At 62.3% G+C, this 216,716-nt stretch carries 178 protein-coding genes and 1 tRNA gene (1 of these 179 cut by a window edge); 89 read left to right on the forward strand and 90 right to left on the reverse strand.

Annotated features, from left to right (window positions below):
• The 12 genes from WG899_RS02540 to WG899_RS02595 all read right to left on the reverse strand — a co-directional run.
• Window positions 1-357: the 5' end (the start) of a WxcM-like domain-containing protein gene (locus WG899_RS02540; protein WP_339594037.1), read on the reverse strand. It extends 522 nt beyond the left edge of the window; 357 of the gene's 879 nt are visible here — the first part of the coding sequence; the start codon lies at window positions 355-357; its stop codon lies beyond the left edge, outside the window.
• Between the two features lie 206 nt (window positions 358-563).
• Window positions 564-1,196, reverse strand: a complete 633-nt coding sequence (locus WG899_RS02545) for a hypothetical protein (protein ID WP_339594038.1) — start codon at window positions 1,194-1,196, stop codon at window positions 564-566.
• 305 nt (window positions 1,197-1,501) lie between these two features.
• On the reverse strand, window positions 1,502-2,296 hold the full coding sequence (locus WG899_RS02550; RefSeq protein ID WP_339594039.1) for a glycosyltransferase family 2 protein: 795 nt from the start codon (window positions 2,294-2,296) through the stop codon (window positions 1,502-1,504).
• 16 nt (window positions 2,297-2,312) lie between these two features.
• Window positions 2,313-3,767 carry a TolC family protein gene (locus tag WG899_RS02555; protein ID WP_339594040.1) on the reverse strand — a complete coding sequence of 485 codons (1,455 nt, stop codon included), beginning with the start codon at window positions 3,765-3,767 and terminating at the stop codon, window positions 2,313-2,315.
• Window positions 3,768-3,936: 169 nt separating this feature from the next.
• Window positions 3,937-4,698, reverse strand: a complete 762-nt coding sequence (locus WG899_RS02560; protein WP_339594041.1) for an O-fucosyltransferase family protein — start codon at window positions 4,696-4,698, stop codon at window positions 3,937-3,939.
• Window positions 4,695-5,594 (reverse strand): transketolase family protein, encoded by a 900-nt coding sequence (locus tag WG899_RS02565; RefSeq protein ID WP_339594042.1) that lies wholly within the window; start codon window positions 5,592-5,594, stop codon window positions 4,695-4,697. The genes WG899_RS02560 and WG899_RS02565 overlap by 4 nt, the downstream gene beginning before the upstream one ends.
• A complete protein-coding gene (locus tag WG899_RS02570; RefSeq protein ID WP_339594043.1) occupies window positions 5,587-6,417 on the reverse strand; it encodes a transketolase in 831 nt (276 codons plus the stop codon). Before WG899_RS02570 ends, WG899_RS02565 begins: the two co-directional genes overlap by 8 nt.
• A complete protein-coding gene (locus WG899_RS02575; protein WP_339594044.1) occupies window positions 6,414-7,478 on the reverse strand; it encodes an NAD-dependent epimerase/dehydratase family protein in 1,065 nt (354 codons plus the stop codon). The genes WG899_RS02570 and WG899_RS02575 overlap by 4 nt, the downstream gene beginning before the upstream one ends.
• The gene (rfbH, locus tag WG899_RS02580) at window positions 7,478-8,830 is read right to left on the reverse strand and encodes a lipopolysaccharide biosynthesis protein RfbH (protein WP_339594045.1); all 1,353 of its coding nucleotides are present in this window, start codon (window positions 8,828-8,830) and stop codon (window positions 7,478-7,480) included. The genes WG899_RS02575 and rfbH overlap by 1 nt, the downstream gene beginning before the upstream one ends.
• Window positions 8,827-9,918: a CDP-glucose 4,6-dehydratase gene (gene rfbG / locus WG899_RS02585; RefSeq protein WP_444718803.1), complete on the reverse strand. Its 1,092-nt coding sequence runs from the start codon at window positions 9,916-9,918 to the stop codon at window positions 8,827-8,829. The genes rfbH and rfbG overlap by 4 nt, the downstream gene beginning before the upstream one ends.
• Before the next feature lie 8 nt (window positions 9,919-9,926).
• On the reverse strand, window positions 9,927-10,700 hold the full coding sequence (gene rfbF / locus WG899_RS02590; protein WP_339594047.1) for a glucose-1-phosphate cytidylyltransferase: 774 nt from the start codon (window positions 10,698-10,700) through the stop codon (window positions 9,927-9,929).
• Window positions 10,701-10,721: 21 nt separating this feature from the next.
• Window positions 10,722-11,798, reverse strand: a complete 1,077-nt coding sequence (locus tag WG899_RS02595) for a 2Fe-2S iron-sulfur cluster-binding protein (protein WP_339594048.1) — start codon at window positions 11,796-11,798, stop codon at window positions 10,722-10,724.
• A 338-nt stretch (window positions 11,799-12,136) separates the two neighbouring features.
• Here WG899_RS02595 and WG899_RS02600 point away from each other — a divergent pair, with 338 nt between their 5' ends.
• Window positions 12,137-14,278, forward strand: a complete 2,142-nt coding sequence (locus WG899_RS02600; protein WP_339594049.1) for a glycosyltransferase family 10 domain-containing protein — start codon at window positions 12,137-12,139, stop codon at window positions 14,276-14,278.
• Window positions 14,279-14,389: 111 nt separating this feature from the next.
• On the opposite strand, the gene WG899_RS02605 is transcribed toward WG899_RS02600, so the two are convergent.
• From WG899_RS02605 to WG899_RS02615, 3 genes are read right to left on the reverse strand one after another with little or no spacing between them, the layout of a single operon-like run.
• Window positions 14,390-15,592, reverse strand: coding sequence for an HlyD family type I secretion periplasmic adaptor subunit (locus WG899_RS02605; protein ID WP_339594050.1), 1,203 nt, complete (start codon window positions 15,590-15,592; stop codon window positions 14,390-14,392).
• Window positions 15,593-15,617: 25 nt separating this feature from the next.
• Window positions 15,618-17,978, reverse strand: a complete 2,361-nt coding sequence (locus WG899_RS02610; RefSeq protein WP_339594051.1) for a type I secretion system permease/ATPase — start codon at window positions 17,976-17,978, stop codon at window positions 15,618-15,620.
• Window positions 17,979-17,997: 19 nt separating this feature from the next.
• The gene (locus WG899_RS02615) at window positions 17,998-19,896 is read right to left on the reverse strand and encodes an O-linked N-acetylglucosamine transferase, SPINDLY family protein (protein ID WP_339594052.1); all 1,899 of its coding nucleotides are present in this window, start codon (window positions 19,894-19,896) and stop codon (window positions 17,998-18,000) included.
• Between the two features lie 516 nt (window positions 19,897-20,412).
• Here WG899_RS02615 and WG899_RS02620 point away from each other — a divergent pair.
• The 6 genes from WG899_RS02620 to WG899_RS02645 all read left to right on the forward strand — a co-directional run bounded on the left by WG899_RS02620 (window position 20,413) and on the right by WG899_RS02645 (window position 33,101).
• Window positions 20,413-29,727, forward strand: coding sequence for an SPM autocatalytic domain-containing protein (locus tag WG899_RS02620; protein WP_339594053.1), 9,315 nt, complete (start codon window positions 20,413-20,415; stop codon window positions 29,725-29,727).
• Window positions 29,728-30,105: 378 nt separating this feature from the next.
• Window positions 30,106-30,528, forward strand: a complete 423-nt coding sequence (locus WG899_RS02625) for a hypothetical protein (RefSeq protein ID WP_339594054.1) — start codon at window positions 30,106-30,108, stop codon at window positions 30,526-30,528.
• 1 nt (window position 30,529) lies between these two features.
• Window positions 30,530-30,883: a hypothetical protein gene (locus WG899_RS02630; protein WP_339594055.1), complete on the forward strand. Its 354-nt coding sequence runs from the start codon at window positions 30,530-30,532 to the stop codon at window positions 30,881-30,883.
• A 72-nt stretch (window positions 30,884-30,955) separates the two neighbouring features.
• A complete protein-coding gene (locus WG899_RS02635) occupies window positions 30,956-31,963 on the forward strand; it encodes a D-2-hydroxyacid dehydrogenase family protein (protein WP_339594056.1) in 1,008 nt (335 codons plus the stop codon).
• Window positions 31,963-32,559, forward strand: coding sequence for a chromate transporter (locus WG899_RS02640; protein ID WP_339594057.1), 597 nt, complete (start codon window positions 31,963-31,965; stop codon window positions 32,557-32,559). The genes WG899_RS02635 and WG899_RS02640 overlap by 1 nt, the downstream gene beginning before the upstream one ends.
• Window positions 32,556-33,101: a chromate transporter gene (locus WG899_RS02645; RefSeq protein WP_339594058.1), complete on the forward strand. Its 546-nt coding sequence runs from the start codon at window positions 32,556-32,558 to the stop codon at window positions 33,099-33,101. The genes WG899_RS02640 and WG899_RS02645 overlap by 4 nt, the downstream gene beginning before the upstream one ends.
• A gap of 35 nt (window positions 33,102-33,136) precedes the next feature.
• Here WG899_RS02645 and upp read toward each other — a convergent pair whose 3' ends face one another.
• From upp to WG899_RS02660, 3 genes are read right to left on the reverse strand one after another with little or no spacing between them, the layout of a single operon-like run.
• Window positions 33,137-33,769: a uracil phosphoribosyltransferase gene (gene upp / locus WG899_RS02650; RefSeq protein WP_339594059.1), complete on the reverse strand. Its 633-nt coding sequence runs from the start codon at window positions 33,767-33,769 to the stop codon at window positions 33,137-33,139.
• A 47-nt stretch (window positions 33,770-33,816) separates the two neighbouring features.
• On the reverse strand, window positions 33,817-34,566 hold the full coding sequence (rlmB, locus tag WG899_RS02655; protein WP_339594060.1) for a 23S rRNA (guanosine(2251)-2'-O)-methyltransferase RlmB: 750 nt from the start codon (window positions 34,564-34,566) through the stop codon (window positions 33,817-33,819).
• Window positions 34,563-35,324: an acetyltransferase domain-containing protein gene (locus tag WG899_RS02660; RefSeq protein ID WP_339594061.1), complete on the reverse strand. Its 762-nt coding sequence runs from the start codon at window positions 35,322-35,324 to the stop codon at window positions 34,563-34,565. The genes rlmB and WG899_RS02660 overlap by 4 nt, the downstream gene beginning before the upstream one ends.
• A 166-nt stretch (window positions 35,325-35,490) precedes the next feature.
• Between WG899_RS02660 and WG899_RS02665 the strand changes: the two genes are divergently transcribed.
• Entirely contained in the window at window positions 35,491-36,591 is a 1,101-nt protein-coding gene (locus tag WG899_RS02665) for a S1C family serine protease (protein WP_444718809.1), read from the forward strand.
• A 61-nt stretch (window positions 36,592-36,652) separates the two neighbouring features.
• Window positions 36,653-39,421: a PAS domain S-box protein gene (locus WG899_RS02670; protein ID WP_339594063.1), complete on the forward strand. Its 2,769-nt coding sequence runs from the start codon at window positions 36,653-36,655 to the stop codon at window positions 39,419-39,421.
• Window positions 39,422-39,492: 71 nt separating this feature from the next.
• Here the strand turns inward: WG899_RS02670 and purL are convergent, their stop codons facing one another.
• On the reverse strand, window positions 39,493-43,500 hold the full coding sequence (purL, locus tag WG899_RS02675) for a phosphoribosylformylglycinamidine synthase (protein WP_339594064.1): 4,008 nt from the start codon (window positions 43,498-43,500) through the stop codon (window positions 39,493-39,495).
• 323 nt (window positions 43,501-43,823) lie between these two features.
• Between purL and WG899_RS02680 the strand changes: the two genes are divergently transcribed.
• Complete coding sequence (locus tag WG899_RS02680; protein ID WP_339594065.1) at window positions 43,824-45,773, forward strand: DUF5666 domain-containing protein; 1,950 nt, start codon at window positions 43,824-43,826, stop codon at window positions 45,771-45,773.
• Between the two features lie 75 nt (window positions 45,774-45,848).
• On the opposite strand, the gene WG899_RS02685 is transcribed toward WG899_RS02680, so the two are convergent.
• From WG899_RS02685 to WG899_RS02735, 11 genes are all read right to left on the reverse strand, one after another.
• The gene (locus WG899_RS02685) at window positions 45,849-47,165 is read right to left on the reverse strand and encodes a TRZ/ATZ family hydrolase (RefSeq protein WP_339594066.1); all 1,317 of its coding nucleotides are present in this window, start codon (window positions 47,163-47,165) and stop codon (window positions 45,849-45,851) included.
• A 108-nt stretch (window positions 47,166-47,273) separates the two neighbouring features.
• A complete protein-coding gene (locus WG899_RS02690; protein ID WP_339594067.1) occupies window positions 47,274-48,290 on the reverse strand; it encodes a nucleoside hydrolase in 1,017 nt (338 codons plus the stop codon).
• A gap of 70 nt (window positions 48,291-48,360) precedes the next feature.
• Window positions 48,361-49,329: a ribokinase gene (gene rbsK / locus WG899_RS02695; protein ID WP_339594068.1), complete on the reverse strand. Its 969-nt coding sequence runs from the start codon at window positions 49,327-49,329 to the stop codon at window positions 48,361-48,363.
• Window positions 49,330-49,348: 19 nt separating this feature from the next.
• Complete coding sequence (locus WG899_RS02700; RefSeq protein WP_339594069.1) at window positions 49,349-50,386, reverse strand: LacI family DNA-binding transcriptional regulator; 1,038 nt, start codon at window positions 50,384-50,386, stop codon at window positions 49,349-49,351.
• A 247-nt stretch (window positions 50,387-50,633) separates the two neighbouring features.
• Entirely contained in the window at window positions 50,634-51,944 is a 1,311-nt protein-coding gene (gene gltA / locus WG899_RS02705) for a citrate synthase (RefSeq protein ID WP_339594070.1), read from the reverse strand.
• Between the two features lie 58 nt (window positions 51,945-52,002).
• Window positions 52,003-52,290 carry an FAD assembly factor SdhE gene (locus WG899_RS02710; protein ID WP_339594071.1) on the reverse strand — a complete coding sequence of 96 codons (288 nt, stop codon included), beginning with the start codon at window positions 52,288-52,290 and terminating at the stop codon, window positions 52,003-52,005.
• Window positions 52,291-52,305: 15 nt separating this feature from the next.
• Window positions 52,306-53,010, reverse strand: a complete 705-nt coding sequence (locus tag WG899_RS02715; RefSeq protein WP_339594072.1) for a succinate dehydrogenase iron-sulfur subunit — start codon at window positions 53,008-53,010, stop codon at window positions 52,306-52,308.
• A gap of 38 nt (window positions 53,011-53,048) precedes the next feature.
• The gene (gene sdhA, locus WG899_RS02720; RefSeq protein WP_339594073.1) at window positions 53,049-54,848 is read right to left on the reverse strand and encodes a succinate dehydrogenase flavoprotein subunit; all 1,800 of its coding nucleotides are present in this window, start codon (window positions 54,846-54,848) and stop codon (window positions 53,049-53,051) included.
• Window positions 54,848-55,207, reverse strand: coding sequence for a succinate dehydrogenase, hydrophobic membrane anchor protein (gene sdhD / locus WG899_RS02725; protein WP_339594074.1), 360 nt, complete (start codon window positions 55,205-55,207; stop codon window positions 54,848-54,850). The genes sdhA and sdhD overlap by 1 nt, the downstream gene beginning before the upstream one ends.
• Before the next feature lie 28 nt (window positions 55,208-55,235).
• Window positions 55,236-55,658: a succinate dehydrogenase, cytochrome b556 subunit gene (sdhC, locus tag WG899_RS02730; protein WP_339594075.1), complete on the reverse strand. Its 423-nt coding sequence runs from the start codon at window positions 55,656-55,658 to the stop codon at window positions 55,236-55,238.
• 161 nt (window positions 55,659-55,819) lie between these two features.
• On the reverse strand, window positions 55,820-56,593 hold the full coding sequence (locus WG899_RS02735; protein ID WP_339594220.1) for a GntR family transcriptional regulator: 774 nt from the start codon (window positions 56,591-56,593) through the stop codon (window positions 55,820-55,822).
• A gap of 285 nt (window positions 56,594-56,878) precedes the next feature.
• Here WG899_RS02735 and WG899_RS02740 point away from each other — a divergent pair, with 285 nt between their 5' ends.
• From WG899_RS02740 to WG899_RS02770, 7 genes are all read left to right on the forward strand, one after another.
• Window positions 56,879-57,865 (forward strand): malate dehydrogenase, encoded by a 987-nt coding sequence (locus WG899_RS02740; protein ID WP_339594076.1) that lies wholly within the window; start codon window positions 56,879-56,881, stop codon window positions 57,863-57,865.
• Window positions 57,866-57,995: 130 nt separating this feature from the next.
• A complete protein-coding gene (locus WG899_RS02745; RefSeq protein ID WP_339594077.1) occupies window positions 57,996-58,994 on the forward strand; it encodes an HpcH/HpaI aldolase/citrate lyase family protein in 999 nt (332 codons plus the stop codon).
• A gap of 118 nt (window positions 58,995-59,112) precedes the next feature.
• Window positions 59,113-59,733 (forward strand): hypothetical protein, encoded by a 621-nt coding sequence (locus tag WG899_RS02750; RefSeq protein ID WP_339594078.1) that lies wholly within the window; start codon window positions 59,113-59,115, stop codon window positions 59,731-59,733.
• Window positions 59,734-59,887: 154 nt separating this feature from the next.
• Window positions 59,888-60,133 carry an AbrB/MazE/SpoVT family DNA-binding domain-containing protein gene (locus tag WG899_RS02755; protein ID WP_339594079.1) on the forward strand — a complete coding sequence of 82 codons (246 nt, stop codon included), beginning with the start codon at window positions 59,888-59,890 and terminating at the stop codon, window positions 60,131-60,133.
• A 65-nt stretch (window positions 60,134-60,198) separates the two neighbouring features.
• The gene (locus WG899_RS02760) at window positions 60,199-60,603 is read left to right on the forward strand and encodes a type II toxin-antitoxin system VapC family toxin (RefSeq protein WP_339594080.1); all 405 of its coding nucleotides are present in this window, start codon (window positions 60,199-60,201) and stop codon (window positions 60,601-60,603) included.
• Between the two features lie 50 nt (window positions 60,604-60,653).
• Window positions 60,654-63,242: a bifunctional aconitate hydratase 2/2-methylisocitrate dehydratase gene (gene acnB / locus WG899_RS02765; protein WP_339594221.1), complete on the forward strand. Its 2,589-nt coding sequence runs from the start codon at window positions 60,654-60,656 to the stop codon at window positions 63,240-63,242.
• Between the two features lie 213 nt (window positions 63,243-63,455).
• Window positions 63,456-64,769 (forward strand): erythromycin esterase family protein, encoded by a 1,314-nt coding sequence (locus tag WG899_RS02770; RefSeq protein ID WP_339594081.1) that lies wholly within the window; start codon window positions 63,456-63,458, stop codon window positions 64,767-64,769.
• A 54-nt stretch (window positions 64,770-64,823) separates the two neighbouring features.
• Here the strand turns inward: WG899_RS02770 and pdxR are convergent, their stop codons facing one another.
• Complete coding sequence (gene pdxR / locus WG899_RS02775; RefSeq protein WP_339594082.1) at window positions 64,824-66,383, reverse strand: MocR-like pyridoxine biosynthesis transcription factor PdxR; 1,560 nt, start codon at window positions 66,381-66,383, stop codon at window positions 64,824-64,826.
• Between the two features lie 149 nt (window positions 66,384-66,532).
• Between pdxR and WG899_RS02780 the strand changes: the two genes are divergently transcribed.
• The 3 genes from WG899_RS02780 (at window position 66,533) to WG899_RS02790 (ending at window position 68,480) form a co-directional block, all read left to right on the forward strand.
• Window positions 66,533-67,213 carry a pyridoxamine 5'-phosphate oxidase family protein gene (locus WG899_RS02780; protein WP_339594083.1) on the forward strand — a complete coding sequence of 227 codons (681 nt, stop codon included), beginning with the start codon at window positions 66,533-66,535 and terminating at the stop codon, window positions 67,211-67,213.
• 137 nt (window positions 67,214-67,350) lie between these two features.
• The gene (locus WG899_RS02785; RefSeq protein ID WP_339594084.1) at window positions 67,351-67,986 is read left to right on the forward strand and encodes an FMN-binding negative transcriptional regulator; all 636 of its coding nucleotides are present in this window, start codon (window positions 67,351-67,353) and stop codon (window positions 67,984-67,986) included.
• Between the two features lie 29 nt (window positions 67,987-68,015).
• The gene (locus WG899_RS02790; RefSeq protein WP_339594085.1) at window positions 68,016-68,480 is read left to right on the forward strand and encodes a GNAT family N-acetyltransferase; all 465 of its coding nucleotides are present in this window, start codon (window positions 68,016-68,018) and stop codon (window positions 68,478-68,480) included.
• Window positions 68,481-68,494: 14 nt separating this feature from the next.
• Here the strand turns inward: WG899_RS02790 and WG899_RS02795 are convergent, their stop codons facing one another.
• From WG899_RS02795 to WG899_RS02810, 4 genes are all read right to left on the reverse strand, one after another.
• Complete coding sequence (locus WG899_RS02795; protein WP_339594086.1) at window positions 68,495-72,577, reverse strand: two-component regulator propeller domain-containing protein; 4,083 nt, start codon at window positions 72,575-72,577, stop codon at window positions 68,495-68,497.
• 182 nt (window positions 72,578-72,759) lie between these two features.
• Window positions 72,760-74,073 carry a dihydrolipoamide acetyltransferase family protein gene (locus WG899_RS02800; RefSeq protein WP_339594087.1) on the reverse strand — a complete coding sequence of 438 codons (1,314 nt, stop codon included), beginning with the start codon at window positions 74,071-74,073 and terminating at the stop codon, window positions 72,760-72,762.
• Window positions 74,073-75,113, reverse strand: coding sequence for an alpha-ketoacid dehydrogenase subunit beta (locus WG899_RS02805; RefSeq protein ID WP_339594088.1), 1,041 nt, complete (start codon window positions 75,111-75,113; stop codon window positions 74,073-74,075). The genes WG899_RS02800 and WG899_RS02805 overlap by 1 nt, the downstream gene beginning before the upstream one ends.
• Window positions 75,110-76,378: a 3-methyl-2-oxobutanoate dehydrogenase (2-methylpropanoyl-transferring) subunit alpha gene (locus WG899_RS02810; RefSeq protein ID WP_339594089.1), complete on the reverse strand. Its 1,269-nt coding sequence runs from the start codon at window positions 76,376-76,378 to the stop codon at window positions 75,110-75,112. Before WG899_RS02810 ends, WG899_RS02805 begins: the two co-directional genes overlap by 4 nt.
• Window positions 76,379-76,641: 263 nt before the next feature.
• Between WG899_RS02810 and WG899_RS02815 the strand changes: the two genes are divergently transcribed.
• Together WG899_RS02815 and WG899_RS02820 are read left to right on the forward strand one after the other, a co-directional pair.
• On the forward strand, window positions 76,642-78,570 hold the full coding sequence (locus WG899_RS02815) for a bifunctional 2',3'-cyclic-nucleotide 2'-phosphodiesterase/3'-nucleotidase (RefSeq protein ID WP_339594090.1): 1,929 nt from the start codon (window positions 76,642-76,644) through the stop codon (window positions 78,568-78,570).
• 203 nt (window positions 78,571-78,773) lie between these two features.
• A complete protein-coding gene (locus WG899_RS02820) occupies window positions 78,774-80,801 on the forward strand; it encodes a sensor histidine kinase (RefSeq protein ID WP_339594091.1) in 2,028 nt (675 codons plus the stop codon).
• Between the two features lie 58 nt (window positions 80,802-80,859).
• On the opposite strand, the gene WG899_RS02825 is transcribed toward WG899_RS02820, so the two are convergent.
• From WG899_RS02825 to WG899_RS02835, 3 genes are all read right to left on the reverse strand, one after another.
• On the reverse strand, window positions 80,860-81,159 hold the full coding sequence (locus tag WG899_RS02825) for a flagellar basal body rod protein (protein ID WP_263540201.1): 300 nt from the start codon (window positions 81,157-81,159) through the stop codon (window positions 80,860-80,862).
• Window positions 81,160-81,317: 158 nt separating this feature from the next.
• The gene (locus WG899_RS02830) at window positions 81,318-82,259 is read right to left on the reverse strand and encodes a GGDEF domain-containing protein (protein ID WP_339594092.1); all 942 of its coding nucleotides are present in this window, start codon (window positions 82,257-82,259) and stop codon (window positions 81,318-81,320) included.
• 126 nt (window positions 82,260-82,385) lie between these two features.
• Window positions 82,386-82,817: a YybH family protein gene (locus WG899_RS02835; protein ID WP_339594093.1), complete on the reverse strand. Its 432-nt coding sequence runs from the start codon at window positions 82,815-82,817 to the stop codon at window positions 82,386-82,388.
• Window positions 82,818-83,095: 278 nt separating this feature from the next.
• Between WG899_RS02835 and WG899_RS02840 the strand changes: the two genes are divergently transcribed.
• Window positions 83,096-83,929 (forward strand): substrate-binding periplasmic protein, encoded by an 834-nt coding sequence (locus tag WG899_RS02840; RefSeq protein WP_339594094.1) that lies wholly within the window; start codon window positions 83,096-83,098, stop codon window positions 83,927-83,929.
• A gap of 39 nt (window positions 83,930-83,968) precedes the next feature.
• Here WG899_RS02840 and sbcB read toward each other — a convergent pair whose 3' ends face one another.
• The 5 genes from sbcB to WG899_RS02865 form a co-directional block, all read right to left on the reverse strand.
• Entirely contained in the window at window positions 83,969-85,411 is a 1,443-nt protein-coding gene (sbcB, locus tag WG899_RS02845) for an exodeoxyribonuclease I (RefSeq protein ID WP_339594095.1), read from the reverse strand.
• A 59-nt stretch (window positions 85,412-85,470) separates the two neighbouring features.
• Entirely contained in the window at window positions 85,471-86,295 is an 825-nt protein-coding gene (locus WG899_RS02850) for a LytR/AlgR family response regulator transcription factor (protein WP_339594096.1), read from the reverse strand.
• 19 nt (window positions 86,296-86,314) lie between these two features.
• Entirely contained in the window at window positions 86,315-87,340 is a 1,026-nt protein-coding gene (locus WG899_RS02855) for a histidine kinase (protein ID WP_339594097.1), read from the reverse strand.
• Window positions 87,337-88,512 (reverse strand): sensor histidine kinase, encoded by a 1,176-nt coding sequence (locus tag WG899_RS02860; RefSeq protein WP_339594098.1) that lies wholly within the window; start codon window positions 88,510-88,512, stop codon window positions 87,337-87,339. Before WG899_RS02860 ends, WG899_RS02855 begins: the two co-directional genes overlap by 4 nt.
• Window positions 88,513-88,768: 256 nt before the next feature.
• Entirely contained in the window at window positions 88,769-89,728 is a 960-nt protein-coding gene (locus tag WG899_RS02865; protein WP_339594099.1) for a Bug family tripartite tricarboxylate transporter substrate binding protein, read from the reverse strand.
• A gap of 155 nt (window positions 89,729-89,883) precedes the next feature.
• On the opposite strand from WG899_RS02865, the gene WG899_RS02870 reads away from it, so the two are divergent.
• Window positions 89,884-92,217, forward strand: coding sequence for a penicillin-binding protein 1A (locus WG899_RS02870; protein WP_339594100.1), 2,334 nt, complete (start codon window positions 89,884-89,886; stop codon window positions 92,215-92,217).
• 83 nt (window positions 92,218-92,300) lie between these two features.
• Window positions 92,301-94,460: a diguanylate cyclase domain-containing protein gene (locus WG899_RS02875; RefSeq protein ID WP_339594101.1), complete on the forward strand. Its 2,160-nt coding sequence runs from the start codon at window positions 92,301-92,303 to the stop codon at window positions 94,458-94,460.
• Between the two features lie 12 nt (window positions 94,461-94,472).
• On the opposite strand, the gene WG899_RS02880 is transcribed toward WG899_RS02875, so the two are convergent.
• Window positions 94,473-95,600: a beta-ketoacyl-ACP synthase III gene (locus WG899_RS02880; protein ID WP_339594102.1), complete on the reverse strand. Its 1,128-nt coding sequence runs from the start codon at window positions 95,598-95,600 to the stop codon at window positions 94,473-94,475.
• Between the two features lie 269 nt (window positions 95,601-95,869).
• Between WG899_RS02880 and WG899_RS02885 the strand changes: the two genes are divergently transcribed.
• The 3 genes from WG899_RS02885 (at window position 95,870) to WG899_RS02895 (ending at window position 100,315) form a co-directional block, all read left to right on the forward strand.
• The gene (locus WG899_RS02885) at window positions 95,870-96,847 is read left to right on the forward strand and encodes a GMP reductase (RefSeq protein WP_339594103.1); all 978 of its coding nucleotides are present in this window, start codon (window positions 95,870-95,872) and stop codon (window positions 96,845-96,847) included.
• Between the two features lie 231 nt (window positions 96,848-97,078).
• Window positions 97,079-97,294, forward strand: coding sequence for a hypothetical protein (locus WG899_RS02890; protein ID WP_339594104.1), 216 nt, complete (start codon window positions 97,079-97,081; stop codon window positions 97,292-97,294).
• A gap of 177 nt (window positions 97,295-97,471) precedes the next feature.
• Window positions 97,472-100,315: a valine--tRNA ligase gene (locus tag WG899_RS02895; protein ID WP_339594105.1), complete on the forward strand. Its 2,844-nt coding sequence runs from the start codon at window positions 97,472-97,474 to the stop codon at window positions 100,313-100,315.
• On the opposite strand, the gene WG899_RS02900 is transcribed toward WG899_RS02895, so the two are convergent.
• Entirely contained in the window at window positions 100,263-101,240 is a 978-nt protein-coding gene (locus tag WG899_RS02900; protein ID WP_339594106.1) for an NAD(P)-dependent oxidoreductase, read from the reverse strand. The genes WG899_RS02895 and WG899_RS02900 overlap by 53 nt on opposite strands.
• Before the next feature lie 84 nt (window positions 101,241-101,324).
• On the opposite strand from WG899_RS02900, the gene galU reads away from it, so the two are divergent.
• Window positions 101,325-102,209 carry a UTP--glucose-1-phosphate uridylyltransferase GalU gene (galU, locus tag WG899_RS02905; protein WP_339594107.1) on the forward strand — a complete coding sequence of 295 codons (885 nt, stop codon included), beginning with the start codon at window positions 101,325-101,327 and terminating at the stop codon, window positions 102,207-102,209.
• 100 nt (window positions 102,210-102,309) lie between these two features.
• Here galU and WG899_RS02910 read toward each other — a convergent pair whose 3' ends face one another.
• The 3 genes from WG899_RS02910 to cysM form a co-directional block, all read right to left on the reverse strand.
• Window positions 102,310-102,537, reverse strand: a complete 228-nt coding sequence (locus tag WG899_RS02910) for a sulfurtransferase TusA family protein (protein WP_339594108.1) — start codon at window positions 102,535-102,537, stop codon at window positions 102,310-102,312.
• An 82-nt stretch (window positions 102,538-102,619) separates the two neighbouring features.
• Complete coding sequence (locus WG899_RS02915) at window positions 102,620-103,162, reverse strand: NUDIX domain-containing protein (RefSeq protein ID WP_339594109.1); 543 nt, start codon at window positions 103,160-103,162, stop codon at window positions 102,620-102,622.
• The gene (gene cysM, locus WG899_RS02920; RefSeq protein ID WP_339594110.1) at window positions 103,159-104,088 is read right to left on the reverse strand and encodes a cysteine synthase CysM; all 930 of its coding nucleotides are present in this window, start codon (window positions 104,086-104,088) and stop codon (window positions 103,159-103,161) included. The genes WG899_RS02915 and cysM overlap by 4 nt, the downstream gene beginning before the upstream one ends.
• Window positions 104,089-104,186: 98 nt before the next feature.
• Between cysM and WG899_RS02925 the strand changes: the two genes are divergently transcribed.
• Together WG899_RS02925 and WG899_RS02930 are read left to right on the forward strand one after the other, a co-directional pair.
• A tRNA-Leu gene (locus WG899_RS02925) sits at window positions 104,187-104,271 on the forward strand.
• Between the two features lie 295 nt (window positions 104,272-104,566).
• Complete coding sequence (locus tag WG899_RS02930; RefSeq protein ID WP_339594111.1) at window positions 104,567-105,145, forward strand: rhomboid family intramembrane serine protease; 579 nt, start codon at window positions 104,567-104,569, stop codon at window positions 105,143-105,145.
• A gap of 16 nt (window positions 105,146-105,161) precedes the next feature.
• On the opposite strand, the gene WG899_RS02935 is transcribed toward WG899_RS02930, so the two are convergent.
• Window positions 105,162-106,094, reverse strand: coding sequence for an SDR family oxidoreductase (locus tag WG899_RS02935; protein ID WP_339594112.1), 933 nt, complete (start codon window positions 106,092-106,094; stop codon window positions 105,162-105,164).
• A gap of 99 nt (window positions 106,095-106,193) precedes the next feature.
• On the opposite strand from WG899_RS02935, the gene WG899_RS02940 reads away from it, so the two are divergent.
• The 3 genes from WG899_RS02940 (at window position 106,194) to WG899_RS02950 (ending at window position 109,237) form a co-directional block, all read left to right on the forward strand.
• On the forward strand, window positions 106,194-107,231 hold the full coding sequence (locus WG899_RS02940) for a CDP-6-deoxy-delta-3,4-glucoseen reductase (protein ID WP_339594113.1): 1,038 nt from the start codon (window positions 106,194-106,196) through the stop codon (window positions 107,229-107,231).
• 40 nt (window positions 107,232-107,271) lie between these two features.
• Complete coding sequence (locus WG899_RS02945) at window positions 107,272-108,000, forward strand: 2OG-Fe dioxygenase family protein (RefSeq protein ID WP_339594114.1); 729 nt, start codon at window positions 107,272-107,274, stop codon at window positions 107,998-108,000.
• 130 nt (window positions 108,001-108,130) lie between these two features.
• Entirely contained in the window at window positions 108,131-109,237 is a 1,107-nt protein-coding gene (locus WG899_RS02950; RefSeq protein WP_339594115.1) for a Leu/Phe/Val dehydrogenase, read from the forward strand.
• 102 nt (window positions 109,238-109,339) lie between these two features.
• Here WG899_RS02950 and WG899_RS02955 read toward each other — a convergent pair whose 3' ends face one another.
• From WG899_RS02955 to WG899_RS02990, 8 genes are all read right to left on the reverse strand, one after another.
• Window positions 109,340-110,059 (reverse strand): ABC transporter ATP-binding protein, encoded by a 720-nt coding sequence (locus WG899_RS02955; protein WP_339594116.1) that lies wholly within the window; start codon window positions 110,057-110,059, stop codon window positions 109,340-109,342.
• Window positions 110,060-110,071: 12 nt separating this feature from the next.
• Window positions 110,072-110,854 carry an ABC transporter ATP-binding protein gene (locus WG899_RS02960; RefSeq protein ID WP_339594117.1) on the reverse strand — a complete coding sequence of 261 codons (783 nt, stop codon included), beginning with the start codon at window positions 110,852-110,854 and terminating at the stop codon, window positions 110,072-110,074.
• A 19-nt stretch (window positions 110,855-110,873) separates the two neighbouring features.
• Complete coding sequence (locus tag WG899_RS02965) at window positions 110,874-111,965, reverse strand: branched-chain amino acid ABC transporter permease (protein ID WP_339594118.1); 1,092 nt, start codon at window positions 111,963-111,965, stop codon at window positions 110,874-110,876.
• A gap of 28 nt (window positions 111,966-111,993) precedes the next feature.
• The gene (locus WG899_RS02970; protein ID WP_339594119.1) at window positions 111,994-112,917 is read right to left on the reverse strand and encodes a branched-chain amino acid ABC transporter permease; all 924 of its coding nucleotides are present in this window, start codon (window positions 112,915-112,917) and stop codon (window positions 111,994-111,996) included.
• Between the two features lie 317 nt (window positions 112,918-113,234).
• Window positions 113,235-114,578 (reverse strand): replication-associated recombination protein A, encoded by a 1,344-nt coding sequence (locus tag WG899_RS02975; protein ID WP_339594120.1) that lies wholly within the window; start codon window positions 114,576-114,578, stop codon window positions 113,235-113,237.
• Window positions 114,579-114,604: 26 nt separating this feature from the next.
• Complete coding sequence (gene lolA, locus WG899_RS02980; protein ID WP_339594121.1) at window positions 114,605-115,222, reverse strand: outer membrane lipoprotein periplasmic chaperone LolA; 618 nt, start codon at window positions 115,220-115,222, stop codon at window positions 114,605-114,607.
• Between the two features lie 6 nt (window positions 115,223-115,228).
• Window positions 115,229-117,601, reverse strand: coding sequence for a DNA translocase FtsK (locus WG899_RS02985; protein ID WP_339594122.1), 2,373 nt, complete (start codon window positions 117,599-117,601; stop codon window positions 115,229-115,231).
• A 123-nt stretch (window positions 117,602-117,724) separates the two neighbouring features.
• Window positions 117,725-118,390 carry a Crp/Fnr family transcriptional regulator gene (locus WG899_RS02990; RefSeq protein WP_263540174.1) on the reverse strand — a complete coding sequence of 222 codons (666 nt, stop codon included), beginning with the start codon at window positions 118,388-118,390 and terminating at the stop codon, window positions 117,725-117,727.
• Between the two features lie 168 nt (window positions 118,391-118,558).
• Between WG899_RS02990 and trxB the strand changes: the two genes are divergently transcribed.
• The 3 genes from trxB to rpmG all read left to right on the forward strand — a co-directional run bounded on the left by trxB (window position 118,559) and on the right by rpmG (window position 120,269).
• A complete protein-coding gene (gene trxB / locus WG899_RS02995) occupies window positions 118,559-119,518 on the forward strand; it encodes a thioredoxin-disulfide reductase (RefSeq protein ID WP_339594123.1) in 960 nt (319 codons plus the stop codon).
• 320 nt (window positions 119,519-119,838) lie between these two features.
• Entirely contained in the window at window positions 119,839-120,072 is a 234-nt protein-coding gene (rpmB, locus tag WG899_RS03000) for a 50S ribosomal protein L28 (protein WP_263540172.1), read from the forward strand.
• Window positions 120,073-120,101: 29 nt separating this feature from the next.
• A complete protein-coding gene (gene rpmG, locus WG899_RS03005; RefSeq protein ID WP_263532261.1) occupies window positions 120,102-120,269 on the forward strand; it encodes a 50S ribosomal protein L33 in 168 nt (55 codons plus the stop codon).
• A gap of 355 nt (window positions 120,270-120,624) precedes the next feature.
• Here rpmG and WG899_RS03010 read toward each other — a convergent pair whose 3' ends face one another.
• Together WG899_RS03010 and WG899_RS03015 are read right to left on the reverse strand one after the other, a co-directional pair.
• Window positions 120,625-121,845, reverse strand: a complete 1,221-nt coding sequence (locus WG899_RS03010; RefSeq protein WP_339594124.1) for a DesA family fatty acid desaturase — start codon at window positions 121,843-121,845, stop codon at window positions 120,625-120,627.
• A 135-nt stretch (window positions 121,846-121,980) separates the two neighbouring features.
• Window positions 121,981-123,240, reverse strand: a complete 1,260-nt coding sequence (locus WG899_RS03015; protein WP_339594125.1) for an RsmB/NOP family class I SAM-dependent RNA methyltransferase — start codon at window positions 123,238-123,240, stop codon at window positions 121,981-121,983.
• A 45-nt stretch (window positions 123,241-123,285) separates the two neighbouring features.
• On the opposite strand from WG899_RS03015, the gene WG899_RS03020 reads away from it, so the two are divergent.
• Window positions 123,286-123,522, forward strand: coding sequence for a DUF1653 domain-containing protein (locus WG899_RS03020; RefSeq protein WP_339594126.1), 237 nt, complete (start codon window positions 123,286-123,288; stop codon window positions 123,520-123,522).
• Entirely contained in the window at window positions 123,519-124,184 is a 666-nt protein-coding gene (locus tag WG899_RS03025; RefSeq protein WP_339594127.1) for a DUF1345 domain-containing protein, read from the forward strand. Before WG899_RS03020 ends, WG899_RS03025 begins: the two co-directional genes overlap by 4 nt.
• On the opposite strand, the gene purN is transcribed toward WG899_RS03025, so the two are convergent.
• Complete coding sequence (gene purN / locus WG899_RS03030) at window positions 124,177-124,803, reverse strand: phosphoribosylglycinamide formyltransferase (protein ID WP_339594128.1); 627 nt, start codon at window positions 124,801-124,803, stop codon at window positions 124,177-124,179. The genes WG899_RS03025 and purN overlap by 8 nt on opposite strands.
• Window positions 124,804-124,887: 84 nt before the next feature.
• Here purN and trpS point away from each other — a divergent pair, with 84 nt between their 5' ends.
• The 3 genes from trpS to WG899_RS03045 all read left to right on the forward strand — a co-directional run bounded on the left by trpS (window position 124,888) and on the right by WG899_RS03045 (window position 127,881).
• Window positions 124,888-125,907: a tryptophan--tRNA ligase gene (gene trpS, locus WG899_RS03035; RefSeq protein WP_339594129.1), complete on the forward strand. Its 1,020-nt coding sequence runs from the start codon at window positions 124,888-124,890 to the stop codon at window positions 125,905-125,907.
• 112 nt (window positions 125,908-126,019) lie between these two features.
• Window positions 126,020-126,469, forward strand: coding sequence for a DUF3717 domain-containing protein (locus WG899_RS03040; protein WP_339594130.1), 450 nt, complete (start codon window positions 126,020-126,022; stop codon window positions 126,467-126,469).
• Window positions 126,466-127,881, forward strand: a complete 1,416-nt coding sequence (locus tag WG899_RS03045; RefSeq protein ID WP_339594131.1) for an MATE family efflux transporter — start codon at window positions 126,466-126,468, stop codon at window positions 127,879-127,881. The genes WG899_RS03040 and WG899_RS03045 overlap by 4 nt, the downstream gene beginning before the upstream one ends.
• A gap of 6 nt (window positions 127,882-127,887) precedes the next feature.
• Here WG899_RS03045 and WG899_RS03050 read toward each other — a convergent pair whose 3' ends face one another.
• The 4 genes from WG899_RS03050 to ettA form a co-directional block, all read right to left on the reverse strand.
• The gene (locus WG899_RS03050; protein ID WP_339594132.1) at window positions 127,888-129,300 is read right to left on the reverse strand and encodes a sensor histidine kinase; all 1,413 of its coding nucleotides are present in this window, start codon (window positions 129,298-129,300) and stop codon (window positions 127,888-127,890) included.
• Between the two features lie 20 nt (window positions 129,301-129,320).
• The gene (locus tag WG899_RS03055) at window positions 129,321-130,031 is read right to left on the reverse strand and encodes a response regulator (protein WP_339594133.1); all 711 of its coding nucleotides are present in this window, start codon (window positions 130,029-130,031) and stop codon (window positions 129,321-129,323) included.
• Between the two features lie 101 nt (window positions 130,032-130,132).
• Window positions 130,133-130,636, reverse strand: coding sequence for a Spy/CpxP family protein refolding chaperone (locus WG899_RS03060; RefSeq protein WP_339594134.1), 504 nt, complete (start codon window positions 130,634-130,636; stop codon window positions 130,133-130,135).
• A gap of 178 nt (window positions 130,637-130,814) precedes the next feature.
• Window positions 130,815-132,479 (reverse strand): energy-dependent translational throttle protein EttA, encoded by a 1,665-nt coding sequence (gene ettA, locus WG899_RS03065; RefSeq protein WP_339594135.1) that lies wholly within the window; start codon window positions 132,477-132,479, stop codon window positions 130,815-130,817.
• Window positions 132,480-132,873: 394 nt separating this feature from the next.
• Here ettA and WG899_RS03070 point away from each other — a divergent pair, with 394 nt between their 5' ends.
• From WG899_RS03070 to WG899_RS03100, 7 genes are all read left to right on the forward strand, one after another.
• Window positions 132,874-134,334 carry a DEAD/DEAH box helicase gene (locus WG899_RS03070; protein ID WP_339594136.1) on the forward strand — a complete coding sequence of 487 codons (1,461 nt, stop codon included), beginning with the start codon at window positions 132,874-132,876 and terminating at the stop codon, window positions 134,332-134,334.
• Window positions 134,335-134,465: 131 nt separating this feature from the next.
• A complete protein-coding gene (locus WG899_RS03075) occupies window positions 134,466-135,989 on the forward strand; it encodes a right-handed parallel beta-helix repeat-containing protein (RefSeq protein WP_339594137.1) in 1,524 nt (507 codons plus the stop codon).
• Window positions 135,986-136,666, forward strand: a complete 681-nt coding sequence (locus WG899_RS03080; protein WP_339594138.1) for an NAD(P)H-binding protein — start codon at window positions 135,986-135,988, stop codon at window positions 136,664-136,666. Before WG899_RS03075 ends, WG899_RS03080 begins: the two co-directional genes overlap by 4 nt.
• Window positions 136,663-138,060: an MBL fold metallo-hydrolase RNA specificity domain-containing protein gene (locus WG899_RS03085; protein WP_339594139.1), complete on the forward strand. Its 1,398-nt coding sequence runs from the start codon at window positions 136,663-136,665 to the stop codon at window positions 138,058-138,060. Before WG899_RS03080 ends, WG899_RS03085 begins: the two co-directional genes overlap by 4 nt.
• Window positions 138,057-139,394, forward strand: coding sequence for an MgtC/SapB family protein (locus WG899_RS03090; RefSeq protein WP_339594140.1), 1,338 nt, complete (start codon window positions 138,057-138,059; stop codon window positions 139,392-139,394). Before WG899_RS03085 ends, WG899_RS03090 begins: the two co-directional genes overlap by 4 nt.
• 6 nt (window positions 139,395-139,400) lie before the next feature.
• Window positions 139,401-141,344 (forward strand): bifunctional tRNA (5-methylaminomethyl-2-thiouridine)(34)-methyltransferase MnmC2/FAD-dependent 5-carboxymethylaminomethyl-2-thiouridine(34) oxidoreductase MnmC1, encoded by a 1,944-nt coding sequence (mnmC, locus tag WG899_RS03095; RefSeq protein ID WP_339594141.1) that lies wholly within the window; start codon window positions 139,401-139,403, stop codon window positions 141,342-141,344.
• Window positions 141,345-141,562: 218 nt separating this feature from the next.
• Window positions 141,563-143,119, forward strand: coding sequence for a methyl-accepting chemotaxis protein (locus tag WG899_RS03100; RefSeq protein ID WP_339594142.1), 1,557 nt, complete (start codon window positions 141,563-141,565; stop codon window positions 143,117-143,119).
• Between the two features lie 49 nt (window positions 143,120-143,168).
• On the opposite strand, the gene rpiA is transcribed toward WG899_RS03100, so the two are convergent.
• Complete coding sequence (rpiA, locus tag WG899_RS03105) at window positions 143,169-143,831, reverse strand: ribose-5-phosphate isomerase RpiA (RefSeq protein WP_339594143.1); 663 nt, start codon at window positions 143,829-143,831, stop codon at window positions 143,169-143,171.
• Between the two features lie 225 nt (window positions 143,832-144,056).
• Between rpiA and WG899_RS03110 the strand changes: the two genes are divergently transcribed.
• Window positions 144,057-144,329, forward strand: coding sequence for a hypothetical protein (locus WG899_RS03110; protein WP_339594144.1), 273 nt, complete (start codon window positions 144,057-144,059; stop codon window positions 144,327-144,329).
• Between the two features lie 22 nt (window positions 144,330-144,351).
• Here WG899_RS03110 and WG899_RS03115 read toward each other — a convergent pair whose 3' ends face one another.
• The 3 genes from WG899_RS03115 to WG899_RS03125 form a co-directional block, all read right to left on the reverse strand.
• On the reverse strand, window positions 144,352-145,893 hold the full coding sequence (locus WG899_RS03115; RefSeq protein WP_339594145.1) for a carotenoid oxygenase family protein: 1,542 nt from the start codon (window positions 145,891-145,893) through the stop codon (window positions 144,352-144,354).
• Between the two features lie 17 nt (window positions 145,894-145,910).
• Complete coding sequence (locus WG899_RS03120) at window positions 145,911-146,381, reverse strand: DUF2141 domain-containing protein (protein WP_339594146.1); 471 nt, start codon at window positions 146,379-146,381, stop codon at window positions 145,911-145,913.
• 187 nt (window positions 146,382-146,568) lie between these two features.
• Window positions 146,569-147,693 (reverse strand): 3-deoxy-7-phosphoheptulonate synthase, encoded by a 1,125-nt coding sequence (locus tag WG899_RS03125; protein ID WP_339594147.1) that lies wholly within the window; start codon window positions 147,691-147,693, stop codon window positions 146,569-146,571.
• A gap of 100 nt (window positions 147,694-147,793) precedes the next feature.
• Here WG899_RS03125 and WG899_RS03130 point away from each other — a divergent pair, with 100 nt between their 5' ends.
• The 4 genes from WG899_RS03130 (at window position 147,794) to WG899_RS03145 (ending at window position 152,720) form a co-directional block, all read left to right on the forward strand.
• The gene (locus WG899_RS03130) at window positions 147,794-148,834 is read left to right on the forward strand and encodes a quinone-dependent dihydroorotate dehydrogenase (protein WP_339594148.1); all 1,041 of its coding nucleotides are present in this window, start codon (window positions 147,794-147,796) and stop codon (window positions 148,832-148,834) included.
• A 13-nt stretch (window positions 148,835-148,847) separates the two neighbouring features.
• Window positions 148,848-149,306 (forward strand): CYTH domain-containing protein, encoded by a 459-nt coding sequence (locus WG899_RS03135; RefSeq protein WP_339594149.1) that lies wholly within the window; start codon window positions 148,848-148,850, stop codon window positions 149,304-149,306.
• Window positions 149,307-149,494: 188 nt separating this feature from the next.
• Entirely contained in the window at window positions 149,495-151,375 is a 1,881-nt protein-coding gene (locus WG899_RS03140) for a PHA/PHB synthase family protein (protein ID WP_339594150.1), read from the forward strand.
• Window positions 151,350-152,720 carry a phenylacetate--CoA ligase family protein gene (locus WG899_RS03145; protein WP_339594151.1) on the forward strand — a complete coding sequence of 457 codons (1,371 nt, stop codon included), beginning with the start codon at window positions 151,350-151,352 and terminating at the stop codon, window positions 152,718-152,720. Before WG899_RS03140 ends, WG899_RS03145 begins: the two co-directional genes overlap by 26 nt.
• On the opposite strand, the gene bla is transcribed toward WG899_RS03145, so the two are convergent.
• The 5 genes from bla to WG899_RS03170 are packed head-to-tail and all read right to left on the reverse strand — an operon-like array spanning window position 152,694 to window position 159,157.
• Window positions 152,694-153,608, reverse strand: coding sequence for a class A beta-lactamase (gene bla, locus WG899_RS03150; protein ID WP_339594152.1), 915 nt, complete (start codon window positions 153,606-153,608; stop codon window positions 152,694-152,696). The two genes, WG899_RS03145 and bla, sit on opposite strands and share 27 nt — an antisense overlap.
• Window positions 153,605-155,935 carry a DNA topoisomerase IV subunit A gene (gene parC / locus WG899_RS03155; protein WP_339594153.1) on the reverse strand — a complete coding sequence of 777 codons (2,331 nt, stop codon included), beginning with the start codon at window positions 155,933-155,935 and terminating at the stop codon, window positions 153,605-153,607. Before parC ends, bla begins: the two co-directional genes overlap by 4 nt.
• Complete coding sequence (locus WG899_RS03160; protein ID WP_339594154.1) at window positions 155,932-156,627, reverse strand: lytic transglycosylase domain-containing protein; 696 nt, start codon at window positions 156,625-156,627, stop codon at window positions 155,932-155,934. The genes parC and WG899_RS03160 overlap by 4 nt, the downstream gene beginning before the upstream one ends.
• On the reverse strand, window positions 156,624-157,157 hold the full coding sequence (locus WG899_RS03165; RefSeq protein ID WP_339594155.1) for a GNAT family N-acetyltransferase: 534 nt from the start codon (window positions 157,155-157,157) through the stop codon (window positions 156,624-156,626). The genes WG899_RS03160 and WG899_RS03165 overlap by 4 nt, the downstream gene beginning before the upstream one ends.
• Window positions 157,154-159,157 carry a DNA topoisomerase IV subunit B gene (locus WG899_RS03170; protein ID WP_339594156.1) on the reverse strand — a complete coding sequence of 668 codons (2,004 nt, stop codon included), beginning with the start codon at window positions 159,155-159,157 and terminating at the stop codon, window positions 157,154-157,156. Before WG899_RS03170 ends, WG899_RS03165 begins: the two co-directional genes overlap by 4 nt.
• A 64-nt stretch (window positions 159,158-159,221) precedes the next feature.
• Between WG899_RS03170 and WG899_RS03175 the strand changes: the two genes are divergently transcribed.
• From WG899_RS03175 to WG899_RS03205, 7 genes are all read left to right on the forward strand, one after another.
• Entirely contained in the window at window positions 159,222-160,550 is a 1,329-nt protein-coding gene (locus WG899_RS03175; RefSeq protein WP_339594157.1) for an amidohydrolase family protein, read from the forward strand.
• A 95-nt stretch (window positions 160,551-160,645) separates the two neighbouring features.
• Window positions 160,646-161,890, forward strand: coding sequence for an MFS transporter (locus WG899_RS03180; protein WP_339594158.1), 1,245 nt, complete (start codon window positions 160,646-160,648; stop codon window positions 161,888-161,890).
• A 5-nt stretch (window positions 161,891-161,895) separates the two neighbouring features.
• A complete protein-coding gene (locus WG899_RS03185) occupies window positions 161,896-162,048 on the forward strand; it encodes a hypothetical protein (protein WP_339594159.1) in 153 nt (50 codons plus the stop codon).
• 5 nt (window positions 162,049-162,053) lie between these two features.
• Window positions 162,054-162,620 (forward strand): class I SAM-dependent methyltransferase, encoded by a 567-nt coding sequence (locus WG899_RS03190; RefSeq protein ID WP_339594160.1) that lies wholly within the window; start codon window positions 162,054-162,056, stop codon window positions 162,618-162,620.
• A 30-nt stretch (window positions 162,621-162,650) separates the two neighbouring features.
• The gene (dapA, locus tag WG899_RS03195; RefSeq protein ID WP_339594161.1) at window positions 162,651-163,532 is read left to right on the forward strand and encodes a 4-hydroxy-tetrahydrodipicolinate synthase; all 882 of its coding nucleotides are present in this window, start codon (window positions 162,651-162,653) and stop codon (window positions 163,530-163,532) included.
• A 113-nt stretch (window positions 163,533-163,645) separates the two neighbouring features.
• Window positions 163,646-164,851, forward strand: coding sequence for an NlpB/DapX family lipoprotein (gene bamC / locus WG899_RS03200; RefSeq protein WP_339594162.1), 1,206 nt, complete (start codon window positions 163,646-163,648; stop codon window positions 164,849-164,851).
• A 90-nt stretch (window positions 164,852-164,941) separates the two neighbouring features.
• Window positions 164,942-165,721, forward strand: a complete 780-nt coding sequence (locus WG899_RS03205) for an MBL fold metallo-hydrolase (RefSeq protein WP_444718804.1) — start codon at window positions 164,942-164,944, stop codon at window positions 165,719-165,721.
• A 112-nt stretch (window positions 165,722-165,833) separates the two neighbouring features.
• Here WG899_RS03205 and WG899_RS03210 read toward each other — a convergent pair whose 3' ends face one another.
• The 3 genes from WG899_RS03210 to WG899_RS03220 form a co-directional block, all read right to left on the reverse strand.
• Window positions 165,834-166,070 (reverse strand): hypothetical protein, encoded by a 237-nt coding sequence (locus tag WG899_RS03210; RefSeq protein WP_339594164.1) that lies wholly within the window; start codon window positions 166,068-166,070, stop codon window positions 165,834-165,836.
• A gap of 177 nt (window positions 166,071-166,247) precedes the next feature.
• Window positions 166,248-166,805, reverse strand: coding sequence for a hypothetical protein (locus WG899_RS03215; protein ID WP_339594165.1), 558 nt, complete (start codon window positions 166,803-166,805; stop codon window positions 166,248-166,250).
• Between the two features lies 1 nt (window position 166,806).
• The gene (locus WG899_RS03220) at window positions 166,807-167,940 is read right to left on the reverse strand and encodes a JmjC domain-containing protein (RefSeq protein WP_339594166.1); all 1,134 of its coding nucleotides are present in this window, start codon (window positions 167,938-167,940) and stop codon (window positions 166,807-166,809) included.
• Window positions 167,941-168,037: 97 nt separating this feature from the next.
• Here WG899_RS03220 and WG899_RS03225 point away from each other — a divergent pair, with 97 nt between their 5' ends.
• From WG899_RS03225 to WG899_RS03285, 13 genes are all read left to right on the forward strand, one after another.
• The gene (locus tag WG899_RS03225; RefSeq protein ID WP_339594167.1) at window positions 168,038-169,399 is read left to right on the forward strand and encodes an efflux RND transporter periplasmic adaptor subunit; all 1,362 of its coding nucleotides are present in this window, start codon (window positions 168,038-168,040) and stop codon (window positions 169,397-169,399) included.
• A gap of 69 nt (window positions 169,400-169,468) precedes the next feature.
• Window positions 169,469-170,254, forward strand: coding sequence for an ABC transporter ATP-binding protein (locus WG899_RS03230; RefSeq protein ID WP_339594168.1), 786 nt, complete (start codon window positions 169,469-169,471; stop codon window positions 170,252-170,254).
• The gene (locus WG899_RS03235; protein WP_339594169.1) at window positions 170,254-172,716 is read left to right on the forward strand and encodes an FtsX-like permease family protein; all 2,463 of its coding nucleotides are present in this window, start codon (window positions 170,254-170,256) and stop codon (window positions 172,714-172,716) included. The genes WG899_RS03230 and WG899_RS03235 overlap by 1 nt, the downstream gene beginning before the upstream one ends.
• Window positions 172,717-172,756: 40 nt before the next feature.
• Complete coding sequence (locus tag WG899_RS03240) at window positions 172,757-174,166, forward strand: sigma-54-dependent transcriptional regulator (protein ID WP_339594170.1); 1,410 nt, start codon at window positions 172,757-172,759, stop codon at window positions 174,164-174,166.
• On the forward strand, window positions 174,163-175,620 hold the full coding sequence (locus WG899_RS03245) for a sensor histidine kinase (RefSeq protein WP_339594171.1): 1,458 nt from the start codon (window positions 174,163-174,165) through the stop codon (window positions 175,618-175,620). The genes WG899_RS03240 and WG899_RS03245 overlap by 4 nt, the downstream gene beginning before the upstream one ends.
• Window positions 175,621-175,801: 181 nt before the next feature.
• Window positions 175,802-177,133, forward strand: a complete 1,332-nt coding sequence (locus tag WG899_RS03250) for a nucleotide disphospho-sugar-binding domain-containing protein (protein ID WP_339594172.1) — start codon at window positions 175,802-175,804, stop codon at window positions 177,131-177,133.
• A 10-nt stretch (window positions 177,134-177,143) separates the two neighbouring features.
• Window positions 177,144-177,818 carry a TetR/AcrR family transcriptional regulator gene (locus tag WG899_RS03255; RefSeq protein ID WP_339594173.1) on the forward strand — a complete coding sequence of 225 codons (675 nt, stop codon included), beginning with the start codon at window positions 177,144-177,146 and terminating at the stop codon, window positions 177,816-177,818.
• On the forward strand, window positions 177,815-178,696 hold the full coding sequence (locus tag WG899_RS03260; RefSeq protein WP_339594174.1) for an alpha/beta fold hydrolase: 882 nt from the start codon (window positions 177,815-177,817) through the stop codon (window positions 178,694-178,696). The genes WG899_RS03255 and WG899_RS03260 overlap by 4 nt, the downstream gene beginning before the upstream one ends.
• A complete protein-coding gene (locus WG899_RS03265; RefSeq protein ID WP_339594175.1) occupies window positions 178,693-179,136 on the forward strand; it encodes a hypothetical protein in 444 nt (147 codons plus the stop codon). The genes WG899_RS03260 and WG899_RS03265 overlap by 4 nt, the downstream gene beginning before the upstream one ends.
• Before the next feature lie 37 nt (window positions 179,137-179,173).
• Window positions 179,174-179,476: a hypothetical protein gene (locus WG899_RS03270; RefSeq protein ID WP_339594176.1), complete on the forward strand. Its 303-nt coding sequence runs from the start codon at window positions 179,174-179,176 to the stop codon at window positions 179,474-179,476.
• A 91-nt stretch (window positions 179,477-179,567) separates the two neighbouring features.
• A complete protein-coding gene (locus tag WG899_RS03275; protein WP_339594177.1) occupies window positions 179,568-180,092 on the forward strand; it encodes a GNAT family N-acetyltransferase in 525 nt (174 codons plus the stop codon).
• 117 nt (window positions 180,093-180,209) lie between these two features.
• On the forward strand, window positions 180,210-180,731 hold the full coding sequence (locus tag WG899_RS03280; RefSeq protein ID WP_339594178.1) for an FKBP-type peptidyl-prolyl cis-trans isomerase: 522 nt from the start codon (window positions 180,210-180,212) through the stop codon (window positions 180,729-180,731).
• Window positions 180,732-180,821: 90 nt separating this feature from the next.
• The gene (locus WG899_RS03285; RefSeq protein ID WP_339594179.1) at window positions 180,822-183,053 is read left to right on the forward strand and encodes an EAL domain-containing protein; all 2,232 of its coding nucleotides are present in this window, start codon (window positions 180,822-180,824) and stop codon (window positions 183,051-183,053) included.
• A 31-nt stretch (window positions 183,054-183,084) separates the two neighbouring features.
• Here the strand turns inward: WG899_RS03285 and dut are convergent, their stop codons facing one another.
• From dut to WG899_RS03340, 11 genes are all read right to left on the reverse strand, one after another.
• The gene (gene dut / locus WG899_RS03290; protein WP_339594180.1) at window positions 183,085-183,534 is read right to left on the reverse strand and encodes a dUTP diphosphatase; all 450 of its coding nucleotides are present in this window, start codon (window positions 183,532-183,534) and stop codon (window positions 183,085-183,087) included.
• Window positions 183,531-184,754: a bifunctional phosphopantothenoylcysteine decarboxylase/phosphopantothenate--cysteine ligase CoaBC gene (coaBC, locus tag WG899_RS03295; RefSeq protein ID WP_339594181.1), complete on the reverse strand. Its 1,224-nt coding sequence runs from the start codon at window positions 184,752-184,754 to the stop codon at window positions 183,531-183,533. The genes dut and coaBC overlap by 4 nt, the downstream gene beginning before the upstream one ends.
• Before the next feature lie 26 nt (window positions 184,755-184,780).
• Window positions 184,781-185,512 (reverse strand): tRNA (guanosine(46)-N7)-methyltransferase TrmB, encoded by a 732-nt coding sequence (trmB, locus tag WG899_RS03300; protein WP_339594182.1) that lies wholly within the window; start codon window positions 185,510-185,512, stop codon window positions 184,781-184,783.
• 127 nt (window positions 185,513-185,639) lie between these two features.
• Entirely contained in the window at window positions 185,640-186,959 is a 1,320-nt protein-coding gene (deoA, locus tag WG899_RS03305) for a thymidine phosphorylase (protein ID WP_339594183.1), read from the reverse strand.
• Between the two features lie 8 nt (window positions 186,960-186,967).
• Window positions 186,968-187,729, reverse strand: coding sequence for a deoxyribose-phosphate aldolase (gene deoC, locus WG899_RS03310; RefSeq protein ID WP_339594184.1), 762 nt, complete (start codon window positions 187,727-187,729; stop codon window positions 186,968-186,970).
• On the reverse strand, window positions 187,729-188,580 hold the full coding sequence (locus tag WG899_RS03315) for a purine-nucleoside phosphorylase (RefSeq protein WP_339594185.1): 852 nt from the start codon (window positions 188,578-188,580) through the stop codon (window positions 187,729-187,731). Before WG899_RS03315 ends, deoC begins: the two co-directional genes overlap by 1 nt.
• A gap of 43 nt (window positions 188,581-188,623) precedes the next feature.
• Window positions 188,624-189,043, reverse strand: coding sequence for a cytidine deaminase (gene cdd / locus WG899_RS03320; protein ID WP_339594186.1), 420 nt, complete (start codon window positions 189,041-189,043; stop codon window positions 188,624-188,626).
• Between the two features lie 22 nt (window positions 189,044-189,065).
• Window positions 189,066-190,046, reverse strand: a complete 981-nt coding sequence (locus WG899_RS03325) for an ABC transporter permease (RefSeq protein WP_339594187.1) — start codon at window positions 190,044-190,046, stop codon at window positions 189,066-189,068.
• Entirely contained in the window at window positions 190,039-191,169 is a 1,131-nt protein-coding gene (locus WG899_RS03330; protein ID WP_339594188.1) for an ABC transporter permease, read from the reverse strand. Before WG899_RS03330 ends, WG899_RS03325 begins: the two co-directional genes overlap by 8 nt.
• Window positions 191,166-192,767, reverse strand: a complete 1,602-nt coding sequence (locus WG899_RS03335; RefSeq protein WP_339594189.1) for an ABC transporter ATP-binding protein — start codon at window positions 192,765-192,767, stop codon at window positions 191,166-191,168. The genes WG899_RS03330 and WG899_RS03335 overlap by 4 nt, the downstream gene beginning before the upstream one ends.
• A gap of 31 nt (window positions 192,768-192,798) precedes the next feature.
• Window positions 192,799-193,761 (reverse strand): BMP family lipoprotein, encoded by a 963-nt coding sequence (locus WG899_RS03340; protein ID WP_339594222.1) that lies wholly within the window; start codon window positions 193,759-193,761, stop codon window positions 192,799-192,801.
• 676 nt (window positions 193,762-194,437) lie between these two features.
• Between WG899_RS03340 and WG899_RS03345 the strand changes: the two genes are divergently transcribed.
• The 10 genes from WG899_RS03345 (at window position 194,438) to WG899_RS03390 (ending at window position 209,761) form a co-directional block, all read left to right on the forward strand.
• Window positions 194,438-196,483: a TonB-dependent receptor plug domain-containing protein gene (locus WG899_RS03345; RefSeq protein WP_339594190.1), complete on the forward strand. Its 2,046-nt coding sequence runs from the start codon at window positions 194,438-194,440 to the stop codon at window positions 196,481-196,483.
• A gap of 53 nt (window positions 196,484-196,536) precedes the next feature.
• On the forward strand, window positions 196,537-197,034 hold the full coding sequence (locus tag WG899_RS03350; RefSeq protein ID WP_339594191.1) for a YfiR family protein: 498 nt from the start codon (window positions 196,537-196,539) through the stop codon (window positions 197,032-197,034).
• A gap of 53 nt (window positions 197,035-197,087) precedes the next feature.
• Window positions 197,088-199,529, forward strand: a complete 2,442-nt coding sequence (locus WG899_RS03355; RefSeq protein WP_339594192.1) for an ATP-binding protein — start codon at window positions 197,088-197,090, stop codon at window positions 199,527-199,529.
• Between the two features lie 2 nt (window positions 199,530-199,531).
• Window positions 199,532-200,230 carry a response regulator gene (locus WG899_RS03360; RefSeq protein WP_339594193.1) on the forward strand — a complete coding sequence of 233 codons (699 nt, stop codon included), beginning with the start codon at window positions 199,532-199,534 and terminating at the stop codon, window positions 200,228-200,230.
• 148 nt (window positions 200,231-200,378) lie between these two features.
• Window positions 200,379-200,648, forward strand: coding sequence for a FeoA family protein (locus WG899_RS03365; protein ID WP_339594194.1), 270 nt, complete (start codon window positions 200,379-200,381; stop codon window positions 200,646-200,648).
• The gene (gene feoB, locus WG899_RS03370) at window positions 200,641-202,524 is read left to right on the forward strand and encodes a ferrous iron transporter B (RefSeq protein WP_339594195.1); all 1,884 of its coding nucleotides are present in this window, start codon (window positions 200,641-200,643) and stop codon (window positions 202,522-202,524) included. Before WG899_RS03365 ends, feoB begins: the two co-directional genes overlap by 8 nt.
• Before the next feature lie 162 nt (window positions 202,525-202,686).
• Window positions 202,687-203,103: a hypothetical protein gene (locus WG899_RS03375; protein WP_339594196.1), complete on the forward strand. Its 417-nt coding sequence runs from the start codon at window positions 202,687-202,689 to the stop codon at window positions 203,101-203,103.
• 150 nt (window positions 203,104-203,253) lie between these two features.
• Entirely contained in the window at window positions 203,254-205,050 is a 1,797-nt protein-coding gene (locus WG899_RS03380; protein ID WP_339594197.1) for a cyclic nucleotide-binding and patatin-like phospholipase domain-containing protein, read from the forward strand.
• A complete protein-coding gene (locus WG899_RS03385) occupies window positions 205,023-209,012 on the forward strand; it encodes a non-ribosomal peptide synthetase (RefSeq protein ID WP_339594198.1) in 3,990 nt (1,329 codons plus the stop codon). The genes WG899_RS03380 and WG899_RS03385 overlap by 28 nt, the downstream gene beginning before the upstream one ends.
• Window positions 209,009-209,761 carry a TVP38/TMEM64 family protein gene (locus tag WG899_RS03390; RefSeq protein WP_339594199.1) on the forward strand — a complete coding sequence of 251 codons (753 nt, stop codon included), beginning with the start codon at window positions 209,009-209,011 and terminating at the stop codon, window positions 209,759-209,761. Before WG899_RS03385 ends, WG899_RS03390 begins: the two co-directional genes overlap by 4 nt.
• 24 nt (window positions 209,762-209,785) lie before the next feature.
• On the opposite strand, the gene WG899_RS03395 is transcribed toward WG899_RS03390, so the two are convergent.
• The 3 genes from WG899_RS03395 to WG899_RS03405 are packed head-to-tail and all read right to left on the reverse strand — an operon-like array spanning window position 209,786 to window position 212,765.
• A complete protein-coding gene (locus WG899_RS03395; protein WP_339594200.1) occupies window positions 209,786-210,412 on the reverse strand; it encodes a helix-turn-helix transcriptional regulator in 627 nt (208 codons plus the stop codon).
• Window positions 210,409-211,704 (reverse strand): MFS transporter, encoded by a 1,296-nt coding sequence (locus WG899_RS03400; protein WP_339594201.1) that lies wholly within the window; start codon window positions 211,702-211,704, stop codon window positions 210,409-210,411. Before WG899_RS03400 ends, WG899_RS03395 begins: the two co-directional genes overlap by 4 nt.
• Window positions 211,701-212,765: a questin oxidase family protein gene (locus tag WG899_RS03405; RefSeq protein ID WP_339594202.1), complete on the reverse strand. Its 1,065-nt coding sequence runs from the start codon at window positions 212,763-212,765 to the stop codon at window positions 211,701-211,703. The genes WG899_RS03400 and WG899_RS03405 overlap by 4 nt, the downstream gene beginning before the upstream one ends.
• Before the next feature lie 174 nt (window positions 212,766-212,939).
• Here WG899_RS03405 and WG899_RS03410 point away from each other — a divergent pair, with 174 nt between their 5' ends.
• The 5 genes from WG899_RS03410 (at window position 212,940) to WG899_RS03430 (ending at window position 216,636) form a co-directional block, all read left to right on the forward strand.
• Window positions 212,940-213,356, forward strand: coding sequence for a protein-tyrosine phosphatase family protein (locus tag WG899_RS03410; protein ID WP_339594203.1), 417 nt, complete (start codon window positions 212,940-212,942; stop codon window positions 213,354-213,356).
• A gap of 5 nt (window positions 213,357-213,361) precedes the next feature.
• Window positions 213,362-214,057 carry an RluA family pseudouridine synthase gene (locus WG899_RS03415; protein ID WP_444718805.1) on the forward strand — a complete coding sequence of 232 codons (696 nt, stop codon included), beginning with the start codon at window positions 213,362-213,364 and terminating at the stop codon, window positions 214,055-214,057.
• Window positions 214,058-214,079: 22 nt separating this feature from the next.
• Window positions 214,080-214,721, forward strand: coding sequence for a DUF938 domain-containing protein (locus WG899_RS03420; protein WP_339594204.1), 642 nt, complete (start codon window positions 214,080-214,082; stop codon window positions 214,719-214,721).
• A gap of 45 nt (window positions 214,722-214,766) precedes the next feature.
• Window positions 214,767-215,525: an SDR family NAD(P)-dependent oxidoreductase gene (locus tag WG899_RS03425; RefSeq protein ID WP_339594205.1), complete on the forward strand. Its 759-nt coding sequence runs from the start codon at window positions 214,767-214,769 to the stop codon at window positions 215,523-215,525.
• A gap of 142 nt (window positions 215,526-215,667) precedes the next feature.
• Window positions 215,668-216,636 (forward strand): Tim44 domain-containing protein, encoded by a 969-nt coding sequence (locus WG899_RS03430; RefSeq protein WP_339594206.1) that lies wholly within the window; start codon window positions 215,668-215,670, stop codon window positions 216,634-216,636.
• Window positions 216,637-216,716 lie beyond the last annotated feature (80 nt).

The following is a 216,716-nucleotide window of genomic DNA, read 5'->3' on the forward strand; positions in this document are numbered from 1 at the left end:
ATTGCCCGAGACGATCGCATTGGGCGGCACATCTCGTGTCACGACTGAACCGGGAGTGACTCGGCAATTTGCACCCAAGGTCAGACCAGCACCAATCGTTGCATTGGCGCCGACTCGAGCACCCGAACGCAAAACCGTGGTGCTGACAGCTTCGGCCGACGTTGCTTCAACGTCCGTCGCGAAAGAGGCGTTAGACCCAATCACTACGCCAGACTCGAGGACCATGCCTGACCAAAGAAAAACTCCGCCCCCTATTGAGACGCCGTCCCCAACGGCAACACCAGCGCCAACGACTGAGTAATCTCCGATAGAAAAATTACTCCCTACCAACGCGGCTGGGTCAACAGAATAGTTCATTGTTTTTTCCACTCATATTGCAAACTGCCTCGCCGCAAAAATACCGTCTTCTGCAGAACGATTAAAAATTCACGTAGACGATCAAAAATAGAAATTTAAATGCCCCAATAAATCGAGCCAAGCAGGATTCCAAAAAATCGCCAACAGCCCAACAAACTCATTAAAACTCAATACTTCAAGCCACCATCAACTCAAATACTTTTTTTTCACACACCCTGAAATTGAAAGCAATTCTCAGCCATAGAAAATAGGCGATCCCACGATGGGAGGTCCCCCACCCACGCATCACAAGCCCGCAGTTTAACCATCAAAAAGTCAGGGTGCTGATATTCATTCTCAAAGTTCTTGGACGCCAACACAATTTTTGCGCCGGAGTTTATTGGCATAAAACAGGCGCGCATTTGATTGGCTCTTGCCAAGGCGTCATTGAGTGTCACCAAATCATTTTCCGCCCGTACCAAGACACACCGCTGACTGCGTTTGATTGCAGCGACAGTCTTATCTTTCAGATAAGAAAACTTTTGTTTTGCGACGACTAAGTGGTCCTCGACCTTGGCGGTGTCGATCTGACCTGTCGCGTTGGTCGCGAATTCATGCTGAAACAACAATCCTGAGAATTGTTCACGAACTCTTATGCCTTCATTCCCAGGTTCCCCAACCACATCCCAATTGCCGGACTGAAACATGGCATCACACAATTTATTAACAACATCGAATGATGTGCCGGGCGATATCAGCCAGTCGAAAAAAAAGGCGTCCGCCACGCCCGTACACCGACGAATTTGAAAAGCAGTCGCACAAAACTCGCCGACGCTAAAGTAATCATTCTTCATAAACATGAGATCAGGCTTAGAAGCAATGTTCTTTCGCGAATTGCCTGATAGGCCACTGTACAAAACCAATTCGGACAACACCATTGGCTACACTAACGGCAAAGTACCCGTTGGCACAGACCTGCTGCACCGAAAAAAGTACAGATCCGAATCGCCAAAACTCATGAGCAAGCTGGCTCAAAACTGGCGCAATGTGACGCCACTCCTGATTGAGGTACTGCTCGTTTTCGTGTTGAGGCATACGACTCGAAGCTGAGGCTTGAACTCGACTCTCGTTGACGACCACAGTCTCGAGAACCGACCTCAAACGCTCAAAACCAAGAGACCGGCAGGTCTAGCCCCACGCCTTTGATCAGGGCCTGTCGTTGTTCGCGCAATCCTTCGTTGGGCGCGGGCCAACGACGGTAGATGTGCAAGAAATCGAGCACGACCGTCAGATCATTGGAGGTGGTCTGCGTGCCGCGGCGTGTACCGGGATTCACATCCTTGTGCACCACGGCGCCGCCGCCGGGGTAGTAGCTCGGCATGGCTTTGACGCAGACTGCCAGCAGAAAGTCCCAGTCCTCTTGCGAAGCCAAGTGCCAATCGACTTCGCAACCTTCCAAGACATCGCGCCTGAAGGCCAGCACATTGTTCGGAATGAAGTTCCTCACAAAAAGCGACTCCACGGGCCGGTCTTTGAGTTGCACTGCATCGACACGCAAACGTTCGATGCCGGATTCGGTGCGGTTCTCCATCACCACCTGCAAGTCGGAGAAATAGACTTTTTTGCTACCGCCATCGTGCTTGATCTGATGCACCAGCGTGGCCAAATGCTCGGGCATCAAGCTGTCATCGTCATCCAGGAAGATCACCCACTCACCACGGGCATGCCGCATGCCCTCGTTGCGGCTTTGAGCCGGGCCCGGTGTGCCGGAGCGTTTGACAAATGTGTCTTCGGGTCGCAGCAATTCGGCTGCCACCAGCGCTGTTTCTTGATCCAGGGCGTCTGCTACCACGATGATCTCAAAGTCGTCCATCGTTTGAGCCCGAATGGAGCCGATGGAACGGCGCAGCAAACTAGCGCGAAGATGGGTCGGAACGATGAAGCTGAAGAAGGGAGTCATGGCTAGATGAGTTGGGCTATTTGATCGGGGTCATCACGCCGCGGCCCATAGACCACAGAATGGCCACAGCCTGTTGACCATCGCTGAGCGCGTTCAAATGCAAGATCCGCAACCCATAGTAGTCCGACTCCGCGCCGATTACGTCAAACAAGGAGCGTCGCCCCAGCAACTGCCATTGCTGCAAGGTCGCAGTGCGGAGACGATCGCTGTTACGCAGAATTTCCACCACGCTACGCGCGCGCGCAAACGATGAGGTCGCCGACTCATGGACATCCAACACGCGGTAACGCCGCGATTCGATGGAGTCTTCTTTTTGCAAACGGGCCGCTTCTGCACGCTTGCGCGCAGCGCTCAGGCCATAGTCAGAACCCGGAGTGAAGATTGGAATCGTGACGCTCAATCCTGCACCCCAGGCATTGCTTTTTGACAAACCGGTGTTGGAATCCAGATTCACGGCCAAGCTGACTTGCGGCCGGTTGGCAGCCTGCACAGACTCGGCGTAACTGGACTGGGCCCGAGCCTGGGCGGCGAGTTGCTGCACCTCAGCCGCTTCCGACGCATCGTTTTGCATCTCATCAACAGCAGGCACGCTCATCAGCAGTGAAGAGTAGCTGGCGCTGGGCGGCAACACATCGCCAACAAAGCGGCGCAGCCGGGTTTCAATTTGGCGCAAGGTGCTGCGTACCTGGTCCACCGTTAACTCGATCTGTTGCCGAGTCTTTTGCGCCTGCACCAACTCGCTGGAGCGCCCCTTATCGGACTTGACGATGGTCTCCAAAGACTCAATCAGGCAGGACATGCGGCGCACATACTGACCGTAGACCTGAATTTGCAAGTTGTAGCGACTGCGATCCAAGGCCAGGGCCACCGTCTGCAAGGCGATCTGCTGCTCGGAATTGAGCATGCCATAGCGAGCCGACTCGGCCAGTTGGCCGCGCCAATTGGCAAGCTGCTCGATACGACCAGAGCTGTAGAGCGGCGCCGTGACCTGCAGGCTGGCATGCCCCTGCGTGCCCTTGACTAACTCTTGATTGCTGGGCTTGTTACCCACGCTGAGCAGCGAAGCCCCCAAGCTGACCTGAGGCATACGGGCGGCGCGCGCCTCTTCCCATTCATCACGGGCCGCCTGGGCCAATAGATTGCTCGCCCCTTGTGCCTGGCTGCGTTGAATCGCCAAGTTCACCAAATCAATCAGCTGACTGCGCGGGTCAACGGCCGAAGGCTCAAAGGTACTGGCATCACGACCGCGACTGGACGGAAGAGCATCTTCTTCACCGCACATGCTAGGGCTGGCGGTTTGCTCTTTGGACGCCGGAGCTGGGGCATTGGCGGCCGCGGCCTTGCCGGGTTTTCGCACCTGGCCTTGTGACTGAGCCAGGGCCATGTCGGCCGAACTGAGGAGCAAGAAGGCCGCAGCGACTGGCGCGCATTGCCGCCAGCAGCGATGGACAGCGGCGAAAACAGTGGCCACAGTCTTGCCTCGGGGACCAGGCAATATGGGCGTTAGCTCTTTGGGGTGCTCTCGTAACATAGCTGCTACTTGAACACAGAGCGAGTCCGGCAAATTGGTGAACAACTTGGCAGACTTGGCCTAAATCAGCTCATTGCCCGGCCTGGACTGCAGCTCCCCAGTACTGGAACTAAAAACGACTGAGCAGTTGGAACTCTCGAATCGAGCCCAGAAAGGCATTGGAATAGCTGGCCGGGTCTCCATCATGGCGAGCGGGATACAGCGTCAGGCTGTACTTGTCCCGCATCACCGCTGCGGAGAGCGAGTATTGGCTGTTGGAACACACCAGCACATCTGCCAGACGCATCAGCCCATGCACCATCAGGGCTTCGCCACCAATCGCGACGACCGCTTCGATTGGCAAGGCCGACAACAACTCCACCATTTTGGGCGACAGCGGCGTGTCGCTCACCACCAGCAGATGCTTGACCAGACGCACCACCTTGGAAACAGCACGGCACAACGCCTCGTCGTCAACGATATAAGTGGCCACGTTCAGATAGTCGCCGCGCCGCACATGCAAGCAGGCATAGCTGTCTTGGCCAAAGAGCCGTTGACGCTGAGCCAAGACTGCCGGTAAGAGCTTGAAGCGCTCCACCACAGCGGGTTCGTTAAAGCCGCACATGGCCAGACGGATCTTCTCTGCACCATCAGGTACCAAGTTCCCCGAACTGGCCGTACGAAAGCTGGCCTTGCTCAGGCCGTAATGATCCAAGTCCCAAGCCCAGTGCGAGACCTGACCGCTGATACCCGGCGTGGCCACTTGCTCTGGGCGCTCAAAGTAGCGCAGGTCAGCTGCCACAGCTTGGCCCGTTTTTTCCAGATAGAAGTAGCCCGCAGCGCTGAACAACTGGGCGCCGAGCCCGCCGGTGAAGGTGATAAGTTGGGTCATGCGATTAGAAATGAACTGGGCGGTTGATCGAGCCCCCCGAGGGCATTGAGCATGGCTTGCGAGCCGACGGTGCCACAGACCTCGGCACTCAAGGCTAGCGGCAAGACCTGGGCCTGCACCTCTGGCGCCAGGGCTCGCGCCTCCAGCATCCAGGAGCCAAAGCCGCCGTCGAGCAAGTGGTCCTCCACTGTCAGCACGCGCTGAAACCCGGCCAGTCGTGCGGCTTGTGCACGTTTCGAGGCCAGCGACCAGAGCGGCATGCTGTAGACCGGCTGGAGAGTCCAATCACCGGGCCAGCCCATCGCAATCCCCAGCCCTGCGCCGGTTGTCAGCACCGCCTTGGGGCCGCTGCCAGGCCGCACCGGCAACCAGCACCCGGGCTCAAGCGCAGGGGGTTCGGTATGAAAGCATGGCTCGCCGGCCTTGCCCAGACGCAAATAAGACGGCCCAGGATTAGCCACCAGATAGCGCAAGCAAGCTCGCACCTCCATCGGATCACCCGGCGCAGCGATCAACATATTGGGGAAGGAACGGATCAACGCGTAGTCTTGCACTGCATGGTGCGAGTAGCCGAGGGCGCCATAAGCGAGGCCGCCACCGACCGAGACCACCGTCACGGGCAAGCGGTGGTAATCCACATCGTTACGGATCTGCTCAGCGCAACGGAAGGTTGGGAAATTGGCGATGGAATAGGTGAAGACATGGTAGCCCTCGGAGGCCATGCCGGCGGCCAAGCCGGTCATGTTTTGCTCTGCCACCCCAGCATTGATGAAGCGATCGGGGAACTCGTCGGCAAAGGGCTCGATCACCGAATAGCCCAAATCGCCGACCACCAAAGCAATGTGTGGATGGGCGCGTGCCAGCGTTACCAACTCTTGAATAAAGGCATTACGCATGGGCCTGCAGTTCCTTGAGGGCCTGTTCGAGTTGTTCGGCATTGGGCGAGCGGTAATGCCAGTCCACGCTGTTCTCCATGAAACTCACCCCCCGACCCTTGATCGTGTGCGCGATCAAAACAGAAGGTTGGCCAGGCTGCCACGGCGCGCCGGCCAGAGCTTCGCTCAGTGCCTCATGGTCATGACCGTCGACCTCTCGCACCGCCCAACCGAAGGCGCGCAGCTTGTCGGCCAAAGGTTCGATGCGCAGAGTTTTCTCCACCGTGGTGAGACTTTGCAATTTGTTGTAGTCAATGATGGCCACCAAATTGTCGAGACCATGGTGCGCCGCAAACATCAAGGCCTCCCAATTGGAGCCCTCGCCCAACTCGCCATCGCTGAGCTGCACAAAAGTCCGCCAGGCCTGCCCACGCTTCTTCGCTGCCAAGGCCTTGCCGACACCGAAGGACAGGCCGTGGCCCAACGAGCCGGTGGAAAACTCAACGCCGGGCACTTTGTGACTGATGTGGTTCATCAGCATCGAATGGTCTTGCCCATAGCTGAGCAGATCGGCTTCGGCGATAAATCCGGCCTCGGCCAAAGCGGCGTAGATGGCCACACAAGCGTGGCCTTTGCTCAAGATAAAGCGGTCACGCTCGACCCAAGCGGGCTGGCTGGGATCAAGCTTCATCACTCGTCCGTACAGCACCGCGACGATGTCGCAAATGGACAGCGCCGAGCCGATATGCGATGCGCGTGCACGCTGCACCATGCGCAGGGCATTGGCGCGCATGCGCCGCGCAAAGCTTTGGGTGTCCACGATGTCTTGAATGACTGAACTCATGGTCTGGCCTTTTGTGCCCAGCGGGCAGTTCTTTGAATAGCTTCATCCAAATCGATACGAACGCGAAGGCTCAGCTCGGATTCGATCCGTTGTAGGTCCGGCAAATAGGCCTGTGCAGGCACGCCGGACTGGGGCTGACGCGCAATCTTGACGGCAGACACGGCCCCCAACGCAGCGGTCACACGCTGCGCCAGTTGTGCAATGGAGACCGACTCATGGCCGCCGACGTTGTAGGCTCGCGAGCTCTTGCCTCGGAACAAAAGCTTCCATAGCCACAACGCCAGATCCGCAGCGTAGAGGTAGCTACGCAATGGTGTGCCATCGCCTTGAATGAGCAGGTCTTCGCCACGCAACGCAGCTCCAATGAAGTTGCCGATGGCGAACTGTCGGTCCAAGGGCAAATGCGGGCCGACAAAAGCAAAGCAGCGCGCGACGGGGATCTCCATGCCGGTCTCGGCTGCGGCCATGGCGCACAGCAACTCGCTGACGCGTTTGCCTTCGCCATAAGCCGAACTGGGCGTCAAGCAGTCAGGTGCGCCGCTGAAATCCTCTGACAAACGCTCAACAGCACTGGGCTGCCGGCCATAGACCGCGCCAGAACTCAGGAGCAGCAAACGCCCAACGCCGGACTGGCGCGCTTGCATCAACAAGTTTTGTGTGCCGAGCACACAGACGTCCAAGACTTCGGCGGGTTTGGGATTGAGGGCAACATCGGTCGCCGCATGGATGGCCCAGGCGCAAGATTGACCTGGGGCCAAAGTGAAGCTGCGCACATCACCTTGCAGCCATTCGATCTCGGGCGCGGCGGCCAACTCAGGATGTTGCACTCGAAAAGACGCAACATCGCGGCTCAATACAAGGACACGGGCGTTCAGCGCCAAAGTACGGTTGGCCCACAAAAAGCTGCCCAACAACCATTTGCCGATGAAACCCGTGCCGCCGGTAAGCAGCAGCCTTTGGCCGCGCAAGGCCTGCCAGTCGCCGCCCACTCCGTCCAAGACATGGGCCAGGTCCTCGGGCGGCAAGCCCAAGGGTGTCGCGGACAGAGCCATAGAGTCCATCAGAAGTTCAGTCCGAAGAACTCTTCGAGCTTGTCGGCAATGAAATCCAATTGAGGTTCGCCCAAGCCCGGGAAGGTGCCCAGCCAGAAAGTTTGATTCATCACCACATCGGTGTTGGTGAGGCTGCCGCTGACGCGGAAATTTCGGCCCGCCATATAGGGCTGCTTGGTCAAATTACCCGCGAAGAGCAGGCGAGTACCAATCTTGTTTTGCTCCAAGAAATTGATCAGGTCAGCCCGCTTCACACCAGCGCTGTCCTTCAGGATCAAGGGAAAACCAAACCAAGAAGGCTCCGAGCCTGGTGTCGCCTCGGGCAGATGCAAACACTCAGCACAGCTTTGCAGTCGGCTCTTCAGGTAGCTGAAATTGGCGCGGCGCGTGGCGATGAATTCCTCCAAACGATCCAGCTGAGCCAGCGCGCAGGCGGCTTGCATATCGCTGATCTTCAGGTTGTAGCCCAGATGGCTATAGGTGTATTTGTGGTCGTAACCGTCCGGCAGATCACCGCCAAGCTCTTTTTTGCTCCAGCAAAAACGCTTGTTGCAGGTGTTGTCCTTGCCGGGCGGGCAGTAACAGTCACGGCCCCAGTCTCGAAAGGACTCGGCGATCAGCTTGAGTTCAGCGTTATTCGTAAACACCGCCCCACCCTCACCCATGGTGATGTGATGCGCTGGATAAAAACTCAAGGTACCAATATCGCCAAAAGTGCCGACCATCTGGCCTTTGTAAGTAGCGCCCAACGCATCACAGCAGTCTTCCACCAACCACAAGCCATGCTTTTTGCAAAGGGCCGTGACAACATCCAGATTGAAAGGGTTGCCCAGCGAATGCGCCAACATGATCGCTTTGGTCTTGGGCGAGATGGCGGCCTCGATCAAACTGGCGTCAATATTGTGAGTGGCGAGGTCAACGTCGACAAAGACTGGCACGGCGCCAAACTGCAAAATGGGATTAACCGTGGTCGGAAAGCCTGCGGCCACACCAATCACCTCGTCGCCTGGCTTGATGGCGCGATCGCCAAGACGGGGGCTGGTCAGGGTAGAGAAAGCCACCAGATTCGCCGAGGAGCCTGAGTTCACCGTAATCAGGTGTTTGACGCCGAGAAACTGTGCCAGACGTTGTTCAAACATCGCATTGAAGCGGCCGGTGGTCAGCCATCCGTCCAGTGAGGCATCAACCATCAACTGCAACTCTTTAGCGCCAATCACCTTGCCGGACACCGGCACAAAAGACTCGCCCGGCACGAAGGGCTTGGGGGCGTGCGCAATATCGGCGTATTGCTGAACCAAATCAGCGATCTGGCTGCGCAGCTTGTCGAGCTGGGGTTGAAAGGTAATGGGGCTTGCGCTCATGCTGCGGATTCCGTGGAGTTCGATGACTTGATGTACTGTTCAATTTGATGCCGGCACAGGGCCTGCATGTCCTGTCCGGCAAGCCAAGCTTGCTGCCACTCGACGATGCGAGACAGCGCTTGTGCCAGGGTCCAGCGTGGCTGCCAGCCCAGACCTTGCCGAGCCTTGGCGATGTCCAGCTTCAGGTAGTTGGCCTCGTGGGGATGGTCACCAAGGTTCAGCTTCCAGCTCGCACCATTGCCCCACTCGGATACCAGGCGCTCAACAATCCACTGCACCGGCTGCACATCGTCATCGCGCGGGCCAAAGTTCCAAGCTTCAGCGTGGCTCTGGCCTTGGGTGAACAATTGCTCCGCCAGAACCAAGTAGCCGGACAGCGGTTCGAGCACATGTTGCCATGGGCGGATGGCATGCGGATTGCGGATGAGCACAGGCTCCTTGCGTTCGAAGGCCCGCAAGATATCGGGCACTAGGCGATCTGCAGCCCAGTCACCTCCGCCGATCACATTCCCAGCGCGTGCGCTGGCCAGTGCCACGCGGCCCTGAGACAAAAACGAACGCCGATAAGCGGCAGTCACCAACTCTGCACAGCCCTTGCTGGCGCTGTAGGGGTCATGCCCGCCCATCGCTTCATTTTCACGATAGCCCCAGACCCACTCACGGTTCTCGTAGCACTTGTCGGTGGTCACATTGACGATGGCACGCAGGCTTTCACATTGCCTGGCGACTTCCAACACATGCACTGTGCCCATCACATTGGTGGCGAAGGTCTCCACCGGTTGTTCATACGACAGGCGCACCAGCGGTTGCGCGGCCAAATGCAGCAAGATCTCAGGCTTGCTGCGCTCGAACACACCTTGGACTGCCGCCAAATCACGGATATCAGCCAGGGTCGAGCTGGCCATGTCGGCGCTCACCTTGGCCTGATCAAACAAGGCCGGATCGGTCGGAGCCGGCAATGCAAAACCATGCACCTCGGCACCCAGAGACTGCAGCCACAGGGCCAGCCAACTGCCTTTGAAGCCAGTGTGGCCGGTCAGAAGCACACGGCGTCCGCGCCAGAAAGTGACGTCTGGGTTCACGACCATGCTCATCCTCAATCCCACTTCTTCCAGGGCGCTTTGCCACTGGCCCACAAATCATCCAGCAAGACTTTGTCGCGCAAAGTGTCCATGGGTTGCCAGAAGCCGTGGTGCTGATAGGCCATCAGTTCACCGCGTGCGGCCAAGGTATCCAAGGGCTCACGCTCCCAAATGGTGCGATCGTCATCCAGCAGCGAAATCACCTGAGGACTGAGGACAAAAAAGCCCCCATTGATCATGCCGCCCTCGCCGAAGGGCTTCTCCTTGAAGCTTTTGACCTGATCGCCCTCTAGATCCAGCGCACCAAAGCGTGCAGGCGGATAGGTGGCAGTGAGCGTCGCTAACTTGCCATGATTGCGGTGGAATTCGATGCTGGCGCTGATGTCGACGTCGCTGACACCATCGCCATAGGTGAAGCAAAAAGCTTCATCCAACTCCACATACTTGGCCACACGCTTGAGGCGCCCGCCGGTCATGGAATGCTCGCCGGTGTCCACCAGGGTCACATTCCAGGGCTCGGCGCGTTTGTGATGGACCTCCATGCGGTTGGAACGCATATCGAAAGTGATGTCCGACATGTGCATGAAGTAGTTCGAAAAGAACTCCTTGATGACATAACCCTTGTAGCCACAGCAGATCACAAAGTCATTGATGCCGTGATGAGCGTACATCTTGAGGATGTGCCACAGAATCGGCTTGCCCCCCACCTCAACCATGGGCTTGGGCCGAGCGGCGGTTTCTTCGCTGAGTCGCGTGCCCAGGCCACCGGCAAGAATCACTGCTTTCATAAAGGCTTCATTCCTTGTTTTTCAGGCGCTGACAAAGGCATCAGAGTGGAAATCTCGCGGCAGCACCCCGGCGGCCAACAATTGGCGGCGAGCCGCCTCTATCATGGCCAATGAACCGCAGGCATACACGGCAATGCCCCGCATATCAGGCCGCTGCTGTAGCAAGACATCCTGTACATGGCCTCGCGCGCCGGTCCAAGCAGCCCCTGCGCGCGACAGCACCGGCGTGTAACTGAACCAAGCAGGCATGTCTGGTACGGACCAATAAAGATCGACCGGCAAACGACCACCCCACAGCAATTGCAAGGAGCCCGGCTGCGCCTCGGCGGGCATGCGCTGCAAGGCTTCCATCATGGCCTTGAGTGGCGCAATGCCAGTGCCGGTCGCGAGAAACACCACATCGCGCCCTGCCACTTCGCGCATGAAGAAACTGCCGTGCGGCCCCTCCAGCCTCAACAGATCGTTCTGCTTCGCCTGCTCGAACCAGTAAGTACTCAGCTGGCCTTGAGCCACGGCGCGGACTTGCAGTTCTAACCCGCCATCAGCTGCCGGCGCCGCCGCCAGGGAATAGCTGCGACGCACACCGGCTGGGCCGATGATGTTGAGGTACTGTCCTGGCAAAAACTCCAAGCGGCTATTCGGCGGCAAGCGCAGTTTGACTCGAAGTACGTCTGGGGCCGGCTGCTCCATTGAATCGATTCGCGCCGGCAAAGTCTTGACCGTGATGGCTGCGGCCGCCCCGAGGTCTTCGGCATCCAACTCCAGATCGGAAGTGGCGGCGCTAGCGCAGCTCAATACCCAGCCGGCTGCGCGCTCTTCCGCCGACAGCAAACTGTCATCAAGCAGAGCTCGGGTCTGCCCTTGCAAAACCTGAACCCGGCAACTTCCGCAACGACCGGTGCGGCAGCTGTGCTCCAACACCAAACCGGCAGAACGAGCAGCATCCAGCAAGCTGATATCAGCTGGAGCCTCGAACTGCTTTCGATTCGCGAGAGTAACGAGGGACGGTTCAATCACGGACGTTGTGCCTGCAAAAAGGCGTTGCATGAGGGAATGCGCCAGGGCGTTGTTAGAGGCCATCAGCAGCTTGCCGGGCATCTTAATCTCGATGCCAAAGCGTCAAGCTGTCGAATAGAACCGGGCTAGCTGCCGAATTCGCACGAATTCGCTCAGTAACGCCAAGGCTGAGTCCAACTAACGCGACCGATCTGCGGGTATACGCCGCGTCAATGACGGGAAGACACGATTCTTCCGGTTGTGAAGCTAGGCATACACCCCCTACTCAAAGCGGCTAAACGCCGCGATAGAGCACTCTTTTCCTCGCCTTTGACGGACAGTCCAGCCGCTATATTTGTTCGCCTGTGCGCCTGAGTGCGCCCAAACTTGCGTCGCTTTGCAAGCCCCACACAGCCGAACCCATGAGCCCGGACGACTCCATGAATGAACCAGTCAATCGCAGTACCACGGTCTCCCTGAAGCGCCTTCGCGTCGGCGTCTGGAACTATTACGAAGAGATCACGCGCGACGGTTTTTTGTTCAAGAACCCCAACACCTCGGTTGGCGCCAATCTGCTGAAGCCCTGGTGTGATCTCTATGCGCGCGGTAAGGAGATGGGCATCGATTTCGTCACACTGGACCAAATCCAAGGTCCCGCTGATCTGGATGCGGTGATCTTCATGGACCGGCCACGCCCCGGAAGGCCGCTGATTGATGCCTTGTTGCAAGCGCCCATCAAGAAGTATTTGATGCTGTTTGAGTGCAACGTTATCAAGCCAGACAACTGGGATACCGACTACCACCGCCAATTCGATCGCGTCCTGACCTGGAACGATGCTTTGGTTGACGGCACTCGTTACATCAAGACCAATTTTGCGGCCGATCTACAGCGCCCCTATGACTTCAGCACGCAAAAATCTTTGTTTGAGCACCGCAAACTGGCCACGGTGATTGCCGGGGCCAAAGCCTCGGCACACCCCAATGAACTCTATTCCGAACGGGTGCGAGCGATTCGATGGTTTGAACACAATGCGCCTGCGGACTTCGACCTCTATGGCATGGGCTGGGATGCTGCGGCATTTCCGAGTTACCGCGGGGCGGTGCAAGACAAACTCGACACTCTGGCGCAGTACCGCTTCTCCATCTGCTACGAGAACGCGAAAAACATCCCGGGCTATGTCACCGAGAAAGCACTGGACTGTCTCCGCGCTGGCACCGTGCCTGTTTACGGCGGAGCCCCGAACATCGAACGTTGGATTCCGGAGGATTGCTTCATCGATCTGCGCAACTTCAGCAGCTATCCGGAGCTCTACAACAAGCTCTCCCGTATGAGTGCTGAAGAGCATGGTGCCTACTTGGACCGCATTCAAAGCTTCCTCAACGGCACCAAGGCGTATCCGTTTTCCAGCGAATGCTTCTTCGACACGGTCACTGGCATTCTCAACTGGGACCTGCGTGGTCAAGGTCCGGCCGACCCCTGCCAGGCTGTCACTCTGCAACAAAATTTGACCAGTCTGGCGATTGAATTCCCCCTGTCCTCGCCCCTGACCCCGAGCCCGGCCCGACCAAACGAGAAAGAGCTGCAACGAGATTCCTTTAAGAAGGCCGGAGGCCCCAAGCTGCTTGTGTATTTTGGCTATGGCGACGAGTTGCCCGTCTTTACTCGCGCACGCGCGCTCTGGCAGTTTTTCCTGACCCACTATCCCAATGTCGAGGCCGTCTTTGCGCGCACAAGTACCAAGCTTCCCCGAGGCGAAGTGCGTCACGACGGTTACGACCTCGTGGTCGGTACTAGCGATGGTCAAAACCTAGCTTCTGCGGAAACGGGTTATGCCGCTTCAGGCATTTGGTCCAGCAAAGAAAACCGCGACACCATTTATCGGCAGCAAGCGGTCTATGACTATCTTTTGCGTCAGCACGAAGAGCCCTTCTTTCTGTTCCAAACCACGGTCACCTCCGTGATCGACTTCCGCGGCCTGTCGACATTACTCGACACCTTGCCCACCAGCGGCTGTTTCGCTGGCTCTCCCGCACGTCTGAATTCGCCGCCTGAACTGTCAGGCCTGACCTTTGCCAGTGGCGCGAACTCGCTGTTTTCCAGCGATTTGCTGCAGCTCATGCGTGAGCGCTATGACCCTGAGCATCCGCATGTCAACTACCCCAACGACATCTGGCAGGCCCTGACCTTGGCGGATGTCGAGCGTCGGCCCCTGCCCTTTTTCAGCTTCACCCGACCGCGTTCTCTTGACTCCCGCCGCAGCAAGGTGCCGGAACTCACGCAGCGCCTATTGGCCATGGGGCATTACCACTTCCGGGTCAAAACGACCAGTGCCGAGGCCGGCTTGGGCCTGCGTGAGGAAATCGACCCCTGGGTGATGGCAGGGATCATGGATGCCATTCTCAACAGCTCACCAGTTCCAGAAGCCAATCGAGCATTGATCACTCGATTGCTCGCCTCAGTGCAACCGAGCAATGGCCAAAGCCTGAGTGCTTTCAGCGAGACCAGCTTCTTCCGTGGCCCACGCAGCTTCCCGCTGCATGACGAGGAGACGGACAGCCTGTTCCCCGATTTGGCGGGCTGAAGCGAATTCGGTAGCCCCCTTCCAATCAGTCCCAAAGAAAAAGGGGCGTCCCGATGAGGGACGCCCCTTTTGACTCAGGGACTTTGATTTAGGCGCCACGTGAAGCCATATTCAACGCTCGCGCATGGCCTCGGTGGACTTCATCATCGGACGCAGCAGGAAGCTCATCACTGAACGCTCGCCGGTCTTGATCTCGACGGTGGCGGTCATGCCGGGAATCACCGGAAGCTGCTCACCCCTGGACTTCAGCAGGGTGTTCTTCTCGGCGCTGATGCGCGCCCGGTAATAGCGGGCGTCACCATTTGGCGTTTCGGCATCTCCCAGTGCGTCAGGGCTGATGTACTCCACACGGCCAATCAAGCCGCCAAACACATTGAAGTCATAACTCGAAAGCTTCACGGTAGCCTTTTGGCCAACATGGATGAAACCCACGTCCATGGGCTTGATTCGGGCCTCCACCAGCACCCGCCCTCCCATGGGCACAATTTCCATGATGGGCGCTCCGGCCGTGACCACCCCGCCCACGGTATTGCTGCGGATGTTCTTCACCAAGCCATTGACCGGTGATTTCAGCACGGTGCGGGCCAGCGAGTCCTCCCGGACCACCATTTGCTCGTCCAGCATGGCCAATTCGTTTTGCACTTTAACCAGCTCGCCGCTGGCTTCTTGTTTGAAGCGGCTGATACGTTCATTGCGCTGCTGCTGCAACTCGTTGACCTGGCGGCTCAAACGCATCACTTCCACATTCGACATCAAGCCCTTGGCAGACAGATCTTGAGCCACTTTCATTTCAGTGGACAGCAGCGAGGCGCTGCGATTAATGCTGCTCACCGCTTCTTCCAGCAGCTTTTTGCGCAGCTCATAAGACTCCGACTCGGCATCGATCAGCGCCTTGTGGCTCTTCAGTTCCGCAGGAAAAGCCAATGGACGGCCCGAAGCCTCGGCACTCAGACGAGCTGCCGCAGCCTTGAGGGAGAAACGCTTCACCTGCGCTTCGCTTTGCTGCGCTTCTACACGGGTGGGGTCGAGTCGAACAAGCTCTTCGCCCTGCTCCACCTCCTCGCCCTCGTGCACCAACATTTCACTCAGAATGCCGATCTCCATGGTGGAGATGATTTGTTCGCGGCCATCGGGCACCACACGACCGTCGGTGCGGGTCACCATATCGACCTTGGCCATGGTGGACCAGACCACGGCAACCACGATCGCGGCCAACACCAGATACAAGGCCCAGGTCACCCGCGGCAATGGCTCATCGAGTTGGGCCGCGGCCAAACTGCTCAAAAACATTCCCTCGTCGCGGGCTAGCGTCATCGCTTATCTCTTTTTGAACTACGGATTACACGGAGGCAGAACGCTGCACCGGCTGGGCCGCCGGATGCATATGCAAATTGGACTGGGCTTCAGGCGAAGACGCAGGCTGAGTAGGCCGCACACCAGAGAGCGCCGCCAAGACCTGATCCCGCGGACCATCCATGACCACACGACCGCTGTCCATCACCGTGATGCGAGAGACCAGTTCCAGCACCGCGGGTCGGTGAGTCACCATCACCAGCGTGCATTCGCCCGCAGCATCACGCAGTTGGCGCAGAAAAGACACTTCGGATTGCGCGTCCATCGAGCTGGTGGGCTCGTCCATCAAAAGCACTTGCGGCTTGCTGATCAAGCTCCGGGCCAGGGCCACCAACTGGCGTTGCCCCCCCGACAGCAAGCAGCCCTGTTCACCGACCGGTAGATCCCAGCCCATAGGATGCGCTGCGACCACTCGGTCCAGACCGGTCAGCCGAGCCACTTCCACCAAACGCGAAGCATCGATGTGGGCACGGCCCATCAAAACGTTGTCGCGTAAGCTGCCATGGAACAGTCTGGGATCCTGAGACACAAAGCCCACTCGCGCCCGAAACTCCGCCGGATCTACCTGGCGCAGATCGATGCCATCCACCTCGACCATGCCTTCGCTTGGCTGATAGAGACTGGCCATCATGCGCAAAACGGTGGACTTGCCACTGCCAATGCGTCCCAGAATGGCCACCCGCTCGCCGGCGCGAATCTTCAAAGTGACGTTCTTCAGAACCTTGGGCGCCACCGCATTGCCCTCGGCCGGATAGGCAAAGCCCACATCGTTGAGCGCAATGCTGCCGCTGAACTTGTTGAGCGGCACATAGTTGCGGTCAGACTCCCGCTCGGTCGGTTTGTCCATCAACAGATCCAGCGAGGACATCGCGGCACGCGCGCCTTGGTAGCGGGCCGCCAGGCTCACCACCATACTCAAGGGCGCGATCGCCCGGCCGGCAAACATCACGGCTCCGATCAAGGCACCAGCAGTCACCACGCCGTCCTTGATCAGATAGACACCCCAGACCAACATGATCATGGTGATCGCTTGCTGCAGAGTACTGGACAGATTGCTGTTCCAGGCATGCATATCACGGCTGCGCATCGCGGATTCGGCGGCGGCGGCAGAGGTGGTTTCATAGCGACGCAAAAAGCGACCTTCTGCGCCCGAGGTCTTCAAATCTTCCAGCCCTTCTACGGCCTCGACCAGCGTGCCGTGCAGATCGGCCATTTCGCCCATGTTTTCATTGACGGCCGCGCGCATGCGTTTTTGCATAAGCAACGAGATGCCCAAAATGACGGGCACCGCCAAGGCGGGCACCCAGCCCAAGGGGCCGCCCACGATGAAGGTCATGCCGATAAAGATGATGATGAAGGGCAGGTCCGACACCACCGACATGCTCGCCGAAGTGAAGAACTCCCGAACGCACTCGATCTGTCCGATGGTGTGGGCGTAGGCCCCGGCCGAACTGGGCTTGAACTCCATGCGAACGCCGAGCGACTGGCGGAACAGCTTGGCACCCACGATCAAATCGACTTTACGGCCGGCCAAATCAATCAAATGGGCTCTTAACTGACGCGCGAACAAATCAAACACCAACGCCAAGGCTGCACCAATCGCCAGTGTCCATAGGGTCACGAAAGACTGGTTCGGAATCACCTTGTCGTAGATGACCGAGGTCACCAGACCCGAGACCAACATCAAGACGTTGCTCAACAAGGCCGCCAGCATGGCCGCACGGTAGTACGGAATGAAGCGCTTGACCGTTCCCCAGAACCAATGCGGGCCATGACTGCGCAAATGGGGGTCGGAACGTGTATGAGCTTGGGACTTCTCCTGCGGCGTCACCAACATAGTGAAGCCGCTGTATTCGCCCTCTAGCTCGGCCGAGCTTGCCGTGCAGATATTGGCTTCTGCACCGGGAAAAAGCACTTCATAGCGCCCTTCGGGCTGAGGCTGCGCTGCATCCAAGCGACGCACCAGCACACAGGCGTCGCCGTCATTGAGCAGCAAGACCGATGGCATCAACAAGGGGTTGAGGTCATCAATTTTTCGGCGAACCAAGCCGGCGTTGTAGCCCGCTTCGCGCATCATGCGCATCGCTTGATCAGGGCCCAATGTCCCATCGACCGACGCACCCGCCAAAAGCGATTCTGCTGAACGTGCGAGCCCATAATGCTGAGTCAGCCAAACCATGGCCTGCAGCAGCGGGTTGCCGATATCGCCTTGCGCTTCCTTCTGCCATTCAGGCGTCGGCTCGGCCGCCGGGGCTGTTTCACGGTCCGCCGCGAGGTAAAGACTCGGCGCGTTTGAGCCGCCCGCAGGCCTGGGGCCGTCAAAGAAGGAATCGTTTCGTTTGCTCACCACAATCCTTCAGGGCAACTCAGTCGGAGCTGCCGACAGCTGCTCGCCTATGGTCCAAAGCCATCGTTTCAAACTTGGATTCCAGGTCGCGAACCAAGCCGGGAATATCAAACAGCTTTGATTGCCGACCATGCTCGGTCAGGTAGCGCTTGTAAGACTGGGCCCGCGCCGGGTTCAGGCCGATCTGCACCGCGCGCTGCTCATACTCCGCCAAGGAATAGGTGATCAGGTCGGGCAAGCCCACATTCGTGAGCAGACTTCCCGCCATGCGAGAGATATAGGTTCGGCCCGAGCGCGTCAGGATGGGGGTGCCCATCCACAGACAGTCACTGGCCGTCGTGCCCGCGTTGTAAGGGAAGGTATCCAGCACCAGGTCAGCCAAAGCAAAGCGGGCGAGGTACTCCGCAGGGGCCACCCGTGGCGCGAAGATCAATCGATCTTCAGCAATGCCCTGGGCTGCGGCGGCCTGGATCATATTGGCCTTGGACCATTCGTTATCGGCCAACAACCACAGCACGCTATTGGGCACCTGCTTGAGTATCCTCATCCAGCTGCCAAACACCTCTTCGCTGAACTTGTGGTTGTTATTGAAGGAGCAGAAGACAAAGGCAGATTCAGGCAAGTTGTACGTCGAGCGACTTGGCGGCGACGCCACCTCCCGCTGCCGATCGCTGACTTGGTAGCAGTTGTCCAGGTAGATCGGCTTCTCAGTGCAGTAAGGCAAGTACTCAGGCTGCATCACAAAGCGGTCGGCAATGATCCAATCCACGCCCGGCAAAGCCGAAGTCGCCGGCAGGCCCAGGTAGCTGACCTGAATTGGAGCCGGGCGATAGGCCAAGATATTGGGCCGGGCGCCGCTGGTCAGACCTTGCAAATCGACTAAAACGTCAATGCCCGCTTGAGCGATCAAGCGCGCGGCGGTGAAGTCATCCACACCAGCGAGGCGAACATGGTGATCCATGCCCTTCAAGATGCGCGCGCGCTGTGCTGTGCCGTCTTCTCGGCTCCAGCAGAAAGCAAACACCTCGAAGCGTTCGCGGTCATGCAACTCAAACAATTCCGGCGTCAGCAGGCCGACCGCATGCATGCATAGATCGCCCGAGAGATAGCCCACCTTGATCCGACCTTGTCGGGCCAAACGCGAAACGGCTTGGGTATGCAACGGCTTGTCTTTGTGGGCCAGCACCTTCTCATGCACAAAGCGCTGCGCCACCATCAGCTGCAACGCCGGATCATCACTGGCACTCAACATGGCCAGCAAAGATGTCCCCACCAACAATTGGTTATGGGTCACTTGACCAACCGGCTGGTACACCGGCCAATCACACTGCTTTTGGCGGATGTGCACATAGTGCTGAATCACATCGCTTTGGCGATGATTCAATTCCAGGCTGCGCCTCATCAAAGCCTGGGACTGCGCAAACTGCTTGTGCGTTTCCAGCAAGCGAGCCGAGTTGTTGACCGCATGGAGCTTCAACTCCATCAAGTCGTCGCTCAGTGTTTGACCAGGGCCGATGCCCAAGGCTTCATCGACGGTGCGCCACTCCGTCAGGGCCTCTTCGACGCGGCCGGTGTGTTCCAGTTGATGACCCAGATTCAAACGGGCTTGGTAAAAAGCCGGGCTCAGGGCCAGCGCGCGACGGTAAACCTGCTCGGCATCGGTATGGCGACGGGCCGCGCCCAAGAGCGTGCCCCAGTTGTAACAGGCAATGGGCAGGAATGGCGAGCTTGCATTGCCCTCCACCCAGGTTTGGTAGAGCTGAATTGCCCACTCAGCGCGCCCACCGGCCTGCAGCTCAGACGCCTTGGTCATCAAGTCGCTCAGCGCCATAGCCCCAGTTCTCGCTTGCGCAAGCAAGCCCTCCAACTCCGGTTGCAGCGCAGTTGAGGACTGAAGAGATGGTGCGGGCATATCCATGGCAGTTTCTTCCGTTGAAACGGTTCTTGAAAGCTCACTGCATGTTATGAGCCACGGCCCTGGAGCTAGCGCTGGATTAGGTGGCGAAAACCTCTGCAAATGCGCCCATACCCACGGCGACTCTGCGCAAAGAACCCCACTGGCTGCGTCCTGGGTATCGGCATCCCAAAGCAGAACTTGAGCCCTCAATCGCGAAAAGTCCAGTTTTGAGGCGGTTATCACCGCTTCGTCACCTCAGCATTCAGAACAACATGGCGAAACCTAGAACCGGGCGAGTGGCGTGCCTCGGCATGCGGGCATTCGCCTGTTTTTGACTCGGCTCAAGCCAAGCTAAAGAAAACCGATAACAGACTGATTGAAGCGTAAAGCCTCGGCGATACGCCCGGTCAGCATCGCAATTTTTGCGCAGGCGACCCCGGGCAGATCGATGTATTCACTTGTCCCCAGAGGACAAGAACCCAGACACCACAGCAAGACAAAGACTTGCTGAAGACACAAAGTTCAGGAGAGCAGATCATGGCATCCGTCGTTACGACTTACACCCCCGAGCAGATTGCCGGTCTGTCGACCCTGACCATTCAGAACTTCACAACTGAAGACTGGGCTGCCTTCACCCCTGACCAATTGGTGGCCTTGACCACCACCCAGATGTCGGCCATCAATCCTTTGGCCATCTCAGCCATCAAGGCCGCCAATATCTTCGCGATTGAAACAAGAGACTTGCGCCTGATCAGCACGGCCGCAGTGGCCAAGCTGACCACCGAGCAACTCGCCGGCCTGCTCAACGAACAGCTGGCGGCCTTCACCACCGGCCAAGTCGCGTCTCTGACCTCCAATCAGATCCGCAACCTCTCCACCAACAGCCTGAATGCACTGACCACCGCACAATTCGCGGCCTTCAGAACAGACCAAGCCCAAGCCCTCAGCAGCGATCAAATCAGCAAGCTGAGCACGGCAGATCTGAACTCCTTGGGCAGCGCCCAGTTTGGCGCCTTGAGCTCGACCCAAATCGTGGGCTTGCGAACCGACCAGATTGCCCAACTCGAGTCCGCCGACTTACGCGCCCTGTCCACCTCGGCTGTGGCCAAGCTCAGTACCGATCAGGTGCAGGTACTGAACTCTGAGCAAGTCAAGGTATTGAGTTCGGACCAGCTCAAAGCCCTCAGCACCGATCAGCTCAACACCTTCAGCACGCCTGAGTTGGCTGCGCTGACCTCCAACCAGGTCGCCTCGCTCTCGGCCGCTCAGCTCGCTGGCCTGGCGGTCAACACCGACCAGATCGGCGCCATCGAGACCGCTGACATCACCGCCATCACCACGGCTGTGGTGCGCGCCTTGTCCACTGACGTCTTGGCCGCGCTCTCGCCGGCCCAGTTGGCCGCCCTGACCACCGCTCAGATCGTCGCCCTGAGCACCGATCAGCTGCGCGCTCTGGCCACGCAAGACCTCAATGCCTTCACCACGGCGCAGTTCGCTGCCCTCACCACCGAGCAGCTCAAGGGTCTGACCTCCGATCAGTTCGGCCACTTGCAGACGCAAGACCTCAACGCCCTGAGCACCGCTCAGTTCGCCTCCCTGAGCTCGGCTCAGCTGGGCGCGCTCAATACCGACTCGGTCGGCGCACTCAACACCGAGCAAATCTCCAAGCTGGAGAACGCCGACTTGCGCGCGCTGTCCACCTCGGTCATCGCCAAGCTCTCCACCGATCAGGTCAAGGCCATCAATTCCGAGCAGGTCGTGGCCCTCACCTCCGATCAGATCAAGGCCTTCTCCACCGATCAGATCGTCACTTTCAGCGCCGCTGAACTCAAGGCCATGACCTCCAACCAGGTCGCCGCCTTGACCGCCGCTCAGCTCGGCGCCCTGGCCATCAACACCGACCAGATCACCGCCATCGACACCGCCGACATCGGCGCCATCTCCACCGCCACCGTGCGGGCCCTGAGCGATGCCGCCCTGGCCGCCCTCACGCCTTCTCAACTGCAAGTCTTGACCTCCAACCAGGTCGGCGCCTTGAGCTCCGATCAGATCAAGAACCTCGCCACCCAGGACCTCAACGCCCTGACCACCGGCCAGTTCGCACAGTTCAGCTCCACGCAGCTCGCTGGCCTCACCACCGATCAGGTCGCCAAGCTGGAGAGTGCCGACTTGCGCGCGCTGTCCACCTCGGTCATCTCCAAGCTCTCCACCGATCAGGTCCAGGCCCTCGTCTCCGATCAGGTCGCGGCCCTCACCCTGGATCAGATCAAGACCCTCTCCTCTGATCAGCTCAACACCTTCAGCACGGCTGAGATCGCCGCCCTGAGCTCCGCCCAGGTCGCCACGCTCTCCGCCGCTCAACTCGGCGGCCTGGCGGTCAACACCGACCAGATCGGCGCCATCGACACCGCTGACATCACCGCCATCTCCACCGCGGTCATTCGTGCCCTGTCCACCGCCACGCTGGCCGCGCTCGCGCCGAACCAGCTCGCAGCACTCACCACCGCGCAGGTCACCGCGCTGCACTCTGATCAGCTGCGCAGCCTGGCCACGCAAGACCTCAATGCCTTCATCCCCGCTCAGTTCGCGGCGCTGAGCACCGATCAGCTGCGCGTGCTCAACTCCGATCAGCTCGGCAATCTGCAGACGCAAGACCTCAACGCCCTGTCGGCCACGCAGTTCGCCTCGATCACCTCCACACAGGCCGCCGGTCTGTCCACCGAGCAGATCTCCAAGCTCGAGACGGCCGATCTGCGGGCCTTGGGCACCTCCGTCATCTCCAAGCTCTCCACCGATCAGGTCAAGGCCATCGTCTCCGATCAGGTCGCCTCCCTCACCACCGATCAGATCAAGACGCTCAGCACCGATCAGCTCAACACCTTCAGCACTTCGGAGCTGGTCGCGCTGACCTCCGCCCAAGTCGCTGCACTCAGCTCCACCCAGCTGGCAGGTCTGGCCCTCAACACCGACCAGATCGGCGCCATCGAGACCGCTGACATCACCGCCATCACCACGGCTGTGGTGCGCGCCTTGTCCACTGACGTCTTGGCTGCGCTCTCGCCCGCCCAGTTGGCCGCCCTGACCACCGCGCAGATCGTCGCCCTGAGCACCGATCAGCTGCGCGCCCTGGCCACGCAAGACCTCAATGCCTTCACCACGGCGCAGTTCGCTGCCCTCACCACCGAGCAGCTCAAGGGTCTGACCTCCGATCAGTTCGGCCACTTGCAGACGCAAGACCTCAACGCCCTGAGCACCGCTCAGTTCGCCTCCCTGAGCTCGGCTCAGCTGGGCGCGCTCAATACCGACTCGGTCGGCGCACTCAACACCGAGCAAATCTCCAAGCTGGAGAACGCCGACTTGCGCGCGCTGTCCACCTCGGTCATCGCCAAGCTCTCCACCGATCAGGTCAAGGCCATCAATTCCGAGCAGGTCGTGGCCCTCACCTCCGATCAGATCAAGGCCTTCTCCACCGATCAGATCGTCACTTTCAGCGCCGCTGAACTCAAGGCCATGACCTCCAACCAGGTCGCCGCCTTGACCGCCGCTCAGCTCGGCGCCCTGGCCATCAACACCGACCAGATCACCGCCATCGACACCGCCGACATCGGCGCCATCTCCACCGCCACCGTGCGGGCCCTGAGCGATGCCGCCCTGGCCGCCCTCACGCCTTCTCAACTGCAAGTCTTGACCTCCAACCAGGTCGGCGCCTTGAGCTCCGATCAGATCAAGAACCTCGCCACCCAGGACCTCAACGCCCTGACCACCGGCCAGTTCGCACAGTTCAGCTCCACGCAGCTCGCTGGCCTCACCACCGATCAGGTCGCCAAGCTGGAGAGTGCCGACTTGCGCGCGCTGTCCACCTCGGTCATCTCCAAGCTCTCCACCGATCAGGTCCAGGCCCTCGTCTCCGATCAGGTCGCGGCCCTCACCCTGGATCAGATCAAGACCCTCTCCTCTGATCAGCTCAACACCTTCAGCACGGCTGAGATCGCCGCCCTGAGCTCCGCCCAGGTCGCCACGCTCTCCGCCGCTCAACTCGGCGGCCTGGCGGTCAACACCGACCAGATCGGCGCCATCGACACCGCTGACATCACCGCCATCTCCACCGCGGTCATTCGTGCCCTGTCCACCGCCACGCTGGCCGCGCTCGCGCCGAACCAGCTCGCAGCACTCACCACCGCGCAGGTCACCGCGCTGCACTCTGATCAGCTGCGCAGCCTGGCCACGCAAGACCTCAATGCCTTCATCCCCGCTCAGTTCGCGGCGCTGAGCACCGATCAGCTGCGCGTGCTCAACTCCGATCAGCTCGGCAATCTGCAGACGCAAGACCTCAACGCCCTGTCGGCCACGCAGTTCGCCTCGATCACCTCCACACAGGCCGCCGGTCTGTCCACCGAGCAGATCTCCAAGCTCGAGACGGCCGATCTGCGGGCCTTGGGCACCTCCGTCATCTCCAAGCTCTCCACCGATCAGGTCAAGGCCATCGTCTCCGATCAGGTCGCCTCCCTCACCACCGATCAGATCAAGACGCTCAGCACCGATCAGCTCAACACCTTCAGCACTTCGGAGCTGGTCGCGCTGACCTCCGCCCAAGTCGCTGCACTCAGCTCCACCCAGCTGGCAGGTCTGGCCCTCAACACCGACCAGATCGGCGCCATCGAGACCGCTGACATCACCGCCATCACCACGGCTGTGGTGCGCGCCTTGTCCACTGACGTCTTGGCTGCGCTCTCGCCCGCCCAGTTGGCCGCCCTGACCACCGCGCAGATCGTCGCCCTGAGCACCGATCAGCTGCGCGCCCTGGCCACGCAAGACCTCAATGCCTTCACCACGGCGCAGTTCGCTGCCCTCACCACCGAGCAGCTCAAGGGTCTGACCTCCGATCAGTTCGGCCACTTGCAGACGCAAGACCTCAACGCCCTGAGCACCGCTCAGTTCGCCTCCCTGAGCTCGGCTCAGCTGGGCGCGCTCAATACCGACTCGGTCGGCGCACTCAACACCGAGCAAATCTCCAAGCTGGAGAACGCCGACTTGCGCGCGCTGTCCACCTCGGTCATCGCCAAGCTCTCCACCGATCAGGTCAAGGCCATCAATTCCGAGCAGGTCGTGGCCCTCACCTCCGATCAGATCAAGGCCTTCTCCACCGATCAGATCGTCACTTTCAGCGCCGCTGAACTCAAGGCCATGACCTCCAACCAGGTCGCCGCCTTGACCGCCGCTCAGCTCGGCGCCCTGGCCATCAACACCGACCAGATCACCGCCATCGACACCGCCGACATCGGCGCCATCTCCACCGCCACCGTGCGGGCCCTGAGCGATGCCGCCCTGGCCGCCCTCACGCCTTCTCAACTGCAAGTCTTGACCTCCAACCAGGTCGGCGCCTTGAGCTCCGATCAGATCAAGAACCTCGCCACCCAGGACCTCAACGCCCTGACCACCGGCCAGTTCGCACAGTTCAGCTCCACGCAGCTCGCTGGCCTCACCACCGATCAGGTCGCCAAGCTGGAGAGTGCCGACTTGCGCGCGCTGTCCACCTCGGTCATCTCCAAGCTCTCCACCGATCAGGTCCAGGCCCTCGTCTCCGATCAGGTCGCGGCCCTCACCCTGGATCAGATCAAGACCCTCTCCTCTGATCAGCTCAACACCTTCAGCACGGCTGAGATCGCCGCCCTGAGCTCCGCCCAGGTCGCCACGCTCTCCGCCGCTCAACTCGGCGGCCTGGCGGTCAACACCGACCAGATCGGCGCCATCGACACCGCTGACATCACCGCCATCTCCACCGCGGTCATTCGTGCCCTGTCCACCGCCACGCTGGCCGCGCTCGCGCCGAACCAGCTCGCAGCACTCACCACCGCGCAGGTCACCGCGCTGCACTCTGATCAGCTGCGCAGCCTGGCCACGCAAGACCTCAATGCCTTCATCCCCGCTCAGTTCGCGGCGCTGAGCACCGATCAGCTGCGCGTGCTCAACTCCGATCAGCTCGGCAATCTGCAGACGCAAGACCTCAACGCCCTGTCGGCCACGCAGTTCGCCTCGATCACCTCCACACAGGCCGCCGGTCTGTCCACCGAGCAGATCTCCAAGCTCGAGACGGCCGATCTGCGGGCCTTGGGCACCTCCGTCATCTCCAAGCTCTCCACCGATCAGGTCAAGGCCATCGTCTCCGATCAGGTCGCCTCCCTCACCACCGATCAGATCAAGACGCTCAGCACCGATCAGCTCAACACCTTCAGCACTTCGGAGCTGGTCGCGCTGACCTCCGCCCAAGTCGCTGCACTCAGCTCCACCCAGCTGGCAGGTCTGGCCCTCAACACCGACCAGATCGGCGCCATCGAGACCGCTGACATCACCGCCATCACCACGGCTGTGGTGCGCGCCTTGTCCACTGACGTCTTGGCTGCGCTCTCGCCCGCCCAGTTGGCCGCCCTGACCACCGCGCAGATCGTCGCCCTGAGCACCGATCAGCTGCGCGCCCTGGCCACGCAAGACCTCAATGCCTTCACCACGGCGCAGTTCGCTGCCCTCACCACCGAGCAGCTCAAGGGTCTGACCTCCGATCAGTTCGGCCACTTGCAGACGCAAGACCTCAACGCCCTGAGCACCGCTCAGTTCGCCTCCCTGAGCTCGGCTCAGCTGGGCGCGCTCAATACCGACTCGGTCGGCGCACTCAACACCGAGCAAATCTCCAAGCTGGAGAACGCCGACTTGCGCGCGCTGTCCACCTCGGTCATCGCCAAGCTCTCCACCGATCAGGTCAAGGCCATCAATTCCGAGCAGGTCGTGGCCCTCACCTCCGATCAGATCAAGGCCTTCTCCACCGATCAGATCGTCACTTTCAGCGCCGCTGAACTCAAGGCCATGACCTCCAACCAGGTCGCCGCCTTGACCGCCGCTCAGCTCGGCGCCCTGGCCATCAACACCGACCAGATCACCGCCATCGACACCGCCGACATCGGCGCCATCTCCACCGCCACCGTGCGGGCCCTGAGCGATGCCGCCCTGGCCGCCCTCACGCCTTCTCAACTGCAAGTCTTGACCTCCAACCAGGTCGGCGCCTTGAGCTCCGATCAGATCAAGAACCTCGCCACCCAGGACCTCAACGCCCTGACCACCGGCCAGTTCGCACAGTTCAGCTCCACGCAGCTCGCTGGCCTCACCACCGATCAGGTCGCCAAGCTGGAGAGTGCCGACTTGCGCGCGCTGTCCACCTCGGTCATCTCCAAGCTCTCCACCGATCAGGTCCAGGCCCTCGTCTCCGATCAGGTCGCGGCCCTCACCCTGGATCAGATCAAGACCCTCTCCTCTGATCAGCTCAACACCTTCAGCACGGCTGAGATCGCCGCCCTGAGCTCCGCCCAGGTCGCCACGCTCTCCGCCGCTCAACTCGGCGGCCTGGCGGTCAACACCGACCAGATCGGCGCCATCGACACCGCTGACATCACCGCCATCTCCACCGCGGTCATTCGTGCCCTGTCCACCGCCACGCTGGCCGCGCTCGCGCCGAACCAGCTCGCAGCACTCACCACCGCGCAGGTCACCGCGCTGCACTCTGATCAGCTGCGCAGCCTGGCCACGCAAGACCTCAATGCCTTCATCCCCGCTCAGTTCGCGGCGCTGAGCACCGATCAGCTGCGCGTGCTCAACTCCGATCAGCTCGGCAATCTGCAGACGCAAGACCTCAACGCCCTGTCGGCCACGCAGTTCGCCTCGATCACCTCCACACAGGCTGCCGGCCTGTCCACCGAGCAGATCTCCAAGCTCGAGACGGCCGATCTGCGTGCCTTGGGCACCTCCGTCATCTCCAAGCTCTCCACCGATCAGGTCAAGGCCATCGTCTCCGATCAGGTCGCGTCCCTCACCACCGATCAGATCAAGACGCTCAGCACCGATCAGCTCAACACCTTCAGCACTTCGGAGCTGGTCGCGCTGACCTCCGCCCAAGTCGCTGCACTCAGCTCCACCCAGCTGGCAGGTCTGGCCCTCAACACCGACCAGATCGGCGCCATCGAGACCGCTGACATCACCGCCATCACCACGGCTGTGGTGCGCGCCTTGTCCACTGACGTCTTGGCTGCCTTCTCCTCGGCGCAACTTGCAGCGATGACGACAGCCCAGGTCAACGCGCTGTCGACGGACCAACTGCGCAGCCTGGCTTCGCAAGACCTGAACGCCTTCACGACGGTGCAGTTTGTCAACATGACATCGGTGCATGTGCAAGCGCTCAGCTCCGATCAGTTGGGCAAGATGACGTCGGAAGACTTGAATTCCTTCACCACTACTCAGTTTGGTTTGATGAGCAGCAAGCAGGTGATGGGCTTCAACACCGAGCAGATGAGTCGCCTGGAGAGCGCCGATTTGCGCGCGATTTCGACGGCCGGCATCGCCAAGCTTTCTACCGAGCAGGTGGAAGCGATGACGTTGACACAAACATCGGCGCTCACCACCGCTCAAATCACGGCGCTGAGTTCAGACCAGATCAAGACCTTCAGCACCGCAGAACTGGTGGCGTTGGATTCGTCTCAGATCAGCGTGCTGTCGGCCGCGCAGCTGGGTGGGCTTGCGCTGAATACCGATCAGATCGGTGCGATTGAAACGCGTGACTTCGTCACCATCGGAACCGCGGTGATCCAGTCACTCAGCAACGCTACCTTGGCCGCGCTCAGCAATGCACAGCTGGCCTCCATGACCTCGGCTCAGCTGAATACTCTGAACACCGATCAGATCAGCCACCTCTCGACCTCCGACCTCAACGCCTTCACGACGGCGCAGTTCGCGGCATTCGGCACGACCCAGATCAGCGCCTTGACCACCCAACAAGTGGCGCAACTGGAATCGGATGATCTGCGCGCCCTCAGCGGCACCCAGATCGCCGCGCTGAACACTGATCAGTGGTCCGCCATTTCCACCGCCGACTTCCGTGTGATGGGCACCTCGCAGATTGTCGCCATGACGACGGCGCAGGCCCATGCCTTGACCACCGACCAGATCGAGGCCATGACGACGGACCAGATCAAGGCCTTGGAACTGGCCGACATCGGCGCGCTCACTGCCGGCCAGGCAAACCACTTCACCTCGGACGACATTGCCGTGATGAGCGGGGCTCAGCAATATGTCTTGATGACAACCACAGGCGTCTCGCCCATGGTCTTGGATCTTGATGGCAACGGCGTCAGTACTCTGAGCGCAGCCCATGGTGTCAATTACGACTTGCTGGGTAACGGTGTCACCAGCCAGGTGGGTTGGGCGGGGCCGCATGATGGCTTCCTTGTCATGGACCGTAACCACGACGGGCTCATCAATGACGGGCGAGAGTTGTTCGGCATGGGCACCCGCCTGGCCGATGGCCACCAAGCCGCCAACGGCTACGTGGCGATGGCTCAAGAGGACAGTAACCATGATGGCAAACTCGATTTGCATGACGCCAGCTTCAAGGACCTGCGAATCTGGGTCGACGGCAACAGCAATGGCGTCACCGATGTGGGTGAGCTCAAACTGCTGTCCGACTACCACATCGCCGAGCTGAATCTGCGCGCAACGCAGGGCACGGTGGTGGACAACGGCAATCTGCTGGGCTTGGTGTCTGACTACACCACCACGGACGGCGCCAAGCATCAGTTGGCGGACGTCTGGTTTGCCCAGGCCGTGAAACCGGCAACGGGCGAGGCCGACAAGCCCAATGTTAGTATTGACGATGTGTTGGCGGCGCCGACCACGCCGATGCTGGTGGAGAGCGCGCAAGTCAACACCAAGCCGGCGGCCGAGCCCACGCCGAATGAACTGCAGCATCAACATCTGCTGGACAAGCGTCTGGCCGATGAAGATGAGTTCAAGCGCAATGGACCGCTGTTGTAAGCGCCAGGTCACCACGTCCTGGTGAGACAGAAGGGGCGATCCGTGAAGGGTCGCCCCTTCTGCGTTTGGACACCTGAGCGCCCAATCTTCCAGGGCGATGCCCTTGGCCGCGCCTGTTCAGTCACCCACAGCGCCAAAGACTCCGCAACAACCCTAATCAGCCCTGAACTGACCTGTTATTCCCGGCTCTTTTGCCCTTCAGCTTGCGTCCCGTCTGCCGAGAATCTAGTTAAGCCCTGTAGGAGGGGGATGGGACCGATATCGGTCGCTAGAACTAAAGCAAAAATGCTGAATGCAATTCTGACTCGATGGGCCAGGACTCGCGGAGCCTTGCCCCTGAAGCACTCGACACTAAGCCGCAGCAACAACAGCGGCAACATGACAGGCTTTAGCGCCACACGCAGCGGCGGTGATTCGCTATGGCAAACCCTGTTGCGCTGGATGCCGGGCGAGGCTGACCCATGGGGTGCCAATCCCGCCACGCCTCCCTGCGAGAGTTTGAAACTCAGTCATGTGCCCAGCATCCGCGCGGCCTTTGAAACCTGCTTGCGCGATCTGCAGGGTGAAGGGGTGGACACCTTGAAACGCAGCATTCGTTGCAGCCGCAGCCTGCGGGACCTGTGGCATCTGCGCGCACAGGCCTATACCGAGGTGGCCCGCGCCTTCTCACAAACCGAAGCCGAGGCTCGCTTGAAGCAACTCAACGCCCATTTTCAATTTGGCAGCAGCCTGAGCCTGTCAGATCGCAAGGGCTCGGTCGTGGCCTTGAGTCATACGGGCCGTGCAGGCCGGGGGCACTGAGATGCAATTGACACTGCGCGAGATCCCTCACTTTCCTCCGCCCTGGGCCTATGCCTGCGCCGGCCGGCCTGACGAGCGACGGGGCCGCATTGCTGTGCGCAAGGCCTTTGTCGAGTTGAAGCTGGCCTTTACCCGTGCCGCCGCCGAGGTCTCGGGCGAGATCGGTTTGAGCCTGCAGCGCATCGTGCGCCAGGCCAGCGAGCCGATCGAGTTGTGGCTGATTCGCTCGACCCTCCTGGCGGCGCTGCCGCTGGACAGCGAACGCGCCAATGACCATCGCTTGGCGGTGCTCGACGCTCTCGGCCAGGTCTACCCCGGTAGCGACACGACGCCGAGGTTTTCGCAACGCTGCTGAGGCCGTCGAGCGAGAATTTACGGCGAGCCGCCTGGGCACAGCCGCTGGGCAAGGCAGAATGTGCCTCAAGCCATGAATATCATCATCCTCGACGACTATCAGGACGCCGTTCGCAAACTGCGTTGTGCGTCCAAGCTTGAACACCTGAACGCCAAGGTTTTCACCAATACCGTCAAGGGGATTGGGCAGCTGTCCATACGGTTGCGCGACGCCGAGGTACTGGTGCTGATCCGAGAGCGGACCCAGTTCCCGCGCCAGTTGCTTGAAAAACTGCCGCGCCTCAAACTCATTGCCCAAACCGGCCGCATTGGCTCCCACATCGACATCGCAGCCTGCACCAAGCTGGGCATTGCCGTGGCCGAGGGGGTTGGTTCCCCGGTTGCGCCGGCCGAGTTGACCTGGGCCTTGATCATGGCGTCGATGCGGCGGCTGCCGCAATACATCGGCAATCTCAAACATGGCGCTTGGCAGCAGTCGGGTTTGAAGTCCGCCTCCATGCCGCCCAATTTCGGCCTCGGCATGGTCTTGCGCGGTAAAACCTTGGGCATCTGGGGTTACGGCAAGATCGGCCAAATGGTCGCCGGCTACGGCCGCGCCTTTGGCATGCAGGTACAGATCTGGGGCAGTGAAGCCTCGCGCCTGCGTGCCCAGGCCGATGGCTACAGCACGGTAGAGAGCCGTGAGTCCTTTTTCGAAAGCAGCGACGTGCTCAGCGTGCATTTGCGCCTGTGCGACGCCACGCGCGGCTTGATCACGCCGGAAGACCTGGCCCGCATGAAGCCCACCGCCTTGTTCGTCAACACCTCGCGGGCCGAGTTGCTCAGTGATGGCGCACTGGTTTCGGCGCTCAACCGTGGCCGGCCCGGCATGGCGGCCATCGATGTGTTCGAGAGCGAGCCCATCTTGCAGGGCCACCCCTTGCTACGCTTGGAAAATGCCGTTTGTACTCCGCATATCGGCTACGTAGAGCAAGACAGTTACGAGCTCTACCTCAGCGCTGCCTTCGACAACATCCTCAACTACATCAACAACGAGCCCAGCAATATCGTCAACCCCGAGGCCTTGCGGGTCTTGCGTTGATGCCCACAGTGTTGACGCCGACAGCAAAGGCAGGGCCTGCCTCCCTGGGCGAGTTGTTTTGGGCCTTCAACCGCCTGGCATTGCAGGGCTTCGGCGGCGTGCTGGCGGTAGCACAACGTGAGTTGGTCGAGCGGCTCGCTTGGTTGAGCCGAGAGGAGTTTCTCGATGCCTTTGCGATCGCACAGGTGCTGCCTGGCCCCAATATCGTCAACATCTCGCTGATGCTCGGCGACCGCTTCTTTGGCGTGCGCGGTGCCTTCGCGGCCTTGGCCGGCATGCTGCTCTTGCCGGCCACCATCGTGATCGGCATGGCCGCCTTGTATGGCCAATTCGCCACCCACCCCATCGTCGCCAATACGCTGCGGGGCATGGGCGCCGTGTCCGCCGGGCTGATCCTCGCCACCGGGCTGAAGCTATTGCCCTCCTTGAAAAAGAGCCCCATGGGGCGCTTGCCCAGCTTGCTTTTGGCAACGCTCACCATAGGCGCCGTCATCTACCTGCGCTTACCGCTGCCGCAACTGCTGCTGATTTTGGGCAGCCTCGGCATGGCCTTGGCTTGGCGCGGGCTGCGCCGAGTCGCCAAGGCGAAAACATGACAGCGACAACGCCCGATCTGTGGGCCCTGTTCCTGCACTTTCTGACCTTGTCCTTGCTGTCCATCGGCGGTGCCATCACCACCGCCCCGGAAATGCACCGTTACTTGGTCGGCGAGCAACATTGGTTGAGCGACACCCAGTTCACCTCGTCCATCGCCTTGGCGCAGGCTGCACCTGGCCCCAATGTGCTGTTTGTCGCCGTGCTGGGCTGGAATGTGGCGGGCTTGCCCGGCGCTTTTGCGGCCATGTCCGGCATCATGCTGCCCTCCACAACCTTGGTGCTGGCCGCCACACGCTGGGCCCGCAATAACCGCGACAGCATCGGAGTGCGCGCTTTCACCGCCGGCATGGCGCCCTTGACCTTGGGGCTCCTGCTCTCCACTGGTTGGCTGCTGGCCGAGCCCTACTTGAAAGCACCCGACCATCTGCCGACTACCCTGCTCTTGATTGCCGCCACGCTGTGGCTCACCTTGCGCACCAAGATCAGTCTCGTGTGGCTGGTCTTGGCGGGTGGCCTATTGGGGGCGCTGGGCTGGGTCTAGAAGGCTCAGCCTTCAAAGATTGAACGAGGGCTTACCTAGCCCTCTTTCGTTCCAAAGATCTTGTCGCCCGCGTCGCCCAAGCCCGGGATGATGTAGCCCTGCTCGTCCAGATGGCTGTCGATAGCAGCGGTCCAGCAGCGCACATCGGGGTGGGCGGCGTTCAATGCGGCCACACCTTCGGGGGCAGCGACCAGCACCAAGGCGCGGATGTCTTTGCAGCCGCGCTTTTTGAGCAGATCGATGGTAGCGATCATCGAGCCGCCGGTGGCCAGCATCGGGTCAACAATCAAGGCGGTGCGTTCGTCCAGTTGGCCGACAAAGCGCTCGAAGTAGTGCACAGGCTGCAGGGTTTCATGGTCGCGCGCCAGGCCTACGACGCTGATCTTTGCGTTCGGAATCATGTCCAAGACGCCGTCCATCATGCCCAAACCCGCACGCAGAATCGGCACCACGGTGACCTTGCGGCCGGCGATCTGGTCCACGGCGGTGGGGCCGCTCCAGCATTCGATGGTGGTCTTTTCCAGCGGGAAGTCCGCCGTGGCTTCATAGGCCAAGAGGCGGCCGACCTCGCCGGTCAGTTCACGGAACTTCTTGGTCGAGATGTCGGCCTCGCGCATCAGGCCGATTTTGTGTTTGACGAGAGGGTGAAAAACTTCAATGACGGCCATGGCGGGAGCTCTTGCTATTGTTGTTGAGGGTCGAAAGCGGGACGAGATTATCCCTGCTTGCCGGCCTGACGCTGGCGCATCGCCTCGTACAAGCAGACACCGGCGGCCACCGACACATTCAGGCTTTCCACCGAGCCCATCATCGGAATGCGCACCAACTCGTCGCAGGTCTTGGCCGTCAGCTGGCGCATGCCGTCGCCTTCAGCGCCCAAGACCAGGGCCAGCGGACGGTTCAGGTCGATGTCGTAAATGGACTTTTCGGCCTGGTCCGAGGTGCCGACCACCCAGACGTCCATCTCCTTCAATTCCTTCAAGGAACGGGCCAGATTGGTGACCATCAGATAAGGCACGGTCTCGGCCGCACCGCTGGCCACCTTGGCCACGGTGGCGTTCAGGCCCACAGCATGGTCTTTGGGCGCGACCACGGCGTGCGCGCCAGCACCGTCGGCCACACGCAAGCAAGCACCCAGATTGTGCGGATCGGTCACGCCGTCCAGCACCAAGACCAGAGGCATGCCCTCGATGGTCTCCATCACATCGTCCAAGAACTGCGGCATGGCCAGGGCCTGCACCTTGGCGACCACGCCTTGGTGACGGGTGGTGCCAGCGATCTTGGCCAGGCGATCGTCATCGCTTTCAATCAGCTTGGCGCCACCATCGCGGGCGCGATCGACAAAGCTGCGCATGCGCTGATCGCGCCGCGTCGTGTCGTAATGGACTTCGACGATGGATTCGGGATGCGTCTTTAGACGCACGGTGACGGCATGAAAGCCAAAGAGAATTTTGTTGGAGCTCATGTGCGCATCGTAGCGGCTAGCGTCAGCAAAGCGATCAAGACCGGCTGATGAAGCATGTAAAAACTCAGTGACCATCGGCCCAAAGTGGCCAAGGGCTCCAGGAACCGGGGCACCGACCCGGTGATCAGTCCTGCCGCGAATGAGCCTCGCTGTTGCTGCAACAGCCAGCGCCCCAGCGCATAGCCCCAGAGCATCACGCCTAGCCAAGGCAGCACCGGCACATAGTCCTCGGCGATGGGCTTGCGGGTGACCAGGCCGATCCAGTTGCTCCAGCGACTGTCAAAGAACGGGTCTTGAGCCCAACTCGGCAAGCCTAGGCACAGCAGGCCCAGCAGCAAGCAAGCGCCAATCGACAAGCGCGGGCCAGCCCAGCGCAAGAGCAGCAGCATCACCGCCATGCCATGCAGCACCCCAAAGCTGATGAAGCTGCGCGGAAACATCCACCAAGAGCCCAGGCTGACCAAGACCGCGCAGCCGGCCACCTGCGCCCAACGCAGCCAAAAACGCGGCCAGGTCTGCTGCTGATGTAGGGCCAGCGCCTGGCCCATGCCGGCGCAGAGCAAGAACAAACTGACGATGAGGCTGCGCTGCAACGTCCAGAAGGGGTCGCGATAAAAGTCCTGCTGAATCCAGCGAAAGTGGTTCAGATCAAAAGCGAAGTGGAACAGCGCCATCCAGACGATGGCGAAGCCGCGCAAGGCATCGAGCCGGGGATAGCGGGTCGCAAGCGGCGTGCCGGGGGTTGCGTCGTCGTTCAAACGAAATCTCGTGGCGTCAAAATGCGCGAAGTCTATGCCGGACTTGAGTTTTGGCCCGGCGGGCCCAAGTTCTGACTTGAATTCTTGCACTCACTTTTTGCGCTCTGTGCCAGCGCCCGAAGCCATGCTTTCTGAAACTTCTCCTTCGATCGCCACCCAGCCTTCCATGTCCAAGCGGCTCTTGCTGCCTTTGACCGCAGGCTTGGCGCTGGCGCTCAGCCTGGCTTGGCTGTGGCCGGCCGATGTTCAAAGCAAATCACAAGCGCAGCCACGCGCCGTGCAAGCCCGTGGGCCGCTGGATGCTGCCGAGCAAAACAATATCGCAGTCTTCAAAAAGACCTCGCCCTCGGTGGTACACATCACCACCTTGACCACCTCGCGGGACATGTTCAGCCTCAATGTGACCCAGCAGGCCAGCGGCACCGGTACCGGCTTTATCTGGGACGGAGACGGCCATGTGGTGACCAATTTCCACGTCATCCAAGGCGGCAGCGGCGCCACCGTCACCTTGTCCGACCAAAGCAGCTACCCTGCGAAGCTGGTCGGCGTCTTCCCCGACCGCGATTTGGCGGTGCTTCGCATAGAAGCGCCCAAAGACAAGCTGGCGCCGATTGCCGTGGGCAGCAGCCGCGATCTGCAAGTGGGCCAGGCGGTCTATGCGATTGGCAACCCCTTTGGTCTGGACCAGACCCTGACCCAAGGCATCGTCAGCGCCTTGAACCGCGAAATTGAATCGGTGACGCGGCGCACCATCCGCGGCGCCATCCAAACCGACGCGGCCATCAACCCCGGTAACTCGGGTGGCCCACTGCTGGACTCAGCCGGGCGGCTGATCGGCGTCAACACCTCGATCTACAGCCCCAGCGGCGCCAGCGCCGGCATCGGCTTTGCGATCCCGGTGGACGAAGTCAACCGCATCGTGCCGCGCCTGATCACCGATGGCCGCATGGTCCGCCCTGCCCTGGGCGTGACCGCCGGGCCGGCCAATCTCACTCAGGCCTTGAAGCTGCCCAAGGGCGTGGCCCTGGTGCGGGTCAGCCCCGGCAGCCCGGCCGCTCAAGCCGGCCTGCAAGCCTTTGCCCGAGCGCGAGACGGCAGCATCATCCACGGTGACGTGATCACCGCCATCAACGATGAAGCGGTGGATGATTTGGACGAGATGCTCAGCCTTTTGGAGCGCCGCCAGATTGGCGAACGCGTCACCCTAAGCTTGTGGCGAGCCGGCAAGGCCCGCAAACAGCAGGTGCAACTGGGCAGTTCTGACTGATGGCCCCTGCGCCCCTGTGTTACCGTCATCAGCGATGAATTTCAGACAGTGACGAGAGCACATGAACGCGCAGCCGAGCCCAGGCAGCAGCCAGACCACGGACGAACAGATCAGCGCTGGCGCGAGTGCCTGGCTGGCCTATTGGCCGGCGCTGTTGATCGCCCTGGCCGGTTTAGCCCTGAGCACCGCCCTGCTCTGGGCCCGGCAGGCCGAAGATGCCGCCGGTGAACAAAGCCGCATTCACCATGATTTGAGCGCCATCCGGACGCGGCTGGAGGCGGTGGCCCAGGCCACCTTCAGCCCCACTGTCGGTTTGGAGGCCATGATCCAACTCGACGGCGGCATCTCCACCGAACGCTTTGACGCGCTGGCCGGCCGCGTCGTCAAGCTACTGCCTCAAGTACGCAGCATCGTCGCCGCACCAAATGACGTGGCGCGTTATGTCTACTCACTGAAAGGCAACCAGGCGGTCATCAATCTGGACTACCGCACGATTGCCGTGCAGTACCAGCAGATCCAAGCGGCGCGGCGTCAAGGCCGGCCGCTCTTGGTCGGGCCGGTCAAACTGGTGCAAGGCGGCCAGGGCATCATCCAGCGCACGCCGGTGTTTTTGCCCTCGGCCGATGGCAAACAAGAAGCGGCCTACTGGGGCGTGATCTCGGTGGTGGCGGACTTGGCGCGCTTTGTTGAAGCAGCCGGTCTGTCGGATACCCCGTCCTTGCGCATCGCGCTCTACCAAGTGCAGGCCGATCAACAAAGCCTGGGCACGCCGATCTGGGGCGAAGCGACGCTGGCCCAACGACCAGACAGCGTGACCCAATATGTGCAGATGCCGGGCACGGTCTGGGCCTTGACGGCGGCACCTGTAGCGCCAGCGGACAACGGCACCGCCCCGGCCCTCAAGCATGCGCCCGAGTTTGGCGCATCGCTGGTGGCCAGCGCCGCTTTGGCGCTGCTGGCGGCTTTGCTGGTCTACCGCCGGCGGCTGTTGCAGACGCAAAACCTGACCCTTTCAAAAGAAGTCGAACAACGCCGCCAAAGTCAGCAAGCGCTAGAGGCAACGCAATCACGCTTTCGCGAATTGACCGAGATGTCGGCGGACTGGGTTTGGGAGCAAGACGAGCATCTGTGCTTCACCTACATCTCCCGACTGGCCGAGGACCAAGACACACACGACCCGCTGAGAATGCTCGGGCAGCAGCGCTGGAATGCGCCCAATCTGGTGCCCGGCACCGATTGGGACAGCCACCGACTCAGCCTCGACAAGCACGAACCTTTCCGTGATTTCGAATATGCGCATCTGGACGATCTCGGCCAGCGGCGCCATGTCAGCATCTCCGGCGCCCCCATCTTCGACGCCCAGGGGCAGTTCAAAGGTTACCGCGGCACCGGCCGGGACATGACCGATATTCGGCAGGCAGAGGCCGCCTTGCGGAACTCGGAGCAAGCCCTGACCCTGGCGCGGGACCGTCTGCAAGCGGTGCTCGACGCGGCGCTCGAGTTCTCCATCATCGCCACCGATATGGAGGGCCGCGTCGCTCTTTTCAACCGAGGCGCCGAGCAAATGCTGGGTTACTCCGAGGCAGAAATGCTGGGCCGCTCGCCGGCCATCATTCACCTGCAAGAGGAGATCGCTGCACGCGGTGCCGAATTGAGTCGCAGCAGCGGCCGGCTGATCGAAGGTTTTGAGGTCTTTGTTGCTCGAGGACGAGAGGGCGGCACCGAGACCTGCATCTGGACCTATGTGCGCAAGGATGGCAGTCACCTGACCGTGTCACTGACCGTCAGCCTGCTGCATGACCCATCCGGCAAGCCGACAGGCTTTCTGGGCATTGCCCGCGACATCACCGCGCAGCGCCAGGCCGAAAACGAATTGGTACGCTTGAATGCAGGCCTGGAAACGCGCGTCGAGCAGCGCACGGCCGAATTGAGCCACGCCTTGGACACGCTCAAAAAAGCGCAACACGAACTGCTGCGGGCGGAGAAGATGGCCGCGCTGGGCTCCTTGGTCGCCGGCATTGCCCATGAGTTGAACACGCCCTTGGGCAACTGCCTGACCACCGCATCGACCTTGGATGACATGACCCAGCAAATGCGCCGCAACTTCGAAGGCGGCCAGATGCGACGTTCGGTGCTCGACGCCTACCTCAACGACGCCACAACCGCTTGCAGCATCCTGCTGCGCAGCATGTCAACGGCGAACGAATTGGTGACGCACTTCAAGCAAGTGTCGGTGGACCAAACCACCGCGCACCGCCGCAAGTTTGGTCTGAGCTCGGTGCTGGATGATGTGCTGAGCCTGTTGCGACCCCAACTGCGCAAGAGCACTATCTTGGTAGAAAGCCAGATCAAGCTCAGCCAGGAGCTGGACAGCTTTCCCGGCCCACTCGGTCAGGTGCTGAGTAATCTGTTGATGAACGCCATCTTGCATGCCTTCGAGCCGGGACGTGCCGACGCACGCATCTTGATCACGGCGACGTTGAACGCTGACGACCAAGCTGAGCTTGAAGAGCACGGATGTGGCAGCTTCACCTTGCGCGTGGAGGACAACGGCATCGGCATGACGCCGGAGGTCCGTCGGCGCGCCTTTGACCCCTTCTTCACCACCAAGATGGGCCAGGGCGGCACCGGTTTGGGCCTGAACATCGTTTACAACATCGTGACCGGCATTTTGGGCGGGCGCATCGAGTTGTTCAGCGAGCCTGCTCAGGGCAGCCGATTTGTCATCACCCTGCCCTTCACTGCGCCGCAGTTCGAGGCGGTAGCGCCCACGCAGACCTCGGTCGACACCGACGCCGCAGCCGATGTCGACCCGGCGGCATCAAGCTGAACATCGGCCAGCGCGCATCAGCGCGAGGCCCAAGGCCCAAGAACTAAGTTCTTAGGCCACCAAACAGGCGATCAGCCGACCCAGCGGCGCGCATTGCGGAACATGCGCATCCAGGGGCTCAGCTCGTTCACATCGCCCGAGGTCCAGCTCAGTTGCACATTGCGGAAGACGCGCTCAGGGTGCGGCATCAGCACGGTGAAACGGCCATCCTCCGTGGTCACCGAGGTCAGACCATCCGGGCTGCCGTTCGGATTCAGCGGATAGGTCTCGGTGGGCAGGCCGAAGTTGTCGACATAGCGCATCGCGCGCGCCACCTTGGCGGCATCACCACGCTGCGAGAAGTCGGCAAAGCCTTCACCGTGGGCCACGGCGATTGGCAAGCGTGAGCCTTCCATGCCCTTGAAGAAAAGGCTGGGGCTGTCCAAGACTTCCACCATCGCCAGGCGAGCTTCGAACTGCTCGCTCTTGTTGCGGGTGAACTTGGGCCAATCTTGCGCGCCGGGGATGATGGGCGACAAAGCCGCCATCATCTGGCAGCCATTGCAGACCCCCAGCGCAAAACTGTCGCTGCGGCCGAAGAAGGCCTTGAACTGCTCGGCCAAGACCGGGTTGAACATCACCGAACGGGCCCAGCCTTCGCCGGCACCCAAGGTGTCGCCGTAGCTGAAGCCGCCGCAAGCGACGAAGCCCTTGAACTGATCCAAGGTGACTGCGCCGGCTTGCAGATCGCTCATGTGCACGTCATAGGTGTCAAAGCCGGCCTTGGCCATGGCGTAGCTCATCTCGACATGCGAGTTGACGCCCTGCTCGCGCAGGATGGCCATCTTGGGGCGTGCGCCCACATTGATGAAAGGCACGGCCACGTCCTCATTCGGATCGAAGCTCAGATGCACATGGCGGCCAGGGTCTGCAGCCAAGCCGGCTTGGGCGTGCTCGCTCTCGGCGCAGCTCGGGTTGTCGCGCAAAGCGGTGATCCGTGCCGAGACCTGGTCCCAGCTCTTGTGCAGCGTTTCCAGCGGTGCGCTGAAGACCTTTTTGGCATCGCGCCAGACTTCCACGGTCGCAGTCGTGTTGGGCTTGCCCACCACATGGCTGAGCTTGGAGAGGCCGTGCGCGCGCAGCGTCTGCAGCACCGCATCACGGTCGCTGCTGCGCACCTGCAGCAGCACGCCGAGTTCCTCGTTGAACAAGGCCTTCAGCGTCAGCTCTTCACGGCGGGCGCTGACCTGGCCGGCCCAGTTCTTGGCGTCGCCAGTGTCGGCACGGCTGTCGCTGACGCCGTCACCTTCGGTCACCAACATATCGACATTCAGGCTAACGCCCACATGGCCGGCAAAAGCCATTTCGCATGCCGCGGCCCACAAGCCGCCATCGCCGCGGTCGTGATAGGCCAGCAGCTTGCCCTCGGCGCGCAAGGCGTTGACGGCGGTGACCAAACGCTTCAGCTGATCGGCATCATCCAGATCAGGCACGGCGCCGCCGAACTGATTCAGCGCCTGCGCCAAGATAGAGCCACCCATGCGGCTCTTGCCATTGCCCAGATCCACCAGGATCAGGCTGGTGTCGCCTTGATCGGTCTTCAATTGCGGGGTCAAGGTGGCACGCACATCGGCCACGGTCGCGAAGGCCGAGATGATCAGCGACACCGGTGCGGTGACCTGCTGCTCGGCGCCCTTCTCATCGGTCCAACGGGTGCGCATGGACAAGGAATCCTTGCCGACCGGAATCGAGATGCCCAGCTCCGGGCAGAGTTCCATACCGACGGCCTTGACGGTGTCGAACAAGGCGGCATCTTCACCCGGCTCGCCGCAAGCGGCCATCCAGTTGGCGCTGAGCTTGACGCGCGGCAGCTCGATCGGCGCGGCCAGCAAATTGGTGATGGCTTCGCCCACGGCCATGCGGCCGGAGGCGGCGCCGTCGACGGCGGCCAGCGGTGTGCGCTCGCCCATGCTCATCGCTTCGCCGGCAAAGCCCTTAAAGTCGGCCAGGGTGACCGCGCAATCGGCCACCGGCACCTGCCAGGGGCCGACCATCTGGTCGCGGCTGTTCAGGCCACCAACCGTGCGGTCACCGATGGTGATCAAGAAACGCTTGGAGGCCACGGTTGGGTGGCGCAACACATCCAGCGCCACGGTGGTGAGGTCAACGCCGGTCAAAGCCAAGGTGCCGCCCCTGCGCTGCACGCGGCTGACTTCGCGGTGCATCTTGGGCGGCTTGCCGAGCAAGACGTCCATCGGCATGTCGATGGCGCGCTCGCCGCCCTCGCCGTCTTCCAACACCAATTCGCGATGTTCGGTGGTCACACCGACCACGGCAAAGGGGCAGCGCTCACGCTCGCACATGCTGCGGAACAGCTCCAGGCTGTCGGCAGCGATGGCCAAGACATAGCGTTCCTGGCTCTCGTTGCACCAGATTTCCTTGGGCGCCAGGCCGGATTCTTCCAGCGGTACCTTGCGTAAATCAAAGCGGGCACCACGGCCGGCGTCATTGACCAACTCGGGGAAGGCATTCGAGATGCCGCCGGCGCCAACGTCGTGGATCGCCAAGATCGGGTTCTTCTGACCCAGGCCCCAGCAATGGTTGATGACCTCTTGCACGCGCCGCTCAATTTCGGGGTTACCGCGCTGCACCGAATCGAAGTCCAGGTCGGCCGTATTGGTGCCAGCCGCCATCGAGCTGGCAGCGCTGCCGCCCATGCCGATGCGCATGCCGGGGCCGCCGAGTTGGATCAGCAGCGAGCCAGCCGGGAATTCGATCTTGTGCGTCAGATCGCTGCGGATGGCGCCCAGGCCACCGGCGATCATGATGGGCTTGTGATAGCCGCGCTGCACGCCGTCGACTTCTTGCTCGTAAACGCGGAAATAGCCGCCCAGCGCAGGACGGCCGAATTCGTTGTTGAAGGCGGCGCCGCCAAGCGGGCCTTCGATCATGATTTGCAAAGCACTGGCGATATGGGCGGGCTTGCCCACCTCTTTTTGCTCCCAAGGCTCGTTCAGGCCGGGTAAACGCAAATTAGAGACCGAGAAGCCGGTCAGGCCGGCCTTGGGCTTGGCGCCACGGCCGGTGGCGCCTTCGTCGCGGATTTCACCGCCGGCGCCGGTGGAGGCACCCGGGAATGGCGAAATGGCTGTCGGGTGATTGTGGGTTTCCACCTTCATCAGCACATGGGCGGTTTCTTCGCGCGCCTGGTACTGCGGGGCACGGCTGTCGCCGGCCGGCATCCAGCGCTCGATGGCATGGCCTTCCATGATGGCGGAGTTGTCCGAATAGGCCACCACCGTGTGCTGCGAGTGCAGCTTTTCGGTGTTGCGGATCATGCCGAACAGGCTCAGCGCCTGCTCTTCGCCGTCGACCGTGAACTTGGCATTGAATATCTTGTGGCGGCAGTGCTCGGAGTTGGCCTGCGCAAACATCATCAGCTCGACGTCGCTGGGATTGCGGCCCAGCTGCTTGAAGGCGGCTTCCAAGTAGTCGATTTCATCGACCGACAGCGCCAGGCCAAAGGTCTTGTTGGCCGCCTCCAGCGCAGCGCGGCCTTGGCCCAGCACATCCACATGTTCCAGCGGCTGTGCCTCGCGCTCGTCGAACAAATGCGCGGCTTCTTCACGGGCCAGGAGCACGCTTTCGGTCATGCGGTCATGCAGCACTTGGGCGCAGGCCACCAGCTCCTCTTGACTCAAGGCCTTTTCGCCCCCGAGCAAGCCGCCCAGCAAGCCCGACTTCAAGACGATGCGGTATTCGGTGACGCGCTCGACGCGATGAATGTCCAGGCCGCAGTTGTGGGCAATATCGGTGGCCTTGGAGGCCCAGGGGCTCACGGTGCCCAGACGCGGCGCAACCACCACCAAACTGCCTTCGTCGCCGCCGGTGTAGGCATCGCCGTAATTCAGCAATGCGGCCAGCTTGGACTTGTCTTCCTCGGCCAAAACCGCGTCGCTCCAAACCCAGTGCACATGGCGCGCCCTGACGGCACTGATGCGCTCATTGACCGCCTGAAGTTGCGGCAGCAAGGCCTGAGCACGGAATGCAGAAAGGGCGTTGCCACCTTCGAAAGAAAGCAGTTGCTTGAGCTTGGCCATGGAGTCCCGGAGCGTCGGCGCGCTGAAGCCCACGAACACGGGGAATCAGCACTGGATTTGCGAATTGCTGGCACGAACCGACAAGGTCCGGCCAAGAAAGTCGGGGATTTTACCGATCTGCGAAGCACTGCCGCCGAACTGCGCAAAACGACCGTTGAAGCGGGCACGCCACAACTTGTGACAAATCGCACTAGGAACAAGGTGCTCTAGAAACATCCGGAAACACATCACACACAAGCAGCAAGCTTGCCTTGCTTACATTGGATCCATGGCGCCAGCCATGACTTCAAGCACCCTCCCCTTGCAGCAAAAGGTCCAATCCGATGAACAAGCAACTCACGCCCTGGCCACAGCGCCTCAGTTTTGCGCTCCATGCCCTTTGCGCCTTGAGCGCGGCCACCCTGGTGGCCTGCGGCGGAGGCGGCGGCGGCAGCAGTGCCGAGGTCGCCCCCGCCGCTCCGGCCCCCAGCGCCCCCACAGCCTCCACGCTGAGCCTGGTTGAAGGCACCATCACCGGCTTCGGCAGCGTCGTCATTGACGGCCAGCGCTACCCCGACACCGGCACCAAGGTCGAGATCGGAGACAACCCCGAACTGAAGAAACTGGCCACGCTTGGCGACCTGCGCACCGGCATGCGGGTGCAGGGCGAGCTGAAAGATGGCGTGCTGCAAAACCTGCTGGTGAACTTTGCCCTGGTGGGCACGGTTTCGTCGGTGGACAGCGCGGCCGGCACCTTGAATGTGTTCGGGCAGACCATCAAGACGAGCACGAGCGGCCAGATGCCGACCGTGTTCGAAGGCTTTGCCAGCTTGACTCAATTGCTGGCCGGCGACTTGGTCAAGGTATCCGGCTCGGTGGCCAGTGACGGCGCCATCACTGCCAGCCGTATCGAACGCAAGCTGAAAGAAGGCGGCGAGCTCTACCGGCTGAGCGGCCCCGTACAAGGCCTGGATGCCACGGCCAAGCGGTTTTCGCTGGCCGGCAATGCCAGCGTGACGGTGGACTATGCCAAAGCCAAGCTGCTGCCCGAGGGCGCGGTGCTGGAGAACGGCAAACTGGTCAGCGTGGTGGCCACGGGTGCACCCACGCAAAGCGGCGGGCAAACCGTGTTGACGGCCAGCGCGGTGGAGATCAAGGCGCGCAAGCTGCCCGACTCCGGCGATGTCAGTGTTGGCGGTCAGATCAGCAGCTTCAGCAGCCTGGCCTCGCTGCGCATCGGTGATGTGCAAGTGGATGCCAGCTCGGCCACGCTGAAGGAAGGCACGCTGGCCAGCGACATCGTCAACGGCGCGCAGGCTTTCGCCAAGGGCAGCCTGAAGGATGGCGTATTGAAGGCCAGCAGTCTGCAGGTCTTCAAGGCCGAGAAACCTGAATCAGCGATGAAGGCCTTGTTGATCGGCCAGGTCACCGACTTCGTCTCGATAGCTAACTTCAATCTCCGTGGCACCAATGTCGACGCCAGCCAGGCCACCTTCAGCAAGGGCAAGGCGAGCGACCTGGCCACCGGCGCCTGGGTCACAGTCAGCGGCCAACTGACCTCGACTGGCGTGTTGGCCAAGACGATTGAGATCCAACCACCGCCGGCCGACAAGCCGGCTCGCTTGGAAGGCGCCATCAGCGCTGTTGATCTAGCCAATAAGCGCTTCAGCCTGCTGGGCACCACCGTGCAGTGGAGCGAGACCACCAAGCTCAGCCCCGACGGCAAGTCACTGGCAAATCTGCTGAACGGCGTGGTGCTGACGGTGGAAGGCACTTACTCGGAGTCGACCGGGGTCTTCACCGCGACCAGCGTCAAGATCATCTCCACCAGCGCGGTCAACAAGACGGTGGGCTTCTCCGGCATTGCCTTTGATGTGACGGACGCAAGCTTCAAAGTCGGCAGCAACACCGTGCTCTTGAACAAGGACAGCCGTCTGCAACCCACAGGCACGACCTTGGCCGACCTGAAGAACGGCGCCCGTGTCAGCGTGCAGGCCTCACTGACCCAGGTCGACGGTAAGCCAGTGCTGACCGCGCTGCAGATCGAGGTGCAAAAGCCCGAGAAGGACAGCGAGGGTGCTGAGTACGTCTACCTGAGCGGCCTGATCGTCGACTACGTCAGCAGCGCTGACTTCAAGGTCGGTAGCCAGAAGGTGAACGCCAGCGGGGCGTCGGTCGAGTTCATTGACGGCAACGCCGCCAAGCTCGGTAATGGCCTGAAGGTCGAGATCAAGGGCAGCGTCAACAAGGATGGTGTGCTGATCGCCAAGCGCCTGCACTTCATGCCAGGCTGATTCCCTCAAGTTTGGCAATGAGAAAGGGCCATGCCTCACGGCATGGCCCTTTTCTTTGAACGACTCAGGTTCGAATCAGAGACCGGCCTTCATCTGCGCGACGATGTGCTCGATGCGGTCCAGCACCGCGGCTTGATCCAAGGTGGTCAAGACCCGACCCTTCATGACTTGACGGCCACCGACCCAGACGTCCGACACATGCTCGCGGCCGGCCACATAGACCAGCTGCGCCTCGGGGTTGTAGACCGGGCGGCATTCCAGCGAGTCCAGCGACACGGCCACCACGTCAGCCAGTTTGCCCACTTCCAGCGAGCCCAAATCATCGGCGCGACCCATGGCCTTGGCGGCGCGGATGGTGGCCATTTCCAAAGCGGTGCGCGCGGACACGGTGGTCGGATTGCAGGTCGAGCCCTTGGCCAGCAAGGCGGCGGCGCGAATCTCGCCGAACATGTCTTGGCGATTATTGGAAGCCGCGCCGTCGGTGCCCAAGATGGTGTTGACGCCGGCCGCCTCCAAGGCGGTGACTGGGCAAACGCCCGAGGCCAGCTTCATATTCGAATTCGGGTTGTGCACCAGATGCACGCCCTGACGACCCAGCATGGCGATTTCGTCGTCGGTCAAATGCACCATGTGCACTGCCATCATGCGTTCGTTCAAAAGGCCCAGCTTGTTCAGGCGCTCGAGTGGTCGCACGCCGTATTGCTTCAGGCTGCCATCCACCTCGTCCTGAGTCTCATGGATATGGCAGTGCATCTGCATATCGTATTTTTCGGCCAGCTCGCGCAACTGCACAAAAGTCTCGTCGGAGACGGTGTAGGGCGCGTGCGGGGCCGAGGTCCAGTCCAGCGAGGCCTGACCCTTGAACTGCTCATAGGCTGCCAGGCCATTGGCGATGTACTCGGCCGCATTGGCCGCATAGCCCGTGGGGAAGTCGATCACATTGATCGACACGCCGGCACGGATGCCCGAATCGATGGCCGCGCGTGCCATCGCTGTCGGGAAGAAGTACATATCGTTCAGATAGGTCACGCCGCCACGCAAGGCCTCGCAAGCGGACAGCAGCGAGCCCTGGTAGGTCCAGTCTTCGCTGACCCACTTCTTCTCCAGGGGCCAGATGTGGTTTTGCAACCAGTCCATCAGCGGCACATCGTCGGCCACGCCGCGCAGCAAGGACATGGCCGAATGGGTATGGCCATTGATCAAGCCGGGGATCAGCACATGCTGACCCAGTTCGACACGCTCGGCATCGGGATACTGCGCTTCGGCCTCGGCCCAAGGCAAGATCGCAGCGATGCGCTCACCGGCGATCACCAAGGCATGGTCATTCAGCACCTGGCTGCCGGGTGCCATGCTGAGCAGCCAGCGGGCCTTCAAAATTGTGGTCTTGGACATTTCAATAGTCTCCATGGGGTCGGCGCAACAGCGCCAACTGTAGCCTCAGGCGTGTTGGCCCGAAACCGGTTAGAGGATCGCGTGTGGCGATCGGATCCGGCGCGTTGATCAAGCCGCTTCATCAAAAGCTTGGTCAAACAAGGCCAGCACACGCTCGGCCTGCACCCCAATGCAGACCTGCTGCGTGGGGCAGCCGCTCCAGGGCGTCTGCGCGCCGCTCGGCTTGCGGAAGTCTTGAATGGTCTGGCCACGCGCAATGCCCTCCATCGCCACCCGCACCGGGCCGGCGCGCAGCGTGAAGGCCTCGGGTTCGATGGCGTAGGCAATCGCGCTGGCGTCGTGGGCATAAATCCCCTTGATGCCGTCGCAGCCGAAATAGAAGTCTTGGTAATGACGGGTCGCCTGCCAAAGGAAGTCTCCGACCACCCCACCGCGCCCCTGCAGGCTAGCCAGATAGTCTTCGCTCATCACCACCTCCTGGGTGACGTCGAGACCGACGATCACCACCGGCCAGTCGGCGCTAAACACCAGATCGGCCGCCTCGGGGTCATTGATCACATTGGCCTCGGCCACTGGCGTGACATTGCCGCAGCGAGCGGCCGTTCCGAAAGCGCCGCCCATCACGATCACCCGATGTACCTTGGACGCGATGCTGGGGTCTTGGCGCAGCGCCAAGGCCAGATTGGTCAAGGGGCCGACCGCGATCACGGTGATCGCGCCGGGCTCGGCGTTGACCATATCGCAAATCAATTGATGAGCCGGGCGCGCGTCCAAGGCGGGCAAGCGCCCCTCGGCCGTCATCGCCAAGGCGGCTTGCTCAGCCATGCCAGCCATGCCGCCAAGTCCGTCATCTCCATGCACATGGCTGGAAAACTCGCGCAAGGCGTTGTCGTGCAAAGGCCCGGCCGCGCCCGCCGCCACCGGCACCGCTTGACCATACAGCGCGGCCAAAATCTGCGCATTGCGCTGAGTTACAGCGATCGAGCCATTGCCAAAAATCGTCGTGATGGCGCGCAGCTCCAAGGCCGGGTGGCGCGCCAGCAGGTACAGCGCCATGGCATCGTCAATGCCAGGATCGGTGTCGAAAATCACCGGCATAGGGGCGGCTTTTTTATCTTGCTTCATGTTTGTTTTGCTTGTGCTTTGCAACTTTGCCAAGCGGCCCGAAACCTGGTCAGACGCGCCAGGGCACGAACTAAGCGGCGAACTCTGCGGGCAACTCGGCCCGTGTCGGCATGGCGGTCTGAACGCCGCAACGGCCCACCGCAATGGAAGCCGCCGCCTGACCCAAACGTACCGCCTCGACGGCACTGCGTCCCTCGGCCAAGCCTGTGGCCAAACCGCCAACAAAGGTGTCACCGGCGCCCACCGTATCCACCGCATCAACCGTGAACGCAGGCAATTGTCGAGCCGCCTGCCCGGCGCAGCAGAGCAACACACCCTCGGCACCCAAGGTAACCAAGACCTGTTTGACACCGCGCAATTGCAAGACTTGGGCCGCCGCGTACAGACCGTCAAGGCTCTTGTCTTGCAGGCCCGACAGTTGCAGCGCTTCGGTTTCGTTCACCACCAGCCAGTCGACCAAGGACAGCAAGGCATCGCTGAGCGGCAAGGCCGGCGCGGCGTTCAGCACTGTCAACGCGCCTCCGACGCGAGCCAATGCAAAACCCTGCTGAATGGCCGCCAGCGGCACCTCGGTCTGCGCCACTACCACGCGAGCCTTTTGCAGCATGCTGGCACTGGCGCTCACATCGGCGGCGTTCAGCTGCGCGTTGCTGCCGGGCACATAGACGATGGCGTTCTCACCACCGCCTTCGCGGCCGACCATGATGACGGCTATGCCGGGCAAGGCCGCAGCATCCAGTTGCACACCCTCGCAGCCAATCCCTTCGGCTTGCAAGCTGCGCAGCAACTCTTCACCGTATTGACGTGTCCCTATGCGCGAAACAAAGTCGACCCGCGCGCCCAGGCGCGCCGCGGCCACCGCTTGATTGGCGCCCTTACCGCCCGGCGCCATCACAAAGTCGTCGCCGGCCAAGGTCTCCCCTGCCGCCGGCAGTCGGCTTGCATGCGCCACCATATCCATATTGATGCTGCCGATCACGGCCACCCGGGCGCCCGCTTCGGCCCGGTTGATCTCATTCGCTGCCATTGCTGTCGTCATTTCAATCAATTGTTTTCTCTTAACTTCCCTGCAGGTCTTGCGGTGCCGCGGAACTTTCACGCAGCACCAGATGGGGCGTCAATAAGACCTCCTTCAACTCAGCACCCGGCTGCTCAATACGCTCGATCAATACCCGGGCCGCTTCGGTGCCGAGTTGACGAACACCGCAGCCGACCGTGGTCAGAGCTGGAAAAACGTAATGACTCAATTCGATATCGTCAAAACCCACGATGGAGACCTGCTGCGGCACCTTCAAGCCCAACTCAGCGGCGGCCCGCAGCGCACCGATCGCCATCATGTCGTTGCTGGCGAAGATGCCGGTGATGCGGGTCTTGGTCGAGGGTTTGCTGGCCTGCTCGCGCAACAAATGCCGCGCCGATTCGTAACCACCTGGGCTGCTGAAGTCACTCTCGATCACCAAACGCTCGTCGGGCTCAATGCCGGCTTCACGCAAGGCCTGGCGCCAGCCTTCACAACGCTCACGCGCAACCTCAAACTCGGACGGCCCGCTGATGCAAGCGATGCGACGATGGCCCAATTCAATCAGGTGCCGAACCGCGTTGTAGGCGCCCTTTTGGTTGTGCACCGACACCCGGTCAGCGCGCGCGCCAGGTACCAATCGATCGACCGTCACCGAGGGCACACTGGCCAGCTTGAAGATGCGGGCCAAGGCCTCGTCATCCCCGGCCGAGGACAGCAGCAAACCGTCCACCCGCTTCTCCAGCAAGGTGCGCATGTATTGCTGTTGGCGCTTGGGATCGTTGTCAGAATTGCACAGAAAAACCGAGTAGCCGGCCAAGCGGCAGCACTCTTCGACACCGCAAACCAACTCCGCAAAAAACGGATTCTGAACATTCGGCACCAGCACGCCAATGATCTTGGTTTCACTCTTGCGCAATGAGCGCGCCACCGCGCTGGGCAGATAGCCGATCTCATCCACCGCCGCGAGCACGCGCCGGCGCGCCTCCGCACTGACCGGGCGTGTGTCATTCAAAACATGTGACACGGTGGTGAAGGACACACCGGCCAAGGCCGCGACGTCTTTGATGGTGCTCACAACTAGCAGATTCGTGAAGAAGCCATGAAACAGTGGTGGCAAACGTTTGCCGTTGTGCGAAGCATAGCCGAAACAGGTCATTGACTTATGACAAGCAGGCAACAAAGTAGGCCAAACGCCGAGCTGATTGGGGAGCGAACGCGGCCTAGCAGGCCAATTGGACATAAAAAAAACCCTCGTCGACACCTGGCCGCGAGGGTTTTGCACTGCCGGCCCGCCCTAAGGCGGAGCCGTCAATGAGCGCGATTTAACGCTGAGCGATGGGCTTCACGTCGCGAGCGGCTGCGCCCACGAAAAGCTGACGCGGACGGCCGATCTTGTACTCGGGGTCGCCGATCATTTCGTTCAGCTGAGCGATCCAGCCAACGGTTCGGGCCAGAGCAAAGATTGCCGTGAACAGGCTGACCGGGATGCCGATGGCGCGCTGCACGATGCCGGAGTAGAAGTCGACGTTCGGATACAGCTTGCGCGACACGAAGTAATCGTCTTCCAGAGCGATCTTTTCCAGGGCCATGGCAAGCTTGAACATCGGGTCGTCATGCAGACCCAGGGCATTCAGCACTTCATGGCAGGTTTCGCGCATCAGCTTGGCACGCGGGTCGTAGTTCTTGTAGACCCGGTGACCGAAGCCCATCAACTTGACGTTGGAGTTCTTGTCCTTGACCTGCTTGATGAACTCGCCGATCTTCTCGACACCGCCATTGCGCTGGATGTCTTCCAGCATATTCAGTGCAGCCTCGTTGGCGCCGCCGTGAGCGGGGCCCCACAGGCACGCCACACCTGCGGCGATGGCTGCGAAGGGGTTGGTGCCCGAGGAACCACACAGACGCACGGTCGAGGTCGAAGCATTTTGCTCGTGGTCGGCGTGCAAGATGAAGATGCGGTCCATGGCGCGCACCAGCACTTCATTCGGCTCGTACTTCTCGCAAGGCGTCGCAAACATCATGTGCATGAAGTTGGCGGTGTAGCCCAGGTCGTTACGCGGGTAGATGAAAGGCTGGCCGATCGAATACTTGTAGGCCATGGCCACCAGCGTCGGCATCTTGGCGATCAAGCGGATCGCTGCGATTTCGCGGTGCTGGGGGTTATTGATGTCGGTGCTGTCGTGATAGAAGGCCGACATGGCACCCACGAGGCCAGTCATCACCGCCATCGGGTGCGCGTCGCGACGGAAACCACGCAGGAAGAACTGCATCTGCTCGTTGACCATCGTGTGATGGGTCACGCGATTGACGAAATCGTCCTTCTTGGCTTGGTCCGGCAGTTCCCCGTACAGCAGCAAGTGGCAGGTTTCCAGGAAGTCGCAGTTGGTGGCCAACTGCTCGATCGGGTAGCCGCGATACAGCAGCTCGCCCTTGTCACCATCGATATAAGTGATGGTGGAATTGCACGAAGCCGTCGACAAGAAACCCGGGTCGTAGGTGAACTTGCCCGTCTGCGCGTACAGCTTGCGAATGTCGATCACATCGGGCCCAACCGAGCCTTTGTAGATCGGCAGATCCATATTGGGGCTGCCGTCGGAAAACGACAGGGTGGCTTTGACGTCTGACGGTGTCATGGGCTTGTCCTTTTGACTTCTGGGGATTTCTAAAACGCAAAAACTTGGGCGGTAATGCTTAGGCAGGCACTCTGAGCAGACTCAGGACCTCGACGACATCGGGGCGCATCAGCTCGCCCTCGGGCTCCTTGCGGCGCAGGAAGAGGTCCAACAAATCGTTATCGGACAAATCCATCAGCACACGTAGCCCTTCCGCCTGGAACTCGGTCAGACTGCCGGTGTGCCGATCGAAAAACCGCTCGATGAACAAATCGTTCTCCAGCAAGCCGCGCCGGCAGCGCCAACGCAGCTTGGAGAGCCCCCGTTCATCAACGAGGGCAGCGGAATCAACAGCAGAAGCAGTCATCTCGGGGCTCTGGCATCAGACGGCGCGACGCACCATCATTTCCTTGATCTTGCCGATGGCCTTGGTCGGGTTCAGGCCCTTCGGGCAAACGTCGACGCAGTTCATGATGGTGTGGCAGCGGAACAAGCGGTAGGGATCTTCCAAATTGTCCAGACGCTCGGCCGTGGCTTGGTCGCGGCTGTCGGCAATGAAGCGATAGGCTTGCAGCAGACCGGCGGGGCCCACGAACTTGTCGGGGTTCCACCAGAAGCTGGGGCAGCTGGTCGAGCAGCTGGCGCACAAGATGCACTCGTACAGGCCGTTCAGTTCGTCGCGCTCTTCAGGGAACTGCAGGCGCTCCTTGTCAGGCAGCGGCTGATCGTTGATCAAGAAAGGCTTGATTGAGTTGTACTGCTTGAAGAACTGCGTCATGTCGACGATCAGGTCACGCACCACCGGCAGACCCGGCAGCGGCTTCAAGATGATCACGCCGGGCAGCGTGCGCATATTGGTCAGACAGGCCAGGCCGTTTTTGCCATTGATGTTCATGGCGTCGGAGCCGCACACGCCTTCACGGCAGCTGCGGCGGAAGCTCAGCGTCGGATCCAACTGCTTCAGCTTCATCAACGCATCCAGCAGCATGCGCTCGGAGCCATCCAGCTCGACCTCGAGGGTCTGCATATAAGGCTTGGCATCCTTGTCCGGGTCGTAGCGGTAGATCTGGAAGGTACGCTTGGTCATTTCTCTATCCTTGAATTCTTGAAGATCGCAAACGTCACTTAGAACGTACGCACCTTGGGCGGAATCGATTCCACCGTCAGCGGCTTCAGGTTCACAGGCTTGTAGTCCAGGCGATTGCCTTCGGAGTACCACAGCGTGTGCTTCATCCACTCGGCGTCATTGCGGCCGTTTGGATGCTCGGGCGTGTCGGCGTAGTCATCCACGGTGTGGGCACCACGACTCTCGCGGCGAGCAGCGGCCGAGACGATGGTGGCTTGCGCCACTTCCATCAGGTTTTCCACTTCCAGCGCTTCGATACGCGCGGTGTTGAAGACCTTGGACTTGTCCTTCAGGGTGATGTTCTTGGCGCGCTCGACGATCTCGGCGACCTTGCCGACACCGGCGTCCAACATGGCCTGGGTGCGGAACACACCCGCGTGCTGCTGCATGGCGGCGCGCAGGTCGTTGGCCACGTCCTGGGCGTATTCACCGGAGGTGCTGTTGTCCAAGCGTTCCACACGTGCCAGCGACTGAGCGCCAGCGTCGGCGGGCAGCGGCTTGTGCAGCTTGCTCTTCAGACCCGACTCCACGATATGGTTGCCGGCCGCACGGCCAAACACCAAGAGGTCCAACAGCGAGTTGGTGCCCAGGCGGTTGGCGCCGTGCACGCTGACGCAAGCGCACTCGCCCACCGCATACAGACCGTTCACCACGGCATTCGGGTTGCCATCCTTGGGCATCACCACCTGGCCGTAGATATTGGTCGGGATACCGCCCATCTGGTAGTGAATCGTCGGCACCACCGGGATCGGCTCCTTGGTGATGTCGACGTTGGCGAAGTTGTGGCCAATCTCGTACACCGAGGGCAGACGCTTCATGATGGTCTCGGCACCCAAGTGGGTCATGTCGAGCACCACATAGTCCTTGTTCGGACCACAGCCGCGACCTTCCTTGATCTCCTGGTCCATGCAGCGCGACACGAAGTCACGCGGAGCCAGGTCCTTCAAGGTGGGCGCATAGCGCTCCATGAAACGCTCGCCATTGCAGTTGCGCAAAATCGCGCCTTCGCCACGGCAGCCTTCGGTCAGCAACACGCCCGCGCCGGCCACGCCGGTGGGGTGGAATTGCCAGAACTCCATGTCTTCCAGCGGGATGCCAGCGCGCGCTGCCATGCCCAAGCCATCACCAGTGTTGATGAAGGCATTGGTGGAGGCCGCGAAGATGCGCCCAGCACCGCCGGTGGCCAGCAGCACGGTCTTGGCTTCCATGATGTGCAGCTCGCCGGTTTCCATTTCCAGCGCGGTCACACCGACCACATCGCCGGCCTCGTCCTTGATCAGGTCGAGCGCCATCCACTCGACGAAGAACTGGGTCTTGGCCTTGACGTTTTGCTGGTACAGCGTGTGCAGCATGGCGTGGCCAGTACGGTCGGCCGCAGCGCAAGCGCGTTGCACTGGCTTTTCGCCATAGTTGGCGGTGTGGCCGCCAAAGGGACGCTGATAGATCGTGCCGTCGGCGTTGCGGTCGAAAGGCATGCCGAAGTGCTCAAGCTCGTACACGACCTTGGGCGCCTCGCGGCACATGAACTCAATCGCGTCTTGGTCGCCCAACCAGTCCGAACCCTTGACGGTGTCGAAGAAGTGATAGTGCCAGTTGTCTTCCGACATATTGCCCAGCGAAGCGCTGACGCCGCCTTGAGCCGCCACCGTGTGCGAACGGGTCGGGAAGACCTTGGACAGCACGGCCACATTCAAGCCCGCCATCGACAACTGCAGAGAGGCGCGCATGCCCGAGCCACCGGCTCCGACGATGACCACATCGAATTTGCGTTTTGGAATCGACTTATTTGTCACCGTCATCACAGTCTCCACAGCACTTGGATCGCCCAACCGGCGCATCCCACCAACCACACCAGCGTGATCACCTGCAAAGTCAGGCGCACAGCAACCGGTTTCACATAGTCCATCCAGATGTCGCGCACACCGACCCAGGCGTGAAACGCCAGCGAGACGATGGTGACAAAGGTCAGAACCTTCATCCACTGCGACGAGAAGATGCCCGCCCAATGGTCATAACCGAGCGCACCCGGCATCAAAAATTGCACCAACAAAGCCACGGTGAACAAGGCCATCAAGACCGCCGTGACGCGCTGACCCAACCAATCGCGCAGTCCGTAATGCGCACCAACAACGATGCGCTTCGAGCCAAAAGTAGACATATTGTTTTTTCTCCGAACTAGTCGCGGATCAGTACAGGCCAAACAACTTGGCACCCAGCACCAGAGTCAGCAAGACGCTCAACGCCAAAGTCATGACCGCCGAGTTGTGGCCCTGCTCTTTGGACACGCTGTGCGTGGCGTCCATCCACAGATGACGCACACCGGCAATGAAGTGGTGCAAATAGCCCCAGATCAGGCCCAGCGCCACCAGCTTCACAAACCACGCCGGCACGAAGCCGATGCCGGCCACGAAGGCGTTGGTGAAGCTCTCGTACGAGATCTCAGACGTCAGGCTGGTGTCGAACATCCAAATGACGAAAGGCAGCAGCAAGAACATCATCAGGCCGCTGATGCGATGCAGGATCGACACGATGCCGGCCGGCGGCAGGCGATACGAGACGATCTGCGTCACGTGGATGTTGGTATATATCGGGCGTTTTTTATTGCTCATTTTCTGGGTGATGCTGTTGGTGGAGGCTGCGAAGCCCAACCTTTTGTAATCAACGTGAAACCGGTGGAGTTTATTGCAATGCAGCACACGCCAAGCTGACGCCGTAACCGCCGCACAACGCCGCGATGGCTTTTGCCCCGCGAACCCTGGCGCTGCAAGCCTCAGTTAAGCTCATTGCGATAGAAGTGTGAAGTGGTGTTGTAGAGACCGCGGCGCAACTCTACCGCCTTGTCTCCATAGGTAAAAGACAGGCGCTCAACGCTCAGCAGCGGCGCCCCCACCGGCACCTGCAGCAAGGCCGCCGACTCAGCATCGGCCGCCACAGCGCGAATTTTTTCTTGCGCACGAATCATGTGCACGCCAAATTCAGCCTCGAAAAGTCCATAAAACGGACCCCGATGCTGATTCAAGCGCTCGGTCGTCAGCCCTTTGAACAAATCCCCAGGCAGCCAGATGTCATCCAACACCACCGGCTCGCCCTTGCGACTCAAGAGACGACGCACCTCCACCATGGCGTCGCCGGTGCGCATCTGCAAGGCGCGCGCAATCACGGCTGGCGCACGTTGACGGCGGCAATCGAGCAAGGTTCGCTCAAGCGACTCTTTACCCTCATCGGGCATCAGGCGCAAAAACCGGTACTGGACCTTTTGCTCAGCATGGGTGGCCACAAATGTGCCCTTGCCCTGGCGTCGGACCAGCAGGTTTTCGGTCGCCATCTCGTCAATGGCCTTGCGCACGGTGCCCTGGCTGACGCCAAAGCGTTTGGCCAGATCCAATTCACTCGGAATGGCCTCGCCGGCCTTCCACTCAGCGGCCTGCAGGCGCGCAATGATCAGCGCTTTGATCTGCTGATAGAGCGGACTGAAGGATGGCGACATCGCAGCCGATTCCGGGCGAGCAAGATCATTGACAGTGGACGGCGGCACGACGGGCATGGCCGGCATTGCAGCACAAGCGGAGCCACCCGTCCAGCCGCCGAAGGCGCAAAGCTGTTTGCTATCTTCTATAAGACATAAGAGTGTCAGATTTTTGCAATATTGAGCAATAATGTGCAGCGCAGAACGCACCGCACAGGCCCGCCAACTAGGGGAAAGCCCTTTGCCTGCCCTACACTTGCGGCGCACCCGCGGGGTTCTCGGGCAGATGGCGCAAGCCAAGCCAGACGACAGTGCGGGCAGAACGAATTCATCCCAGTCATACATCACTCTCGGAGCTTTCACATGAGCAAGACCCCTGTTCGCGTTGCCGTCACCGGCGCTGCTGGCCAAATTGGCTATGCCCTGCTGTTCCGCATTGCTTCCGGCGAAATGCTGGGCAAGGACCAGCCTGTCATCCTGCAATTGCTGGAAATCCCCGACGAGAAGGCCCAGAACGCGCTGAAGGGCGTGATCATGGAGCTGGAAGACTGCGCTTTCCCGCTGCTGGCTGGCATTGAAGCCCACAGCGACCCGATGACCGCCTTCAAGGGCACCGACTACGCCTTGCTGGTCGGCTCGCGCCCCCGCGGCCCCGGCATGGAGCGCTCGGAGCTGCTGGCCATCAACGGCGCCATCTTCACCGCTCAAGGCAAGGCCCTCAACGCCGTTGCTTCGCGCAACGTCAAGGTGCTGGTGGTTGGCAACCCCGCCAACACCAATGCCTACATCGCCATGAAGTCGGCTCCGGACCTGCCGGCCAAGAACTTCACCGCCATGCTGCGCCTGGATCACAACCGCGCCGCTTCGCAAATCGCGACCAAGACCGGCAAGGCCGTGGCCGAGATCGAAAAATTGGCCGTCTGGGGCAACCACTCGCCCACCATGTACGCTGACTACCGCTTCGCCACCATCGGCGGCGCTTCGGTCAAGGCCATGATCAATGACGAAACCTGGAACCGCGAAACCTTCTTGCCCACCGTGGGCAAGCGCGGCGCCGCCATCATCGCCGCCCGCGGCCTGTCGTCGGCCGCCTCGGCTGCCAACGCAGCCATCGACCATATGCGCGACTGGGCCCTGGGCACCAATGGCAAGTGGGTCACCATGGGCATTCCTTCGAATGGCGAATACGGCATCCCCAAGGAAGTCATGTTCGGCTACCCCGTGACCTGCGAAGGTGGCGAGTACAAGATCGTCGAAGGCCTGGAAATCGATACCTTCTCGCAAGAGTGCATCAAGAAGACCCTGGACGAACTGCTGGGCGAGCAAGACGGCGTCAAGCACCTGCTGTGATGACAGCGCCGAGCGCCGCAGTTTGAGGCGCTCGGCCGACCCTTGGATCTGATCCCAGGAGTCGCAAAAAGTCCCAAAGGGCCGGTATGCTGAACATGCCGGCCCTTTTTAATTTTCGAGAGTCCAGACCGTGAACCCTGCCCTGCACCCCAAGCTGGCCCTGTTCGAAGACGGCGATGCCGCGACCGCCCTGCCTGTGGTCGACCACTACTGCGGCGTCGAAGCCCGCATGAGCAAAAGCCTGGCGCTGCAAGCCGAGATGGGCCCGCTGTTTGACATCACCCTCGACTGCGAGGACGGCGCCCCGATCGGCGGCGAAGCCGAGCATGTGCTACTGATCAACAGCATGCTGAACAGCAGCAACAACCGCCACAACCGGGTCGGCGCCCGCGTCCACCCCTTGGGGCATGCGTCGTTTGAGGCCGATGTCGACGGCTTAATTCAGGGCTCAGGCGAGCGACTTGCCTACCTTATGCTACCCAAGCCACGTGGTGCCGAGGAGGTCAAGCTGGCCTGCGAAATCATCGACGCCAGCCTGCGCCATCACGGCATCAGCAAGCCCCTGCCCATCCATGTGCTGATCGAAACCCATGGCGCCCTGCGCGATGTGCAAGCGATTGCGGCGCACCCGCGTATCGAATCGCTGTCCTTCGGCTTGATGGACTTTGTCTCGGCTCACCGCGGCGCCATTCCCAGGCATGCACTGGGTGCGGAAGGTCAATTCAGCCACCCCCTGGTGGCACGAGCCAAGCTGGAGATCGCAGCAGCCGCGCACGCGCACGCCAAAACCCCCTCGCACTGCGTGGTGACCGAGTTCAAACATGCAGCAGCCATCGAAGCATCCGCCTCGCGCGCCGCGCGCGAATTTGGCTACACCCGCATGTGGAGCATTCACCCGGCGCAGATCCAACCGATCATCGACGCCTTCGCCCCCAGCGTGGCCGAGATCGATGAAGCCATCGACATCATCCACGCCGCCCAGGCCGCACAGTGGGCACCCATTCAGTTTCACGACACCCTGCATGACCGCGCCAGCTACCGCTTCTTCTGGCAGGTACTGGAGCGCGCCCACCGCACGGGCCAAGCCTTGCCCATCGAAGTGGAGCTGGCCTTTTTCGGCAAGCATTGAGCTTACGCAACAACTCCATGGACCTACTTACACCCTGCACACAATTTGCTGGCAAACGCTAAGCCAGATGCGCCCGGCAAGAGCGACAATTGCAGCATCACCTTCGAGACAAAGCCCCATGCAGTTTTCAACTTCACGCCCATCATCCCTGTTCAAGTTTGCGCTGCTGTGTGCAGTTAGCGCTGCCGGCAGCAATGCCTGGTCGGCCGCCGTTGAAAACAGCAAACCAAAGAATCGCCTGGTCGCCAAGGCCAAACCCCAAAGCGCCATTGCCCCGCTGCCGGAAGAAGACAACACGCCCTTGACCGAAGAGCAGATTGCCGCCGCCTCCAGCGTGCACAGCGGTGACGCCGACTGCGAATTCAAGAGCAAGGTCACGGTCACACCGCACCCCGAGAAGCCCGGTCGCTTCCATGTGCAGTTTGGCAAGATGATTTACAACATGGCGCCCGAACCCACCACCACCGGCGCCGTCCGACTGGAAGACAAAAAAGCCGGTGTGGTGTGGCTGCAGATTCCCGCCAAGTCGATGCTGATGAACACCAAGGTCGGCCAGCGCATCGTCGACAGCTGCATGAACTCGATTCAAGTCTCCGAGGCACAGTCGGCCGCCTTGGCCGCGGCCCAAGACGAAGCGAACGGGACGGCTGCCGGCGGCATCGGCATCACCCCGGACGCCGCAACGGCGGCCGCCAACACCGCCGTGCCGACCCGCACCGGCAAAAGCACCAAGAAGTAAGGTACTGGCAAAGCCACGGGTAAGCCCGCGCCAAAAACTTCATCAGAAGGAGGCCATGGCCTCCTTTTTTCATGCCGATTCCAGCAATCGGCTTGCGGTATGCATTTGAAAGTACGTAAAATCAATACATACTTTCGCAAGCCGGAGCCCTAGCATGGAAGCCACAGTAGCCGAACGCGGCCAGATCACCCTGCCCAAGGCAGTGCGTGATGCATTGGGCCTGAGTAAGGGAACGACACTGACGGTGGAACTCGACGGCGCCCGCATCATCTTGCGCAAGAACGTCGACGACGCCATTTCGCGCGCCCGTGGCCGCTTCAAGCTGGACGGCTTCCCCTCGGTCGATGAGGCCATGCGCGCCGTCCGCGGCCGCGCCCCTGGCGACCCGATGGAGAGCTGAATGCGAACTCTGTTTGCCTCAAGCGCCCACAGCGGCGCCACCGCGCCTGACCGGAGTTGCGCCGCGTGATCGCCATCGACTCCTCCGTCATCGTCGACCTGCTCTCCAACAGCCCGCGCGCCGATTTGGCCGAGGCCGCCCTGCGTGAAGCCCTGACCCACGGGCCCGTGGTGGTTTGTGACGTGGTCGTCTCCGAGGTTTGTTCTTCGCTGCAAAATGGCGATCAGGCCATGCAGGTGATGGAAGAGATGGGCATGGTCTACAGCGGCGTTGAACAACGCGCCGCGATCCGTGCCGGAGAGATGCAACGCCGCTACCGAGCCCGCGGCGGCGAACGTGAACGTACCGTACCCGATTTCATCGTCGGCGCCCATGCGCTGCTGCAGTGCACCGCCTTGATCACCGCCGACGACGGTTTTTTCAGAGATTACTTCAAGGGTTTGAAACTCATCGTGCCCAAGGCCGCTTGAGTTCTGACCCCGATCCCGCCATGACAGCCAACCCAGGAGAAGCCTTCACCATGCTGCAAGCCTACCGCCAACATGTCGCCGAGCGCGCCGCCCTCGGCATTCCGCCGCTCGCCCTCGACGCCAAGCAGACCGCTGAACTGATCGAGTTGATCAAGACCCCTCCAGCGGGCGAAGGCGAGTTCCTGATGGACCTGCTGACGCACCGCATTCCGCCGGGCGTGGACGACGCCGCCAAGGTCAAGGCCAGCTTCCTGGCTGCGGTCGCTCACGGCGACCTGGCTGTGGAGCTGATCACCAAGACCCGTGCCACCGAGTTGCTGGGCACCATGGTTGGCGGCTACAACGTCAAGCCGCTGATCGACCTGCTGGACGACGCCGAAGTGGCCGCCACCGCCGCCGCCGCGCTGAAGAAGACGCTGCTGATGTTCGACTTCTTCCACGATGTCAGCGAAAAGGCCAAGGCCGGCAATGCGCAAGCCAAGGACGTGATCCAAAGCTGGGCCAATGCCGAGTGGTTCACCAGCCGCCCCGAAGTCGAGAAAAAGATCACCGTCACCGTTTTCAAGGTGCCTGGTGAGACCAATACCGACGACCTCTCGCCCGCCCCTGACGCCTGGAGCCGCCCGGACATCCCGCTGCACTATCTGGCCATGCTGAAGAACACCCGCGAAGGCGCGGCCTTCAAGCCGGAAGAAGACGGCAAGCGCGGCCCGATGCAGTTCATCGAAGACCTGAAGAAGAAGGGCCACTTGGTCGCTTATGTGGGCGATGTGGTCGGCACCGGCTCTTCGCGCAAGAGCGCCACCAACAGCGTGATCTGGGCCACCGGCCAAGACATCCCCTTCGTGCCGAACAAGCGCTTTGGCGGCGTCACGCTGGGCGGCAAGATCGCCCCGATCTTCTTCAACACGCAAGAAGACTCGGGCTCGCTGCCGATTGAAGTGGACGTCAGCAAGCTGGAGATGGGCGACGTCATCGACATCCTGCCCTACGAGGGCAAGATCGTGAAGGACGGCGCCACCGTCACCGAGTTCAAGCTCAAGAGCGATGTGCTGTTCGACGAAGTGCGCGCCGGCGGACGTATCAACCTGATCATCGGCCGCTCGCTGACCGCCAAGGCGCGCGAGTTCCTGGGCTTGCCCGCATCCACCCTGTTCCGCCTGCCGGCCGCCCCGGCCGCCACGAACGCCGGTTTCACGCTGGCGCAGAAGATGGTCGGTCGCGCTGTCGGCCTGCCTGAAGGCCAGGGCGTGCGCCCCGGCACTTACTGCGAGCCGAAGATGACCACCGTTGGTTCGCAAGACACCACCGGCCCAATGACCCGCGACGAGCTGAAGGATCTGGCTTGCCTGGGCTTCTCAGCCGACTTGGTGATGCAGAGCTTCTGCCACACCGCGGCCTATCCGAAGCCCGTGGACGTGAAGACGCACCGCGAACTGCCCGCCTTCATCAGCAACCGTGGCGGCGTGTCCCTGCGTCCGGGCGACGGCGTGATCCACAGCTGGTTGAACCGTCTGCTGCTGCCCGACACCGTGGGCACCGGCGGCGACTCTCACACCCGCTTCCCGATCGGCATTTCCTTCCCGGCCGGCTCTGGCTTGGTGGCCTTCGGCGCTGCCACCGGCGTGATGCCGCTGGACATGCCTGAGTCCGTCTTGGTGCGCTTCAAGGGCGAAATGCAGCCCGGCATCACCTTGCGTGATCTGGTCCATGCGATCCCGCTGTACGCCATCAAGGCCGGTCTGCTGACCGTTGCCAAGGCCGGCAAGATCAATGCTTTCTCGGGCCGCATCCTGGAAATTGAAGGTCTACCTAACCTGAAGGTTGAGCAGGCATTCGAGCTGAGCGACGCTTCGGCCGAGCGCAGCGCCGCCGGTTGCACCGTCAAGCTGAACCCCGAGCCGATCAAGGAATACCTCACCAGCAATATCGTGCTGATGAAGAACATGATCGCCGACGGCTACGCTGACGCTCGCACGCTGCAGCGCCGTATCGACAAGGTTGAAGCCTGGTTGGCCAACCCGAACCTGCTGGAAGCCGACAAGGATGCCGAGTACGCCCACGTCATCGAGATCGATCTGGCCGACATCAAGGAACCTATCCTCTGCTGCCCGAACGATCCGGACGACGCCAAGACCCTGTCCGAAGTGGCCGGCACCAAGATCGATGAAGCCTTCATCGGTTCTTGCATGACCAATATCGGCCACTTCCGCGCCGCAGCCAAGCTGCTGGGCGGCCAGCGCGACATCCCGGTCAAGCTGTGGGTGGCCCCGCCGACCAAGATGGACCAGAGCGAGCTGATCAAGGAAGGCCATTACGCCGCCTTCGGCACCGCCGGCGCGCGCACCGAAATGCCGGGCTGCTCGCTGTGCATGGGCAACCAGGCGCAGGTGCGTGAGGGTGCGACCGTGGTGTCGACCTCGACCCGCAACTTCCCCAACCGTCTGGGCAAGAACACCAATGTGTTCCTGGCCTCGGCCGAGCTGGCGGCGATTGCCTCCAAGCTGGGCAAGATCCCCACCGTGGCCGAGTATCACGAAGCCATGGGCGTGGTGAACAAGGACGGCGCCGCCATCTACAAGTACATGAACTTCAACCAAATTGAAGAGTACGCAGAAGCTGCCAAGGGCGTCGCCTAAGGCTCAGCTAAGTCCGCACTGAGTCTGTCCGGCCCCGGTAACAAACCAGGGTTCGGGCAAGCCTCCTCTGAACCCGCCCTGCTCCGCATCGGCGGGTTTTTTAATGCCCACTGGGCCCTGAAGTTACCTCCACAAAAGATTCCGCGGCATGACCAATGCCAGGGGCAACGGCAGCGTTTAGCATGCCGACTGGTATTCAACTGGATTCATCGCATGACGCCACGCCCGCCCAGCCATAGCCGCTTTGCCGCCCTCCTCCTCATGCTGCTGAGCCTGAGCTTGACGGCTGACCTCACTCGGGCCAACGAGCGTCCCGCGACACCGCAAGCAAGCGCACCCAACTCAGCCGCGCCCTACCAGGTCTGGCCACTGACGGCGGATGCAAACGCCGAGGACTTCAGCGACCTGGCACCCTTGGGCCAGGCCTTGGCCGGGGCGCAAGTGGTCGGTCTGGCCGAGCAGACGCATGGCGCCCATGAAGAGTTCGCCTACAAGCTACGCCTACTGCGCTATCTGCATGAAGAGCTCGGCTTTGAAGTGCTGCAGCTGGAGAGCGGCTTCTATGACCTGGGTCGCATCAGCCAGGCCATGGCGCGCGGCGAAAAGCTGGATGATCTGGCATCCGGCAATGTCTTCTTCATGTATTCCAAGAGCGCCGAAGGCCGCCGCATGTTGCAGTACGTCGACCAGACCCAGCAGAGCGCGAATCCGCTCAAGCTGGCCGGCACCGACAGCCAGCACAGCGGCGAGTTGAGCGGCAAGACGCTGCTGCCCGGACTGCAAGCCGCCTTGACAAAGGCCGGCCATCCGGACTTGGTGCAAGGTGAACCCTGGCGGCAGATGAGTCGCCTGAGTTCTGCACTCCTGGCCCTGCAGCGCCAAGCCCCCATGGCGGATGAGCAAACCGCCTTCTTCACGCAAACGAAGCGCATGCGCGCGGCCTTGTGTGGGCCGAAAGCCGCTGGCGGCGCCGCAGCGCCCCTGCTTGACGGCCCCGCTTGGTGGTGCCGGGTGGTCTTGAGTCTGGAGGCGCAAGCGCGCAGCTACTGGAGCCAGGACGCCGACTACCAACGCGACAATGTGATGGGCGCCAACAGCATCTGGTTGACCGAGCAGATGTTTCAGGGTCGCAAGACGGTGATCTGGGCCCATATCGTGCACCTGGCCCGCGGCTTCCAACGCAGCCCGACGCATCTGCAGGCCGGAGAGGTGATGCACCGGCATTGGGGCGGGCGCTATCAGGTGATCCACTTCAGCGCCGGTGGGGGCCAGATTCTGGACTTCGGCTCGATGCAGGCTCAAACCTTGCCGACGCCGGCGGCCGGCAGCCTAGAGGCTCAGTTGATGGCCGGCAAGCCGATGCAACCCTTGCTGCTGCACGCGGCCCGTCCGCTGGAGATGCCGCAATATGCCTTTGAGTACCTCCAACAGGGGGCAGAGACGTCCTTGCGCGAAGGTCAGCTGGGCCGCAACTGGGACTGGCTGGTTTTCTTCCCGAGCGTGCGGCCGGTCAGCATGGTGCGCTAAGCAGCTCAGCGACCATCGATGGATGAGGGGCGAGGGACAACTCCACCCGCCCCGTCATGCTTTCACAGCAGCACGCAGCAACAGCGCGAGACGCCGCACCAGCGGCTCGATCTGCGCTTCCGGGACCTGGGCATAACCCAGCATCAAGCCGGACCATGTGCCACCCCGCCGGCCGGTCTGGTGTTGACTCAAGGCCGGCGCGACGATGCCGGCTTGCAAGGCCTGAGCACTGACGGCTTGGTCGTCGATGGTTAGCGCCGGATCGAAGCACAGCGCCAGATGCATGCCCGCCGACGCACCCTGAACCGTGGCGATGTCGCCCACCTGCGCCTGCAAGGCTTGCACCAAGGCATCGCGACGCTGACGATAGAGCCGGCGCATACGGCGCAGATGCAGACCGAAATGCCCTTCACGCAGGAACTCGGCCAAGGCCAACTGGTCGGCCGCACGGCCACGCGGCGCCGAGCGCGCCAGCAAGCTGTGCAAAGGATTGACCAGCGGCGCTGGCACCACCATAAAACCGATGCGCAAGCCGGGGAATAGCGTCTTGCTGAAGGTACCCAGGTAGATCACCGGTGCGTCGCTGACCACCACGCCATCAAGACCTTTGCCCGGCGTAGCGCCCAAGTCATGTCCCAAGCCTTGCATGGCCGCCAAGGGCGGGCCGTCGTAGCGGAACTCGCTGTCGTAATCATCTTCAATGATGAGGGCACCGATGTGGCGGGCCTGGGCGATCAAGGCCAAACGCCGCTCCAGACTCATCACCGCGCCGCTGGGATATTGATGCGAGGGCGTGACGTAGATCAGCTTCGGACGTTGCTGGCGCCAGTCCTGCGGGCGTGGCGCCATGCCTTGGCCGTCAACCGCAATACCGACTGGCCGCAACTGAGCCGCGCGGAATGCGGTCAGCGCGCCACCATAGCCGGGGCTTTCAATCCAGACCTTGTCGCCGGCATCGGCAAAGGCGCGCGCACAAAGATCGAGGCTGGCCTGCGTGCCATCGGTAATGAAGACCTGTTCGGCACTGCAGCGCACCGCCCGCGATGCGCGCAAATGGGCGGCAATGGCTTGGCACAGCGCCAACTCTCCGGCCGGCGGACCATAGTTCAGCTGCGCCCCGTCGAGCGAGCGCCAAGCCCTGGCCATGAGGCGCCGCCACAGCGCCTGCGGGAAAGCATCCAAGGCCGGCACCCCGGGCGCAAAACCGGCCGCCAGGTCGGAAGCCACCGGCAAACAGGCCAGACTCGCCGTCCGCTGTGACAGGCTCAAGGGAACCTCCACTTGCGCCCGCGACTCATCGTTCGTTTCATCCGCGGCAGCACGAGGCGCCGAAGCAGAAGATAAGGAGGACAGTGGTCGCGCATGCACCACGGTGCCTTGCCGACCGGCGCTGACCCAGCCCTCGCTGGCCAGCTGTTCATAGGCATAGATCACCGTGTTGCGCGCCCAGCCCAGCTCGGCCGCCAGGGCCCGGCTGGCCAGCAAGCGACTACCCGCCGGCAGTTTGCCGCTGCGGATCGCCTCACGCAGCGCCTCGTGCAGCAGACGCTGTCGCGACCAAGTCGCCGGACCCAATCGCTCGGCATGGCCTGAGATCAATAAGGCGTAATCCATGCTCTATTGTCCACGCTTGAATTTGTGGTTCTAAAAAAATTAACTGCATTGGACCTTATCTTGGAACCATCCGATCACTACATTGCGTCCTGCAATTGAGTCCGCACACAAAAACCATCCTGCTCCACCCGCCCTTCATTCGATACGCCATGAACCCTCCCTTGGCTGCCATTCCCTCCGCCACCGCCCCCAGCACGCGCAGTCGTGTGCGCCGCATCGCCGAGAACGCCCGCTACGAGCGCGAAACCGTGTATGCCATCCTCGACGCGGCCTACCTCTGTCATATCGCCTTTAGCGACGAGCAGGGCAGCCACTGCATCCCCACCGCCTGCTGGCGTGAAGGGGACAGTCTCTACATCCACGGGTCCAATGGCAGCCGCATGGTCAAGCACCTGAAGCAAGGCGCGCAGGCCTGCGTGGCCATCACTCATCTGGACGGCTTGGTGCTGGCCCGCTCGGCCTTCAATCATTCGATGAACTACCGCTCCTGCGTGATTTACGGTCAGTTCGAAGCCGTCACCGACGCGGCCGAAAAACGCGCCAGCCTGGATGCCTTCATGCACAAAATCGCCCCCGGTCGCGAACATGAGGCGCGGCCCGGCAATGCCAAGGAATTTGCAGCGACCACGGTGCTGCGCATCCCTCTTGATGAGGCCGCATGCAAGGTACGCAGCGGCCCGCCACAAGACGATGAGCAAGACCTGGCCCTGCCCGTCTGGGCGGGCGTGCTGCCTTTGCGGCAGGAGCAAACGACAGCCATTGCCGCCCTCGACAACGTCGCCCCCGAACCAGCCTATGTGCGGAACTGGCACATGAGCTCGGCCGATTGAAACGAGCGCCAACTGCGTCGATGCCAGGCCGCGCAAAACCATGACTAAAAATCCCAACAGATCGACACTACAGCGTCGATGCGCCCCTCGGGCTCGCGCCTCTTCCCCTCCCGCCCCACGTCTTCACTCGTTCACCCATGTACATCCCACCCTGCAACGCTGAACAAGACCTGGCGACCTTGCACGACTTGATTGCCAAACATCCGCTCGGCACCTGGATCACACTCGCCACCGAAGGACTGACGGCCAACCACATCCCCTTCCTGATTGACCGCGCGCGCGGCCCGCATGGCACGCTGCGCGCTCACGTGGCGCGCGCCAACCCGGTCTGGCGCGAGCTGAGTGGTGAGCAGGAGTCCATGGTGGTCTTTCAAGGCCCTCAGTCCTATATCACGCCCTCTTGGTACCCGACCCGGCTGAACAGCGGCGCGGTGGTGCCGACCTGGAACTACGCCGTCGTGCAGGCCAAGGGGATTGCGCAAGTACAGCATGATCCCGCCTGGATACTGCAAATGATCTCGGACCTGACCGATCAGCAGGAGTCCACACGAGCGCTGCCCTGGAAGGTCTCCGACGCACCTGCCGCCTTCATTGAACGACTGGCCCAGGCCATCGTCGGTATCGAGATTCCACTCGACAGCCTGAGCGGCAAATGGAAGCTGAGCCAAGACGAGGCCCACGCTGACCGCCTCGGCACAGTCGCCGGGCTGGCCGCCAGCATGGACGTGAATTCACAGACCTTGTCGCACATGGTCAATGAGCGAATCGCTTGACCACCCCTTGAATCTCGAAGCTAAATTAAATGAACACCACGTCACTCGCTATCCGCCACGCGCAGCCACAAGACAGCGCGTCCATTGCACCCTTGTTTGATGCCTATCGGCAGTTCTATGAGCAGGCGCCGGACCTGGCTGGGGCGCAGCAGTTCATTCAGGCTCGGTTGACGAACAAGGAGTCCGTCATCTTGTTGGCGCATGACGACCAGGGAACGCTGCTCGGCTTCTGCCAGTTGTACCCAAGCTTTTGCTCGGTCGAAGCGGCGCCGATCTATACCCTCTACGACTTGTTTGTTTTGCCAACGGCGAGGCGTTGCGGCGCCGGGCGCGCCTTGCTTGCGGCGGCGCATGCCTATGCTGCGCAGACAGGCTTTGCCCGCATGGACTTGACCACCGCACGCGGCAACTTTGCGGCCCAAGCCCTGTACGAATCACTCGCTTGGGTGCAAGACCGGGTCTTTCTCAGCTACAACCTCCGTGTGAGGGGCTGAAGTGCGCGCCGGGTTCAAGTCTCGTCTGAGCTTGGCGCTTGGGCTTGCGGTGCGGACAAAGGCAGGTCCAATTCGAACTCAACGCCCTGCCCGGGCTGGCTGCGCACCGAGATGTCTCCGCCGAGCACCGAGTGGATCAAGTTGTAGCTGATGCTCAAACCCAGGCCGCTGCCGCCCTGCCCCATCTTGGTGGTGAAGAAAGGATCGAAGACACGCTCAATGTGTTCGGCCGCAATGCCGCGCCCATCATCGGAATAGAGGATGCGCAAGCGCGGCACATCAATGCCCTCGGCATCTTTGAGCAGGCTGGCGCTGATACGAATCCGCCCACCGCGGCGCGCTTCAAAGCCGTGCAAGATGGAGTTCTTGACCAGATTGCTCAAGACCTGGCCCAGTGGGCCGGGGTAGCTGTCCATCTCCAGATCGGAAGCAATATCTATCTGCCAATCATGGCCCTTGTTCTTCAATTCATTGGCCAAGGTTTCCAGCACATCCTCGACCAGCGCTTGGAGCGCAAAGCGCCGGCGCAGCTGGCTGCTGCGATCCACGGCCACCTCTTTGAAGCTGCGAACCAAGTCGGCCGAGCGGCTCAGCCCGCGCATCAACAATTGCGCTGAATGGGTCACGCCATCGACGAAGTCCTTCAATTCGGAGCGTCGTAAGCCGGACGCCGGTTCACTCAATCGGGCGGCAAATGCCGATGAGTTTTGCTCCAAGGTGCTGGCGGCCAGCAAGCAGTTGCCCAAAGGCGTGTTCAGCTCATGGGCCACGCCCGCCACCAGCGAACCCAAGGCGGCAAATTTCTGCTGCTGTACCAATTCCTCCTGCGTTTGCCGCAGACGAGCAAAGGTGTTGGCGTTCTCAAGCGCAATGGCGCTGTAAGCCGCCAAGGTCACCAACATGTCCAGATGCCAGGCTTGGTAGACGCCGGGCTGCCGGCTGTAGACACCGATCAAGCCGCGCAGCTGACCATTGATCAACAAGGGAGCCAACAAAGCCTCGGCGCAGTCCACGCCAAAAACCTGCAGAGCCGAGTGCTCGCTGGACTTGCAATGCAGGGCTTTGGCTTGCGCCAGACAGGCCCACTCCCAGTCGCCTGCAGAGGACTCGACGGAGCCTGCGCCTGCGCCTGCGCCTGCGCCTGCGCCGTGCGCCTGGCTGAGGCGCCAGCCTGATCGGCTGTGTTCGCCTTCAAAGAGATAGGGGAAGTCCAAACTGCGGCTCACGGGGTCCAGTAGCCCCAGTGCAAAGCCATCCGAAGGCATCAACTGCGCCACATACCCATGGATGCTGCGCAAAATCAAGTCTTGGTCCAAGGTCGCGGTGATTCGACGCCCCATCTCACTCAAGGTGGAGATATTGCCGTGGGCCTGTTCCACGATCTCCTTTTGCCGCTCGACCTCGCGCTTTTCATCGACCAGCAAGGCCATGGTGTCCTCGACGCGTCGCTTTTCCTGACTGAGTTCGGCCGTGCGCGCAGAGACCTGCGCTTCAAGCTGCAACTTTTGGCGCGTCAGTGCAGCCAGCCTTGCGTGAATCATCGCCCAAAGCAAGCCGAGCAAAGCCAGGGCCGAGAAAAGCCGAAACCACCAAGTCGCCCAATAGGCCGGCTGGACCTTCAACTCCAGCCGGATGCTCTCCTCGCTCCAAAGCCCGTCTTTATTGGCGCCCTTGAGCTGAAAGACATAGTTGCCCGGCGATAGATTGGTGTAGCTGGCGATTCGCTGGCCGGCACCCACCGAGACCCAATCCTTGTCATAGCCTTCGAGCTTGTAGGCGTATCGATTGCGCTGAGGGTCGGCGTAATGAAGCGCAGCAAACTCCAGCGACAGGGTTTCATGCGAGCTGCCCAGCGTCAAGCTCCGCAGCTCCGCCAAGGCCGTCGGCAGGGTCAGCCCCTGCACCCGCTGTCCCGGCAGCAAGGGATCGTTGTTGACTCGAATGGCGGTCAGCGCCAACTGCGGCGGAATGGCGTTCTCACGAATATCGTCGGGATGAAAACCGGTCAGGCCGTTCAGGCCGCCGAAATACATGCGCCCGTCGCTGTCCTTGAAGGCCGAGTTGGCGAAGTAAAAGCCTTCGATCATGCCATCTTGCGCGGTGTAGTTCTGGATTTGGTCCGACTCCGGGTCCAAGCGAGAAATACCGGCCGTGGTACTGACCCAGAGGCGCCCTTGCGCATCTTCAAGAATGCCGCCAATCGGGTCGCTGCTCAGGCCCGTGCTCCCCGGCAACCTCCGAAACTGCACCGAACCATCGCGACGCTTGATCAACTCCGTCAGCCCTTGCGCCGTGCCCACCCAAATACGCTGCTTGCTGTCTTGAAACAAATACTGCACCCGATCGCTGAGCAGGCTGTTGGGGTCGGCGGGCTGATTGCGATAGTGCAAGAAGCGCTCACTGCCTGGCATCAAACGGTCGAGGCCCTGATAGGTCGCGGCCCAGACATCGCCGTCCTTGTCGACCAGCAGCATGCGCACATAGTCTTGAGATAGGCTGCCGGGGTCCTTGGCATCGTGTTTGAAGGTACGCAGTTTTCCGCTGCTGGGGTCCAAGCGGTGCAAGCCTCCGCGCGAGCCCAGCCATAGCTGCCCTTGCGGATCACTGCTGATATAACGAATCACTTCAGCGAGTGGATTGTCTGCACTGAAGCTGGGCAGTTTGACCTGGCTGGTCTTGGGGTCCATGTGTTTGAGGACCCAGTCCCAGGCGACTTTGTCCTGCCAGGAGACATGGGTGTCGGAGAAGTTCAAACTCTCTTTTTCATTGCTGCCGAACCGAAAGGTTTGCGCATGACCGCTGCGTGGATTGAGCCGAATCGCCGCGTCATAGGTGGCCAGCCACAAGCCGCGCTGGCCGTCGCTGGTGATGCTGAAGATGCGGTTCTCCACCAGGCTGTTGGCATCGCCCGGCACATGGACATATTTGTTGAAGCCGCCGCTGCCCAAGTCGGCTCGGTAAGCACCCGAGGCCCAGGTGCCAACCCACAAACTGCCGAAGCGATCATGAAAAAGGGAAGTGATGTGCTTGGGTGCTGAATGCGCATCGGCCTCCCGGTGGGCCAACACTTCAAAGCGCTGCTCCTTGGGCTGCCAACGCCACAAGCCCTCGGTTTCCATGCCCATCCACAGCTGCTTTTGCCGGTCTTGCAAGAGCGCCACATAGGCATCGGATCGCGAGCGGGGAACAGCAAACACGCGCGATCCGACCTGCCCTTTTTCGTCCAAGCGCCAGGCTTGAACGCCGATCTCACTGGCCACCCATAGCAAATTCTGTGCGTCCACCAGCACGATCTTCGCCGGCGCCATCGCAAAGGCCATCTGCGAGGCCGTAACTTTCACCGCTGACAAGGTTTGCGCGCCGGGCGACCAGTGATCGACTCCCGACTCAGTGCCAATCCAGAGCTGACCGGACTCATCCACAGACAGCGAAAGCACGCGCGGATGGCTCAGGCCAGCCGTGTGGACTTGGAACTTTTGAATCTGGGTTTGATATTGGTAGAGGCCGCTCTCGGTGCCCACCCAAAGATTGCCCTTCGCATCGGCGCAGATGGCGTTGACCTGCAGATGACCTTGCCCCGATCCCGGGCCGGCTGGCAGCGACAGCGTCTCGAAGTCATCCAATTCCGGGCGATAGCGCTGCAAACCGCGCCGGGTGCCCACCCACAGCTGGCCTTGCGGATCCAACAGCAAGGCCTGCACCCAATCTTCACCCAGGCTGCCGGGCTTGCCCTCGACATGCCGGTAATTCACCAAGCGGTAGCCGTCAAAGCGGCTCAAGCCGGCCTGCGTGCCGATCCAGATAAAGCCATGCTTGTCCTGCGCAAAGGCGGTGACGTTGTCACGCGGCAGGCCCTGAATCTCGGACAGTCGCTCGAAATAGAAGTTGCGCTGACTGGCATGCGCCGCAGCCATCAAGCCAAGCCCGAGCGCCCAGCCCAGCAGCAGACAAGACACCCAGCGAATCTGCCACTGCCACTGCCACTGCCGCTGCCGCTGCCTCAGCCGCTGCCACTGCAACAAACAGCCTGCCGACAGCTCGCCGCCTGGAGCTATCCCCTGCTCTGCACTGCTCCGACGCTGCTTCGCCAAGTCCATGGCCACCCGACTGATTGCCCAAAGTCTCCGACCCATCGTACCCGCAGTTCTGCAAGCGCCAAGCAGGAATACGAGAGGACGGCCTCGGAGAGTTCAGCAGGGTTTGCACGGCACAACGAAGGAGGGCCAAGGAGGTGGCCGAACATCCTGCTCCCCCTTCAATCACCCCTTCCGTGATCCGATCAGTCGAGCAACAAGAGCCCCGGGCATTCCAGCAAGGCGCGAATCGCTTGGATGAATTGCGCCGCCACCATGCCGTCCACGACCCGGTGATCGAAGGACGAAGACAGATTCATCATCTGCCGCCCGACCACTTGGCCCTTGATCATCATGGGCCGCTCGACGATGCGGTTGACACCCACAATCGCCACCTCAGGGTGGTTGATCACCGGCGTGGTGACGATGCCGCCCAAGGCCCCAAGACTTGTCAGCGTCAAGGTCGAACCCGTCAGTTCATCCCGGGTGGCGCGGCCACTGCGCGCGACTTCGGCCAAGCGCCGAATCTCCGCCGCGCAGTCCCACAGGTCCAAGGCCTGCGCATCCCGCATGACCGGCACCATCAGGCCTGCATCGGTTTGGGTCGCCACGCCCAAATGAACGGCCTGGTAGCGGGTCAGCAGGCCCGCATCATCATCCAAACGGGCATTGACTTGCGGGAACTCCCGCGCCGCCCGCGTGATGGCTCGAATCAACAAGGGCAGCAAAGTCAGCTTGCCGCGGCTGGCGGCGTAGCGCTGATTCAACTGCTCGCGCAAGGCCTCCAACTCGGTGACATCCACCTCCTCCACATAGCTGAAGTGAGGAATCCGCCGTTTCGACTCCTGCATCTTCTGCGCAATCTTGCGGCGCAGGCCGGTGATTTTGATGGTTTCGTCGGCAGCTAAAGCGGCTGGGCTGACGCGGGCCGGTCGCGCGGCGCTGGCCTTGGGCTGAGCGGCCACCAAGTCCAGGTCGGCATGCATGATGCGCCCGCCCAGGCCGCTGCCCCGCACCTGGCTGAGCTCCAAGCCTAACTCCCAGGCCCGGCGGCGTACCGAGGGCGAGGCAATCGGCTTGTCGCCGGCGCTCAGGTCTTGCGGACGATGCGCGGCTGCGCTCGCCGCAGGCGGCGTGGCTATCGGCACCACTGGAGCTGCAGCCCTGGCCGGGCTGGCCACGGCGGCAGGGATGGGAGCGATGGGAGCGGCGGCAGGTGCCGGTGCTGGCACGGGCGCAGCCACTGGCGCCGCTGACGCAGTCGCATTGCCCTGTTCACCTTCCACCTCAATACGAATCAACTCGGAGCCGACCCGCATCACCTCGCCCGCCTCGCCGCCCAAGGCCAGCACGCGACCGTGCACGGGCGAAGGGATTTCCACCGTCGCCTTGTCAGTCATCACATCGGCCAGGATCTGGTCCTCGCGAATCTCGTCGCCGACCTGTACCCGCCAGGCCACCAACTCCACCTCGACAATGCCTTCGCCGATGTCCGGCATCTTGATGACATGTTGTCCCATCATTTCTCCATCGCACGTTGCAGGGCTGCGGCCACGCGGGCCGGGCCGGGAAAGTAGTCCCATTCCTGGGCGTGGGGGTAAGGCGTGTCCCAGCCGGTCACCCGCTCGATCGGCACCTCCAGGTGGTAGAAGCAATGCTCCTGCACCAGCGCCACCAATTCGGCGCCAAAGCCGCTGGTGCGCGTGGCCTCATGCAAGACGACGCAGCGACCGGTCTTCTTGACTGACTTAACGATCGTCTCCAGATCGAGCGGCCAGATCGCGCGCAGATCGATGATTTCGGCATCGATGCCAGTCTCCTTGGCCGCCGCCTCGGCCACGTAAACCATGGTGCCGTAGGTGATCACCGTCAGGTCTCGCCCCGGCCTGAAGACCGTGGCCTGATCCAAGGGCAGGCTGTAATAGCCCTCTGGCACCAGGCCCAGCGGGTGGCTGGACCACGGAGTGGACGGTCGGTCATGATGGCCATCGAAGGGGCCGTTATAGAGCCGCTTGGGCTCCAGGAAGATCACTGGGTCATCACACTCGATGGCCGCGATCAAGAGGCCCTTGGCGTCATAGGGGTTGGTCGGCATCACCGTGCGCAAGCCGCAGACATGGGTGAACAGCGCCTCCGGACTCTGGCTGTGCGTCTGCCCGCCATAGATGCCGCCGCCACAAGGCATGCGAATCGTCAGCGGCGCGGTGAAGTCGCCGGCCGAGCGGTAACGCAGCCGTGCCGCCTCGGAAACGATCTGGTCCGAGGCCGGGTAGAAATAGTCGGCGAACTGGATCTCGGCCACCGGCCGCAGGCCGTAAGCCCCCATGCCCACGGCCACGCCGACGATGCCGCCCTCGGAGATCGGCGCATCAAAGACGCGCTGGTCGCCGTACTTGGCTTGCAGGCCGTCGGTACAACGGAACACGCCGCCGAAGTAGCCCACGTCCTGGCCGAAGATCACCACATTCGGGTCACGCGCCAGCATCACATCCATGGCCGAGCGCAGGGCCTGAATCATGGTCATGGGCACTGCCTTGTCTTGTGCTTCTTTCTCAGTCATTCCCGGCCTCCAAAGCGGCGCGCCTCGGCCATTTGCTGCTGCAAATGGGCCGGCATGTCCTTGTAAACATCCTCGAACATCGAGGCAATGCTGGGGATGTGGCCATCGGCCAGAGTGCCGAAGGCCTCAGCCTCTTTTTGCGCCGCGATGACTTCAGCCTCCAGCTCTTTGTGCAGCGCCTCATGCTGCACCTCAGACCATTCGCCCAGATTGAGCAAATGCTGTTTGAGGCGGCCGATCGGGTCGCCAAGCGGGAAGCGTTGCCACTCGTCGGCCGGACGGTATTTGGACGGGTCATCCGAGGTGGAGTGCGGACCAGCGCGGTAGGTCACCCATTCGATCAGCGTCGGGCCCAAATTGCGCCGAGCGCGCTCCGCCGCCCATTGCGATACGGCGTAGACGGCCAAGAAATCATTGCCATCAACGCGAAGCGAGGCGATGCCGCACCCAGAGCCGCGAGCCGCAAATGTCGTACCCTCGCCGCCGGCAATGGCCTGAAAGGTCGAGATCGCCCATTGGTTGTTAACCACATTGAGGATCACCGGTGCACGATAGACGTGAGCAAAGGTCAGTGCCGTATGGAAGTCTGATTCAGCGGTGGCACCGTCACCGATCCAGCCGCTGGCGATGCGGGTGTCGCCCTTGATGGCCGAAGCCATGGCCCAACCCACAGCCTGAATGAACTGCGTCGCCAAATTGCCACTGATGCTGAAAAACCCGGCCCGTTTGATCGAGTACATGACCGGCAGTTGACGACCCTTGAGTGGGTCGCGCTCATTCGACAAAAGCTGGCAGATCATCTCCACCAGCGGCACATCATCGCGGCTCAAGAGCAGGCTTTGCTGGCGATACGTGGGGAAGCACATATCGCCCTCGTTCAGCGCCATGGCATGGGCGCTGCCGATCGCTTCCTCCCCCAAACTCTGCATGTAGAAGGAGAGTTTCTTCTGGCGCTGTGCAATCAGCATGCGGCCGTCGAAGATGCGTGTCTTCAACATGCTTCGCAGGCCGCGGCGCAGTTGATCGGCACTCACCGTTGGCGCCCAGGGGCCGACGGCGTGCCCCTGCTCATCCAGCACCCGCACCAGGCTGTAGGCCAGGTCCGCGGTGTCGACCGCGGCCACATCGATGGCCGGCCTGCGCACCTCACCGGCCGGTGACAGATGCAGATAGGAAAAGTCGGTGTGACAGCCCGGTCGGCCGCTCGGCTCGGGCACGTGCAAGCGCAGGCGCTCGCCACGATCCAGCTCATCGTTGCTACTCATTCGTCATTCACTCCTGCGCGGATCTCGCGCCCAAGCTGCGATGAAGCATGACTTCCAGTCTCGGCGGTAGCGCCTCGGCTGCAAGCATGGGGTGGCAACCGGGGTTGCCGGTCGCTTAGGCCTAGCGTAGCGGAAAAGCGCAGCCCTTTGACCCAAGCGACGGCAGAAAACGCGCCGGAACAAACCCTAGTGAGCGGCTAGCATCTGCACATTGTTCAAGTCACGCGCCAACCGGCACGCGGCCTACCCCTTTCACTCAGCCCATGTCACTCTTCCGTCCAACCCTGGCCGCCCTGGCCCTGCTCCCTGCCCTGACCTTGCTCTCTACGACGGTCAATGCCGCCGAACTGAAACTGCGCATCATGCAGACCACCGATCTGCACATGAACCTGCTCAATTACGACTACTACCAGGATCGTTCGACCGATGAATATGGTCTGGCCAAGACCATCAGCTTGATCCACCAGGCGCGCGAGCAGGCCCACAACAACCTGCTGTTCGACAACGGCGACCTGCTGCAAGGAAACCCGCTGGGCGACATGGTGGCCAAGGTCAAGCCGCTGCCCAAGGGCGCCATCCATCCGGCCTACAAGGTAATGAATCTGCTGCGCTATGACGCGGGAAACCTGGGCAATCACGAGTTCAACTACGGCCTGCCGTTTTTGCGCCAGGCCATTGCCGGCGCCGCATTTCCCTATGTAAATGGCAATGTGATGCTGGCCGGCCCCGGGCCAGCGCGGCACGCTTTCACGCCCTCGGTGCTGCTGGAGCGGCGTTTCATTGACACGGCGGGAAAGGCCCACCGACTGAAGATTGGCGTTATCGGCTTGACCCCACCGCAGATCATGCAATGGGACCGCCCCCATCTCGAAGGCAAACTCACCGTGGTGGACATGGTGGACAGCGCCCGCGCCTTGATTCCCCACTTGCGGGCCAGCGGCGCGGACTTGGTGATCGCCATTGCTCACACCGGTTTTGAAAAAACCAGCCAGCCTCAGTTGGCCGAGAACAAGGCTGCCGAACTGGCTCGCCTACCGGGCCTAGACGCGCTGCTGCTGGGCCATGCCCACAGCGAATTCCCGAGCGCCGCCTTTGCGGAACACCCCGGCGTGGACCTGCGGCGCGGCAGCATTTATGGCGTGCCGACCGTGATGCCGGGACGTTGGGGCGACCACCTCGGTCTGATTGATCTGACCCTGTCGCGACAACACGGCCGCTGGCGCGTCAGCGACAGCCATGCCGAGCTGCGCGGCGTTTACCAACGCGAAACGCGGCGCGCGCTGGTGCCCGCCGACCCGGTCGTCGCGTATGTGATTGCACAGGAGCACGGCGAGACCCTCGCCCATATGCGCGCCCAGGTGGCGCATTCGAGCACACCGATTCACAGCTACTTTGCCCAGGTGCTGGACGACCCTTCGGTGCAATTGGTGGCACAGGCGCAATTGGCCTATATGCGCCGCGCAGTGCAAGGCACCGACTTGGAAGGCCTGCCGCTCTTGTCGGCGGCCGCACCGTTCAAATCCGGGGGACGCCAGGGATGGAGCAACTACACCGACATCCCGGCCGGCCCGCTGGCACTCAAACATGTGGCCGATCTGTATGTCTACCCCAACACCATGAAGGCCCTCAAACTGAACGGCGCCGAGGTGCGCGAATGGCTGGAGATGTCGGCCGGCCAGTTCCGCCAGATCGACCCGGCCGGGCCGACCGAGCAAGAGCTCTTGGATCCGGACTTTCGCGCCTACAACTTCGACATGATTGAAGGCTTGAGCTACGAAATCGATCCCAGCCAGCCGGCCCGATACGACGCCGAGGGGCGACGCAGTGCATCGAACGCAAGGCGCATCGTCGATCTTCGTTATCAGGGTCAGCCGCTGGACGAGACTGCGAGCTTCCTGGTCGTCACCAACAACTACCGCGCCAATGGCGGTGGCGGCTTCCCGGGCCTCAATGCGAGCAAGATCGTGGTCGACGCGCCGGACGAAACCCGTCAAGCGGTGGCCCAGTTCCTAGCCGGTGCGCAGCAATTCAACCCGAGCGCAGACGGCAACTGGCGCATCAAGCCGGTGCCGGGCGTGCGACTGCTGTTTCGCAGCGGCGCGGGCGGCATCCCTTATTTGCCGGCTTTGCCTCGCCTGAGCTTGCTGCGGCAGAACGCAGACGGCTCGGCACTGTTTGAGCTCAAGCCCTGAGGTCGGCCTGCTGTCGCCGCCGCGCAATTGTTCACTGAACTGCAAGGGCACACAGTCGCGGGGCTGACAAGGGTTCGATCAGGCCACACAATAGTCCGCACAACATGCCGCTCAACAGGTCGAGCAACAGGCGGCACAATAGGCCACAGCAGGGGAGCCAAAATATTTGCACGGCAGCGGGGTCAAAACCGAAGGAAGCGCCGATGAAGAATCCTGCGGAACCGTCGAGCGCGCGCTTGGGCTTGGAGCAGATCCAAAGCTTGATGACGCGCATGGAGTTGACTGCCGCTGAACAGGCCTTGGCCCGCATTGAGAGTCGCGTCCTCACTAGCAGCGACGCCCTGCTGGCCCGCATCCTTCGACTGCAATGCCGCATGCAAGCAGACGCCAGTGTGATGGGCACGGCGTGGCTGGAGCAGGCGCTCAATATGGTCGAGCAAGCCGCCCTGCTGCCGGGCGACCCCTTGGTCGAAGCGATCGCCTTGAATTGTCTGGCATTGCTGCAATCGCGCATGCGCCTGCATCACGGCGCGCTGGGCAGCCTGGAGCGCGCCTTTGAACTGGCCGGCATGGCCGCCAATCCGGTCTTGGGTTTTGAATTCCAAGCTTCCCGCGCCCGCATCATGGCCGCGGCCGAAATGCACGAAGACCTGTTGCGCTTGGTGGACGAACTGCTGCCGCAGCGAGACAAGATCCCGGTGGGCGCCCTGCACCGCCTGCTCAATACCGGAGCCACCGCCTGCTTTGTGTTGGCCGACGAACAACTGGCACCGCCCGCTGCGCCGCTCTGGCTGCGCTGCCGAGCTTTGCACCTAGACGCCCTGCATCTGGCCGAGACTCAGGGCCTGAAAGAAGATGGCCTGCTGAGTCACCTGAACCTGTCACTGGTCGAGGCCCTGGTGGGCGGCACCGAAGACGCCAGGGTTCATCTGCAAGCCATCCACCAAAACGCCGACAGCAGTCTGATGACGCAGGTGGCCGGAGCGCGCTGGGCGGTCGAGTTCTCTGAGCTGCTGATCGGTTGGCGGGAACGCGCCAATACCGAAGCCTGGCGGGGTCTGCTGGCCTTTGAACGCCGCGTCGACCAGGAAGGTGCCTCGCTCCAGTTTGTACGCGAATACATCTTGCGTGCGATTGCACGCCACGGTCAGGCCGCCGGTGACGCCGATGCTGCCCTGAACGCCAGCCATACCTTGTTGACGCTGCAAAGGCAGCGCGTTCGAAGCGTCTCATCCACCTTGACTCAGGCCATGCAAGATGTCTTCAGTCTGCAGCGCATGCGCCTGGCCAATGAACACCTGACCCGCCAGGGCAGCCAGTTGGAACAATCACTGGCCGCCCGCAATGCCGAGTTGAGCCAGGCCCTGGGTCGCTTACAGGCCGAAGCCAGCATCCGGCGCGCCGCCGAGGCGGCCCTGCAGCAGGCCAATGATGAGTTGGAAGCGCGTGTCAGCGCCCGCACGCAGGAGTTGGAACTGGCATTGCGTACCGTCATGCAACAGGAAAAGCAGTTGGCGCTAGGTCGGGTGGTGGTGGGCATGGCGCATGAATTGAACACGCCACTGGGCAATGCACGCATGGGCGCCTCGGTCATCCATGACCGCGCGACCGAGTTGGCCCATTGGCTCAGCGACGGACAGGTACGGCGCCAAGCGCTGAGTGAAACCGCCAACTCATTGAGCCAATGCTCCTCGCTGGTTGAACGTTCGCTCGAAAGCGCCACTGTGCTGGTGCAACGCCTGAAGGCGCTGTCACTGGACAGCGCCCAAGAAGCGGCACAAGACTTCGACCTCTGCCGGTTGCTGCACGACACACTGGCGAACGAGCAAGCCCGGCTCTCCGAGGGCGGCATCATCTGCCAGTTTGAAATGCCGGAGCAACTGCCAATGCGCGGCGCCATGCATGCCTTGGGCGACGTGCTGCGAGAGTTGTTCGACAACGCGATTGGGCATGGTCTGAAAAACGCCAACGCGCCGCGCCTGATCATCAGCCTGCGCCAACAGGACGGCCGCGTTCGCATCGGCCTGCGAGACAACGGCTGCGGCATTTCGGCCGAAGCGCTGCCACGCATCTTCGACCCCTTCTTTTGCGGTCAGATGGGCCGCGAAGGCGCCGGCCTGGGCCTGAGCGTGGTGCGCATGTTGGTCGAAGAACTGCTGCACGGCCGTATCCATGTCAGCAGCCAACTGGGTCAGGGCACCTTGGCCGAATTGGATTTACCGCTGAACTGAGGCCGGCTGTGGCGCGTCCCGCGCCGGGCTTCAGATTACAGAGCACAAACGGGCGTACTCAGGCGTGGATATCCAGCAAGGTACCGCTGGCTTGCAACTGGGTCTGCAGCACACGCAGATTGGCCACAAAGGCGTAGGTGGCTGTCTTTTGCGTGGCCATATCGGCCTCGGCGGCATTGCCGACGGCATTCACCTGCCGTAGCTGGCCCTTAACGCCGCCCGACTCCAAGGTTTGGGCCTCCACCTGCTGACGGCGGAAGTCGCTAACCCCGCTATTGGCAATATTGCTGGCCGAAGCGCGCAGGCGCTCGTTGGCAACCGAGATTCCGGACAAGGCGGTGGACAGGCCGATGGACATGGCAAAACTCCGAACTGCTGGCGAATGCCTGGATTGTTCCCAGGTCATCGGCAGTCGGCGCCAGAACTTTAGAAAAGAAGGGCTTTATCCCGTCATTTCCTCACGCATTGCGGGTTTACCCCTTGAGCGCGCGTCCATCCATGCCCGCACCAGACGCATCAACCGGCCAATTCCTCGTATCCGCCGGCCGAGATAAAAACGCGCACACTGTCGCCACCGGCCGCCTTGGCCTCGGTACAGGCCAACTCAGCGGCGCCGATCACGGCGTCTACGGTTTCCAGCGTCGACTGGATCTGTACGACCCCGACACAGGCCTTCACACGGGTGCGATGCAAGCCCCAGCGCAAGCGATAGGCGGCGATGCCGGCGCGCATCTTTTCGGCCACGATTTCGGCGTAATGCTGGTCGCAGTTGGGCAGCAGCACCGCGAAATGATCGTTTTCCAGCCGCGCCACCAGATCGGAGGCGCGCACCTTGGTCATCAGCAACTGGCCCAAGCCGTAGAGAAAATGGTCGCCAACCTCGCCGCCCATGGCCGCCACCACCTCGGTGAACTTGTCCACATCCACCCACAGCACCGACACCGGCTCATGGCGGCGGCTGCCGACGTGCTCGGCCAAGCGGCGTTCAAATTCGCGCCGATTGGCCAACTCGGTCAGCGAATCATGCTTGGCCGTCCAGGTCGGCTGCATGCGCTGCTGGCGCGCCAGCGTCACATCATCGAGCAGCCAGAGCGACTCGCCGGCCGGTGTATCCCAATGCACCGGCGTGGCCTGCAAGCGGCCCCAAAAGCGGCTGCCATCGCGGCGCACATACTCAAACTCGTCGTCCAAGGGTTTACCGCTCAAAAACGCAGCACTCATACGCTCTTGCACCGACTGTTGCGCAGCATCAGAGACATAGACCACCCGGGCGGCTTGGCCGACCAGATCGGTCTCGTCACCATGGCCGAACAAGTGGTTGAAATGCTCGCTGACCAATTCGAAGCGACCGTCCTTGACGAACCCGACCGCCATCGGCGCGCGCACCATCAAGGCCCGCATACGGGCGGCAATCACCTCGCCCGCATCATCGGCGTTGACTTCTGACTTGGCTTGCATCTGCTACTCCTTTGTCGGTGGGCTCACCGATTGTTCACTATCGCAGGTGTAACCGGTTCAGCTCGGTATGGATACCCCGAACTGATCGCCGAAACCTGTCCTATTCTTCCACGCACGTTGGGCGCCTCATTTTTCCTGCGCGCAAGGCGCGGGCGTGAGCATGCCGGCCGCCAATTTTTCGGCTTCGCTCAAGGCGCTGCCCCGATCGACCACCACACGCCAAAGCCCCGGCGCCTCTTGGCGCCACACCGAATTGAAACGCCCGATTGCGTCCCCTTTGGGACCACGCACCAGGCCACTGGAGTGCGCAAGGCTGCCATCGGCCGCCACAACCACCTGATCCGGCGCCCAGCTGAAGGGCGCCGAAGTTCCTTGGAAAAAGGCTCGCCAGCCATCCACCACGGCGGCACGGCCGCTCAAGACCTGCTCTCCACCAAAGAACAAGGCATGCTCGCCCAGATATCGCTCAAAGGCCTGCAAATCACGCTGGACCATGCTGGCGGCAAAGCCACATTCGGCCTCGGTAACCTGGGCCTGCCAAGTTTGCTGATCAGACATGCGCGAAGTTCCCTGGATCACCGGCGCCGCAAAAACTGACGTTGCGGCCCAACACAAGAAGGCAAGAAGCCCAAAGCAGGCAGTGCGGCGCATGTTTGAGGGATGGGCCCCGTTGGATTCACTCTGCATCTTGTGCGGCCATTTCCTGCCTCCCGATATCTCTTCAAAGCAAGACTACCCCAAGCCCACGGGGACATCAATCCGCAGATATGCTGTCGAGGCATTCGCCGGACTGTTGGACGGGATGCCGAACGAGCCCAACCCACGCCTCTTCAGTCATGCCCTCACGCCGCAACACCTTGTTGACCTTGGCCGCAGCCTCACTGAGCTGGCGTAGCGGCGCGGCAACCGAGCGGGCCGAGCCTCCGCCCATCCCCTCTGAAAACTCACGCGCCACGAGTGCGGCCGCCACGCCACGCAGCAGCGCCCCGCTGCGTTTGTTAACGACCGAATACGCGCCTTATATGAGCAGCACAAGCGGCGATGGCGGTGCGGCTTTGGCCATCGGCCGTGCCGCGCTGGAGCGTGCCGGCATCGCCGCCGAGGTCTTGTTCAGGCCCTGGGCCCGCGTGATTGCGGAGACCGAACGGGGCGAGTCGGACGGCATTCTCGGTGTCTGGTTCGAGCCCAGCCGAGAGCGTTACCTTGCCTATACCCAAGCGCTGGGCGTGAGCAACCGCATCGGCTTCATGGCACGCGCCGGCAATGCAATCGTGGTGGATGACCTGAGCCGACTGAGTCAAATAGCGGGCTTGCGCATCGGCACCGTGCGCGGCTACGCCAACCCGCCGCGCTTTGAGCAGATCGGCTTCACCACCGACTTAGCAATCGATGATGCAACCAATCTGCGCAAACTGCTGGCGGGCCGAATCGATCTGGTCTTGATCGACAAGGGTGTGGCTTTCCATTTGCTGCAAACCCAACTGCGCGAGGCCGCGCCGCGCTTTCAGTGGCTGGAGCCCGCCGTTGCCGACATGCCGCTGCATATGGCACTGACGCGCAATCGCCCAGACTTTTCGGCCCTGCTGGGCAAAGTCAATCGCGGTTTGAGCGAACTGCGCGACAGCGGCGAACTGGCCATGATCCTCAAACGCAGCGCCTACTGGATATAGGGCCCTGTCGCCCCCGTTGCACCGCCCTGACGCGGGGATTCACACCATCGGCGCGATTTGTTCGGCGTAGTCGTACAAGGCCGCGAGGATGTCTTGGCCGCGCTCATCGGCCGAATCGTTGAGTTGATCGATTTGGTCAAAAAACGCCGCCAGCGTTTGTGCCCCACCCTCGCCCTCATGCAGGCGCGCGCCGCAATGCGCTTGCCAGCGCTGCTGCTCGGTGTCACTCAAACTATCTGGCCAGTTGCGGGCTCGGAAACGGAACACCAATTCATCCAAGCGTGCATCGGCGAAGACCAGCCTCCCCTCCGCCGCACGCTGAGCCATCTGCTCGGGGCTCATCGCACGCAGGCGCTGCAGGGCTCGGCGGTCATCAGGGCCAATGAAGCCGCCATACAGGTCCTCGTCCACATCGGGCGCAGCGCTGGGCTTGTCGCGTTTGAACACATCACCCCACAAACCATCCAATAAGCGGCCGCGCTCCATCAAGGTCTGCGCATGCTGCATGCCCTGCGCCAGGTCCAGACCCCAGCGTTCGGCCATGGCGGGGCTGAGCGTCTTCAAGTTCCCGATCACCACCGGGGACTTGTTGATGTGGATGGTCTTGATCGGCAGCCGGCTCTGCCCCTCCGGCAAGTCCTCTTGCTTGACGAACAGACGGGCGCGAATCTCGGCCGCGTTCAGGGTCAGCAATTCGGTCGGATCGCAGGCCAAGTCCCACACGATCAGCTCGTTCTTATTGCTCGGATGCGGTGCCAGGGGCCATACCAAGGCGAGGCAACCACGCTCGGGGCCGTACATGCCGGAGATATGCAAGAAGGGTCGCCCCACGCCGATCTCGGCCCAGACCGCGTCCTTTTTGCGCAGCTTCAAGCAGAACTCGAACAACTTCGGTTGTGCCGTCTTCAGCAAGCGCGCCAAGGCGATGGTGGCGCGCACATCGCTGAGCGCGTCGTGCGCGGCCTCATGGACCAAGCCATTGGCGACGGTCAGATGTTCAAGTTTGAAGGACGGGCGGCCATCCTCATGCGTGGGCCATTGAATGCCCTCCGGACGCAGCGCATAGGCGCAGCGCACCACATCCAAGATGTCCCAGCGCCCGCATTCGTTTTGCCATTCGCGCGCATAGGGGTCGATCAAGTTGCGCCAGAACAGATGTCGCGTGACCTCATCGTCAAAACGGATCGAGTTGTAGCCCACGCCGACCGTGCCGGGCTCGGCCAAAGCCGCTTCGATCGCCGCGGCGAATTGATGCTCGGCCACACCTTGCTCCAAACAGCTTTGCGGCAGGATGCCGGTCAGCAAGCAAGCCTCGGGGTCGGGCAGGAAGTCAGGCGCCGGCTGGCAGTAAAGCATCACCGCTTCGCCGATTTCATTCAGGTCCGCATCGGTGCGCAGGCCGGCAAACTGAGCCGGCCGATCTCGGCGTGGCACGCGGCCGAAGGTTTCGTAGTCGTGCCAAAAAAATGTCATCTCGTTCATGGTCGGCACGATACCGCATCAAGCGCAGCTCAGCCCGCGCCATCCCCTTCAAGACACGGCTACATCTGCTTGAATAGATGCGTGTAGCTTTCGGCCACCAGCAGCGACTCGGGCCGCTCCTTCAACTTCAGATGCAGGCGGCCGCGAAAGTCGCGCGAGGCTGCCGCAATGGCCGCCACATTGACCAAGGTGGCGCGGTGAATCTGCCAGAACTGCTGCGGGTCGAGTTCCTCCAACAACTCCTTCAAGGGCTTGCGGATCAGCGCTTCGGCATCACGCAGCACCACGCGGGTGTATTTGGTGTCGGATTGAAAGTACAGCACCTCGTCCACCATCAAGAGCCTCAAACTCTGGCCGACCGAGGCATTGATCCACCGAAGCGGTGGGCGCTTGACAAACTCGTCTGCGCCAACTGAAACAGCTGCCGCAACCGCTGGAGCGGGCTCTGGCAGGCGACCCAAGCCTGCCGCGCTTAGGCCGCCCCCCGCCCCCGCTTGCATGCGTTGCTTCAGCCTTGTGATGGTGGTGAACAGTCGCGGCACCGACAGCGGCTTGAGCAGATAGTCGATGGCCCCGGCCTCAAAGGCCTCGATCGCATGCTGGTCATAGGCGGTCACAAACACGATGTGCGCCCGCGACCCCTGTGCCGCGAGTTGCTGGGCCACCTCCAAACCTGTGACGCCGGGCATGTGAATGTCCAGAAACACCAGGTCGGGGTCTTGTTCGGCCACCAGTCGCAAGGCGGCGATCCCGTCCGGCGCCTCGCCGACGATTTGCAAGTCCGGCCAGAGCTGCGCCAAGCGCTCGATCAACTCCTGCCGCAAGGTCAGCTCATCTTCGGCCACCACGGCGCGCACGCTGGCTTTCATCGTCTTCGCTTCCATTTCAAGTGTTCAGAAATGTTCAAGTCAGCACAGGCAGCTCGAGTTGCCGCGTCACATCGGGCTGACCGGGCCCCTGACTCAAGGCCAGGCTCAGCTGCAGCGACTGCACGTCAATCGCCGGCCGCAGCGTCAGTTTGACAAGACGGGGCGTCGCTGCGGTGCCCGCGCAATCGGCAAGCATGCCTTGTAAGAGCGGCAGCAAACGACCCGCGGGGACGCGCAAGGCTACCGCCTCGGCGGGCCCCTCCTGCACAAAGCTGGTGTGCCGCTGCTGCAGCGCATCTTGCAGGGCTATGTAGCTGCGCAGCAACTCGAACTCCTGAGACAGCAGGCTGCCGCGCTCACGCAAGCGTGGCAAGGCCTGCCGCAAATAGTCGATCAAACAGGTCATCTGGTGGCTGGCCAGTGTCACCTGCGTGGGCTCGTCACTGGCATAACCCCGCTCAAGACACACCAAAGCCTCAAACAAAAACTGCGGATCAAGCTGGGCCTGCAAAGTCGCCAGGCGCGACGCCACGGCGGCTTGCGCTAGCCGCCCCTGCTCGTCCTGTATTTGTCGCAAGGCCGCCTGCTGCCGGCTGCGCCGCGCCAACATCTCCAACAAGGCCGCCATCAATCCGCCGGTGACCCAACTCAGCAAGGCCATGCCCAACATTTGGCGCCAGCTAGGTGCCAGCATCAGCGAGATGGCACAAGGCTCGCATTGCGCTTGCAGCATATCGGGCCAAGGCATCAGGAGCATCAGCCCTTGCAGTAGCAAGGCGCCCATGCCCGCCCCCAGCAGGGAAGCCCCAATCAAACGAAGCAGTCGCAAGGGGTGGTCCGGCGCGCTACGGTCGGCAGGCAACCAGAACAAGAAAAAGACCAGCGCCAGGAACAAGAGCTGCATCCAATGCAGGAGGATGAACACCAAGGGCCGGGACTCGTCGCCGAAGTCGACCAAGGGTCCCAGATCCTCGACGCCCAGAAAAAGCACAAAGAGCAGCAAGAGGCCGAGTTCTCGCCAACGCCAGGAGCGCCAACTGGTCCAAACATGGGCCATCATGCCGACCTCTCCGCCCTAGCGGGCCAATCCATCGGCAGCGGGCAACGCAAGCGCACCAACAAGCCATGCGGCTGAACCGGTTCTAGCTCCAAAGCGGCCTGCGGCCCAAAAAAGGCCTGCAGTCGCGCCTTGGTATTGGCCAGACCCACGCCGGTGCCGGCCGCGCCATGCAAGGTCTGACCTTGGCCGAATCCGCAACCGCTGTCCTGCACATCCAGCACCGCCTCGCGCCCGCGGCCACCCGCGTGGTGCAGCCGGGCGAGGATCTTGATCGTTCCGCCCTCCGGCAAGGGGCCCACACCATGCTTGATAGCGTTTTCCACCAAGGTCGCCAAGACCAAGGGCGGCAGCATCAATTCACGCAAAGCGGGGTCGGCCTCGATGTCAAAGCGAAGCCGCTCGCCCATGCGCATCTGCAGGATGCGCAGGTAGTTGCGCACCAAATCCAATTCCTGGGCCAGACTGCTTTGCGACTCGCGCATAGCGGGCAGCGCCGCCTGCAAATAGGCAATCAGACTGGACAGCATCTCGCGGCCCCGGCCGGGCGTCGTTTCCAGCAGACGGCGCGCGGTCGCTAGGCTATTGAACAGAAAGTGCGGCTCGATCTGAGCGTTCAATACCTGCATCTGCGCTTCCATCTGCTGGGTACGCAGCGCTTCACGCTGACCCCGGGCTTGGGCAAGGCGTTGCTGCGTGGCGCCCTCGTCGATCAGCAGCCGCAGCAAGGCATAGGCTAGCCCCGCAAAAAGGCTGTAGAGCGCCAAACGGCTGAAGAAAAACCCCCAATAAAAAGGCTGCGGCCCCCAGATCAGCTGCAACAGGCCATGTCGAAGGAACAGCGCCAGGGCGGTGGCCAGTACAAGCGCCAGCCCACGCCACGCCCATTCATGGCGACGTTCGGGCCACAAAGTGCGGCGCCACGCCAACAAGGCCTCGGTGATCGCCGCGGCCACCAGCAGGCCGAACACCGGCAACAAGCCCAAGGGCAGCAGGCGAAGAAAGGCGCCGGCACGCTGCCACAGATCGGCGTCAGCGTCACTCAGAAACCAGGTCAGGCCGCGCGCCACAGCGATCAGCATGCCCAGCCCCAGCATGGCCGCGACCACACGCAAATTCATCACCGAAAAGAACGCCGCGCGCATCGCCTGGCGCGGAGGGAGAGCCAGGCTCATCGAGCAAGGCCCCGCGCTGGCCGCAATACCGCAATCGAAGCCTTCACTTGAATCCCTCCGCACCAGCCGCCTGTGGCCCCAAAACTATTGGAGCCTGCAGCATTGTTGGGCGGCCAGGCCGCGGCGACCAGCAGCAGGCGACCAAACCGGCCAGGTGGCGACGAAACAGGCCCGTCCCGGGCTGAACTATCCAAAGCCTTGTGGTGGTCCAGGTGCAAGCGCAGAGTCCGGCCCTGAAACCGGCGCCCATTAGGCCTCAACTCTTTTTACTCAAGCCCATGCGCGCTATCGTCGCACGCTCGGCCTCAAACGCGCGCTGCGCATAACGGCCGTAATCCTCGGTGCTCATATAGAGCGCGGGCTGATAGAACTTCTCCAAGGTTTCTTGCACCTTGGGATCCTCCAGCGTCTTTTTAAATGCCGCATGCAGCACCCGCACTACCGCAGGGTCCATGCCCTTGGGGCCACCGATGCCAAAAGGTGAATCGCAAATCGTGTCCCAGCCGCTTTCTTTGACGGTCGGCACCTCCGGGAAGGCCTTGTAACGTTCACGACTCAAGGTGGCCAAAAAGCGCAGCTTGCCGGCGCGCACATGCGGCACAAACTCCAGCGTGCCGCACATCAAAGGAATATGCCCGCCCAAGATGGCTTGCGTGATCTCGGCCGAGCCCTTGAAGGGCACATCCTGGGCTTTGAAACCGGCCAATTCGGCAAACTCCTCAAAGGCCAGATGCGGGGTTGTGCCGGTCCCTGTATGACCATAAGTCAGCCGCCCCGGATTGGCACGTGCCCAGGCGACCATTTCCTTCAAGGTCTTGAACGGCGCATCCAGGGTGGCAGCCAAGCCAAAGGTGTAGCCGCTCAAACCGACGATATGGGTCAGGTCTTTGACCGGATCGAAGGCCATCTTCTGCATATGCGGCAGCCGGTAAACCGCCAGCGGCAACTGGGTCACGGTGTAGCCATCTGGCTTGGCCAGCATCATCTGCGTGGCGCCCAGGGTGCCGCCCACACCAGCACGGTTTTCGACGATCACGGGCACACCCAGGGTCCTTGAAGCGCTGTCGCCAAAGGCCCGCATCACGGCATCACTGGCACCGCCGGCCGGCCAAGGACAGATCAAAGTGATGGGCCTGGAGGGGAAGCGCTCCTGGGCGGCCAGATTGGAAACAAGCGGGGCGGCCAAACCGGCGCCTAACAAAGCTCTGCGTTGCATGGTTTTCTTCAAACTCCGAAATTTGATACCGCGGGGCCAGCCATTCAGACCTTGCGCGAAGCCCCGAGCGCCGCGGGCACAGGCCGCCATAATCGCAGCTTTGCGCACCCTCACTCACACCACTTTTCAGCCAGCCCATTGGCGCGAGACCGCACTTGAAGAAAAAACTGCTGATGTTGAGCGCCGCGGCGCTGTGTGTGCTCGTCCTGTTGCTGGGCGTGGCCACCGTCTTGGTCTATCCCACGCTGCCCGATATTGCCGAGCTGAGCGACTATCAACCCAAGCAACCACTGCGGGTCTACACCGCGGATGAAGTCTTGATGGGCGAGTACGGCGCCGAGCGCCGTAAATACCTGCCGCTCGAGCAAATTCCCCAGCAAATGCAAGATGCCTTGCTGGCCATCGAAGACCACAAGTTTTACGAGCACAGCGGGATTTACCTGCAGGGCGTGGCGCGCGCCGTGCTGGCCAATTTGTTTCGGCCACGCAGCCAAGGTGGCTCCACCATCACACAGCAATTGGCCCGCACCGTCTATCTGACCAAGAAGAAGGTCTACACCCGCAAGTTTGTCGAGGTGCTGCTGGCCATGAAGATGGAAAGCCAGTTGAGCAAGCAGCAGATTCTGGAAATCTATATGAACCAGATCTACCTCGGCCAACGCGCTTATGGCTTCGAGGCCGCCGCCGACATTTACTTTGGCAAGTCGCTCAAGCAGCTGAACTTGGCCGAAACCGCCTTGCTTGCCGGCCTGCCGCCAAACCCGGCCTATGCCAACCCGGTGGTCAACCTGGACCGCGCCAAGCGCCGCCAGGGGGTGGTGCTGAACCGCATGCTTGAGCTGGAAGTGATCACGCAGGCGCAAGCCGATGCGGCCCGCGCCCAAGAACTGCACATCCGAAGCGCGCAAGACAGCCGACTGCACGCCGAATATGCCGCCGAAATGGCGCGTCAGGTCGTGCATGCGCAGTTCGGCGATGAGGCCTACACCCGCGGACTGAAGGTCTACACCACCTTGATTTCCGCCGAGCAAACCGCCGCCTACAAGGCCTTGCGTCGCAGCCTCTTGGACCTGGAGCGGCGCAAGCCCTACCGCGGCCCCGAAGGCTATGTCGAGTTGCCCAAAGACGCCGCCGAGCAAGACGCAGCCATAGCCCAAGCCCTGGCAGACCACCCCGATCTGGACGAGTTGCGCGCGGCGGTGGTCACCGAGGTCAACAAGGGCCAGCTGCAGGCCAGCCTGCAAAGCGGCGAAGACCTGACGATCAGTGCTGACAATCTGCGCCAGGTGCAAGCCTTGTTGTCCGACAAGGCCAAAGAGGGCCTACGCATCCGCCGTGGCGCGATCGTGCGCGTCATGCGAGGCCCTGCCAGCAAAGCCGAGCCCAAAGGTGCGTGGGCCTTGGTCCAGTTGCCCGAAGCCGAAGGTGCCATGGTCGCCTTGGAGCCCAGCACCGGGCGCGTCCATGCGCTGGTGGGTGGATTTGACTTCAGCAAAAACCAGTTCAACCACGTCACGCAAGCCTGGCGGCAACCGGGCTCCAGCTTCAAGCCGCTGGTCTACTCCGCCGCCTTGGAGCAAGGGGTTTCGCCGCAAACACTGGTCAATGACGCCCCCTTTGTTCGTGGTGACTGGGAGCCCAAAAACTACGACGGCAGCTTCGACGGACCGATGACTGTGCGCCAAGCGTTGGCGCGTTCAAAAAACATGGTCACCATTCGCCTGATGGAGCTGATTGGCCCGGCCAAGGCGCGCGCCTGGGCCGCACAGTTCGGCCTCGACATTGACAAGCAACCCGACAACCTGACCCTGGCCCTAGGATCGGGCAGCGTGACGCCGCTGCAGATGGCCAGCGCCTACGCCGTCTTTGCCAATGGCGGCCACCGACTGGCGCCGGTGGTGATCTCGCGCATCGTCGACAGCAAGGGCAGCGTGCTGTTCCAGGCCGCCGAAGCCGGCCCCACCGAAGAGAACCGCGCCATCTCCGCCCGCAACGCCTTTTTGACCAGCAGTTTGCTGCAGGAAGTCGCCCGCAGCGGCACCGCCGCGCGCGCTCAGGCCACCTTGAAACGCCCCGACCTTTACGGCAAGACCGGCACCACCAATGACGCGGTCGATGCCTGGTTCGCGGGCTTCCAACCAGGCTTGGCTGCGGTAGTCTGGATTGGCTACGACCAACCGCGGCCACTCGGTGACCGAGAAACCGGCGGCGGCCTGGCCCTGCCGGTCTGGATCGACTACATGAGCGTCGCCCTGAGAAATCAGCCGGTGCGCGAACTCACACCGGTGGACGGCCTGGTGCACAGCGGCGGTGACTGGAGCTTTGAGGAGTTTGCGGGCGATGCCGGCATCAGAACTTTGGGTCTGGAGGCCGGCAACTCTGCGGGATCGGGTCAAGCGGGCCTCCCCTCCCCAGCCGTGGGCACAACCCCGGCAATACCGCCGAACTTGAGCCCCGCAGCATCAAGCGCCACACCTCTATCGCGTTGAGATCCAGATTTCTTCTGAGGACATCCAGAGGCTTGTCCGCTAGCATCGGCCACCGAACCGAAGCGCCCTATCAGGATCAAACCTTGAACCTCAGTCGCCGTCTCTTGCTTGTCTTGTTTCGCCAGTTGCTGCAGTGGCTGTTGATCGGCCTGGGGCCACTGCTTTGGGCCCAGGCCGCCTACGCGATAGAGCTCAATGCGCAAGAGAGTGCCTGGGTGGAGGCGCACCGCCGACAAAGCTTGACCGTGGGCTTTGACCCGTTCTCAGGAATGGACAGCTTCTCGCTGCGCGGCAAAAAGCTGGGCCTGCTGCCGGCCTTGCTGCAGGACATGAAGCAGCAGCTCGGCCTGCAACTGGTACCGGCCGAGGTGCGGAATTGGGACGACGCCTACACGCGCTTTTTGCAGGGAAAGATCGACGTTCTGTATGGCGCTAACGTCACGCCCGAGCGCGAAAAAATCATGCAGTTCACGCGGGCTGCGCAGCGCTATCCCTACACCGTGTTTGCGCGGCGGGATGCCTCGGTGCAAACCTTGGGCGATCTGGATGGTCGGCGCATCGGCTTTCTCGCCAATGACTTTGTCATTGAGCAGCTGCCCAAAGAGTTTCCCAATATCCGTTTCAAGGAAGTCAGCTTCGAAGACCAAGCCGCGGGCCTCCAGTCCTTGGCCAAGGGCGAAGTCGACAGCTTCGTCACGGCCGGCGGAGGGATCGAGCATGAGTTCTTGCATGACTACCCCAGCTTGACCATCGTGGCCGAGCTTCGGTCCATCACTTCGGACATGACGTTTGCGGTGCTCAAAGACCGGCTGATGCTGGCCCAGATCATCAACCGCTACTTGGACCAACGCCAAGCCCACATCGAGTCACTGGCCAAACAGGCCGCTCGCGACTACAGCCGAAAGGTGCTGCGCTTCAGCGATGCAGAACTGGACTGGCTGGAGACCAAAGGTACGGCCGTGGTCGGCGTTGCCGAAGACTATTTGCCCTTCGATTACGCACATGGCAGCGAATACCTCGGCATTGCCGGCGCCACGCTGCAGCGCATCGGCGACATCGTTGGCATTCGATTCAAGGTTGAAAGCGGCAGCTTTGCGCAGCTGTATGAGCAGGCCAAGCGAGGCGAAGTCGATGTGCTCAACCTCGCCAAGACTGAAGACCGTTTGCCCTTCTTCCTGTTCCCACACGCCATCAGCACCGAGCGCGACATCATCATCGGGCTCAAGCGCAGCGGTCAGGTGCAAGACGTCTACGGCTTGGAAGGCAAAACCGTGGCCGTGATTGACGGCTTTTGGCATGAAGAGTACCTGCGCAAGAACTTGAAGAACCCACGCATCATCAAGACCGCCAGCATTCAGGACTCACTCAAGCTGGTGCGCGACGGCGCCGCCGACTATCTGATTGAAAACCCCACTGTGGCCGAGTTCTATATCAACGGCCTGGGCTATAACGATTTGGTCAAGCGGGGCAATACCTCCAAAGACTCCTTCATCTACTTTGGCGTCAATCGCCAACAGCCCGAGTTGGCAGCGATCATGGACAAGGTCATTCCCTTGATCCAGTTTGAGGAGATGAAGTACCTGGGGATGCAATCCGTTCCCAGCCTCGACAACGAGGCGAACAAGCAACTTACCTATATGGTGGCGGCCCTGCTAACGGCCTTGATGCTGTTCTTGGGACTGACCATCTTCATCGTGCGCAAGCTGGTGCTGCAAAAAGCCAAGACGCAGTTCCTGCGCGAGCGTGAGCATCTGCTGTACACCGACGCCTTGACCGGTTTCCAAAACCGCAATGCCTTCAATCAGATGCTGGATGACGCTCAGCAGCGCTTGGCCTATCCGGTCGCGGTGGTGGTGGCCGATATGAACAATCTCAAGCGGGTCAATGACAGCTTGGGGCACGCCGCGGGTGACGCCTTGATTCAGCTGTTTGCCGATTGCGCGCGCAGCCAATGGCCGCAAGCGCCAAGCTATCGCATTGGCGGCGATGAGTTCGTCTTTCTCGTCCCGCAGCGAGACGAATCACAGATCGAGCAAGACCTGGAGGCCTTGCGGCTTCGCTGCCAGAACACGCCGCGTGAGTTGGCCGCCGGTCACTTGGCTCACGCGAGCGCGGCCCTGGGCTATGCCATTCGCCGCTCTGACGAGCAACCGATGGCAGCCTGCATGATGCAGGCCGACACGTCTATGTACGCGGTCAAGGCCCGCATGAAAAAGCGGGCCACCGACTTTCCGCAGGACTGAGCCTGACCCGGTTCAGCGTTTCTTCACCACCACGCTGCCCACCGAATAACCCGCACCGAAAGAGCAGATCACGCCCAAATCACCCGGCTTCAAGTCCGCGCGGTGCTCGTGGAAGGCGATGATGGAGCCGGCCGAGGCGGTGTTGGCATAGGTATCCAAGATCAAAGGCGCAATGTCCGAACCGGCTGCGGCGGCATCACCGACCAGCTTTTTGATCACCAGCTGATTCATGCCCAGATTGGCCTGATGCAACCAGAAGCGGCGCACCTCGGCGGGTTGGTGCTCCAGCTTGGCCAAATGCCCTTCGATATGGGCAGCGGCGATCGGCACCACTTCCTTGAAGACCTTGCGGCCCTCTTGCCGGAAGGTCTTGTCACGCGCCAGCGGATCGCTGTCCTCAGCCCGGTTCAAGAAACCAAAGTTGTTGCGAATATTGTTGGAGAACTGGGTGGCCAAATGGGTGCCCAAGATCTCCCATTGATCGCCAGAAACCGCCAGGTCGGCACGTTCCACCACGATGGCCGTGCACACATCACCAAAGATGAAGTGGCAATCCCGGTCGCGCCACTCCAGGTGCGCCGAGGTGATTTCGGGGTTGACGACCAGCACACATTTGCTGGCGCCCGAGCGCACCGCGTTGTAGGCCTGCTCCAGCGCAAAAGTGGCCGAAGAACAAGCCACGTTCATGTCAAAGCCATAGCCACCGGCGCCCAGCGCTGCTTGAATCTCAACCGCCATGGCCGGATAGGCGCGCTGCATATTGGCGCTGGCGCAAAAAATCGCGTCCACATCGCTGGCTTGTCTACCCGCTGCGGCCAGCGCCTTTTTGCAGGCATCGACGCCGATCTCGGCCATCAAAGACAGCTCTTCATCGGGCCGCTCGGTGAAGCGCGGGTACATGCGCGTCGGATCCAGCACACCGCTCTTCTCGATCACATAACGCTGTTTGATGCCGGAGGCCTTTTCGATGAACTCCACGCTGGAATGGGTCAACGCGACTTGCGTGCCGGCGGCGATCGCGTCGGCGTTCTGCGCATTCTGCAAATCGGCGTAGGCGTTGAAAGCTTCGACCAATTCGGCATTGGTGATGACGTGCGGCGGCTGATACAGGCCGGTGCCACTGATGACGACTGAGTACATGCAATATTCCTTTGAGCCGTTCGGCGGCTCATTCATGCTGGCAAGTGTATCCAGCCGACCGTCATACAAATATGCTGGCATTCGACGACGTTCGCGTAGAATCAACCACCGGGCCCAAATTTTGGCGCCCGGTTTTTTGTTTGTGCCGCCCCATCCCTGGCTGGATGGCTTCAGCGGTTCACAGATCACCGGGTTTCCAAGTCAAGCGCTCGCAGCCTTGGGCGTGCACTGCATCAACGCACCTCGATTTTGCGAACTGACGAAGACTCATGGAAATTTTTGACTACGACAACATCCTGCTGCTGCCACGCAAGTGCCGTGTGGAAAGCCGCAGCGAATGCGATACCTCGGTTCAATTCGGACCCCGTCGTTTCAAGCTCCCGGCCGTGCCGGCGAATATGAAAACGGTGGTGGACGAGCGCATCACCGAATACTTGGCCGCGAATGGCTACTTCTACGTGATGCACCGCTTCGACCTCGACGCGGTGGCCTATGCCAAGAGCATGCGCGACAAGGGCTTGTTCGTTTCGATCAGCTCGGGCGTGCAAAAAGCCGATTACGCCGTCATCGAACGGCTGGCCGCTGAAGGCGTGGGCGCCGACTACATCACCATCGACATCGCCCACGGCCATGCGGACAGCGTGCAGCGCATGATTGCCCACATCAAGAAGCATCTGCCCGATGCATTCGTGATTGCCGGCAATGTGGGCACGCCCGAGGGCGTGATCGACCTGGAGAACTGGGGCGCGGACGCCACCAAGGTCGGCATCGGCCCCGGCAAGGTCTGCATCACCCGTTTGAAAACCGGCTTTGGCACCGGCGGCTGGCAGCTCTCCGCGCTGAAGTGGTGCGCGCGTGTGGCCACCAAGCCCATCGTGGCTGACGGTGGCATTCGCCACCACGGCGACATCGCCAAGAGCATGCGTTTTGGTGCGGCCATGGTGATGATTGGCTCGCTGTTCGCCGGCCATGAAGAGTCGCCCGGCAACACCGTCGAGGTCGACGGTAAGCTTTTCAAAGAGTACTACGGCTCGGCCAGCGACTTCAACAAGGGCGAGTACAAGCATGTGGAAGGCAAGCGCATCTTGGAGCCGGTGAAAGGCCGCTTGGCCGACACCTTGCGCGAGATGCAAGAGGACTTGCAAAGTTCGGTGTCCTACTCCGGTGGCAAGACCCTGGCCGATCTGCGCAAAGTGAACTATGTGGTGCTCGGCGGGGAAAACGCCGGAGAACACTTGTTCATGTAACTGAGCTGAGTACCGCCGGGGTTTCAGCCCTGCCGAAACGCCGGCGGCCCATGGCTCGTATGGCAAGTCATATAGCAATTCATATGGCAATTTGCGCCAAGCGCGAACTTTTGCCGAATGCCGATGAGCAGATGTCCGCCGGTGCGTCAGCCGCACAACTTCAGCTTTTAGACTCCCGCCTCAACTAACGCTGGCCGAAGAGCGCAAGCAGAACAAAAGGAGGGCCCCCTCATGCTGAAAACTATGGCCATCGCGGCTTTGGCGCTCGCCTTGCTTGCGGCCACTTGTGCGCTGATTCGCGTGGAAAGCGAACGTCATGCGCTGGCCATTGGGCTGTGCACCTTGGATCCTGCGGGACGCAATTCCATGGTGCCCTGCGAAGCCCGCTTCGAGCCGCGCAACTCCTGGGCCGGCCACTTGATGGCCGCCCTGCTTCCTGACGCTTGATCGAGGCCCGCTCTGGCGCCTGCATGGCGCCCCTGCAATTCCCAGCATCATTTGTGCCGTGCGCCTTAACTGATCAACGCGCGATGGGCAAGCTCGACCTCGTCGGCCGCCTACAATCCAGGCCCATTCCCCCATGAACTCCGCTGCTTGGCCTCACTGCCGAGCAAACAGCCCGATATGACCGAACTCGCCAAATCGTTTGAGCCCGCCGCCCTTGAAGCCCACTGGGGCCCTTTGTGGGAAAGCAAGGGTCTGTACAAGCCCACGCTGGACGCCAGCCGCGAGTCCTTCTGCATTCAACTGCCTCCGCCCAATGTGACCGGCACCCTGCACATGGGTCACGCCTTCAACCAGACCATCATGGACTCGTTGACGCGCTACCACCGCATGCTGGGCCACAACACCTTGTGGATCCCAGGCACCGACCACGCCGGCATCGCCACCCAGATCGTGGTGGAGCGGCAATTGGCCGACAAGGGCGTGGAAGGCCAGAAGACCCGCCACGACCTGGGCCGTAAAAACTTCGTCGCCCGCATCTGGGAATGGAAGCAAGAATCCGGCGACACCATCACACGCCAGATGCGCCGCATGGGCGACAGCGTGTCCTGGGAGCATGAGTACTTCACCATGGACGAGAAGCTCTCGCGCGTGGTGACTGACACTTTCGTTCAGTTGTTTGACGAAGGCCTGATCTACCGTGGCAAGCGCCTGGTGAACTGGGACCCGGTGCTGAAGTCGGCTGTGTCTGACCTTGAAGTGGCCAGCGAAGAGGAAGACGGCTTCCTCTGGCATATCCGTTATCCGCTGGCCGATGGCAGCGGCGACATCACCGTGGCCACCACCCGCCCCGAGACCATGCTGGGCGACGTGGCCGTGATGGTGCACCCGGAAGATGAGCGTTATGCCGCGCTGATCGGCAAGCAAGTCACCCTGCCCTTGTGCAACCGCACGATTCCGGTGATTGCTGACGATTATGTGGACCGGGCCTTTGGTACCGGCGTGGTCAAGGTCACGCCCGCGCACGACACCAATGACTATGCAGTCGGCCAGCGCCACAACTTGCCGATGATTTGCGTGCTGACGCTGGACGCCAAGATCAACGACGAAGCGCCCGAGGCCTACCGCGGCCTGGACCGCTTTGTGGCGCGCAAAAAGGTCGTTGCAGATCTGGAAGCGCAAGGCTTCCTGGTTGAGGTCAAAAAGCACAAGCTGATGGTGCCGCGCTGCGAGCGCACCGGCCAGGTGATCGAGCCCATGCTGACCGACCAATGGTTTGTCGCCATGAACAAGCCCGGCAAGCAAGGCAAGAGCATCGCCGCAGGCGCGGTCGAGGCAGTGGCCTCAGGCGATGTGAAATTCTTCCCCGAGCAGTGGGTCAACACCTACAACCACTGGATGGGCAATATCAATGACTGGTGCATCTCGCGCCAGCTCTGGTGGGGCCATCAGATCCCGGCCTGGTATGGCTCGGGCGGCGAGCTCTTTGTTGCGCATAACGAAGAAGAAGCACGAGCCAAAGCCACTGCGGCTGGCTACACCGGCGAGCTGACGCGCGATGAAGACGTGCTGGACACCTGGTATTCCTCGGCTCTGGTGCCCTTCTCAACCTTGGGCTGGCCCGAGCAGACCAAGGAGCAAGACCTGTTCCTGCCCAGCTCCGTGCTGGTGACGGGTTACGACATCATCTTCTTCTGGGTCGCCCGGATGATCATGATGACCAAGCACTTCACCGGCAAAGTGCCCTTCAAGCATGTCTACATCCACGGCCTGGTGCGCGATTCGCAAGGCCAGAAGATGAGCAAGAGCGAAGGCAATGTGCTGGACCCGGTCGATCTGATCGACGGCATCGAGCTCGGCCCCCTGCTGGACAAGCGCACCACCGGCCTGCGTCGCCCCGAGACGGCACCCAAGGTGCGCAAGGCGACCGAGAAGGAATTCCCGGAAGGCATCCCAGGCTTCGGCGCCGATGCCCTGCGCTTCACCTTCGCTTCGCTGGCCTCGCTGGGCCGCAGCATCAACTTCGACAGCAAGCGCTGCGAGGGCTATCGCAATTTCTGCAACAAACTCTGGAATGCCACCCGCTTTGTGCTGATGAACACCGAGGGCCAAGACTGCGGCCTGATGGAGCACAGCAAGGAGCAATGCGCGCCCGGCGGCGCGGCCCATGGCTATCTGGACTTCAGCCTGGCAGATCGCTGGATCAGCAGCGCACTGCAAAAAACCGAGCTGACCATCGCCCAAGGTTTTGCCGAGTACCGCCTTGACCATGTGGCCACGGCCATCTACTCCTTCGTTTGGGACGAGTACTGCGACTGGTATCTGGAAATTGCCAAGGTGCAAATCCAGAACGGCAATGAAGCTCAGCAGCGCGCCACGCGCCGCACCCTGATCCGCGTGCTGGAGACCATTCTGCGCCTGCTGCACCCGATCGCCCCCTTCATCACCGAAGAGCTGTGGCAGACCGTGGCCCCGATCGCCGGCCGCAAGTCGACCGACTATCTGGTCAACGCCAGCTACCCGATCGCCCAGCCGGAGCGCATCGACGAGAAGGCCATCGCTTGGGTGGACAGCCTGAAGGCCGTGGTCGGCACCTGCCGCAGCCTGCGCAGCGAGATGAATCTTTCACCATCCACCCGCGTGCCACTCTTGGTCGGCGGCGACACCGGCTTCATCGCCGAGGCCGCCGCGCTGCTGAAGACGCTGGCCAAGCTGAGCGAGGTGCAGATCATTGCGGACGAGGCGGCCTTCAACGAAGCCAGCGCCACCTCACCGGTGCTGGTGCATGGCGATGCTCGTCTGGCCCTGCATGTGGAGATCGACGTGGCAGCCGAAACCGCGCGCTTGAACAAGGAAATTGCGCGTCTGGAAGGCGAAGTCGCCAAGATCGAAGCCAAGTTGGGCAACGAAGGCTTTGTGGCCCGCGCGCCGGCAGCCGTGGTCGAACAGGAGCGTCAGCGCCTGAGCGATTTCAGCGCCACCGCCTCTCGGCTACGGGATCAGGCAGCTCGCCTGGCCCGCTGATTCTGAAATCCGCCGCCGGCTCCGGCGGCGCCGCCAGCAACTCGTCGATACGCCGCGCCACGCCCCAGGCGGCGCGCGTGCGTGACTCACGCGTCGTGCTGGCCAAGCGCGGCGTCAGCTGCAGCGAGGGCACGCCGTGGAGCACGCAGCCGGGCTCTTGCAGCCCCGGCTCCATGCTGTCGAACCAAGCGGCCAGAATGCGGCCGCTGTTCAAGGCCTCCGCCAAGGCCACGGCGTCGAACACGGCCGAGTGGGCAATGCTGACCAAGACCTGATCTTGCTTGGCAAAACTCAGCACGCGCTCACCAATCAAACCCCGATAACGCGGGAAGAAGGCCAGCTGCACACAAACACCGTCGCTCTGCTCCATCAATTCACGCAGAGGCAGTGGCTCAATGCCCCATTGCGCCCAGAGCGGGTCGCTTTGATGCAAGCTAGGGTCATAACCGACCACCCGGGTGCCAAACACGGGCAACAACTGCGCCAGCATGCGCGAGGCCGGCGTCATGCCAATCAGGCCCACGGTGGAACAGCCCAACTCGCGCCCGACCATCAAACCATCGCTGGCCAGTACCGGCACACGCCGCAGCAAAGACAGCAAGGCGCCAATCGCAAATTCGGCCTCGGCACTGGCAGTCGCCGTCAGGCTGCGCACCACCTCGACACGGGCGGCGCGGCAGGCCTCCAGATCGATGTTCTCGCCACCGGCACTCATGCGACCGACCACGCGCAGGCGCGGCGCGGCGCGCAGCAGGGCAGCATCCACGGCCACACTGGGCGGCACGATCAAGGCTCGGGTCTGGTGCAGGGCCTGATGCAGCTGTGTCGTTTCGCCAACAAGCTCCGGCGCGAAACGCACAGTATTGCGCTCCGACAGCCATTGCATGACATCGGTCTCAAGCGGTTCAAGAATCAACAGACTCATGTCATTTAGCGATGTTGTAATCGAGGTTCGCGCGCAAACATCGCATGCAACAATGCGCGCCAGTCAACAGGAGAGTGTACGGTTATGACAAAAAATGCTGCCGGTTCGATCACCAAGGCCATCTTCCCGGTCGCCGGCCTGGGCACTCGTTTTTTGCCCGCCACCAAAGCGCAACCCAAGGAAATGATGCCGGTGGTGGACAAGCCCTTGATCCAGTACGCGGTTGAGGAGGCTTACGCCGCCGGGGTGAGAGAAATGATCTTTGTGACCGGTCGCCACAAGCGCCCGATCGAGGATCACTTTGACATGACTTTCGAGTTGGAGGTAGCCCTCGAACAGGCGGGTAAGCAGGAACTGCTGGACGTCGTGCGCAGCGTCAAGCCGGCCGATATGGAATGTATCTATGTGCGGCAGGCCCAAGCACTGGGCTTAGGCCATGCCGTGCTGTGCGGCCAGCGGCTGGTTGGCAATGAACCCTTTGCGGTCTTGCTGGCGGACGACTTGATGGTCGGAAAGCCGCCGGTTCTGAAGCAGATGGTGGAGCAGTTCGCCGAATGGCGCGCGTCGATCCTGGCCGTTCAAGAAGTGCCGGCCGAACACACCAAGCGCTACGGCATCGTGGCGGGCACAGTGATCAATGACCGCATGATGGACGTCAGCCGCATCGTTGAGAAACCGGCACCGGAGGATGCGCCGTCGCGCCTGGCGGTGGCCGGTCGCTACATCCTGACCCCCGGCGTTTTCCATGAAATTGCCAATCAACCGCGTGGTGTTGGCGGTGAGATTCAACTGACCGATGGCATCGCCGGACTGCTGCGCCGCGAAAAGGTCTTCGCTTTCCGCTATGAAGGCAAGCGCTACGACTGCGGCAGCAAGGAAGGTTTTCTCGAGGCCAATGTGGAACTGGCGCTGGCCCACCCACAATTGGGCGCAGGTTTCCGCGAATACCTGCGCACGGTCGACATTTAAAAAGCCAGTTGCTAGCCCGCAAGGCTGCAAGACCGCAAGCAAAAGGCCACGCATTCGCGTGGCCTTTTTTCATGGCGGAAGAGCCGATCTCCGAGATGACTCAGCGCCGCTTCAGCACATGAATGAACTCATCTGCCTCACTGCGCTGCTCGACCAACTCATTGCCGGTCTGGCGCGCGAAGGCTTGAAAGTCTCGCGTAGAGCCGGGGTCGGTGGCCACCACCTTCAACAGCTGGCCGCTTTCCATATCGGCCAGCGCCTTCTTGGCCTTCAGAATGGGTAGCGGGCAATTGAGGCCGCGCGTATCGAGTTCTTTGTGAACATCCATGGTCTTTTTCCTTTGATCGGCTCGATTCTAGGGCCACGCTAGGGCGGACTCTGCGCCCTAGCCCCCAACTCAAACAGTACGTTCAATTCTCTAGCCACTGAGGCTCGATGCCCTTCGACCTCAGCCAAGTGGCCAACGCCTGTCCGGTACCAGCCCGCCAGCAGCGCAATTTCTCGGGCGCGATGAGCCGGCACTCCAACAACTCCGGTGACAAAACAATCGGCCCTCGCGCAAGTACGTGGTAGGCCACGATGACTTGATTCATGCGCTGAAAATCCCAAACACCGAGCAAGGACACCGCATCCACCTGCAAGCCGGTTTCCTCTTTGACCTCACGCCGAATCCCCTCTTCTGGCGTCTCACCGGCCTCCATGAAGCCGGTGATCAGACCAAAGAAGGACTGGGCCCAAGCCGAGTTTCGTGCCAGCAGAACAGCACCATCGCGATCGGCGCATTCAACGACCGCGGCCAACACCGGTGTGGGATTGTTCCAATGCGTGAAGTCGCAACGGGGGCAACGCAGGCGGCTTTTGGGCCCGCCATCTTCCGCGCGCTCCAGCCAAGCCAACTCCGCCGCACACAGCGGGCAGAAACGGTAGGCCGTGCTCGCGGACAAGTCACTCATGCAGGGAACACACCGGTTGAAAGATAGCGATCGCCACGATCACACACCACAAACACGATGGTGGCGTTTTCCACCTGGCGCGCCATTTGCAAGGCCACCCAGCAAGCGCCAGCGGCCGAGATGCCGGCAAACAAACCCTCCTCACGGGCCAGCCGACGCGCCATATCTTCCGCATCAACCTGGCTGACCAACACCAGTTCATCGACCGCCTCCGGGCGGTAAATCTTTGGCAAATAAGCCTCGGGCCACTTCCGAATACCTGGGATGCGGGAACCCTCGGCCGGCTGAGCCCCGATGACACGGATCGCTGCGTTCTGTTCCTTCAGGTAGCGCGAGGTGCCGGTGATGGTGCCGGTGGTGCCCATGGCACTAACGAAATGACTGATCTGACCTTCGGTGTCTCGCCACAACTCGGGGCCGGTCGTCTCGAAATGGATGCGTGGATTGTCGGCATTGGCAAACTGATCCAGCACCAGGCCCTTGCCCTCACGCTGCATCTGTTCGGCCAGATCACGCGCGTATTCCATGCCGCCGGAACGTGGCGTCAGGATCAACTCGGCCCCAAAGGCCTTCATGGTCTGCGCCCGCTCGATCGACAGATCCTCCGGCATGATCAACACCATGCGATAGCCGCGAATGGCAGCAGCCATCGCCAAGGCAATGCCAGTGTTGCCTGAAGTCGCCTCGATCAAGGTGTCACCCGGCTTGATGTCGCCGCGTTCTTCGGCACGACGGATCATGCTGATGGCCGGCCTGTCTTTGACCGAACCTGCGGGATTGTTGCCTTCCAATTTGGCCAACACGGTGTTGCCCCTGTCGAGCATCTCCGGTGTCAACAAGCGCTGCAGACGCACCAAGGGCGTATTGCCGATCACGTCTTCTAGACTTTGATATTGCTTCTTGCGGGGGGGCTTGTTTGTGCTCATGACGAACATTGTGGCGTTAAATTCAAAAGTTGTTTCCAAACCCGAAAATTTCATGGCATAATCGTGGGCTTCAGCAGCGAGATACCTCCAAGCACCCAGCCCGGGTGGCGGAATTGGTAGACGCAGGGGACTCAAAATCCCCCGCCGCAAGGTGTGCCGGTTCGAGTCCGGCCTCGGGCACCATAGCTCAAACTATGGTGGCAGGTAGATCAAAGTTGAAAAGCGAAATAGCAATGTTTCGGACAAGCCCAGCCGCGCTGAGGTTTGTCGATCGAAGACCACCCCTAGAGGTGGTTTTTTTTCGCCTGTACCCATGCCGCGAGACGCAATGCCAGCCAATTCGTGCGGCAATGCACAGACTTGCGACTTGCGCCCCGCCGTCAAATGCCGGCCTTCACCCTGCGTTTACACTCAGCTTTTTGCAACGGTGCTTGGTCGTTCTGCACACCCTTGCGGCATCTAGAAAGCATCGATAGACATGCCCCCGATCCCATCGGTTACCAAAGCTTTTATGCTGGCCTGCGTTGGCCTGTATTGCCTGTTCTACTTGGTGCCGGGGCTGCGCCCATGGTTTGAGTTATGGCCACTGCAGACAGGCTACTTTCTGCCATGGCAACCCATCAGCTATGCCTTCTTGCACGGCAGCGAGTTGCATCTGTTTTTCAATATGCTGGGCTTGTGGATGTTCGGCTCGGAGCTGGAGCGCGTCTGGGGCGCCAAGCGCTACACCCACATCCTGATCGCCAGCACGCTCAGCGCCGCTGTGGTGCAGTTGATCGTGACCTATTTGTCCAACTCATCGGCACCCACTGTTGGCGCCTCCGGCGCCTTGTTCGGTTTGCTGCTGTCTTTTGGGATGCTATTTCCCGACCGCATCATCGTGCCGCTGTTCCCCCCTATCCCTATGAAGGCCAAGTATTTCGTGGCCATTTTCGGCACCTTGGAGTTGCTGTTGGGCATGAACAATAACAGCGGCGTAGCCCACTTCGCTCACCTGGGCGGCATGCTTGGCGCCTACTTGCTGATCCGCTACTGGCGCACCGCGCGGCGGCGTTAATGCCCCCCTTAGCCGCTCAGGCCAGCAGGCCTTGTTGCGGCTGAGGGTAACGAAGCCGCAGCCGCAGTTCCTGCTTCAAACGCCGATTGATCAGGCGGCGCGACTCGGCCATAAAGCTCAACTGCATCGGCGTCATCACGGCACTCGCCTGTTGCCGATCTACCCGCTGCGGGCGAGCCAGCCCACACAGATCCGCCGCCAGATCAAAGTAATCCCCCATCAGCATTTCACTGTCATCACAGACATGGAGCACACGCTGGGGCGCCCCCCGGTACAAGGCTAAAACGCAGGCGCGCGCCAAGTCGTCGGCATGGATGTGATTGGTGAACACATCGTCCGCCCGATTCAACACCGGAGCGCCGCGCGCCAAGCGCTCGCGCGGATGGCCGCCGACCCGGTCGGAAGCGTAGATGCCGGGCACGCGCAAGATGCTTACGCTCACCGCGAAGGCCGCACCAAAGTGACGCAATGCCCGCTCGGCATCCACGCGGCGGCGCGCACGATCGGTCGCCGGCGCTACCGACCTCGACTCATCAAAACGAGCGCCGTCGCAGTTGCCATAGACGCCGGTGGTACTGGCGTACACGATGCGCCTGGGCGGTACCGCGCGCGCCAACACTCGCAGCAAGTTTTGAGTGCGCAGATCCCGGCTCCCTTGCGGGTTAGGTGGCGCCAGATGCAGGACCGCGTCCGCCCATCCCGCCACCCGGCGCAAGGTCTGCGGTCGATCCAAATCCCCGAGAAGAGGCACAGCGCCCGCTGACCGCAATACTTGAATGCGCTCCGGGCTTGATGTCAGTGCCATCACCTGCCAGCGCCCGGCCAGCAGACCCAGCACCCTCATCCCCACGTCCCCACAACCCACAATCAGCAAGCGCGGTTTACCGGCACGCGGGAGACGAGGCGCGGTCGTACCCAAGCGGGGCCGCGAAGAGGGAATCAAAGACATGTGACAAGCTCAGGCAAAATGAGCGATCAGTGTACGGCCCGGCATTCCCGGGCCGCTCTGCTGTCTAGACGCCACGCCACTCTCGAATCTCCTTGCCACATGAACTTTCAGATTACTGTCCAACCCAGCGGCCGTGTGTTTTCCGTCGAGCGCGATGAAACCCTGCTCAGCGCGGCCATCCGGGGTGGCATTGGCCTGCCCTATGGCTGCAAAGACGGAGCCTGTGGCTCATGCAAGAGCAAGCTGTTGGATGGACGAGTGATCCATGGCGCCCATCAAGCCAAAACCTTGACGGCAGAAGAAGAGTCGGCCGGCTTCGTGTTGACCTGCTGCGCCACCCCGCAAACCGACTGCACGTTGGAGGCACGCACGGTGCCGGGCGCCGGGGAATTTCCGGTGCTGAAACTACCCAGCCGCGTCATCAGCATTGAGAAAGCCAGCCACGATGTGGCGGTGCTGCGCCTGCAACTGCCGGCCACGCAGAACTTCCAGTTCCACGCTGGCCAGTACGTTGAATTCATCCTGCGCGATGGCGCGCGCCGCAGCTACAGCATGGCCAATGCACCGCACAACTTGGGCACGCCACCGGCTGTGGAATTGCACATCCGCCACATGCCCGGCGGCAAGTTCACCGACCATGTGTTTGGCGCCATGAAAGAAAAAGACATCTTGCGCATGGAAGGCCCTTTTGGCAGCTTCTTCCTACGCGAGGACAGCGACAAACCTGTAGTGCTGCTGGCCAGCGGCACCGGCTTTGCGCCAATCAAGGCCATCATCGAGCGCATGCAGCATCTCGGCCTGGCCCGACCCACCACCTTGTACTGGGGTTGCCGCAGCAAGGCTGATCTGTATATTGGCGACTGGGCGCAACAAGCCGCCGCCGCGTCGCCCTGGTTGCGCTATGTGCCGGTCTTGTCGGAACCCAAGGCCGAAGACGGCTGGTCCGGCCGCACCGGCTTTGTCCACCAGGTGGTGATGGCCGACCTGCCGGACCTGTCCGGCCACCAGGTCTATGCCTGCGGCGCGCCGGTGATGGTGGATTCGGCCAAGGCCGATTTCGTCGCCCGCTGCAGCCTGCCGGCCGATGAGTTTTACGCCGACTCCTTCACCTCCGAAGCCGACAAACACGGCGGCTGAGGCCGCCCCTACAACACCCGCCATCGCCGAGGGCCAGGTCTTGATCTTTGAACCCCCATACGACTCCGCCGAGCAATTCGAGGCGCAACTCAAGGCCACCGGCCATAGCGTGATCGCGCCCAGCAGCCTGCCCGCAGCACTGGGCTGCAGCAGCACCGAATTGGCGCCTCTGCTGCCGTTTTGGGACGACCTGCCACCCGACGCTTATCTGCGCGACGGCGGCCGCTACCGCTATCGCCGCCACAGTTGCTTTGTGGCCGAAGGTCAAAGCTTGACCCAGGCCCCACACCGCGCACATTGGCAACCTCTCGACTACAACGCCTTGCATGGCGGCATCGAGCGCTGGTTTGAGCCGATGGCCAAGGCCGCCGTGGCACAGCCTGCCTGGACCAAGCTGATGCTGGGCTTGGCCGGCATTACCTCTAGGCTCAAGGGCGAGCGAGCCTGGTTCATCGAGGCGCACCAGTTCCGCATCGACACCACCGACGGCATCGGCCGCCCCACCCCCGAGGGTGCGCACCGGGACGGCGTCGATTTGGTGGCCGTATTTCTGCTCGGCCGCCAAGGCATCAAGGGCGGCGAATCGCGGGTCTTCGATGCCCAAGGGCCGAACGGCCAGCGCTTCACGCTCAGCCAGCCCTGGACCTTGCTGCTGCTGGACGACGAGCGTGTCATCCACGAGACCACGCCGATCCAGCCCGCCGGCGAACACGGGCACCGCGACACCCTGGTCGTGACCTTGCGCCGCGATGCATTTCAGGCACTTTGAAACGACTCAGTCCCGCATCAGGCTTGGCTAAGCGCCGCTGCGGCCTTTACACTTGCTGACTCGGCCGCCAAAAGCGGCCGATTCCATGGGCGCAATGCCCTTTCCTCAGCATCACGAGTGCAAGCCAAATATGAATGCGATCTCCGATCTCGCCCGCGCCATCTCGGCCGCCCCTGCGTCATCCATCCCCTCCTCTTTGTTCGGTCTGCCCGGCCAAGCCCCGCATGAGCGCGTGCTGCTGGTTGCCGACGAGCAGACCGGCCTGAAGGGCATCCTGGCCGTGCATAGCACCGCCCGTGGCCCGGCCTTCGGCGGCTGCCGCCTCTGGACCTACGACAACGAATTGGCCGGCCTGAACGACGCTCTGCGCCTGTCGCAAGGCATGAGCCTGAAGAACGCCTTGGCCGACCTGCCTTTCGGTGGCGGCAAGGCCGTCATCATCAAGCCGGCCGGCAACTTTGATCGCCCCGCTCTGTTCGCAGCCTTTGGCCGCGCGGTGCAGTCATTGAACGGCGCTTACATCACCGCCGAAGACGTGGGCACCACTACCGCCGACATGCTGGGCATGCAGGCCGAGACCCAATTCGTCAGCGGCATCCCGCGCGCTGGCGCGTTTGGTGGCGACCCCAGCCCGAAGACGGCCTGGGGCGTGTTTGTTTCGATCGAAGCCGGCGTGCGCCTGCAACTGAAGCGCGACTCGCTGGCCGGCGTGCGCGTGGCCCTGCAGGGTCTCGGTGCGGTGGGTTGGCATCTGGCCGAGTTCCTGCACAAGGCCGGCGCCAAGCTGGTGGTGGCCGATGTGGACGCCGCCAAGGTGGCTCGCGCACAAGAGCAACTCGGTGCGCAAGCGGTGGGCATTGATGCCATCCTGAGCGCCGATGTGGACGTGCTGGCGCCTTGCGCCCTGGGCGCATCGCTGAATGCACACAGCATTCCTGGCATCCGTGCCCAGCTGATCGCCGGCGCCGCCAACAACCAATTGGCCACCGTGGAAGACGGCGACGCCCTGCAGCAACGTGGCATCTGCTATTTGCCCGACTATCTGGTAAACGCCGGCGGCATCATCAGCGTGGCGCGTGAGTACCGCAACGAGGGCGAAGAATCGGCCGTGATGACCGAGGTCAGCCGCATTGGCGAGCGCGTCGCCGAGCTGCTGGAGCGCGTCAAGTCGGCCGGCACCACGCCGGGCCGTGTGGCCGACGACTGGGCCCGTTCCAAGCTGGTCAAGCCGGCCTGAGTTTGTGCTCAAGCCTGGGCTCGCTGATCCCGCGAGCCCATGAAAAAGGGCGCCACAGGCGCCCTTTTTTGCATCCGATGCTGCCGCGACTCGGCACCGCCATCACTCGCCCAGATAGGCCGCCCGGACCTTCGGATCGTTCAGCAAGGCCTTGCCCTCACCGGTCATCGTGACTTCGCCGGACTCCATCACATAGCCACGGCTGGCGATCTGCAGCGCCCGACTGGCGTTTTGCTCGACCAGCAAGATCGTCACCCCCTGGCTGTGGATGTCATTCACCACCTCGAAGATCTTGTCCACCATGATGGGCGACAAGCCCATCGACGGCTCATCCAACAGCAAGACCTTGGGCTGAGTCATCAGGGCACGGCCCATGGCCAACATCTGCTGCTCGCCGCCCGACATCGTGCCGGCGAGTTGCGCGCGACGCTCTTTCAGGCGCGGGAAGATGCTGAACACCTTTTCGATGTCGGCCTCGATTTGCGCCTTGTCATTGCGGATATAGGCCCCCATCAGCAGGTTCTCGGTGATGGTCATGCGGGTGAAGGTACCCCGCCCTTCCGGTACCATCACCAGGCCCTGTTTGACCAAGTCCCAGGCGCCCTGACCCTTGATCGATTTGCCCATGAATTGGATATCACCTTCGGCCACCGGCTGGATGCCGGTGACGGCCTTCAAGGTGGTGGTCTTGCCGGCACCATTGGCGCCAATCAGGCTGACCAACTCACCCTGACGAACCTCGAAGCTCACGCCCTTGACGGCTTGAATGCCGCCATAAGCCACCTTGAGTCCACTGACCTGAAGCAATGTTGTTGCTGACATGAGATTGATCTTTCAGTGATTGGTGTGGCCCGCGCCCAAATAGGCCTCGATCACCTTTTCATTACGTTGCACGTCATACGGCGTGCCTTCGGCGATTTGCTTGCCGTAGTCCAACACCGTGACCCGGTCGCACAAGCCCATCACTAGCTTGACGTCGTGCTCGATCAGCAAGATGGTACGGCCGTCTTTGCGGATGCGGTCGATCAACTCGCGCAGCACCACTTTCTCAGTAGCGTTCATGCCGGCGGCGGGCTCGTCCAAGGCAATCAGCTTGGGGTCGGTGGCCAAAGCGCGGGCGATCTCCAGGCGGCGCTGATCGCCGTAGCTGAGTGTGCGAGCCTTGTATTCGGCGTATTTGCCGATGCCCACATAGTCCAGCAATTCCTGCGCGCGCTTGGCGATTGCCGCTTCCTCAGCCTTGAAGCCAGGGGTGCGGAACACTGCGCCCAGAAGGCCAGAGCCCGTACGGATGTGGCGGCCGACCATCACGTTCTCTAGCGCCGTCATCTCGGCGAACAAGCGGATATTTTGGAAGGTTCGCGCGATGCCCGTCTTGGCCACCTCATGCACGGCGGTCGGCGCATAGGGCGCGCCACCGAGCTCAAAAGTTCCTGCGTCCGGGGTGTAAAGCCCGGTGATGACGTTGAAAAAGGTGGTCTTGCCGGCGCCGTTGGGGCCGATCAGGCCATAGACCTGACCCTTGTTGATTTGGATGCCGACGTCAGACAGCGCTTGCAGGCCGCCAAAACGCTTGGAGACCCCGGCGACCTTCAGGATGACTTCTTGTTCGCTCATTTCATGCGCTCCTTGCGTTTCACTTGGCGACCGGCTGTGGGGCAGCCTTGCCATGCTCGGGCGACGGCCACAGGCCGCGCGGGCGCACCAGCATGATGCCGATCATGGCCAGCGCCACCAGCAGCTGACGCAAGATGGACGCATCCAAGCGGCCACCCGTCATCTCTTGCAGCGGCCCGGCGACATAACGCAGTACCTCAGGCAAGGCGGACAACAGCAGCGCGCCCAAGATCACACCAGGAATGTGACCAATACCGCCCAACACCACCATCGCCACAATCATCACCGACTCCTGCAGGCTGAAGGACTCCGGCGACACAAAGCCCTGGAAGGACGCGAACATGGAGCCCGCGACGCCGCCAAAGGTGGCGCCCATGCCGAAGGCCAGCAGCTTCATATTGCGGGTGTTGATGCCCATTGCCTTGGCTGCGATCTCATCCTCGCGAATGGCCATCCAGGCACGGCCGATGCGGCTGTTCTCAAGGCGATAGCAGATGATCACACTGAACACCACCAGTACCAGGAAGAGGTAGTAGTACAGCGTCACCGAAGGCAGCTTGAAGCCCAGCACTTCAACGCCCTTGCCCAGATTGAGGCCGAAGAAATGCAGGGAGTCGATCTGACCAATGCCGCGCGGGCCATTGGTGATGTTGGCCGGGTACTCCAAATTATTCAAAAACACCCGGATGATTTCACCAAAGCCCAAGGTCACGATGGCCAAATAGTCTCCGCGCAGTTTCAGCGTTGGGGCGCCCAACATCACGCCGAAAAAACCCGCCAGTCCAGCCCCCAAAGGAATCACCAACCAGATGGGCGAATGCAAACCATCGGGGAAGGCATTGCGAATAGCCTCGAAGTTTTCGCTCAAATGCGGGCTGGCCAAGAGCGCAAACATGTAGGAGCCCACCGCGTAGAAGGCCACATAACCCAGGTCCAACAGGCCCGCGTAGCCGACCACGATGTTCAGACCCAGGGCCAACATCACATAAAGCAGCGCCAGGTCGATGATGCGAACCGGACCGTTACCGAACTGCTGCGCAATCAAGGGCACAACCAAAAGGCCCAGCGCGGCGAGCAGAAACACGAAGAGTTTGTTTTGCTGTTGTTGCATATCAGTCTCCTTGGACGATCAGGCGCAATCAAGCACGATCAGCGACACGCTCGCCCAGCAAGCCCGAAGGCCGCAAGGTCAGCACCAGAATCAATGCCACAAAAGCAAAGATGTCGGCGTAATGGCTGCCCAAGATGCCGCCCGTCAGCTCACCCAAATAGCCGGCTCCGATCGCTTCAATCAGCCCCAACAAGATACCGCCCACCATGGCGCCGGCCAGATTGCCGATGCCGCCCAACACAGCCGCGGTGAAGGCTTTCAAGCCAGGCATAAAACCCATGGTGTGCTGCACGGTGCCGTAGTTAGCGGCCCACATCAGGCCGGCCACGGCGGCCAGAGCCGCGCCAATAACAAAGGTCGTGGAGATGATGAAGTCAGGCTTCACACCCATCAGTCCCGCAACCCGTGGGTTTTCGGCGGTAGCACGCATGGCGCGACCCAGCTTGGTGTGATTGACCAGCCACATCAGCGTGGCCAAGATCATCACCGTGGAGCCCAAGATCACGCATTGCGTGACCGTGATCACCGGGCCGCCCAGGTCGATCGGCGTGGTCGGCAGCAGCAGCGGGAACGGCTTCGGGTTCGGCTTCCAGATGATCATGGCCAAGGTCTGCAAGAGCAGCGACATGCCCATGGCGGTGATCAGCGGCGCCAAGCGCGGCGCGTTGCGCAGCGGACGGTAGGCGATTTTCTCGACCAGGAAATTCAAGGTCACGCAGACGACGACAGCGCAGGCCAAGGCAATCAGCATCAACAGCCAGCCTGGCAGGCCGCTATCAGCCAAGGCGCTGACGACCGTCCAGCTGACCAGGGCGCCTACCATCAAGATCTCGCCGTGCGCGAAGTTGATCAGGTTGATGATGCCGTACACCATCGTGTAGCCCAGCGCCACCAGCGCATACATGCTGCCGAGCACGAGCCCGTTGATGATTTGCTGGAAAAAGGTTTCCATGAAGCGTCTCCGGTTGGGCGAACTGGCGGGGTACACCAGTCACCTTTTCATTGTGCAGGTTTGAGGCCAGGGCTGGCGCGACGCAAAGCCGAAAAAAAAGCCTACCGCGAAATCGGCAGGCCTTCTTGTTTGCCTTCTTGCAGCTGCCAAGCGGCCCTCTTGTCCTGCAGGCTGAGGCAGATTGTAGGAGGGGCTTTCGCCTGCGCTTCGAGAGTGTTTACCCGTAGCGCCGGCAGGCCAAAAGGGTGCCAAGCCAATCCCGCTACGCAACACTCCGAACGCTGAAATCCGCTGACTTTTTTCCTTGCGCGCAGCGGTCAATCCTTTGCGGAACCCTGGCCACCAACGTCCGAGTCAGCCGCAGTGGCCGCATCTGCATCCAGCTGGCGCAGAAACTTCAGCTTCTCTGCGATCTTCAGTTCCAAGCCACGCGGCACTGGCTGATACCAGCCCGGTTCCCCCATGTCATCGGGCAAATAGCTTTCCGCGGCCGCATAGCCGTGGGGCTCATCATGGGCGCAACGGTACTCATGCCCATAGCCCAATTCCTTCATCAGCTTGGTTGGCGCGTTACGCAGATGGACGGGCACCTCCCGACTCTTGTCTTGCTTCACAAAGGCGCGCGCGGCGTTATAGGCCTTGTAGCCGGCATTGCTCTTGGCCGCGACCGCCAGATAAATCACCGCCTGGCCCAAGGCTAACTCTCCCTCGGGGCTGCCCAAGCGCTCAAAAGTCAGGGCCGCATCATTGGCGATCTGCATCGCGCGCGGATCGGCCAAGCCAATATCCTCCCAAGCCATGCGCACGATGCGGCGCGACAAATAGCGCGGGTCGGCGCCACCATCCAGCATGCGACACAACCAATACAAGGCGCCATCAGGGTTGGAGCCTCTGACCGATTTGTGCAGCGCCGAAATCTGGTCGTAGAAATTGTCCCCGCCCTTGTCGAAACGGCGGGCGTTGAGGCTCAAGGCATTGCTGATGAACTCGGCATCAATCTTGACCCGGCCAGCGGCGCCCGCGGCGGTGTTGCACTGCTCCAGCAGATTCAAGAAACGCCGAGCATCGCCATCGGCATAGCCCACGAGGGTGTCGATGGCGGGCTCATCAAACTGCAGATGCGCAATCGCCTCAGCCTGCGCCCGCTTCAGCAGCAGCTTGAGCTCGGCTTCGCTCAGCGACTTCAGCACATAGACCTGTGCGCGAGACAACAGCGCCGAGTTGACTTCGAAGGATGGGTTCTCTGTGGTGGCGCCGATGAAAGTGAACAAGCCCGATTCCACATGCGGCAACAAGGCATCCTGCTGCGCCTTGTTGAAGCGATGGATTTCGTCCACGAACAAGATCGTGTGCTTGCCCTGCGACAGGTATTGCTGCGCCTGCTCCATCGCCGTACGGATGTCCTTGACCCCCGAAAATACGGCCGACAGCGCAATGAACTCACTCCCAAACGCATGCGCCGTCAAGCGCGCCAACGTGGTCTTGCCGACCCCGGGTGGCCCCCAGAAGATCATCGAATGCGCTTTGCCGGACCGGAAAGCTAGGCGCAACGGCTTGCCCTCCCCCAGCAAATGAGATTGCCCGACCACCTCATCCAGATTTTTCGGGCGCAGCGCCTCAGCCAGCGGCGCCACCGGTTCTTGGGCAAATAAATCAGCCATGGCGCTGTGGCTCACACGCAAACAAACTACTGCTCAATCAGATCCGCCCCGGCCGGCAACACGAATTTGAAACGATCCGCGCTCAGCGTCGGATTCGTGACCAGGCCGGTGAACTCCAGCCGCGAACGCTGACCAAAGCCGTCGATGATCTCCAGCGCCGCCAATTCACGACCCTTGAATCCGACCTTCAAGGATTGCACGCCCGCTTCGGTCTGACGGGGCAGCGCCTGCACCCAATCGAGGCCGCCCTCGGCACTCAAGCCCTTGAGGGTGAAGTCCCGCTCCAGATTGCCACCGGCCAACAATGCGGCAGGCGTGGCCCCGAGCGCCTGGCTCATGCGGCGCGAGCTGGCCTGGTTCAAGTCGGCATCAAAGATCCAGACCTTCTGCCCATCGCCAACAATCAGTTGCTCAAAAGGCTTGGTGTAAGCGAACCGAAATTGGTTCGGCCGCTGAAACTCAAAGCTACCCGACGAGCTCTTTTTGCGCACGCCATCGGGCGCATACACCGTCTGGCTGAACTGCGCTCGAGCGCCCTTCACTTCACGCACAAAGTCGCGCAAAGCAGCGACGGCATCGGCCTGCGCCTGCCCCAGCAGGCTCAGCAAGGCCGCCATCAAACCCATCTTGAAACGCATCTTCATGGCTATTTATTCCTCACGCTTGGGCAGCAGCAGGTCGCGGTTGCCATTGCTGCCCATGCTGGACACCAGACCCGACTTTTCCATCTGCTCCAGCAGGCGTGCAGCTCGGTTGTAGCCAATCCGCAAATGGCGCTGCACCAAGGAGATCGACGCACGGCGATGCTGCAGGACGATGGCCACGGCCTGGTCATACATGGGGTCGGCCTCGCCATCTCCACCACCGGCTCCGCCGCCTTCGCCGCCGCCATCGCCGTCGAGCACGCCACCCTCCAGAATGCCTTCGATGTAGTTGGGCTCGCCGCCCTGCTCCTTCAGATAGGTCACGACCCGGTGAACCTCGTCGTCACTGACAAAGGCGCCGTGCACGCGGATCGGCAGGCCGGTGCCCGAGGGCATATAGAGCATGTCACCCATGCCCAGCAGCGCCTCGGCCCCCATCTGGTCAAGGATGGTGCGGCTGTCGATCTTGGAACTGACCTGGAAGGACAGGCGGGTCGGGATATTGGCCTTGATCAGACCTGTGATCACGTCAACCGAGGGACGCTGGGTGGCCAGAATCAGGTGGATGCCGGCGGCCCGCGCTTTCTGCGCCAGGCGAGCAATCAGCTCTTCGATCTTCTTGCCGACCACCATCATCAGGTCAGCCAGCTCATCGATCACCACAACGATAAAGGGCAAGCGATCCAGCGGCTCGGGAGCCTCGGGCGTCAAGCTGAACGGATTCGGCATGCTCTCGCCGCGCTCATGCGCCTCATCGATCTTCTTGTTGTAGCCAGCCAGATTGCGCACGCCCATCTTGCTCATCAGCTTGTAGCGGCGCTCCATCTCGCCAACACACCAATTCAGCGCATTCGAGGCCTGCTTCATGTCTGTCACCACCGGCGCCAGCAGATGCGGGATGCCTTCGTAGACACTCATTTCCAGCATCTTGGGGTCGATCAGGATCAGCCGCACATCGCGCGCCTCGGCCTTGTAGAGCAAGGACAGAATCATCGCGTTGATACCGACCGATTTACCTGAACCGGTCGTACCCGCCACCAAGCAGTGCGGCATCTTGGCCAGATCGGCCACCACCGGCAGGCCGACGATGTCCTTGCCCAAGCCCATGGTCAGCTGCGATGGCGCATCGGCGTAGACCTGCGAGCCCAAGATCTCGGACAAGCGGATGGTCTGGCGGCGCGCGTTCGGCAACTCCAAGGCCATGAAGTTCTTGCCTGGGATCGTCTCCACGACGCGAATCGACACCAGACTCAAGGAACGCGCCAGATCCTTGGCCAGGCCGACGATCTGAGAGCCCTTGACGCCGGTGGCCGGCTCGATCTCATAGCGTGTGATGACCGGGCCGGGCGAAGCCGCCACCACCCGCACCTCAACGCCAAAGTCGCGCAATTTCTTCTCGATCATGCGCGATGTCATTTCCAGCGACTCGGGCGTGACCGAGACCACCTGCACCGGCGCGGAATCCAACAAATCGACCTGGGGCAGCTTGGTATCGCTGGCGTCGGCAAACAAGGTGGACTGGCGCTCCTTGGCCACACGCGTCGACTTGGGCACCTCGAAGACGGGAGCCTCGATCACGATCGGCACATGTTCCGCCACTTCTTGGCGCTCAACCTCCACCACATGCTCGTGCAAACGCTCCTGCACCGCTTGCTCGCCGACACGTTGATCCTCGGCGATTTCGCGACGCTCAAGTTGCCGCTCCCGCAAGCGATCAATCCGGCTGCCGAGTTGTTCGGCCAGCTTCAGCCATGAGAAATTCAAGGCCAGCGATGCCCCCAACAGGGCCAACACAATGCTGACCACGCCGGAACCGGCAAAGCCGAAGACCCGCATGCCCCAGGGGCCGAGTGAGTAACCGAGTACGCCACCGGCATGGCCGGGCAGCCGGGCTTCCCAAAGATAGAGCCGACTCCACTCCAACGAGCAGCTGGCGCACATCAGCAAGACCACGCCCAAGAGGCACAAGGCTGTAGACCGAGCGTTGGCCGGCGCACGGGGCGGCTCGGCGTCGGCACGCAACAAACCCGCCAAACTGCTCAACCAGGAGCGCAGGCCGACCAAGAGCAGCCACCAAGCGGAATAGCCAAAGCCAAACAAGAGCAGATCGGAAATCCAGGCACCGACCGCACCGAAGCGGTTGCCATAGAGTTCGCGGCCACCGGAAATCGAGAAGGCCGCATCGCCCCGATCGTGCGTCAACAAGGCCAAGACGACCAGACACCACAACAAACCGCCCAGCAAGAGCCAAATCGGCGTACGCAAGGGGTTGTGTTTGGCGGGCGGCGGCGGGGCCGCCTTTTTGCCTTGACGCTTATAGACTTTGTCGCTTGCGCCGGACTCGTCGCCGCGCAGCAGGGATGCCAGGGGAAAACTCATGCCGCCATTGTGACCGATGAGCCCACCCCTCTGATGCATCAGACCAGCCAAAACTCATGCGACCTTGAGAGCTTAGCGCTCAAGGTCCACTGACATGGACCGGCAGATCACTGCCGACCGGCTTCAGCCGGGGAAACGCTCCTTGATGACCACAGAGCCGTTTTCCAGCGTCTCGATCACGCCGCGCTCCTCCAGGTCCTTCATCACACGGCTGACCATCTCACGCGAAGCGCCGACCACCTTGGCCATGTCTTGACGAGACACCTTGCCGCGGATGATCTTCAGACCCTTTTCGTCCTCGGACATATCCAGCAGCGTGCGGGCCACACGACCGTACACATCCAGCAGGGCCAGCGACTCGATCTGGCGGTCAGCATTGCGCAGGCGCGCCACCAAGCCACGCAAAATCGCATAAGACAGGCTGCTGCTTTCCGGCAGGCAACGTGCGAATTCATTGCGACCCAGCACCAACATATCGGTCTGGACCTCGGCGCGGACGGTGGCCGAATGAGGCTCATGGTCGATCAGGCTCATTTCACCGACATAGTCACCGGGCTGCAGCACCGCCAGAATCACTTCCCGGCCGCGTGTATCTGCCGTCAGCACGCGTGCCCGGCCGTTCAGCAAGATGAACAATGCATTCGACTTGGTGCCCTGCTCGACGATCAGCTCGCCGCGCTTGAAACGCCGTTTGACCACGCTGTCCGCAATGGACTGCGCCTGATCGGTGGTGAGCAAGGAAAACAAGGGCACCCTGCGGATCAGGTCCAGATTGGACAGCATCGCCATAAACAGCCTCCATTGACTAAGGTTTGATTTGGCAGGCCATCATCTGTGTGTGGCGATGCCTAGAATGGGCGCATTGTGCCAACTCAGGCCTGCTTTCAAATAGGGTCTAGGCCGGATAAAACCAGCCAGTCTTCTTGATTAAGGCCACCCTAACCTCATATTTCCGTCATGAACCAAGCCACACAACACCATTCGCTGCTGATTCTGGGCTCGGGCCCGGCCGGCTATACCGCCGCCATTTATGCGGCCCGCGCCAACCTGAAGCCCACGTTGCTGACCGGCATGGCGCAAGGCGGCCAATTGATGACCACCACCGAAGTCGACAACTGGCCGGCCGATGTGATGGGCGTGCAAGGGCCCGAGTTGATGGAACGTTTTCAAAAGCACGCCGAGCGCTTCCAAACCCAAATCGTCTTCGACCACATCAATGCGGTGGACTTCTCGCAGCGCCCCTTCACCCTCAAGGGAGACAGCGCAACCTACACCTGCGACGCCCTGATCATCGCCACCGGCGCCTCGGCCAAATACCTGGGCCTGCCCTCTGAAGAAGCCTTCTCCGGCCGCGGCGTCAGCGCCTGCGCTACTTGTGACGGCTTTTTCTACCGCGGCCAAGAGGTCTGCGTGGTCGGCGGCGGCAACACTGCTGTCGAAGAAGCGCTGTACCTGAGCAACATCGCCAGCAAGGTGCATGTGATCCACCGCCGCGACAAGTTCCGCGCCGAGCCCATCCTGATCGATAAGCTGATGGCCAAGGCCGAGTCGGGCAATGTGGTCCTGCACCTGTGGAACACCTTGGACGAAGTCTTGGGTGATCAAAGCGGCGTGACCGGCGTGCGCATCAAGAGCACCCATGACGGCAGCACGCAAGACCTGACCCTGCACGGCTGCTTCATTGCCATCGGTCACCAGCCCAACACCGACATTTTCAAGAGCCAGTTGGAAATGAAGGATGGCTACATCCTGACCCGCAGCGGCTCGAACGGTTTTGCCACCATGACCAGCGTGCCCGGAGTCTTCGCAGCCGGTGATGTGCAAGATCACATCTACCGCCAAGCCATCACCAGCGCCGGAACTGGCTGCATGGCCGCCCTGGACGCGCAGCGCTTCCTCGAGCAAGAGCAGGGCTGAACCAGCACTATGGCTGAATCCTGCCCCATTAGAGGATCAGGATTCAGCACCGCGCGATTTGCATTGCGCGCGCCTGACGTTTTGGCGCCTGCGATCCCGTGCAGGGTTGGTTTCTATGTAGCCCTGGCACCTAGCCTGAAAATCGGCTATACTCCTCGGCTTGCTTGCTGGATGGACCGCGCCCTAGGGAAGTGATTCCTTGGGTTTAGCTTGCATAAAGCGGTCAAATGATTGCCTCTGGGTTTTAGCTATTCTTTTTAGTGATTAGCCAGAACACCTGCCGAGGCAATCGGTCATCAATTCAAACAGGAGAAGCGTCAATGGCACGCGTCTGTCAAGTCACGGGCAAGAAGCCCATGGTGGGAAACAATGTTTCTCACGCCAATAACAAAACCAAGCGTCGCTTTCTGCCGAATCTGCAGTACCGCCGCTTTTTCCTGGAGTCAGAGAACCGCTGGATCCGCCTGCGCATCAGCAATGCTGCACTGCGTTTGATCGACAAGGTCGGTATCGACCAGGTCGTCGCCGATCTGCGCGCCAAGGGCGAGCTCTGATCTAGAACTGAGACTGAAGGAGCACAATCATGGCCAAAGGCGCACGCGAAAAGATCAAGTTGGAGTCGACCGCAGGTACGGGTCACTTCTACACCACCGACAAGAACAAGAAGACCACGACCGGCAAGCTCGAATTCATGAAATTCGACCCCAAGGCTCGTAAGCATGTTCTGTACAAAGAGACCAAGCTGAGATAAGTCAGCACCGACCTTAGGGCCGGAGTCTAAAAAACCCCGCCAGCGCAAGCTGCCGGGGTTTTTTCATGGCTATTTCAAATGCATGTCAGTGAGGCTCACCAGCCACGGACATTTGAGTCAATCAACACCGTTCCGCCATGCGCTCGTGGCCCGCTCGCCTGTCTAAACATCACTGCAAGGGCCGCAACTCCATCAGCAGCAGGACTCAAGAGCCTCAGCAGTGGCAAGGCAAGTCCACCTTCAACCACGCTGATGTACGGGCTAAAAAAGTACGGGCAAAGAAAAAGGCGCCCTGATCAGGCGCCTTATTTAGACCGCGCTCACACGGGGCGCAGATACAGACTTTCGCTAGCCCTTACACGCGGGCAGCACGCAAGCTCATCGAGAAGTTACGCAACTCGGCAATGCCGCTTTCCTCGGCACGGCGGCACCAAGCCTGCAGATCAGCCACCAGCTGTTCAGCCGACACATTGGTGCGCGTCCACAACTGGCGCAACTCTTCGCGCATCACCACCAATTGATCAAGCGACGGGCTGGCTGCACGCAGCGTAGCGATTTGCGTCAACACCGCTTGAGGAATGCGAGCCTCATCGCGATGCAGCCAGCGGCTGGCGGACTTGAACTGTGCCCACTGCGCGCTTTGCTCCTGACCCTGGGCCTTCAACTTGGCCAACTCGGCCGCGCAAGCCAACTTCAGGCCACGGCCGTAACTGGCCATCACCTCGTAGCGATTGGCGATCACCGCTTCCAGCGTGTCTTTATCGGCCTGCTTGATCTCGCCATGGCGCAGCTTTGGCGCAGTCTTGCGAACTTTGGCCCAGCCCAGTATTTCGAAAGCACGGATATAGCCCCAGCCGATATCAAACTCATAAGGCTTGACCGAGAACTTGGCCGAAGTTGGATAGGTGTGATGGTTGTTGTGCAACTCTTCGCCACCAATCAAGATACCCCAGGGCGACACATTGGTCGATGCATCAGGTGCCTCGAAATTACGATAACCCCACCAGTGGCCGAGACCGTTGATCACGCCGGTGGCCCAGACCGGAATCCACACCATCTGAATCGCCCAAATCGTGGCGCCGATTGCGCCAAACAAGGCCAGGTTGATGATGAGCATCAGGCCCACACCTTGCCAGCTGTAGCGGGTGTAGAGATTGCGCTCAATCCAATCGTCGGGCGTACCCAGACCGTACTTCTTGATGGTCTCGGCGTTCTTGGCTTCGGCGCGGTAGAGCTCAACGCCGGTCAGCAGCAAGGCCTTCAAACCGCGGGTCTGCGGGCTGTGCGGATCTTCTTCGGTCTCGCACTTGGCGTGGTGCTTGCGGTGCACGGCCACGAATTCCTTGGTCACCATGCCGGTGGTCAACCACAGGCACAGTCGGAAGAAATGCGAGGGAATGGGGCCCAGATCCAGCGCACGGTGCGCTTGCGCACGGTGCAAGAAGATCGTCACCGCCAAAATGGTGAAGTGCGTAATGACCAGGGTATAGGCCACCATCTGCCATGCGGACGCATCCAGCAGTCCGTTGGCCAGCCACTGCACCACGGCATCATGTATCGTCATCAAGAAGTTCATCAGTTCCTAACCCTGCCCAAACGATTGAGCACCAAAATGGAATAAGTCGCCCGATTGTAGGCGACACCCCCTAATTTACAGAAGCCGCAAGCCCGGGCTTGACCGGGCGGCCGAGTTCTGACTACGACCGGTCGATTACTGCCGCTCCCACACCGCAGCAAAGAAGCCGTCGGTGTGATGGCGATGCGGCCAGAGGCGCAAAAAGCCATCCTCCACCAAGCCCTCGGAGCCCAGCACATGGGACTTGGCCAAAACTTCGTCGGCCGGCAGCCGCTTGAACTGCGGGTGCGCCGCCTCAAAGGCCAGCGCGATGTCTTCATTCTCAGCATTCAGCAAACTGCAGGTCGCATAAACCAGGCGGCCACCCGACTTCAGCAAGCGCGCCGCGCTGGCCAAGATGGCCGTTTGCTTGGCTTGCAATTCTTCAATCGCATGCAGCGACTGACGCCATTTCAAATCAGGGTTACGTCGCAAGGTCCCCAGGCCCGAGCACGGCGCATCGACCAGCACCCGATCAATCTTGCCCGTCAGGCGCTTGATGCGCTCGTCGCGCTCATGCGAGATCTGCGCCGGATAGACGTTGGACAGGCCGCTGCGCGCCAGACGAGGCTTTAGCGAGGCCAAGCGGTGACCCGACACATCAAACGCGTAAAGTCGGCCAGTGTTGCGCATAGCCGCACCCAGGGCCAAGGTCTTGCCCCCGGCGCCGGCGCAGAAGTCCACCACCATCTCGCCGCGCTTGGCGTCCAGCATTAGGGCCAACAACTGGCTGCCTTCGTCCTGAACCTCAATGCTTCCGCCGGTAAAGATGTCTAGCTTGTTCAAGGCTGGCTTGCCGTGCACGCGCAGGCCCAGCGGAGAAAACGGCGTCAGTTCGGCCTCAATATTGGCGGCCTTCAGGACCTCTTGCGCTTCTTCGCGCTTGATCTTGAGGGTGTTGACTCGCAGGTCCAGCGGCGCCTGCTCGTTCATGCTCTCGGCCAGGAGCCAGAACTGATCCTCACCCAAGCGTTCCATCAAAGGCTTGGCCAGCCACTCGGGCAAGCAATGACGCAGCTTGGCCGGCAGGCCACTCTTGTCCATCGCCTGGACCTGTTCCAGCCATTGTTTTTCCTGCTCATTCAGTGCGCCGCGCAGAAAAGTGCTGTTGCCCTGCCAAGCCAGTATTGCCAGGCGGCGTTCGGTCGGGCCACTGCCCGATTGAGCCAAATGCTGCAGCAGCGGACGCTGCCTGAGCACCGCGTAGGCGGTCTCAGCCAAGGCATGACGCTCACGCTGGCCGAGGGCCTTGTGTTTACGAAAAAAAGCGGACACCACGCTGTCGGCGGGGCTGTCCAGTTGGAGCACGGCGCGCAGCAGCTCGCAGCTCAGTTCAAGAAGGGCATTAGGATGCATTCCCTGATTATCCCTGCTTGTGACACTTGTTCACAAAACTGCGCCATGAACGACGATCTTCCCGCCCTGCCCCTCACGCCAACCGGCCGCTACCGCCACTACAAAGGCGGCGAATACGAGGTCATCGGCGCGGCGCGCCACAGCGAAACGCTGGAGCCGCTGGTGGTTTACCGCCCGCTGTACAACACCAGCGGCCTGTGGGTGCGGCCACACGCGATGTTCTTCGAGTCATTGGACTACGAGGGCCAAACGGTGTCGCGCTTCAGCCCCGTCGACGCATGAAACTCTGGGCGCAACTGCGGCTACGACCGCGTTTGCTGCTGGCCGCTGGCTGTGGTCTAGCCTCGGCCCTTTTATGGCCAGCGCATCTGCCGCCACTGACCCGCGGCCTGCTGAGCTGGAATCTCGCCGTGTGGCTCTATTTGCTGCTGGTATTTCTCATGATGCGGGTCGCCGATCAACACCATGTGCAAAGCAAGGCCCGCGCCCAAGCCGACGGCATTGGCGCGGTGCTCTTGTTGGCGGTCTTGGGCGCCTTGGCCAGCCTGGGCGCCATGGCGCTTGAGTTGACGCAGCTCCAGCACGGTCTGATCACGGCACAGACCTGGCCCTATCTGCTGCTGGCCTTGGCCACGGTGGCCGGGTCCTGGCTGCTCCTACCGGTCGAATTTGCCTTGGCCTATGCCAGTCTGTATCACACTGGGGCGGACCGTCCGCATGGGCTCGAGTTCCCGGGCCGGTTCCCCAATGACGAGCAACACCCGGGCTATATCGACTTCATGTATTTTTCGGTCACGCTGGCCGCCACCTCGCAGACTTCGGATGTGGCGGTCAGTGCCCGGCCGATGCGCCGGCTGGTACTGCTGCACGCGATGCTGTCTTTCCTATTCAATACCGGCGTGCTGGCCCTCGCCATCAACATCCTGGCCGGCTTGATCAAATAAACGACTGGCTGTGACCCGCCGTCTGACGCACCACGCCGTTTTCGATCAGCAGCTGCCCCTCAACAAACCAGCGCACCGCCTGCGGATACATGCGGTGCTCGAGCTTGAGCACTCGGCCCGATAGGCTCGCTTCATCGTCGCCGGCCTGCACCGGCACCACCGCCTGCGCCACGATGGCGCCATGGTCCAACTCGGCGGTGACAAAGTGCACCGTCGCGCCGACGAATTTGCAACCCATCTCCAAGGCCCTGGCATGCGTATGCAGACCGGTGAAGGCCGGCAACAAAGACGGGTGAATGTTCAGCATGCGGTCGGCGTAATGCGCGGTGAAGCCCGGCGTCAAGATGCGCATAAAACCGGCCAGCACCAAGAGATCCGGCGCATAGCCATCAATGACGCGCTGCAACTCCGCATCAAAAGCATCCCGATCGGCAAAGGCCTTGTGGTCGACCACCGCGGTGGCGATGCCATGCTGGGCGGCAAAGGCCAGGCCGGCCGCGCCGGGCCGGTTGCTGATGACCGCGGCGATGCGCGCCGGCCAGCCCTCCGCGGCGCAGGCGCGCACGATGGCCTCCATATTGCTGCCACGGCCGGAGATCAGAATGACGATGCTTTTCATGGGGCGGCAGTGTAGCTGCCTACAATCGCCGACCTGCGCCCGCGCATTCCGGCACCTCGGCCAGTCCCTGCCTCAAAGCCCCTCATGAGCTCCGAAATCAGTCAAGACCCAACCTCCCGCCAACGCGTGCTTTCGGGCATGCGCCCCACCGGCGCCCTGCACCTGGGCCACTATCACGGCGCGCTGAAGAACTGGGTGCGCTTGCAGCAAAGCCATGACTGCTTTTTCTTCGTCGCCGACTGGCATGCCCTGACCACCCATTACCAGGACCGCGAGGCCATAGAGCGCAATGTCTACGACATGGTGGTCGACTGGCTGGCCGCCGGCATCGACCCGGAACAAGCCACCCTGTTCATCCAGAGCCGCATGCCCGAGCATGCCGAGCTGTTCACCTTGCTGGCGATGAGCACGCCCTCCTCCTGGCTGGAGCGCATTCCCAGCTACAAGGACCAAGTCGAGAAGAACCGCGAGTTAGCCACCTACGGTTTCCTCGGTTACCCGCTGCTGCAAGCGGCCGACATCCTGATCTACAAGGCCGCCTTTGTGCCCGTGGGCGAGGATCAAACCGCGCACGTAGAAGTGACACGTGAGGTCGCAAGGCGCTTCAACCGTATTTACAGCCCAGAGCGCGCCATCCTGCCCGAGCCCCAAGCGCTGCTGACCGACACCTCGCGCCTGCCGGGCCTGGACGGCCAGAAAATGAGCAAGAGCGCCGGCAATGCCATCGCCATGCGAGACGAGCCCGAGGTGGTGGCCGAGAAAATTCGCACCATGCCCACCGACCCACAACGGGTGCGCCGTGGAGACGCCGGGGACCCGGCGCGCTGCCCGGTCTGGCCCTTGCATCAGCTCTATTGCGACAGCGACACGCGCGCCTGGGTGCAAGAAGGCTGCAGCTCGGCCGGCATTGGCTGCCTGGATTGCAAACAGCCCTTGATCGAAGCCATTCACAAGGAACAGGCCCCCTGGCGGGAACGCGCCAACGAGTACCTGGCCAACCCCAAGCAGGTGCAGTGGATTGTGGAAGTCGGCACCGAGCGCGCCCGAGCGGTGGCCCGCAAGACCTTGCGCGAAGTGCGCTCGGCCATTGGCCTGAGCTACTGATGAGCGCAGCAGTCCTTCAGCGCCGGCCGGCGGAGCACCGGGCTACCCCAAGCCGGAACGCCATCCCCTTGGGGGATCGGACGGCGTACTCGTCGACCGAGGGATAAACATTTTGGCCGGCATTCACATCACCGACATCGAGGCCGCCATCAACTGGTGGCGCGAGCAGCAGCCCTCCCCTGACGGGCTGAGCGCCTGCCCAGAGGTTCGCGCCTTGGCCGAGGTTTACGGCCTGCTCGTGTACTACCGCGAAACCGAATGCGATGAGGACAGCATGCCCTCGGACGCGAAACAGGCTTGGCTGGGCTGGTACGCCAGCACGCCCGACGCGCCCTGCATCGCCATCTGCTCCACCAGCCAAGGCGATGAAATCTGCAAAGGCTGCGGCCGCAGCTTTGATGAGGTGCAGCATTGGCCCGTCATGAGCCCAGCCGAGAAGCGCGTCACCTGGCGGCGCATCTCGATAGAAGCCACCGCCTGGCGCTTCAATCGCTACGCCGAGCGGGCCCGGGAATTCAAAGGCATTGACCACCCCCAATCGTCCGAAGGGCGCAAGCCTTGAGTCAGCCTGACACCGTCGGCCTCACCCGCATCGACAGCTTGCGCCGCATCGCCCCACTGGCTTGGCCGGTGTTGGTCGGGCAGTTGGCCGTGCTGGGTTTCAGCACGGTGGACACCCTATTGATTGCGCGTTTCTCCGCCATCGATTTGGCGGCGCTGGCCGTCGGCAGCGCGATCTACATCACCATCTTTGTCGGCCTGATGGGCGTGGTCATGGCTATCTCGCCGGTGGTGGGTCGCTTGTTCGGGGCTGGGCAAATGCAGCAAGCGGGTGATCAGTTGCATCAAATGCTCTGGCTATGCCTGGGCTTGATGGCCATCGGCGACTTGATCCTCTTGTTTCCGCAGCCCTTTTTGGCCATCTCGCAAACCAGCCCGGAGGTGGAGGCCAAGGTCAGAGCCTATTTGTGGGCGCTGGCCCTGAGCCTGCCGGCCACGCTGTTCTTCACCGCCTTTCGCGGCTTTACCGTCGCGGTCTCGCGCCCCAAGGCGATCATGCTTTTGCAGATCAGCGGCTTGCTCGTCAAGGTGCCGCTGAGCATGGCCTTCATCCAGGGCTTCAGTCTCGGCCCCTGGCAAGTAGATCCCATGGGCGCGCCGGGCTGTGGCTTGGCGACTGCGATTGCCATGTGGTCGCAAGCCCTGATCGCCTTTGCGCTGATGCGCAAAGATGCGTTTTACCGCCCCTTCGGACTGCACGGGGCGCTGTGGCGCCGCCCGCACTGGCCGTCCATCAAGGCCTTGCTCAAACTCGGCATCCCCATGGGCGGCTCCATCCTGATTGAGGTGACCGGCTTCACCTTCATGGCGATCTTTATCGCTCGCCTGGGCGCCACTGCAGTGGCCGGCCATCAACTGGCGGCCAATCTGATCGCGCTGATGTTCATGCTGCCCTTGGCCTTGGCCAATGCCACCGGCACCTTGGTGGCGCAAAGCGTGGGTGCGCACGATGCCGCAGGCGCGCGGCGTTTGGGTTGGCACGGCCTGGAACTTGGCCTGGGACTTTCCTTCTTGGTGGGTGCCTTGGTTTTTGTGGCTCGCGAGCAGGTGCTGGGCTTGTACACCCATGACCCCCTCATCATCGCGGCGGCCATGCCCTTGCTGCTGTGGGTCTGGCTTTTTCATGTGGCGGATGCCGGCCAGACCTTGGCCGCTTTTGTGCTGCGAGCCCACCACATCGCCACCGCGCCCATGGTCATCTATGCCCTTGCGATTTGGGGCGTGGGCTTAGGTGGTGGTTACTGGCTGGCTTTTGGTCATGCAAGCGCTTGGCTGGAAGGCCTGCAAGGCGCGCGCGGCTTCTGGTCCGCAGCCACCGCAGGCCTGGTGATTGCGGCCTTGGCCCTGAGCGCCTTCCTGGCCTGGGTGCACAGGCTCGAAGAGCGCGAAGCGGCCAACGTCTCAGGCCACTAGGGTCACTCAAGCTGCCTTCGGTAGGTTCAGCACAAACACGCTGCCGCCGCCCTCGCGGGCCTCGCAATGCACCGAGCCACCATGGCGCTGAATGATTTGCTTGACCAGGCTCAACCCCAGGCCCACGCCACCAGCCTGCTCGGCATGACCCGGCATACGGAAAAAGGCTTCGAAAATTCGCTCGCGCATGGCCGGCGGCACGCCTGGACCGCGGTCGCAAACACGGAACTCGGCGGCGCCGTCCTTGCTGCGCTCGAGCTGCAAGAGGATTTCATCACCGCCATAGCGCCGTGCGTTCTCCAATAGATTGCGCAAAGCCCGGCGCAAGAGTCGCTCGTCGCCCTGCGCCGACAAATCTTGCAAGCCTTGCGCGGGTGAAAACTCAGCCCCCACGCGCGCTGCTTCCTCAGCCGCCAGGCCCATCAGATCGACCCTCTGGCCTTGCAGCGGCGAGTCGCTGGCCTCCAAACGACTGGCCAGCAAGACCTCCTCCACCAAAGCATCCAATTCATGGATATTGGCGTGAATTTCCTGACTCAAACGCTGACTCTGCGGCGACTTCATCTGTGCGCCATCGGCACTCTCGCCCAACATTGAAAAAGCCATCTTCAAGCGCGCCAAAGGTGAGCGCAACTCATGACTGGCATTGGCCAGCAAAGACTTCTGCGAACGCAGCAGGGCTTCGATTTGCTCGGCGGATCGATTGAAGCTCGCCGCCACGGCCGCCACCTCATCCTTGCCGCTGTCGTCCACGCGATGGGAGAAATTGCCACGGCCAAACTGTTCCACACCTGCGCGCAAGGCCTCCAAGCGCCGAGTCAGTCGCCGAATCACCGGATAAGCCCCCAGGGCCACACCGATGAACAAGAGCACCAACAGAATCACCAGCACCTGACCGTTAGGCCTCGGTCCGACCAGAGGCAAGGGCATCATCGCCCCGTCCATCCGGGCACCCCCCAAGCCGGCTCCTGGACCTCCGCCAGGTCCACCATGTCCCACGCCAAACCCGCCACCACCGGGCATACCCGGCGGCTGCCGAGGGCCCCGCATCAACTCCAGGCTCCGCCCATCTTTGAACGGAATTCGAAGCGTTGGCGTGGCCGCATCCATTTCCTGGCGACGCTCAAAAACTTCCGAAGCCTCGATTCGCTTGCCGCTGGCATCATTGAGCGCAATCGCCATGCGCAATCGGCGCCCCCAAGCTTCAACAGCCATAGCTTGTTCTTCCCTGGGCGCATCGGCGCTGGGCAGGGCTTGAAACAGCAACTCGGCCATAGCCGACATACGCTCATTGGCCGTCGTCTCAAAGCCGCCTCGTTCACTTTCGATATGGCGTTGAAACAACCAAGCCGAGCCAAAAGCAAAAGCCAGCAGCAAGACCACCAGGGTCAGGTAAATACGCAGATACAGCGACTTCATACCGAACTCAAGGCGGCCAATCAGGCCGAATCCGCGTCTTGCTTGCGCGCGAAAACATAACCGGCACCCCGCACGGTCAACACCCGCCGCGGCACCTTCGGGTCATCTTCGATCAAGGCCCGGATGCGCGAGATGTGCACATCGATGGAGCGGTCAAAGGCATCCAGCGGATGGCCTTTCAAAGCATCCATGATCTGGTCACGCGACAGCACCCGCCCGGGGCTCTGAGCCAGCACCACCAGCAGATCAAACTGATGCCCGGTGAAATCCAGCGCTTGGCCGTCCAGGCGAGCCATGCGAGCCGCCAGATCAATCTCAAGGCGCCCAAAACGCAGGACGTCGCCGTCATCGCTGTCAGGCTGCAAACGCCGCAGCAAGGCCTTGATGCGGGCCTGCAACTCACGCGGCTCAAAGGGCTTGGCCAGATAGTCATCGGCGCCCAATTCCAGGCCCAAGATGCGGTCCATCGGCTCCCCGCGGGCCGACAGCATCAGCACCGGCAAGCGGCGCGTCAGCGCATCGGCACGCAACTCGCGGCAGAAATCCAAGCCATCGCCATCGGGCAGCATCAAATCCAGCACGAGCAGGTCAAACTGCGCCTCGGCCAAAGCCTCGCGTCCGGCCCCCAACGTGCCGGCCAACACCACTTCAAAGCCGGCGGCACCGAGGTAGTCCGCCAGCATCGCGGTCAGGCGCGCGTCATCGTCAATCAGCAACAGTCTTGGCATCATCTGGCTTGCAGGGCTAAGTCTTACGGCACGTGGCCGCGAACGCGGCCTTTCGGTCAAGGTCTCAAGCATAAGCGAGCCATCCACGCAGTTGACTCACTTGCTCAACGACCGGACGGTCCTGCGTGCTGATGCTCGGCCATGCGGGCCTGCATTTTCTTCATGCGCTCGGCCAACTTGGCACGCTGCTCCGGCGTCAACACCCGCGCGGCCTCCACCATGGCCTGGCTCATGCGCTTGCTGACCACTTCGTGCTGCGCCAGGGTTTGCTGACGCAGTGCCTCGACCGCGGCGCCATCAATCGTCGGTGCGCTCAGCAACTCCATCATTTGCAGATGCAATTTGCGGCCAGACTCTTGCTGCGACTTCAAGTCGGTCCGCGCCGCCTGCATGATTTGCTTGATCTGAGCGCGCTGCGCATCGCTGGCATCAACGCTGTCCAGCATATGGTCCGCATGCCCGCCCATCATCATGTCGCCGCCGCCACGGTGGCCCATCGCGGACATCGGAAACATCGGCCCCATCGCCTGTGCGCCCAAGGCCGCCACGGCCAACAGCGCTGCCACGGCACTCTTTTTTCCAGAACTCAGGATTGAAGACTTGAACATGAAGAACTCCGGTAGTGGATTGCGATGTCGCTATCTTCTGAGTCGCACGTAAGCCGTCCATGCCTCAGCGGTAAAGATCTGTGAAGGCATGAAAAAAGGACCCGAAGGTCCTTTGTCTTGGGTGCCGCACACACTTGCTGCGGACTTTCTCGCCGGTATGTTGGCTTATTTAATCGGCTTACTTGATCGGCTTGAAACGCATGCGCTTGGGACGAGCGCCCTCTTCACCCAGACGCTTCTTCTTGTCGGCTTCGTACTCATGGAAGTTGCCGTCGAAGAAGAACCATTGCGAATTGCCTTCGCAAGCCAGGATGTGGGTGCAGATGCGGTCCAAGAACCAGCGATCGTGGGAGATCACCATCGCGCTGCCGGCGAACTCCAGCAGCGCTTCTTCCAGCGCACGCAGGGTTTCAACGTCCAAGTCGTTCGACGGTTCGTCCAGCATCAAAACGTTGCCGCCTTGCGCCAGGGTCTTGGCCAGGTGCAAGCGGCCACGCTCACCACCCGAGAGGCTGCCCACCAGCTTTTGCTGGTCATTGCCCTTGAAGTTGAAGCGGCCCAAATAGGCGCGGCTAGGCATCACGAACTTGCCCACCGTGATGTTGTCCAGGCCGCCGGACACGTCTTGCCAGACGGTCTTGTCGGCTTCTAGGCTGGCGCGGCTTTGGTCCACGAAGGCCATCTTGGCGGTCTTGCCGATCTTGACGGTGCCGCTGTCCGGGGTCTCGGTGCCTTGCAGCATGCGGAATAGCGTCGACTTACCAGCACCGTTGGGGCCGATGATGCCGACGATGGCGCCGGCCGGCACCTTGAAGCTCAGGTTGTCGATCAGCACGCGGTCGCCGAAGCTCTTTGACACACCTTCGAACTCGATCACTTCATTGCCCAGGCGCTCGGCCACGGGGATGAAGATTTCGTTGGTGACATTGCGCTGTTGGTATTCGACGTCCGACAACTCCTCGAAGCGAGCCAGACGCGCCTTGCTCTTGGCCTGACGGCCCTTGGCGTTGGAGCGCACCCACTTCAGCTCTTCCTTCATCGCCTTCATGCGGGCGTCTTCGGACTTCTGCTCGCCTTCCAGGCGCTTTTCCTTCTGGTCCAGCCAGTCGGAGTAGTTGCCCTTCCAGGGGATACCGTGGCCGCGGTCCAGTTCCAAAATCCACTCGGCCGCGTTGTCCAGGAAGTAGCGATCGTGGGTGATGGCCACCACGGTGCCAGGGAAGCGCTGCAGGAATTGCTCCAGCCACTCCACCGATTCGGCGTCCAAGTGGTTGGTCGGTTCGTCAAGCAGCAGCATGTCCGGCTTGGAAAGCAGCAAACGGCACAGCGCCACGCGGCGCTTTTCACCGCCGGACAGCACGCCGATCTTGGCGTCCCAGGGTGGCAGGTTCAGCGCGTCGGCAGCGAGTTCCAGTTGCAAGTCGGTGTTTTCGGAGCCTGCGGCGGCAATGATGGCTTCCAGTTCGCCCTGCTCGGCGGCCAGGGCGTCAAAGTCAGCATCCTCTTCGGCATAAGCGGCATAGACCTCGTCCAAGCGCTTCTTGGCCGCCAACACGCCGCCAATGCCCTCTTCCACCGCTTCACGCACGGTCTGCTCGGCATTCAGCTCGGGCTCCTGCGGCAAATAACCGATCTTGATGCCCGGCATAGCCATGGCCTCGCCTTCGTATTCCTTGTCCACACCGGCCATGATCTTCAGCACGGTGGACTTGCCCGAACCGTTCACGCCCAGCACGCCGATCTTGGCGCCGGGGAAGAAAGACAGTGAGATGTCCTTCAGGATGTGGCGTTTCGGAGGCACCGTCTTGTTCAGACGGTTCATGGAATAGACGTATTGCGCCATGGCGGAGGGTTCCTGTCCTGGAGTTTTCGAGAGTTTTTGCGGGGCTGCGGGACCTTGTGGGCAGCCGGGATCGGTGCCGGCCCGCCGCGAATGCCAATTTGGCAAGACGCGAAACGACGTATTGTCGCAGCTTCGCCGCCTCGACTCGGCGCGCCGCCGTCACAAGTTCACAAGCCAGCCCCGGGCGAGGCCCTGCAAAGCCGCTTGACCCCCGAGTTTCCCCTGGGTTTTCCTAGGGGGCAGCTATACTGCAGCCCTACGCCGCGGCTACCAGTCTTCCGCGGCGTTCCTTTTTTTGACATCTTGTACGCCTCCTATCGCAGGCTCGCAGACTGGCGTTGCATACCCTGCAGCGCGGCCCAGCAACCGAAGATGCGTGCTCTACAAAAAATCAATGAGCTTTGAATCTTTGGGCCTTGCCCAGCCTTTGCTGAAGGCCATCGCCGACGCCGGCTACACGACTCCTACCCCCATTCAATCGCAGGCCATTCCCGCCGTCATGCAAGGCGGTGACCTGTTGGCCGGCGCCCAGACCGGCACCGGCAAGACCGCCGGTTTCACCCTGCCCATGCTGCATCGCTTGAGCGTCGGCCAGCCGGTGCTGAACAAGCGCGGCAAGCCCGCCATCCGCGCCCTGGTGCTGACCCCCACCCGCGAGTTGGCGGCCCAGGTCGAAGAAAGCGTCAAGACCTACGGCAAGTACCTGCCTCTGAAGAGCATGGTGATGTTCGGCGGTGTTGGCATGCAGCCGCAGATCAACCGCTTGCGCGACGGCGTTGACATCCTGGTGGCCACGCCGGGCCGCCTGCTGGACCACGCCCAACAAGGCACGCTGGACCTGAGCCAGGTGCAAATGCTGGTGCTGGACGAAGCCGACCGCATGCTGGACATGGGCTTTGTGCACGACATCAAGAAAGTGCTGGCCCTGCTGCCGGCCAAGAAGCAGTCGCTGCTGTTCAGCGCCACCTTCAGCGATGACATCAAGAACCTGGCCGACCGCCTGCTGAACCAGCCTGCGCTGATCGAAGTGGCCCGCCGCAACCAGACCAATGAGTCGATTGCGCAAAAGGTCCACCCGGTGGGTCGCGAGCGCAAGAAAGAGCTGCTGGTCCATCTGATCAAGAGTGGTGACTGGCACCAGGTGCTGGTCTTCACCCGCATGAAGCATGGCGCCAACCGTCTGACCGATTACCTGAATGACCAGGGCATCAGCGCCATGGCCATCCACGGCAACAAGAGCCAAGGTGCCCGCACCAAGGCCCTGGCCGACTTCAAGAGCGGTGACCTGACCTGCTTGGTGGCGACCGACATCGCCGCCCGCGGCATCGACATCGACCAATTGCCTCACGTCGTCAACTTTGAGTTGCCGAATGTGCCGGAAGACTATGTGCACCGGATCGGCCGCACCGGCCGGGCCGGCGCACAGGGCGAGGCCGTGTCCTTGGTCTGCGTGGACGAAAACGGTTTCCTGCGCGAGATCGAGAAGCTGATCAAGCGCGAGATCCCCAAGGAAGTCGTGCAGGGCTTCGCGCCCGATCCGAGCGAGAAGCCCGAGCCCATCGTGCTGGGCCGCATGATTCTGAACAACAACGGCAGCCGCTCCGGTGGCGGGGGTCGCGGTGGTCGCCCAGGCGGCGGTGGCGGTGGTCGTTCCGCTCCGCGCGGTGGTTCGAGCCATGCGCCTCATGGCTCCCGCGATGGCGGCGCACCGCGCCAAGCTGCGCCGCAAGGCCAGCGCGCCGGTGGTGGCGGCGGTCGCCCCGGTAGTGGTGGCGGTGGTGGCCGTCCCGCAGGTGGTGGCGGTGGCGGCGGTGGCCGCAACCCAGGTGCGCGCCTGACACAGCCGAAACGCTGACCCCGAATTTACGCGGACGCTAATCACCAGGTCCGCCGCATTTTGATCAAAGCCCAGCCAAAACCCGGTTGGGCTTTTTTGTTTCCGCACGCATACTCGGCCGGTCTACGTGCATGCTCTAGAAACTCAAAATGCGAATCAAGGCCCGCCGTTTCTTTCTTTGGCTTTCATTGGCCGTGGCGGCCACGCTGGTGGCCATCGTCATCCTGCTGCTGCGTCAATTCGATGCCAACAAGCTGGGCAGCGATTTCAATCAGCGCACGCCCGGCGAATTGATTCGTTATGCCCGGATCCGCTTGATCGGACATGAGCTGCTGGAGCCGATCTTGCTGCCCGCCTTGGCCTATGCGGAATCCAAGGTCGAACGCGTCGTTCCAAGTGGCCGCCTGGCCAACTTGGGCAAGGGTCAGCAGTCACATACCCTCCCCCCCATCCGCTATGACGCCAAGGGTCAGCCGATCGCCGTCACACCCGAGGCGGCCCGATCTGCCGAGATTCAGGCCGGCAGCAGTTGGTCGGAGCTGCGCGTCAGCACCACAGAAGAGTTGGCTAAGGCCATGCTGACGGCCAAGCCGGGCCAAACGATTCTCTTGAACCCAGGGCGCTACCGCATCGCCGAGCCCCTCAGCACCAATAACGCCGGCCAGCAAGATCTGCCCATCACGGTCAGAGCAAGACTGCCGGGACAGGTCAGATTGGAGTCCTCGGCCGCAGAGATTTTCAAGGTGACTCAGCCATTTTGGGTCTTCGAAAATCTGCATTTGCGCGGCGTCTGCCCACAGCCGTCCGACTGCAAACACGCGTGGCTGGTGCTGGGTGGCGCCCGCAGCACCGTGCTGCGCAACAATCTGATCGAGGACTTCAATTCCCATCTACAGGTCAATGGCGATGACGCGCAATGGCCGGACGAAGGTTTGGTGCAATTCAACACCTTCGGCAATTCCCGCCCCCGCGACACCGCCATGATGGTGGCGCCCATCAATATCATCGGCGCCAGTAAATGGAGGCTGGCCGACAACAACATTAGCAACTTCGTCAAAGCCGGCGGAGGGCAGTCGTCCTTTGGCATCCTGATTCGCGGCGCGGGGCATGGCAGTCGGGTCGAGCGCAATCTGCTGGTGTGCACACCTCAGCAGATTTCTCAGCCCGGCATTCGCACCGGCATCTCCTTTGGCGGCAGCGGCTCCGACCCCCAGTTCTGCCGCGAGCAGCGCTGTGAGACCGAGCAAAACGCCGGTGTGGTGCTCAACAATGTGGTGGCCCATTGCAATGACTTTGCGATCGACCTCAGCCGCTCCGCATCCATGCTCTTGGCCCACAACACCTTGATCAACTCGGCCGGCATCGATGTGCGTGGCGCACTGTCAAGCGCCACCATCTACGGCAACCTGCTCGATGGCCGCATTCGCGAACGCGATGGCGCCCAAATCAAGGCCAGCATGAATGAGGTCCTCAAGCTCAGTGACTACCTGGAAGACGCAGACGCACTGCAACTGAACTGGCGCAGGCCGGTCGAGGCCATACCCTCCCTGGCATTGGCCAGCGATGATTTTTGTGGCGCGCCACGCCACAGCGCGACAAGACCCGGTGCCTTGGCCGAAGCGATGGCCAGTTGCATCAAGGCGAACAAGAGCTCCACTGAGACCGCGCCATGAGCAAGCAAGAACAAGTTGTTTGGCTTGCCGGTGCCAGCGGTCTGGTCGGCCGCGCGCTGTTACCACGCCTGATGGATAGACATGCCCTTGTGCATCTATTGCTGCGCCGCCCTGCCGTGAATCTGCCGGCGGGCCAGCAACTTCAGCAACATCGGGTCGACTTCAGCCGCGCCGATCTCGGCGCGCCGCAATTGCCGCCACCGCACGCGGTCTATATCTGCCTGGGCAGCACGATGGCACAGGCCGGCTCGGAGGCGGCGTTTCGCGCGGTCGACTTTGATGCCGTGCTCAACGTGGCCCGCGCGGCCCGTCTTGCCGGGGCGCAGCGTTGCGCGGTGATCTCGGCCTTGGGGGCCGATGCCACTTCCCGCGTGTTCTACAACCGCGTCAAAGGTGAGATGGAACAGGCCTTGATGGCCCTGCAGTTTGAACGCCTGGTGTTTGCCCGGCCCTCGCTGCTGAGTGGCGAACGCGAGGCCTTGGGGCAAACGGCCCGCCCCGGCGAGCGCTGGGCCTTACGCCTGACCCGCCCCTTCTTGCCCTTGATCCCGCTGCGCTGGCGCCCCATTGCCGCCAGCACGGTGGCGCGGGCACTCAGCCTTGCCCTGTATCAAGACGGACCGGCCGTTCAAGTGCTTGAATCGGGGCAACTGCAAACAATGGGAGCCTCCAAATGAAGCTGACTTTCCTGGGCGCGGCCGACTGCGTGACCGGCTCCCGCCATCTGCTCGAATTGGATAAAGGCGAGAACGGCAACAAAGGCTCGCGCCAGCGCCTCTTGCTCGACTGCGGCCTGTTCCAAGGCTACAAGACCTTGCGCGAGCGCAACTGGTCCGGCCTCGGCGTCGCCCCCGCCAGCCTCGACGCGGTCTTGCTGTCGCACGCCCATCTGGATCACAGTGGCTACATCCCGGCCTTGGCGCGCCAGGGCTTCAAGGGTCAGATCTTCTCCACCGGCGCGACCCGCGATCTGTGCGAGGTGCTGCTGCTGGACAGTGCCAAGCTGCAAGAAGAAGACGCCCGCCGGGCCAACCGCACCGGCAGTTCCAAACACGCCACCGCCCTGCCGCTCTACACCGTCGCCGACACCAAAAAGGCGCTGGCTCATTTTGTCGGCCTGCCACGCGACGGCCGCCTGCAACTCGGCAGCACACAGATCCGTTTCACCCCGGTCGGCCACCTGCTCGGCGCCTGCGCCATTTCAGTCACGGCGCAAGGCCGCACGCTGGTCTATTCCGGGGATCTTGGGCGCAGCAACGACCCCTTGATGCCGGCGCCGCAGCGCATCGAGGCAGCCGATGTGCTCTTGATTGAATCGACTTACGGCAACCGCGTGCATGCCCCGGAAGACGTGCAAGCCCGGCTGGCGCAAATCCTGCGCAGCACCTTCAAGCGCGGTGGATCGGTCTTGCTGCCCAGCTTTGCGGTCGGCCGCGCCCAGGAGCTGCTGCTCTTGCTGCAGCGCTTGCGCGAAGCGGGCGAGCTGGCGCTGGATGTACCTATCTATTTGGACAGCCCGATGGCCGAACTGGCCACCCAGCTGACCATCAAACACAAAAAGCTGCTGCGCATCGGCGCCAGCGACGCCGCCGGGCTTTGCGACGGCGTTCATCTGGTTACCAAGCCGGCGGAATCGCAGCGCCTGGCTGCCAGCCTGGCGGGGCCTCGCGCCAAGCCCTCCATCATCATCTCGGCCAGCGGCATGGCCACCGGCGGCCGGGTGCTGAACTACCTGGAAACCATGGGCCCGCAAGCCCGCCATCACATCGCCTTCCCGGGCTTCCAGGTCGGCGGCACCCGCGGCGCCAAGCTGATCGGTGGCGCCCGCGAAATCAAAATGCACGGTCATTACGTCGGCATCAACGCCGAGATCAGCCATCTGGAAGGCCTGTCCGGCCATGCCGATGCCGATGGCCTGATGGCCTGGCTGCGCGGTTTCAAACAAGCCCCCAGCCAGGTCTTTGTTGTTCACGGGGAGCCGGCCGCCAGCGACGCGCTGCGCAGTCGCATTCAAGATGAATTGGGCTGGCGGGTGCGCGTGCCACAGCATGGAGAGTCGGTCGAACTGTGAACCTGCTTGAACAAGCCTTCGGCAGCCACGCCGAACTGGCCACTGGTCTGCTGGCCGCCCTCGGCAGCGGCCTTTTGATCGGCCTGGAGCGCGAGCGCCACAAAGGTCGTGGCCATGGCGGCGGCCGCAATATGGAGCCGGCCGGCTTGCGCACTTTCACCATTGCCTCGCTGGCCGGCGCGCTGGCGCATGGTCTGGCCGTGCCCGGCCTGGTAGCGGTAGGCGCGCTGGCCATCACCATCTTGGCCGCCATGGCCTACTTCCGCAGCAGCGAGCGCGACCCAGGCCTGACCACCGAAATGGCCTTGCTGGCCACCTATTTGATCGGCGTCTTGTGCGTGCAGGCGCCCTTGCTGGGCGCACCGGCCGCAGTCACGCTGACCGCCTTGTTGAGTGCCCGCACGGGGCTGCATCGTTTCGCCACCCGCTGGTTGCGCGAGCAAGAACTGCACGACGGCTTGCTGCTGGCGGCCTTGGCCTTGGTGGTCTTGCCCATCATGCCCACCGAGCCGCTGCCTTGGCTGGCAGGCATGAAGGCCCATTCCTTGATGGGTTTACTCTTGCTGCTGCTGGGCCTGCAGGCTTTTGGTTATGTGGCCTTGCGCCTGCTCGGCGCGCAAACCGGCCTGGCCCTGTCGGGGCTGATGTCGGGCCTGGTGTCCAGCACGGCCACCATTGCCACCATGGGCCAAAGGGCCAAGGCCGAGCCAACATTGCTATTGGCCTGCACCTCGGGGGCGGTGATGTCCACCGCAGCCACCTGGCTGCAAGCCTGTTTGATGCTATTGGCCCTGGCGCCCCAGGCGGCCATGCATTTTTTGCCGCTGGGTGTGGCGGGCATTGTGGTGGCGGGCGGCACCGGCCTGCTGCTGGCGCGGCGCGCCAAGGCTGAGTTGAACGTCCCAATAAGCACAGATTCAGGCGAGCATTCGTCTAAGAAATCTCCCCACGCGGAGGCGCAAGCAGGCGGCCCACTGCGCCTGAAAGAGGCGGCCCTGATCGCCGTCCTGCTGAGCGTGGTGGCGGTCTTGGTCAGCTGGGCCGAGCGCAAATTCGGCAGTTCCGGCATGTTTGCCGCCGTGGCAGTGGCGGGCTTGGCGGATGCCCACTCACCTGTGGCCTCGCTGGCCGGTCTGGCCCATGCCGGGCAGATCGATGCCGAGCTGATGTGCCGCGGCGTCTTGGCCGCCATCGCCAGCAACAGCATCACCCGCAGCATCACCGCCTGGGTCAGCGGCGGGCGTCGCTTTGCCGCCATCGTCGCGGCGGTACTTTTTTCATCGTTGGCGCTGGCGGCCGGCCTGCTCTGGTTCATACTGCCGGCCCTCGCATGAGCCTGCATGAAGATCCAAACCATTTCCCCCGCGCGGGTCGATTTCAGCGACCCCACCGCCCCCTCTGCTCCCGACTTTGGCGACGTCTATCACAGCCGCGCCGGCGCCTTGGCGCAGGCACGCCATGTCTTTCTGGGAGCCAACCAGCTGCCGGGGCGCTGGGCGGCGCGCCAGCGCTTTGTAGTTTTGGAAACCGGCTTCGGTCTCGGCAATAACTTCCTGGCCACCTGGGACGCCTGGGCCCAAGACCCCGAGCGCTGCGAACAGTTGGTGTTCATCAGCATCGAAAAGCACCCGCTGCATCGCGAGGATCTGGCCCGCGCCCATCAAGACTCGACCTTGCCCGATCTGGCCGCGCAATTGCTGCAGGCCTGGCCGCCATTGACCGCCAATCTGCACCGCCTCAGCTTCGCGGGCGACCGGGTGCAATTGCTGCTCTGCCTGGGTGATGTGCGGCATTGGCTGCGCGAATTGGTGGCCGAGGTCGACGCCTTCTACCTTGACGGTTTCAACCCGAGCCAAAACCCGGACATGTGGGATGCCTACCTGCTGAAAGCGCTGGGTCGGCTCGCCGCACCCGACGCCACGGCCGGATCCTGGAGCGTGGCGCCCAGCGTGCGTGAGGGGCTGACTGCCGCCGGCTTCACGGTCGAGCGGCAGCGCGGCTTTGCCAACAAGGGCGGCATGTGTGTGGCCCGCTTCACCCCTAGACACCAGGCAAGCAAACCGGCCGGTCGCGTGGCGCTGGCGCCCCCCGACACGCAGCAAGCCGTCATCATCGGCGCCGGGTTGGCGGGCGCCGCCTGCGCCTGGGCCCTGGCCGAACAAGGCATCCACAGCACGGTGATCGACGGCCGCTCCGGCCCGGCCCAGGCCAGTTCCGGCAACCCGGGCGGCTTATTCCACGGCACCCTCAACCCCGATGATGGCCTGCATGCGCGCTTCAACCGCGCGGCGGCACTGGCGACCGAGCGCCTGCTCCACAGACTGGGCCCGGACCTGCCCTGGCTGCAGCGCGGCCTGCTGCGACTGGAGACCCGGCAGGATTTACCCGCCATGCAGGTGCAGCTGAGTCAGCTTGGTCTGCCGACCGACTATGTGCAGGCGTTAAGCCTGGCGCAGGCCGCAGAACTCAGTGGTCTCGACCTGCAACACCCGGCCTGGTTCTATCCCAGCGGCGGAGCGCTGCCCCCGCCCGACTACGTGGCCGCGCTGCTGCGCGTGGCGCAAGCCAAGACCTTGTGGTCCAGCCCGGTCACCCGGCTGCACAGGGACGAGGACCAATGGCAGGCGCTGGGGACCCAGGGCCAAGTGCTGGCGCAAGCGCCCTTGCTGGTCCTGGCCGGCGGTCATGAGGGTCAGGCCTTGCTGCAAGACCTGGCCCCCGGCTTGGCGGCCAGCCTGATGCTGCAACGCGGGCAAATCAGCCATCTGAGCCCGGCTTCACCACGGCCAAGACTGCCGGTGGCCGGACTTGGCTACGCGATTGCCGACCGCGCCAATGGCCTGTGGTGCGGCGCCACCAACCAGGCCGGCGATCTGGACCCCGCGCTGCGCGCCAGCGATCACACAGCCAATCTCGCGCAATGGGCGAAGCTGGCGCACTTGCCCGACGTTGACGCTTCGGCGGATTCGCTCCCAGCAGCCAGCGGCCGCGTCGGCTGGCGCTTGGCCACGCCCGATCGCCTGCCACTGGTCGGCGGCTTGCCCTGCGCCGGCGCTGACGGTCGGCGCGACCAAGCGCGCTTCATCCCGCGCCAAGCGGGCCTGGCGATCTGCATGGCCATGGGTTCGCGCGGCATCGGCTGGGCCGCCTTGTGCGCCCAGGTGCTGGCGGCCCAGGTCAGCGGGGCTCCTTGCCCGCTCGAAGCCAGCCTGATCGATGCCATCGATCCGGCCCGTTTTGCGGTGCGCGCGTTCCGGCAAGCGGGGTCGGCCAACAAGGCTTGAGTCTGGTCGACAAGGTCGACCAAGCGCCGCTGTCTGCACAGTAAGCCACACGGGATCAACACAAAGACGGGCGCAGTCCGCACGAGCTTGTCCAACCGGGTCGCGCAGCGCACAAGTCCGATCAATCTGACAGAAATATGACCGAAATGGACTGAGGACTTATCCCTCACGCCAGGCTTGGCCTGAGGGCGTCCTCTCCCCTGAAAGGTCTATTTCGAATGTCGTTCTCTTCTCTCTCCGGCCGCAGCATTGGCCAACGTTTGTCTCTGGTGCTCGGCCTTGTCCTGTCGATCTCCTTTGTTGGCGCGGCCTATGGCCTGTGGTGTTTGCGCGGTGTGGCGCAAGAAACGCAGGTCATGTATGAACACACGCTGGTGACCGAACGCGCCGCATCCGATTGGTACCGCAACATCACCAACGGCGTCAATCGCACCACCGCCATCGCCGTCAGCAGCGATCCCCATCTGGCCGACTTCTTTGCGGCCGGCGCGGCCGAGTCCACCAAGGCCTCGGGCGAGTTACAAAAAACCCTGGAAAAGCTGCTGATAGATCCGAAGGAGCGCGAGTTGTTTGACGCGCTCTCGCAAGCGCGCAAACGCTATCTGGCCAGCCGGGAAGCCGTCACCGCCGCCAAAAAAGCCGGTGAGTCTGAGCGCGCGCGCAGCCTGTTTGAGCAGGAATTCCAACCCGCAGCGGCCAGTTTTCAAGAGGCCATCAAGGAGATCGTCAAGCAGCAGCGCGAAGAGCTGGACGTGTCGGTTCGACGCGTCGAAGACAGCAATCAAGCCGCACAAACCGGCTTGATTCTGTTTGAGCTCAGCGCCATCGCGCTCGGCGTGGCCGCGGCCTTTTGGTTGACGCGCTCGATTACCGCACCGCTGAAACAGGCCGTCAGCGTGGCCGATGCCATTGCCCATTTCGACCTCAGTCACCCGATCCCCGCCGGCGGGCCCGATGAGACCGGGCAATTGATGAACTCGCTGCAAACCATGCAGTCCTCGCTGCTACAACTGATCGGCCAGGTGCGCGGGTCGACCGACAGCATTGGCACCGCCAGCGCGGAGATTGCCGTCGGCAACCATGACCTATCCGGCCGCACCGAGCAGACCGCATCCAATTTGCAACAGGCCGCAGCCTCGATGCTGCAACTGACCGGCACCGTGCGGCAAACCTCCGACTCGGCCATGACGGCCAATCAACTGGCCAGTTCGGCCGCGGAAGTGGCGCAGCGCGGCGGCGCCGTGGTGGGCCAGGTGGTCAGCACCATGGACGAGATCAGCGCCAGTTCACGCCGCATCAGCGACATCATCGGCACCATCGATGGCATCGCCTTCCAGACCAATATCTTGGCCTTGAATGCCGCGGTTGAAGCGGCCCGCGCCGGCGAGCAAGGACGCGGCTTTGCCGTGGTGGCTTCCGAGGTGCGCTCACTGGCGCAGCGCTCGGCCGAAGCCGCACGTGAAATCAAAAGCCTGATCGGCGCCAGCGTCGAGCGGGTCGAGTCCGGGACCCGGCTGGTGCAAGACGCCGGCAGCACCATGGGCGAAATCGTCGCCAGTGTGCAGCGGGTCTCCGACATCATCGGCGAGATCAGTGCCTCGGCCCGCGAGCAAAGCGACGGCATCCAACAGGTCAATGCCGCAGTGACCCAGTTGGATCAGATGACGCAGCAAAACGCGGCCTTGGTGGAAGAGTCGGCGGCAGCGGCCGAAAGCCTGCGGGATCAGTCTTCCCGACTGTCCGAGGCCATCGGCGTGTTTCGCTTGCAGCGCTAGACACTAATGGTCGGGCTTGCGCAGCAGGCACAAGCCAAACCCGAACCGCTCAAACGAAGTTGAGCGTCTTCACACCTTCAGACGTACCCAGCAGGCAGACCTGGGCGCGGTTGCGGGCGAACACACCCACCGTGACCACGCCCGGCCATTGGTTGACCTCGCGCTCAAAGGCCATTGGGTCACGGACTTGAAGGCCGGTCACATCGAGGATCTGGCAGCCGTTGTCCGTGACCACGCCGGCGCGCAGCGTGGCCACGCCGCCTTGCGCCGCAAAGGCGCGAGCGATTTGGGCGGCCGCCATCGGGATCACTTCCACCGGCAGCGGGAACTTACCCAACATCTGCACCAGCTTCGACTCATCGGCGATGCAGATGAAGCGCTCGGCCAGATCGGCCACGATCTTCTCGCGGGTCAAGGCAGCACCGCCACCCTTGATCATGTGGCCGGCATGGTCGATCTCGTCGGCGCCGTCGATATAGACGCCCAGGTCTTCGACTTCCGACGCATCCAGCACCGGGATGCCCAAAGCCTTCATGCGTTCGGTCGAACGCACCGAGCTGGATACGGCACCCGCCACCTTGATGCCGCTGGCGGCCAAGGCGTCAATGAATTTGTCCACGGTGGAGCCAGTGCCCACGCCAACAATGCTGCCGGGCTTCACATATTGCAAAGCGGCTTGGCCAACCAGGGTTTTGAGTTCGTCTTGGGTCATGCTGTGTGGACTTCTGATGGAGTGGAGCTTTGAAAGCCGGGCCGCCATTATCGACCAGGGGGCTCTGCGTCCCGCCCCACAAACTCCGCGAAGACCTGCATTGGAATCCAAGGTTGCACGCAAATACTGTTTGCATACACAGCTGTAGACATATACAGTCATGGCATTGAAACGCCAATGCCGGTGAACTTGCACCGATGCCGCCACTTCCTTGGAGCGCCGACGATGAAGCCAACGACCAACTCAAGCCCCCTGCTGTCTGTGCAAAAGCTCGGCTGCTTAAGCCGTGACCCGCAGGCCTGGATTGCCATGCTCGCTCTTGTCACCTTGCTGGGCTTGGGCACGGGGAGCTTCGAGCCCACCGAGGCGCTTGAGTTGGCGGCAAGCCAGGATCACACAGTGGCGCCAAACTCGATGCCCAGCCAGCCCAGCCCGGTCTTCAGCGCCTTGCCGCCAGCTGGCGAACAAGTCGCCAGCCTAGACGCACGCAAGCTTTGAGTTCGGCATCGGCAGTGTGGTTTCAAGCCGCGTAGAACTTGCCGTGGAAGCCGTAGCTCACCCAGTAGGGCAGCCAAACCCGCGCCAAGAGCCCGGCACTGAGTGCTTGCGCATCGAAGACCGACGCGAATGAACGCTTGGCTTTGATGTCATAGCCCAGCCCCAAGAGCCAGCCCTCGCCTTCTCGACTGCTGTTCGGCTTGGGGACCAGCACATGTTCCTCCAGCACCACGTCATTGCCGAAAGAGAAACGCTCACGCCGACCGCTTTCGATGTCCAGATGCATCAAGCCGTTATAGCCCCAGCGCTCACCGGTATCGATGGCGTTCAGGTGATAGACATGCCGGTAACGCTGCGCCACCACACGTGGGTCCACCACCGGGAACTCAACCGACTCATCTCGGGAGCGCATTTCAATGCGCCCGCCATTGACGCCTGCACCGCTGGCAGAACTGGCGCCCAGGCTGATGCGCAGAAAGCGCGGGCTGGACACCTTCTGCTTCGGTCGAGTGCCTGTCATGATGTCGTTCAAGGCCGCATTGATCACCGGGAACGGTTGCGCCTCCACATAGTCCAGATGAATCTGTGAACCATCGTCCCAGGCATTGCCGAAGTGGAACACCATCGCGGCAGGCATCTGCAGCACCCACCGCCGATCCAGATCGGACTTGTCGATCACCAAGACGGTCGTTGCGTCTTGTGCCTTCCAGCGCATCGACTCCAACATGCTCGAACCCGCGCGCACAGCCTCCATATCCAGTGCCAAAGGCGCCAGCAAAAAGACCAGAAAACGCTGTGACACGGCAAAGTCATGCACCATGGCCGATTCCGCCGGCATCTTGAACACGCGGCTGTTCAACAACTGACCTTGGGCCGAGAGTTGGTAGATCACCATCTGCCCGGATTGGCTGCCGAAATTCCACACCGTACCATCCGCCTCCACCTTGGGATGGGCGGAGAAAGGCACACCGGCCAAGTCCGGCGTCCAAACACGCGGCCCCTTGGTGGCCAGGCTGATCGGGTCCAGTTCATAGGCGCTACCGCCCTCCCACAGCGCGTACAAACGCCCCTCGTTCAACATCACACTGGTATTGGCGACGTTCACATCATCGGAGCTGCGCACCGGCGAGCGGGATTCCTGGTTGGCAAAGCTGGTGCCGAATGCCGGCAGCAAAAAGCGCCCGGCGGCGGCCTCGCTGCGGAACTTCTTGGTTTGCACAAAACGCGCCTTGTGGTGCACGGCGCCGCCGGCAAAAGTCCAGGCCTGCACCAGGCCGTCGCCATCGAACCAATGCTTGTAGCGCTCCTGGCCCCGTGCCATCAGACCCGGCCCATTGCGGTAATACACCCCACTCAATCCCGCCGGCAAGCGGCCCTCGATGCGCAGATCACGCGCATCAAACATCTCGCGGCCGCTGAAGCCCTGCAGCGGCGCCAGCTCCGGCGCCAGGTTGCTGAAGCCGGGCGCCATAACGCCCAGGGCCAGCGCCTCTTGCAAGAGGCTCAGATTGCCGAGCCCGGCCAGTCCAGCCAAACCCGCCTTGAACAGATTGCGTCTTTGCATGATGGGGCGCTCCGAACTCAGTTCAACTGAATCGAAACCAGCGCACCTTGCTTGGCCTCGAACTGCGCCTTCTCGAACTTGGGCGGGCCGAAGCTACCGGCGGCATTGTTGGAGAAGCCGTAGGGCTCTTTGGGCATGCCCATGGCATTGCTGTCGAGCTTGCCATTGCCATTCACGTCGTGAAAGATGCTCAGGGCCAGCGTGCCTTCGGGCAGGTCCTGCAGCTTGATCACAAGGCGGCCATTTATTTGCTGGCTGGCGTCGACGCTGGTGCCGGTAAGCGGCTTTTTCAACCAGCTGTTGGCATCGGTGTACACGGCCACCATCACGCGCCCCTCGCTTTGCGTCAAGCCCTCGACGGCCAAGTCCATATCCAAGGCATGGGCCGGCGTGGCGCCCAGCAGGCCGACCGACATGGCGTAGAAGCCGGACAAGGCCAGCAGCTTGGCCGCGAACAAGGCGCCGACAGTCTTGGTGGAGGTTTTCATCGCGAAGATTCCTGTGGTTCAGTGGTGGGATGACTGAACTCTAAGAACCTGCCTCGTCGACGAACAGCGGCTTGCGACAAGCGGTGGCAGCGCGTCGCGAGATGCCGCTACCGGGCGCCAATGGCTGTTGAAAATCGGGCGCTGAGCACGCCCGAGGCGAGGCGAGACAAGCTCGCCGATCAGCCCGTCAAGCGCCGCGACGCGCGCGCACCGCCGCGGCCAGTTCGCGCAGCAGCGGCTCGGTCTGACTCCAGCCCAGGCAAGCGTCGGTGATCGACACGCCGGGCAAGAGATCGGCCTTGTTCTTGCCTTCGGCCAAGTCCTGACGACCCGGCTGCAGATGCGATTCGATCATCACGCCGGTGATGCGCGCATCGCCGCCAGCGATTTGCGCCGCCACATCGCGGCCCACATCGATTTGGCGCTCGAACTTCTTGCTCGAATTGGCATGCGAGAAGTCCACCATCACCTGCTCGCGCAAACCCGCCGAACGCATGGCATCGCAAGCCGCCGCCACCGAGGCGGCGTCATAGTTGGGCGCCTTGCCGCCGCGCAAAATGATGTGGCAGTCGTCATTGCCGCGGGTTTCAAAAATCGCCGCGGCGCCCATCTTGGTCATGCCCATGAAGGCGTGGCTGGCGCTCGCCGCCAAGACTGCATCGCTGGCCACCTTGATGCCGCCATCGGTGCCGTTCTTGAAGCCGACCGGGCAGCTCAAGCCCGAGGCCAATTGCCGGTGGCTTTGGCTCTCGGTGGTGCGCGCACCAATCGCACCCCAGGCAATCAAGTCGCTGATGTATTGCGGCGACAGCAGGTCCAGGAACTCGGTGCCGGCGGGCAGGCCCAGGGCCGTCACATCCAGCAGCAGCTTGCGCGCCAGACGCAGGCCTTCGTTCATATGGAAGCTGCCATCCAGGCGCGGGTCGTTGATATAGCCCTTCCAGCCGACGGTGGTGCGCGGCTTCTCAAAGTAGACACGCATCACCACCAAAAGATCTTGGCTCAACTCATCTCGCAGATCCTTCAAGAGCCGGGCGTAGTCCATCGCCTGGTCATGATCATGGATGGAGCATGGGCCCACCACCACCAGCAAACGGTCATCCTGGCCATGCAGCACGCGACTGATGTCGCCACGGGCCTGCTCGACCAAGGCCAGCGAGGCATCGGGCGCGGGCAACTCGTCGAACAAGAGCGCCGGCGAGATCAGCGGCCGCACCGCGCCAATGCGGGTGTCATCGGTACGCGTGCTGTCTTGGGTCGAATCACGAGAGCCCACTTCGCGGTCTTGGGCGGGGTTGTCTAGATTTTTCATCACGGCTTTCCTGGGTTGCAGCGATTATCAACGCTGGCCATCTCGAGACGCCGCCGGACATCGGGCGAGAGCAGCCCACCGGCGATGCGACAATTCCGCCATGCCTCTGATCCCCTACGCCCTCACCCGCCCTTTCTTGTTCGGCCTCGATCCCGAGCATGCCCATGAATTGACACTTGGCGCCATCGCCAAGCTGCAGAACACGCCGGCGCAATGCCTGTGGTCGCAGTCCCGGGTGCAAGACCCGCTGGTGCTGGCCGGCTTGAAGTTCCCGAATCGCATCGGCCTGGCCGCCGGTCTGGACAAAAACGGCCGCTGCATCGACGGTCTGGGCGCCATGGGTTTTGGCTTCATCGAAGTCGGCACCGTCACGCCCAAGGGCCAGCCCGGCAATGACAAGCCGCGCATGTTCCGCCTGCCGCAGGCCGATGCCTTGATCAACCGCCTGGGCTTCAATAACGAAGGTCTGGCCAGCTTCTTGGCCAATGTGCAACGCGCCCACAGCTTCCGCGCGGCCGGCGGCCTGGTCGGCCTGAACATCGGCAAGAACGCCGCCACGCCGATTGAGAACGCCGCGGACGACTATTTGATCGGCCTGGAAGGCGTGTTCCCGCATGCCGACTACATCACCGTCAATATCTCCAGCCCTAACACCAAGAATCTGCGCGCGCTGCAAAGCGATGAGGCGCTGGACGCGCTGCTGAGCACGCTGCAAGCCAAGAAGCTCAAGCTCGAACAGGCCGCCAATCGCCAGGTGCCGATGTTTGTGAAGATCGCGCCCGACCTGGACGAAGACCAGGTCTCGGTGATCGCCCAAACGCTGAAGTCCAACGGCATCGACGGTGTGATCGCCACCAACACCACCATCTCGCGTGAAGCGGTCAAGGGCCTGCCACACGCCGAAGAAACCGGCGGCTTATCGGGCAGGCCGGTGTTTGAGGCCAGCAACCGCGTGATTCGCCTGCTGCGCGCAGCACTGGGCAGCAACTACCCCATCATCGGCGTGGGCGGCGTGATGAGTGGCGCCGACGCGCGCGCCAAGCTGCAAGCCGGCGCCGATCTGGTGCAGGTCTACACCGGCCTGATCTACAAGGGCCCGGCCCTGGTCAGCGAATGCGCGGCCGCTATGGCCCGCGGCTGAGGACGGCTCCGGCATGGGCATCGAGATCGAGCGGAAGTTCCTGGTCCAGGGCCAGGACTGGAAGCAAGGCAGCGGCCAATACCTGAACCAAGGCTATTTGAGCCGCGACCCAGCGCGAACGGTGCGGGTGCGCATTGCCGGCGATGCGGCCTGGCTGACCATCAAGGGCGCCAGCGTCGGTGCCACGCGGGCCGAGTTCGAATACGCCATTCCGGTCAGCGACGCACAAGCCTTGCTGCAACTGGCCGATGGCCCCTGTGTTGAAAAGATCCGCCGCATCGTGCCGCATGGCGGCATGAACTGGGAAGTGGATGAATTCCTCGGCGCCAATGCCGGCCTGGTGGTGGCGGAGATTGAGCTGAGTTCGGAGTCGCAAGCCTTTGAGGCCCCGCCCTGGCTAGGCCAAGAAGTCACCGACGATACGCGTTACTTCAACTCACAGCTGGCGGCGAGGCCGTTCACCAGTTGGTAAGTTGACTCAGGTCGTTCTGGCCGAACACTCGACGGCCAGCCTGGTCTGCCGGGCATCTTCCTGCATCGCGGCGCGCTTGGAGCCATGCTGATCGCTGCCCAGCAATCAAGCTGGGCCGATCCGGGGCATTGGTGCAACCTTGCCTTGTATCAAACAAAGGCCCCGCGCAGGCTCGCAGAATCCTTGCCATGCAAGACTCCGCCCGCCCCATGGAAGCCGACTATCCACGCGACCACGCCAGCAGCGGGCGCGCCGCAGAATTGCCGACGCAGCGCTTGGATCGCCTGCTGCATGCCAGTACGGCGCCTTGGACTTCGGGCCTGTCCCCGGTAGCGCTGGGTTTGGCCACGGCCGATTGGGCCTGGCATCTGGCCGTCTCGCCGGGGCGGCAGATGGAATTGGCCAGCCTGGGCGCGCAATTGGCGACACAGGCGCTGAAGGACAGCTGGCCCGCCGGCCCTGGCGCGCCAGCCGATGCAACAGGTCGGGCGACCGGCAGCGTTGATGATGACCCGCGCTTTCGCCATGAGGCCTGGTCACAGTGGCCCTTCAGCGCACTGCGAATTGGTTTTCGCCAAAGCGAGGCCTTCTGGCGCGAGGCCGCCAAGATGCCGGGCATGAGCGCCCACCATGCCGAGATGACGCAGTTCTTCGCCAAGCAACTGTTGAACACACTAGCCCCGGCCAACTACCTCCTCAGCAATCCGGTCGTGCTGCAGGACGTCATTGAGAGCCAAGGCGGCCATCTGGCACAGGGCTTCAGGCATTGGGTAGAAGATGTCACAGGCGTGGAGCTTCCTCAGCAGGCATCAGCCCAAGGCACGGCCGCTCAAGCGCGCAAGGTGCCCGGCCGCGACGTGGCCATCACGCCGGGCAAGGTGGTGATGCGTAACCACCTGATTGAGCTGATCCACTACACGCCGCAAACGGACAAGGTCTATCCGGAGCCTATCCTGATCGTGCCGTCCTGGATCATGAAGTACTACATCCTGGACCTGTCCCCGCACAACTCGATGGTGCGCTACTTGGTCGAACAAGGCCATCAGGTCTATATGCTGTCCTGGCGCAACCCGGACGCCAGCGACCATGATCTGAGCATGAGCGACTATCTGCGCCTGGGCATTTTTGAATCGCTGCGCACCATCGCCAAGCGCCACGGCAAGGCACGCCCGGTGCACGCCATGGGCTATTGCCTGGGTGGCACCTTGCTGGCGATTGCCGCCGCGGCGCTGGCACGGCAAGGCAAGCCCGCCAAGGGCGCTCCGGCTGACGAAGGCGGCGTGGCCGGCGCCGAGCACTTGCCCGAACTGCGCTCGCTGACCCTGCTGGCGGCGCAGACCGACTTCTCCGAGCCGGGCGAGCTGGGTCTTTTCATCGACGAAAGCCAGATCGGCTATCTGGACGAAATCACCCGCGGCAAAGGCTATCTGAGCGGTGATCAGATGGCGGGTTCCTTCCAGTTCCTGCATTCCCGCGACTTGGTGTGGACGCGCCGCATGCGCGAATACCTGATGGGCGAGCGCGAACCGCACACCGATCTGATGGACTGGAACGCCGACACCACCCGCATGCCGGCACGCATGCACCATGAGTACCTGACGGCCCTCTATCTGCACAACGCCCTGGCCCACAGCGCCTACCGGGTCGATGGACGCACGGTGTCGCTGGGCGATATCGAGGCACCGATCTTTCTGGTCGGCACCGAGCGCGACCACGTCTCGCCTTGGGCCTCGGTCTACAAACTGCACCACCTCTGCGAAGCGGAGATCACCTTTGTGCTGACCAGCGGTGGCCACAACGCCGGCATCATTTCCGAACCGGGCCATGCCGGGCGCAGCTACCGGATTGAGACTCGACCGGCGCATGGCGCCTGGGTGCCCCAGCAAGAGTGGGCGCAGCGCTTGCCGGTACAAAGCGGCTCCTGGTGGCCGGCTTGGCATCACTGGTTGGCTGAGCGTTCGTCGGCTGCAACACCGTGGCGCGCCAAGCCCACCTCAGCGCGCAGCAAGCCTGCGCCAGACCTGGGCGATGCGCCGGGCGACTATGTGCGCCAATGCTATTCAGACTGAGCAGCCGCTCAGCGCCTGCCAGTCCCAGCGTCTGCAGGCGCTGCTGCGGGCGGCCATGGCCTGCCCCTTTTACGGGGCGCTACTGAAAGGGCGCACGCTCGATCAGATCGCCTTGCGCGATCTGCCGGTGATCAGCAAATCGGCGCTGATGCAGCGCTTTGAGCAGCATGTCGGCGACCCGCAACTGCGCCTGAGCGAATTGCAAGCCTTTTGCCGCGACCCGAGTCGCATCGCCGAGCCCTACCTCGGCCGCTACACGGTCTGGGAAAGTTCGGGCAGCAGCGGCCAGCCCGGCATCTATGTGCATGACGCGGCGGCCATGGCCGTCTACGAACAACTGGAAGCCACACGCCGCCAAACACCTCGGCCCTGGGCTCGGCTCTGGGACCCGCTCTATCTGACGGAGCGCTTTGCTTTTGTCGGCGCCATCGACGGGCATTTCGCCAGCCATGTCTCGGTGCAGCGGCTGCGGAAAAAGCAGCCCTGGCTGACCACGCAATGGCGCAGCTTCTCGATTCTGCAAGCGGCCAGCGCATTGGTTCAGCAGTTGAATAGTTTCATGCCCAGCATCATTGCCACCTATCCCACGGCGGCCCTGCTCTTGGCGCAAGAGCTTGAGCGAGGCGCGCTGCGGTGCCACCCACAAGAAATCTGGACTGGTGGCGAGACCCTCAGTACCGCCATGCGCAGCCGCATCGAGGCGGCCTTCGGCTGCCCGCTGCGCAACAGCTATGGTGCCTCGGAGTTTTTGCCGATCGCCTGGGAATGTGCAAAGGGCCATCTGCACGTCAACGCCGACTGGGTGATTCTGGAACCGGTCGATGCACAAGGCCAAGCCACGCCGGCCGGCCAGGCTTCGCACACAACCTTGCTGACCAATCTGGCCAACCACGCCCAACCCTTGATCCGTTTCGACATCGGCGACAGCATCACGCTCGATCCGCGCCCCTGCGCTTGTGGCTCGGCCCTGCCCGTCATCGAAGTGCAGGGCCGGCGCGACGATATGCTCAGCATCGCGGGTCTTGGCGGCCAGGGTTCGATCCCGCCCCACGTTACCCTGCTGCCGCTGGCCTTGAGCACGGTGCTGGAGGAGGATGCCGGCCTGTTCGATTTTCAGCTTCAGCAAACCAAGACCGGGCTGCAGTTGAGCCTGGGGCCGAACGCAGACAAAAGCCCGCAGGCACGCGAGCTTTATCGACGCGACTTGAAGCGTTTCATCGCGCAACAAGGTGGCGCGCCACAGCGGCTCAGCATCCGGGTCGGCGACCCGCGCCAACTCGGCCGCAGCGGCAAACACAAGCGCATCAGCGCCCTGCCCTCAAGCGGGGGCGCTGCCGGACAGTAAGGCCAAGACGCGCTCGGCCAGTTCGGCATGCACAGCATTCAGGGCGGGCACAGTCTGGCTGGACCCGTTCATGAACACCGCCATCAGAATCGGCGCTTGCTTGGGCGGCAAAAAGATCGCCACATCATTGACGGCCCCATTCGCCCCGGTGCCGGTCTTGTCGCCAGCCGGCCAGTCTTTTGGGGCGCCGGCGCGCAAACGGCCCAGCCCGGTCTCGGTCTCATTCATCCACACCAGCAACTGCTGCCGCGCCGCGTCCGACAAAAAGTCACTGCACAAGAGCCGATCCATCAGGGCCACATAACTGGCCGGCGTGCTGGTGTCGCGCGGGTCATCGGGCAGATTGCTGTTGAGCGCTGGTTCGATCCGGTCCAGCCGAGTTTCGGTGTCACCCAACTCCCGGAAAAAGCGTGTCAAGCCCGGTGGTCCGCCCACCAAGGGCAGCAGCAAATTGGCTGCCGGGTTGTCGCTCTCCAGCAGGATGGCCGCGCACAAGTCCAGCACGCTCAGCGAGGCCGAAACCGTGCCTGACTCCAGCAGCGCACCGGTCACCGGGGCATGCGGCACCATATCGCGGGGGCCGAAGCGCACCCGCTGATCGGGCCGCAACTGGCCGGCGTCGATGCGCGCCAGAACCGCCCCAGCCAAAAGCAACTTGAAGGTGGAGCACATGGCAAAGCGCTGCTCGGCGCGGTAGCCGAATTGCAGCCGGGTACCGGTGTGCAAAGCGAACACGCCGAGCTGCCCGCCGACCTGAGCCTCCAAGCGGCGGCAAGCTTCTTGCACAGATTCAACGGCCCAGGCCGAGGGGCTTATGCCCAGCGGCAGGCCCAGCAAGGCCCCGCCCTGCAGCAGGCGCCGCCGATTTATACCGGACAAGGGGCTCAAGGCGCCAGTACTCGCAAGACCTTTTGGAAGGCTTCCACTGCCTTGCCCTTGCGCGCACGCTTGCCGGCATAACTGGCCAGGCCCACGCCCTTGAGCACTTCTTCCTTAGGCTTGGCGCCGCGACCGGTGCCAACCACCAAGAGGCTCTGGGTGAAGGCCGCCACGCTCAGCAGCGCGTCCTTGTCTTCAAGATCCACCAAGGTCAGGCCGCGGCCGCCCTTGGGCTGGTGTTTCAGCTCATCCAGCGCATAGGTCAGCAAGCGGCCGTTCAAGCTCAAACAAGCCAGTTGCACGCCCGCCACCTCGCCCACCGGCACGGCGGCCGGCGGCAAGGGTTGCTCCTGCCCTTCCAGGCTCAGAAAGGTCTTGCCCGCTTTTTGGCGGCCGACCAAATCGCCCACTTGGGCAATCAAGCCAAAGCCACCGGTGCCGGCCAAAACCAAGCGCTGCGTGGCGCTGCCGGCGAAGTAATGCGCAATCTGGCTGCCACTTTCCAGCTCAATCAAGGTGGTGATCGGTTGGCCGTCACCGCGCCCGCCCGGCAAGACCGAGACCGGCACCGAGTAGACCCGGCCGTTGTTGCCAAAGACGATCAGCGGATCGACGCTGCGGCAAGGGAAGGTGCCGTAGAGTTGGTCACCGCTCTTGAAGGCCAGGGCCGCGGGGTCGATTTCATGGCCCTTGAGCGCACGCACCCAACCCTTGATGCTGACCACCACCGTCACCGGCTCGTCGACGATGCGGACTTCGGCAATCGCCTTTTTCTCTTCCTGAATCAAGGTGCGGCGATCGTCGCCAAACTGTTTGGCGTCGGCCTCGATTTCCTTGATGACGGTGCGCTTCAAGACGCCGGGGTTGGCCAGGATGTCTTCCAGCTTGGCCTGTTCCTCGCGCAGGGTCTTCAACTCCTGCTCGATCTTGATCGCTTCCAGCCGCGCCAACTGGCGCAAGCGGATTTCAAGAATGTCCTCGGCCTGCCGATCGCTGAGCTTGAAGCGATCAATCAGCGCCGCCTTGGGCTCATCGCTGTTGCGGATGATGCGGATGACCTCGTCGATATTGAGTAGCACCAGCTGCCGGCCTTCCAGCACATGGATGCGGTCCAGCACCTTGGCCAAACGATGCTGGGTGCGGCGCTGCACCGTCTGCTGTCGGTAACCCAGCCACTCGCTGAGGATCTGGCGCATGCTTTTCAGCGTGGGCCGACCATCGGCGCCGATCATGGTCATATTGATCGAGGCCGAGGTCTCCAGGCTGGTGTGCGCCAAGAGCGTGGTGATCAGGTCTTGCTGCTCGACCGTGCGGCTCTTGGGCTCGAAGACCAGGCGCACCGGCGCGTCCTTGCTGGACTCATCGCGCACGCCGTCCAAGACCGCCAAGAGGCTGGCCTTGAGCTGCAACTGCTCCTGGCTGAGCGCCTTTTTGCCGGCCTTGACCTTGGGGTTGGACAGCTCTTCGATCTCTTCCAGCACCTTTTGGCTGCTGGTGCCATGCGGCAATTCGGTGACGATCAATTGCCACTGACCGCGGGCCAGGTCTTCGATCTTCCAACGCGCACGCAGCTTCATGCTGCCACGGCCGCTTTGGTAGGCAGCGCGGATGTCGTCCGCCGAGCTGATCAGCTGGCCGCCGCCGGGATAGTCCGGGCCGGGCAGCAAGGTGAACAGGTCTTCGTCGCTGAGGTTCTCGTTCTTCAGCAGCGCCACGGCGGCCGCCGCCACCTCGCGCAGATTGTGGCTGGGCACTTCGGTGGCCATGCCCACCGCGATACCGCTGGCGCCATTCAAGAGCACAAAAGGCAGGCGCGCTGGCAACTGGCGCGGCTCTTCGGTGGAACCGTCGTAGTTGGGCGCGAAGTCCACCGTGCCTTCGTCGATTTCATCGAGCAGCAGGCGCGCAATCGGCGCCAAGCGCGCTTCGGTGTAACGCATGGCCGCCGCGCCGTCGCCATCGCGGCTACCGAAATTTCCTTGACCGTCGATCAGCGGATAGCGCTGCGAGAAGTCCTGCGCCATGCGCACCAAGGCGTCGTAGACCGACTGGTCGCCGTGCGGGTGGAAGCGGCCCAAGACATCACCGACCACGCGGGCACCCTTGACCGGCTTGGCACCGGCCGTGCCGGTAAAGGCCAGGCCCATGCGCTCCATCGAATACAGAATGCGGCGCTGCACCGGCTTTTGGCCATCGCAGACATCGGGCAAGGCGCGGCCCTTGACCACGCTGAGGGCGTACTCCAGATAGGCTCGCTCGGCGTAATGGCCCAGGGTCAAGGCATCGGGGTCATCGCTGGGCGGCGGGGCGTCAAAAATCGAGGTCTGCTGAGTCATGGTTTGTCAGAGTGAATCGTCAGATGCTGGGCTTGAGCGGGCATGCCGTGTTGCAGCAAGGCCCAATACAGCTCCAGCACCAGATGAACATGGGCTTGGGTTTCATCAATCGGCGGCACCACGCCGCCGGCACGGCGCACCGCGCCTTCACCGGCGTTCCAGGCCGCCAAGGCCGCATCAATGCGGCCAAATCGTTTGATCAAATCGGCGAGCATGCGCGCGCCGGTCAAGACATTGATGCGCGGGTCGAGCAATCGCTCTTCGACCGGGCGCAAGCGTTCGGTCAAGCTGGCATAACGAGCCGCCGCGACGGGGGTGATTTGCATCAGGCCCATAGCGCCGCGCGGCGACACCGCATTGCGCCTGTAGCCTGACTCGACGGTGATCACCGCCTTCAACAAGGCCATGTCCACGCCGGTCTGCGCAGCGGCTTCGCGCAAATAGGGCTGCACCGATTTGACCTCGGGGGCAATCTCCAGCCAGGTCAGCAAATGCTGGCTGCTGTCTTGCTTGCCGGGCACCCGGCCTTGGGACGCATGGGCCGCACCCAGCACCAAGTTGTAGGCGCCGTCGATCTGGCGTGTGGCCAGATGCGCCATGCCCTGGGCGTCAACATAACCCCAAAGCTCAGCTTGCACGGGCAAGGCCAGAGCCAGCGCGGCGGCGCCCATCGCAAATCGGGAAGACTTCACTCGCCCTCCTCGCCCAAGGCCAGGCGGGCTTGATACTCGCGGTCCAGCATGGACATGACGATCAGGCTGTCATAGCCATCGGCGCCGTCCAAATTGACCCGCACGCTTTCGCGCAGACGGCCCTCTTCCACAAAGCCTTCGCTGGCGTAAAGCTTCAAGGCACGGGTATTGAGTGCTTTCACATCCAGCCAAAAGCGATGGGCATGCAGCTGCGTGAAGGCCAGCCTTTTCAACAAGCGCACACAGGCCCGACCCAGGCCCTGGCCTTTGGGTGCCAAGACGATGCGCTTCAGCTCCACCGAACCATGCGGATTGCGGCAGCCTTGAAAGATCACAAAGCCGGCGCGCGCCGAATCCGGCCCCGCCTCGATGATGAAGTGCCGAAAGTCTGGAAAACGCACCGCGCCTTCGTGCTGGGTGCGCTCCCAAGGCGTGATGAAGGGCCGGTTGCTGCCGTCTTGCTCGACCGAGACCACAAAGTCCAGGTCCGACAACATGGTCGGACGCAGATGGACTCGCGGCGTGCTCATATATCGACTTCCACCGAGTCGCCATGGATTTCCATCAACTCGCGGCGTGACGATGCCTCACCCTTGCCCATCAGCTTGTTGATGGCCACCTCGGTCTCGGCCAAATCGAGTTGGCCATAGGCGATGGTGCTCAGGCGCCGGGTCTCGGGATTCAGCGTGGTGTCCCACAACTGGGTGGCGCTCATCTCACCCAGGCCTTTGAAGCGGCTGATGCTCCAAGAGCCTTCACGGGCGCCTTCCTTGCGCAACTTGTCCAGCGTGGCGGTCAGCTCGCCCTCGTCCAGCGCATAGATCTTGGCGGCGGGCTTTTTGCCACGGGCCGGTGCATCCACCCGGTAGAGCGGTGGGCGGGCCACAAAGATGTGGCCGGCTTCCACCAGCTTGGGGAAGTGACGGAAGAACAGGGTCAAAAGCAAGACCTGGATGTGCGAGCCGTCCACGTCCGCGTCCGAGAGGATGCAGACCTTGCCGTAGCGCAGGCCGCTCAGATCGGGCGAGTCGTTTTTGCCATGCGGGTCCACGCCCAGGGCCACCGAGATGTCGTGAATTTCGTTGTTGGCGAACAGTCGGTCGCGTTCCACTTCCCAGGTGTTGAGCACCTTGCCGCGCAGCGGCAGGATGGCCTGGGTTTCTTTGTTGCGGCCCATCTTGGCGCTGCCGCCGGCCGAGTCGCCCTCGACCAGGAAGATTTCGTTGTGCAGCAGATCGCGGCTTTCGCAATCGGTCAGCTTGCCCGGCAAGACGGCAACACCCGAGCCTTTGCGCTTCTCCACCTTTTGCGAGGCGCGCTGGCGGGTCTGCGCCTGTTTGATGACCAGCTCGGCCAGTTTCTTGCCGAACTCGACATGCTGGTTCAGCCACAGCTCCAAGCCCGGCTTCACATAGGTGGAGACCAGACGCAGCGCGTCGCGGCTGTTCAGGCGTTCCTTGGTCTGACCCTGGAATTGCGGATCCAGCACCTTGGCCGAGAGCACGAAGCTGGCGCGCGAGAACACATCGTCCGGCATCAGCTTGACGCCCTTGGGCAGCAGGCTGTGCAGCTCGATAAAGCTCTTGATGGCACCAAAGAGGCCGTCTTTGAGACCCGACTCATGCGTGCCGCCCGCAACCGTGGGGATCAGGTTGACATAGCTTTCGCGCATGGTCTGACCCTCTTCGGTGAAGGCCACGCACCAAGCGGCGCCCTCGCCTTCGGCGAAGTTCTCGGTCTCGCTGCGGCCGGCATATTGTTCGCCTTCAAACAGCGGGATCAGCGGTTCAGCCGTCAAGGTCTGCTGCAAATAGTCACGCAGGCCGCCCTTGTATGACCAGGTCTGCACATCACCGGACTTCTCATTCGTCAGCGTGACGATCACGCCCGGCATCAGCACCGCCTTGCTGCGCAGCAGGTGCACCAGCTCGTTCTTGGGCAGGTCAGCGCTTTCAAAATACTTGGCATCGGGCCAGACGCGTACCGTCGTGCCCTGCTTGCGGTCGCCGCGCTCGGCCTTACGCACCGCCACGGCCTCGACCACATCGCCGTTCTCAAAGGCCAGCGTGGCCACCTCGCCGCCGCGCCAGACGGTCACTTCCAGGCGCTTGGCCAAGGCATTGGTGACGCTGACGCCAACGCCGTGCAGGCCGCCCGAGAAGCTATAGGCGCCGCCCGAGCCCTTGTCGAACTTGCCGCCGGCATGCAGGCGGGTGAAGACGATCTCGACCACCGGCACGCCTTCTTCGGGGTGCAGGCCGAAGGGAATACCGCGGCCGTCGTCGGCAATCGACACCGAGCCATCACTGTGCTGGATCAGGTCAATGCGCTTGCCGAAGCCGGCCAAGGCCTCGTCGGCCGCGTTGTCGATCACTTCCTGGATCGTGTGCAGCGGGTTGTCGGTGCGGGTGTACATGCCCGGCCGCTGCTTGACGGGCTCCAAGCCCTTGAGCACGCGGATCGAACCCTCGCCATAGGAGCCAAGGGTCGGGGTATTGCTGGAGGAGGAGGTTGCTTTGCTGGTCGCCATGGGGCGGGATTCTAGGCGGGCGTTCCCGAGGCAGCTTCCCGACACCCGCTAGCATGGCAAGCCTATGACGCCCCGCTCCCCTTGTTTCGCCCTCTTCAGCCGCTTCCGGCAGGCCCTGCTGGCCGGACTCAGCCTCTTCACTACAGCCGCCCTTTGCCCCGGCGCGGCGCAAGCCCAGCCCGAGGCGCCGGTTTATACAGCCGGCCCGGCGCTCACCATGGAGTTGAAAAACGCCCAATGGTTTGACGGCAAGGGCTTTCGCAAAGGCACGCTCTACGTCAAAGACGGCAAGTTCACGCAACAAAAAATCCCCAAACCGCAGCGCCGCATGGACCTGCAAGGCCAATTTTTGCTGCCGCCGCTGGCCGAGGCGCATAACCACAATCTGCAAAACGCCTGGGCCTGGGGGCGCTATGCGAACAACTATCTGCGTGACGGCGTGTTCTACGCCGCCATGCAATGCGGCGAGCCGAAGGGCGTGGCCGCCGCGCGCGCTTTGGCCGGCCAGGCGGCCGGACCCGATGTGCTGTTCACCAGCGCCTGCATCACCTCGTCCGACGGCATGCCGCTGGCGCAGTTGCTGGCCGAAGAGCCGGCGCCCGGCTCGCCCAAGCCCAAGCTGGAGGACTTCGCCGACAAGGCCTTGCTGATCATCGACACACCGGAGCAACTGAACCAGAAATGGAATCTGGTCGGGCCGCGCAAGACCGATCTGGTCAAGGTAATGATCAGCCGTAGCGAAAGCCCCGAGTTGCGCGCCGAGCCCAAGCAGCAAGGCCGCCTGGGCCTGAGGCCCGAGTTGGTCCCGGCCATCGCCAAGCGCTCCCACCATGATGGCCTGCGCCTGATCGCCCATGTCGACACGGCGGCCGACTTCGCCTTGGCGGTGCAGTCCGGCGCCGATTGGCTGGCCCACCTGCCCGGCTATGTCTTTCACGATGGCGTGAACCCCGAGGCCTACCGCATCAGCCCCGAGGCCGCCGCCGAGGCCAGCAAGCGCAAAACGGCGGTGATCACCGCCACCGTCTCCAGCACGCTGTTTCGGATGCCGGTCGAAACGCAGGCCGCGGTGCGCCGCTTGCAAGTCGACAACCTGCAAACGCTGAAGGCCGCCGGCACGCCCTTGCTGCTCGGCTCCGACCTGTTCAATGGCACAGCCCTGGCCGAATTGCGCCACCTGGACGGCCTGGGCGTGCTGGACCGCGCCAGCTTGCTGCGCATCGCCAGCATCGACACACCACATGCCTTGTTCCCCAAGCGCCGCCTGGCCTGCTTCGAAGCCGGCTGTGAGGCCAGCTTTCTGCTGCTTGCCGCCAATCCGCTGCAGGATCTTGAAGCCTTGAGCCGCATTCAGCTGCGGGTCAAACAGGGGCGCTTGCTGAGCAGTCCCTAGGGCGCCGCTGAACCATCCGCCGGCAGCAGCGACAGCCGCTGCAAAGTCAATCCGGTGACAGACAAGGTCACTCAATCTTGGCTACATTGGTCCCCATGCATTCGAACCCCAAAACAGCCCCTGCCCAACTGTCGATGTTCCAGGTGCTGCTGTGCGGCGCCTTGATCGTCACTGTCTCGATGGGCATACGCCATGGCTTTGGTCTGTGGTTGCAGCCCATCACCATGGACCGGGGCTGGACGCGCGAGACCTTTGCCTTCGCGCTGGCGGTGCAAAACATCGCTTGGGGCATCGCCGGCCCCTTCACCGGCATGCTGGCGGATCGTTTCGGTCCTTTCCGCATTCTGATGGCCGGCGGCCTGCTGTATGCGCTGGGCCTGCTGCTGATGGCGCTGTCCACCTCGGGGCTGGCCTTCACCGGCAGCGCGGGGCTGCTGATTGGCATTGCCCAGTCGGGCACCACCTATGCGGTGATTTACGGCGTCATCGGCCGCACGGTCGCGGCGGAAAAGCGCTCATGGGCCATGGGCGTGGCGGCTGCGGCAGGCTCCTTTGGGCAATTCCTGATGGTGCCGGTGGAGAACTGGCTGATCGCCTACAGCGGTTGGCAAAACGCCTTGTTCATCCTGGCCTGCGCGGCACTGATCATCGTGCCGCTGGCTTTCGGCCTGCGCGAACCAGCCCGCGCAGCCAACCCGCACGCCCAGCCGCAAAGCATCATGCAGGCCTTGCGCGAGGCCTTTGGCTACCGCCGCTTTCAGCTCTTGATGGCGGGCTATTTTGTCTGCGGCTTTCAGGTTGTCTTCATTGGCGTGCACATGCCCAGCTACCTGAAGGACCAGGGCATGAGCCCCCAGGTCGCCACCTATGCGCTGGCCCTGATCGGTTTGTTCAATGTGTTTGGCACCTATGCGGCCGGTGCCTTGGGCCAGCGTTTTCCGAAGCGCTACATCCTGTCCTGCATCTACGCGCTGCGCTCGCTGGCCATCATCGCTTTTCTGACCCTGCCGCTGACCCCGGCCTCGGTCTATGTGTTTTCCGGCGTGATGGGGCTGCTGTGGCTGTCCACCATTCCGCCGACCAATGCGGTGCTGGCGCAGATGTTTGGCCTACAACACATGTCGATGCTGAGCGGCTTTGTCTTCCTCAGCCACCAGGTCGGTAGTTTTCTGGGCGTCTGGCTGGGCGGGCGGCTGTACGACACCACGGGCAGCTATGAACTGGTCTGGTGGTTGGCCGTGGCCCTGGGCGTGATGGCGGCGCTGGTTAATTTGCCGGTACGCGAGGGCGCGATCCCCCGCCCCTTGGCCGGCGCGGCGCAACGCCCGGCCGGCGCCTGACGGCCATGCCTTTCGTGGACGGCGACAATAAGCGCAGCAAGCCGAATCGCCTGCTGCTTTGGACCATGGTTCTGCTGGCCTTGGCGCTGGTGTTTGCGGCCTATTTCCAACCCGGCCTGATGGTCAGTCTTTCCGAGCAGATCTGGGCCTGTTTCTGAGTACGATGAGTTCCACTTCCCTCCCCTCCAAATGGCTGTTGCGCTGGGCGCAAGCCACCCGCCCCGGCGCTACTGCGCTTGATCTGGCCTGCGGCAGCGGCCGCCATGTGCGCCACCTGGCGGGCTTGGGCATGCAGGTGACCGGCGTGGACATCGACGCCGCAGCCACCGCAGGGCTAGAAAGCATGGCGGAAATCATCACCGCCGATATCGAAAACGGCCCCTGGCCGCTGGGCGAGCGCCAGTTCGACCTGGTGCTGGTGACCAACTACCTATGGCGCCCGCTGATTCCGCGCATCAAGGCCGCGGTGGCGCCCGGCGGCTGGCTGATTTACGAAACCTTCGCCCAGGGCCAGCAAAGCATAGGCCGGCCGGCCCGGCCCGAGTTTTTGCTGAAGACCGGCGAGTTACTGGACGCCTGCGCGGGCCTCAGCATCGTGGCCTTCGAAGACGGCTTTGAGGCGATGGCGGTCAACCCACGCTTTGTGCAGCGCGTTGCTGCCGTTCGGGATCTACCGGATGGGGATTTCCAGCGCTACACGCTCGACCAGGCCGAGAGCCCTTTGGCCTGAGTAGAATCGACGGATAAATAGGAACTCGCAATGAACGGACTTGTTGGCAGCATCGTCGCCTTGGTGACACCGATGCAAGAAGACGGCAGCATCGACTACCCCACGCTGCGCAAACTGATCGACTGGCACATCGCCGAAGGCACCAACTGCGTCTGCGTGGTCGGCACCACCGGTGAGTCGCCGACCGTCAGCATGGAAGAAAACCGCGAGGTCATCCGCGCTGCGGTGGAACACGCGGCAGGCCGCGTCACCATCATGGCTGGCACCGGCGCCAACTGCACCGCCGAAGCCATCGAGCTGAGCCGTTACGCCAAGGAAGTCGGCGCCGACTGCACCTTGTCCGTCGTACCCTACTACAACAAGCCCTCGCAAGAAGGCATCTATCAGCACTACAAGGCGATTGCCGAGGCCGTGGACATCCCGATGATGCTCTACAACGTGCCCGGCCGCACTGTGGCCGATATGCAGCCGGAAACGACGCTGCGCTGTGCGCAGCTGCCGGGTGTGTTTGGCATCAAGGAAGCGACCGGCAATATCGAGCGCGCGGCCTACCTGATCAAGCACGCACCCAAGGGTTTCTCGATCTACTCGGGTGACGATGGCACCGCAGTTGCCTTGATGCTGCTGGGCGGCCATGGCAATGTCAGCGTGACTGCCAACGTCGCGCCGCGTGCGATGAGCGAACTCTGCCGCGCGGCCCTGGCCGGCGATGTGCGCGAAGCCACCCGCATTCACTTTGAGTTGCTGGGCCTGCACAAGCAATTGTTCTGCGAATCGAGCCCGGCGCCGACCAAGTGGGCCCTGTCCCGCCTGGGTCGCTGCCAGAACGCGATGCGCCTGCCGATCACCCCGCTGACCGCGGCCGGACAGGACAGCGTAGGCAAGGCCATGCAAGAAGCCGGGCTGCTTTGAACCCGGTTCTGTGGTTCCGGGCCGCCAGTCTGCTCTAATCCCCCGATCAAGTTTTTGCCCCCACATGAAAAGCGGGCCGCACATCAGCGGCCCGAGCCCTGGAGATGTCTAGCGTGACCCGTTCCTCTTTTGTTTCCTCCGCGGCCACTCCGGTGCGCCTGGCTTGCCTGGTGTTGGTGGGTTCGCTGGCCGGCTGCAGCATGTTTGACAACACCTTCTCCTCGGACAAGGTGGACTACCGCAGCGGCGCCCGCCAGACCGCCGGCCTCGATGTGCCGCCCGACCTGAGTCAATTGGCGCGTACTAGCCGCGCACAAAGCGCCGACGGCGTGGTCAGTGCTGCCACCTTCCAAAAGAAGGGCGAGCAAGCAACTCCTTTGGCTGCTGGCGCTGCAGCCCCTGCCAGCAAGGCCAGCGTGGCCCTGAACGCGGCCGGCGATGTGCAACTTGAGCGCGATGGCGCTGATCGTTGGCTGCGCACCTCCTTGACGCCCGAGCAACTGTGGCCCCAGCTGCGCGAGTTCTGGCAAGAGCGCGGCTTTGAGCTGACCAAAGAAGTCGCCGAGATCGGCGTGATGGAAACCAACTGGAACGAGAACCGCGCCAAGTTGCCGCAAGACATCATCCGCTCCACCATCGGCAAAGTCTTCGACGGCTTCTACTCGACCGGCGAAAAGGACATGTTCCGCACCCGGGTCGAGCGCTCCAGCAAGGGCGGCAGCGAGATCACCATCAGCCACCGCGGCATGCAAGAGGTCTACACCGGCCCACAGAAAGACAACACAGCCTGGCAATCGCGCCCCTCCGAGCGCGAACTGGAAGCCGAGATGCTGTCGCGCCTGATGCTCAAACTAGGCGCCAAGGACGAACAGGCCAAGGCCGCTTTGGCCGCAGCCAACACGCCCGCCGCCACCGGTGCCACGCCGAGCACAACGGCAGTCGCCGCGACCGCCGCACCGCTGGCGCGCAAGCTCAGCGATGTGCCGGACAGCCTGCAGGTCAACGAAGGCTTCGAGCGCGCTTGGCGCCGGGTCGGCCAATCCCTGGACCGCCACGGCTTCACCATTGAAGACCGCGACCGCAAGCAAGGTCTGTTCTTCCTGCGTTACGCCGACCCCAACCAGGCCGGCAAGGAAGAGCCCAACTTCTTCCAGCGCCTGTTCAGCTCCGATACCGCGCCGACCGCTACGCGTTACCGCGTCTCGGTCAAGTCCGAGGGTGAGCGCAGCACGGTCAGCGTCCTGGACGACAAGGGCCAACTGCAGACCAGCGAGAATGCCAAGCGGATTCTGAATCTGCTGATGGACGATCTGCGCTGATCCAGCCGCAGGTTTTCAGCTCGAGACGCCGCTTCAGCCGCAGGGTTGGCGGCGTTTTTCCTTTGGCGCGGCCATGATGAAAACGACCTCTTGATGCGCTTTTGCAACCTAGGCAGCGGCAGCGGCGGCAACGCAAGCTTGGTCGAGGCCAGCCAAGGCATCACCAACACCCAGCTCCTGGTCGACTGCGGATTCAGCCTGCGCGAACTGACGCGGCGCCTGCAACGCGCTGGCAGCAGCCCAGAGATGCTCAGCGGCATCTTCATCACCCATGAACATGGTGACCATATCGGTTGCGCACTGAACCTGGCCGAGCGCTTTCGCATCCCCTTGTGGACCAGCCGCGGCACTTGGCGCGCCATTGGCAAGCCCGATTTCGACATGCAACTGCTGCACTTCGCCCGTGACGGCGAAACGATAGCCTTGGGCGATCTGCAGATGCAGGTGTTTGCCGTGCCGCATGATGCCCAGGAGCCCTTGCATCTGCGCTGTAGCGATGGCGCCCGCCACCTGGGCTTGATCACTGATCTGGGCCACGCCAGCCCGTCGGTCGTGCAAGCCTTGCAAGGCTGCCACTCGCTGCTGCTGGAGTTCAACCATGACGAGGACTTACTGCGCGCCTCGAACTATCCGGCCAGCCTGAAGCGGCGCATTCTGGGCAGCCATGGCCACCTCTCCAATGCCGCCGCCGGCGAACTGTTGCGGCTATGCCTGCATCCCGATTTGCGGCATGTACTGTGCGCCCACCTGAGCGAGCGCAATAACACGCCTGATCTGGCCGCACAGGCCTGGGCAGATGCGGTCAATGCGGCACCTCATGAGGCCCTGCTGTGTCACCAGCAGTCAGGCCATCCCTGGCTCAGCGTCTGAGGCCGGGCGGAATTAGGCAAGCCCTAAAGCGACGCCCAAAAACGACGCCCTAAAACGAAAAAACCGCCGGGCTTGCGCCAGGCGGCTTTTCAAGAATCAGAAAGAGGTCTGATTACTTGCTGACTGCGGAAGCAGCGTCAGCAGCGGCAGCGCCGACAGCCGAAGCAGCGTCAGCGGCGCCAGTGGCGACAGCGGAAGCAGCAGTAGCGGCAGCAGCGTCAACAGCGCTGGCAGCGGCGGAAGCGGCTTCAGCAACGGCAGGAGCCACGACAGCAGCTTCTTCCTTCTTGCCGCAAGCGGTCAGAGCAACAGCAGCCAGCACAGCAGCCAACAGGATCGACTTGTTCATACTTATCCTCAAAATTCGTTAAACGAAATTGCAATTACCGGTAATTTTTTGAAGCTTGACTCGCTCTTCAAAACCCGAAGGTTTCAAAAGGCTGCAAACTTCGGCAGGACAAGACGCGGAAACCTCGAGCGCTTCCATCGCCTAGCCGCTAATTATAGCGTTAGCTTTTGAAAGCTCTTAGAGACCCAAGGTCGTGCTGGCAAACGATTCGCAGCAGCGTTGCGCCAACGCATCAAAATACTCGGCCGAACGCAAGGTATCGACAGCATTCATCGATACCGCGCCGCGCCACAGCTGCTTGTCATGCAGCCTAACACTCAAAGCCGGCTCACTCCCCGCCGCAGGTTCGAGCACGCCCTCTTTGGAAACAGCCAGCTTTTGGCGCGTAAAAAACAAGGCCGCTGGCCCGCCCGGCCCTACCGCAGCCAAAGCCTCCGGCCCATAGGCCAAGGCCTGAACGCAATGACCCCAGGTGCTGCGCCATTGCACAAAACGCGGGTGCCGGCGCCGGACTTCCTCGAACTGCTCCGCCAGCAAATGCAAGCGCCGGCCAGCCCGGGCCCAGCGTTTCAAGGCTTCAAGCACTTCCGCGTCAGACCACGGCCAGTCGACAAAGCTGGCGTCCAAGCAAAACAGTTCCGGCCACTCTTCGGTGCAGGCTTGCAGCAAGGCATGCCGAAGCGCGGCGACAAACTCACCCCGCCCTTCGAACTTGCCGGCCTGCAAGGCAGTCATATCAAACCTGCGGGGCAGCGGGCTGCACCCAGCCGTCCTCGACCCATTGACTCAGCAGATCTCGGGCACCTTCGGACAACTGGGCCACCTGCTTGACGCTGAGCGTTTTGCTGTCCGCAAACAGGCGCATCAATTTGGCGTCGCGCCCGCCGGCGCGGAACGACTCGCCATTGATGAAAATGTGTGCCTTGTCGTACATCATGCGGCTGCGTCGATCGAGCGTCACGCCCAAGCCTTCTGCCAATTCCGCGCCGGCTTCAAACCAGACACGCGGCTTAGGCTCGGTCAAGGCCTCGCCCAAAGCGCGCTCGAGCGCCAGCGGTTCACGCAGCGCCCGCTCGACCGCATCACGGGCGAACTCCAGCAATTGCTCGGGCACCAAGCCCGGCGTCACCGTCGCGGCTTGTTTGGGATCGGCGTACATGCGGTTCGCATAACCCTGATCCTCATCGTCCATCAATCGGCTCAACAAGTCCTTGGCCAACTCGGCGCGCCAAGGGGTGCGAAAGCCCACCGAGCAGGTCATGCACTCGCCCACCGCAATGCCGTCATGCGCCCAGCCGGGCGGCAGATAGAGCATGTCGCCGGCGTCCAGCACAAACTCGTCCTCGGGCTCGAAGTCTGCCAGCAACTTGACCGGCACGCCCTCGCGCAAGGCGCCGCTGGTGGCCACGCCCTGGCGACCGATGCGCCAACGTCGTTGACCCTGGACCTGGATCAGGAATACATCGTAGGAATCGAAATGCGGGCCGACGCCGCCGCCATCGGTGGCGTAGGAAATCATTAAATCGTCCAGCCGCGCTTCGGGAACGAAGCGAAATTGATTCAGCAAATCGGCCGCGGCCGGCACATGCTGCTCCAAGCCCTGCACCAGCAGCGTCCAAGCCGCTTTTGAGTAAGGCGGCAGCTTGGCGACTGGGCCGGGGTACAAGGCCCAGCGATCCTTGAAGGCGCTGATCAAGCGGGACTCCACATCCTCGCTGGCGGCCAGCGCGGCCAACTCGCTGCGCGACACCGGGGGCTTGATGCCCGGCAAGGCTTGGCGGACCAGTAAAGGCTTTTTCTGCCAATGCCGGCGCATGAATTGTTCGGGGCTGAGGCCACCCAGCAGCGGAAGTTTGTCTTGGATATTCATGCGGCCATTGTCGCCGCTCGCGCCGTCCCGAAACTGGGATGCGTGACAGCTGCCGCGTCCCGATTTCGCAATCTTTGCATCTAGATCAAGGTCCGCGATGTTCTCAGCCGCCCCGGAAATCAAGCACTTAGCGCATATGTCGGGTATGCAAGACCTTGGCACGCATCCTGCATTCAAGCCCGGCATGGACCTGCAAAGACCTCTCACCCCCGGGCAACGCTGGCGCCGTCGCGCGGCCCGCCCGGCGCTATTTGTTCTGCTGACCCTGATCTTGGCAGGCGGCCTGCTGGCGCTGCGCCTGAAAGCAGAGCCGGCCGAGTTCACGGTCTCTGCCCGCGGCATGAGCTACGCCAAGGTCGAGCAAGGGCCTCTGGCGCTCGATGTGCGCGGCAGCGGCGTGCTGGTGTCCAGCGAGCTGCGTTGGGTCGCAGCGCAAAGCGAGGCGCGGGTGGAGCGCCTGCTGGCCCAGGCCGGCAGTCAGTTGAAACAAGGCGAGCTGTTGATGCAGCTGAACAATCCTCAATTGCAGCAACGTGCGCAGGAAAGCCGCTGGCAGTTGGATCAGGCGCAAGCCGAACTCAAGGCCTTGCTAGCCAGCCTGGACAGCCAAGCCATGAGTGCCCAAGCCGCCGTTCAGCGCGCCGACTTCAGTGCCCGCAGCGCCGAGCTGCAATGGCAGGCCGACCAGGAATTGTTAAAGGACGGCATGGTCTCCAAGCTCGCCTTTCAACGCAGCCGCTTCAGCGTCGAGCAAGCCAGCCAAACCCTGCAACTCGAGCGCGAACTGCTTCAGCAGCACCGCGCCGCCATGCAGGCTCAGCTGGACGCCAAACGTGCCGCTCTGGCCCGCCTGCACAAGGCCTGGCAGCGCGATCTTGAGCTGGTGGAGGCCTTGCAAGTACGCGCCCCCGAAGACGGCGTGGTGCAAGAGTTGACCCTGCAGCCCGGCCAAAGCGTGGCGGCAGGCGCGCCGTTGGCCAAGCTGGCGCGGGCCGGGGCGCTTTATGCCGAAATTCAGGTGCAGGAGGCGCAGGCGCGCGACATCGCCCTCGGCCAAGAGGCCTTGGTTGATCTGCGCACCGGCAGCCGCGAGGGTCAGTTGCGCGCCGTCGTCAGCCGCGTCGCCCCCAAGGTCAGCAACAGCCTACTCAAGGTGGATCTGCGCATTCTTGACCCGCTGCCCCAGGGCGCACGCCCCGACCTCAGCATCGACGGCAGCATCGCCTTGAACCGCATCAGCGACGCTGTCCAAGTCCAGCGTCCGGTCTTCAGCCAAGCCATGAGCCAAAGCAACGTCTACCGCATGGTCAGCGATGAGCTGGCCGAACGGGTCTCGGTGCAGTTTGGCCCCGCCTCGGTCAGCCGCATTGCCATCCAGAGCGGACTCAAGCCCGGTGACCGCATCGTCGTCTCCGACACCAGCAGCTGGCGCTTGGCCGAGCGCGTGCGCCTGCGTTGAGCCCATCAGTCCTGGCCCAAAGCCTCAAGTTTCAGCCCTACATTTATCGCCAAGAGAAAAGAGACTGCCATGACAAGCACAAGCCACGCCCCCACGCCGGAGCAGCCCTTGATCCGCCTGCAAGGCATTCAAAAAAGCTTTCTCAGCGACGAGTTGGAAACCCGCGCGCTGGACGAGGTCAGCCTGGAAATTCGCAGCGGCGAGTTCCTGGCCGTCAGTGGCCCCTCGGGCTGCGGCAAGTCCAGCTTGCTGGCCATCCTCGGCTTGCTGGACAGCCCCAGCGCCGGCCACTATCTGCTGAACGGCCAGCGCGTTGAACAACTCGACAGCCGCGCCCGCGCCCTGCTGCGCAACCGCCAGATTGGTTTCGTCTTTCAAGCCTTCAATCTGATCGGTGACCTAACGGTCGAAGACAACGTCGCCTTGCCGCTGAGCTACCGCTCTGAAATGAGCCGCGCTGAGCGCCGCGAGCGCGTCGCCGAGGTCTTGGCCCAGGTGGACATGGCGCACCGCGCGCGTCACTACCCGGCACAGCTCTCGGGCGGCCAACAGCAGCGCGTGGCCATCGCCCGCGCGCTGGTCGGCAGGCCCAGCTTGATCCTGGCCGATGAGCCGACCGGCAATCTCGATTCGCGCAATGCCGAACTGGTGATGGAACTGCTGCAAAGCGTGCATGCCAAGGGCGCGACCTTGTGCATGGTCACCCACGACCCGCGCTACGCCGCATTGGCCCAGCGCACTGTGGCCTTGTTTGACGGCCGGGTCGTCGCCGACTTGCCGACTTCGGTCATCCACCCCCACCCCAGCGCTTCACAAGCCGCCGCAGCAGCGGCCACACTGGCGGAGGCCCTGTGATGTGGGACGATCTGCGCCACACCGTCCAGGCCCTGCTGCGCCGCCCGGGGCACGCTTTGCTGAGCCTGGTGACCCTGAGCTGCGGCCTGGGATTCGCCATCTACGCCGCCGGTGTCTACTTCAGCTTCAGCGCCGGTGACATTCCTTTCCCCGAACCCGAACGCTTGGTCGCCGTGGAGGCTAGCCGCGATGGTGAGCGCACCCAGGCCAGGAGCGTGCACTACCTCGATCTGCTCGAGTACCAGGGCCATACGCCCAGCTTTGAGAGCCTGCAGCCGATCCAAGTGGCGACCGTGACGCTGGGCGGCCATCAGCAATACCCGGCCAATTTTCAAGCCGCTTTTGTGCCAGCCGAGGTTTGGGCTTGGTTAGGCCAAGCAGCCAAGCCCGAACTGGGTCGCGCCCTGCAGGCCAGCGACAGCCGGCCCGGCGCAGCGCCGGTGGCCGTCATTGGCGCGCAGCTCTGGCGTCGCTTTCTGGCCGCCGACCCGGCCATCATCGGCAGCCGGGTCAAGATCAACGGCGTGGACACCGAGATCGTCGGCGTCTTGCCCGGCGAACTGCGCTTCCCCATGACCCAAGAACTCTGGCTGCCCTTTCAGCCGCCTGTCGGCCCGCTGACGCGCGGCCATGGGCATTCGATGGGTACAGCACAGCATGTTTTGGCGCTGGGCAAACTCAAGTTCGGGGCCAGCCGCGCACAAGCCGAAGGCGAGCTGCGCTTGGTCGCCCAGCAACTGGGCCATGCCTTCCCGGCCAACAACGCCCATGTCGGCGCCCTGGTTCTGCCCTATGCGGCCTGGGGCATGCCGGACGTAGACATGATTTATCTCGGCCTGGCCGGCGCCGCCGCCCTGCTGCTGGCCCTGGTATGCATCAACACCAGCAATTTGCTGCTGGCACGCGCCAATGAGCGTCGGCAAGAGCTGGCAGTGCGCGCTGCGCTAGGTGCGCCGCGTGGCCGATTGATCCTGCAAATGCTCGCTGAAACCCTGCTGCTGTGTCTGGCGGCCGCGGCGCTCGGCGTGTTCTTCAGCGCCTGGGCACTCGACGCCACCCAGCTGGCGGTGCAGGCCACGGCAGACGGCCGCCTGCCCTTTTGGATCCACTTCGAGATGCGCCCGCAAGCCCTGCTTGTGGGCCTGGGCCTGAGCTTGCTTACCGCTTTGGCCACCGGATTGCTGCCGGCCTGGCGCGCCTCCGCCGTGGACCTCAACGCTGTGCTGCGGGACGGCCGCGGCAGCCAAGGTCGCGCCAGTGGGCGCTTTGCCCGCGCCCTGGTGTGGGTTCAGATCGCTCTGTCCAGCCTCTTGCTGCTGGCCTCGGGCCTGCAGACCTACACCGTGCATCAGCGCCTGACGGCCGGCACCGGAGCGCGCATGGAAGGCGTGCTGACCGCGCGCCTGACGCCGCGCCAGGCCCAGTATCGCGGCGACAACGACGCAGCCCGTACCGCCCGTGAGGCCCTGTGGACGCGCTTGGAGGCCCGCCTGATTGAGGCCGCCGACAGCGCCGGCGCTCGCGTGGCCATGTCCACCAGCCTGCCCGGTGGCGGCATGATCGACAGCGACCTCATCCTGCCCGAAGGCATGACGGTGCAGGACGAGCGCTATCCGGTGGGCGGCAACTACCGCGTCAACGCGGGCTTCTTCCAAGCCATGGAAGTGAAGCTGCTGGCCGGGCGCGAGTTTGGGCCGCAGGACCGCGCCGACAGCCTCAAGGTGGCGGTGATCAACCGAAACTTCGCCCAAGAGCACTGGCCCGGCCAAGACCCGCTGGGCAAGCGATTCGCCATCGTCGAAGACGGCGCCAAGAAGGACGTCGGCGCCTGGATCACCGTGGTCGGCGTGACGCCCCATGTGCTGCAAGGCATTGGCCGAGAACGCGGTCTGCGCGCCGCCAACTTCTACCTGCCGATCAGCCAGACCGCACCGACCGACATGGGCATTGCCCTGGTTGGCGTGCCCGACAACGCCGCCAGCCGCGAGCTGCTGGGCCGGGCCGTGGCGCAGGCCGACCCCAGCTTGGCATTGGAGCAGGTCTTCAGTGCCGAGGAGCGCCAACGTATCGCGCATGGCGGCGAAGAGGTGATGGCGGCCATGAGCCTGGTGCTGGGCCTGCTGACCCTGGGTCTGGCCGCCAGCGGCATCTACGGTGTGACCAGCCGGGCGGTGCAATTGCGCAGCCAGGAAATTGGTGTGCGCCGGGCCGTAGGCGCCAGCGATGCGCAGCTGATGCGCCTGCTGCTGGCCCAGGCTTTGCGGCTCTTGGCTCTGGCGCTGCCGCTGGGTTTAATCGCCGGCGCGCTGGTGCTCAGCGATGACGTCGGGCCGGGTCTGCCGCTGGGCCTGGGCGTTACGGCGGTGGCCGCGCTGATCTCGGCGCTGGTGCTGCTGTCGACCTGGCTGCCGGCGCGCCGGGCGCTGCGGCAGTCGCCCACTGCCGCGCTGAACAGCCCATGAGCCTGGGCGAGAATGGCAGGGCCATGAATAGCCAGCGTCGATGAATCCCTTGCCCTTCCATGCGCGCTCCACCTCAAGCGCCAGCCTGCCCATTCTGGTGGCCGACGATGACGCGGCCGTGCGCAGTGCCCTGCGCCTGTTCCTCAAGAGCGAGGGCTGGGCTTGCGAACTGACGGATTCACCGGAACAGGCGCTAGCGGCACTCGTCCAGGGTGAGTTTGGCCTGCTGCTGGCCGACCTCAACTACAGCCGCGACACCACCTCGGGCCAAGAGGGCCTGGACTTGATTCAGCGCGCCCGCGCTCTCGACCCGCACTTGCCCATCATTGCGATGACCGCCTGGGGCAGCGTGCCGCTGGTGGTACAGGCACTCAAAGGGGGGGCGAGCGACTTCATCGAGAAACCCTGGGACAACACCCGCCTGGCGGGTCTCATCCGCACCCAGCTCGCACTGGGCGAGAGCCAACGCCGCGCGCAAAAGCTGGCGGCGCAAAACGCCTTGCTGCTAGCCGGCAGCGCTGAGCGCGTCTGGATTGGTCAGTCACCCGCCATGCAAGCCTTGATGGCGCAGGTGGCGGCAGTCGCGCCGGCCGACGTCAATCTGCTCATCACCGGCGAGAACGGCAGCGGTAAAAGCCAGCTAGCTCAGGCCATCCATCGCCAGTCGGCGCGTGCCGAGGGGCCTTTCATCAGCGTGAACATGGGGGCCATTCCCGAGACCCTGTTCGAAAGCGAGATGTTCGGCCATGAAAAAGGCGCCTTCACCGACGCCCGCCAGGCCCGCATCGGCCGCTTTGAGCTGGCTGACGGCGGCACCTTGTTCTTGGATGAGATTGGCAACATCCCGCTGGCCCAGCAGGCCAAATTGCTGCAGGTGCTGGAAGGCGGCCAATTCGAGCGCCTCGGTTCGGCCCGCCCACGGCGTGCGCAGGTACGGCTGATTGCCGCCAGCAATGCGGACCTGAACGCCATGGTCGAGCAAGGGCTGTTTCGACGCGACCTGCTGTACCGGCTCAACAGCGTGCAGCTGCAGCTGCCGCCGCTGCGCGAGCGCGGCGAAGACATCCTGGCCTTGGCCCAGCATTACCTGGCCGAGTTTGCGCAGCGCTACAAGCGCCCGCTCAAACCGCTGACGGACGCAGCCCGCGCTGCCCTGCTGGCGCATGACTGGCCGGGCAATGTGCGCGAGTTGGCCCATTGCATGGAACGGGTCTGCCTGCTGGCGCCAGGCGAGCAGATCAACCCGGGCGACTTGGCCTTGCAGCCCGCCGCGGCGCCGGCGTTAGGCGGCCCGGCCTTGCTGCCGACCGAGCTGACGCTGGACGAGGCTGAAAAGCTCTTGATCCGCACTGCCCTGCGCCGCAACGGCGGCAATGCCCAATTGGCCGCGCAAGCGCTGGGCCTGAGCCGCTCGGCCTTTTACCGCCGGCTGGAAAAGCACCAGCTGTGAAGCACAGCTCATCGCGGCCGAATCGCGTGCCGGCCCCACGCCCGCGCCTATTCGGCTTTGCCGGGCAGATGGGCCTGCTGGCCTTGGCCGGTGGGGCTCCCGCCCTGCTGGCCGCCAACTACTGGATCTGGCAACAGCCCTGGCTGATCTACCCCAAGCTGCTGCTCAGCTTGCTCTGCAGCCTGGCCTGCTTGGGCGCCGCGTGGGCGATCTACAAGCGGGCTGAGTTCCATCTGCAGACCATTGGCAATTTGGTCGAAGGCATTGCCGCCGGCGACTACAGCCACCGCTTGCGGCGGGCCGGGCCTGATGACCTTTTGGGTCTGCAAATCAATCAGCTGGTTGACGGCCTGCACCGCCAGCGGCTGCAGGCCAAAGAGGCGATGAGTCTGGTGGACAGCGTGATGCAAGGCATTGATGTGGCGATCTTCGCCTTTGACGCGCAGGGCCACTTGCAACTGGCCAACCCTTGCGCACTCAGGCTGCTGGGCCAAACCCACTCCGCCGTGATTGGCATTTCGGCCGCTGAGCTCGGCTTGGCCGAACTGCTGAGCGCCGACACCGGGCAACTCAGCCAGCATGTCTTTCCAGGTGCCGCCGGCCTGTGGCAGCTGCGCCGGCAGCACTATGCCGTGGAAGGTGTGGTGGAGGGAAGCGAGCACACCCTGCTCTTCGTCACCGACCTGAAGCAGGTGCTGCGCGGTGAAGAAATGCAAGCCTGGCGGCGTCTGCTGCGGGTGCTCAGCCACGAGGTCAACAACTCGCTGGTGCCCATCTCCAGCCTCAGCGATACCTTGCGCAAAAGCCTGGCTTCAATGCACAGCAAGCAGCTGGATGCCAACAACGAAGAAGAGCTGGCGGACCTGGATGAAGGCCTGAGCCTGATCCATGAGCGCGCCATCCATTTGGCCGAGTTCGTACGTCGCTATGCGCAGCTGGCCCGCTTGCCCGAACCGCACAAGCGCGTCTTCGACTTGGCGGGCCTGTTGCGCCGCTTGCCGACCATGTTGCCCCAGGCGCAACTACGCCTCTGCCTGGAAACGCACGACTCCCCCGCAGGCGAAGCCCCGCACGCCGCCGCCCTGCCGCCCGAACTCGATATCCCGTTTTTTGGGGATCCGGTACAGATCGAGCAGTTGCTGATCAATCTGCTGAAGAATGGCATCGAGGCCGACGGAGCGCCGCTGGAATTGCGTTGCCATTTGCAACCGCTGCGCCTGACGGTGCTGGACCAAGGCACCGGACTGGCCAACCCGGACAATCTGTTTGTGCCCTTCTACAGCACCAAGCCGGATGGCACCGGCATCGGCCTGCTGCTGTCGCGCCAGATTGCCGAGGCTCATCAAGGCAGCTTGATTTTGCAAGCGCGGGGAACAACACGAGGGTGTGCCGCCATCCTGAACTTTGGCAACTCCCCTCAGCCCGTGCAGATGGGTCAGCACGCCGAGGACTAGCCCGGCTGTTTATCCAAATCGGCCTTTTTGAGTGGCAACTTTGCTGGGCAGGCGCCACGCCAGACGCTAACCTTTGGGCCTTGCAACGATAGCCCCGCGCTCGAAACCGTTCATCTGCAAATGGAAGAACGAACAAGCGCGCGGCCCTTGGCCATCGGCGCAGTGTTCAAACCGAATCCCCATGTCAGAAGCGCCCCACTACCTCGTGATCACCGTCGGCACCACCGGCGACCTCCACCCCTTGATGAGTCTTGCCCGCGGCCTGCAAACGCTAAGCCGGCAAGTCACCTTCATCACCCACAGCGTCCACGCCCCCGCGGTCCGGCAGGCCGGCATCCCTTGCCTCGGCTTGGGCCATGAAGAGGAGTACCAGCGACTGCTGCGCAACCCGGACATCTGGGATCCCAAAAAGTCCTTCTCTGCGCTACTGGGCTCCAGCTACCGCGAGGGGCTGGCGCAACTGCTCGAGCAGATTCGGTCGCTGCCGGGTCAGGCGCCCAAGATCGTTATCAGCCACCCCTTCTTGGTACCGGGGGCGGCCATCGCCCGCGAGCAAGGCTGGGTTCAATCGGTGGTGGCCGCCTACCTGGCGCCCTCCAATCTGAAAACCTGCCACGACCCCTTGACGATAGGCCCGACCACCATGCCCAGCTGGGTGCCGCTGTCTTGGCGCCGCGCCTTCTGGCGGTTTTTAGAAAAAGGCTGGATTGACCCGGTCGCGCTTTCACAGATCAATGGGCTCCGGCAGGCACACGGTTTGGCGCCGGTGAACTCCTTTTTGGATCATCTCGCGGCGGCGCCCGATCTATCGCTGACGCTGTTTCCGTCCTGGTTTGCAGCGCCCCAGCCGGACTGGCCACGCCCGATGATCCAAGGCGACTTCCAGTTGTTCGAGGCCGAGCCGGCTTCGGCATCCCGGCCAGCGCCGCTCAGCGAGTTATCGGCCTTTCTGGCGGCCGGCGACAGGCCGCTGGTCTTCACGCCCGGCACCGGCAATTTGCACGCCGCGAAGTTCTTCGCCTGCGCGCTGGCCGCCAGCCAAAAGCTCGGACGGCGGGCGATCTTCTTGAGCAAAGAGCGCGCGCAAGTGCCCGCGGATCTGCCGGCCTCGGTGCTGTGGCAGCCCTATGTGCCGCTGGCTAGTCTCTTGCCCCATGCCGCGGCGCTGATCCATCATGGCGGCATTGGCACCATGGCCGAGGCCTTGCGTGCCGGCACGCCGCAATTGCTCACGCCCTTCGCCTGGGACCAGTTCGACAACGGCGCCCGTGTTGCCACTCTTGGCCTGGGCCGCGTCATCCATGCTCAAGGTCTCAGTGCAGGCAAACTGGCCCGCGGCTTGCGTGCGCTACTCGCCTCCGACACCGTGCCCGTACGATGCGCTCAAATCGCCGGGCGTTTCCTGGCGCGCCGACCAGACGCCAGCGACTTGTGCCGCGACTTAGAGCTTGGCCTCGACCTGAGCGGGCCGAAGCCTAAGGCGCCTATCGAGCCTGCGCTCTCAAGCGTCTGAGGTAAAGGCGATGAAGGACAGTGACGAAAACATCGACAGCACCGACAGTGTGCCCGAGCGGCTGCTGCGCGCCGCAAAGCAATTCTTTTTGTCGGACGAATACCATCAGGTCAGCACCCGCCGCATCGCCGAGGCAGCCGGGGTCAACACCGCGATGATTCGCTACTACTTCGGCAGCAAAGAAGGTCTTTACGAGGAGATGATCAGGGCCGCCTTGATGCCCATCCTCGAAGCACTCGACAGCGAGGCACTCACCACCCGCCAAGGCTATATCGATTACCTGCGGACCTACTACCGCACCATGTCCGCGACCCCCGAATTGCCCAAGCTGATGTTCAAGGTGGTGGCGCTCAGCCAGGGGCCGGGCCAGCGCTTTGTGCAGCAACTGCTGGAGCGCGGCCAAAAGCGCGGCGCCCGCCGACTGAACGAGATGAAGCAAAGCGGGCAACTGGATGCCGGCTTGGACCCCGATGTCTTGCGAATGGCCTTCACCAGCTTGGCCGTGATGCCCATGCTCTTGAAAGAGAACTTCGAGGCCCAGATGGAGCGCCCCATGGACGAGGCCTTTTTGGATCGCCTGGCCCACTTCAATGGGGAGATGTTTGCGCAGGCCTTGAGTGCAGCGCTTGGAGCGGCCACCGCGAACGCCATGGGCAAGCCCACCGACGAAACGCCCACCGCATGAGAGCCTGGTTGTTTCGACAAGCGCTCGCCAGCGAGCGCAAACGCGCCGGCCTGCGGGCGCAGCAGAGCCAGTTGTCCTTCGGCAAGCTGGCCTTTCTGGACAATCAGGCTGCGGCCCAGACAAGCCCTGCGCGCGAAGTCGTGCTGATGCTGCATGGGGCCTGCGCGGATCACAGCAGTTGGCTGCGCTTCGCTCGTGCCTTGGGCAGCAGCTGGCGTTTATTGCTGCCCGACCTGCCGGGCCATGGCGAGAGCGCCGCGTCGCCTGAGATGGACTTGGGCATCGGCGCCCAAGCCGAACGCCTGATCGAATGGCTGGACAACCTGGGTCTGCATCGCCTGCATCTGATTGGCAACTCGATGGGCGGTGCGCTAGCGCTGCAGTTGGCGCATCAATGCCCGCAGTGGGTTCAGTCGCTGATCCTGATCGATGCCGCCGGCGCCGAGAGCCGCCCCAGTGCATTGCGACAGCATGTGGCGCAGGGTCACCCGCACCCGATGATCGAAGTCGACAGTCTGGCGGACTACCGAGCCATGCTGGACTGGGGCATGGCCCAAAAGCCCTGGCTGCCGCGTTTCATCATGCAGGTACTGCTGGCGCAAAAACGCCAGCGCCGCAGCGTCGAGCGCAAACTGCTGGCCGATCTGGAACGCGACCAAGATCAACGCCAGCATCTGGCCGGCATTCGCGTGCCAAGCCTGATCCTGTGGGGTGCTTTAGACCGTATCCTGCATGTCGACGATGCCCAGCTGCTAGCCTCGGCCATCCAAGGAAGTCGACTGCACATCTATGCCGATTTGGGCCATGTGCCCATGGTCGAGGCGCCCGAGCGGGTCGCCGCTGACTGCCGCGCCTTCCTTCTGGAGCAGCGCGCATGACCCGGGCCTGGCTGTTTGTGCATTTGCTGATGGTCGGTCTGTGGCTGGGTTGCGTGTTGACCGAAGCCTTGTTCGAGCGCGCCCTGCTCGGTCGCGGCAGCGCCGCCGAGTTGTGGCTGGCGCGTCTGCATTGGCGAGTCGACCTCTGCATAGAAATCCCCGCGTTTTGCGGCGTTTTGCTGAGCGGCGCGGTGCTGCTGCAACAGGCGCCCGCAGGCCCTTGGCTTTGGCTCAAGCTCGGTTTTGCGGGCCTGGCGATTGCGGCCAATCTGTTCTGTGTCGGGCTGGTTTGGCGTCGCTTGAAGCAAGCCGAGATCGGCGATGCGGCCGGTTTCGCCCGGACGGATCACTTGCAGCACCGCGTCGGCGCCGTGGTGCTGCTCGCCCTTTTGGCAGCCATGGGTGTGGGCTTCAAGATCGGTCTCCAGAGCGCCACATGAATCGCATTGCATGTGATGAGCCACAAGAGATCAAGCCATGATGGGGATCGGCCTGTTTCCTTTTGTCTTGCTGCCTTGGGTGGTGATCGGCCCGCTGGTATGGGCCTGCAAGGCTCAGTCGGCTTGGGCCCAGCATCGCGCGGTGGCCTGGATGGCGGCGATGATCGCCGCGTTGAGCATCTTGATCCCTTTGATTTCACTGCTGTATTCAATCGAAGACGCTGCGGGCGCTGCCCTGGTGACGGCCACACTCAGCCTGGCGACGTACTTGTCCAAGCTGATACTCGGGCCGGTGCTGAGCTTGCTGAAATGGGCGTACGGCGGGCACTTATCCCCGTAAAGTTCAGGTCATGCTGCCGGTTTAGCCCGCGGCCCCCGCCCCGTCTTTCGACTCCGACAATTTGTACGCTTCGCCCCCGATAAAACCGATGATGTTGAATTTTTCTGTGCGCACGCTGTGCGCGGCGGATGCCGTCGACCTGCTGCGTTTCGAGCTGGAAAACCGTGCTTGGTTCGAGCAGCATGTCGAGCCTCGGTTGACGACATTTTTCTCGTCCGAAGGCGTGAACGCCCACATCGCCGAGCTGCTCGAGCTGCATGCGCGCGGCGAGTTCCACCCTTTCGTGCTGATTGACTCGGCCGGCCGCATCGTCGGGCGAGCCAATTTGAAAGCCATCGACAGCGCGCGCGGCAGCGCCGAGCTGGGCTATCGCGTCGGCCAAAACTACGTCGGCAAGGGCCTAGCCAGTTTTGCCGTCGGTGAGTTGTTGCAGCAGGCGACGCAGCGCTGGCACTTGCGCCAATTGGAGGCCTTTGTGAGCGAGGCCAACCAGGCTTCGGCGCGAGTATTGCTGAAGCACGACTTTGTGCGCGCCGAATTGCAGCCCGGACTGGCGCGGGTGCAGGGTCAGACGCAGGACTGCTGGCGCTATGTGCGCGAGCTAGCCGCTCAATAAGCACTTTGGCCGCGTCTAAACGGGCGGCTCATTCCTGCCACCCGCCCGAAGCCTGCAAGACCTGACCCCAAACGCAGGCAAGCTGAACTCGCCGCCCCGCTGTGAAACAATATCGGCATGAAAATTTCTGCCCCCTGTATCGTTTCCCTGAGTTGGAGACTGGAAGACGCCCAAGGCCAGCTGATCGATGAGCTGACCGAAGCACTCGAGTTTTTCTATGGCGGTCAGGACCTGTTCGCCAAGGTCGAGGAGGCGCTTGAGGGCCAGGAAGTTGGCTTTCAAACCGTGGTCGGTCTTGAGCCGGAACATGCCTTTGGCGACTACGATTCCAGCCTGGTCTGCTTCGAGGCTCGCAATCTCTTCCCTGAAGAGTTGGAAGCCGGTATGCAAGTCGAAGGCCTGCCCGAGGGTGCGGTAAGCGAAGACATGCCCCGCGATGCGATCTATATCGTCACCGAGGTCTACCCCGAACATGTGGTGCTGGACGCGAACCACCCGCTCGCTGGCATTGGCCTGCGCATGCATCTGAAGGTCTTGGATGTGCGCGACGCCACCGAAGCCGAGTTGGAGGCGGGCAGCCTCGGCGAGGCGGTGTTTCAGGTCGCCAGTGGCGCCCCGCCAGATCAGCCCTTGCATTGAATTCACACGAAATCAGCCCACACCGCCCCGCCTAGCTTGGCCCAACCTCGGAGCAATCAAGTGGTCCCGCCCAAGCTCTCCGTTGACGGCATGACAGCGACTCTTCCAAGCTCAAGCTCGGTGGAGTCGTCGGATGCCGGTGCCACGGGCGCAAGCCCTTTGCAAGTGGCGCTGCGTGAGCGCGATGTGATCTTTGAGAACGCGGGCGTCGGCATTGTTTTTGTCAAACAACGGCAAATCCTTCGCTGCAATCAGCGCTATGCCGAGATCTTCGGCTACCCGGATGTGCAGGCCATAGTCGGCTCCAGCAGCATCGCCCTCTATCCCGACGAGGCGGCCTTCAAGCAACTCGGGGCGGCAGCTTATCCCGTCCTGGCCAGTGGCCAGCGTTACAAGACCGAGCGGCTGATGCGGCGCCAATCGGGCGAGCTGTTCTGGTGCGGCATGAGTGGCCGCCTGGTCAACCCGGAGGATCCGAGCGAAGGGTCGATCTGGACCGTCGATGACATCCATGAGCAAAAGCTCGCGGCAGCCGAACTCGACGCCATCACCACCGAGCAAAGGCTGATCTTTGACCATGCCATGGTCGGCATCGTGTTTTTGCGCGACCGCCGCGTGACCCAATGCAATCGCAAGTTCGAGGAACTGTTTGGCTATGCGCCCGGCGAATTGAACGGCAGCTCCTCGCGCCAGTGGTACTTGAGCGATGAAGATTGGGAGGCCGCCGGCCAGCGCTGCTACGAACCTTTTGCCGCAGGCCGCGCCTTCGAGGGCGAAATGCTCTTGCGCCGAAAAGACGGCAGCCCAGTGGTCTGCGAGGTGCGCAGCAAGGCCATCGACGCCAACGATCTGAGCCAGGGCTCGATCTGGATCACCATGGACATCAGCGCCCGCAAGAATGCCGAAGCGGCGCTGGTGCATGCCAAGCAGCAGCTGGAGCAGATGGTCGACGAACGCACCCGCCAGCTGAGCGAAACCGTCAAGGCATTGGAACAAACACTGCTGGAGCAGCAGGCCACCGAGGCCCGCATCCAGCAGCTGGCGCATTTCGACGTGCTGACCGGCCTGCCCAACCGCGCACTGCTGAGCGAGCGCAGCAGCCAGGCCATCGAAATCGCCCGCCGTGAGGGCCGTTCACTGGCGCTGCTCTTCCTCGATCTGGATCACTTCAAAAACGTCAATGACTCGCTCGGCCATCGCTTTGGCGATGAGTTGCTGAAGGGCCTGGCGCAGCGCCTCAAGGCAGCTGTGCGGGAGCAAGACACCGTATCCCGGCTTGGCGGCGATGAATTCATTCTGGTGCTGCCCAGCACCGACGCCGCTGGCGCCAGCAATGTGGCGACCAAGGTCATGGACTTGGCTGCCCAGCCCTTTCAAATCGAGCAAAACGAGATCACGGTGACGCCCTCGGTCGGCGTGGCCATGTACCCGAATGACGGCGAGGACTTCGAAAGCCTGTGCCGCAGCGCCGATACGGCCATGTACCGCGCCAAACAAGATGGGCGCAACACCTTTCGCTTTTTCACCGCCGAGATGCAGGCCCAGTCGGCCCGCACGCTCTTATTGGAAAACGCTCTGCGCCGGGCGGTAGAGCGCGAGCAGTTGCATCTGCACTACCAGCCCCAGGTCTGCATGCTGAGCGGGCAGGTGATAGGCGCCGAAGCGCTGCTGCGCTGGTCTCACCCAGAATTGGGCAATATCAGCCCGGCCGAGTTCATCCCGATCGCTGAGGCCAGCGGCCTGATCATCAGCATCGGTGAATGGGTGCTGCGGGCCGCGGTGCGGCAGTTGAAGCTATGGCAGGCCGAGGGTCTGCGGGACTTTTTCATGGCGGTGAACCTGTCTTCGGTGCAGTTCCGCCACGCCGATCTGCCGGCCTTGGTGACGCGCACGTTAGAGGAGTTTCAGATCGAACCGCGCCTGCTCGAGCTGGAGCTGACCGAAGGCGTGGCCATGGAAGACCCCCTGGGCGCGATCGCGGTCATGAGCGATTTGCACGCACGCGGCGTGCGGCTGTCGATTGACGACTTTGGCACCGGCTACTCCTCGCTCAGCTATCTGAAAAAGTTCCCGGTCTACAAACTCAAGATCGACCAGCAATTCGTCCGCGACCTGATCGACGACCCTGAAGACAGAGCCATCATCAGCGCCATCATCAGCATGGCCAAGAGCTTGGGCCTGCAAACCATTGCCGAGGGTGTTGAATTACAGGGCCAGCTCGACTTCCTGCGCGAGCAAGGCTGCGATGAAGTCCAGGGTTATCTATTCGGCCGACCGATGCCGGCCGACCAATTGATGGCCCGACTGATGAAGCCGGTCTAAGGCTGGGCAAATCAGCCGCAGCCCCGGCGCCTCAGGCCTTGCCGGTCGAGCCGAAGCCACCCTCGCCGCGCTGCGTGGCGTCAAAGTCGTCCACGCGCCGGAAGCTGGCCTGCACCACCGGCACCAGCACCAACTGCGCAATGCGCTCCATTGGCTCGATCACAAAAGCGCTTTGCCCCCGATTCCAGCAGCTGACCATCAGTTGGCCCTGGTAGTCAGAATCGATCAGACCGACCAGATTGCCCAGCACGATGCCGTGCTTATGGCCCAGGCCTGAGCGCGGCAGGATGATGGCCGCTAGGCCGGGGTCGCCGATGTGAATGGCCAAGCCGGTCGGGATCAGCGTGGTCTGACCGGGCTCCAAGGTGATGGCTGCGTCCAGGCAGGCGCGCAGGTCCAGGCCGGCGCTGCCGGGGGTGGCGTACGCGGGCAATTGCTCGGCCATGCGGGCATCGAGCACTTTCAAATCAACTGTGGTCATGGGCGTTGGGTGTATTGCAAACGCTCCGCAATCTCGCGCACCAATTCGCGCGCCAGTGTGAGCTTGTCGTTATGGGGAATCTCGCGTTCGCCCTCGGCGTCGATCAAAAGCAAGGCATTGTCATCGCGACCAAAAGTGGCCGGGCCGATATTGCCGACGATCAGCGGCACGCCCTTGCGGATCAGCTTGGCGCGGCCATGCTGGACCAGATCCTGGCTCTCGGCCGCAAAGCCCACGCAATACGGCCCCTGCGGCAAGGCAGCCACGGCGGCCAAGATGTCGGGGTTCTCCGTCATCGCGATGCTGGGCGCCAGGCCGCTGCCGTCCTTTTTGATCTTGTGATCGGCGGCGGCTGCGGGGCGCCAATCGGCCACCGCAGCGGTGGCCACAAAAACGCGGTGCGAAGCCGCCAACGGCAGCACCGCATCAAACATCTGCTGCGCCGTCTGCACATCGACGCGCTTGACGCCACGCGGTGTGGGCAGATGCACCGGGCCGGCCACCAGAGTGACCTCCGCCCCCGCCTCGCGTGCGGCGCGGGCGATGGCAAAACCCATCTTGCCGCTGGAATGATTGGTAATGCCGCGCACCGGGTCGATGGGCTCAAAAGTGGGCCCGGCGCTGATCAAGAGCTTCAGCCCCGCCAGCCGCTTGGGCTGGAACAAGGCGATCACTTCGTCCAGCAACTCGGCGGCTTCCAGCATGCGGCCGTCACCGACCTCACCGCAGGCCTGATCTCCATTTCCAGGGCCGAGCAAGAAGGCGCCATCGGCGCGGATCTGCGCCAGATTGCGCTGGGTGGCCGGGTGCGCCCACATCTCGCGGTTCATGGCCGGCGCCACCGCCAGCGGGCAGCGCTCGATCGGGCGCGCCAGGGCCATCAGACTCAGCAAATCATCGGCGCGGCCCTGTGCCAATTTGGCAATGAAGTCGGCGCTGGCCGGCGCCACCAACATCAAGTCCGCCTCGCGGCTGAGGTTGATATGGGCCATATTGTTGGGCTCGCGCGCGTCCCATTGGCTGCTCACCACCGGCCGGTTGGACAGGGCCTGCATGGTCACCGGGGTGATGAACTGCTCGGCAGCTTCGGTCATCACCACCTGCACGGTAGCGCCCGCCTTGCTGAGCAGACGCACCAGTTCCGCGGACTTGTAGCAGGCGATGCCGCCGGACAGGCCCAGCAAGATGTGCTTACCGCCCAGATGTTGAATTTCACTCATGCGCGCACTCTAGCTCAGAGCCCCGCTCAGGCGCGGCGGCGGAACACCACGTCCCAGACCCCGTGGCCGAGCTTCAGGCCACGGTTTTCGAACTTGGTCAGCGGGCGGTAGTCGGGCTTTTCGGCAAAGCCTTTGGACGTGTTTTCCAAGCCCGGCTCGGCCGACAAGACCTCCAGCATCTGCTGGGCATAAGGTTCCCAGTCGGTGGCGCAATGCAAATAGCCGCCGGGGCGGATGTGCTGGATCAGCTTGGCCACAAACGGTGCCTGGATCAGGCGGCGCTTGTTGTGGCGCGCCTTGTGCCAGGGGTCGGGAAAGTAGATGTGCACGCCGGCCAACGAGGCCGGGGCAATCATCTGCTCCAACACCTCGACGGCGTCGTGTTGAACGATGCGGATATTGCTCAAGCCACGCTCGTCGATGTGCTTGAGCAAGGCGCCCACACCCGGCTCATGCACCTCGCAGCCAATGAAATCGGTGTCGGCCAGCGTCTGGGCAATCTTGGCGGTAGCGTCGCCCATGCCAAAGCCAATCTCGAACACCAGCGGTGCCTCGCGGCCGAACACTTCGGCCGGATTCAGTCGCTCGGGCTTGAAGGGCAGCACAAATTTGGGGCCCAACTCGGCCAGGGCCTTGACCTGCCCCGAGCCCATGCGCCCGGCGCGCACCACAAAGCTCTTGATCGGCCGATGTTTATGGGCATCCGCTGCAGATTCGGCGGGGGCTAGGGGCTCCGGCTGCTCGGGAAGTTCTGACATAGGCTTGGAATGAGTAAGAGAAAAAGGAGAAAGACTCGCTGGCGAGGGGCGGCAAGTCTATCCGACCCGAGTCTAGCCGCCCCGGCTGGCGGGGCCACATGGCCCCGAGCCGGCGGGAGGAAAAGAATCAGCTCAGATGATCGAGCACGACATCGCTTGCGAGGAATGGGGTCGCCATATCGCTGATGATGCAGGCAGCCTGGACTTGCTCAATCGCGCGCTCAGCTGCGGCCGGGTCCGCCGCATGCACCCAGGCCAAGACCTCGCCGGCCTGGACCGACTCGCCCAAGGCGCGCATGGCAGAGAAGCCGACGCGGGGATCAATCAGATCCGAGGCCTGACGGCGACCGCCGCCCAACTCCACAACAGCGAGCCCGATGTCGCGGGTGCGCATGGCCGTCAACACGCCGCTGCGAAGCGCGGGCACCGGCAGCCGCACGGGCGCCTGCGCCAGATAGTGCTGCGGGCGCTCCAGCAAATCGCTCGGGCCACCCAGACCGGCCACCATGCGCGCAAAACGCTCGGCGGCGGCACCGCTGTCCAAGGCCTGTTGCAGCCGGCGTCGGGCGTCTGCTGTATCGCTGGCCAAGCCCCCCAATAGCAACATCTCGCTGCCCAAGGCCAGGGTCACCTCATGCAGCCGCGCCTCGCGCACGCCCTGCCCCGTCAGGTAACGAATCGCTTCGTCCATCTCCAGCGCATTGCCGACGTCGCGGCCCAACACCTGGTTCATATCGGTGATCAGCGCCCGCGTTGGCAGCCCGGCGCCCTTGGCCACCTCAACAATGCTGAGGGCCAATTCGCGCGCCATCTGCGGGGAGTCGGCAAAGGCGCCATTGCCGCATTTGACGTCCATCACCAGGCCTTGCAGGCCAGCGGCCAGCTTTTTGGACAAGATGCTGGCGGTGATCAGTTGCACGTTTTCGACCGTGGCGGTCACGTCGCGAATCGCATAGAGGCGCCCATCGGCCGGGGCCAGATCGCCGGTCTGGCCGATGACGGCGCAGCCGACCTCGCGCACCACGCGGTTGAAGAGTTCGGGCGCCGGCGTGCCGTTATAGCCGGGAATGGCGTCGAACTTGTCGCGGGTGCCGCCGGTGTGGCCAAGGCCCCGGCCTGAGATCATCGGCACATAACCGCCGCAAGCCGCCACCAGCGGTGCCAGCATCAGGCTGACCTTGTCGCCCACACCGCCGCTGGAATGCTTGTCCAACACCGGGCCGGGCATCTCAGGCCAGCTCATGGTGCGGCCGGAGAGCATCATGGCGCGCGTCAGCTGCACGCATTCATCGCGCCCCATGCCGCGCTGGAACACTGCCATGGCCAGGGCGGCGATCTGCGCCTCGCTCCAGCTGCCATCCACCAAGCCACGGACAAAGGCCTGAATCTGCGGCTCGCCCAAGACTTGACCGTCGCGCTTGGCGCGAATGATTTCCTGAGCCAGCATCGAGGCGATCAGTAGGCGGCGTCGGTCACCATCGCTTGCGCGCCGGACAAGACCGACTCGATATCAGCCAACAAGGCGCTGGCGCCAAAGCGCAGGCGACGTGGATTCAAGGCGGAGGCACCCAAGTGCTGCTCGGCCAGTTGCAGATAGGCCTGCGCATCGGCCACGGTGCGGATGCCGCCAGAAGCCTTGAAACCCGCTGCGCTGAAGCCACTCGCCGCGATTTCACGCAGGATCACGCCAGCCGCCTTGGGCGTGGCGGAAACCTTGCTCTTGCCGGTGCTTGTCTTGACGAAGTCGGCCCCGGCCATCAAGGCCAAACGCGCGCCCTGGGCAATCAACTCGCTGCTGGCCAGCTCACCGCTTTCGATGATGACCTTCAACGTCAGCGGCCGGGTGGCGTGGCGCACTTCGGCCAGGAACTCGGCGCACTCAACGCTCTGCCCTTGCATCAAGGCGCGGTAAGGCAAGACCACGTCGACCTCATCACCGCCGGCGGTGGCAATGGCTTGCACCTCGGCCAGCGTGCGGTTCAGGTCCAGCGCGCCGTCAGGGAAATTAGCGACGGCAGCGACGCGGATGCTTGCGGGCAAGGCCGCGCGCGCCTGCGCCACAAAGCGCGGCCAGACGCAGACCGCGGCCACATTGCCAAACGGCGTTTGGGCACGGGCACACAGGGCCTCGATATCGGCGGCGGTGTCGGCCTCGTTCAGGCTGGTCAGATCCAGGCATTGCAGCGCCAACTGCGCCGCATGTTTCAGCTCGCTCATCATGCCCCCGCTTGCAGAGAAGGCAGTTCAGCCAGGCCGGCCACCACCGCGCCCAGGAAGCCCGCGGCGCGCTCGCCCGACAGCTGAGCTTGCTGCAGCGTCAGCGCATGGGTCAGCGCTTCTGCCGAGAGGCCGGCGGCCATATTGGTCATCAAGGCCAGGCCCATGACGCGCAAGCCGGCATGGCGGGCCAGAATCGTCTCTGGCACGGTGCTCATGCCCACGGCGTCAGCGCCCCAAGCGGCGAACATGCGGATCTCGGCCGGGGTTTCAAACTGCGGGCCCAGCGCCCAACAATACACGCCCTCGCCCAGCGTCAGGTTTTGCGACTCAGCCACCTTCTTGGCGTGCTGGCGCAGCTCCAGGTCGTAGGCGCAGCTCATGTCGACAAAACGCTCGCTGCCGGGTTCGCCCACCAAGGGCGAGCGCTGCGGCGCGTTGATGTGGTCGCTGATCAGCATCAGGCTGCCCGGCGCCATATGGCTGCGCAAGGAGCCCGAGGCATTGGTCTGCAGCAGCACTTGCACGCCCCAGCCCTTCAAGCTGCGCAGAGCGCCGGCCATGCCGGTGCATTCGCCGCTTTCATAGGTGTGAGCGCGGCCGCGCAACATCACCACGCGCTGGGCGCCAATGGTGCCGACAACGATCTCGTTGACATGGCCTTCCACCTTGGGCTGAGGGAAAGCGGGCAATTCGGCGTAGGACAAATGCTTGGCGTCTTGCACCAGGCTGACCGCGCCGGCCCAGCCGGATCCCAAGACCACGGCAACCGCCGGTGCGGCACCGAACAGCTCGTTCAGCTTGGCCACGGTGCTGGCGATGGCGGGATTGAGGATGGCGTGATTGATCATTTTTCTAAACTCCACTGAAACTGGGATGACTCTTCAAAACGCATCAAGCCTTGCGGCTCAGATGCTCGGGGCCGAAGCTGAAAGGCAGCAATTCGCCCAGGGTCCACTGCTGGCGAATCCCCGAAGGATCGCTGGCAATGATGACAAGCTCTTGTCCTGCGAACTCGCGCAGCTTTTGTCGGCAGCCGCCGCAGGGCGTGATGATCTCGGGCCCTGGGCCCGTCACCAGCACCGCCTGAGCGCGGCGCCCGCCGGCCATGATCATGGCACTGAGCGCCGTGGCTTCTGCACACCAGCCTTGAGGATAGGCGGCGTTTTCCATATTCGCACCCACATGGATGCGGCCCTGCTCGTCCAGCACGGCCGCGCCCACGGCATAGCCGGAGTACGGCGAATGCGAATGCACACGCGCGGCAAGCGAGGCCTGCAGCAGTTGCTGCATCAGGTCGGGGCTGAGTGTCATGCGGCGTCCTATGTTCTTGTCTTCAACGTTCTTTGACATAGGGGCGGCCCAAGGCCTTGGGCGCCAGCGCTTGGCCGATAAAGCCGGCCAGCAAAACAACGGTCAGCAAGTAGGGCAAGGCCTGAATCAGTTGCACCGGCACCTCACCGATACCCGGGATGACTGCGCCTTGCATGCGAATCGCTACTGCGTCCAAGAAGCCGAACAAGAGGCAGGCCAGCATCGTCGGCACCGGCTTCCACTTACCGAAGATCATGGCCGCCAGGGCGATATAGCCACGGCCAGCCGTCATATTCGGAGAGAAGGCCGCGTTTTGCGCCAGCACCAGATAGCTGCCCGCCAAACCGCACAGCAACCCATTGATCATCAAAGCGGCATAACGCAAACGCGGCACAGACAGACCCGCCGCGTCCACCATGGCCGGGTTCTCGCCCACAGCGCGCAAACGCAGGCCTGGCTTGGTGCGCTCCAGAAAGAACCAAACGCCGGCCACCAAGGCAAAGGCCAAGTAGACCAAGAGGTTGTGGCTCAACAAGCCATGGCCGACAACGGCGCCGAGCCAAGGCCCCAGATCGGCCACGGCGGCGTCCAACTCACTCCAGGCCGGGATCAAGCCAGTCAAGCGCACATCGGCGGCCACTGGCGGGGTCTGCCCGCCCTGGGCGAACCAGGCAATGCCCAAGACCACGGTCAGGCCCGCCGCAACCATATTCAAGGCCACGCCGGACACCACTTGGTCCCCGCGATGCGTGACGCAGGCATAGCCATGGATCAAGGACATCAAACAGGCCACGCCGATGGCCGCCAAGATGCCCAAGCCGGTCGAGTGCGCCACGCTGGCCGCTGCGGCCGCCGCAAAGGCAGCAAACAGCATCTTGCCTTCCAGGCCGATGTCCACCACGCCCGAACGCTCACTGACCAAGCCGGCCAGTGCGCACAGCAGCAGCGGCGTACTGACGCGCAGCGTCGAGGCCAGCACCGAGCCGATCATGACTTCATCCATGGCGGGCCTCCTTATTCTTCTTTGTGGCGATGAGCGCGTACAGCCGCGCAAACGCCGGCGCACTGACGCTGGCCATGGCGCCGGCAAACAGCACGATCAGGCCCTGGGCCGTCACCACCATCTCTCGGCTGAAGCCGGGCAACTCAAAGGACACCTCGACGCCGCCCTGGTACAGCACGCCAAACAGCAAAGACGCCAAGATGATGCCGACCGGATGGTTGCGGCCCATCAAAGCCACGGCGATGCCAGTGAAACCGGCACCGGCCACAAAGTCCAGGGTCAGTTTGCCCTGCACGCCTGAGATTTCATTCACTGCCACCAAGCCAGCCAAGGCACCCGACAAGCCCATGGCGACCAGCACCTGCATGCGCGGCTTGATGCCAGCGTAGTGGGCGGCTCGCGGCGCGCTGCCGACAGCACGCAAGGCATAGCCCGCCCCGCTCTTCCACAGAAACCAGTAGACAAACAAACAAGCCAACAAGGCCAGCAAGAGGCTCAGATTGAGTGGTGAGGACGGCAGCTCGAAACCGAATTTAGCGGCGATCTCATGCAGACCCGGCATGCGAGCCGAGTCGGCGAAGTTCTCGCTCTCCACCGACATCGAGCCTTTTGGGCGCAGCCAGTTCACCAGCAAATAAACATTGAGGCTGGCCGCCAAGAAATTGAACATGATGGTGGTGATGACCACATGGCTGCCGCGCCAGGCTTGCAGCGCCGCTGGCACCAAGGCCCAGGCCATGCCGAACAAGGCAGCGGCCACGACCAGCAGCGGCAGCAAAACAGCGGCCGGCAAACTAGGCCCCAAGGCCAGCGCCAAGAGCCCCAAGCCAATGCCACCCAGCGTCGCCTGGCCCTCGCCTCCGATATTGAACAGGCCGCCGTGATAGGCCACCGCCACCGCCAGGCCCGTGAAGATAAAGGTGGTGGCGTAATACAAGGTGTAGCCGATGCCGCGCGAACTGCCCAAGGCGCCTTCCAACAAAACGCTCAGGGCCTGCGACGGGCTTTGCCCGATGGCCAGCACCACGCCGCCGGCCACGAGCAGGGCCACCAGCAGATTCCACAAGGGCAACAAGCCGACATCGATCCAACGCGGCAAGACAATGGCTTGACCGTTGCTCATGCCGACACCCCCGTTGCTTCGGCTTGAGCGGCCATCATCATTCCCAAAGTTTTCTCGTCACAGGCCTCAATCGCCAATTCACCGGTGATCCGGCCGCCGTTCATCACAATGACCCGGTCGGCCAAGGCCAAGATTTCATCCAACTCACTGCTGACCACCAGCACCGCGCAACCGGCGTCGCGCATGGCACGCAGTTGGTTGTGGATGAACTCGATGGCGCCGATGTCCACACCACGCGTCGGTTGGCCGACCAGCAAGACTCGCGGCGCCTGACCGATCTCGCGCGCCATCACCAGCTTTTGCTGATTGCCGCCCGAGAACTTGGAGGAGCCCAGCTCCACATTGCGCGGCCGCACATCAAAGCGCTCTTGCATCTGCGCCGTCTGCTCGCGCATCAAGGCTTGATTCATGCACAGGCCACCAGGGCCGCTGCGGTACTGGGCCTGATCTTGATAGCCCAGCACAGCGGTTTCCCAGGCCGGGAAGCCCATCACCATGGCGCAGGCATGGCGGTCTTCCGGCACATGGGCCAGTTTCAATTCGCGCGCGCGCTTCGGGTTCAACCAGTCGCCCGCAGCCGCGTCAAACTCGGTCGCGCCCAAGTGCAGGCGCCCCGCATCAGGCGCCAACATGCCGGACAGAATCTCCAGCAACTCGCTCTGACCATTGCCCGAAACACCGGCCACGCCGACGATCTCGCCGGCATGCAGGCTCAAGCCCAAGTCAGTCAGCAAGGGCACGCCGTTGGCAGCGCGCAAACTCAAACCCTCAGCGCGCAGACGCACCTCGGCCTGCTCGGCTTTGGCCCCAGCCTTGCGACCCAAATTCACTTTGCGCCCGACCATGGCTTCGGCCAGATCTTCCGGGCTGGTGTCCGCGATAGCGCGGGTCTGCACCACTTGGCCGGCGCGCATCACCGTAACTTCATCGCACAAGGCCATCACTTCCTTGAGCTTGTGGGTGATCAAGATGATGGTGGTGCCGCGCGCCTTCAGGCGGCGCAGGGTTTCAAACAGTTGCAGGGTTTCTTGCGGCGTTAGCACCGCCGTAGGCTCGTCCAAGATCAAGATCTTGGCGCCACGGTAAAGCGCCTTCAGGATCTCCAGACGCTGCAACTCGCCCACCGGCAGGTCACCCACCAAAGCATCCAGCCGCACATGCAGGCCGGTGTCTTGCATCAAGGCCTCAAGCTTGGCGCGCACGCTGCGCTTAGCCGCATTCAAGAAGAAGGCGGGCTCGGCGCCCAGCATCACATTGTCCAGGCAGCTGAGGGTGTCGACCAGCATGAAATGCTGGTGCACCATGCCCAAGCCCAGGGTGATGGCTTGCTGTGAGTTGGTGATCTCAACGCGCTGGCCATCGATCTCAATATGGCCCGCGTCCGCCTGGTAATAGCCATAGAGAATAGCCATCAAAGTGCTCTTGCCGGCGCCGTTCTCGCCCACCAAGCCATGCACGCTGGCAGCGGCCACGCTCAGGCTGACCTCGCGGTTGGCCTGCACCGCACCGAATCGTTTCGAGATGGCGCACAACCGAACGGCAGGCCGCCCCGAGCCGGGCGCCGCGTCAGGCCCAGCGCCCTGCACAACTTGCTTCATGATGAATGGAGAATTTTTGTCGGAAGCGAGTTCAGTACTTGCAGGCGCCGTCGGCCATGTAGTCGGCGACCTTGACCTTGCCCGAGACGATGTCGGCCTTGATGGCCTCGACCTTGCTCTTGAGCGCAGGCGTCACCAGCTTGGCGTTGTGTTGATCCAGCGCGTACTCCACGCCGCCTTCTTTCAGGCCCAGCACCGTGGTGCCGGCCTTCCAGCCCTTGAGCACGTTGTAGACCGCCACATCGACATTCTTGACCATGGAGGTCAGCATGGTGCCGGGCTGCAGATGGTTCTGGTTGCTGTCCACGCCGATGGCCAAACGGCCTGCGTCCTTGGCGGCCTGGTAGACGCCAGAACCGGTGCCGCCGGCAGCAGCAAAGACCACGTCGGAGCCCTTGGCAAACTGGGCCTTGGCCAACTCACCACCGCGGGTGGGGTCGTTCCAGGCGCTGGAGGTAGTGCCGGTCATATTGGCGAAGACCTCCACCTTGGGGTTGGTCGCCTTGGCGCCCTGCTCGTAACCGCATTGGAATTTGCGAATCAAGGGGATGTCCATGCCGCCCACAAAACCAACCTTGCCGGTCTTGCTGACCAGCACCGCCATGGCGCCGACCAAATAGCTGCCCTCATGCTCCTTGAACAAGAGCGACTGCACATTGGGCAACTTCACCTCAGCGTCCACGATGGCGAACTGCGTCTTCGGGAATTCCTTGGCCACTTGTTCCAGCGCCGAAGCCTGGGCGAAACCGACGCTAATGATGGGGCTGGCGCCACGCTCGGCCATGCGGCGGATGGCCTGCACCCGCTGGGTGTCGTTGCTGATTTCGAATTCGAGGTAAGGCTTGCCGCTTTCTTGCTTCCAGCGCTCCACGCCGCGGTAAGCCGACTCATTGAAAGACTTGTCGAACTTGCCGCCCATATCAAAGATGACGGCCGGCTTGCTTTGCGCAAAGGCCTGGGCCGACAAGGCCAGCAAAGCCAGCGCGAACGGCATAGCAAGCAAGGGCGAAACACGCTTCGAGGCAGCGGCGCGAGCAAACGGCGAGAAGGCAATCGTCATGGCTTTGAACAGGTAACAGCGATGAATGGGCGGCGCGGGCCCGGGGGGGCTACGCCGATGTTGAATACGGCAGAAGCGGCAATGAAGGCGAAAACACCTTTAACGCCACAAGCGCCAAGTCCGGCATTGTAAGAAATCAGAGTGTATCGACAGGCAATGGAAAACGCTAAACGTTTGCGTACGCATTTTTTGCATCAATTAGCGTATTTTTTTGTCTATTACAACATTTGACGCACTGATTCGCGGGCTCGTTTGTACCTTTGAGCCGACCCCGACCGCCCCAAACTACCAACACCAAAGCACTGGCCACCCGCCCAGGGACAGCGCTTTGAATCAAGTACAGTCGGCACGCGAATCGCCCTGAGCACCGGGACCACACAGTCCGCCAGGCAAAGACCCTCGCCGATAAAAGCTAAAAAGAACCTGGAATCACCATGATTGCGCCCCATCGCTCGCTGCGCAAGCACAGATACTTTGCCGCTGTCATTGCGAGTCGGCCAGGCGGCTTCGCGCGCCACTCCATTTCCGCTCCTGAGGCCCCACGGACATGACCAAGGCTTTTGAAAAATCTCTCAGAAAGGGGTTCCCGGGCCTCTGGAGCCCGGCACTATTGATCCTGCTCGGCCTCAGTGGCCTGACCGGTATGGAGCGCGCCGAGGCGCAAGATGGCTCGCTGGATCTGACGACCATCCCCTTTGAAAAACTGACGCAGACCGACGTCATCACGGCATCCAAGCTGGCCAAGCAGGTCAGCGACTCGCCTTCGGCGGTTTCGATCGTCACAGCCGACGATATCCGCACCTTTGGTTACCGGACGCTGGCCGATGTCATCAACGGCATGCGCGGTCTCTACACCACCTACGACCGCCGCTACGAATATCTTGGTGGGCGCGGCTTTGGGGCGCCCGGCGACTACATCGGTCGCATCATGGTGCTGGTCGACGGCAACTCGGTTCAGGACAATATTTACAACCAAGCCTATATCGACAACTCCGGATTGCTGGACTTGGAGCTGATCGACCGGGTTGAATATGTGCCGGGCACCGGTTCGGTCACCTATGGCAACAATGCCTTGCTGGGCATCATCAACGTCATCACCAAAAAGGGCAGCGACTTCAATGCCGCTCAAGCGGCCGGTGAAATCGCCAGCCACGGTGGGCAAAAGCAACGATTCACCGTCGGCAAGCGACTCGACAACGGCAGCAATATGCTGGTCTCGGCCTCGCGCCAACGCAGCGACGGCCAGTCGCTTTATCTGCCCTATTTCGACACGCCCGAACAAAACCATGGTCTATCTGTCGGTCAAGACTATGAAAACAGCCAGCGCTTTTTCGCCAAGCTTGAATTCGAAGGACTGAGCCTGCAGGTCGCCAAGGCCTCGCGCACAAAAGCCTCGCCAATTCCGAAGAAGGAAAACGCCTTCAACCGAGGCTATACGCTGACCGATGCCTCCAGCCATGCCAGCGCGCAATACGACTTCAATATCGTCAGTGGGCTGAAGTCCGTTTCGCGCCTGTATTACGGCCACTACGAGGACCTGACACGGCGCGAGTACGGCGATCCGGACCCCAAAGAGTTTTTCCGACAGAACAAAACCCATGGTCAATGGGCGGGGCTGGACCAAAAATTTGCGCTGACCCTGCTGAAGGATCACACCATCATCTTTGGCCTGGAATACCGCGATGACTTCCAACAAGAAGTGCGCGCGGTCGCGCTAGACGCTGAGCGCAAGGAACAGTTCGAGTACTCCAAGTCGCCATTCAGCAACAAGACCTACAGCCTGTACGCCACCGATGAGTTTTTGCTCAGCAACACGCTGACCGCCAATATCGGCATTCGCTACGACAAGCCCAACGCCACCGACTGCACCGTCTCGCCGTGCGTCAGCTACGCGCACAAAGCCGCCATCAGCCCTCGCTTGGCCTTGGTCTACACCCCCGGTTCGCAGGCCACCATCAAGGCCTCGTACAGCCAGGCCTTCCGCCTGCCGAACCCCTACGAAATCAACACACCGGCGCCCTCCTCCTTGTTCAAACCCGAACAGGTGAGCGCGGCCGAACTGGTGTTCTCGCATGACCTGAACCCCACGCTGCGCTTCACGGGGTCTGTTTACGATTACCGACTGGCAGACCAAAGCTATCGCCCGGCCGCCACCGGCGAACGCCGTTTCGACGGCAAGAGCAAGACACGCGGTCTGGAAGTGCAGGTCGATCAAAGCTGGCGCAATGAGATCAAGTTGCGCGCCAGCGCGGCCTGGCAGTCCGCCAGTGATGTGGAAGGCAAGCAACTGGTTAACTCGCCGCACGGTTTGGCCAAACTCAATCTAAGTTGGCCGGCCATTGAAAATGCGGTGCGTGTGGGCCTGGAGGCCCAATACGTCGGCCCCCGCCTCACCCAGGAGTTACGCGACAGCAATCACATCCAGGTGCGCGAGGGTCGTCGTATCGGTGGTGTCAGCCTGCTGAACCTGTCCCTGACCTCGACGCGCACCTGGTACGGCATTGGTGCGGTGCTCAGTGTGAAGAACGCACTCGATCGGCGCTATGAAGTGCCTGCCGCCGACACCCGTTATTCGGATAGCGGCGCGGTGCTTGACACCATGGCGATGGACGGCCGGACCTTCTGGTTACAGCTGAGCATGGACTTCTGGAGATAGGGATGAAGTTGCCCGGTCTCCTTCTCGCTACGGTGTTGAGTTTGGGAAGCGCGATGCCCGCGCTAGCCCAGGCCCCGGCACAGGCGCAGCCGGTGCCAGAGTACGTGATGAAGGCCACCTATCTGTACAACTTCATGGTGTTCTCGGAATGGCCCAGCCAAGACCTACAGCCCCCAACGACCCCGCGTGAAGGACTCAATCTCTGCGTTTTTGGCCAAGACAGCTTTGGCTCGGCCCTGTCCAATCTCGAGGGAAAGAACGTCAATGGCCGGCGTTTGAGCGTGCTGCGAATGAACCATTTGCCCGGCATCAAGAAATGCCATCTGCTCTTCATCACCGAGCGTGAGGCGCCAAATATGCCGTCGATACAAAGCTCGCTCGGCGATGCGCCGGTGCTGACGGTGGCCGATTCACCGCTCGCATCGGGTGCCGCAATAATGCTGTCCGTGGACGGTAGCCGGCTGGTGTTCGATGTCAATGTTCAGCGCGTTAAAAAGCTGGGCATCAATCTCTCATCCAAGGTTCTGCAATTGGCCCGCAGCACCAACTGAATCGGCCAGCTTTTCCACTCTTTTTTGCACTCAACATCCAGCGCCCAGCATCAGTGAGCACCCTCCCCGCCATCGACGGCACTTCCACCGGCGACGAGCCCAAGGCTGAAGTCGGCAGCCAACGCTTGTCCTTGGTGACGCGCCTTGAGCGCATCCTGACGACAGCGATGGGCGCCGCCCTGCTGTTCGCTCTGGTGCTGATCAGCAGCCAGGAGGTGTTGAGTCAGCGCGCCGCTGTCACCGAGGGCAGTCAAGCTTGGCTCAATACATTGGCGGTACAAGCGGCCTCGCCGCTGGTCTTTGACGACCCCAAGGCGGCCGGTGAAATTCTGCGCGCCACCAGCATCTACCCAGGCCTGCAAGCCGCCTACATCCTGCGGCCCGATGGCTCCACCATGGCCCGACATCTGGACGATTTGCAGGCGCCGCTGTCGGCCGAGTCCTTGAAGTTGTTGCCAGCATCGGCCTATTTCGACCGCGCCCTGCTGATCTCGACCCCGGTGCTGCTGTCCCACGAGCAGGTCGGCACCGTGGTGGCCAAGATCGATCTGACGCCCATGTGGCGTTCGGTGCTGCGCTTCGGCGTTTCTTTGATGGTGGCGCTGGGTGTGTCCGGCATTGCGGCCTCGCTGCTGGCCCGCCGTTTTCTGCGTCGCGCCCTGCAACCGCTCGCTGGCCTCAAACAGGTGATGGACCAGGTGGCCGAGCAAGAACGCTTCACGGTGCGGGCGGCCCTGGTGGCCAATGACGAGGTGGGCGACTTGAGCATCGTGTTCAACCATATGCTCGATCAAATCGTCAAACGAGACGGGCTGCTGGAAGACAACAACCGCCGCTTGCTGGCGCTGAAAGAGGCGGCCGAACAAGCCTCCACCACCAAGAGCGCCTTTCTGGCTTTGATGAGCCATGAGTTGCGCACACCGATGGCCGGTATCTTGGGCATGCTCAAACTCGGCCTGCGCGGGCAGATGGAAGACTCGGTACGAGAGCGGGTCGAGTTGGCCTGCAAGAATGCCAATGCACTGCTGCAGATCGTCAACGACTTGCTGGACGGCTCCAAGATTGAAGCCGGCAAGCTGAGCCTGGAGTGCGTGGACTTCGCCCTGCAAGCCTTGCTCGACGACGCCATGCAATTGCTGCAAGAACGAGCCAGTCAAAAGAGCGTCAACTTTGCGCTACATGTCGACCCGCGCCTGCCGGCCTTTTTGAAGGGCGACCCGACCCGCCTGCGCCAGGTCTTGCTCAACTTGGTCGGCAACGCCATCAAGTTCACCGAGCAAGGTGGCGTCAGCGTCAATGTGCGCTTGCAGGCACCAGCCGATATCGCGCCGACCTCAGATCCAGACGCGCCACTCTGGGTGCATTTCGCGGTGCAGGATTCCGGCATCGGCATCAGCGAAGAAGCGCAAAGCCGCATGTTCCAAAAGTTTGAGCAGGCCGATATGTCGACCACCCGCAATTTCGGCGGCACCGGTCTGGGCCTGTCGATTTGCAAGCAATTGGTCGAACTGATGGGCGGCCGCATTGGCATGCACAGCGTGGCGGGCCGAGGCAGCACTTTCTTCTTTGACCTACCCTTGCAACAAGGCCAGCAACCGGAGGAAAAACCGCTGGAGGATTTGCGTCCGCATGAGCACCAGTTGCATGTGCTGGTGGCCGAAGACGCCGAAACCAATCAGCTGATCATCAAGGCCGTGCTGTCCGAAATGGGGCACACCTTCACCCTGGTCAGCAATGGTGAGAAAGCCTTGGAGGCGCTGACCCAGGAGAGCTTCGACCTGATCCTGATGGATGGCCGGATGCCGATCATGGATGGCTTGGAAGCCACCCAACATATCCGCTCAGGTTTCTGGGGCGAGTGGGTGTTTGCCGAGCGCGACATCCCCATCATCGCCCTGACCGCCAATGCCTCCGAACTCGACAAGGCCAAGTTCCTCGCCGCCGGCATGACGGATTTCCTGCGTAAGCCGGTCGATGAGGTGGCCCTGCATCAAGCCCTCAGTCGGGTGATTGCACAACGCGCGGCCCTCGGGCTGATGCTGAAACCCCGGGCGCCCGTGGACGCAGCCGGCGACGCCGACTTGGCCGGGCTGGATGCTTTGCTCAAACAAACCGGCGACGACTTCTTGGACGCCGCCGCATCGGCGCAGCTCGCCCCCAAGCCCGAAAAGCAGGCACCGGACCGCGCCCAACGCGTGACCGAACTGAAGGAGCAAATGCTGCTTGCCTTCCGCGCCCAAGCCCCCTTGCGTTTCCGGGAAATCGACGCCGCGGTGAAGGCCCAGGACTGGAACGGCGCCGCCATTCTTGCGCATGGCATCAAGGGTTGTCTGGCCTTTATCGCCCCGACCGGCCTGGCCTATGAGCTGAGTGACTGGCTAGAGCGCATGGCCGACAACGAAGAGGAAGCCGAGTTCATCGAAAGCTTTGACTTGCTCAAGCGTGAATTGCAGACCAGCCTGGGCATCACCGACGATGCGGAAGGACAAGCTTGAAGGTGCTGGTGGTTGACGATGAAATCGTGTCACGCATGGCGCTCATCGACGCCATCACCGACTGCGGCAGCTATCGGATAGCCGAAGCCGAAAATGCCGAGGGAGCGTGGCAACAAATCAGCGGCAAGGCCGTGCCACCCATGCTGGTGTGCTGCGACATTCGCATGCCCGGCATGTCGGGCCTGGAGCTGTTGCAAAAGGTACGCGCCCATCCGGGCTGCAAAGACCTGCCCTTTGTGCTGATCTCTATGGTCAATGAGGCCGCCTCGATCAAAGAGGCGCTGGACCTGGGCGTTAGCGGCTATGTCGTCAAGCCATTCAGCCAACAAGATGCTCGCAACCGGCTCCACAAGCTCTTGGCCTTGGCCAGCAGCAAGACCATGGAGAAACCCGCGCTCACCATGGCCCGCCTCAAGATCGCCCCGGACCGCTACCGCGCCTATCTGACCGGCATGCAAAGGCAGATCGGCCAGATCTTGGCCGAGATGTCCGAGGTCGTGGGACAAGCCGCGGCGACACCCTCAAGCGCCGTGCGACAAAAAATCTCGGCACTGCATGCCAACTGCGCCAGCCTCGGGCTGTGGCGCGCCAAGCAATTGCTCGGCATGAGTTCTGCTGACGACTGCCCGACCAGCATCGCCACCGAGTGCCTGAGCGAGGTCCGCCAGCAACTCCATCAACAGTTGTTCTCACACGAGTGATCTAGATCAAAGCGGCTGCAGACGGCGCCGAACGCCAGGTTTTGCCAAGGTCAGTGGACCTGCAATGCGAATACAATGAGAATCATTCTCGATTAAGACTCTCGGCTGCCATCGCCCCGCGATCGCAAACTCGTGAGCACCCCTAGCCATGAAGATCGATTCCCCAGCCAATCTGGCCCAGGCCCGTATTGGCGAGCCCCTGCAGGTTCTCGCCGTCAGTGCGCCCCAATACGCCCCCGAATGGTCGGCATGGCTGGAGGAAATCGGTTTTTTGCCCGGCGAAGCCGTGCGAGTGATGGCACGCGGGCAGCCCGGCGCCGACCCGCTGGTGGTGCGCATCGGGCAGTCGACCTTTGCCTTGCGTCGTGCCGAAGCCGAGTGCGTGGCCGTCGGCCTCGCGGAGCCACTGCATGCGTGAGTCCGTCATTCACGTTCACCCCAGCGGCCCCTTGCTGGCGCTGGTCGGCAACCCGAACTGCGGCAAGACCGCTCTCTTCAATCGCTTGACCGGCAGCCACCAAAAAGTGGCCAACTACGCCGGCGTGACGGTGGAGCGCAAGGAAGGTCGACTGCACAGTGCGGCCGGCCGGATGTTGCGCCTGCTCGACTTGCCGGGCACCTACAGCCTGCACCCACGCTCGCCCGACGAACGCGTCACCTGCGACGTGCTGGCCGGCCGCGCCCGTGGTGAAAAGCGCCCCGACCTGGTGGTCTGCGTGCTGGACGCCACCAATCTGCGCCGAACCCTGCGCCTGGTTCTGGCCGTCAAGCGCATGAAACTGCCCTGCGTGGTGGTCTTGAACATGGCCGACCTGGCAGCGCGGCGCGGCATCGACATCAAGGTGGAGCAACTCTCGGCCGCCCTCGGCGTGCCGGTGGTGCGCACGGTCGCGACCCGCGGCGAAGGTATCGCCGAATTGAAGGCCTTGCTCGATCAGCGAGAAATATGGGCCCCTGCCGAGCAAGCCCTGCCGGACCTGGGCCAATTGGGCCAACCAGACACCGATCACACCGTCGTCAAACAGATTCTGCAAAGCCTGGACCTGGACAGGCAACTGCCGCATCTGCCCAGCGACCGAGTCGACCGGGTCTTGCTGCACCCCTTGATCGGCCCGCTGATCATGACGGTGATTCTGTTCCTGCTGTTCCAAGCCGTCTTCAGCTGGGCCGAGGCACCCAAGGAATTGATCGAAGCGGGCATGGCCCAGTTTGGCCAAGCAGTCGGACCGCTGCTGCCCGAGGGCTGGCTGCGCAGCCTGGTTGTCGACGGACTGATTGCTGGCGTCGGCGGCGTGCTGGTGTTCTTGCCGCAGATCTTGATTCTGTTCTTCTTCATCCTGGTGCTGGAGGAATCCGGCTATCTGCCGCGCGCAGCCTTCTTGTTGGACCGCTTGATGGGCAGCGTCGGCCTGTCCGGGCGCAGCTTCATCCCGCTGCTGTCCAGCTTCGCCTGCGCCATTCCCGGGATCATGGCCACTCGCAGCATTGCCAATCCGCGCGACCGCCTGGTCACCATCCTGATTGCGCCGCTGATGACCTGCTCGGCCCGCCTGCCGGTCTACGCGCTTTTGATCGGCGCCTTCATTCCACAACGCGAGGTTTGGGGCGGCCTCTCGCTGCAAGGTCTGGTGTTGTTCGGACTCTATTTGGCAGGTATTGCCGGCGCCTTGGCCGTCGCCTGGGTGCTCAAACGCTTCACCAGCGGCAGCCAGGTGCGGCCGCTGATGATGGAATTGCCTAGCTACCACTGGCCCAGCCCGCGCAATGTGCTGATCGGCCTGTGGCAACGGGCGGAGATTTTCTTAAAGCGCGTCGGCGGCATCATCCTGGTGCTGACCCTGCTGCTGTGGGCACTGTCCAGCTTCCCGGCCCCGCCGCCGGGCGCCAGCGGCATGCCTATTGAGCACAGCTTTGCCGGCATGCTGGGGCGCGCATTGGCGCATGTGTTTGAGCCGATTGGCTTCAACTGGCAGATCAGCTTGGCGCTGGTGCCGGGCCTGGCCGCCCGCGAGATTGCCATCAGCGCGCTGGGCACCGTGTACGCCTTGTCGTCCACGGCCGAAGACACCGCGCAAGCCTTGGCCCCGTTGATCGCCGACAGTTGGAGCCTGCCCACCGCGCTGTCGCTGCTGGCCTGGTTCGTGTTCGCGCCGCAATGCATCGCCACGCTGGCCGCGGTCAAACGTGAAACCGGCGGACTGAAGATGCCGCTGCTGATGGCAAGCTATTTGTTTGGGCTTGCCTATCTGGCCTCATTCCTAACTTTCCGGATCAGCAGTTGGTTGTTGGCCTGACGCAGGCCGGCGGCGGCTGCCCATCTTCACCCTAACTGCGGGTTTTTGCCGATAGCCGACCTGCTGACGAGGCCGCTTTTACCCGTCAGGAATCTCTACAATGCCGCCGATCGGCCTCGCCGGGTCGAACGCTCACGAATACCTATTGGTCGAAAGAATCTCATGAAAATCTCCAAGCTGATCGCTGCCATGTTGCTGCCCTGCGCCTCGATGGCCATGGCCGCCCCCGCCAAATACATCATCACCGATCACTCGACCGCGCCTTGGATGGACCAAGCGACCGCCGAAGGCATCTGGCTGAAGACCCAGTCCGCCAAATTGGTCAAGCTCTACCCGGCCAAGAAGTGGGGCTTCCTGAGCCAGGTCGAAGGCGGCATGGACGCCTCGAAGACCTGCGTGATCACCGCCCGCACCTTGATGCTGCCGGTCAGCGGCAAGGAACTGCTGTTCAAGCCCGCCAAGAGCGCCACCACCTTCGGCCATTTGGCCAATGCATCGATCGAGCAGTGCAAGGCCTTGGCCGCCACCAAGCTCGACGAGGCAGTGCAAGCCCTCGGCTCGGCTCTGGTCCCCAACTGATTTGCGCCCCCGCTTCGGGGGCTGATCAACACGCCCGGCTTCGGCCGGACAGATTGATCCTGCAACAGGCCTGCGTCCCATGGACCCAGGCCTGTTTTTTCTTCTGCATCGCCGCGGCCTCAGTGCCCGGGCAGCGGATAGACTGAGCCCATGGAGCCTCAGTCCCCTCGCGCACAGCAACAGCGTGTGATCGATGTCCTGCGCGGCAGCTCGGTGTTTGGCAGCCTGCATGAGGACATTCTGCAGGCCTTGGCCGACGCCATCGACTTGCGCAGCGTGCATGGGGGCGACCGCGTCATCATTGAGGGCACCGAGTCCGACAGCATCGTCTTCGTGATCAGCGGCGGCCTGCGGGTGTCACGTCAAGACCGCTCCGGCCAAGTGCTGCTGTACAACCAGGTTCAACCCGGCCAGAGCATCGGTGAATTGGGGTTGATCCTGGGCCAACCGCGCGCCCAGGATGTGACCGCGGTGCGCGACTCCAAACTCGCCCTGCTCAGTCGCAGCGCCTATGAAGCCTTGCTGCAACGCTACCCACTGGCGCTGTCTCAAGTCTTTTTGAAGGCCGTCTACGATCGCCTGCGCAATGCCAATGAAGCCGGCGAGAACCGCATGGCACAGACCTTTGCGTTGATTCCCTTGCGGGCCGATGTACCGACCGAGGCCCTGGCACGCGAGTTGACGCTGGCCTTGTCAAAACAGGGCCGTGTAGCGCTGCTGCGTGCCCCGCTGCCCAGTGATGAACTGGCCCGGCTGGAAGACGAGCATGAGTTCATCGTCTACGAGGCGAACGCCCAAGAGGGCGAGGCACACAAGGCCTGGACGAGACAAGCCTTCCGGCAAGCCGATCAGTTGATATTCGTCGCCAACGCCGATGCCCAGCCCGGTTTAACGGCCATCGAGATGGCACTGGCCCAAGAAGCGGGGCACGCACTCAAACGCAAGCACTTGGCCCTGCTGCACGCGCAGGACGCACTTGTTCCGGCGCTCCCAGGCCCCTGGGTGCAAGGCCGAGATCTGGAGCGTGTTTATCCCCTGCGTTTGAACCGCAGACGCGATGCCGAGCGACTGGCAAGGTTTCTGACCGGCTGTGCCGTTGGCGTGGTGTTGGGCGGAGGCGGGGCGCGCGGCTTTGCGCATCTGGGTGTGTTGCGCGCTTTGCAGGAATCCGCCATTCCGGTGGACCTGATCGGGGGCAACAGCATGGGCGCTCTGATCGGTGCGCAATATGCCTGCGGCCATGAATTGCCGCAGATCCTCAGCCAGACGCAACGCTTTGCTTCGGGTGGCGAGTGGCCTGCGCTACCCTTGGTATCGCTGGTCAGAGGCCGACGCGTGGAGCGCGATTTGCGGCGCATGTTCGGAGACCAGTTGATCGAGCAGCTGTGGCGCCCCTACTTCGCGGCCGCCTGCAATTTGAGCCTGGGCAACACCCAGGTGCTGGACAGCGGTCCGCTCTGGAAGGCCGTGTTGGCCAGCAATTCACCGGCCGGCCTGCTGCCGCCGGTGCTGCACAACGGCGCCTTGCTAGTGGATGGTGCAATCTTGGAGAACGTCCCGGTGCAACCGATGCGCATGCGCTTGGGTACCAAGCTGGAGCGGCGCCGCGGCAACGGGATGATCATCGCCATCGATGTGGATGTGCGCGAGAACCTGCGCGCCGACCAAGGCTTGGCGCGCCTCAGCACCTGGAGCACCTTCAAACGCATGGCCTTCAAAAATGCGCCAGCCTCGCCCGGCATCACCGACATCCTGTACAGCGCCACCCATGTCGGCGGACTGAACCAACGCTTTCGCACCATTTCGCAAGCCGATCACTATCTGGAGCCCCCTGTGGCCGAGTTTGCGCTCATGGCCTACGGCCGAGGTGCCGATATCGTCGAGGTCGGCTACCGGTACGCGATGGAAAAAATTGGCCAATGGGATCTTCACAAACAACAGACCTAGACCATGCAAGCAGCATCCCGCTGTCTTTGAGTCAGCGCGAAGTCTGGCTGGATCAGCGCGCTTGGCCCGATAGCGCGCACCTGAACATTGGCGGCGCGGGCTTTTTGATTGGCCAACTTGATCTGCTGCGATTCAAGCAGGCGCTGCAACTGCTGGTCGATCGCTGTGATGCCCTACGCCTAGTGCCCCGAACCGACGGTCAACAAAGCCTGTTGAGCAGTTACAGGCCAGAACTGACCGTCATCGAACTAGCGGCGCGTGACGCGGACGCCAAACAAGCCATGCGCGAGCATTGGCAAGCCAGCATCCGCCAGCCGATCGGTTTAGACGGCCGGCCTCCCTGGCGCTTCACCTTGCTAAGCGCCGGCCCCGCTCTGTGGGGACTGACCATCCAGTTCCATCATTTGGTCATGGACGGCTGGGGTAGCAGCCTGGTGATGCGGCTTTGGAGCGAGATCTATCAAGAACTTGGCAGCGCTGAAGCAGTACCGGCCAACAAGGCGCCCGGCTACCTGGACTTCATCGACGCTTCGCTGGCCTACAAAAATTCCGCACAGCTGGCACAGGATTCCGCCTATTGGTTGAAACATGTCGGCCAGGTACCGCCGGCGTTGATCGAAGCTCGCGGCCCGCGGCCGCAGCTCAATCATTTGCCACCGGCTCATTTGGCCCACATCCGCCTTGCACGAGCAGACTACGCGCGCATGAGCGAGGCGGCCGAGGCTTTGGGCAGCGGGCCTTTCGGATGTTTCTTGGCGGCCTTGGCTCTCTACTTTGGGCGCACACAGCAGCGCTCAGAAGTCTTGGTCGGCGTGCCGAGTCTGAACCGATCGGGACGGCGCTATCTACACACGCCAGGCATGTTTGCTGGCATTTTGGCGATTCGACTCGAACTCAAACCGGGCGCAAGCGCAGCCGACTTATTGCATCAAGTCGGCCAGCAGATGCTCGGAGCCTTGCGCCATCCGCGCTACCCGCTCAGTGAGTTGGCTCAGCATCTGCACTTGCTGCGTGATGGCCGGGACCATTTGGTCGATGTGCTGCTGTCATTTGAACGGCAAGACTACGATCTGCCTTTTGGTGAAGCCCGTTTGACTGAGTCGCGACAGCTGTTCGCCGGCCTAGCGCGTTACCCGCTAGCCATCAGTTTGTGCGAATTTGGCGCGAATGCAGACCCAGAAATGGTGCTGGAAGCCAGCTCCGCTTGCTACGAGCCCGGCGAAGCCGATCTGCTTGGCCGACGCCTCTGGAACTTGGCCCAGGCGCTGGCCACCCGTCCAGAAACCCCGCTTGAGCAGCTTGACCTGCTACCGCCCGAAGAACGCTGGGCCCTGCTCGAAGGCCTGCACAAAGATCTGGCGCAGCTGGAGTCTCCGCAGCCCTATATCGATCTGTTCCTGCATCAGGCCGCGCTCTGGCCCGAGCGCTGCGCCCTGGTCTGGAACGAAGGGCAGATGAACTATGGTGAGCTGGCACGCCGCGCCGAAATGTTGGCGGGACAGTTGCGCACCCTGGGCGCTGCGCGCAACAAAGTGGTGGCCTTGGCGCTTGAGCGCTCACCCGAGATGGTGGTGGCACTGCTGGCCATTGCCAGAGCGGGAGCCGCCTTTTTGCCACTCGACCCGCAGGCTCCTGCGGCACGTTTGAGCGGCATCTTGATCGACAGCGCCGCGGTCGCGCTGCTATTGGCGCCGACAGCCCCAGCGGAGCTACAGAGCCTGCACGGCCGCTGCCTGCGCTTGACGCTCGACTCGCCGCTTGCGGAAGCACCGGCAGGTTTGGCCCCAGAAGATCCGCCCGCTTTGTGGACCTGGGCCAAGGCCGGTGCGGAGGATCTGGCCTATGTGCTGTTCACCTCCGGCTCAACCGGGCGGCCCAAGGGCGTGATGGTTGAGCATGGTGCCTTGTCGCGCCGGCTGGCTTGGCTGTCCAAGGCCTGGGCCATCCACGCCGATGACCGCTCGGCCCAGGGCACACAACTGGGCTTCGACCCGTCCCTGATCGAACTGCTGCTGCCGCTGACCCACGGCGCCAGCATTGCGCTGCCGCCACCGGGCCGTTTGCATCCGCACAAACTCGCTGAGTTCATTCAGCGCCATGGAGCGACCTTCAGTGCCTTTGTGCCCTCTACCCTGCCCGGGCTGCTGGCCGGTTGGCGCGGTCAAGGGGCCGCCCAACTCCTCAAATCGGGCAAGCCGCTCAAATTGCGTGTGGCCTGCTGCGGCGGCGAGGTCTTGTCGCCGGCGATGGCCGAGCGCTTTGTCCGTGAAACTGGTGCCCGCTTGTACAACGTCTACGGTCCCACCGAGGCCACCATCTTCGCCACCGCCTGGCCCTGTCAAGCCGAAGCCATCGACGCAGAACTGCCGATCGGCCTGCCCATCGATGACACCCGTATTTACGTCTTGGGGCCGGACCTGCAGGTGCAACCTCATGGCGTGCAGGGCGACATCTATATCGGCGGCGGCGCCTTGGCGCGCGGCTATATGGGTCGGCCGGACCTGGACCAACAAAGCTTCCTGCCCGACCCCTTTCAAACAGCTCAGCCACAGCAAAGCCAGCCTCGCATCTATCGCAGCGGCGACCGCGGTTGGATCGATGCCTCGGGCAGGCTGCACTTCAGTGGCCGCGCCGACCGACAGGTCAAGCTGCGCGGCTACCGGATCGAATTGGGGGATGTTGAAGCGGCTTGTCTGGCGCAGCCCGGCGTCGAGCAGGCGCTGGTTCAATTGATCCGCGCCGAAGGGCAGGCGCCGGCCCTGCACGCCTGGCTTGGAGGCTCGGCGCTTGACCCCGCGGCCCTACAAGCCGGACTGCGACAACGGCTGCCCGACTACATGCGCCCAAGCCGGCTGATCTGCCTGCCCGAACTGCCCTTGACCCCCAACGGCAAGATCGACGTGGCCGCCCTGCCGCGACAGACCGCCTCGCAAGCGACTCGCCAAGGCGCTGCGCAGCAAGCCGCAAGCACCGCCATGGAGCACACGCTGCACGCACTCTGGAGTCAAGCCCTGAACCCGCCGCCCGAGGCCGGCACGCTGCGGCCGGCCTTGCACTTCGGTGTGCATGACAACTTTTTTGACCTGGGCGGCGATTCGCTGGCCGCCCTCTCCATCCTCGGCGCCATGGAAGAGCGCCTTGACCGGCACCTGCCCCTGCACCTGATGGCCGAGCACCCAACGATTGCCGAACTGGCCCGAGCGCTCAGCCTCCCGCAAGCCCGGCCCGGCATCGTCCGTCCGTTGACCAGCGCCAGCCCAATCCCGTCAACGGACACGGCGCCGCAAGCCACGATCTTTTTGGCGGCCTCTGGATTTGGTGACATCTTGCGCCTGCAGAATTTGGCTCAGTCGCTGCAAGGCGACGCTCAGCTTTTCATGTTGCAAGCCCCGCTGGAGCCGCCCCCTGCCACGATGACGGAATTTGCCTCGCTCTATGCCGATGCCATCGAAGCCCAAACAGCGGGTCCGGTCTGGTTGGCCGGTTTTTCGGTCGGCGGCGTCACGGCGCTTGAAACCGCCCGCGAGTTGCAGCGCCGGGGCCGCCCGCCGCTCGGACTGATGCTGCTGGACACCATCCACCCCGATGCCGTATTTGGCGGCGCCGCCTCCTGGCGCACCTTGGGCTGGCTGGTCCGCAAGCTGCACATGCAAGAACTGAGCATGAATGGCCGGCGGCTCAGCGCCATGTTCAGCGACCCTGGGCTGATCAGCCAGGTGATGGCCTTGCGCGGCCATCACTGCCAGGCCTTCGAGGGCCCGGTGCTCTTGCTCAAATCCAGCGGCCTGGCCGGTTGGAACCGACTGCTGTTCCAAGCCTGGCACCGGATCTTGCCCAAGCACATGCAAACGCGGGTGGTGACGGGCCTGCATGGCTCAATCTTTGAACCCAGCCACGTCGATGAGTTAGCCCAAGCGATGCAGCAATTCATGCACAGCCAAGGCGAGCAGGACGACGCATGAGGCGGGAGGAGCCCATTGCGCCTGGCGATGAATCCAAGCAAGGCCGAAGTCCGGTATGGCGCCTGCTGCTGCTGGGCGCTTGTCTATTGGGTTTGCTCGCTCTGGCGGTCTACTGGAGCACCGGCAGCGACGACCTGAGCCAGCGATTGACACAGTTGCGGGCCTTGGCCGAATCGGCCGGGCCGTTTTGGGTATTGGCGGCCTTCACCTTGGCGCTGACCTTGGCGGTGCCGCTGGGCCTGCTGGCGCTGCTGATGATCGCGGCGCTGGGTCCCTGGGGAGGTTTCGCGGCGGTGCTGGTCGGGGCTTTGATCAGCGCCAGCATCAGCCACGCCATCGGGCACCTGCTGGGTCACCAGGCCTTGCAACGCTTGGCCGGCCCGCGCGTGCGTCTGCTGAGCCGGGCGCTGGGACAACGCGGCCTGTGGACGGTGATCACCTTGCGCTTGGTGCCCCTCGCACCTTTCGCCGTCGTCAATATGGTGGCCGGTGCCACCCACATCCGACTGCGCGACATGCTGCTGGGTTCGGCCCTGGGCATGTCGCCCAGCATCCTGGCGATGGCGTTCTTCATGGACTGGATCTTGGCGCTGATGCAGCGCCCTCAGGAGTTGGGTCGCCCCGCGCTGCTGTTGAGCCTGGGGCTGGTGGCGCTGCTGGCCTTGCTGGGCCTTGCTTGGCGCTATCGGCAGCACTATCGGCATCGACATCGGCGGAAATCTCGTCCAAGCCGATCCGGGCCGGACTGAAGAGACAAAAAACCCATTCAGATTTCAGGAGCGACCGGGCTCGATCCTATACACGCACCGCCTGGCGCCCGCCAGTTGATGTTCACTGCGGGTCACCGTGACCTGCTCGCCCAAGCAGCGCTGGAACAAGCTCAGCTCCGACCGACAAAAGCCCTGGCACTCGGTCGCTGCAGCACAGATGGGGCAATGGTCTTCAATCAACAAAAATCCGCTCGCGTCGACCTCCATGCGGGCCATATAGCCCTCCTCGGCGCGCTGTGCAGCCAGGGCCTGCACACGCTCCGCCAAGCTGCCCAAGCCCTCCAAACGGGCTTGGTATTGCTGGAAATTCTCATCCTCTCTTGCAGCAATCAACTGATCTAAGGCTTGCGGCCCCATCGTCTGGCGAAGCTGGCGTATCAACTGAATCGAAAGCTCGCCATGACGATCCGGAAAGCGCCCATGGCCCGCCGCCGTCAGCCGCCATATTCGACTCGGCCGCCCCACACCGACGGCGGCCTCACTGAATTCCACCAAGCCTTGCTCCAGCAGCGCCTGAAGCTGTTTGTGCGCCCCCATCGGCGTGATCGCACAGGCGCCGGCCAAGGCACTGGCCGGCTGGGGGCCGCGGCTTTTGAGTTGATACAGCAGTTGATCGGCGGTTTGTCTCATGGCTTCACACCGTTCATTGGCTCACGCACCTCGTTCTTGACTTGCTCGGCCAGGCGCAACAGCGCCAGCGCAGCAATGACGCTGGTGAGTCCGCCCAGGCCCATGATCCAACGCGTAGACAGCATCGAAATCAAGCCGCCCAGCAAGGCCATCGCGACATTGGCCAAACAAAAAATGGTGGAGAGCAGGCCCATCACACGGCCCTGCCCATAGGCCGCGAATCGCTCCGACATCCAGGCCGGCAGCACCGCGTTGTACAGCGCCAGCGGCAGGCCCAGGCCAATGATGGCGGCCAAACCAAGGCGGCCCGGCAGCACGGCCAGGGCGCTCAGTCCCAGCGCGGCGCACAGGGCCAACAAGCCGGCACGACGCAGTGGCCGACGACTCTGGCGCATCTTCCCAGCCAGCACACTGACGGTGGTCATGGCGGCACATTGCGCCGCCGTCACCCAGGCAATACCCACGCTGCCAAAGCCCAGGTTCTCGAACATCCACAGCGGCGCAAACTCATACAGTGCGTTGACGCCCAGGCAATAAAACAGTTGCAGCCCAAACAGAGTGGCCAACAAAGGGTCGCGTCGCAACAGCCCCAGCACCTGCTGCTCTCGCAACTCGCTCATAAAGCTCGTCTTTTGTGACGGCTCGGCCGCATCCGGCACTAGCCCTCCCGGCACCCAGAGCATCAGCACCAACAGACAAGGCAACATCGCCGCACCGGCCAGCATGAAGGGCACAGGTTCGCCCAAGGGCAGGCTCAAGCCCCCCACCAAGGGGCCGAGCAACCAACCCATGTACAAGCAGGCGTTGAGCCAGGCGAAGGCTCGGGTTCGGTCGATTTGTTCATGCATATCAGCCAACAAGGCGCGGGCCACGGCCACATTGCTCTCAGTCAGACCGGTCACCAGGCGAGCGAAGGTGAAAAGCACATAGTCCCGTTCACTCAAGGCATAGGCGGTCAAAGCATGGCCGAGCAAGGTGGCGCTCAGCGTCAGGCCCAGCACATGGCGGCGCCCGTAGCGGTCCGACATTGGACCAATGAACAAACTCCCCAACAAGATGCCCAAAGGGTTGGCTGCCAAGGCCAAGCCCATCAAAAACTTCGGATCCAAGCCCGCGAAGTGCGTGAAGTCGTCGACCGGGCCACCGACAAAAATCGGTGCCAAGATCGGATAAGGCATGGACACGCCGATGGTGCTCATCAAGGCCATCGCGCACACCGCCACCAGCACCCACATCGGATGGCGTACATGCATGGCCGGTGTACCCTGCATCGGCTTCAGCACGCTATTCATGCGCCGGCTCCGTCTTGGCGCAAGCAAAGCGCGTAGCCCGGCCAGCCGCGGTACCGCCACTCCTCACGGGTCGCATCGGCCAACTTGATGTCGTGTTCATTCGGGCTGCTCATCAGGGCGGGGATGACACGGTCCCAATGGGCCTCCTCGGCCTGCCCTTGATGAACCCGCTCCCAGGCCGGCTCAGGCCGCCCAATGGACACATAGGCCGCCAACCAAGCGCGCCACAAGGCGCGCAAAACTGTTTGTCCCGCCTCGCTCGTTTCATCAAAAGAGACAGCCTGCAAGAGCACTCGCGCCGCATGCAGCCCCGTCACCAAATGCAAGGCGGTGAAGGCACGCGAGCCCAGATAGACCGCCAAGGAGGCTTCGGCCAGGGCCTCCAGACTCAAATGCGGCCGTCCCACATAAACCGCAAATCCTGGCATCGCATGTGCAATGGCCATGTCGGTCATGATGGTGGTGTCTTTCAGGGGCTGCATCGCCAACCTCGTGTCAGCGCGCAGAGCCAGCAGCGTTTCTCGCAATGATTCGGGCGCGGACTTAGCGCCTGCCACATCGACTTCGGCCGGCTTCACCCAAGGCGGCCCAAGCGGGTCGAAGCTGCTGCACCAATGCGCCAGGGCTTCGGCCAGTTCGGGCTTATGTCCGGACTCCCAGGCATAGGCCAGTCGAATCAGCCCATGAAAGGCGGTTGCTTCTGGCGCAGCCAACAGCCGAGGCAAGTCATGCCGCAAGACCGACAAGGGCGACTGCTGCGCCAAACGCGCGGCGAAGTACGCTCGACAGGCTGGCATATCCTGGCCCAGGGGTGGCTCGGGGAGTGGGTCTGACGGCACCAGGCTCGGCTGCTCGGCCAGCAGTCTCAATTCCAGCCGCTTTTCGGCCCAATTCAACTGCCGCTGCAAGGCTTGTTCATCGCCGCCAAGCCGACGCAAGGCCAGCAGCACCATGGGCAAATGGGTACTCAAACGCAAGCCCGTCGAGCCGGAATATTGCGGGCCATAGCGAAGCGCCTGGTCGAGCGCCTGCGTCAGGATGGGATCGGGAGTCTTCAGCATGGCCTCATCATGCCCTAGCCTCATCAATATATAAACTTTTTGTTTATTAACCAGCTCAGCGTCAGGCCTTTGCTGGCTTTGACCCAAAATAGCGCCATGCCATTTCGACCGCTCACCCTCCCCGCCTCGCTTCAAAGCCCGAACAACACCGCAGCTCGTCTTTGGTTGCAATCGATGCCAGGTCGACTGGAGTCCTGGGGCAGCTTTTTGGACGAAGCCCGCCTGCGCAGTCTCAACCTGGTGGTGTGTTTGAATCCATTGGAAGAAGTGGCGCAACTCTCGCCGGCCTATCACAAGGCGATTGCCGAAGGCCGGCTGCCCTTTCGTTGGCAACACCTGCCGATGCGGGACTTCGGTCTCGGCGCCGACCCAAGCGCGTTTCGATTCGGTGTCGAACAGATTTGCCACAGTCTGACCTTGGGCGAACAGGTGCTGCTGCACTGCGCCGCCGGGCTCGGCCGTACCGGCACCGTGGCGGCCTGCGTGCTGAAACACCTGGGTGCCAGCCGGGAACAAGCCCTGGCGGCCGTCAGAGCGGCGGGATCCAACCCGCAATCGGCCTTGCAATCGGGCTGGGTCGACCAGTTTTGACCGCGATGACGGCAGCAGCCCAGAGGCATTTCGCCCTGCCCGGCGGGATTGGCGCCATTGGCGCTATTGGTGCTATTGGCACGTTTGACCTGCTGTTCACCAATGAAGACTTGCTGGTGGTCAACAAGCCCAGCGGGCTGCTGTCGGTACCAGGCCGCGGGCCGGACAAACAAGACTGCGTGATTCACCGGGTGCAGCAACAGTTCCCCGAAGCGCTGATCGTGCACCGACTGGACATGGCCACGTCCGGACTGCTGCTGCTGGCCCGAGGCCCGGCCGCACAACGCCGGCTCAGCATGGCGTTTGAGGCGCGCCGAGTCCACAAACGATATGAAGCGATTGTTGAAGGCCAGTTGCTGACGCCCCATGACGATTGGGCGGAGATCCATCTGCCGCTGCTGACCGATTGGCCCAATCGCCCGCGCCAAAAGGTCGACCCCATCGAAGGCAAGCCGTCGCTGACCCGCTACCGGCCACTCCATACGGCGTCGAACACCGCCAAGCAAACTCGGGTGTTGCTCGAACCCATCACTGGCCGTACCCATCAGTTGCGGGTGCACATGCTAGCGCTGGGACACCCGATCTTGGGCGATACGCTCTATGGCGAAGTGGCCGACGCCGCCCCGCGCTTGCTGCTGCACGCCAGCTCCTTGAGCCTGCCCGACCTGGATCTGCTCTTTGAATGTCCGCCCGAGTTTTGAAGTTTTGGCCGCCACTAAACCCATGAACCACAACAGCGCACTGCTTCATTCGCCGGCCGCAGAACGCAACCGCCAGCCGATTCTGGAGGCCTTGCTGACCTTGTTGCCCAGCCACGGGCGGGCACTCGAAATCGCCAGCGGCAGCGGGCAACACCTGGAGTACTTCAGCCGCGCCATGCCCGGCTGGCAGTGGCTGGGTTCCGATCCATCGGACCCGGCGCTGGAATCGATCGCGGCCCGCTGCCCGCACGGACCAAGACCGCTGAAGCTAGATGTGGCGCAGCAAGACTGGCACTTGCCTACAGCGCATTGCCGACTTGATCTGATCTATTGCGCCAATATGCTGCACATCTCGGCCTGGTCCAACTGTGCGGCCTTGATGCGCGGCGCTGCCTATCACCTGAGCGAGCATGGCCTGTTGATCGTCTACGGGCCCTTCATCGTCCCCGGTGAAACCACCGCGCCCAGCAACCTGGACTTTGATGCCGAATTGCGCCGCCGTGACCCAGCTTGGGGCCTGCGCTCGCTGGCCGAGGTCGACGATGTTGCCAAGCAGTTTGGCCTGCGGCGGCGGCAGCGCCTGCACATGCCCGCCAACAATCTATTGCTGGTGTTTGAGCCGCACCGTGACGCGGCAGAGACACAAGCCCTGCATTGCTCCTAAGCCCTGATCAACACGCACGACCCACCCAAACTGCCGGAACCCCTCATGACCCAATCCCTGTACATCATCAGCGGCGCCTCGCGCGGCATGGGCCTGGCCATGGCCCGCCAATTGCTGTCACCGCAACACCTGGTCATCGGCATCTCTCGCGGCGTCAGTGCCGAGTTGAGCGCCGAGGGCCAGGCGCTCTCCGCCCCCCTTGAGCAATGGCCTCACGACTTGGCTCAGCCTCTGGCGGCCGCCGAAGCCCTGCAGGCCTGGCTAAAGGCTCAGCCAAGTGGCCGCTTCAGCCAGGCATGCTTGATCAACAACGCCGGGGTTGTGGCACAACCAGGCCCGATTGAAGACGCGTCATTGCAGGATCTGTCCAACGCCATCCGGGTGGGGCTGGAAGCCTGCCTGCTGCTCAGCAGCGCCTTCCTGCGCGGCACAGCCGGCTTAGGAAGGCAGCGCCGTATCCTCAATATTTCCTCCGGGCTGGGTCGACGGGCAATGGCCGGCAGCGCGGCCTACTGCGCAGCCAAGGCCGGGATGGACAATCTGTCCCGTGCCATGGCTTTGGATGAGGCCGCCAAGCCCGAAGGGGCCCGCATCGTTTCGCTCGCACCCGGCATCATCGACACCGACATGCAGTTGCAATTGCGCAGCGGCGACCCGAGCAAATTCCCAGACCAAACCGTGTTTGCCAGCTTCAAAAACAGCGGGCAATTGATGAGTCCCGAAGAAGCCGCCGGCAAGGTGCTGCGCTATCTGGCCCGTCCGGACTTTGGTCAAACCGTTTTGGCCGATGTTCGCGACGCTTGAGTTGGCGCACGGAGAGCCTGAAGCGACCGAGCCGCCATTCATCTGCTGTTCACGCCCTGTTAATTGTCGGAGTCGGCTTGAGAAAGCCACAGCTGCCCCAAAATGGCAGCAACGGCCAATGTTGGCCAGGAGGAAGCTTGTAGTGAAACGATTTTTTGTGTTGAGTGCAACGGTCGCCGTTTTGGCCATGAGCCTGACTTCGTTTGACGCCGAAGCGAAACGGCTGGGCGGCGGAGGGTCGTCCGGCATGAAGCGCGCCACGCCGCAACAAACTCACGACGCCAGCAAGGGCACGCCGCCACAACAGGCCGCAACGCCGGCTCCGCAACAAGCAGCCCCGGCGGCGCCGGGTGCCGCTGCAGCACCTGCGGCCGCCGCACCGAAGCGCAACTGGATGGGCCCGATCGCCGGCTTGGCCGCCGGTCTGGGCATCGCCGCCTTGGCCAGCCATTTCGGTATGGGCGGAGCCTTGGCCAATATGATGACCATGCTGCTGCTGGGCGTCGCGGTGATGTTTGTGATTGGCTTTGTGATGCGCCGGTTCGCGGCCAACAAGGCCAAGCCCGAGGGCATGCAATTCGCGGGCGCTGGCGCCCCCTTCCCGGCCCAAACTCAGCCGCCACAAAACCCCGCCCCTGCGGCATCCACCACACAAGCTTACGCACCAGCGCCTTCACCGGCACCTGTGCAAGTGCCTGCGGCCGTGCCCGCGCCGGCAATGGCCGCGGCTCCCGTGGCCATGGACAACTTCGATGCCGCTGGCTTCGAGCAATTGGCCAAGCGCGTGTTCATCCGTTTGCAGGCCGCCAATGATGCCGGCGATCAAGCCGATCTGCGCCGCTTCACCACGCCCGAAATGTATGGGGTGATTCAGCAAGACCTGCTCGACCGCAAGGGCGCCAAACAATCCACCGAAGTGTTGCAACTCGATGCCAAGGTGGTTGAACGCGTCCAAGAAGACGGGCAACAAATCGTCAGCGTGCGTTTCTGGGGCCTGATCCGCGAGCAAAGCGACACCGCCGCCGAGAACTTCGATGAGATCTGGCATTTGGTGCGCCCTGTCGATGAAAGCCGTGAGTGGGCGATTGCCGGCATTCAAGCCAGCGCCTGAGTTCAGCCTTGAGTTCATTGCCAACACCGAAGAACTCATCAAACAAAAAAAGGCCCGCGACGCGGGCCTTTTTTATTGCT

The sequence above is a fragment of the Paucibacter hankyongi genome, from assembly GCF_037482915.1.
Taxonomy (GTDB): Bacteria; Pseudomonadota; Gammaproteobacteria; order Burkholderiales; family Burkholderiaceae_C; genus Paucibacter_A; species Paucibacter_A hankyongi.

What these genes read in the sequence shown, in the direction of transcription:
- WG899_RS02545 (WP_339594038.1), bottom strand. Translation starts at nt 1,196, where the DNA reads ATGTTTATGAAGAATGATTACTTTAGCGTCGGCGAGTTTTGTGCGACT.
- WG899_RS02550 (WP_339594039.1), bottom strand. Translation starts at nt 2,296, where the DNA reads ATGACTCCCTTCTTCAGCTTCATCGTTCCGACCCATCTTCGCGCTAGT.
- WG899_RS02560 (WP_339594041.1), bottom strand. Translation starts at nt 4,698, where the DNA reads ATGACCCAACTTATCACCTTCACCGGCGGGCTCGGCGCCCAGTTGTTC.
- WG899_RS02565 (WP_339594042.1), bottom strand. Translation starts at nt 5,594, where the DNA reads ATGCGTAATGCCTTTATTCAAGAGTTGGTAACGCTGGCACGCGCCCAT.
- WG899_RS02570 (WP_339594043.1), bottom strand. Translation starts at nt 6,417, where the DNA reads ATGAGTTCAGTCATTCAAGACATCGTGGACACCCAAAGCTTTGCGCGG.
- WG899_RS02575 (WP_339594044.1), bottom strand. Translation starts at nt 7,478, where the DNA reads ATGGACTCTATGGCTCTGTCCGCGACACCCTTGGGCTTGCCGCCCGAG.
- rfbH (WP_339594045.1), bottom strand. Translation starts at nt 8,830, where the DNA reads ATGAGCGCAAGCCCCATTACCTTTCAACCCCAGCTCGACAAGCTGCGC.
- rfbG (WP_444718803.1), bottom strand. Translation starts at nt 9,918, where the DNA reads ATGGTCGTGAACCCAGACGTCACTTTCTGGCGCGGACGCCGTGTGCTT.
- rfbF (WP_339594047.1), bottom strand. Translation starts at nt 10,700, where the DNA reads ATGAAAGCAGTGATTCTTGCCGGTGGCCTGGGCACGCGACTCAGCGAA.
- WG899_RS02595 (WP_339594048.1), bottom strand. Translation starts at nt 11,798, where the DNA reads ATGCCCGGCAAGCTGCTGATGGCCTCTAACAACGCCCTGGCGCATTCC.
- WG899_RS02600 (WP_339594049.1), top strand. Translation starts at nt 12,137, where the DNA reads ATGAATGAACCAGTCAATCGCAGTACCACGGTCTCCCTGAAGCGCCTT.
- WG899_RS02605 (WP_339594050.1), bottom strand. Translation starts at nt 15,592, where the DNA reads ATGACGCTAGCCCGCGACGAGGGAATGTTTTTGAGCAGTTTGGCCGCG.
- WG899_RS02615 (WP_339594052.1), bottom strand. Translation starts at nt 19,896, where the DNA reads ATGGATATGCCCGCACCATCTCTTCAGTCCTCAACTGCGCTGCAACCG.
- WG899_RS02620 (WP_339594053.1), top strand. Translation starts at nt 20,413, where the DNA reads ATGGCATCCGTCGTTACGACTTACACCCCCGAGCAGATTGCCGGTCTG.
- WG899_RS02625 (WP_339594054.1), top strand. Translation starts at nt 30,106, where the DNA reads ATGACAGGCTTTAGCGCCACACGCAGCGGCGGTGATTCGCTATGGCAA.
- WG899_RS02630 (WP_339594055.1), top strand. Translation starts at nt 30,530, where the DNA reads ATGCAATTGACACTGCGCGAGATCCCTCACTTTCCTCCGCCCTGGGCC.
- WG899_RS02635 (WP_339594056.1), top strand. Translation starts at nt 30,956, where the DNA reads ATGAATATCATCATCCTCGACGACTATCAGGACGCCGTTCGCAAACTG.
- WG899_RS02640 (WP_339594057.1), top strand. Translation starts at nt 31,963, where the DNA reads ATGCCCACAGTGTTGACGCCGACAGCAAAGGCAGGGCCTGCCTCCCTG.
- WG899_RS02645 (WP_339594058.1), top strand. Translation starts at nt 32,556, where the DNA reads ATGACAGCGACAACGCCCGATCTGTGGGCCCTGTTCCTGCACTTTCTG.
- upp (WP_339594059.1), bottom strand. Translation starts at nt 33,769, where the DNA reads ATGGCCGTCATTGAAGTTTTTCACCCTCTCGTCAAACACAAAATCGGC.
- rlmB (WP_339594060.1), bottom strand. Translation starts at nt 34,566, where the DNA reads ATGAGCTCCAACAAAATTCTCTTTGGCTTTCATGCCGTCACCGTGCGT.
- WG899_RS02665 (WP_444718809.1), top strand. Translation starts at nt 35,491, where the DNA reads ATGTCCAAGCGGCTCTTGCTGCCTTTGACCGCAGGCTTGGCGCTGGCG.
- WG899_RS02670 (WP_339594063.1), top strand. Translation starts at nt 36,653, where the DNA reads ATGAACGCGCAGCCGAGCCCAGGCAGCAGCCAGACCACGGACGAACAG.
- purL (WP_339594064.1), bottom strand. Translation starts at nt 43,500, where the DNA reads ATGGCCAAGCTCAAGCAACTGCTTTCTTTCGAAGGTGGCAACGCCCTT.
- WG899_RS02680 (WP_339594065.1), top strand. Translation starts at nt 43,824, where the DNA reads ATGAACAAGCAACTCACGCCCTGGCCACAGCGCCTCAGTTTTGCGCTC.
- WG899_RS02685 (WP_339594066.1), bottom strand. Translation starts at nt 47,165, where the DNA reads ATGTCCAAGACCACAATTTTGAAGGCCCGCTGGCTGCTCAGCATGGCA.
- WG899_RS02690 (WP_339594067.1), bottom strand. Translation starts at nt 48,290, where the DNA reads ATGAAGCAAGATAAAAAAGCCGCCCCTATGCCGGTGATTTTCGACACC.
- rbsK (WP_339594068.1), bottom strand. Translation starts at nt 49,329, where the DNA reads ATGACGACAGCAATGGCAGCGAATGAGATCAACCGGGCCGAAGCGGGC.
- gltA (WP_339594070.1), bottom strand. Translation starts at nt 51,944, where the DNA reads ATGACACCGTCAGACGTCAAAGCCACCCTGTCGTTTTCCGACGGCAGC.
- WG899_RS02710 (WP_339594071.1), bottom strand. Translation starts at nt 52,290, where the DNA reads ATGACTGCTTCTGCTGTTGATTCCGCTGCCCTCGTTGATGAACGGGGG.
- WG899_RS02715 (WP_339594072.1), bottom strand. Translation starts at nt 53,010, where the DNA reads ATGACCAAGCGTACCTTCCAGATCTACCGCTACGACCCGGACAAGGAT.
- sdhA (WP_339594073.1), bottom strand. Translation starts at nt 54,848, where the DNA reads ATGACGGTGACAAATAAGTCGATTCCAAAACGCAAATTCGATGTGGTC.
- sdhD (WP_339594074.1), bottom strand. Translation starts at nt 55,207, where the DNA reads ATGTCTACTTTTGGCTCGAAGCGCATCGTTGTTGGTGCGCATTACGGA.
- sdhC (WP_339594075.1), bottom strand. Translation starts at nt 55,658, where the DNA reads ATGAGCAATAAAAAACGCCCGATATATACCAACATCCACGTGACGCAG.
- WG899_RS02735 (WP_339594220.1), bottom strand. Translation starts at nt 56,593, where the DNA reads ATGCCCGTCGTGCCGCCGTCCACTGTCAATGATCTTGCTCGCCCGGAA.
- WG899_RS02740 (WP_339594076.1), top strand. Translation starts at nt 56,879, where the DNA reads ATGAGCAAGACCCCTGTTCGCGTTGCCGTCACCGGCGCTGCTGGCCAA.
- WG899_RS02750 (WP_339594078.1), top strand. Translation starts at nt 59,113, where the DNA reads ATGCAGTTTTCAACTTCACGCCCATCATCCCTGTTCAAGTTTGCGCTG.
- WG899_RS02755 (WP_339594079.1), top strand. Translation starts at nt 59,888, where the DNA reads ATGGAAGCCACAGTAGCCGAACGCGGCCAGATCACCCTGCCCAAGGCA.
- acnB (WP_339594221.1), top strand. Translation starts at nt 60,654, where the DNA reads ATGCTGCAAGCCTACCGCCAACATGTCGCCGAGCGCGCCGCCCTCGGC.
- WG899_RS02770 (WP_339594081.1), top strand. Translation starts at nt 63,456, where the DNA reads ATGACGCCACGCCCGCCCAGCCATAGCCGCTTTGCCGCCCTCCTCCTC.
- pdxR (WP_339594082.1), bottom strand. Translation starts at nt 66,383, where the DNA reads ATGGATTACGCCTTATTGATCTCAGGCCATGCCGAGCGATTGGGTCCG.
- WG899_RS02780 (WP_339594083.1), top strand. Translation starts at nt 66,533, where the DNA reads ATGAACCCTCCCTTGGCTGCCATTCCCTCCGCCACCGCCCCCAGCACG.
- WG899_RS02785 (WP_339594084.1), top strand. Translation starts at nt 67,351, where the DNA reads ATGTACATCCCACCCTGCAACGCTGAACAAGACCTGGCGACCTTGCAC.
- WG899_RS02790 (WP_339594085.1), top strand. Translation starts at nt 68,016, where the DNA reads ATGAACACCACGTCACTCGCTATCCGCCACGCGCAGCCACAAGACAGC.
- WG899_RS02795 (WP_339594086.1), bottom strand. Translation starts at nt 72,577, where the DNA reads ATGGACTTGGCGAAGCAGCGTCGGAGCAGTGCAGAGCAGGGGATAGCT.
- WG899_RS02800 (WP_339594087.1), bottom strand. Translation starts at nt 74,073, where the DNA reads ATGGGACAACATGTCATCAAGATGCCGGACATCGGCGAAGGCATTGTC.
- WG899_RS02805 (WP_339594088.1), bottom strand. Translation starts at nt 75,113, where the DNA reads ATGACTGAGAAAGAAGCACAAGACAAGGCAGTGCCCATGACCATGATT.
- WG899_RS02810 (WP_339594089.1), bottom strand. Translation starts at nt 76,378, where the DNA reads ATGAGTAGCAACGATGAGCTGGATCGTGGCGAGCGCCTGCGCTTGCAC.
- WG899_RS02815 (WP_339594090.1), top strand. Translation starts at nt 76,642, where the DNA reads ATGTCACTCTTCCGTCCAACCCTGGCCGCCCTGGCCCTGCTCCCTGCC.
- WG899_RS02820 (WP_339594091.1), top strand. Translation starts at nt 78,774, where the DNA reads ATGAAGAATCCTGCGGAACCGTCGAGCGCGCGCTTGGGCTTGGAGCAG.
- WG899_RS02825 (WP_263540201.1), bottom strand. Translation starts at nt 81,159, where the DNA reads ATGTCCATCGGCCTGTCCACCGCCTTGTCCGGAATCTCGGTTGCCAAC.
- WG899_RS02830 (WP_339594092.1), bottom strand. Translation starts at nt 82,259, where the DNA reads ATGCAAGCCAAGTCAGAAGTCAACGCCGATGATGCGGGCGAGGTGATT.
- WG899_RS02835 (WP_339594093.1), bottom strand. Translation starts at nt 82,817, where the DNA reads ATGTCTGATCAGCAAACTTGGCAGGCCCAGGTTACCGAGGCCGAATGT.
- WG899_RS02840 (WP_339594094.1), top strand. Translation starts at nt 83,096, where the DNA reads ATGCCCTCACGCCGCAACACCTTGTTGACCTTGGCCGCAGCCTCACTG.
- sbcB (WP_339594095.1), bottom strand. Translation starts at nt 85,411, where the DNA reads ATGAACGAGATGACATTTTTTTGGCACGACTACGAAACCTTCGGCCGC.
- WG899_RS02850 (WP_339594096.1), bottom strand. Translation starts at nt 86,295, where the DNA reads ATGGAAGCGAAGACGATGAAAGCCAGCGTGCGCGCCGTGGTGGCCGAA.
- WG899_RS02855 (WP_339594097.1), bottom strand. Translation starts at nt 87,340, where the DNA reads ATGATGGCCCATGTTTGGACCAGTTGGCGCTCCTGGCGTTGGCGAGAA.
- WG899_RS02860 (WP_339594098.1), bottom strand. Translation starts at nt 88,512, where the DNA reads ATGAGCCTGGCTCTCCCTCCGCGCCAGGCGATGCGCGCGGCGTTCTTT.
- WG899_RS02865 (WP_339594099.1), bottom strand. Translation starts at nt 89,728, where the DNA reads ATGCAACGCAGAGCTTTGTTAGGCGCCGGTTTGGCCGCCCCGCTTGTT.
- WG899_RS02880 (WP_339594102.1), bottom strand. Translation starts at nt 95,600, where the DNA reads ATGTACTCAGTCGTCATCAGTGGCACCGGCCTGTATCAGCCGCCGCAC.
- WG899_RS02885 (WP_339594103.1), top strand. Translation starts at nt 95,870, where the DNA reads ATGGAAATTTTTGACTACGACAACATCCTGCTGCTGCCACGCAAGTGC.
- WG899_RS02890 (WP_339594104.1), top strand. Translation starts at nt 97,079, where the DNA reads ATGCTGAAAACTATGGCCATCGCGGCTTTGGCGCTCGCCTTGCTTGCG.
- WG899_RS02895 (WP_339594105.1), top strand. Translation starts at nt 97,472, where the DNA reads ATGACCGAACTCGCCAAATCGTTTGAGCCCGCCGCCCTTGAAGCCCAC.
- WG899_RS02900 (WP_339594106.1), bottom strand. Translation starts at nt 101,240, where the DNA reads ATGAGTCTGTTGATTCTTGAACCGCTTGAGACCGATGTCATGCAATGG.
- galU (WP_339594107.1), top strand. Translation starts at nt 101,325, where the DNA reads ATGACAAAAAATGCTGCCGGTTCGATCACCAAGGCCATCTTCCCGGTC.
- WG899_RS02910 (WP_339594108.1), bottom strand. Translation starts at nt 102,537, where the DNA reads ATGGATGTTCACAAAGAACTCGATACGCGCGGCCTCAATTGCCCGCTA.
- WG899_RS02915 (WP_339594109.1), bottom strand. Translation starts at nt 103,162, where the DNA reads ATGAGTGACTTGTCCGCGAGCACGGCCTACCGTTTCTGCCCGCTGTGT.
- cysM (WP_339594110.1), bottom strand. Translation starts at nt 104,088, where the DNA reads ATGAGCACAAACAAGCCCCCCCGCAAGAAGCAATATCAAAGTCTAGAA.
- WG899_RS02930 (WP_339594111.1), top strand. Translation starts at nt 104,567, where the DNA reads ATGCCCCCGATCCCATCGGTTACCAAAGCTTTTATGCTGGCCTGCGTT.
- WG899_RS02935 (WP_339594112.1), bottom strand. Translation starts at nt 106,094, where the DNA reads ATGTCTTTGATTCCCTCTTCGCGGCCCCGCTTGGGTACGACCGCGCCT.
- WG899_RS02940 (WP_339594113.1), top strand. Translation starts at nt 106,194, where the DNA reads ATGAACTTTCAGATTACTGTCCAACCCAGCGGCCGTGTGTTTTCCGTC.
- WG899_RS02950 (WP_339594115.1), top strand. Translation starts at nt 108,131, where the DNA reads ATGAATGCGATCTCCGATCTCGCCCGCGCCATCTCGGCCGCCCCTGCG.
- WG899_RS02955 (WP_339594116.1), bottom strand. Translation starts at nt 110,059, where the DNA reads ATGTCAGCAACAACATTGCTTCAGGTCAGTGGACTCAAGGTGGCTTAT.
- WG899_RS02960 (WP_339594117.1), bottom strand. Translation starts at nt 110,854, where the DNA reads ATGAGCGAACAAGAAGTCATCCTGAAGGTCGCCGGGGTCTCCAAGCGT.
- WG899_RS02965 (WP_339594118.1), bottom strand. Translation starts at nt 111,965, where the DNA reads ATGCAACAACAGCAAAACAAACTCTTCGTGTTTCTGCTCGCCGCGCTG.
- WG899_RS02970 (WP_339594119.1), bottom strand. Translation starts at nt 112,917, where the DNA reads ATGGAAACCTTTTTCCAGCAAATCATCAACGGGCTCGTGCTCGGCAGC.
- WG899_RS02975 (WP_339594120.1), bottom strand. Translation starts at nt 114,578, where the DNA reads ATGGCTGATTTATTTGCCCAAGAACCGGTGGCGCCGCTGGCTGAGGCG.
- lolA (WP_339594121.1), bottom strand. Translation starts at nt 115,222, where the DNA reads ATGAAGATGCGTTTCAAGATGGGTTTGATGGCGGCCTTGCTGAGCCTG.
- WG899_RS02985 (WP_339594122.1), bottom strand. Translation starts at nt 117,601, where the DNA reads ATGAGTTTTCCCCTGGCATCCCTGCTGCGCGGCGACGAGTCCGGCGCA.
- WG899_RS02990 (WP_263540174.1), bottom strand. Translation starts at nt 118,390, where the DNA reads ATGGCGATGCTGTCCAATCTGGACCTGATCCGCAGGGTGCCCTTGTTT.
- trxB (WP_339594123.1), top strand. Translation starts at nt 118,559, where the DNA reads ATGAACCAAGCCACACAACACCATTCGCTGCTGATTCTGGGCTCGGGC.
- rpmB (WP_263540172.1), top strand. Translation starts at nt 119,839, where the DNA reads ATGGCACGCGTCTGTCAAGTCACGGGCAAGAAGCCCATGGTGGGAAAC.
- rpmG (WP_263532261.1), top strand. Translation starts at nt 120,102, where the DNA reads ATGGCCAAAGGCGCACGCGAAAAGATCAAGTTGGAGTCGACCGCAGGT.
- WG899_RS03010 (WP_339594124.1), bottom strand. Translation starts at nt 121,845, where the DNA reads ATGAACTTCTTGATGACGATACATGATGCCGTGGTGCAGTGGCTGGCC.
- WG899_RS03015 (WP_339594125.1), bottom strand. Translation starts at nt 123,240, where the DNA reads ATGCATCCTAATGCCCTTCTTGAACTGAGCTGCGAGCTGCTGCGCGCC.
- WG899_RS03020 (WP_339594126.1), top strand. Translation starts at nt 123,286, where the DNA reads ATGAACGACGATCTTCCCGCCCTGCCCCTCACGCCAACCGGCCGCTAC.
- WG899_RS03025 (WP_339594127.1), top strand. Translation starts at nt 123,519, where the DNA reads ATGAAACTCTGGGCGCAACTGCGGCTACGACCGCGTTTGCTGCTGGCC.
- purN (WP_339594128.1), bottom strand. Translation starts at nt 124,803, where the DNA reads ATGAAAAGCATCGTCATTCTGATCTCCGGCCGTGGCAGCAATATGGAG.
- trpS (WP_339594129.1), top strand. Translation starts at nt 124,888, where the DNA reads ATGAGCTCCGAAATCAGTCAAGACCCAACCTCCCGCCAACGCGTGCTT.
- WG899_RS03050 (WP_339594132.1), bottom strand. Translation starts at nt 129,300, where the DNA reads ATGAAGTCGCTGTATCTGCGTATTTACCTGACCCTGGTGGTCTTGCTG.
- WG899_RS03055 (WP_339594133.1), bottom strand. Translation starts at nt 130,031, where the DNA reads ATGATGCCAAGACTGTTGCTGATTGACGATGACGCGCGCCTGACCGCG.
- WG899_RS03060 (WP_339594134.1), bottom strand. Translation starts at nt 130,636, where the DNA reads ATGTTCAAGTCTTCAATCCTGAGTTCTGGAAAAAAGAGTGCCGTGGCA.
- ettA (WP_339594135.1), bottom strand. Translation starts at nt 132,479, where the DNA reads ATGGCGCAATACGTCTATTCCATGAACCGTCTGAACAAGACGGTGCCT.
- WG899_RS03070 (WP_339594136.1), top strand. Translation starts at nt 132,874, where the DNA reads ATGAGCTTTGAATCTTTGGGCCTTGCCCAGCCTTTGCTGAAGGCCATC.
- WG899_RS03075 (WP_339594137.1), top strand. Translation starts at nt 134,466, where the DNA reads ATGCGAATCAAGGCCCGCCGTTTCTTTCTTTGGCTTTCATTGGCCGTG.
- WG899_RS03080 (WP_339594138.1), top strand. Translation starts at nt 135,986, where the DNA reads ATGAGCAAGCAAGAACAAGTTGTTTGGCTTGCCGGTGCCAGCGGTCTG.
- WG899_RS03085 (WP_339594139.1), top strand. Translation starts at nt 136,663, where the DNA reads ATGAAGCTGACTTTCCTGGGCGCGGCCGACTGCGTGACCGGCTCCCGC.
- mnmC (WP_339594141.1), top strand. Translation starts at nt 139,401, where the DNA reads ATGAAGATCCAAACCATTTCCCCCGCGCGGGTCGATTTCAGCGACCCC.
- WG899_RS03100 (WP_339594142.1), top strand. Translation starts at nt 141,563, where the DNA reads ATGTCGTTCTCTTCTCTCTCCGGCCGCAGCATTGGCCAACGTTTGTCT.
- rpiA (WP_339594143.1), bottom strand. Translation starts at nt 143,831, where the DNA reads ATGACCCAAGACGAACTCAAAACCCTGGTTGGCCAAGCCGCTTTGCAA.
- WG899_RS03110 (WP_339594144.1), top strand. Translation starts at nt 144,057, where the DNA reads ATGAAGCCAACGACCAACTCAAGCCCCCTGCTGTCTGTGCAAAAGCTC.
- WG899_RS03115 (WP_339594145.1), bottom strand. Translation starts at nt 145,893, where the DNA reads ATGCAAAGACGCAATCTGTTCAAGGCGGGTTTGGCTGGACTGGCCGGG.
- WG899_RS03120 (WP_339594146.1), bottom strand. Translation starts at nt 146,381, where the DNA reads ATGAAAACCTCCACCAAGACTGTCGGCGCCTTGTTCGCGGCCAAGCTG.
- WG899_RS03125 (WP_339594147.1), bottom strand. Translation starts at nt 147,693, where the DNA reads ATGAAAAATCTAGACAACCCCGCCCAAGACCGCGAAGTGGGCTCTCGT.
- WG899_RS03130 (WP_339594148.1), top strand. Translation starts at nt 147,794, where the DNA reads ATGCCTCTGATCCCCTACGCCCTCACCCGCCCTTTCTTGTTCGGCCTC.
- WG899_RS03135 (WP_339594149.1), top strand. Translation starts at nt 148,848, where the DNA reads ATGGGCATCGAGATCGAGCGGAAGTTCCTGGTCCAGGGCCAGGACTGG.
- WG899_RS03140 (WP_339594150.1), top strand. Translation starts at nt 149,495, where the DNA reads ATGCAAGACTCCGCCCGCCCCATGGAAGCCGACTATCCACGCGACCAC.
- WG899_RS03145 (WP_339594151.1), top strand. Translation starts at nt 151,350, where the DNA reads ATGTGCGCCAATGCTATTCAGACTGAGCAGCCGCTCAGCGCCTGCCAG.
- parC (WP_339594153.1), bottom strand. Translation starts at nt 155,935, where the DNA reads ATGACTCAGCAGACCTCGATTTTTGACGCCCCGCCGCCCAGCGATGAC.
- WG899_RS03165 (WP_339594155.1), bottom strand. Translation starts at nt 157,157, where the DNA reads ATGAGCACGCCGCGAGTCCATCTGCGTCCGACCATGTTGTCGGACCTG.
- WG899_RS03170 (WP_339594156.1), bottom strand. Translation starts at nt 159,157, where the DNA reads ATGGCGACCAGCAAAGCAACCTCCTCCTCCAGCAATACCCCGACCCTT.
- WG899_RS03175 (WP_339594157.1), top strand. Translation starts at nt 159,222, where the DNA reads ATGACGCCCCGCTCCCCTTGTTTCGCCCTCTTCAGCCGCTTCCGGCAG.
- WG899_RS03180 (WP_339594158.1), top strand. Translation starts at nt 160,646, where the DNA reads ATGCATTCGAACCCCAAAACAGCCCCTGCCCAACTGTCGATGTTCCAG.
- WG899_RS03185 (WP_339594159.1), top strand. Translation starts at nt 161,896, where the DNA reads ATGCCTTTCGTGGACGGCGACAATAAGCGCAGCAAGCCGAATCGCCTG.
- WG899_RS03190 (WP_339594160.1), top strand. Translation starts at nt 162,054, where the DNA reads ATGAGTTCCACTTCCCTCCCCTCCAAATGGCTGTTGCGCTGGGCGCAA.
- dapA (WP_339594161.1), top strand. Translation starts at nt 162,651, where the DNA reads ATGAACGGACTTGTTGGCAGCATCGTCGCCTTGGTGACACCGATGCAA.
- WG899_RS03210 (WP_339594164.1), bottom strand. Translation starts at nt 166,070, where the DNA reads ATGAACAAGTCGATCCTGTTGGCTGCTGTGCTGGCTGCTGTTGCTCTG.
- WG899_RS03215 (WP_339594165.1), bottom strand. Translation starts at nt 166,805, where the DNA reads ATGACTGCCTTGCAGGCCGGCAAGTTCGAAGGGCGGGGTGAGTTTGTC.
- WG899_RS03220 (WP_339594166.1), bottom strand. Translation starts at nt 167,940, where the DNA reads ATGAATATCCAAGACAAACTTCCGCTGCTGGGTGGCCTCAGCCCCGAA.
- WG899_RS03225 (WP_339594167.1), top strand. Translation starts at nt 168,038, where the DNA reads ATGTTCTCAGCCGCCCCGGAAATCAAGCACTTAGCGCATATGTCGGGT.
- WG899_RS03230 (WP_339594168.1), top strand. Translation starts at nt 169,469, where the DNA reads ATGACAAGCACAAGCCACGCCCCCACGCCGGAGCAGCCCTTGATCCGC.
- WG899_RS03235 (WP_339594169.1), top strand. Translation starts at nt 170,254, where the DNA reads ATGTGGGACGATCTGCGCCACACCGTCCAGGCCCTGCTGCGCCGCCCG.
- WG899_RS03240 (WP_339594170.1), top strand. Translation starts at nt 172,757, where the DNA reads ATGAATCCCTTGCCCTTCCATGCGCGCTCCACCTCAAGCGCCAGCCTG.
- WG899_RS03250 (WP_339594172.1), top strand. Translation starts at nt 175,802, where the DNA reads ATGTCAGAAGCGCCCCACTACCTCGTGATCACCGTCGGCACCACCGGC.
- WG899_RS03255 (WP_339594173.1), top strand. Translation starts at nt 177,144, where the DNA reads ATGAAGGACAGTGACGAAAACATCGACAGCACCGACAGTGTGCCCGAG.
- WG899_RS03260 (WP_339594174.1), top strand. Translation starts at nt 177,815, where the DNA reads ATGAGAGCCTGGTTGTTTCGACAAGCGCTCGCCAGCGAGCGCAAACGC.
- WG899_RS03265 (WP_339594175.1), top strand. Translation starts at nt 178,693, where the DNA reads ATGACCCGGGCCTGGCTGTTTGTGCATTTGCTGATGGTCGGTCTGTGG.
- WG899_RS03270 (WP_339594176.1), top strand. Translation starts at nt 179,174, where the DNA reads ATGATGGGGATCGGCCTGTTTCCTTTTGTCTTGCTGCCTTGGGTGGTG.
- WG899_RS03275 (WP_339594177.1), top strand. Translation starts at nt 179,568, where the DNA reads ATGTTGAATTTTTCTGTGCGCACGCTGTGCGCGGCGGATGCCGTCGAC.
- WG899_RS03280 (WP_339594178.1), top strand. Translation starts at nt 180,210, where the DNA reads ATGAAAATTTCTGCCCCCTGTATCGTTTCCCTGAGTTGGAGACTGGAA.
- WG899_RS03285 (WP_339594179.1), top strand. Translation starts at nt 180,822, where the DNA reads ATGACAGCGACTCTTCCAAGCTCAAGCTCGGTGGAGTCGTCGGATGCC.
- dut (WP_339594180.1), bottom strand. Translation starts at nt 183,534, where the DNA reads ATGACCACAGTTGATTTGAAAGTGCTCGATGCCCGCATGGCCGAGCAA.
- coaBC (WP_339594181.1), bottom strand. Translation starts at nt 184,754, where the DNA reads ATGAGTGAAATTCAACATCTGGGCGGTAAGCACATCTTGCTGGGCCTG.
- trmB (WP_339594182.1), bottom strand. Translation starts at nt 185,512, where the DNA reads ATGTCAGAACTTCCCGAGCAGCCGGAGCCCCTAGCCCCCGCCGAATCT.
- deoA (WP_339594183.1), bottom strand. Translation starts at nt 186,959, where the DNA reads ATGCTGGCTCAGGAAATCATTCGCGCCAAGCGCGACGGTCAAGTCTTG.
- deoC (WP_339594184.1), bottom strand. Translation starts at nt 187,729, where the DNA reads ATGAGCGAGCTGAAACATGCGGCGCAGTTGGCGCTGCAATGCCTGGAT.
- WG899_RS03315 (WP_339594185.1), bottom strand. Translation starts at nt 188,580, where the DNA reads ATGATCAATCACGCCATCCTCAATCCCGCCATCGCCAGCACCGTGGCC.
- cdd (WP_339594186.1), bottom strand. Translation starts at nt 189,043, where the DNA reads ATGACACTCAGCCCCGACCTGATGCAGCAACTGCTGCAGGCCTCGCTT.
- WG899_RS03325 (WP_339594187.1), bottom strand. Translation starts at nt 190,046, where the DNA reads ATGGATGAAGTCATGATCGGCTCGGTGCTGGCCTCGACGCTGCGCGTC.
- WG899_RS03330 (WP_339594188.1), bottom strand. Translation starts at nt 191,169, where the DNA reads ATGAGCAACGGTCAAGCCATTGTCTTGCCGCGTTGGATCGATGTCGGC.
- WG899_RS03335 (WP_339594189.1), bottom strand. Translation starts at nt 192,767, where the DNA reads ATGAAGCAAGTTGTGCAGGGCGCTGGGCCTGACGCGGCGCCCGGCTCG.
- WG899_RS03340 (WP_339594222.1), bottom strand. Translation starts at nt 193,761, where the DNA reads ATGCCGTTCGCGCTGGCTTTGCTGGCCTTGTCGGCCCAGGCCTTTGCG.
- WG899_RS03350 (WP_339594191.1), top strand. Translation starts at nt 196,537, where the DNA reads ATGCCCGCGCTAGCCCAGGCCCCGGCACAGGCGCAGCCGGTGCCAGAG.
- WG899_RS03365 (WP_339594194.1), top strand. Translation starts at nt 200,379, where the DNA reads ATGAAGATCGATTCCCCAGCCAATCTGGCCCAGGCCCGTATTGGCGAG.
- feoB (WP_339594195.1), top strand. Translation starts at nt 200,641, where the DNA reads ATGCGTGAGTCCGTCATTCACGTTCACCCCAGCGGCCCCTTGCTGGCG.
- WG899_RS03375 (WP_339594196.1), top strand. Translation starts at nt 202,687, where the DNA reads ATGAAAATCTCCAAGCTGATCGCTGCCATGTTGCTGCCCTGCGCCTCG.
- WG899_RS03380 (WP_339594197.1), top strand. Translation starts at nt 203,254, where the DNA reads ATGGAGCCTCAGTCCCCTCGCGCACAGCAACAGCGTGTGATCGATGTC.
- WG899_RS03385 (WP_339594198.1), top strand. Translation starts at nt 205,023, where the DNA reads ATGGGATCTTCACAAACAACAGACCTAGACCATGCAAGCAGCATCCCG.
- WG899_RS03390 (WP_339594199.1), top strand. Translation starts at nt 209,009, where the DNA reads ATGAGGCGGGAGGAGCCCATTGCGCCTGGCGATGAATCCAAGCAAGGC.
- WG899_RS03395 (WP_339594200.1), bottom strand. Translation starts at nt 210,412, where the DNA reads ATGAGACAAACCGCCGATCAACTGCTGTATCAACTCAAAAGCCGCGGC.
- WG899_RS03400 (WP_339594201.1), bottom strand. Translation starts at nt 211,704, where the DNA reads ATGAATAGCGTGCTGAAGCCGATGCAGGGTACACCGGCCATGCATGTA.
- WG899_RS03405 (WP_339594202.1), bottom strand. Translation starts at nt 212,765, where the DNA reads ATGCTGAAGACTCCCGATCCCATCCTGACGCAGGCGCTCGACCAGGCG.
- WG899_RS03410 (WP_339594203.1), top strand. Translation starts at nt 212,940, where the DNA reads ATGCCAGGTCGACTGGAGTCCTGGGGCAGCTTTTTGGACGAAGCCCGC.
- WG899_RS03415 (WP_444718805.1), top strand. Translation starts at nt 213,362, where the DNA reads ATGACGGCAGCAGCCCAGAGGCATTTCGCCCTGCCCGGCGGGATTGGC.
- WG899_RS03420 (WP_339594204.1), top strand. Translation starts at nt 214,080, where the DNA reads ATGAACCACAACAGCGCACTGCTTCATTCGCCGGCCGCAGAACGCAAC.
- WG899_RS03425 (WP_339594205.1), top strand. Translation starts at nt 214,767, where the DNA reads ATGACCCAATCCCTGTACATCATCAGCGGCGCCTCGCGCGGCATGGGC.